This window comes from Veillonella parvula, assembly GCF_047241225.1.
GTDB classification, from domain to species: Bacteria; Bacillota; Negativicutes; order Veillonellales; family Veillonellaceae; genus Veillonella; species Veillonella parvula_O.
Genome location: NZ_JBKTIE010000003.1, coordinates 57,672 through 288,357 on the forward strand (window position 1 = coordinate 57,672; position 230,686 = coordinate 288,357).

Genomic DNA, 230,686 nt, shown 5'->3' on the forward strand with positions numbered 1-230,686 from the left:
AATTTTAGTTTCTATGGTATTAAAATATTCTATTATAATGGAAATTATTAGAGAAAATGAGGAAGTATTCGAATATTTAAAAGCACGTATATTAATCCCAACAGGCTTAGTAGCATATCGTGCTTTTTATCCTCATGACCCAAGGTCTGAGTACGGATTTTTCAAAGATACTTCATCTCTTCATAAAAATAAATATATTAAGGAAATTTTTGAATCAGTTAAACTTTGTGAAGATTTTAATTTGGTAGAATTTGCTAAGATTATGGTTAACGCTGTTCCAACATATTTGGGATATGATGACGCGGATTGTTATATGTCTTTTTTAAAAATTCATGTAGCGGAATTTAATGCTTTAGATCTTCAAGAAATTATGGATATATATTATAAAAATGACCAATGTTATAATCGTGGTAGACATACGGCTGATATGGAAATAATTGAACCTTATCTTGCTGAAGATAAAATACCATTCTAACTATCTAAATAATATGTAAATGTCAATATAAGAATGTACAATTTTGACGATGTACAATGTACAGTTATTCCTTCTGCTGCATATGGTTTCGTAACCGGTATGAATCTCCAGTTATGCTAATCACATGTGCATGGTGAAGTAATCGATCAACAATAGCATTAGCTACTCGCTCATCATGTAATATGGTAGCCCACTCATCAAAATTAATGTTAGAGGTTACGATGGTACTTTTCTGTTCATACCGTCTATCAATAATTTGAAATAGCAAATTAGCATCTCCTGGCTGCAATGGCAAATAACCAATTTCATCAATAATGAGTAATTGGTAGCGTGTGTAATGCTTGAGCCGAGTTTCTAATTTTCCTTCATCCTTTGCTCTTTTAAGATTTTGGATTAAATCATGGCATTTAATAAAATAAGTACTTCGTCTGTTACGAGAGCTTTCAATCCCTAGTGAGGTAGCTAAATGTGTTTTCCCAACACCACTAGATCCAAGAAATACAATGTTTTCAGCTCGTTCCATAAAACCCAATGACGCTAAATTCTTAATTTGCACTTCGTTAATTTGTGGTTGAAATGAAAATTCAAAATCAGCTAGTGTTTTCAAATGAGGAAAATTACTAATTTTTACCATATGGTTAATGACGTTTTGTCGTTTAATATCGACCTCGTAATCACTAAGCTTCAGTAACCACTCAATATGAGATAAGTTCTGTTTATTAGCTAATTCAATTGTTTCATCGAGGTGTAGTATACATTGTTTTAGTTTTAGATACGCTAAATTGTCTTGTAATCGTTGGTAATTAGTCTGTAGTGTCATAGATAGCTCCTATCTTTTCCAAATTAGATTTTGCTTTAGCTTTTACATCTTCAGAATTTAGATAAGGAATTGTTTTCTGCAATTGTGCCTCGTAATGAGACGGCAAATAGTTAACCTTCTTACCACTTAATAGGTGCTGTGCAATCAATTCTGTGCTATCATATATGTATAGCATCTTATCTATGGTCTTTAAGGTCATAGATTTGGCCACATATCCTGGTGGTACAGAATAGTGGCTACCACGAAAGCTAATGAGGTTACTCGTTGAAACCTTAGCTTTTGGGTGTTCTATGCGATAGGAATCTCTTATCACTTTTGTTGGAAGTGGGGTAAGAGATTCCTTTTCTTTTGCAAGCAGTACAGACGGTATTTGTCTTGTGGCTTGAGAAATTGCTAGATTGCTACGTAAAATAATTTTTTGAATCTGTTCTTCCACTTCCTGTATTGTCAATTTCCCTTGGTAAGCATGAATTTCATCTAGAATTTTCATTTGGCTTTCTACTTTACCTTTCGTTTGTGGACGGCGCGCAATACAAGGTTTAAATGTAAAGCTAAAGTCACTTGAAAATTGTTCTGCTTTGGTATGAAGCTGTCCTTTAACTCCAGCTAGCCTCGGTTGTGCCATCACAGTCTTCATATTATCTGTTACTAGTACATGAGGAACACCTTGTAATTGCTCAAAGAATTCTACCAATGTATCTTGTAGTGTTTCAGTAGTTCTATCGAACGTGACCTTTGCTAATTTGTATCGAGAATAGCCTAATGTCATCAGCAATATATTAAAAGTTATGTATGTTCCATCAGGCAATAGGAATTTAATATTCTCTTTCCAATCCACTTGAGCCTGTTCAGCTGGTGCGGTTTCAAAGCGAATCGTATGTTGCGTACTAGGCGATGTTTGTTTTCTATCAAAATAGGATTGAAATACTGGTACCTTTGAAATATAACCACGAAATGTAGAGTAAGTAGCTGTGAGTCCATGGTTGTCTACCAAATATTGCCATAGAACACGCTTGTAATATTAGGTTTCAAATTGCAAGCATCCAGAGTGTCTCTTAATATTGGTAAGTCTAATAATGATGTTATAGTAAATGAACTGTTAATACCGTATACGTATTGCATGTTGTTATCACCTCAACTATAGTATCGGTGATACAATCAAAATTGTACATTCTTATATCATCATTTTTGTACATTCTTAGAGTATCATTTACAAGCAAAGAATCTTTCGACTATTTACTCCTTTTATTTGGATATATTAATAAGTGTGTTTTGGAAAAAGTTTAGTGTTGTATAGGATTTAATTTCTTTTAGTATAGATACTTTCATAATTGCTATGAATATCAACTTATTCTAAGTTTTATGATGAAAAAAGTGAACAATTTTCAATATTAATAACTGCTTCTTATATAATCCTTATTATTAGTGGCTCTATAATAAATATCTATGCATGAACTGTAAAAACGGAATTTTTTATTCTGTTTTTACAGTTCTTCTTTTTTGTTTGTCAAGTTTGTGATACACTATTGACAAGAAAAGGAGAATCAACTATGAATACGCCTATTGTTCGTTTAGAAGAGATTACAATTAAAAATCTAAAGAATGTTGAATATGGTCATATTAAATTGAACGTAGATAAGAAATGTTCTTCATCAAACTTATTAGGTTTATACGGGCAAAATGGCTCAGGAAAAACGGTTTTAATTAATGCGATTGATATATTAAAACAGTTATTGATGGGGCAGAGACTACCAGATCATTTAGTTGATTATATTAATATCAATAGTGATTTGGCAGAACTCTCTTTTGAATTTTCTTTACAAATTGATGATGATAATATACATGTATATTACGATGTAGAATTAGCTAGAAATAAGGTTACTAGTGATAGTAATACAGACAATATAGATTCTATAAAAACTATACCTATTGTAAAAAAAGAAGTATTACAGTATAGAATGGAAAACCGTACTACATCGATTAGGAAGAATATAATTGCTAATACAGATACTACAGAAGTGTTTGTACCTAAAAGCAAATTTGAAATTTTATTTGGTAAACACTATGATGATATGACTGATTTTCTTGTAGATAAACGTCTTTGCCAAGCTACATCCAGATCTTTTTTATTTTCTTCACTATTTTTGAAACGTCTTAATTCTAGACAAGAATTTATTGAAAATACTAGTGAGTATAATTATATTTTTATGATTATACATATGTTAGTAAAATATGGTAATCATGATTTATTTGTCGTATTAACCTCTCATAGTGGTTTACACAGTCTTAATGTATTACCGTTAGAAATAAATGTACAACAAGATGATATGGGACGAATCGGTACAATTACATTACCTTTAGATAAACCAGTTACTTTACCTATACCTATTGTTGATGAAATTCATAATATTATCAGCATGATGAATTTAGTTTTATCTGAAATTATTCCAGGCTTACGGATTTCAGCATCTGATTTAGGCGTTGAATTATTAGAAAATGGTGAAAACGGTAAACGTTTAATGCTGGTTTCTAATAAAAATGATAAAAGTATACCTTTAAAATATGAGTCAGAAGGTATACGCAAAATTATATCTATTTTGAGTTTATTAATTGCTGTATATAATCGTCCATCTGTTACTATTGCAGTTGATGAATTGGATGCTGGTATTTTTGAGTATTTACTAGGGGAGTTACTTCGAATTATAGCTGAAAAAGGTAAAGGTCAATTGATTTTTACTTCACATAATTTGCGTCCTTTAGAGACATTGGATAAAGGATGCATAGCTTTTACCACAACAAATCCTAATAATCGTTATATTCGTCCTAAAAATGTGAAGTCATCTAATAATTTAAGAGATTTTTATTATCGGGATATTACATTAGGTGAGCAAGCAGAAGAAGTCTATAAACCAACACAAAATGCTGAAATTTCATATGCTTTCAAGAAAGCTGGTGTATATAAGTGGCACGAAAAAAAATAGTGCTAGTAATCGTGGAAGGTCCATCAGACGCTTCTGCATTAGAACGGTATTTTGTTAAATATTTTGATAGTGATCGTATTGTAACAAAGATAATACATGGTGATATTACTACTGATAAAAATATTGATCAATCAAAAATAAAAGCACATTTGGGAAACAAGGTTAAATCATGGATTACAAAAGATAAATTTAAGAAGTCAGACATAGATAGGATTGTTCATATTGTTGATATGGATGGTGCTTATATAGATGATAAACTCATCCGATTTGATGAATCATGTAAAGATCCATTTTATTCACCTATATCTATAAAAACCTCAAATGTAGAGAATATTCGTCTTAGAAATGTCCAAAAGAGAGAAAATGTAGATACATTGAGTACTAATACAAGTGGTATTTACAATGGTATTCCTTATAAGGTATATTATATGTCTTGTAATTTAGATCATGTATTATATAATCTTCAAAATGCTAGTGATAAAGAAAAGGAAGATTATGCATTAGAGTTTTCAGAGAAATATATAGATAATATTGATGATTTTATATCATTTCTTTGTAATTCTGATTTTTCTTGTTGTGACTCTTATGAAGATTCTTGGAAATTCATTAAGGGTGGTAAGCACTCATTAGAACGTTATAGTAATTTAGGACTTTGTTTTTTACCCTCTAATTAGTGGTGCTTTGGTATAAATACAAATAATAGTCTATATGCGGATATCAGCACGGGTCTATCTGGCACATACAAGCAAAGCTGGGCGATTAATGCAGGGTATACGCATTGATTCTAAGCCATTAGATGAGCAAAATTGATACATGTTTTCATTGAAAAATCTAATAAAGTTTATATTCAGTTTATTGCTCCTCAATATATCGATTTTGTATAATGAATATATAAATGAAATTATCGTGAAAACAAGTTAGAGAGATTTCATATTATGAGATAGGTATGTTCTTTACAACTAGGTGAGTCTGAGGCTGCTATTGGTGCAGATTCTATGACGCCACAAGGGATTTTCTTTACCATTGTTAATTTCCTTGGCGAACTTATTCATAAGGCAAAATCCTTTGGTCGTGCATTGGCTATGAAATTAGATGATACAGCATCTCGTATATACGTAAAAGACTTGCTACAAACATGCGATACATACCGTATATTTGCTGGTCAATTAGTGTACTAATGTATTGCAACATAAACATAATATTGATAGACCCCCAAAAGAATGAGGCATCGACTATAATCGGTGTCTCATTTTTATCGTCTAGTTGCCAACCCATTTTCAGATGAGATATTAATAGGTCGAGGTATTACCTCTAGAATTAATATATTCCCTCGTGCTATATTACATATGAGTAGTATTTTTACGTTCATATGTATAAGGAGATACTCTATGTTTAACTTTTATAGTGAGTTATTATTACGTTTACAGAAACAATTTGTATCCGAACATGAATCTGATTTCAAATCTATTGAGGATTTGTTAGAAGCATTTATGACTCAATATAATCGTGGTGATTTTAATAATACGATAGAAATGAAATTACGTGATTTATATGAGGCTGCAGAAGAGGCTGATACGAATGAGAAATCAAGGAAGTTATACAATGAAATCCTTGCATTATGTCCTGATGAAGTAGATGCTAAACGAGAACTCATAGCCCTTGAGTTACATCCAAGCTTTCAAATTTATCAGTTGAAACAGCTAGTAGAATCGTTGAAAAAACCAAAGAAAATAGATTGGAATATAATAGAGACGCGTCCTTATATGCGTTGCCTCATCGACATGGGGATGATATATTTAGAATATAATATGTATAATGATGCGATTGCCTGCTTTACGCCAGTTTTTCACGGAGACAAGCAAGATCATTCGGGATTTCTTGTGTATATGATGGTTGCTTGTTGTGGCGCTGCCAACTGGGATCGCGGCCGCAAGGTATATCAGCGATATCTTGCATGTTGCGATGATATACAAAATGCATTTAATCAGGCTCCGGATATCATGTTGCCTATGCATATGCTGTATATTCTATTGGCTTTGCAGTGTGGTGAAAGCAAGATAGCCCATGATGTATTAGCAGATCTTGTTGATGAATATGAAGATATTGATTGGTTATTACAAGATGCAACGCGCTGGAACGATTTTGTAGAAGATCATTTAGAGGCTATTATGTATATGGTAGACCAAGTGAGCAACATAGATTCTGACCCACGAGAATTAATAAGCTTATATACTGCTATCTCATTTTTACCAACTCAATTAGTGGATTTTGAAAGTCCATTATGGCAGACTCTATATGATGCGTATGAACGTGTTACCGATCGAACTGTTATAAATCGGTACTCTAATGATAGTTATATGGGAAAACGCGAGTCCGCTCATATGAGCCCCGTAGAGGTTGCTAAAGGTGGGGCTTTGCGTGGAAATCCGGTATATGACAATATACGGTTCGGTGCACAAATTACACTTTCACAAGCCGGCCTATACACAGTAGATGATTTTAAAACAATTACTAAACAAGAAGTATTGATGCTACCGGGCATTGGTAAAAAAACAGTGGAACAACTAGAGCATAATGGTGTTATATTTAAAGCCTAAGATGTGACTTGAATTTAATAGCAATCCTAGGATAACGAAGGGCTATTTGTCTTTTTCATAATTAATATAATCCCTTTGATGAGTATCTTGGTACTGATCAAGGGGATTTTAAATTACTACAGGGTTGTACTAATTTTTGTCCTATAACCCCATTATTACGCTAATGTTAGAGCGTTGGGCTAGTTGCTAAATAAAAGGGCTAGAAAAGCGTCTAACCACTTGCAAATGTAGTAGGCGAATACATTTACCATGACGGCTAGCCAAAACAAATAAAATAGCTGCCACAAATACGAAATAGACATCGTAATTTATGACAGCTATTTTGGCAGTACATGGTCGATCTTATAGTGTAATTATTTAGTTATATTCTATTTTTTAAAAGCCTCACCGATGGAATAAATTCCGTCAAATAAGAAACCGAAGGCGATGAAATAGATAAATGCTTGTCCAGAAACGATCGGCTCGAATATAAGTAATAGGCCTAATAGTAAAAGAATTAGTGCAAGCCATTTTGCATTACGTCCCATGAGTGATACCATGCTGTCGGACTTTCTTGATTTAATGAAAATAAAGATGGCTTCAATTACCATCCAGACGCCGATTGTAATTGGGAGTACTAATGGTAGGAATGCAAATCCGCCGAATATTAAATAGATACCGAATAGAGCGTTGATAATACCGCCAATGAGATGCCAGCCGCTTCTCATTGCAGAAGGCAACCTAAAATAATTTATAATGCCACTGATTGCATTGGCAAAGAAGATGATAGACATAACCCAAGTGAATGCAAAGAGGTTAATAAGCGGATTTAATAGTAAGAATATCCCTAGGATAATACTTACAATACCCGACAAAATATAAAAGAATTTGTTTGAACCACTCATAATTATTCCTCCAATCTTTGGTACTGCTTATTTTCAGTATGCGTGAAATCATGGGGAATGTCAAATTGTAACGATAAAACTGTGCTTTCACAAAACTCACATGTCCATCCTGTTGACACAGTTCTATAGAATACCGTATAATACTTTTATATCTTAAATCAAGCGATGAACGGGTATAAAGGTTTACAAATCCTGCTTTCAGAGAGTTGCCGGCCGGTGTGAGGCAATAGAGGTTGTACGCTGACACTCTCCCGTGAGCTTTGATGGCGAATACAGCAGTAGTCATTGACGGTGGTTCCGTTATACCCGAAACGAGTCCCAATTAGGGTGGTACCGTGTTATGAATATAACGCCCCTTTGAGCAACGACAGTTGTTCTGAGGGGCTTTTTTATTTGTGAAAGTCTAGTAAGTCACAGATTATATATGGTGTCGACATTGGCGATTTTACAAACTTTCACTATGGATAGATATAATAAAGTGTTATGTTTTATGAGGATAGAAAAGGTGGCTATTATGGAACAGAATCGCGTATATTTCTTCGATACAACCCTTCGTGATGGGGAACAAACACCAGGTGTATCTTTACAAACTCCTGAAAAAATTGAAATTGCGAAAGGCCTAGTACGCCTCGGCATCGATGTAATCGAGGCTGGCTTCCCAGCAGCATCCCCTGGAGATTTTGAAGCAGTACAAACGATTGCACGCGAAGTGAAAGGCGCAACAATTTGTGCGTTGGCACGTGCTAATGAAAAGGACGTACAAAAAGCGATTGATGCATTGAAAGATGCGGAACGTAGCCGTTTGCATGTATTCATTGCTATTTCCGAACTTCATATGGAATATAAATTAAAAATGACTCGCCAAGAGGTATTGGATAAGGTTAAGTCCGTATTGGCATATGCAAAAGGTAAGGTCGATGAAATCGAGTTCTCTGGTGAAGATGCGGCACGCTCTGATTTAGATTTCGCATGCCAAGTATTTGGTGTTGCCATTGCTGGTGGTGCAACAATTATTAATGTACCAGACACAGTAGGTTACATGAACCCTAATGAGTTCGGTGATAAAATCCGCTATATTAAAGAACATACACCAGGCATTGAAAATGCAATTATCTCTGTTCACTGCCATGACGACTTAGGTCTTGCTAATGCAAATACGTTAGCTGCTATTAAAGCAGGTGCACGCCAAGTAGAAGGCACAATTAATGGCCTAGGCGAACGGGCTGGTAACGTAGCGATTGAAGAAGTGGTAATGGCTCTTAAAACACGCCATGATTACTTCGGTGATCTTCAAGTAAATATTGATACAAAACAATTTACGAAAGTATCTAAACTCGTGAGCCGTTTAACAGGGGTTGTAGTTCCTCCAAATAAACCAATCGTGGGTTCTAACGCCTTTGCTCATGAGTCTGGTATTCATCAACATGGCATGATGAGCAATCCTGAAACGTATGAAATCATGACTCCTGAGTCCGTAGGGGCTGAAAAAACAGACCTCGTATTGGGTAAACACTCTGGCCGTCATGCCTTTGCTGATCACTTGGCAAAACTTGGTTTCCAATCTTTCACAGAAGAGAAAATCAACGACCTCTTCGCTAAATTCAAAGAATTGGCTGACCGTAAGAAACAAGTATACGATGATGATATCGTAGCCCTTGTTGTAGATAATCTTCACCACAAAAAAGCATTCGAGCTCGTGGCTCAATACTACAAATTGGGTGAAAAAGGCTACGCATACGCCGACGTTCGTCTCATGACTCCAGAAGGTGAAAGAGCGGATGCTGCCGTAGGTGACGGTCCGGTAGATGCGTCCCTTAAAGCGGTTGAACGTGTGGTTGGCTTGCCAATCAGCTTGAAAGATTACCAAATCCGCGCTATAACAGCCGGTAAAGATGCCCTTGGGGAAGCAACTCTCAAGGTAGAATATAACGGTCGCTTGTACCATGGTCGTGGTATCAGTACCGATATCGTTAAATCAAGTGTAAATGCATATATTAATGCAGTAAACTCAGTATTCCTAGCTATGGAGCTAGAACAACAGGAGGAAGAATAATATGGGTATGACCATTACTGAAAAGAATATGGCTCGCCATGCGGGTCTTGATGTCGTTAAACCGGGACAAATCATCGAATGTCAGTTGGATGCGGTATTGATGAACGACATCACATTCCCACCGGCGCGTAAAGAGTTCTTAAAAATCGGGAAACCTGTATTTGACCGTCATAAAATCTACTTGGTGCCTGACCATTTCACACCAAACAAAGATATTCAATCCGCTACACAAGCGAAAGTCATGCGTGATTTCGTACGCGAACATGGCATTACAAACTACTTTGAAGTCGGTAGAATGGGTATCGAGCACGTTATTTTGCCAGAAAAAGGCCTTATCGGTCCTGGCGAAATGATGATCGGTGCTGACTCCCACACTTGTACATATGGTGCGGTAAATGCATTCTCCACAGGCGTAGGCTCCACTGATGCGGGCGTTGCTATGGCAGAAGGTAAAACTTGGTTCAAAGTACCTGAAACAATTAAGGTTGAGCTTATCGGCAAACCTAACAAATGGGTAACTGGTAAAGACGTAATCCTTGATTTAATCGGTAAAATCGGCGTAGATGGTGCTCGTTACATGGCTCTTGAATTCGCTGGCGAAGGCGTACAACATATGACTATGGCTGACCGTCTTACAATTTGTAATATGGCTATCGAAGCGGGCGGTAAATGTGGCGTATTCCCTTACGATGCAATTACTGAAGAATACATCAAAGGTCGCGTAAATCGTCCTGTTGAACCAATTGCTCCAGATGCTGATGCGGTATATGCTCAAACTATTACAATCGACTTGTCCAAATTGCAACCAGTGGTAGCATTCCCTCATTTGCCATCCAACACGCATTACATCAACGAAATTGACAAAGATATCAAGATTGACCAAGTTATCATCGGTTCCTGTACAAATGGCCGTTATGAAGACTTGGTAGCAGCTGCAAAAATCTTCAAAGGCCGCAAGGTGGCTCCATTTGTTCGTTGCATCGTAATCCCTGGATCCCAAGATGTGTACGACCAAGCTATGAAAGATGGCCTTTTAGATATCTTCATTCAAGCTGACTGTGCTGTGTCCACGCCAACATGTGGTCCATGCCTAGGTGGTTACATGGGAATTATGGCTGAAGGGGAACGTACCGTTTCCACTACAAACCGTAACTTCCGTGGTCGTATGGGTCACGTTGATTCTGAGGTATACTTGGCAAGCCCATACGTGGCGGCAGCAAGTGCTGTATTAGGCCGCATTGCAGGCCCTGAGGAGGTTTAATATGGATTTTGAAAGCAAAAAAATCTGGCGCTACGGCGATGATGTAGATACAGACGTAATTATTCCGGCTCGTTACTTGGCAATTGCCGATTGGAACGAATTGGCTGAACATGCGATGGAAGATATTGATACGACGTTCGCTCCTAATGTGAAAGCTGGCGAGATCATGGTAGCTGGTAAAAACTTTGGTTGTGGTTCATCTCGTGAACATGCCCCAGGCGTTATCAAAGCCAAAGGCGTGCCTGTTATCATAGCACACTCCTTTGCACGTATCTTCTTCCGTAATGCTATCAACATCGGTTTACCAGTTGTGGAAATTGGTGAACAAGTTGATCGTATCGATGCAGGTGATGCAATCGGCGTAGACTTGTCTAAAGGTATCGTGTACAACTTGACGAAAAACGAACAATACCAAGGGACTGAGTTGCCACAATTCATTCAAGATATTGCGGCAGCTGGTGGTCTTGTAAGTTTTGCTAAAAACCGTAAATAGGGGCGAGCCGAACACTCGTCTCAAGCCTCCACTGGCCAGGTCTGACTTCGGCCTGCGGCCTCCGCAGGGCCAAAGTCGTTTTCGACGAGCATTCGGCTCTTGGGAGTGTGAAGGCTCGACACTGACTATATAGATTTCTAACAGTGGAATAAAGAAAGATGAGTTTGTGGTTCATCTATGAGCATTTACTATATGGAGAGGTAATATGAGCGAAAAGAGTATCGTATTGATTCCTGGTGATGGTATCGGTACTGAGATTATTGCGGCCGCGAAGGCTGTGTGCGATGTGGCTTTTGAGAAAGCCGGTATAAAGGTTAATTGGATTGATAAAAAAGCGGGCGGTGCGTCTATTGATGCGTATGGCGTGCCTTTGACTGAGAATACGATTGAGGCTTGTAAAGCGGCTGATGCTGTATTGCTCGGTGCTGTAGGCGGTCCTAAATGGGATAATGTCGATCCTTCTATCCGTCCTGAGAAAGCAATTCTAGGTCTTCGTAAGGAACTTGGTTTATTCTGTAACTTGCGTCCTGTAAAAATCTATCCATCCTTGCAAGAGTATTCTCCACTTAAAAAGGAACTAGTACAAGATGTAGATTTCGTTATCGTTCGTGAGTTAACTGGTGGTATTTATTTCGGTGAACGGGAAGAGGCACAAGGTGAAGGTGCTAACGAGTTCGCTTGGGATAAAGAAACGTACAGCCGTTATGAAGTAGAGCGCATCATGGACATCGCTATGGAAACAGCTCGTAAACGCAACAAAAAGGTTGTATCCGTAGATAAAGCAAATGTATTGGCGTCTTCTCGCTTGTGGCGCAAAATTGCGCAAGAGAAAGCTGCTGCCAATCCAGATATTGCAACAGATTACCTTTATGTAGATAACACCGCGATGCAGCTCGTTGTAAATCCTGCACAGTTTGACGTTATCGTTACAACGAACTTATTTGGCGATATCTTGTCCGACGAAGGTGCTGTTATCTCTGGTTCTATCGGGCTTTTACCATCTGCATCCATGGGTACCGGTACTGCATTGTACGAGCCAATCCACGGATCCGCACCGGACATCATGGGCCAAAACTTGGCAAATCCGTTGGGGACAATCTTGTCCGCTGCGATGATGTGTCGTCATTCCCTTGATTTACCTCAAGTGGCTGACGCTATTGAAAGTGCTGTAGAACAAGTGCTCGTTGATGGTTACCGCACTGGCGATATCTACCGCGAAGGGTTGAAACGAGTAGGTACAACAGAAATGGCGCAAGCCGTAATTGAACGTTTATAAAAGTAATGAATTAAGATTCCTGAAAGGTATTAACGTGAGTTACGTCATTTTTAAAATCGTATTATAAGCGTTAAGATATAGGTATTATAATATATTTGTCCAATTAAAAAAGAGAAGGTTGTAAGGCCCTCTCTTTTTTTGTAGGACACTAGCGGTATACGTAGTTGTTCTTCATATATTAGAGTGCTATATTGGTAGATGTATGGCAAAATATTCTTTAAGGAGGCCTTTATGAATTCTTCGATGTATCGAAATTTAACCATTACTGCTTTATTGATGGCACTAGCCATCATGATTCCTATCGTGATGCCTTTGAAAGTTGTGATTCCACCGGCATCGTATACATTGGCGAGTCATGTTCCTATATTCTTAGCTATGTTCTTATCTAGAAAGATGGCAGCTTGTGTCGTGATAGGTTCTACGCTCGGCTTCTTTGTAGCAGGGTTCCCACTTGTTATCGTTATGCGTGCTGCATCTCATATCATCTTTGCCTTGATGGGGGCTTACTATATTAAACATCATCCAGGCGTATTAACAGGGGCTCTATCCTTTGTTGCGTTTAACCTTGCTTGTGCTATCGTTCACGCTATTGGTGAGGTACTAGCATGCCTATTGTTCTATACTACCACTACGATGCCAAACATTGATCTCATCTACGTTGTATTTGTTCTTGTAGGTGGCGGTACCATCGTTCATAGCTTGGTTGATGGATATATTGCATTATATATCTATAAAGCTATCCCTGGACTATCTAAATCGGGTAATAAATAATCATATAATTACATATACTCGTAACCACTCATGGGAAATCGATGTGTACTAATGTACGGCATGTGATTACCTATGAGTGGTTTTTATAATAATTCTCAAATCTGTACCTACAGATACAGACTTAATTATGCGATATGATTATAATAAAACCATAACTAATGACCGATTTATGTTGTATTCATTGATACAACATGGGGCCATATATTGGGGAATACCGGTGAAAGTTGCTTCTCTCATCTGTGGGCCTTTATAGACTCATTAAAAGATATGAGGTGAGTATATTTACTTTCACAGAACATGGAGGTTATTATGAGAAAGCACATTAAAAACAACGTATCATGGGTTGGTAAAATCGACTGGGAATTGCAAGAATTTCACGGCTCTGATTACACCATTAATAATGGATCTAGCCAAAATGCCTATTTGATTGAAGAGGAGAAGACGGTCCTCATCGATACTGTATGGAAACCTCATTCCTCTGAGTTCATTGATAATTTGGAATCTGAAATTGATTTGAATACGATTGATTTCATCGTATGTAACCACGGCGAAGTGGATCACAGCGGTTCCTTGCCTGCATTGATGGAAAAAATCCCTAATACGCCTATTTATTGTACAGAAAATGCTGTTAAGTCCTTGGTTGGACAATATCATCACCCTGAATGGAATTTTAAAACTGTTAAAACAGGGGACTCTGTAGATATTGGGAACGGTAAATCCTTGGTGTTTGTGGAAATGCGCATGCTCCACTGGCCTGATTCCATGGCGACGTACATGACAGGGGATAATATCTTGTTCTCCAACGATGCATTTGGTCAACATTTCGCTGTAGAGGAATTATGGGCAGATAAGGCCGATCAATGCCGTCTATGGGAAGAGGCAATGAAGTATTACGCTAATATCTTAAATCCGTTTTCTCCATTGGTAAAAGCTAAAGTTGAAGAAATTCAAAAGCTTAACTTGCCAATCGATATCATAGCGACTAGTCATGGCGCGATTTGGCGTGAAAATCCAATGCAAATTGTAGAAAAATACTATGAATGGTCGCAAGCGTACCAAGAGGATCAAATCACAATTGTATACGACACTATGTGGGACGGCACCAAGAAGTTGGCACATAAGATTGCTGAAGAAATTGCGAAACAATCCCCTGATACACGTGTTAAGATTTTCAATATTAGTAAAACCAATAAAAATGACATCATGACAGAAGTCTTTAAGTCTAAAGCTATTGCTGTAGGGTCCCCAACAGTAGGTAATAGCGTATTATCTTCCGTAGCTGGTTGGCTTGATTTCTTGCGTGAGTTGAAATTCAAAAATAAAAAGGCTGCTGTATTTGGTACCTATGGCTGGTCTGGTGAATCTACAAAGGTACTCCGTGAAGAGTTGACTAAATACGGATTCTCTGTAGTAGAGCCTGAAATCAAATGTAACTGGAACCCCGAAGAATCCGACTTTAATAAAGCAGAAGCACTTGTAAGTGCATTATTAGTATAATTACATATAATAAAGAAAGATTCTTGTTATAAAGCCCCTATCTTCATGAAGAGTAGGGGCTTTCTTTCTTTGATCATATACATAAAATATTGGTCAATATAAATCATATTTGTCATGTTTATTCTCATAACATTCTCGTTATTGTCTTTTTGAGCATTGATTTGCATTGATAGATACTGCTACTATAGAAATATAAAATTATAATAAAATGAAAAGCTTTTGATTAAATATACAAAATAGCTTAATTCACATATAATTCATGAATTAAGTGTGAATGAGGTGTAATAAGGGTAAAAGGTATATTTTTCGTACTTATAAGGTGGTTATTTATTTATAAGTTATACAGTTTGTTACATGAGAAAAGTTTACAAAGTTGCGAAAAATTTAACTCATAAGGGAAAATAATGAGTAAAATTTATTTCACTATAAAGCTAGGAATAAAGCAGATTCTGATAGGTATAAAAACTTGTTAATTTAATTTGTGTTAGAAAAAAGGGTTGTGTATATCGTAAAACTTTGATATGCTATGCGGGTAATCGACAATATAAATTTTTCTTAAACTGATATAGGGGTATTTCTTTATGCTAATTTAGAATATTCACCTGTTCAGACCGAGGTGAGAGACGGAACATAGAGAGAATGAAAAATTGTATTGTAATTTGGATGATTTTTTAATTTAGTGAGGGTGTAAGATGAGAGAAATGAAACATTCCAAAAAATTAGCGTTTGCTGTATTGGCTGCTGTCACTGCTGTTGGTGCGAATGTTAATCCGGCAGACGCTGCTTCTGTTGTAATGGACAACACTAATGTTGTTACAGGTGCTAATAATGCAGTTGCGTATGGTAGCGGTAATACTGTAAAAGAATCTGATGCAAACTTCCGTGATCGTGATTACGAAAATGAGCCAGATGATGCTACAAAGAAAACTGGTGACTGGAAAAGTAATTCTGTCGCTATTGGTGTTAATAACACTGCAGCAGGCACCTCTGCATTAGCAATGGGTAATTCTTCCAAAGCGTTGATGAATGAATCTATTGCTATTGGTCATTCTGCTGAAGCACAACGTACATGGTCTACTGCTATTGGTACACGTGCAAAGGCTTCCGAAGTTCGCTCACAAGCTATTGGCTATGAAGCGTTAGCATCTGGCTATAAATCTAATGCGATTGGTTCTAGCGCACAAGCAACCAATAATCATTCTGTTGCTATGGGTTCCTCAGCCCTTGCATCTGGTGATCATGCTCAAGCATTTGGCGCTGGTGCACAGGCAACTAACGTGCGTTCTAATGCGTTTGGTTCTGATGCAAATGCTGCAGCTGACCATGCTCTTGCAATTGGTGATCATGCAAATGCAACACACTTAAACTCTATCGCTTTAGGTACAGGTTCCACTACAAGCGAAGCTACAGCACAAAGTAGTGCAACCATCGCTGGTCATACCTTCGGTGGCTTTGCTGGCGTAGGCTCTGCAGCTAATGGTTCCGTGTCCGTAGGTAAAGCTGGTGCTGAACGTCAAATTAAAAATGTTGCGGCTGGGGAAATCTCCGCTACATCTACAGATGCTGTAAACGGTAGCCAATTATATTCCGTAGCTAATGATTTACAAACACAAATCAACAATTCCACACCTGGTCAAATTAATAACAATATTAAGAACTTGACTAATCGTGTTGGCACTGTTGAAAGACGGGTTAACAAAGTAGGTGCAGGTTCCGCTGCATTGGCTGCATTGCACCCATTGGATTTCAACCCAGATGATAAATGGACAATTGCTGCTGGCTATGGTCACTACCATAATGCTAACTCCGCTGCGTTGGGTGCATTCTACCGCCCTAACGAAGATACAATGTTCTCTGTTGGTGGTACTGTAGGTACTGGCGAAACTCAATTGAACGCGGGTGTATCTATTCGTCTTGGTAAACGTTCCCCTGAATCCCGTTCCCGCGTAGCTATGGGGCGTGAAATTGCTGAATTGAACGCACGTCTTCAAGATATGGAAAACAAATATAACAACTTGTTACAAATCTTGACTCCACATGCAATTGATCCAAGCAAAACTGCTGAATTCCCAGACGTTCCTCGCAACCACTGGGCTTACCAATATATTAGCCAATTGGCTGGTAATGGTATCCTTGTTGGCTACCCTGATGGCACATTCAAAGGCGATGTTAAGATGACTCGTTACGAATTCGCTACAATGTTGTATCGTGCACTTCAAAATGGTGCTCCTATTGACGAAAACATGAAACGTGCATTGAATGAATTCGGTCCTGAATTACAAAATATCCGTCTTAACCACTTCCGTGTTGACCGTATTTCTGGTGATGATAACGATCGTCATAAAACTGAACGTGTTCGCGTTAACAACGAACCTAAAAACGAACGTGACGTATACGGTTCCCGTATATACAATAATCAATAGGGTTAACTTTCTCTAGAGATTGTAAAAGCTCAAAACAGGATGTATCTTTTGATACATCCTGTTTTTTTGTCTAAATCTTTTTGTTTGTGATATTGTGCTTATTTTATAAAAATACGTCAATCACGGTTAGAGAAAATAGAGTTTTTGATTGAGATTTTAATTGTATTGTGTTTATTTTTATACAAACACTCTTTCGGTTGAGAATTTGGACCTTTAATTTATTTGATACTTATTATGGTTGAGGGGTGGTGTATATATTACATTATTGCATATAAGATTTCCTTTATAGATATTATGATTTTATATAATGTTTATGTAAATATATTGCAAATAAATACATATAGGTGTATAATTACTTTCACAGAGTGAATTAATATACATAGTTTGTGAATAAAGATATAGACATGAGGGAAAGACCATGAAAGAATTTAGACAATTAACAGTAGCAGACACAGCAGAATATCATAAGGTATTAATCGACGGTTACGCAGCTATAAAAGACTATCCCATTAGCTTCGATGCCATTGATTTTACGGAAGAGGAATCTAAGGAATGGATTGAAAATTATCCTGTATACGGCTTGTATATTGATGGGCAATTAGTTAGTTCTATTACGTTTTGTATGCCTTGGGTGAAATACTCAACGCCGGATAAATATCCGCATATTGCTCATTTTGTAACGGCACCAGCTTTCAAAGGCAAAGGATATGCACGGGAAGTCTTGGGCTATGCAGAGGAGCTTTTAAAAGAACAGTTTAAAACACATATTGTTACATTAGGAACGGCTAAGGAGCATCCGTGGTTGCCTAAAATGTATGAATCCTTTGGGTTTACGGCGTATGATAAGGTTCATTTTAGAGGAAAACAGCATACAACTATATTATTTAAGAAAGAATTAAATTAATTACGTAAATTACCTTGTACTCTATTTGAGTGTTTTATGCTCTGATCGCAGATCAGGGACATTCACTAAATTTAGATACAAGGTATTTTTTTGTGTAAGATTATGACTATTCAGTATATAATATATACATATAACGTATCTTTATGGTTATATGTGTTATGGATGATTTGTAGAAAGGATGTGTCCATATGTTGATTTTGTCAGGTATTTTAGTGATGGTCATCGGTCTAATGCTACGCTTTAATGCCTTGTTAGTTGTCGTAGCCGCAGGTTTTGTAACGGGCCTTGCAGGTGGTCTCAGTATCAATGATATTGTTGGTGCTATTGGGGAGGCCTTTGTTAAAAATCGTTATATGTCATTATTTATTTTGATTTTACCTGTTATTGGTCTTATGGAACGTCACGGCTTACGTGAACGGGCAGAAATTTTGATTGGCAAGATCAACGCTGCTACTGCAGGGCGTATCTTTATGATTTATTTATTTGTGCGCCAAGTAACAGTAGCTTTTGGTATTAACATGTCTGGTATGGTTGCCATGGTTCGTCCATTAATCGCTCCTATGAGTGAAGCTGCGGTAGCTCAAGGTCGTCCAGTATCTCAACGTACGCTTGATAAGGTGCGTGGTGTAGCTGCTTCTGCGGATAATATAGGTAACTTCTTCGGTCAAAACTTATTCCTTGCTGCTGGTGGGTTATTACTCATCAAAGGCGTTATGGAACAATTAGGTTATTCTGTAGAGTTAACAGATATGGTATTGTACGGATTGCCAACTGCTATTTGTGCATATATTGTTAACTTCATTCGTTTTATTATCTTTGATAAAACAATTCAAGCCTCTGTAGCTCGTGACGAAGCGGATATGAAAGCTGGTAAATTAGTACCTAATGAGTTAAATATTCTTGTTACACCAGAAGAATTGAAGAAGGAGGCTGAATAATATGTTAGAAATACTCTATAAAATGCAGCCCTTAGATTATGTATATCTTCTCGTAGGGATTATTCTATTTATCTTTGCTATTCAATCATTTTTAGATAAAGAACATAAATATCGCATTGGTACAGGCTTATTTTGGCTCTTATATAGCATATCCTTTATCTTTGGTTCTTATCTCTCCAAGGAAATTAATGGCTGGCTTGTAATTGCTATGGCAGCTATCGTATTAGTAAAACAACTCGGCAAAGGCCATTACTTTGAATCTTCTATCGAATTCAAAAAAGGCGAAGCTGTTCGTATTGGTAATGTTATCTTCGTACCAGCGTTACTTGTTGGTATTATTACATTCTTCATTGGTTTCTTTACTAAGTTAGGCGCTCTTGTTGGTCTAGGTATTGCCGCAATCATCGCTATGTGTGCTGCTCTTTATATTACAAAGGGCGAACTTAACCAAGGTTTCCATGAAGGCCGTCGACTTATCGATGCTATCAGTTGGACTGCTATTTTGTCCCAGTTATTAGCGGCTCTTGGGTATCTATTTAATTTGGCTGGCGTTGGTAAACTTATCTCCAGTGCAGTCGCAAGTGTAGTACCAGCAGATAATGTATTCCTCGTTGTTGTGGCTTACTGCATCGGTATGGTTATCTTTACAATGATTATGGGTAACGCGTTTGCCGCATTTGCAATGATTACAAGTGCCATCGGTATCCCAATGCTCGTTGTAGCTCATGGTGCTAACCCAGCAGCTGTCGGTGCTATTGCAATGCTTGCGGGCTATTGCGGTACATTGATGACACCTATGGCGGCCAACTTTAATATTGTACCGGTAGCACTCCTTGAAATGCGCGATCAATACGGCGTTATTAAAGCACAACTTCCAATTGCATTAATTATGCTTGTATTAAATATTCTATTAATGTATTACTTTATTTAACCCTTTTGTGAAAGTACGATATGCTTATGAAACTATATGATATATCCTTCTAAGATTATGTATCATGTTTGATTATTCTAATGAACCATAAGATATTGTTATGAGGTAGTGTGATGAAAACAATTTTAATTACCGGCTTTGATCCATTCGGCGGTGAACCTATTAATCCCGCTTGGGAAGCGGTAAAAACAATGGATGGTTATACTGATGGTGACTACAAGGTAGTGACTCAAATGGTTCCTACTATTCGTTATAAATCTGTTGATACTGTAAAAGCGGCGGCTGAAGAGTGCCAACCAGATTTCATTCTCTGTGTAGGTCAAGCAGGGGGTCGCCCAGATATTACAGTGGAACGTGTTGCTATTAACTGCGATGACTTCCGCATTCCGGACAATGGAGGCAACCAACCTGAAGATGAACCTGTTGTAGCCGATGGTCCTAGTGCCTATTTTGCAACGTTGCCAATTAAAAACATTGTTAACGCATTGCATCAAAATGGCATTCCTGCAAAGGTTTCTAATACAGCTGGTACCTTTGTATGCAATCACTTGATGTATGGCGTGTGTCATTATGCAGCACAAAAAAGCAATATTAAGGCGGGCTTCATGCACATTCCATACTTGCCATCCCAAGTGGTGGATAAACCAAATCAACCCAGTATGGCTGTTGAAACTGTACGTGCCACATTGGAAACCATCGTTCACGTATTAGCTTATGGTGAAAGCTACAAGGCACAAGATATTAACTATACAACACCTCACGAATAAAAATCTTACCAGTGTAAGTGTTTATTTAATACACATAATCTAAATAAAGCTCGAGTTATATCTAGAAACGATATAACTCGAGCTTTTTATTTTTAATAATCATTATAAAATATAAATACCTACTATTGGCATAGGTATTTATATAATGTAATATGGGCTTATAATCATATTGAGTTAGTAGGAATAATTGAGGGATATCACAGAAGCTTTCACCATGAAAAGTGGAATAAAGCTAATGGGGATGATCTCTATAAGGAGTATAGAATGAGTGAACACGTAGATGTAAGTAAAATCAAGGATCCTACCATTGCGGCAGCTCGAAAAGAAGTTGAGTTCCAACGCGCCATGAATCCTTGCCCCATCGATTTTTCTGAGTTTCAATCTAGTAACCCTCGTTCTCAAGGGGAGCAAAAGGAGTATGAAGGTAAAGATGCATCGAATTTTAACCGTCGTCAAAAATATTCTGATAGTGAAGAGCCTCAATTCACAACACCTTTTGGCAGTGAACCAGGGTTTTTACCTGTAGAAAAAGATCGTTACCGCCTTGTATGGTCTAAGCATTGTCCTTGGGCCCATCGCATTGCTATCGCCATCGATTTGCTCGGTCTAGATAAGGTAATCTCTAAAGGTACAGTTGATCCATTGCGTCCAGCAGGTGTTATTGCAGATTGGTTCTTCACCCTTGATAAGGATGAGAAAGACCCTGTATTAGGCATTCACTCCTTAGGTGAAGCCTATCGCAAAGGTGATCCTAACTATGACGCACGTTCCACGGTACCAGCCATTGTAGATGTTACGACTGGTGCCGTAGTAAACAACGACTACCATGCGTTAACAACGGAATTAGCATTGAGCTTTAAAGATTTCATCTCTCCTGAGGCACCAGATATTTATCCAGAGGAATTACGTGCCGATATCGATGCGTTGAACGTTATTATCTACGCTGATTTTAACTTAGCGGTAAACTTGGCAGCTCTCGTAACAAACCAAAAAGATTACGAGTACTACTATGACCGTATCTTTGCTCGCTTGGACTGGCTTGAAGAACGCCTCAGCAAGCAACGTTACTTGATGGGCGATACGATTACCGATTCAGATGTTCGTATTTTCCCAACATTGGCGCGCTTTGACCTCGTATTCTACCAAAAATACTTGGTGAATAAAAAACGTCTCGTAGACTATCCAAACCTATGGAACTATGCGAAGGACTTGTATTCTAATCCAGCATTCGGCGGTACAACAGACTTCGATTCTATGCGTAAACGTTTCTACTATGTAGACCATACACCATTTGAAGATCTACCGCGCCTTGTTCCAAAAGGTCCAGACGACTCCATTTGGTTAGAACCGAATGATCGGGCTGAAAAATTTGGTAAATAAAAACGGCAGTAAATTTATATGTTGTCTGAACTGTATTTAGTAAATCTTTTACTATGAAATCTGATACATTACTGACGAATCAATCGATATATATTTAATTATAGATAACTGAAAGGGAGACTTTATGGATTCTGTAACACAGACGATTGTGAACTACATAGAACAAACGAATGTGACGAACCGTGAAGACCTCCTGTCAGTGGCTCGTATTGCCTTCCTAGATTATCTGGCATCCTTAGCACCAGCAGAGAACGAACAAGCCGTTCAAGACTTAGCTCGCTTTATAGGGGCTAAGTCATCTATAAGCTCGGATGTTAGCCGGGACATGAACTCCAGTGTTTTGAGTGGTAAGGTTATATCAGAGGGCAATACTGGCTTAGCAATAGAGAATGTATCTAAAGCTGATAAGGCTTTGTATTATGGCTTTGCTTCGCATTATCTAGATTTTGATGATGCCCAGGCGAACTTGGCGGGTCATTTCAGTACTGTTTTATATTCTGCTTTATTGGCAGTGCTCGAGCCGACAGATACATGGCACGATTTCCTTCGTGCTTATATCATCGGTGCCGAGCTAGAGGGGATTATTGGTTTCCTTATCAATCCTGAACATCGGACCCAAGGATGGCATTCTACGGGGACCGTTGGTGTCATTGGGGCGGCGGCCGCTATAGGCGCTTTGCGAGGCCTTCATGGTGAAAGCTTGGCTCAGCTCCTGTCTTTGGCTGCTACTCAATCGGCGGGCATGTTCTTTCAAAGTGGTACAGATGGTAAGCCGCTCCATGCGGGACTGGCAGCACGCAATGGTGTGTGGGCTTACGAACTGTTGCAATATACATCACTTCAAACAAGTACAAAACCGTTTGACCCTGAACGGGGTTGGTTTAAAACAATCGGTAATATTACCGTTACATCAAATGACATCGCTAGCCGTTGGTTAGCACCAGGGCAACTTATTGATCCTGGTTTGTGGATGAAAGTCCACCCTTATTGCTCGGCAGCCATTTGTGGCGCTGAAGCAGCTGAAACCGTGGCACATAGACTATATACATCTTCTTCGTATGTGTCTAAACATAACTACCTTTCACCAGATACAGAGGAACAAGATCAATGTAGATTATGTGCCACCCCCGATTTCTCCCTTTGGAAGGATATAGATAGAGTGACTGTTCATTTTCCACCTGGTGCTGATGCGGCCTTGCGTTATACATCGCCAAAAACAGGTCGAGAAGGGCAGTTTTCCATTGAGTATGTCGTGTACCAAGTCTTCGCTTATGGGGAGGTACAGGACGAGTTGTTTAAGATAGATATCATAGACTCATCAGTACGAGACTATATGTCACGAATTGAGCGTGTTTATGATTTACCGAAGGTATCTCAAACGGAGCGGATTACGAAAGTAACCATTACATTGAAAAATGGAGATACTTTTACAGAAACGGTAAATAATCCTAAAGGATCGCCGAAGAATCCTCTTACTATGGAGGATATATGCATTAAATTAGGCCTCACCTTGGAGGCTGACCAAATAGATAGAGTTATTGAGGCTTTTACCAATATAGATAAGGTAGAGTCATTCTTGCAAACATTGCGAAAAGAAGGAGTTTTACATGTTTAATACTAAGAAATTAACGAAATTGTTCGCCATCAGCGCATTGGCACTAGGCGTGCTTGTTGTGGCTGGTTGCGGTGATGATACATCTAAAGAAACAAAGGTGAATCCAGATGCTAAAGTGGTTAACGTAGCTACACGTGGTACAGTTCGTCCTTATTCCTACACAGATGATAACGGCAACCTTACAGGTTTTGACGTAGAGTTGTTGAAAGAAATTGAGCGTCGTAATCCGGATCTTCACTTCAACTTCAAACCAATGGCCGTTGATGCTGCCTTCGTAGCGATGGATGCAGGCCAAGTTGACATGATTGCGAACCAAATGCGTCGCAATCCAACTCGTGAGGCGAAATACTATTACACTAACGAAGTTAACAACTACTCTACACGTAAATTAGTGGTGAAAAACGACCGCAACGACATCTCTAAATTAGATGATTTGAAAGGCAAAAAAATTGCCGTTACCACATCCTCTGAGTTCAACGAATTAGTAAAACAATTCAACGAAACAGCGAATCCGCAAATTGAAGTGATCTATACAGATAAAGCCGGTGCCGAAACATTGAACCTCGTTGCTACCGGTCGTGCCGATGCAGCAGGTGAGTACGAATACGTAATTAACTCTGCTATTAAGGATCGTGGCTTACCACTCAAAGCCGTAGGCGATGTATTGGCAGTAGTACCAACTTATTTCTTGTCTAAACGTACAGATGACATGAAACAAGTAAACGAAAAAATCGATAAAACGATGAAAGAAATGCGTGCTGACGGTACGTTGAAAAAACTTTCTGAACAATATCTTGGTGGGGATTACACATTCGATCCAACACAAAAATAACGAATAGGCCGCCTTGGCGGCCTTATTCTATTATGTCTAGAAACGAGGTGCTACTGTGGGCAAGTATTTTGATGTGTCCTACATGATTCAAGCGTTTCCACAGCTCTTGAATTATGTTCACGTAACGGTGCTCATCACCGTTATTTCTGCCATCTTAGGTGTTATTTGGGGCTCTATCATAGCCATCATTCGCCTCAAGAAGGTACCAGTATTAAACCAATTATTTATTGTCTTTATCTCTTTTATGCGCGGTACGCCGTTCTTGGTACAACTCTTCCTCATTTACTTTGGGGTGCCAGAAATCATGTCCCATATGGGGCTTAACATGAGAAATGTGCCGGGTCTCGTATTCGTGTATGCCGTGTTTACATTGCATATTGCGGCTTATAGTGCTGAAATCATGCGCTCCAGTATTGATGCGGTTGCACCTGGTGAGAAGGAAGCCGCTAAGAGTCTTGGTATGACCGAGTTCCAAAGCTATGTGCGCATCATCTTGCCGCAGGCTTTCACCATGAGCATTCCACCGTTGACGAACCTCGTTATCGGCATGTTGAAAGGGACGGCGCTCATTTTTAACGTCGGCGTTGTCGATATGATGCGTAAGGCGGACCTCATGGGCGGCAATAGTCAGCGCTATCTTGAGCTATTCGTCGATGCGGCCATCATTTATGGTATTCTAATTATCATCGTGTCTCTCTTGGGCCGATTGCTTGAAAAACGTTTTACCGTTGCGGGCAAGGAAACGCAACGCATTTTGATCAGTGAGGAGTAGGGGCGTATGGGACATATAATCGATTCAACCTATATTTATGGCACCTTCTTTGCTGTCATTCCTTATGTGAAAGTCACCCTTATGATTACCTTCCTCAGCGTTGGTTTGGGTACAATCCTAGGGTTATTAAGTTGCGTGCTACAACAAAATAAAGTGCCTGTGCTCAGTCAGCTCAGCTACCTATATGTATTATTGTGCCGTAGTATTCCGAACATGGTTCTCTTATACCTCGTGTACTATGGTTTACCAATTCTATTCCTCGCGCTAGAGGATCAAACAGGGGTGCATGTGCCCTTTGAAAAGGTGCCAGCTACCTTTGTAGCCGTTGTAGGTTTAACCTTGCACACAGGAGCCTATTTGAGTGAAATCTTCCGGGCTGCCTTACAATCGGTACCGAAAGGGCAAATGGAAGCGGCTCAGGCCATCGGTATGACTTGGTTCCAAGCGTTCCGTCGCATCGTATTGCCACAGGCTACAGTCTTTGCGTTGCCACTATTTACAAATCAGTTCCTTAACACCATGAAGAGTACGAGTATCGTATTTGTCATCACAGTTATTGAACTATTTGGCGCTGCAAAGTTATATACAGAGGAAAATTCACAATATTTTGAGGCCTACATCGTGGTGGCCGGTCTATTCTGGGTGATGGGGATTGTATTTGAATTTATCTTCCATCGTTTAGAAATCTATGCAAGCAAGTATAAACGAGGTAATGCATTATGATAGATATTAAACAAGTTCACAAATCCTTCGGGAACCGTGAAATTTTAAAGGGCATCGACTTACATGTGCCAACAGGGTCTGTAACGGTTATCCTTGGCCCATCCGGTAGTGGTAAGACGACATTCCTTAGAACGCTTAACTTCCTTGAAAAGGCCGATGCAGGGACAATGCAGTTAAATGATATTTCTGTAGACCTCCATAAAGCGTCTAACAAGGAAATCTTAAACGCACGCCGTAACACATCCATGGTGTTCCAATCTTATAACTTGTTCTCTAATAAGACCGTTATTGAAAATATTATGGAAGGCCTTGTAACGGTTAAGAAGATGAAGAAATCTCAAGCCCGTGAAATCGCACAACGCTTCCTCAAGGAAGTAGGCATGGAAGGCTATGATGATTACTATCCGGTACAACTTTCCGGTGGTCAACAACAACGTATTGGCATCGCTCGTGCCCTTGCGATGGACCCAGAGGTTATCCTCTTTGACGAACCTACATCAGCCCTCGATCCAGAGCTCGTAGGTGAAGTATTAGCTGTTATACGCAAGATTGCGAAAGAGCTCAAGGTTACGATGATTATCGTAACTCACGAAATTGGCTTTGCCAAAGAAGTGGCTGACCAAGTCGTATTTATGGAAGGCGGCGTCATCGTAGAACAAGGGGATCCTAAGGTTGTCCTTGAACATCCAACAGAAGAACGAACACGCAAATTCTTGAGCCGTTACCTTACACTAGATAGCGAACAGCCACTAGATAGTGCAGCTTTATAAATAGTACTGCTCTATAAAAATACTGCTCTATAAATAATGCAGAGCATAATAATGCGTGCTATCCTAGTAATATAGAAATTCATGGCGACCTAATATTTTTAGAATTAGGTCGCTTTAAACGAGGTACATATGAAAGAATTTAGACAATTAACCGTAGATGATGCGGCTGAATATCACGAGGTGTTAATTGCAGGATATGCGGAGAATAAGAACTACCCTATATCCTTCGATGCTATTAACTTTAGCCCAGAAGAATCTCGGGTGTGGATCTTAAAATATCCTGTATTTGGTCTCTACGTAGATGGTTCCTTAGTATGCTCTATTTCATTCCGCATGCCTTGGATTCCCAAAGCTACGCCAGACGTATATCCGCACATTGCACACTTTGTGACAGCCCCTGAACATAAGGGAAAGGGCTATGCTCGTGAAGTTTTAACTGAAGCAGAAAATCTACTGCGCAATGTATATAAAACACCAGCCGTAACACTAGGTACTGCTGCAGAACACCCATGGCTTGCCAAAATGTATGAAGGCTTTGGCTTTAAAGAATATAAACGGAAACAGTTGCCTGGGAAGGTACATACAACGATATTCTTTAAGAAAACATTGTAGTTACCAAAATTCATTGCATTCTTCAAAGAGTTTTTGGAACGAGAGCCAAAATAAAAAGAGTCGCATCAAAGGATGCGACTCTTTTTTGTACCCAGTTTCTATTTACAATTATTTTGTAACAACTTTAAGATCTACAGGGATTTTAGCTTCTACAGCTTCGCCTTTGATAACTTTTTGAGCTGTATCAATAGCGATTTTACCCATTTGGTCCGGTTGTTGCGCAATTGTTGCAGCCAATGTGCCGTCTTTAACAGCTTTGTCTGCATCAGCAGTACCGTCAAAGCCTACGATGAAGATTGTTTTGCCTGCGGATTTAGCTGCTTGGATAGCGCCTAATGCCATTTCGTCGTTATGAGCGAAGATAGCTTGTACATCAGGGTTAGCTTGCAAAATGTTTGTTGCTACGTTTAAACCTTTTGTACGGTCAAAGTCAGCACTTTGTTTTGCTACTACTGTTAAGTCTTTGTCAGCTACGTTGTGGAAACCTTGGCCGCGTTCACGTGTGGCGGAAGCACCAGGGATACCTTCGATTTCTGCAACTTTTGCAGCTTTGCCTACTTTTTCAGCGATAAGTTGAGCGGCCATTTCGCCGCCTTTTACGTTATCGGAAGCGATGTGAGCTACTACTTTGCCTTTATCAGCAGAGCGGTCAACAGTGATTACAGGAATGTTTTTAGCATTTGCTGCTTCTACGGAAGTAGAGATAGCTGCAGAGTCTACAGGGTTGATGATCAATACAGAAACGCCGCTTTCAAGTAAGTCGGAAATATCGTTTGCTTGTTTTGCAGGGTCATTTTGAGCATCAACGATTTTAACTTTAAGACCAAGCGCTTTAGCTTGAGCCTCAACGCCTTCCTTCATAGTTACGAAGAATGGGTTGTTCAATGTGGAAACAGAGAAGCCGATTGTGCCGGATTTTTTGTCGCCGCCGTTATCAGCGCTTTTACCACAGCCTGCTACAAGACCGATAACCATGATAGCCATCGCCAACAGTAACAATAGTTTTTTCATAGGAACCTCCTAGGCTTTCTTGCGGTCTGCAAGAACCGCCAATAAAATGACAATACCTTTTACAACTTGTTGATAGAAACTGGAAACGTCGAGAATATTTAACCCGTTGTTGAGGGTACCGATAATGAGGGCACCAATTAATGTGCCAACAATATGACCACGACCACCAGCAAGGCTTGTGCCGCCAAGAACCACCGCTGCAATAGCGTCAAGTTCATAGCCTGCACCTGCTGTCGGTTGTGCAGAGTTAAGACGAGAGGTGATGATTGCACCCGCGATACCACAGAGCATACCGGTTAAGGCATACACGAAGATTTTAACGCGGTCAATCTTGATACCAGCAATGTAACTTACCTTTTCACTACCACCTACGGCGTATGTTTTACGGCCTAAGGATGTGCGGCTCAATACGAACCAAAGGGCGATGAAAGCTAGGAACATTGTGATCGCTGGAACTGGAAGGCCTGCAATATCCCCTTGGCCAAAGCCGTGGAATAGAGGATCTTGAGTAAGACCGGAGATTGGGTTACCGTCTGTGAATACTAGCGTCGCACCACGGTAGATTGTCATGGTCGCCAAGGTAGCGATAAATGGAGCTACGCGGCCATAGGTAATAACGAGACCGTTAATACCGCCCAATACAAGGCCGGCACCTGCGGCTAATACGATAGCTAATACAGGGTCAGTACCAGTTACGATGAGGTTTGCCATCACTGCACTAGAGAGGGCAAGGATGGAACCAACCGATAAGTCGATACCGCCAGTTAAGATGACGAAGGTCATACCGAAGGCGATAATTGCATTGATGGATACTTGGCGCAACAAGTTACGCAAGTTAGAGAATTCAAGGAAACTGTCGTTCATGACAGAGATAATTACAAATAATAGGATGAGGCCGATGAGGGGGCCTAATTTTTTTACATATTGTAGAGCTTTGCTGTCCATTATTGTCCTCCTGTGGCTAATGTCATAATCGATTCTGGTGTTGCATCGCTACGGTCCAAGATACCTGCTACGCGACCTTCATGAATGACCATAACGCGGTCGCTCATGCCGAGCACTTCCGGTAACTCAGAGGACACCATGATAATGGACACACCATCGTTCGTTAATTCGTTCATTAAATCGTAAATATCACGCTTGGCGCCGATGTCGATACCGCGCGTAGGTTCGTCCATGATGATAATAGATGGCTTTTTACCGACCCATTTCGCGATAACCACCTTTTGTTGGTTACCACCGGATAGGGATGATGCGGGTTCGTGAATAGATTGTGTTTTAACGCCTAGTTTTTTAGACAATTCGTCAGCAAAGGAATTGAGTTTGCCCTTATCAAGTACATGAGAGGGGCAAATTTCGCCAAGATTAGGCAATGTAATGTTAGAACCGATGGAGAAATCAAGAATCAAGCCTTCGCTCTTTCTATTTTCTGTGATGAAAGCAATGCCAGCCTTGATGGCATCTTCTGGTTTTTTACAGTTTAGGACGGAGCCGTTTACTGTTACGGTGCCGCCGTTGTGTTTATCTACACCGAAAATGGCGCGCATAATTTCTGTACGGCCAGCACCCATGAGACCTGCTACGCCGAGGATTTCGCCTTTGCGCAAGGAGAAGGAGATGTCGTTGTCGAAACCTTCTGGTTTGAGGTTATCCACGTTCATAACCACATCGCCCGGTGTTGTAGTGCGAGCAGGGTAGAACTCGTCGATGGAACGGCCTACCATGTGGCGTACCACTTCGTCTACAGAAATCTCAGATGTTGGTTTAGTGATAATTGTGTGACCATCACGCATAACCGTAATTGTGTCACATTCGCTAAATACCTCTTCCATACGATGAGAGATATATACGATAGCAACGCCGCGTGCTTTCATTTTGCGCATCATGTTGAACAATGTCGCCGTTTCACGCTCTGTGAGGGCTGCTGTCGGTTCGTCCATGATGACAACCTTTGCATCTAACATCAAGATACGAAGAATTTCCGTCATTTGTTGGTGACCAACGGAGCAAAGGCCTGCTTCTGTTGTGAGTGGCAATTCGATGCCTAGTTCGCGGCATGTGTTTTCAGCCTCAGTGAGCATCGCCTTTTTGTCGAGCATACCAAATTTGTTGCGCTTTGGTCTCATTAAATATAGATTTTCTAACAATGTTAGATTTGGCCAAATGTTAAGCTCTTGGTGGATGAAGGCCACACCGTTTAGCTCGGCCTCTCTCGGGTTCGGGAAGGTTCGCTCTACGCCGTCGATGGTAATCGTACCAGCATCCGCCTTGTGAATACCGGTGAGGATATTCATGAGCGTAGATTTGCCGGCGCCGTTTTCGCCCATCAAGGCGTGAACTTCGCCCTCCTTGAGGGTAATACTTACATCGCGCAGTACTTGGTTTGTACCAAATGCCTTCGCAATGCCTGACATAACAATTTCCATAACTACTCCTATATGACTGATGAAAGTATCTCTTGATATATGTAATAGATTAGATGTTTAGATAATCTTTGAAAACTAAGCTATCTAATTTACATAAACTGATTTATAGGTTCAGTTCCTTAACGTATAAACTTAGTTGGTTAATCTATTATTTTAGGGACGATCGCTGAAAATACAATCGGCACGTAAGATAATGTTCGCATACGGAGATGTTTCACCAGTTCTAATAATGCATTTGCATTGTTTCGTGGCTTCTTTGAAAGCATCGTGGCTCGTTTCAATCCATTCGTATTGATCAGATGGGAAGGTAGACTCTAAGAAGGCGTAAGCCTTAGGATTATTTTCTTTAATTTCTGTTGCCACATGAATCGCTTCGGATTTCATATGTTTAGCGATGATGGATACTACTTGCTCAAAGCTAGGTACACCAAAATCCAAGGCTAAGTCGATTTTTTGAACCCCTTCAGGTACCGGTAAGCCACAATCAGAGATACAAATTGTATCTGTGTGACCAAGATCTGCCAAAACCTTAGCAATATGGCTATTTAAAATACCGTGTCGTTGCATAAATAACTCCTTATCTATTCCGATGACTAAGGCTTTAATGCCTTAGTCATTAACTCCCTTTGTTATATAGAGGACAGTTGCATTCATTGCTTGAAGAACGTATAGTTTGGATTGAATAGGCCTTTCAAAGCGACTTTGGCCCTGCGAAGGCAGACCCGGTCAGTGGAGCTTTGAAAGACCGGTTCAATCTATACGTGTTCTGCTAAGAATGCAGCGACCTCGTCTTTTGTTGGCATGCCACCTTGAGCCCCCAAGCGTTGGATGGAGAGGGCCGCTGCTGCATTGCCGTAGTGTAGAGCGTCGGCTAAGCTTTTACCATTAACGATAGCCGTTGCAAAGGCACCGTTAAATGTATCGCCAGCACCTGTTGTATCTACGGGCTCAACCTTGAAGCCAGGTACAATGTGAATTTCACCGTTATCGGCATATCCTACACCCTTGCTACCAAGGGTAACGATGATTTTGTTTTCGTTAGCTAGTAAAATCTCCTCTGTAGATTGATTAGGGTAGAGCGCAGATAACTCGTGTTCGTTTGGCGTAATATAGGTTGCTAATTCTAACCATTCCGAATCGAGGTCGGCTGCTGGAGCAGGATTTAAGAGGACTTTCACATTAGCCTCGTGACAACGACGAACGATGTATTCAATAGTTGGAATAGGAATCTCGTTTTGAACCATTACAAGATCGGCTTGCTCGATAGTAGACCAAGCGTTATCTACTACGGACTGGTCTACCTTAGCATTAGCGCCTGCAATCACGATGATGCTATTATCGCCTTCAGCTAATGTAATGTGTGCTGTACCGGTTGTAGTATTCGGTACCGTAACGATGTAATCTGTATTGATGAAATTTTCTTTTAAATTATCTATAATCATATGGCCGTATGCATCTTCACCGATACAGCCGACCATAGTGACCTCTGCACCTAGATGAGCCGCAGCCACCGCTTGGTTTGCTCCCTTGCCACCGTGAGCGATGTGCAATTCGTTGCCCATGATTGTTTCGCCTGCAGTAGGGCGTTTGTTCGCGAGGACTACAATATCCATGTTGCAACTGCCAATAACAACAATGCGATTCATAATAACTCCTTAATAAGCCTCTGCCCTAACTGGGACTAAAAATAACTATCATTTATTTTTATACATAGAATCTTGTGTATTTTATACAACGAGCTGTATATATAAATATAATTGATAATCTAAGAGGCATTTGCTTTCACATACCTATAAGTGTATATTAATCATTTATTAGTATAGCGTAAATACGTGAGTTTATCTATATAAATATCTATAAAATGTAGGAATAAAAAAGGTATACCCAAAATCTATGTTACATGAGTAAAAATGTACCGATTAGATTTAGGATATACCACTTTGAAGGGTATTTAATTTTTAAAGAAGCACTGGTTTAGTTCAAATGTTATAATCCGTTTAGTATATTTACATAATCCTGTCGTTGATCAAGTATAGAGATTAAATAAATAGTTCTAGCTTCCTCTACAACTGTGTAGAAAATAATAAGCTTTTCTAAAATCAACATTCGAAAGTCACTGTCATTAAGTGCTCTAATTTTAGGTGTAGTCCCCATATATGGATGGTTCATAAGATTTGAAATTGAATTTTGAATATTTTCTTTTACTTGTATAGCTGTTTCTTTTGAAAACTGCATAGCTATATAAAGTATTTGTTGATGTAGCTCTTTATTGAACTTTTCAGTAGGAATGATTGTGTAGGGTTGGGATTTCATAGAGTTACCCCATTTGATCTAGCATTTTATCGATACTGTTGAAAGCTTCATCAAGTGTAGTGGTGCGACCTTGAATGATATCGTTTTGTCCTTCTACAAGAGAGGATAATAATTCTATTTTTGACTTTAACATATTATATGTATTATAGCCGAGACTTACAGTATCTCCACGACCATTTACAGTAATAATGGCAGCCTCATCTTTAAGTTGTAAGGTTTTAGAAATTTCAGGATACTTATTTCGTAAATCAGAGGATGGACGAATTGTTTCTCGTAATATTCCCATAGTTATCTCCTTATAGTTTTAAAAGTATTTGTTCATCATTCTTATACTGTAATTATATCATTTAAACGATATAATTGCAGTATACAAATATATATATGAGATATTTAATTCAAATGAGGTTAACTAGATACTTTAATCATAAAATGATATATAAAAAGACTATCTTCAAGCGTATTGAAGATAGTCTTGTATTGGTATATAGTATTTTCTCTTTTTTACAAAATATTTATTTATATATTAGTGAAAGCTTGGTTTGTCATAGTGTGTACCTGGTTCACCTACGCCGATGCTTGTGCGATGGAAAGGCGTTTCATCCGCAGCATGTAAGATATCAAAAATGGCTTTTACCACAGCTTCGCGTGAAACTTGGGCATCGTTGAATTGAGCCCCTTCAGGGATGAGTTCGTAATCGGTTTTCTCTGGATCATTGTAAAGCCATGTGAGGCGCAAGATGGTGTAATTTAAGTTGGATTCGCGTAATACATTGCGTGCTTGGCGCTCACCTTGAACATAGCTAATCGGTAAGTTGTCGAAGGTCCATTTTTCAAGTGCTACAGGGAATTCACCAGAAAGTCCAGCCATGGACACACCGATAACACGGCGTATATTTTTGCGGCTCAATGCTTTCACGATGGAAGCCATATCACTGCCAGACTCCATAGCACCTACAAATACAACCTCCGCATTTGTTACAGCTTGTTCTAATTTACCAGGATTTTGGAACGAACCTTCAATCACTGTAACACGTTCATGGTCGATAATCTCTGGAGGTATACGTGTTTTCAACTGACGACCATATAATGTAATGTGCATATCTGTATATGTTAATAGTGTAGCAGTCAACTTTTGAGCTATTTGGCCCGCAGCTCCTAAAATCGTAATATACTTATACATAAAAAAGACCTCCTATGTTCGGGCATAAATATTTAATGGAATTTTAACATACATATATGACAAATACGTGAGAAAAAATTATAAAAATCTTTGTATTATTTTCGTAATTTAATTGATGCTTAACATTTCATTTGTTGTTTTTAGCTGTGCAAATCGATTCCGCCAAATCTTTTCTTTGTAAAAGGATAGGATTGTATCGGCTGGTAGATACTCATTATCAAAGGTTGAGATAGCATCTTCGACGATGGTGATATTATAACCATACTCAAAGCCTACTTTCACAGATGTATCAATGCAAAATTCCACTTGCATTCCTACAAATGTTACATCGGTAATATTTTTTCGGTTTAAATATTCCTTTAATTCAGTATCCTTGAAGATGCTATTGTAATATTTATTGAAAATCTTTTCGTTTTCTTGCGGTTTTAATTCGTGATAGACTTGCCAATTATCACTGCCCGTTGCTAATAAGCCCTCATTTTCAGAATGTCTGATATAAATGACTTCTATATTTTGATCTCTAAAATGTTGAATGATTGCTTTTGTATTTGAGATAAAGTTTTTGGCATTGTAAGGGTTTTCCTTAACTAAGCCTTCTTGAATATCGATTACGATTAATGCTTGTGCCATGATATTTCCTTTTTTAATAAATTATTTGTTCTTAAGTGAGAACTATTAGATTTTATTATATCGGTTATAAAAAATGTCAATTTATTAGTAAATAAGTATCTATGCGCATTATATCATATGTATATAACAAGAAAAGGAAGATATAAGTATCATAGATGTTGATAGTAATTTTAAAGGGTGCTGTAAAATTTAGTGTTGAATTTACGCGATAATTTAACTACAATAGTAATAAGATATTAGAAAAATGAGTAGTATATCACTAAAGTACTCTGGAGGTGATAGTATGCCGAATATAAAACCTATTTCAGATTTACGAAACTATTCTGAAGTTTTACGTGATGTTACTATAGATAGTCCCGTATTCTTAACTAAAAATGGTAGAGGCCGATATGCAATTATGGATATTCAAGATTATGAACGTCTAATGGCTACGATAAAACTTATGGGCGCTTTAGAGACAGGTCGTAAATCTGGTGAAGAACAAGGCTGGATTTCATCAGAGCAACTAAAGAGTGAATTGGGGATTTAATTATGAATAATCAAATTAGCTATGCACCAAAAGCACGAGAAGATTTGCTAGAAATAAAATCTTTTATAGAAGAAGAAACCGGTGATATTGAGTTAGCTAAGAAAACCGTTTTGGATATAGTAACTGCGAATGATTCGTTGAGTATATTTCCAGAAATGGGGCAGCGATTATTGATTAATCTAGGAAGTAAAATTGAATACAGATATTTACTTTGTCATAATTATTTAAGTTTTTACCGTTATTTAGATCGGACTATCTATATTGATAGAATATTAAACAGTAGACGTGATTATCTTAGAATATTATTAGATGAAGTACATTAGTTCTTAAAAGCACTATCATTAATAGATGGTGCTTTTTTTATGGACTTTACTTGAAGTCCCTTGATAGCCTCTAGGCTTTCACAAATTCTCGAAGAATGTTAAAATAAATCCATATATATTTTTATAGAAATGAGGCTATTATGGAACGGATTCAGGATCTTGTGTACACACATGTGCAGGGTGGCCAGTTTAGATGGGTTACTGTTAGCACATTGATGCTCGCATTGGGCACAATTTTGCATTTGGTGAGCCCTAGTGTGGCTGGGGTAACGCCGAACTGGACGATTGCTACGTACTGCGTAGCTATTTTATTGACTCGTCCTAGTTTGAGTCAAACCTTGGGGATTGGCCTTGTAGCGGCCCTCATCAATGTATTGACGTCTAAGTCAGCGTTCCCTTATGGCAACTTATTGTCTGAGCCGGGTGGTGCTTTGACGGCGGCTCTCGTAACGCGCGCTATGTTGTCTGTGAAGTTCCGTAAAATTGGTGGTTTTGATTTAACGCCTGTCGTGTCTGGCTTCTTAGCAACTGTTGTATCTGGCGGTATCTTTGTTACCATTTTGTGGCAAGTGCTTGGTTTGCCAAATAATGTGTACATGTACGGCATGTGGCCATTGGTACTCATTGTAGGAGCCTTGAATGGTGCCATTACACCAATCTTGTATATTCCGGCACAACGTTTATTCTCTAAACGTGGCATGTTGCCAAATGCAGATCAATTGACATCTGATCATAGTCGCTTGACTATTTTGCCTGAGCGCCAAGCTAAAATATCCATTGAGCACGTAAATTACTATCATCCTAAGGCGACTACACCATCCCTCGAAAATATCAATCTCGATGTAAATGAAGGTGATTTCCTCGTTGTTACAGGCCCTGCAGGCTGTGGTAAAAGCACCCTTTGTATGGCGATGGTAGGGGCGGTACCTAAATTCTATGGTGGACGTCTAGAAGGCATGGTCTTCGTAGATGGTCATGCGACTACGCAAATGGAAATCCCAGAACTAGCGAACCATATCGGTGTAGTTCTAGCCGACTACGATACACAGCTCGTAACGATGACTGTTCGTGAAGAAGTGGCCTTTGCTATGGAAAACCGCGGTTATGACCGTGAAACTATTAAAGCTCGTTCTGAAGAGGTGTTTAAGCAAGTTGGCCTCGTAGGCTTAGAAGACCGCAAGATTACAAGTTTGTCTGGTGGTCAACGCCAACGTTTAGCTATCGCTTCCGTATTGGCTACGAATCCAACCGTACTTGTTCTTGATGAACCGACTAGCTCTCTCGATCCAGATGGGACCGCAGAATTATATCGCCTCGTAGGTGACTTGAACCAAAAACACGGTATCACCGTTGTCGTTATCGACCATGATTTGCATGCCGTATTGCCGTACGCTAACCGCATGGCCCTCATGGTAAATGGTTCTATCGCCTGTGATGACGATGTACCGACTACGCTTCGTTACATGTACGAGCACAATATTCATGTCGATGCCTTGCCATCCGTGTTTACAACCTATATGGAATTGGAACAAGCCGGCTTTCACAGTGATGAACCTTGGCTCAGCATCGACTCTGCTATCAAGGGCTTGCACCAAATTGAAATGGCTCATGCAATACAAACCGAGGTGCATGGTAAAAGCAACTCTCTAGCTAATCAAAGAAATACAGTAGATAATCTTGCTGATCAATCTAATATAGTAGAAAATAGACAACCAGTTCAACGCGTTGATGATGTACCAGGAAAGGACGGTGGCGCTCATGCTTAAGGTTGAAAACATCCGTTTTGGCTATGTGCCAGCCGTAGATATTTTCCGAGACGTGACTTTCACCATCGAAGGAGGCGAATATATCGCTATTGGTGGTCGTAATGGTTGCGGCAAAACGACTATTACGCGTTTGCTCGTAGGCCTCGAAAAGGCTAGGGAAGGCCACATGTATTATAATGGCAGAGATATTATGTCCATGCCGCCGTCTAAACGGGGGCAATTTATCGGCTACGTATTTCAACAGCCAGATCGCCAAATGTTCAGACCTACCGTAGCCACAGAGGTTGCCTTCGGACCTGAGTCCTTGGGGCGCAGTAAAGCCGAAGTGAAGCGTATCGTTGATGAAGTATTGGCGCGCACAGGCATCGGTCATTTGCGTGAAGCCTATCCTCCAACATTGCGCCGCGGTGAAAAGCAACGTGTTGCCATTGCTTCTGCGCTGGCTATGCAGTCTAAAATCCTCATACTTGACGAACCAACCAGTGGTCAAGATGGTAAGGAAACTAAAGAGCTATTAGCACTATTGCGTCAGCTTAATTCAGAAGGTATCACAATCCTTCTTATTACCCATGATATGGAAATCATGGCTAGCGAATGTAGTCGTGCTATCATTATGGGCAACCAAACCGTAGCCTTCGACGGTAGTCCAGAAGAATTATTCAAAAAATCTACGGATGAATTGCAAGACCTAGGCCTTACGAAGCCGCCAAGTGTGGAACTTTCACTAGCGGTACCATCCTTAGGTTATTGCAAATCTATGGATGAATTGAAATCTAAGTTAGTGGCTCAGTTGAGCGGAAAATAGGAGGGACATATGGAACGTTTAGTACCGTTAACAAAAATCTTGATGACCCTCGCTGTATCCGTGTGGGCCATCCTGTTGCGCGACTGGGCATCGCTATTGGCATTAGTTGTAGTAGAACTCGGTGTATTGTTTTTGGCAGGTTTGTTATTCAAACAACGCAAAGCCGTGTTGGCATTAACTAGCTTTGCTGTATTTCTTGGCCTCATCCAATTCCTCGGTAGCGGCGATGTAACATCTGCCATCGTATCCGGCTTGCGAATGTTGGCTATGACACTTGTCTTTATAGGCCTGTTGGCAACTACAAAATTACAAGATCTTACGGCCGCGCTCGTAACACAATGTAAAATTCCTTACGAATATGCATTTATGTTCACTGCCGCACTTCGCTTTGTGCCTGACTTCATTGCTGAAAGCCATGCTGTACAAGAGGCGCAAGCTTGCCGTGGCTTATCTCTCGAAGGCAACTTCATTAAGCGCATCAAATCCTATGCATCTGTTATCCAACCATTGCTATTAAAATCCTTGGGACGCTCCGAAACAATGGCGTTATCCTTGGAACTACGTGGTTTTGGGGGCCCTACACACAGCTTTGCTGCATCCGTAGGATTGAAAAGAATCGACTATAATGTTATTAGTGCTTTAATTGTTATTACAATACTTTTATTTGTTATTGTGTAATTTTCTTATAAATCAAGTAAGAGTATAATTTTGCTTCTATAGAAATGTATTAGCTCTAATAGTTATAATAAAAAATATGATGAAAGTATATAAGTAAAATAAGAGCTTTTTACTTATATATGCTTCAAAATGTATATGCTGAGTGGTAAAAAACGTTGTTTTTACCACTCAGTTTTGTTATTGTCTTTAGACTGGTTCGTGACGTAGTCGCGAACCATAAAACCACCCGCTATGCGGGTGCGGCAACGAAAGTTATACAAAAAAATCACCTTGCTTAAGTATAATGTAGGTGTTCAAGCCGCATTATATGCAAAAGAAAGGTGATTTTATATGGCAACAAAGACACAGAGTCTTGCGCACACAAAATGGTTATGCAAATACCACATAGTATTTACACCTAAGTATAGACGTAAAGTTATATATAATCAATATAGAAATAGTTTACGTGAAATACTGAGGCGTTTATGTGAATATAAGGGCGTCAAGATTATAGAGGGGGAGCTTATGGCAGATCATGTGCATATGTTAGTATTAATCCCACCTAAAATAGCAGTTTCATCTTTTATGGGATATTTAAAAGGTAAAAGTGCACTTATGATGTTCGATAAACACGCAAACTTAAAGTATAAATTTGGAAATAGACACTTTTGGTCTGAGGGATATTATGTTAGTACGGTAGGTCTAAATGAGGCAACAGTAAAAAAATATATACGTGAGCAAGAGTTACATGACCAAATGAAGGATAAGTTAAGTGTAAAAGAATATGAGGACCCTTTTAAGGGTAGCAAGTAATACATATCCCCTTTGAGGGGAAGGTTACGAGTCAATGGCTATGCGGCTTGAACGTAGTGAAAGCCAGCGCCTTTAGACGCTGGCCTAGTACTACGGGCTTATAGCCCGTGAGCAAACCACCCGTTTTACGGGTGGTTCTGATTGTATTGGGGATATAGATGTAAAATATGTAATTCTTACCTCAAAAGATGGATAAAAGTGAAATGGTATGTTATACGAATAGTTCGTCCTTTTTCTTGCGTATGTGGGCTATTTTTATATATTATGTTAAATAGAAATAATATTTTTTAGGATACCTACAGTTTTGAGGAATACTTTATGAGTGAATTAGTAATACGACCAATTACAAAAGGTGATATAGCCCCTTGTTTAGATATTTATAACTATGAGGTTGTAAACGGCGTAGCCACGCTTGATCTTGAACCTCGCACGTTGTCAGAGTGGCAGGAGTGGCATGAGTCTCATAGCGATGAGCACCATCCTATTGTGGTAGGTACCATTGATGGGATTGTAGCAGGCTATGCATCGCTTTCACCATATCGACCTAAAGAGGCCTACAAAAGTACCGTCGAATTATCTATCTATATCCATCAAGATTATCGTGGTAGGGGAATCGCTACACAGCTGATGGCTCATATTTTAGAAATAGCAAAAAATGATCCGTTATTGCACAATGTGGTATCCGTTATTACGGCTGGCAATGAAGGCAGCACCAAGTTACACGCGCGATTTGGCTTTACCTATTGTGGTTTAACGCCTCAAGTTGGATTCAAACATGGTAAATATCAGGATACCGAAACATACGCATTATTGGTATAATAATTAGTATAGTAAAAGATAAATATTAATACGTTATACTAATGATGTATAGATTATAGATAAGGATTCGCCAGGGGTTAGGGCGAATAGGGGTGATTGAATGAACATGAAAGATGAACGGCAGTTCGTTGGATATAGTAAATATCGTAGCCGTCTCGTGGACGGTCATGTGCATACGGAGTTGTGTCCACATGGTAGTGGGGACCGAACTGCGATGATGATTGAGAAGGCCATCGAGTTGCGTATCGAAAAGGTATGCCTTACAGAACATGCACCATTGCCAACAGCTTTTGCTGCAGAATATGGTGGTGATAAAAAGGCCTATGACACAGCGTCTTTGAAATTAAATGAAGTTGATACTTACTTAGAGTTGGGTCGTCAATTACAACGTGCCTATGGCACACATATCGATATTTCTCTCGGTTTTGAAGTCGATTATATTCCAGGCTTTGAATCAGACATTCAAGAGTTCTTGGATCGCTATGGTCCGTTGACGGATGATAATATTTTATCCGTTCACTTTATGGAAGGCGTTAATAATGCCTTTTACTGCTTAGACTACAGTGCTGAAGAATTTGAGAAAGGCTTTGGGCCGTGGATTGAAAAACAATATGAGTTATATTACAAGTATTATTCTACAGTGCGCCAAGCCGTGCGTGCTGACCTCGGTGAATATACGCCTAAACGGATAGGGCATTTTGATTTAATCAAGAAATACCAACATCACTTTGGCTTTGAACGTCATTTAGATCGTCGCAATGCGCAGGTGGTGAGCGATATTTTGCATATCATGCGCGTCCAAGGTCGCGAGTTAGACTACAACATGAGCGGCTTCTTCAAACCAGATTGTCGTGAAATGTACCCAAGCCGCTTCATTCAAGGCATGGCGGCTATCATCGGTGTGCCATTTGTATTGGGGTCTGATGCACATAGCGTGGCAGATATAGAAAACGTTTGGGGCTAGTATAAAATCATTATTATAGTAAATACATGAAATATTAACGGTTCTATTGACAATTCTATAGAACCGTTATATTATGATTTCATACTTTAATAAATTAAAGCGATAAAATAGAAAAGTATCGATATAGGTAAATTTTTTCTCATAGTGTATTGGATAGCCACATAATCCCAATGATAGTACAGAAATATGGCTTTCACAGGCGTGAGAAATAATATGAATCAATTGATAGAAAGGATGTTTACGATGGTACAGCAGCAATTACCTACTGGTTTCCGCGATGATATAGGGATCGTAGCAGAGCGCAAGGATGATGTGAGTCAATATGTACTCGGTCTTTGTCGAAATCGTCAATACACAAAGATCTCTACGCCTCTCGTAGAGTACAAAGATGTTTTCAATGGCTATGCAATGGGGCGCGGTCAACATATGTACGAATTCATGGATAGTTCTGAAGTGTCCGTCGTAATTCGTCCGGATTTGACCATGCCTATCGGTCGTTTCTTGGCGACTACAAATATTGAATTGCCTCGCACGTTCTACTACTTGGGCGATGTATTTATGAAAAATAAAAAGCATCGTGGCGATGTCAACCAAGTGACGCAAGGTGGCATCGAGATGGTAGGCTATGAAGGGCTTGAGGCTGAGCAAGAGTGCTTCAAGATTATTAAAGAGGTGAACGAAGCTCAGTTGGGTAATCATTTGTTGCTCGAAATTGGGGATGCTCGTTTTTCTCGTGCTATTACCGATGCTCTTGGACTCAGTGATGATGAAAAGGCAGAGCTCTTAGAGGCGTTATTCACTAAATACTTGCCACGATATAACGAGTTGATTTCTGACTTTAAAAATAGTGCGCTATATCCTTTCTTAACTGTATGGCCTCGCTTGTTTGGTACGGTTCAAGATATAAAGGATGAGCTTAATCAAATTATCTTGCCTGCAGCGGCGCAGCGCATTTTAGATAATCTCGTAGATATGGCAAATCAAGTGGAAGCAACGGGGCAACGGGTTCGCATTGATGTTTCTACGGAACCACTTCAATCCTATTACACAGGTCTTACTTTTAGAGGCTATGTGGACGGCGTGTCTCAATACATCGTCAGCGGCGGCCGTTATGATGGCTTGCTATCTAGCTTTGATGGTACGCCGATGCCGGCAGTAGGGATGGCTTTTAATATCGACGTCTTGACTGATGTTACCTTGCAGGGTGAAAGCAAAGCTCAAGATAACGATACATTGCGTATCGCTCTTACGAAGGGGCGCGTAGAAAAGGATTTTATTCCACTCCTAGAAGCATGTGGTGTTGATTGCGAGCCATTACATAATAAGGCGCGTAAGCTCATTATCTCTTTAGGCGATTCTATGGAGATCATCCTTGCAAAGGGGCCAGATGTAACGACGTATTTGAAAAATGGCGTGGTTGATCTTGGCATCGTCGGTAGCGATGTGCTCGATGAACAAGACGATACGAGCTATGAAATGCTAGATTTACAAACGGGTAAATGCCAATTCATCTTGGCGTCCTTAGCGGGCTATGATCCTAAAGAAGGTCGTCGTCAACGAATTGGTACGAAATATCCAACCATTACAAAACAGTACTTTGGAGCTCAAGATGTGGAAATCATCAAGATTGAAGGCTCTGTTGAGCTGGCCCCACTTGTAGGACTAGCAGATGCTATCGTAGATATTACGGAAACGGGTACCACTTTGCGTGAAAACAATCTAGAAATCTTCGATTGGCTACAGCCCATATCTACACGCTTAGTAGCAAATCCATTAGCATTAAAACAAAAGCGAAATACCATTTTTAAACTCATAGATCAGCTTTCAGAAGCAATTAATAAAAATTAATAAATAAGATGTAGAGTGAATCATATATTTAACTAGCAATATGGATAGCTCAAGTAGGAAGAAGGATGACAGATGAAAATATATAAGGAATCATTAGAGGCGATGCTTGCTATCGTACGGAATTACACACAGCAAACCACAGATATGGAGATTGAACGTCGCGTGTATGATATCATTGCTGATGTCCGCACTAACGGTGATGCAGCGCTCAAATCGTATTCTGAAAAATTTGACGGTGTTTCCATTGAAGATTTCAAGGTGCCTCAAGAGGAAATCGACGCAGCTTATGAGTCTTTATCTGATGATTTGAAAGCCGCATTATTAAAGGCAAAGGCGAATATTACAGAATTCCACAGCCGTGAAATCGAGCAGGGTTTTGTGGATATGGATACACCGGGTATCATCCGTGGTCAAAAGGTCATTCCTTTGGCTCGTGTTGGTCTTTACGTTCCTGGAGGTACAGCCGCGTATCCTTCGACCATTATCATGACTGCTTTGCCCGCAAAGATTGCAGGCGTAAAAGAAATCATCATGGTTACGCCGCCTCAAAAGGATGGCATTAATCCTGCCGTATTAGGTGCTGCAAAGCTTGCCGGCGTTGATGCGGTATATCAAGTGGGCGGTGCCCAAGGTGTGGCGGCCCTCGCTTATGGTACGGAAACGATTCCAAAGGTAGATAAAATTGTAGGTCCTGGCAATATTTACGTGGCTACGGCGAAACGTCAAGTATTTGGCCAAGTCGATATCGACATGATTGCGGGCCCAAGTGAAATCGGTGTTATCGCCGATGACAGCGCAAATCCAGTTCATTTGGCAGCAGACTTGTTATCTCAAGCAGAACATGATCCTCGTGCACGCGCTATTATGGTGACTACTAGTGAAAGTTTAGCAAATGCCGTATCTGATGAGGTGGAACGTCAACTTAAATTGTTACCTCGTGAAAGCATCGCTCGTCCAGCTATTGAAAACAACAGTTACATTGCTATTATGGACAGCATTGAAGACATGTTCACGGTGATGAACGAAGTGGCGCCAGAGCATTTGGAAATCCAATTGCCGGATCCAATGAACTATATGAGCCTCGTTCAAAATGCAGGCTCTGTATTCCTTGGCGCTTATGCGTCTGAGCCGTTGGGCGATTATGTAGGTGGTACAAACCACGTATTGCCTACTAGTGGTACGGCGCGATTCTCGTCTCCGTTAGGCGTATATGATTTCGTGAAACGTACATCTTTCACACAATTTACAAAAGAACGTTTAGAAGAAGTGGCAAAACACATTACTACATTGGCTCGTACGGAAGGTCTCGAAGCGCATGCTCGTGCCATCGAAGTACGATTTGAAAAATAGATTATAAAAAATATTAGAAAATAGATTTGGCATCTATATTTATATGTGTATTTAAAATATACAGTGAAAATATAGATTAGAAATATAGATTATAAAAATAGATTTGAAGTATAGAGGTCGTTATGATACGCACAGGCACGGTGCAACGCACCACTCAAGAAACAGATATTACAGTAGAAATTACCCTTGATGGGGCACAAACAAGCTCCATCTCGACCGGAATAGGCTTCTTTGACCACATGTTGACGCTATTGGCGAAGCACGGCCGTTTTGGCCTTGTGGTAGAGGCAAAGGGAGATACATATGTGGATGCTCATCATACAGTTGAGGACGTTGGACTTGCCTTAGGGCAGGCCTTGGTGAAAGCCCTTGGCGATAAGGCTGGTATCGAGCGCTATGGCGATGCTTGGGTCCCTATGGATGAAGCATTGACGCAAGTTGTCATCGATTTGAGTGGTCGCCCGTACCTCGTTTTCCAAGGGGAATGGAGTACGCCGGTTTTAGGTGGCAACTTTGAAACAGAGCTGGTGGAGGACTTCTTCCAAGCTCTTGCGATGAGCGCTGCTATGAACTTACATGTGCGCAATTTGTATGGTCGCAATACACATCACATTATTGAAAGTATGTTTAAGGCAACGGGTCGTGCATTGCGCAAAGCAGTTACTATCAATCCGGATATCCAAGGAGTTAACTCTACAAAGGGAGTTATTTAATAAAGGAGAATGTATGATTTTTCCAGCTATAGATTTACAAGAGGGGCGCAGTGTTCGCCTGTATAAAGGCGATTTCGCACAGGAAACGGTCATCAACCCTGATCCAGTAGACCAAGCGAAACAATATGAAGCAGCTAAGGTTGGAGCCTTGCACCTCGTTGATTTAGATGGTGCCAAGGCGGGCAAGCCTGTAAATGTAGACATTGTAAAAGCAGTGCGTGCAGCTTTCACAGGTATCCTTGAAATCGGAGGCGGCATCCGAGATAAAGAGGCTGTTGACCTCTATTTGAGTTTGGGCGTAGATCGGGTTATCTTAGGATCTGTAGCGCTTAAAAATCCGGAACTTACAAAGCAAGTTATCGCTGAATACGGTGCGGAGCGCATCGTTATCGGTGTAGATGGAAAAAATGGCAAGGTCGCCGCTGAAGGTTGGCTCGACCAATCCGACGTGCCGATGACCGATTTAATCGGTGCCATGGTTGAAGGTGGGGCAAAGTATTTCATCGTTACCGATGTAGACCGAGACGGTACAATGCAGGGCGCCAATGAAGAGTTACTTGGAAATTTGCAAAACGAATTTCCTACAGCTCGCATCGTTGCTTCTGGGGGTGTTCGTAATTTAGCAGATATTAAATCCCTAGAACAAAAAGGTGTTATGGATAGTATCGTTGGTAAGGCCTTGTACGAGGGCACTATTACGTTAGAGGAAATCGCCGAGTACAATCAGCAGAAATAATAGAAATGATTGTGATGTTCTCAAATTAATTATTGACCGTAACCAATGGAATATATTGATTGACACTCGATGGAAAGGAGCTTTATGTTAGCGAAACGGATTATTCCTTGCCTAGATGTAGATGATGGGCGCGTAAAAAAAGGGGTTAACTTTGTTAATCTCGTAGACGTAGGCAGTCCAGTAGACATTGCGGCCTCCTATGAGCAGCAACAAGCTGATGAGCTTGTATTTTTAGATATTACGGCTACCGTTGATGCGCGGACTACTATGCGCGATGTGGTACAAGAAATCTCCACACAAGTATTTATGCCACTCACCGTGGGTGGTGGTATCAAGAGCGTTGATGATATGACGGCTTTGTTGAAAGCTGGTGCGGACAAGGTATCTTTGAACTCTGCGGCTCTCGCTAATCCTGAGCTCATCACAGAAGGGGCTCAAAAGTTTGGCAATCAATGCATGGTGGTAGCCATCGACGTGAAAACCGATGAAGAAACTGGTGAATGGTATGCTTACACTCATGGTGGTCGCAAGCGTACAGAGTGGAAAGCTCTCGACTGGGCTAAAGAGGCCGTAGATCGTGGAGCAGGAGAGTTGTTAGTGACAAGCATGGGTAAAGATGGTACAAAATCCGGCTTTGATATTGAATTATATAAGGCTCTAGAATCAGTCGTAAATGTACCTATCATTGCATCTGGAGGGGCAGGTAAGGTTGAGGATTTTGTAGATCTCTTTAAGCAAACTAGCGTTACCGGTGCACTGGCGGCATCTATATTCCACTTCGGAGAAGTTAAAATTCCTGAACTCAAACAAGAACTACGAGCTCACGGAATTACGGTACGCTAAAACAGATTAAAAAAAATTATTATCTCTCGCAAGTTCTTTACTAGTCTATATGTTCAGAGTTAGTTAAATAGCTTGTTTATAGATAAACAGAATAGAAATAGCAATAGATAGATAAACAGAAAATAGCAATAGCAATAGCAATAGAAAGAGATACAAGCTAATATAGGATAACAGATTGGTGATTACTTTTAATAAAGGATAGAATATGAAACCGGATTTTGAAAAAGGAAATGGCTTGTTGCCGACGGTTGTGCAGGATGCGGAGACTAAGGACGTCCTCATGGTGGCTTGGATGAACGAAGAAAGCTTTCACAAAACACTAGAAACAAGGGAAACGTGGTTTTGGTCTCGGTCTCGTGAAGAGTTATGGCATAAGGGTGGCACTAGCGGTAATGTGCAGCACGTGGTGAGCATGGCCCTAGATTGTGATGGCGATACTTTGCTCATTCAAGTTAAGCCTGAAGGTCCTGCCTGTCACACAGGGCGCACAAGCTGTTTCTTTAATGAAGTAGAACGGAGTTAAACATGGCACAGCAAACACTGAACGAATTATACGAAATTATTAAAAATCGCAAGGTACAGCCAAAGGAAGGTTCTTATACGAATTATTTATTCGACAAAGGGCTCGATAAAATCTTGAAAAAAGTTGGTGAAGAGGCTACAGAGGTAGTAATCGCCGCAAAAAATGAAGATCCACAGGAGCTGATTTACGAAACAGCAGACGTGTTATATCACTTGCTCGTGTTATTAGTAGAGAAAAATATCCCATACGAAGCCATTGAAGCTGAGCTAGCGAGCCGCGAAGGGGTTGTTAGCAAGACTACGGATCGCCCAGAAATTACAAACTTATAATGTATATCCTGTTATGAGCTCGGACATATGAGCTCTGGTGGAGTTCATATGTGTTATATGAGTTAAGGAATAGATAGAAAGGATAGCCTATGAAAGAGATAATTCGCACATTGAAACCTTATATACCTGAGGAGTCGGCTGAAGCGGTGAAAGAGCGCCTTGGTGTAGAGCGATTGGTGCGCTTGTCGGCGAATGAAAATCCATACGGCACATCGCCATTGGTACGGGAGGCTATCCTTAGCTATGTAACCCATAATGATGCCAACTACTATCCGGATGGCAACGCCACCGATTTGCGCATGAAATTAGCGAATTACTGGCAGGTACAACCTGAGCAACTGGTCATCGGCGTGGGTCTAGATGAGGTCATCGCCATGGTCAATAAAACATTGATTACCGCTGGTGACTCCATCGTAGTAAGCGTGCCAGCCTTCTCGGAATATGCCTTGAATGGCCTCGTGGAAGGTGCTGAGATCCGTGAGGTGCCAGCTGATTTTGAAACGGGACAGTATGATTTTTCTGCTCTTGTGAAAGCTGTAGATGAAACGACACGGGTCGTGTGGATTTGTAATCCTAATAATCCAACGGGTACCTATGAGTCTGTTGAAAATATCCGCAAATTTGTAGCAGCTATACCAAAGGAAACCTTGGTCATCATAGACGAGGCGTATATCGATTTTGTCACTTCCGTAGCAGTTCCTACGGCACGTGCGCTCTTGGATGAATTCCCTAATGTGGCTATCATGCGTACCTTCTCGAAAGCCTATGGCCTTGCCAATTACCGTGTAGGTTACATGATGACACCTATAGAGTTGGCAAATTATATGCAAACCATTCGCTTGCCGTACAATTTGAATACCTTATCTCAAGTGGCTGCAGAAGCCGCTTTCGGTGATCAAGAATTCGTGGCGAGAACGGTCTCTCAAAATGCAGAGGAACGGTCAAAATGGGAAATCCTTTTTGACGAGCTAGGTATTCACTACTATAAGAGTGAGGCTAATTTTATTTTCTTTGCAGCGCCTGATGCGGAGGGTCTTGCAGATGCTTGGCTTAAATCAGGTTACCAAGTGCGCCGAGGTCAACGAGAAGGATGGTTACGTCTTACGATTCCCATGCCTCAAGATGGGGATGTTATGCGTAAGATATTAAGAGACTTCATGAATTGATTTGTATAGAATAACATACAATTCGTAATACGTTTTGTTTAATCTTATCGTGTTTTACCCTATAGAATGGAGTTTATTATGATTGCCATTATAGATTATGATGCAGGGAATACCTTCAATGTCCAGAAAGCCTTAGCTTACATTGGCATTGATGCAGTGCTAACGGCAGATTCGGCGACTATATTAAATGCTGATAGTGTTCTCTTGCCAGGTGTAGGCGCATATGCACCGGCGATGGCAGTTCTAAAAGAACGTGGTTTAGTCGATGTCATCTATGAAGTAGTAAAACGTGAAATACCTTTATTAGGTATTTGTTTAGGGATGCAACTTTTATTTGAAGAATCTGAAGAATACGGCCCAACGCCCGGTTTAGGCCTTATTCCCGGTAAGGTAAAAGAAATTCCTCGCAACCTTGGCCTTAGCGTGCCTCATATGGGTTGGAATAAAAATGTAGTACACCAGCCTCATAGTGCTTTTAGCAATGTAGATGATCAATATACATATTTCGTTCATTCCTATTATGTGGATACAGATCCTGAATATATCATATCTACTGCAAATTATGGTATCGATGTACCTGGCATTGTAGAACGAGGTAGAGTATATGGAATGCAATTCCACCCTGAAAAAAGCGGTGTCGTAGGTCTAAATTTGTTGCGTACATTTGGGACTATTACAAAAACTTATAGGAAAGCAGGAGAATAGGGATATAGCTATCTTTTATTACAGATAAGAATGAGTCATTCAGTAACCAATATATCTAGGATAATAACGGCATCTCATAGGTAGAGAATGCCGTTATTATGCTTTATAGTTATACTTAACTTTCAAAATGAGAAATTAATAATTGACACCTTGTTGATTAGTTATACAATAATGTTGTAAGTACTAACATTTTAGGAAGCCATTGTGGCATGGATACGATACATAAGTTTTATCAGTAATATTCATATACTCCATGTCACGTGATTATTGGAGGTGTTTATATGGTTATGAATGGTATTTACTTAGTTATTGCCTCCGCGTGTATTCTAATTTTAGCGTACCGCTTTTATGGGGCTTTTATAGCGGCTAAGGTACTGACATTGGATCAATATCGTCCAACGCCAGCTATGGTTCACAATGATGGTCACGATTACGTGCCAACCAACAAATGGGTAACCTTTGGTCATCACTTTGCAGCAATTGCTGGTGCAGGGCCACTTGTAGGTCCTGTTATCGCAGCACAGTTTGGATATTTGCCTGGGGCATTATGGATCCTAATTGGTTCCGTATTAGCCGGTGCTGTACATGATATGGTTATCTTGTTTGCTTCCGTTCGTTACGATGGTAAATCGATTGCGGATATTGCTCGTGAAGAAATCAGTAAACTTGCTGGTTTTGGTGCTATGCTCGCTACCTTATTCCTATTGATCATTACCCTTGCTGGTATGGCCGTAGTAGTAGCTAACGCATTGCATAACTCTCCTTGGGGATTCTTCTCCGTATTTGCTACCATTCCAATCGCTATTTTTATTGGTATTTATTTGAAATGGTTGCGTCCTGGTAAAATCCAAGAGGCGACTATTATTGGGGTAGCCTTAATCTTCGCAGCCATCATCTACGGTCCAAATGTAGCGGCTAGCGAATATGCATCTTGGTTCACATACGACTTGCAAACCATTGAAATTATGCTTGCTGTGTATGGTTTCTTTGCGGCTGCATTGCCAGTATGGTTGTTACTTGCTCCTCGTGACTATTTGTCCACATACCTTAAAATCGGTACAATCGGTGCATTGGCTCTTGGTATTATCATTGTAATGCCTGAAATTCAAATGCCAGCTGTAACTCCTTACATCTGGGGCGGCGGTCCTGTATTGAAAGGTTCCGTATTCCCTTACATCTTCATTACTATCGCATGTGGTGCGTTATCTGGCTTCCATACTGTTATTGCTACAGGTACAACACCTAAAATGCTTACTAATGAAAAAGAAATTTTACCTATCGGTTATGGCGCGATGTTAACAGAAGGCTTCATCGCTATGATGGCCTTGATTGCTGCCACTGCATTGCATCCAGATGATTACTTTGCGATTAACTCCACAGTTGAGTCTTTCAAAGCTTTAGGCCTTCAAGTCCATGAATTGCCAGCATTGTCTGCAATGGTTGGTGAAGACTTGATGCACCGTCCTGGTGGCGCCGTATCCCTTGCAGTAGGTATGGCTCATATCTTCTCCAGATTGCCTAACATGGCTCACTTGATGGGTTACTGGTATCACTTCTGTATCATGTTTGAAGCATTGTTCATCATGACATTAATCGATGCTGGTACTCGTGTAGGTCGTTACTTACTTCAAGAATTATTAGGTCATTTCCATCCTAAATTCAACGACCAACACTGGGCTCCTGGTGTGTATGGTTGTGCCGCTTTAATTTGTATCTTGTGGGGCTACCTAGTTCTACAAGGTAATATCGGTATTATCTGGCCTCTATTCGGCGTATCTAACCAATTATTAGGTACCATGACATTGGCCGTAGGTACTACAGTTATTATGAGACTTGGCCGCAAACGCTATGCTTGGGTAACAGGTATTCCTTGTATCTTAATGGCTATCGTGGCTATCGCTGCAGACTATGAAAATGTATTCTACAGCTATATTCCTGCTGGTAAATGGATTTTAGTAGCATTTAGTGCTGCTATGTTCTTCATGATCCTTATCGTATTGGTAGAAGCCGTACGTAGTTGGATTCGCTTGTCTAGCATTCCTCAAGACTATCGGACTCAAGCTGAAATCGAAGCTGAAAGCCTTGTAAAATACGGTAAAGAAGTAAAAGCATAAGATTGATTATTGCAATATATAAAGTGCACTCACATTTGTGGGTGCACTTTTAATCTATAAATTTGCTGTCTTTTTTATAAAATAGTTAGGTAATGGCGCCTTGCATGCAGAGTTTTCTGTGAGCAAGGCGCTTTTTGTATGGAAAAGAGTTTCTTATGGTCAATATGATTGATACAGGCAACACCACATGGGTATTGTGATTTGAACATGTTATAATAGGGCTATGAAACATTATATACGTTCTTATTGGACAAAATATAAACAATTGTATAAGAAAGGCCTAAAAGGCATTGCTGCCTTTCTTGCCATTGGAGCGATTATAGTCTTTGTACTAGCAACCATTGCTAGTCGTGGAATGGGCGTTATTTTTAATGAGGTTATGGCTCGACAAACTATGATGCGCGGTACGGTTACTGTTGAAAGTTTATCTGCTACACCGTGGGGAACTTTGACTTTTACAGGCCTTGTTTGGAAGGACCCAGAAGGGCATGAGTTGCTCAATGCACCAAGTGGGAAAGTCCGCGTCAATATGTGGGATGTGGTGACACGTAATTTTAAGTCCTCCGCTATCAAGGGCATTGAATTAGATGATGCGGTTATAGTTATTGATTTAGACGATAATAATCGGTTGGATTTCGCGCCCATATCTCCAGATGTAAATAAACCAATTAATGAGGTAGAGCCTCGTCCGAAAGCACCTAAAAAGACCACACAAGAACGGCAAGAGGAACTAGGTAAGAAAGTACGTAACTTTAATTGGCAAGGTCAACATTTAGATCTTAAGATTACACTTAGAAATAGTCAGTTAGAGGTCTTTAATAGAAATCGCCATTATGTGATAAAGAATGTAAACTCAAAAATTGATCTTGATAGTAAGAGGGCCATTCGTATCGATATGGAGACGGGCAAATTTGGTGGTACCGCCATAGGGGATGGTCTTGTATTAAAAGGTCGTGTAGATTTAAAGGATGTTTTAAAGCATCGCATGCCTCAACTGGATCTACAATTTGATGTGAAAGGGGTGGATCCATCATCACTAGGCTTTGGTGAGAATATTCATGATGCCATGACCTTGCTTACAAAGGTAACAGGTGATTTTAACCGTCCTTTTGCTAAAGGTCGTGTGACGATGCCTATTTTACGCATCCCCGCACTTACCTTTGAGAATGTAGTAGGAGATGTGACGTACCAAGATGGTATTTTGAATTTTGAAAACGTTAGTGCCAATGTATACAGCGGTAAATTGGAGGCTAAGGGTGTATATAATTTGGACACTCGAGCCTATACGATTACAGGCGTAGCAAAGGATTTAGACAGTAGTGTAGCCCTCAAGGCTCCTGAGTTCCTCGTGCCTGTATCGGCAAATTTGAACTTTAAAAGTGAAGGCCAACCTCGAGACATGGAGGTATGGGGGAACTTCTGGTCTGGTGAAGGGCACTATATGCTGATTCCAATTCAAAGTATTACGGGAAACTTTCACAATAAAGGGCGACATTTATCCTTTAGCGATGTGAAAGTAAATACGAAAATCACCACTATCACTACGGATGCTCTGCGTATCGATGATGGACAGCTCACGATGGGGCCCCTTAATATTACTTCTCACGGAGGCAGTAATTTTATTCTGTATGATGAGTCATTTGATGAAATTGATGAAAATATGACTCGCATTAAAGACGATATGAAACAAGCTAGGGAAAATAGTAGGCGTGCTTCTGACTCTGCAAAAGGCATCGACAAATCTGGGCTTACAGCGCCGGACATAAAAGAATCCATGAAGGATCTGAAACGGAGTATGGATACGGCAAAAGATAGTTTAGATAATCTGTCAAAAAACAGTAAGCAATAAACTGTATTGAGCCGTAAAGGGTGAGAAGAAACAATAAAGTAATAATATAAAGTAACGGAAATAATAAACTAGCAGAAATCAAAAAAGAAGGCAATTCATCATGGTGATGAGTTGCCTTCTTTTAGTTATAAGGTGCTAAATTATATGTAGCTATACGAAAGATTTTATTATCTGTTTAATCCATTAGAGCGTACATATTCGGTATTTTCTGTGTCTTTGGTATCTGTTTTGGTGTTAGTTCGTTTTACCGTAATAAGAGGTTTCTTTTCTTTGGTTTCCTCTTCTTCGTATGGAATTACTTTATCTCCTTGATCCGGTAAAAATGTTTCGATACCGTTTCGTTTGCCTTTTTGCGTGTTTGAATCAGTGGCCAATTGACTTTGTTGTGGAACGATGTATATTTCGTCTTTATTGATGGTTACATCATTTAACAAGAGTTTGAATACGTTCGGACTTACATACAGAATTCCGTCTACCATACGTGCTGCAGGCAGTAAAGATTCGGATGTATCAAGGTTGATGATTTGCAGTTTACCCTTGCGCACGACTTGTTTAGAGTCTGGTTGTACCGCTAAGGTAGCAATATTCATATCGATTAATGCCGTTTTTGTAGGGGCATCCCAAGATACTTTATAACCTAATGCTTCTGATACTTGACGTAACGCTACGAGTGGCTGACCGTCAACATAGATGACATTTGGTTTATTATCTATGGGCTCTAATAATATGCCATCTACATTGATATAATGCTGTGTCGTTACTGATGCAGGTCTTTTTAAACTCTGTGTCGTTGTAGCTGTCTCCGCTCCGACTGCTGCCTGTGCAGGTTGCACCATTCCGCTTGTGAAAGCTAGCGCCCCAACGGCTATACCGGACAAAATCAGTTGTTTTAATTTCATGGTAACCTCCATTGTGTATAAAACGTAACGATAAATCATAATGGGTACTATAACATGGATATATGAATATTATATTATGAATTTTAATTTTACAAAACTAATAAAGAAGAAGGGATGAATTTATCGATTTGCTATAGAAAAACGAAGTCAAATAGAAATTTTAAGAAAAGAAAGGTACTCTGTTCATAAAATTGCTAGTTTAATTGGTGTTCACCATTCTACTGTAGTAAGAGAATTAAATCGTGTTAAAGACGAATACTCTACGATTAAAGCACAACAGGTAGCAACTAGTAAGTCTGCTAATAAAGGAAGACTAATAAACTTAATACCTCAATTAGCGGCTTTAATTAAATCCAGATTATAACAAACTTGGTCTCCAGAAGCACTAATGCTGATTAATAATTGACCTAGGAAATGCCTTAAGTTTAAAACACCAGATTAGAAAATTGATTTAATTTTGTCGCATTACTTATTACAATTTAAGACAAGATTAAATGATTTATTAATGGTGGAATCCGGTTTAGATATTTTTATAACTCTACGTTTAGAAAGATAGTATAATTAAAAAAGGGGCTGTAAGCGAATTCTTTAAAAGCAGCATTTTGTTTATGGTCATTTTTATACGTTCATTTGAGGTGTGAAAAGATATTTAGTAATGTTGATTTGTAGCTTTTATATAATCTATATTGAGAAAGTACGTTGCAAGATCTGCCGGCTCTTTTGTAGTTGGTATAGTCGGTACGAAAGCTAGAAATTACGCAAAATATGAAATTAAATTTAATTTGAAAAAGGATGTAGATAAGTAATGTATCAAGATCTGATTATGATATTTGGTATTATATTCTTCATATACAAACTTATTACGCATAAAGGTAAGCTTAGTTTAGCTCGAATTATCTATACTTTTAGCTTAGTACTCGGGTGTGGAATATTTTTCATACGTAATTTAATATCTCCATTTACTATGTTGTTTTGGTGGATATTTTGTATGGGGATATCTTTAGTTGGAATGTACTTTATGCTTAAAAATGATGAGTTTGAAAGTGATAAAGTAGAAAAATATCATTTTAATTTTAAAGCAGGCGTATATGTTTGGTTATTTCTAGTAGCCTTATACATATATTTATATATTTTGACCTATTATTAGATACGCTGACCGTACATATAGCAGGATCTATTGATTAACGTATAATGCTAATATAAGGCATATGAATCTAAAAAAGGACACTATAGTCTAATCTTCAGTGAGCGGTATTACTGAATGGGTTGGAGCCATAGTGTCCTTTTAGTTTTTATGGATTTGATGTTCGAGAGCATGTTATTAGATGCATTAGTTGCTACTAACAGTTTAACTAGACCTGGGGGAGGACTTTTTTAGCACTACGTATGATATAATTTATTTATATTGAATGATTTCGCAGAATTTATATTTTATAGAAAGAGGTTCCTTATGGCATCCGGCAGATCTGAAAAAGAGTTACAAGGGGTAACGATGTTAGGTCACAAGACCGATTACCCAACTGATTATGCACCACAGGTGTTAGAGGCGTTTGATAACAAGCATCCTGACAATGATTACTTCGTTAAGTTTAACTGTCCTGAGTTCACTAGCTTGTGTCCTATGACAGGGCAACCAGACTTTGCCACAATCTACATTTCTTATGTACCAGATAAGAAAATGGTTGAGTCCAAGTCCTTGAAGTTGTATCTGTTTAGTTTCCGCAATCATGGGGACTTTCACGAGGACTGCATTAACATTATCATGAAAGATCTTGTGAAGTTGATGGATCCTAAGTACATCGAGGTATGGGGCAAGTTTACGCCGCGCGGTGGCTTGTCTATCGATCCATACGCAAATTACGGCAAGCCTGGTACAGAGTGGGAAAAGACGGCAAAAGAGCGCCTTCATTTCCACGACATGCAGCCAGAGCGCGTAGCATACCGTTAATATGGCATACGAATATTTAACAATGGTCGCATCCTTTATTACTTGTTTTATGATGGGTGTGACCTTGTCTTTACAACCTGCATCAATAATCGTAGGGGCTCACACTCATTTAAGAGAACAAAGTAAATGGACTCGCTGGAACGGATATATCATGTTTGTGTTGCTCCTATTTGTGTTAGATATGCTCGTAACGAATGGTATATATATTGCGTTTCACGATGTGTATGGTAATCTTTTGAACATTGTTTATCATGATTTCAATCCTATGGACATGTTCTTTAGTGAAAGCTTTCAAATAGTTGTTATTCTAGTCTTTTCGCTTGTGTTATTTCAAGTGTTAGGGCTCGTTGATTTAGCTCATGGAGAACGGGATTTATCCTTTTATTATGACCAAGTAGATGAGGGTAAACAGAAGTCATCTTGGATGGAGCGGTACATGGGGAGTCAAAGAGGCTTTCTTGGAGCGAGCTTGGTGGGTTTGCTCTATATGCTGAGAATGACGATAAAAACAATGTGGCCTTATATCGTGTGCCTAGTGTGGTTTAAAATCCTAGCTATACTTGTAAATGTATTAGTGTCTCCGAGTATTAACCGAATTATGCATGCTGATAATGAATTGACGACCCTAATCATTTTCGACCCATATATTATCACCTATGTAGTTGCTGGTTTCTTATGGGGTCATGTAGCATTACATCATGATGTAACTAAAGTATCGCACTTAGCTAGTAGCATGGCTATATATCTTATCCCTCGTCTTACAGTTTTGGTAGGAGCGGTTTTCTTTATAGGATTGGCCCTCATCATTATAATGGTACCCATCACATGGGATGGGGTACTTAATGCACTTACAACAAAATAGATAAAGCTAGTTATTTCCTGTATTTTTAGGGTTTTAAAAGTCGTTCTCATTCTCTTGACAATGAAATGATTCAAATGTTAGAGTATGGTTGTATTAATTGGAATACATAAACGGTTATACCCCGTGTATGGTGAATAACAAGGTGCAATATAATATCGTCCTTGGGATGTTCCTAAGGACGATTTTTATCATCTATCGCTAGAGGGAGAATTAGATGAGTATAGTAACAAACCAAACAACTGAACTTATCGGTAAAACACCGGTATATCAATTACAAAATACTAATATCTATGTAAAGCTTGAGAAATATAATGTAGGTGGATCTGTAAAAGACCGTGCCGTACTCGGTATGTTGCAGGCTGCAAAAGAGCAGGGTCGCATCCATGAGGATAGCATCATTGTAGAAGCCACAAGTGGTAATACGGGAATCGCTCTTGCTATGGTAGGCGCTATTTTACATATTAAAACAGTAATTATCATGCCTGAAAGTATGAGTAAAGAACGCCGTGAGCTTATTAAGGCGTATGGGGCGCAGCTCATCTTAACACCAAAAGAAACAGGTATGAAGGGGGCTCTTGAGCGGGCAAATGAAATTTTAGCAAAGTATCCAAATGCTTTCACCTTGGGCCAATTCGTAAATCCTGCAAATCCAGATATGCATTACCGCACGACGGGTAATGAAATTGTAGAACAAGTGCCAAATGTCGATGTATTTATAGCGGGTATCGGTACAGGTGGTACTTTCACAGGCGTTACAAGACGATTGAAAGAACATAATCCTAATCTAAAAGCCATTGCTGTAGAGCCAGCGGGATCTCCTGCTATTACCGAAGGTAAGGGCGGCCCTCACAAAATACAAGGTATTGGGGCTGGTTTCATTCCTGAAAACTTTGACCAAAGCTTGATGGACGGCGTGCAAACTGTAAGTGATGAAGAAGCTTTTAGCGAGGTGCAAACCTTTATGCGTGAAAGTGGTATCTCTATTGGTCTTTCCGCGGGGGCGGCCATTGTAGCGGCAAAACGCATGGCTCGTGAATTACCTAAGGCGAACATCGTTGTTATTGCACCTGATGGAGTAGAGAAATATTTATCCCTTTTGGACTTCGGCAATAATGAATACGTTAAATAATAGATTTTAGATAGATAAAATACGAGATTTTGAATGATAAAAGAATAGGTTCTATATAGATATAGCCTTATATATAGGAATATAGACCAAATATGTTGTATACTAGATATATCTATATTTCTGTAGAATGTAAGTAGAGTTATTTGAGATGGAGTCACTATGATGCAAGGTTTGCGCGATTTATGGGGCAAAATTCAATATAATATTAAGCGCGTAATGGATTCTGACCCAGCTGCCACAAGTGTATGGATGGTTATATGGACATATCCACATATTACGGCTTTGTTCTGGCATTTCTTTGCCCACCGTTTATATAAGGCGGGGTGGCCAATCTTGGCTCGTCGTGTGGCTCTCCATTCTCGTCATGTAACGGGCATTGAAATCCATCCAGGTGCGACGATTGGTCGCGGCCTCTTTATTGATCACGGTATGGGGGTTGTTATTGGTGAAACGGCTATTGTAGGCGATAATGTAACCTTGTTCCATCAAGTAACACTAGGTGGGATGTCTTCTAAAAAGGTAAAGCGCCATCCGACCATTGAAGATGATGTACTCATCGGTACGGGTACAAAAATCTTAGGGGATATTACGATTGGGGCGCGCACGAAGATTGGCTGTAATCTCGTTATCAAACATGATATTCCTAAAGATATGGTAATTTTTGAAACAGACCCAGAAAATATGTATGTTCGTAAACTTAGTCGCAATGCAACCGCTGCACAAGCAGAGGAGAAAAAAATCCCTGATAATTACATAGAATACTATATTTAATATAGAAACGTATTTAATATATAATCATATTTAATATAGAATCATACAAAGAATCATACAAAGAATCATACAAACCTCTAACTATTGGATTAACTAGTAGTTAGGGGTTTTTTATGATTCGAAGAAACATGTTTCTTCGAATTATTGGATTTAGATTTGGTATGTATTGTATTGGGGATAAGTTTGATTTAGTATGGTTATAATATTTTCATTAAACTTTTATACAAAAATATCTGCTCATGTATTGACATGGAAAATCATTATTGGTAGAATATAAACATAATCAATATTGATTATAAATTAAATAAACGAATTGATGGCGTAGAAACCAACTGTGTTTGTTCTGCTTTTAGAATAAACTATAATTGAGAATTAAGTGAAAAAAGGAGTTTTATTATGAAAAACGTACAACAAGTAAATCAATATTTAGCAGATCTTTCCGTATGGAATGTAAAATTACATAATTTACACTTCAATGTAACTGGTCCGCAATTCAAATCCATCCATGAATACTTGGAATCCATCTATGATGAAGCATTTGAATACTTTGATGCCGTAGCAGAACATGTGAAAATGCAAGGTCAATTTCCATTGGTAAATTCTGCAGAATACACAAAATTGACTAAAATCGAAGAACTTGGTCAAGAAGACATCCCTCAAGCAAAGGTAATTGATATCCTTCTTAAAGATTTTAAATACATGAATGATCAAGCTGTAGCAATTCGTGCAGCCGCTGATGAAGAAGGTGATTTCTTGCTCGTAAGCATGATGGAAGATCACGTTGCATACTATGTAAAACAGATCTGGTTCATCGAATCTATGCTGAAATAAGACGATTGACAATGCCTTATTGGGTATGATATGATTACCCAGTAAAGCATGGAGGATTACTCAAGAGGCTGAAGAGGACGGTTTGCTAAATCGTTAGGGCGGGTTACCGTCGCTAGGGTTCGAATCCCTAATCCTCCGCCATGTAAAGACCCCACATCACTCGATGTGGGGTCTTTTTGTATAATATATTAATTTATTATATTATTTATATAGGCCTAATTTGTGAGGATTCGAGTGAGTCCAAGGCCTTATTAGTATTGAATGACACAGGTGTGTAAGGGTATAGAGTTGACGTATGTCTAGGGGTTTCATATAATAGATTGTATAAAATATAATTTTAAGGAGACTCTTATGAATACAAAACATACACGTCAAATGAATCGTATCCGTCGAGCGTTAGGCATTGGCACATTATGCCTCGTTGCGTCTGTTGGCTTTAGTCATGCTGAAAGTATTGCCATTCCAAGTGCACGTCCTATGGTGGATGGCGTAAGTGCTGATGTAGAGACTGTTAGTAGTTCTAGTAAAGGGCAACAGCATGTAAACTCAGATGTTATTACGCCTAATGATTGGACGTATACAGCGTTACAAAGACTCATTAAACATGGTGCTATTACAGATACCCACGGATTTACTTTTGATGGTGCTAGCTACACAAAGGATGAGCTTATGCCACTTATCGATGAGGTAGTCACAAAACGTGAGCAAATGAACGACAATGATCGGGAATATGCATTGCGTATCTACCAAGAAAATATGCGTGATGTAATGGATTACCGTATTGCTCGCGATAAAAAAGTTACTGACGAGCGCCGTCAAAAACTAGATGAAAAGCGTGCTGAAAAGGCTAAAAAATCTGGTAAGATGTATCAAGTATCCAAGGATCAACAAGAGGCTCTTGATAAGGCTGGTGATGAAGTAGCAAAACCGGAAGAACGCGCTTTAACAGATGAACAAATCAAAGAAAAAATGAAGAAATTCAAAATTGATGATTCTCGCGTTAAGGTAAATAATGAAGTGCGTATTCGTTACGCTGATTCCAAGGATAAAAAGTCCAAAACAGATGCTCGTATGCAGACGGAGATGACCTTCACTCTATAACTCTTAGTAAGGGGTTATAATGATTGATTTTTTAAAGAAACAGTTGTTTACTGTCCATCAAAATGGTAAGCAGCAGGTAAGTGAGGTCTTTAAATATATAGGACCTGGTATAATCGTAACCGTTGGATTTATCGATCCGGGCAACTGGGCTGCTAACTTGGCAGCTGGTGCCAGTTATGGTTACGAATTATTGTGGGTAGTCACACTATCTACGATTATGCTCATTTTATTACAGCATAATGTGGCACATTTAGGCATTGTACGCGGTCAATGCTTGTCGGAATGTGCCTATGAATTCTTACCGCGTTATGCATCTCGCTTTGTGCTTAGCACGGCAGGAATTGCGGCGGCAGCGACGGCCTTGGCTGAGTTTATTGGCGCCGCTATCGCCTTGAAGATGCTCTTTGGTATTCCTATCTTGATAGGCAGCATTTTGACGGCTCTTATCTGTACGGTCATGCTCATTACGAACTCCTATCGTAAATTAGAGCGAATCATTGCTGGCTTTGTATCCCTCATCGCATTGGCGTACCTCGTTGAGGTAAATATGGTCAACGTGGATTGGGCAACGGCTGGTATCGGTTGGGTGGATCCTAATATACCTAATGAATCGATGCTCGTTATTTTGAGTATATTAGGGGCTGTAATTATGCCTCATAACTTGTTTTTACACTCTGAAATCATCCAAAGTCGCCAGTTTAATACACAAGACCCAGCGATTATGAAACGGCAGTTGCGCTATGAATTCCTCGATACTTTGTTATCTATGGGGATTGGGTGGATGATTAACTCTGCCATGATTATATTGGCGGCGGCTGTCTTCTTTGCTCATGGTATTGAAGTAACAGAGCTTGAACAGGCTGAAGAGTTGTTGCGACCACTCATTGGACCCGCAGCGGGTATTATTTTTGCAATAGCATTGTTATTTGCAGGTTTTGCCTCATCCGCTACAGCAGGTATGGCGGGGGCAAGTATCTTTGCAGGAATGTTTGGCGAGTCTTACGATATGAAAGACTTCCATACGCGATTAGGCTTGGCACTAACATATGTTCCAGCATTATTGTTGATCGTGTTTATTACAGATTCCTTCCAAGCATTATTGTTCTCTCAAATGTTCTTGAGCTTGCAATTACCAATCACCATCTTCTTGCAACTTTACATGACAAGTAGCCGCAAGGTCATGGGAGAATACGCGAACCGTAAATTTACAAATATTCTCTTATGGAGCATAGGTATCATCGTTACGATCATGAATATCTACTTATTGATTGTAGGCTAATAGAACATTCTTTGTTAGTTACCAAAAGGTTTATTATAAAATCATAATTAGAATACAGCATTAGAGTACAATATTAGAGTATAATATTAGAGTACAACATTAGAATACAAAATTAAAATGCAAAGGACCGCTATGGCGGTCCTTTTGTCATGTTGCTAACGTATCTATTATGTGAAAAGCGTATCTTTGAATACCCAAGAGGGGTATAAAATATGGTACAATTAAAAATAGTATAATTAAGATTAATATAATATCTGTTGGGGATATTCCTTAGCAGTGTGATATATGGAAAACTAGGAGGCCCTAATGGCAAAGGAAATCAAAGTGCAAGAGACAATACAATCTGATTTTAGTGTTGTGGTTAACGACATTGCTGAAGAGTTATTGACGCGCCTCAATATGGATGAGGATGGTTCTGTTATCGATATGTTCCAAACAGGCTCTTTTGATCCTTGGCAGTTATTCGTATTTTTTGGCGCTTTAGAAAAAGCTCTTATTGAGTTCAGAACGGATAAACGCAAGAAAACGGTTATCGTTCATGCACAACCTGAGGCTCTTATTGGCATAGGCCGCGTAGTGACACCTGTATCTACTATGCTTGAGCATGTATTGATGTCTCGTTTGAACGACATGAGCGAAGGCCGCTTGGAAACAGGCATGCTTACAGTATCTGCTGAAAGTATCGATTATGAAGGTGTAAACCTTAAAGGGCGTCACGTGGTTATCGTATGCGACCTTGTAGATGAAGATTCTAATTATCTCAAAGAATGCATTAAATTATGTAAAGAATTGAAAGCAAGCCACGTAGTGGCGGTGCCTCTCATGTTGTGGAACCCAGAATTGATCGATAATTTGACAGAGGAATCTATTAAGGCGGAATTATCTCATGAAAATCGTCCTCTCTCCTAGTAAGACAAAAACGATTACCGATGTTGCTAGAAATGATGAGGCAGTACATCATGCAGTCCGAGACAGCCAATTTCAGCCGAACATCACGAAAAAGATTATAAATCATGTACAATCTCTTGATGTAGCAGCTCTTGGAAAGGCGCTAAAGCTAAAGGCTGATAAGGCACAGGCTGTCTTTGATTTTTACCAGGACTTTGAGTCCCATCCAGTAGGTATCGCTTGTGAAAGCTACGATGGTATTGCTTTCAAATATTTAGACTGGTTGAACTTATCTGATGAAGCCAAGACCTTTGGTGAAAGCCACCTCGTTGTGATGTCCGCGTTGTATGGTGTCGTTGAACCTAATATGGGGGTGCGCAACTATCGACTCGATATGGTTGATAAGGTAGGCGTTAATTTATACGATACATGGCGTGAAGCAGTGGATGCATACTTTCACAAGGAAGATTGGATCCTAAACCTAGCATCTAAAGAATATGCAAAAATGGTGAACCATCCAAAGGTGGTAACCATTGAATTTTGGGAATTACGGGGCAACACGTTTAAGCAGATGAGTACGTCCTCCAAAATGAGTCGAGGTGTGATGGCTCACGAATGTTTAACACGACAAGTGAAACATGTGCGGGACTTGCCGCGCGAAATTAATGGATTTACCTGTGTCTCTGACATTGAATCCATTACCATACCAAGCGAATCGATGACGATTCGTTACGAAAGGAAGTGATTGTTTGCAAGTGCAAGACATTCTTGCAAAAGACCTTGTCGGTGATGAATGGCTGACCGAGGAGGAACTAAGATTTCTCATGTCTGTAACTGATGAAGAGCAGTTGCAGTTGATATATAAAAAGGCCTACGAAGTGAAGGCAAAATACGTAAAGCCTGTAGCGTATTATCGTGGCCTCATCGAGTTCTCGAACCGATGCATTAAGAATTGTAATTACTGCGGTATCCGCCGAGAAAACGATAAGGCGGAACGCTTTGATATGAATCGCGAAGATATCATCAAGATGGCACAGTGGGCGTACGATCATGAATATGGTTCCATTACACTCCAATCTGGTGAACGCTGTGATGATGCCTTTGTGGACTATGTTGTGGATTTAATTCGCGATATTAAAGCCATTGGTGATGGTTCTCTTGGCATAACGATGTGTGTAGGGGAACAAAGCGAAGAGGCGTACCGTCGCATGCGTGAAGCTGGTGCGAGTCGTTATTTATTACGCATTGAAACAACCAATACAGATTTATACCATAAGATTCATCCTCGTGATGAATTACATTCCTTTGAGACGCGCGTAGAATGCTTACGTCGTTTGCGCCGCGTAGGCTTCCAAGTTGGCACAGGTGTTATGATTGGTCTACCTGGGCAAACAGAAGATGATCTCGTAAATGATATCTTGTTCTATCGCGATATGGATATCGACATGATCGGTATGGGCCCTTATGTGGTGCATCATGATACGCCTCTGGGCCAAGAAGCATTGGCAATGGGCATTGATGATGAAGAGGGTAAGTTGCGACGAGTTCAACTGGGCCTCAAGATGATTGCCCTAACTCGTTTATTCTTGAAAGACGTAAACATTGCGGCAACTACTGCCTTACAAGCACTAGATAAACTAGGCCGTGAAAAAGGTTTAGCGGCTGGGGCGAATATCCTAATGCCTATCATCACCATTCCTGAACACCGTGCAAAATATTTGCTATATGATAATAAACCTTGCGTGGACGACAATGCAGAACAATGTAAAGACTGCCTGACGCGCCGCGTAATGTCCATCGGTGATACAGTAGGTTGGAAACAAAATGGGGACTCCAAACACTACGGTAAACGGACGGGAGAATTTTAGTATTCTATGATTTACCTATATCTTTTAGTGAATTATATATTTACCACTAGTATTGCCTATATATAGATGGGACCCCGTTACATAATGACAACTTAATTAAAAAAGACGGTCTATACTTGCTTGCTCCTCGTTCCTGATGTCGCTGCACAAGTACAGACCGTCTTTTTTATAACTTTGTGAGGGCACTAGTCCCATCTATATAGGTTTACGAATAAAGCTTTATTAATAGATCTTTAACTTCATTATAAACATAGAAATACTAAAATTCTTTAGGAATAGAAGGAAAGTCGTCGAAACTATAGATGACTAGTATTGCAATATTAGTTATACTCTGTACGGGTACGGAACTCTTCTAAGTCCTTATTGGTAAATTTGAGTCTTTATTCGTCAAATATAGATTGAAGAATTATATTAATCCTCTTTTTGGAGAAATTTTTCTCAGAAAAAGAGGATTTTTCTATTGTAGTGTCGAAATGTATTAGCAAAGCCGTAATTTGCCAGTAAGGAGGCGATTCCAATGAAAGAGTACAGTAGTGATAAAATTAGAAACGTTGCTGTTGTTTCCCACGATGGTGCGGGCAAAACAGCTCTTGTTGAATCCTTGTTGTTAACTTCTGGTGCGGTTGATTTCGTAGGTAAAGGTCAAGATAATAAACATATTATGGACTTTGAACCGGAAGAAATTAAACGTAATGTAACTATTCAATTGGGCATGGCGCCATGTGAGTGGCATGACCATAAGGTTAACTTCATAGACACTCCAGGCTATAACGAATTCCATGGCGAAGTTCGTGCCGCTTTGCGTGCTTGTGATGGTATGTTGATGGTGCTATCCTCCACATCTGGTGTAGAAACTGACACAGTTCGCGCATGGGATTATGCAGTTGAATTACAAATGCCTCGCATGGCATTTATCAATAAAATGGATGTTGATGGTGCTGACTTCTTTGGCACTATTGAAAGAATGCGGGAATTATTTGGCAAAGGCATTATGCCATTGCAGATTCCTATCGGTGAAGGTGCCGATTTTGAAGGCGTTGTAGACGTAGCGAAAATGACTGCGTTTACTTATAAGGACGGCCAACCAACAGAGGTCGCTGTACCAGCTCACCTTATCGAAAAGGCTCAAGAAATTCGGGAAATGACCGTAGAAGCCGCGGCTGAAGGTAGCGATGAGTTGTTGGAAAAATATTTAGAAGGCGAAGAATTATCCTTAGAGGAAATCCGCCAAGGCTTGCGTGAAGGGATGATTAGTGGCCGTGTGTGCCCAATCATGTGTGGCAGTGCCACATCTCGTATTGGCTTAGATCAAGTATTGGATCGTATGATCCGTTACATGCCGGATGCAACTAAAAAAGTGATGACCGCAACTGATGCGGAAACCGGCGAACAATGTGTTGTACATGTAGATAAACCATTAACTGCATTCGTATTTAAAACATTGTTAGACCCATTCGCAGGCAAACAAAGCTTTGTACGTATCTTCTCTGGTGAACTGAAAGAAGGCGATCGCCTTTATGATGTAAACCAAGGTGTAGAAGAAAAATGGGGCAAGATGGTTACCCTTATCGGGAAGCAACAAATCCCTGTATCTGCTGCTAAAGCTGGCGATATCGTAGTGATACCGAAATTGGCCAATGCTAAGACCGGCGATACATTAACGGCTCCTGACTTTAAAGTAACATACGATGCTATTCGTTTCCCTCAACCTCTATATACAGTGGCTATGGAGCCAGTGAAAAAAGGTGAGGAGGAAAAATTAGCTAGTGCTGTTCTTAAAGTGGCAGAAGAAGATCCTACTTGCGTAGTAGTGAAAAATGCTGAAGCTCGCCAATTACAAATCGATTGTATGGGCGAAGTACATCTTGAGCATATCCTCAACAAAATGGACCGTAAATACGGCGTACAAGCTAAACTTGTGGCTCCATATATTCCATACCGCGAAACCATTAAAGGCTCTGCTGAAACCGAGTCTAAGTATAAGAAACAAAGTGGCGGTCATGGTCAATATGGTCACGTTAAGATTCAAGTGGATCCATTATATGATGGTAGCGAATTTGCATTCGTAGACAAAATTTTTGGTGGTGCTGTACCTAAGCAATACATACCAGCAGTGGAAAAGGGTGCCAAAGAAACCCTAGATAAAGGCCTAATTGCAGGATATCCTATGATTGGCGTGCAAGTGACACTCTTGGATGGATCTTACCACAGCGTAGACTCCTCAGAGTTAGCATTTAAAGTAGCTACGTCACAGGCTATCAAGGATGTGATTCCTAAGGCGAAACCAGTACTATTAGAACCAATCTATGAAGTCAACGTGTTTGCACCAGATGCTTTCATGGGCGACATTATGGGTGATTTGAATAGCCGTCGAGGTCGTGTATTAGGCATGGAACAAAGTGAAAGAACCGGTATTTCCGTTGTTAAAGCACAAGTACCATTGGCTGAAATGTCCGATTATGTGACTGCATTGCGCTCCATTACACAAGGACAAGGCGTATTTAACCGTCAGTTCTATACCTATGAAGAGGTTCCACATAAGCAAGCGGAAGAAATTATCGCTGCTCATAAAACCCAAGAATAAGGTAATGGCCACATGCTGTATTTAATACAGTTTGAATCACTACAACTGAATAGACAATTGCATAATGTAACAATTTAATACTGTAACAATTTCATAGTGTAATAATTGACGTAAGTCATAAATTTGAATAGTATTTTACTGAGGCCCTCCATATATGTAGCGTATGGAGGGCTTTTACATAAGAGAATAGCTAGTTCTTTATGTATATATGTGCTAACATAAAAGGTAATATAATTGGTTTATTGTGGTGCCATATCCATAGATATTGTGAAAGGATTGTGTATGTTTTTCTCTAATATTACCGCAGATTATACAAAAATGGGCTATCCTAAAGCCATCGTGCGCGCTTTGGATTTCTTGAAAAACACAGATTTGAAAGCGTTGCCTGGAGGGCGTCATGCCATCGAGGGTGACATGATGTATGCTAACGTAGATGATGTAGAAACAAAACTATTTGAAGCTACAAAACCAGAATCGCATCGTAATTATGTAGATATCCAATTTATGGTGAGCGGCGAGGAAAACATGGGCTTTTTCGTAGATAAAGGTCTCGTTAAACCTGTGGAGTCCTATCCAGATCGAGATTGCTATTTCTATCCTAATGAAGCGGTTGATGAAGGGCAAATCCATTGCCCAGAAGGGTACTACACCGTATTCTTCCCCTCTGATGTTCATCGGCCCTTGCTTGCTGTAAACGATAAACCCATCAAAATCCGTAAGGTGGTTGTGAAAGTTCACGTATCTTTGCTCGGTGACTAGCATGAAACAATATGAAGTTATTGGTGTTATTATAACTTTATTAGGCGCTGTTTTATGGGGTGTATCAGGTGCATCTGTACAGTTCTTAAGCAATTTTAGAGATATGAATTTGGAATGGCTAGTAACTATGCGATTGATTACAGCAGGTTTACTAACTGTTATTTATGCATGGTTTAGATTTGGAAATTCTATCTTTAATGTATTTCATAGTGTAAAGGATACGCTAGGACTCATTATTTTTGGCGTATTTGGAATGGCATTATGCCAATATACATACTTTAGATCCATTGCTTTAGCTGGAGCTGGCATTGCAACGGTTTTACAATATCTGGCGCCGTCTATGATTATTATTTACCTGCTGGTTCGCTATGGTAAACGACCATCCAAGGGGGAGACGGTTTCTGTTATACTTGCCTTAGTGGGGACCATTTGTTTGATGGGGAATGGTGATGGTCTTTCTATTAAAAGCTTCCCGATGGCGGTTCTCGTATGGGGGCTTTTATCTGCTGTCGGTGTAGCCGTATATAGTATTTCTCCTGTTGATTTACTCTACAAATATGGCACGTTGCCTATTGTGGGATTCGGGATGTTCATTAGTGGTATTGTAGCCGCTATATTATTCCATCAACCGAATTCATATGCAGTGTGGGACGCATGGACTATTATTGGTTGTTTCAATGTCATATTCCTCGGGACGATAGTATCTTTCAATGCCTATTTAGAAGGGGTTAAACGAATTGGGGCTGTATCAGGATCTATTTTGTCCTCTATTGAACCTATTTCGGCGGCTTTCTTTGGGTGGGCTTTTTTAGGAAATGAATTTAGTCTATTGGGGCTAATTGGTATGGCTATGATTATTGCCACCGTTATTATCATTGCCTGGGATAGACAACGAACTATTAAACGAGAAGTGCTGGCAAAACTGAATAAAACAATATTAGAATAAATTGATAAGCACACATATATCACAGAAACCGTTTTGTGGTATATGTGTTTTTTGTTATAACATACAATTATATTTTAGATACTGTATACATGCTCCATTTAGTTGACTATTTACCTATCTATTCATATAGTAAATGTATACAGGATTATTAGTTTGTTACGGAGGTATTTATGTCTGTAAAAGATTTTGTGCAACAACGACGTGATGCGTTAATCGCTATGCGTCGAGATTTTCATATGTACCCTGAACCTGCTTGGCTTGAGTATCGCTCTGCTGCGAAGGTAGCGGATAGGCTTATTTCTTTGGGCTATGATGTGGCGTTGGGGGCAGATGTACTCGATTTAGACTCTCGTATGGGCTTGCCTAGTGATGAGGTTATGAAAGCCGCTATGGATCGCGCCATCGAAGAAGGTGCCAATCCTGAACTTGTAGAAAAGATGGGCTACGGTAAAACGGCTATTGTCGCAACTATGAAGTTCGGTGGCGAAGGTCCCGTAGTAGCATTTCGTGTAGACATGGACTCCAATGATGTCATTGAAGCTAAAGAGGATAACCATGTACCCGCAAAGGGAGGCTTCCGTTCTTGTCATGATAAGGCGATGCACGCTTGCGGTCATGATGCACATATGACGATGGGGCTAGGCCTAGCTGAATATTTGGCTGCGCACAAGGATGAATTCAAAGGAACTATTAAACTCATTTTCCAACCTGCAGAGGAAGGCGTGCGCGGTGCTAAAGCGATGGCGGAAGCGGGCGTTGTGGATGATGTAGATTTAATGTTCGGCATGCATATTGGGTTTAATGAAAATCTAACCAATTGCTTTGCATGTAGCGATCATGGCTTCCTAGCTACAACAAAACTTGATGCGGTGTTCCGCGGTTATTCTGCTCATGCTGGAGGCTCTCCAGAAAAAGCACAAAATGCAATGCTCGCAGGTTGTACAGCGGTTCTTAACTTACAAGCCATCGCTCGCCATAGCCAAGGGGCTTCTCGCATGAATGTAGGTGTTTTTGAAAGCGGTACAGGCCGCAATGTGACGCCTGATGTGGCAGTTCTTAAACTAGAAACTCGTGGTGCCACTACAGACATCAATGACTACATGATTGAACGAGCAAAGACTATTATTAAAAGTGCTGCAGAAATGCACGATTGTACCTTTGAAATTACAAAACAAGGAGAAACTCCTGCAGGTCGCATCAGCGATGATTTAGCTCGTGAGGTGCAAGCTATCGTGGAGCCACTTGGTATCTTTAAAGAGGTTCCATTTGATTACAGCGGTGGCGGTAGTGAAGATTGTGCGTACTTCTTGAACCGTGTCATCGATCACGGCGGTAGAGCAACCTACATGGTAGTAGGTTCTGCTATTAAAGCGCCACATCACAATCCACTCTTTGATATCGATGAAGAAGATATGCTAAATGGTATCGTCGCATTAGGTACTATTGCGGCTCACTATTTAAAATAAGGTTTACTGACTAGCCACCATATGGTTTATCAGTCATTGATGTAATAGATTGTGAGGTGTTATATGATTCAACGAGAGCGATTAGTTAAAGATTTTGAGGCTATGGCCCAATTGACAGCACCTGGTGAGGGCATTAATCGCCTTGCTTTTACCGATGCAGACTGGGAGGGGCGTCAATATATTATAGATCGCATGATTGATGCGGGTTTATCCGTTGAAATAGACGATTTTGGTAATGTCATTGGCTATAAGATTGGTAAGAAACCAGATTTACCAGTTGTCATGGTAGGGTCTCATACAGATAGCGTACCCAATGGAGGTAATTACGATGGTGTGGTGGGTGTGTTATCTGCCATTGAAGTAATTCGTAGCATGACTGACGATGGTTATGAACATGACCATACCATCGCTGTGGTATCCTTCATGTGCGAAGAGTCCGGTCGCTTTGGGGATGCTACACTAGGTAGTAAGGCCATGCGTGGTGAATTAAGGTTACAAGACTTACACCGATTGGTAGATAAACAAGGAATTTCCTTATACGAAGCATTGAAAGGTCGCAACTTAAATCCCGATGGGATTGAAGCAATGGAATATAAACGACCTGTAAAGTCTTTTACAGAAATTCATATAGAACAAGGAAAGGTACTGGAGCATGAACAGAAAACGATTGGTATTGTGACTGGTATTGCAGCGCCAGAGCGATTCTATGTGATCATTCGGGGCAATGCCGATCATAGTGGCGCTACGCCGATGAACTTGCGTCATGATGCCCTATGTGGAGCCTCAAAAATCATCCTCGGCATCGAGGAGATTGCATCCATGCAAGAGGAACCACCCGTGGTGGGAACTGTCGGTGTTGTGGAGGTTACGCCAGGGGCGATAAATGTCATTCCTGGAGCTGTGAAACTAGGTGTAGATATTCGCAGCATATCTAAGGTAGCTCGCAATTCCGTAGTCACTCTTGTTAAGGAATTTATCGATATTACTGCAGAAAAACGGGGATTATCTTATACGATTGAGCCTATTGCACAAGACCATCCAGTGGCGATGCACCCTAAGATGATTCGAGAAATCGAAGAGGCTGTTAAGTCTGTAGGTGTAGAATATATGACTATGCCGAGCGGTGCCGGTCATGACGCGATGCATTGGGCGGAGGCAGTTCCTACGGGAATGATTTTTATTCCATGTCTTGATGGCATCAGTCATAATTCAGCAGAATTTGCTGAAATGGATGATATCGTAACGGGTGCAGCGGTGCTTGACAAGGTGCTCAGAAAACTTAGCTTGGAAGAAACAAAGCTTGTTTAATATATTTCTTTATGTATTTATTCTTTATGTATTTATGTAGTTATATAGATAAGTAGTTATATAGTTATATGATTATACTGTATATAATTAAGTGGTTACTTTTACTATAGTTAGGCCTATTAGATGTAAGACATAGATAGGATTATTGTATTTAGTGTTGTTAGTTGTGTATTGGGTGTAAAGCGTTTATTGAGGGGATATAGCTATCTTGCATCCTATGTACACGGATAGGAGAGTTATGGTTATTACAGGTATTGTTATCGTAGTAGCGACGTTTATCGCTATTATTAAACAGTTTGAAACGCGGCTCGTTTTATTATTATCGGGCTTATTAATGTGCTTTATTGGTGGGCAGCTTGGCGCTGGTACGACGGCCTTTGTGAAAGAACTTACGAATCCAGGTCTTGTACCGACGATCTGTACGGTGTTAGGTTTTAGCTATGTTATGGAATATACAAAATGTACGGAGCATATGGTGTATTTCATTTCTGCAGGCCTCAAAAAGATGACGAAAATCATCATTCCTGGTGCTGTTATTATTACATTTTTAATTAATATTGCATTGCCTACAGCGGCAGGTTGTGCTGCGGCCGTAGGTGCATTATTGATTCCTGCCCTCATTCGTTCTGGAGTACATCCAGCGATGGCTGGTTCTGCTATCTTCTTAGGTACATGGGGTAGTTCCTTGAGTCCAGGCCTTATGTTCAACCCTCAAGTGGCACAACTAGCGGGGGTAGACGTAATGACAGTTATTGCCAGCTTCTCCATGCAAGCAATTATCGGTATCGTAGTAGCCGCTATTTTGCTTAACATCGTAGCTATCGTTAAGAAGGAGCATACCGGGTATGTAATGAAAAACGATACTGCAGCGGAAGGTAAAGAATTCAAAGTAAATTATTTCTATGCAATCATTCCCATTATTCCTCTTGTATTACTTGTATTAGGTAGTAAACAAGTGGCGGTTATCCCAGAAATCTCTGTTCCTGTATCTATGCTCATCGGTACTGCTATTGGTATCATTGCCGTGCGTCCTAATGTGACAGAAGCTGTTAAGAAGTTCTTCCGTGGTACTGGCGATGGTATGTGTGATGTCGTTGGCCTTATGGCTGCAGCAGCTTGCTTCACAGCAGGGATGCAACTCATCGGGCTTACAAGTGCCCTTATTGATGGCATGAAGAACTCTCAACAAATCGCCCAAATCGGGGCAGCCTTTGGTCCGTTCTTATTGGCGGTTATCTCTGGTTCTGGCAATGCGGCAGCTCTTGCCTTTAACGGTGCTGTCACACCTCATGCAGCAGACTTTGGTTATGGCATTATGCAACTCGGTTCCATGGCTCAATTGGGTGCTGGTATCGGTCGTAGTATGAGTCCAGTAGCTGGTGCAGGTATCATCATCGCAGGACTGGCAGGTATCAACCCTATGGAAATGGTAAAACGCAATGCCGTGCCTTGTATTATTGCGACAGTAGTCATCATGCTATTGTTACTCTAGTCTAATAAAACTATATTGTAAAAGAAAACCCGTCATGATTGTTGTAATCATGACGGGTTTTCTTTGTTATAACTTTAAATAGCCAATCAATATATTTGTATCAAAGCACCAATTCATATGATTTAAACTAGCATGGTAATCAAGATGATTATATATAAGAGACTAATCAATTGATTATATGTAAGCGGCTAATTATATGATTTTTACGCATATATTGAAAGTTGAGATATAAGTAATATTTATGGATGCCAAAGAAAAGAGCAATTTGTTTTTATTGCATTTTCATAATATATTATATGTATTAAAGGAATAGTTGATATACCTTTGTGTCAGCCCATGTTTTCATAAATGAGTAAAAAGCCTGTACTGGCTTGGATTCAAGGGCACTATGACGGGTGTACATCCACGTATCCCGAGTCATGATATGACCATCAAGAGTTTTCAAGGTTTCCTTAAATAGGTTAGGGTAATCATTACCACAGCTTTGGGTGAGGATGGTAAAACCAAGTCCTTGGTTGACGAGCTTCATACATGTATCGATGTCGTTCACCTCAATGGTGCGCATCGGTGGTTGTGAGTAGTGGGAATACCACCAATCATCAATGGTCTGCTGTAAATTCGGATCTGTTTGATAGTGAATATAGGGCAGACGAGGTAAATCCTCTACGGCACAAGGCGTTTTGTTGAAGAAGCAGAATGGTTCAGACCAGATATGTTCTTTCGACTCTGTCCAAGTGTGGGCACCGCGAATGATGGCAGCATGTAAGCGCCCTTCAAGGAAGTCATGGTATAGCTTATAGCTAAGTCCCGTATACATGATGATATCAATATGTGGATAAGCCTCTTTAAAGGTGGATAAGATATGGGGGATATGATACTTTGCGAATACATTTGAGCATCCTAGGTTTAATGTACCGCGTGGTTCACTACCCATAGCTAATAGCTCTTGGCGCACCGAAGTATAGGAATTGAGCAAATCTTCGGCGTATCGTACAAGGCGTTGACCTTGATAGGTAAACTCTACACCACGAGCTTGTCGGTTGATGATGGGACAGTTAAATTCCTTTTCTAATTTTTTTATCCGTTCACTCAATGCAGGTTGCGTCATAAATAGACGACGCGCCGCATAAGTAATATTATTTTCCTCTGCTAAGGTTTTTAAAATTGTACAATCTTTCGTGTCCATAAACTCTCCTTTATATATGTATTATTGTACTCTATCCCATAGAGTTGGTACAGACGAGGGGACGCTAGGGCTATACAGATTAGATATAACTAAAGACTAGGTACTAGTAAGAGGAATGGAACTTTCACCAATAAACATGGTGAAAATATAGTGTTTGTAAAGGTTTACACATGCCTGAAAGTAATAAAGGAGCAAGTCATGGTTGAGTTAATTTCAAATGGTGTATTTTTATATCACGGTACGGATATCGTTCCTGCGGATTCTAGTGCAGCCCTTGATCAGCAAGAAGTTTTTAATAAAGAGCGCGCCTATAAGGAAACGATGGCGTACCGTATTTTAATGGACCACCAACAACACGAAGGTGATCAAGATTTACGCATCAAATTCGATGCCTTAACATCTCACGATATTACCTATGTTGGTATTATTCAAACGGCGATTGCCAGTGGTCTTGATAAATTTCCAATTCCTTACATTTTGACAAACTGTCATAATAGCTTGGCAGCAGTAGGGGGCACGATTAACGAAGACGACCATGTGTTTGGCTTATCCGCGGTTCAACGCTTCGGCGGCGTGTATGTACCTCCTCATCTTGCAGTTATTCACCAATATATGCGTGAAACAATGGCAGGCTGTGGCAAAATGATTCTCGGTTCCGACAGTCATACTCGTTACGGTGCTCTTGGTACTATGGCGATTGGTGAGGGCGGTCCAGAGCTTGTAAAACAATTGCTTGGCCGCACGTATGATGTACAACGTCCAGAAGTTATCGCTATTTACCTCGATGGAAAACCTAAACACGGCGTAGGCCCACAAGACGTGGCACTCGCTATTGAAAAAGCTGTATTCGCAAACGGCTTTGTGAAAAATAAAGTAATGGAATTCGTAGGCCCTGGTATTAAACACCTATCCATGGACTTCCGTAACGGCATCGATGTAATGACTACAGAGACTACATGCCTTACAACTATTTGGAGAACAGATAGCAATACGAAAGAATTCTTGACACTTCATGGTCGCGGTGATGCGTACAAAGAGCTTAACCCTGGTGATGTAGCTTATTATGATGGCCTAGTAAAAGTTAATCTTGGGGAAGTGGAAAGTATGATTGCTATGCCATTCCATCCAAGCAATGTATATACAATTAAAGAAATCAACGAAGGTGGTCGCGATTTATTAGCAGAAATCGAACGTCAAGCGGTAGAGCAATTAGATAATAAATCCTTGTCTTTACAATTGCCTGAAAAACATTTTGACGGCAAATTGCATTTAGATCAAGGTATCATCGTAGGGTGCTCTGGTGGTTTGTATGAAAACCTCATGCAAGCGGCTAACATCGTACGCGGTAAGAGCGTAGGTTCCGGTCGTTTCGCATTTAGCGTTTATCCTTCTAGCCAACCAATTTACTTAGAACTTATGAAAAATGGTGCTCTTGTAGATCTTATGAGTGCTGGTGCCATCGTGCGTACAGCTTTCTGCGGGCCATGCTTTGGTGCAGGTGATACACCTAACAATACTGGACTCAGTGGTCGTCATGCGACACGAAACTTCCCGAATCGCGAAGGTTCTAAACCTGGTAACGGACAAATTTCTTCCGTTGCACTTCTCGACTCCCGTTCCGTAGCGGCTACTGCTATTAACGGTGGTGCATTAACTGCGGCTACTGATATCGATTATGATGATGTAGTACCAGCTTACCACTATGATGATAAACCTTATGAAAGCAAAGTATATAGCGGCTTCAATGAGCCTAAAAAAAATACTGAACTCATTTATGGACCATCCATTAAACCTTGGCCAGCTATTAAAGAATTGACCCCAAATGTATTGCTCAAAGTAGTTGCCTATATCGATGACCCTGTAACGACTACGGATGAGTTGATTCCATCTGGTGAAACATCTTCCTTCCGTTCAGATCCATATGCATTGTCTGAATTTGCCTTGAGCCGTAAGGTTCCTGAATATGTAGGTCGTGCTAAAGCCGTTCGCGATTGGGAAAAATCTCGTCAAGAAGGTGAAAGTACAGTAGAGTTAGTCGCTGCATACGAAGAGGTTAAGCAAGCTCTTGGCTTGTCAGAATCTGTAGAAGATATGGCTAAGTCTACAGCTGTTTCCAGCATGGTATATGCTAATCGTCCGGGTGATGGCTCTGCTCGTGAGCAAGCAGCATCCTGTCAACGTGTATTGGGTGGCGGTGCTAATATCGCTATTGAATATGCTACAAAACGTTATCGCAGTAATGTAATTAACTGGGGCATGTTACCGTTCGTAACTAGCGAAGAAGACTCTAAAACTATGGTCGTAGGCGACTATGTATATGTGCCAAATGTGCGTGACCAATTATTCTCTGACTCCGATGATTACACAGCATATGTTATCAGTGGAGGTGCGAAGAAAGCAGAAATCACATTGCATTTAGGGCACCTCAGCGATGAAGAAAAAGATATTATCGCAGCAGGGTGTCTCATCAACTACTATGCAAATAGCAAAGCATAAGCGATGAACATAAAGGAGTAAGTTATGAACAGGTATAAAGAAATTCCTGTTACCTATATGCGCGGAGGGACTAGTAAAGGGGCGTATCTGTTAAAAGATACGCTTCCAACTGACCCAGCTGCACGAGACCGTATGATTTTAGATTTATATGGTTCTCCCGATGTGCGTCAAATTAATGGCATCGGTGGTGCCGATCCATTGACAAGCAAGGTAGCTATCGTAAATCCTTCTGACCGCGATGATGCAGATATCGACTACACCTTTGGGTATGTAGGTATCGCTGATGCGGTGGTAGATTACGAAGGTAACTGTGGTAATATTTCTGCTGGTGCAGGGGTATTCGCCATTATGGAGGGCTTTGTGAAAGCCGTAGAACCAGAAACAGTGGTTCGCATCTTTAATACGAATACAAATAAAGTTATTGAAGCGCATGTTCCAGTCCGAGATGGTAAGCCTATTATTGATGGTGATTTTGCCATCGATGGTGTTCCTGGCACAGGTGCTCGTATTACATTATATTTCTTGGAACCAGGCGGTTCTAAGACAGGTAAGCTACTACCAACAGGCAATGTACAAGACACAATTACATTGTCTGATGGTCGCACAATCCAAGTCAGTCTCGTAGATGCAGCTAATCCAGCTGTATTTGTAAAGGCTACAGACCTTGGTTATGAAGGCACGGAGTTACCGGCTTTCACAGAAACGGATGGCGGTGTATTACTCAATACACTTGAAGATATTCGCACTACTGCAGCTGTAATGATGGGATTTGCTCCATCTAAAGAGGCTGCTAGTCCTGCAGTTCCAAAGGTATGCATGGTGTCCGCACCACAAACCTATGTGGCAAGCGATGGTCGAACTATCAAGGGGAATAGTATAGACATCGTGGCTCGTACAAAGGCACTCGCTGTAATGCATAAAGCGTATGCTGTTACAGGTGGTATTTGTACAGCTACAGCAGCGCTTATTACGGGGACTGTGGCGAACGAAGTAGTGAGCGAACGTGCTAAAGAAACGAATCAAGTTACTTTAGCGCATCCATCAGGGAAATTTGATTTCGAAATATGTTTAACCAAAGATAAGGGTTGGCATGTGGAGAAGGCGGGCGTCGCTAGAACAGCGCGACCGATCATGAAAGGCATAGCTTATGTAAAAGGAGAGTAAGAATGAATAAGCTACTTAAAATTGCAATTATGTTTGCCATTCCTCTGGCAATGTGGTTCATTACACCACCAGAAGGTTTGAGCGTTGGAGCTTGGCGACTGCTAGGTTTCTATTTAATGGCTATCGTTGGTCTTGTTGTTAAACCTTGGCCAGCACCAATTATCTTGTTATTATCTATTGCAGGTTCTGCAATTTTCTTGAATGCTACGAAAAACGTATTGTCTGGTTATGCATCTACCACAGTATGGTTAGTATTCTCTGCGTTCTCCCTCAGTGTGGCGTTCGTAAAAACAGGCCTTGGCCGTCGTATTGCGTACCTATTGATTAAATCCTTAGGTCACACTACATTGCGTCTTGGCTATGTAACTGCTTTATTAGATCTTATTATTTCCCCAGTAACACCTTCCAACACAGCACGTTGTGGCGGTATCGTGTTCCCAATCATGAACTCTGTAGCAAAAGCGTTAGGTTCTGAGCCTGGTGAAAGCGCTAAAAAAGCTGGTTCTTACCTCATGGTTAACACATACATGGTAACTAAGGTAACAAGCTTGATGTTCGCTACAGCAATGGCACCAAACTTATTGGCTGCTGACTACATGAACAAAATCCTCGGTGTAGATATTAACTGGGGCCTTTGGGCATTAGCACTCGTAGTACCAGGTCTTGTAATGCTTCTCATTACACCTGCTTTGGTATACTACTTAGACAAACCATCTATTCAACACATCGACTCTCATGCGATTGCTGATGAAGGTTTGAAAGAACTTGGACCTATGTCTGGTCGCGAGAAATCTCTTATTGCTATCTTTATTCTTGCCTTAGTTGGCTGGGCGTTGCCTTCCATCTTGACGCAAGGCTTTGGCATTAAATTCTCCCTTGATGCAACAGCAGTAGCTATCGTAGCCATGGTAGCAGCGCTTGTAACAGGCGTAATCAAATGGGAAGATATGCTTGAATCCAAAGGTGCTTGGAACACATTGATCTGGTTCGGTGGTATCATCGGTATGTCCAGTGCGTTGTCCAAGGTTAAATTCTTTGAATGGTTAGCTGACTTTATGGGGACACACTTCAACTTCGGCGACAACCCGATGTTGGCTCTTATTATCATCGGCGCTATCAGTATCGCTGTTCGTTACTTGTTCGCTTCTGGTAGTGCGTATGTAGTTGCAATGCTTCCAGTATTCCTTACTGTAGGTAAAGTAGCGGGTGTAAACCCAATGGCGTTGTCCTTGTTACTAGCTGCTACAAACTCCTACGGTGGTGCGTTGACTCACTACGGCGGTGCAGCGGCTCCAATCGTATTCGGTGCTGGTTACAACACAGTTAAAAGCTGGTGGATTATCGGTGGTATCTTCGCTATCATGTGCTTCATCGTAAACCTTACAGTGGGCTACGCATGGTGGGAAATTCTTGGTATCCTATAATACCTAACTAGAGACAATAGTTATTCTATACATATAGAATGATCATCCCCTAGATAGTGAAAGTTTCTATACTTTTACAAACAACATAATAAAAGAGCTGTTTCGGAATCAGTACACACACATCTGAGTTCTGAGAACAGCTCTTTTTATTTGTTTATATAGTTTCTTTAATGCATTTGCACTATTTTCGTTGTATTACGGCATTACTTTAGTTTTAACGCAACCCATAGTGCAGCGCCGATAAAGGTAAGGCTACATGCCCAGAAAAGGGTTGTGAAGCCAAATTGAGCGGCTACAATGGAACCACCAAAGGAGCCTAGAAAGTAACCCATAGACAAACAAGACTGATTGTACGAGAATATTTGTCCCGTATATTCCTTAGGTGTTTTTGATGCTAAATAGGTATTGAGCGCAGGTAACATACCACCTAGCCCAAAACCTTGCAAGAAACGGATAAACCCAAGTACATACACAGAGTCCACATAGGCTTGCGGTATATTGAGTAGACCTACATAGATCATCGAGTAGATGAGCACCTTTCTAGGGCCTATACGGTCTACTAATTTCCCGAGTGGAGAGCTACTAAAGAATTGGGCGATACCCATGGCAGAGAACACAGCACCAGAAATAAAGGCTATATTTTCCGTATTGCTTGGTAGCATTCCTTTAATGTAAACCGTCATAATGGGGGAGATGGCGGTAACCGAAATGGCATACAGGAAGGAGGTTGCAGATAAAGCGACTAAACTAGAAAACTCAGGTAAGTGAGTTTTTAGATTTCTAAAGGTTTGCTTCTCAACAAGTGGCTTTGGAACATAGTTTTCATGTACCAGCATTGCCGTCAAGCCAAAAGAGATAAGCATAAGGGCCCCGATGATAAAGAAGTCATTTCGAATACCTACTACATCACTGAGATACCCTCCTACAAGCGGACCGGCTAGTGAGCCTGCAAGGCTAAAGGATCCTATAATCCCTAGAGCCCAACCTGTATGGTTTTGCGGTGTTTCTGACGCGATAAGTGTTACCGATGCGGGGTAAAAACCGCTTACTAACCCTTGCAATGTACGAACGAGGAACACACCTTCTGGTGTAGTCTGAAAGCCCAATAATATACTACATATAGCCATACCAAGACTAGAGCGTATGAGGGTAATCTTACGTCCCTTACGGTCTGCTAATCGGCCCCAGAAGGGAGCTGCTAAGCAGACAATGAGGAAGGTGATGCCCATGGAGGCACCGGACCATTGTGCTATCGATCCTGTATCGCTTAAGCCCATTTCATGGAAGTATAGAGGAAGAATAGGGCTTACCTGACTAACCCCGAGGGACATGAAGAATATGCAGAATGCGCAAATGTACACCGTTCGTTTCCACGTTTCCAAAGTATCCCTCCTTTAGTCTTTCTTTTTAACTTCTTCCCAATCGCTTAAGTCCGGCAGTTTATTGCTTGTTATAGATTCTTGAATCCAGTAGTTAATAGAGGTTAAGTTGCTAGAATCCCGTTCAAAGCCATATACGATCTCGTCTCCTATGTCGTCTTCTGTAGTGATATAGAGGCGAATGTGTAAGTTTTTACCTTTTCCGCGCTCGATGAAGTAGCTAATACCCGGATCGTCGAGGTTGGATGGGCGAACCGCAATGATATCGTACGTGCCATTGGCTACGCCTTCTAAGGCATCCTTAATCATTTGATTGGAAAGTTCATATTGATTGAGGTAGAAAATATCGTTGTCGCAAGTTAATACATATTCTCGAGGTGGCGTAGTATTTTTGTACTGTTTCTCCCAGCTTTCATCAATCACAGGCAATGTAGCATGATCATAGAATTCTTTAATTAAACGGAGACCTTCAGAAATAGACATCTCCTTAAAGTCTCTTATTTCATATATCGTAGGCTCCAAGGTTTCATCACATTCCGCAGGATCCTCGCTGTAGCCGTATAAATAGATATTACAAGTGTTCTTATCTTCATTGTGGAACATAACGATACTGTATACATCGTAAATTACGTTTTCTATGGATTGGCGATTATCGTAGATGATAAAACTGAGGTATTTTTGTGTATCCCATTCGCGTTCGATGAACGGCCAGTCGTATTTATTGGTACGCCAACCAGTAGTAGAGTCCTCGAAAATTTCTAATACATCTACGGAGTTTTGAGGCCATGCAGGTGGCATAGGATTACACGTTGTAGAAGATTGCGTTATCCCTTCTTTGTACTGATAATGTCCATCAACGAGTTCAAAGGCTTCTAATCGCTCAGATGCTTCGTCAGGAATTGCCAACGGCTCACCAGTGCCTAACCAATTATCGTTTCTTGTGTTGAGACGATTGATGCTTTCACGAGCATGCTCGTAGAACGTAACGGCTTGGTCTAAATCGGGTTCTTTTGTAATGGCACCAATTTCGTAGCAATAGCCGGCTGCTAGTTGCCATAGATGGTCCGCATAGTCATAACTACCGTATCTATCGAAACATTTGCTAGCCTTATTAACGCACTCTATGGCGGTTCTTATGGCAGGGGTATTACCTTTTTTGAAAGTAAATACATAAGCGAGATACGGCCAAATCGCATCGAGAGTGTAAATCGCTGGTTGTTGTAATAAGTGAGCGATGCGAGACCAGTCTTGGGACTGACCATCGATATTCAATGTGCGAAGAATGATGGCTTGCATGGTAACATAAGCATGGTCATTAAAGTCTAAATAATTTGGGCTTATAGCAGCACGCTCGTAATATCTGAGGGCCTTTTGAATATTCTGAGGGATTCTTTTGTTAGACTCACATGGTTTTGCATAGTACTCGGCAGCTTCACGCAAACACATGCCATTATTCATGGCGGCACCGCGCTCAAAATATTCGAGTGCTCGTTCATGCTCCCCGCGAGACTTACAAATATCGCCAGCTAAATACATCATGAGTGGCAAACCTGCTGCAGCCCCTTCAAAAATGACTTGCTCTTCCATCTTCCTATTATCTTGCTCTATATAGGTAATGCGCAAGTTGCGGTATGCAATAACAAGGCCTGCTTCAGCGGATTTACGCAACCATTGCTGAGCAATGGCAGTTATTTTATTTGCGAATCTACGTTGATCTGCTTGGGCAAACAAGCCTTTTAAGAAACGGACAAAGGAAGATGGTTCACCTTCATTAGCCACCTTTTGAGCCGATGGCAAGATGTGGTAATCCCCCCATTGGAATACATTGGCAATGGCATAGGCACAGTAGGAACAACCCTTTTGGGCGCCCTCATAGACGCGCTGGAAGGCTTGGTCCTTTGTCATAGGCAACTCTTTTTCAATCGTTGGTGTAAGGGCACCAGAGGTACGCATAGCTTGTAAAATAGCGATGGCACTGCCTTTGCGAATAGCTGTATGTAAATAACTATACGCCTTTGTGTCATCCTCAGGAAAGCCTGCTTCAATCCAGGTGAACTGAGGGCCAGAATAGACGCGTGCCAAAATAGCGTACACATCGCCAATACCAGGAATCTTTTGACCTTCCTCGTCAAGTTTCACAAGGGCGTCAAGCTCAGCCTTACCCTCCCAAGCGATATCTTTATTACATTGATGGAATATTTTATTGAAAGACTGCTGTATTTGATCAGTAAAATAAAAATTCATGCTCTCTCCTCCGCATAATAATCAGTAGAAGCTGATAACATATGTAATTTCAGTATACTATTAGTATTTAGAGGAAAACAATATAAATATTCTGAATTTGCTAGGGGAGTAGAGGGATATTATTTAATTACAAGTGACCATATTAGACGATTGATGAATCTAAGAATAAGGTGAAAGTTAAGATTTTCCTTGACTTTCATTCTATAGAAACATTATAATCAGATTATAATTTTATACTCGCCTGAAAGAAACCGATGAGGTGGAGATAAAAATAGGAAATGCACTCACAGAGAGCGGGATTAGCTGAGAACCCGTAGTACGCAGCTTATTAAATGGACCACCGAGGGCGCATGGAACAGAATGAACTTTCACAGTCATTCCTAGTATGGTGCGACGTCACACGAGCGTTAGTCGTGAGGGATATGTTAGTATCCTGCGAAAGGGGAATGCACTGCATTCAAACAAGGTGGTACCGCGATTTATAGCACATACAATCATATTGTAAAAATAGAACTATAAACTCGTCCTTGACGTTATATTGTCATGGGCGAGTTTTTTTATTGGCAAATGCCAGATGGAGGTTCTCATGATTTTTCCTAGTCTTGACCGTGTGAAAGCTATCGCACCGGGCTACGATATCGTGCCTGTGTATATGGAAATTTTATCCGACGTACGCACACCGATTAGTGTGTTGAAAGCGTTAAAACAAGTGAGCAGTCATACGTACTTGCTTGAAAGTGCGGATAATAGTAATCATTGGGGCCGTTATTCCTTCTTGGGCTACGATCCTAAGATTGAGCTATTCTGCAAAAACCATAAAATGACCATCAAAGACGGTACGATACGTACCTTTGAGTGCTCTAATCCAGCTGCAGAAATTCGCAATATTTTGAGCCAATATAAAAGTCCTCGCTTAGAAGAGTTACCAACTTTTACAGGTGGCTTTGTAGGCTACTTTGCTTGTGAATATATTCGTTATATCGAGCCAACATTGGATTTCTCAACGCCAGATGATGACTCTGCGATGGTAAACGATGTAGACCTTATGCTCTTTGATAAGGTAATCGCCTTTGACCACTACAAAAATAAAATTTATTTAATCGCTAACATTAGCACCAATGATTTGGAACGCAACTACAACAAGGCTGAGCTCGAATTGAAAGCATTAGCTGACCTCGTAGCGAACGGTAAAGAGGCTGACATTCCAAAAGGCATCCTTAAAACAGAATTTACTTCAGAATTTACAAAGGACGAGTTTGAAGCAGTTGTTAAAAAAACGCAATATTACATCAAGGAAGGGGATATCTTTCAATGCGTTGTATCTAATCGCCGCGAAGCAGAGTTTGAAGGTAGCTTGTTAAATGCATACCGCGTGTTGCGTACTTTAAATCCATCTCCGTACATGTTCTATCTATCTGGTGGGGATGTAGAACTCACAGGTGCTTCTCCAGAAACTTTGGTGAAAATGACAGATGGTAAAATGTACACCTTCCCAATTGCAGGCACTATGCGTCGCGGTAAAAACGAAGCAGAGGATCTTGCCATTGAAGAAAAACTCATCAATGACGAAAAAGAATTGGCTGAACATAACATGCTCGTTGATCTTGGTCGCAACGATTTAGGTAAAATTTCTAAATTCGGTTCCGTAAAAGTAGAGGCGTTACATATGTTGCAACGTTTCTCCCATGTAATTCACATTACATCTACTGTAAGTGGTGATATTCAAGACGGTAAAGATGCACTCGATGCTATCGGGGCTACACTGCCAGCAGGCACCTTGTCTGGGGCGCCTAAGATTCGTGCCATCGAGATTTTACACGAACTTGAGAAAAGCCCACGCGGCGTATACGGCGGTGCCGTAGGTTACATCGACTTCTCTGGTAATATGGACGTATGTATTGGTATTCGCATGGCCATGAATAAAGGCGGTAAGGTCTATGTTCGCGCTGGTGCAGGCATCGTTCGAGATAGCGTTCCTGAAAGCGAGTTTAATGAAACCTTGATTAAAGGCCAATCCATGATTTCCGCAATTACAGATGCACAGGAGGTAGAATAATGGTACTCCTTATAGATAATTACGATAGTTTCTCCTTTAATTTATATCAATTAGTAGGATCTATCAATCCAGATATTAAAGTTATCCGCAGCGATGAATTAACAGTTGAAGAAATCCGCGCTTTGAAACCAGACTATGTGATACTTTCACCAGGACCTGGCAGACCAGCTGATGCGGGCGTATACGAAGAGCTATTGCGCGAATGCAAAGGTGAATTCCCAATCCTCGGCGTATGCCTGGGACACCAAGCCATCGGCGAAGTATTCGGCGGCACCGTTTCCTACGCTAAACAAGTAATGCACGGCAAACAAAGCGTGGCGAAACAAGTACACCCATCCAAAATCCTTAAGGGCTTGCCTGAACAATTCGAAGTCGCACGATACCACTCCTTGGCAATTATTGACGAAACCATGCCAAGCGAACTCATCGTCACATCCATTACAGACGACGGCGAAGTAATGAGCGTAGAACATAAAGACTACCCGATATATGGAGTGCAATTCCATCCGGAATCCATTATGACACCGAACGGGGAACAAATGATTCGCAATTTCTTAGAAAAATAAATTACAGTCTAATTTATGTATCGAGGGGCCATTCTTAGGCTCTAGAACGATAAGGCAGAAATAAGGTCTCTCGGAACTCCAAGTGGCCACCGCCCCACTACGTGGGGCCGCCAAGTCGTTCCTTATGACCTTATTTCCTGCCAACTCAACCTTGGCATTACCTACTTAATAGCCCCTCTACAATATATATATATATCGAACAGTAACTATATTTTTCTAAAGAAATATGCGAATCAGAACCTCTAATATAGAAAGAGGTGGTGCAAAGCACCACCATTCCCACCACCCTATAAAGAAATGACCTGTACGTTACTCCATATAATGTGCAGGATCATTTGATAATAGTTTGTTTGAGGGATATCTATTAAATTGGTATGGTTTTTAGCTGGATAGGTACGATTGGGTTATGTGCGAAGCCGACTTGGCGCCCCGCATAGCGGGGGGTGGTCACTTGGAGGCTGAGTGCATGACCCAATCGTTACCGACTAGGTAGAATGGTATTAATTTAATAGATATCCTCAAAAGGAGATTTAAAATGATTAAAGACGCATTATATGCAGTAACGCATGGTCAGGATTTATCTTACAACCTTGCTAAAGATACAATGAACAAAATTATGAGCGGCGATGTAGCCGAGGTTCCTATGGCTGGTTTCTTGTGTGCTCTTGCCGCAAAGGGCCCTACTGTAGATGAAGTTACAGCCTTTGCTGAGGTTATGCGTGAGAAGGCTGGCTCCGTACCTCATGAAGGTACAGTTGTAGAAATTGTAGGTACTGGTGGCGACGAGGCTAATACGTTCAACATTTCCACTACGTCTGGGTTCATTATTTCCGCAGCAGGTATTTCCGTAGCAAAGCATGGTAACCGCAGTGTATCTAGTAAATGTGGTGCTGCTGACTTAATCGAAGCATTGGGTGCTAAATTAGAGCTTAATGGCGAGCAAAATGAGGCGGTGTTGAACAAAGCGAATATGTGCTTCATGTTTGCGCCAGTGTATCATCAAGCTATGAAATATGCGGGCCCTGTACGTAAGGCGTTGGGCGTGCGTACTGTGTTTAACATTCTTGGACCTTTGGCAAATCCAGCCGGTGCTACGGTTGAGTTGATGGGCGTTTACGATAAATCTTTAGTAGAACCATTGGCTCGTGTATTGGCTAATCTTGGCGTTAAACGCGGTGCTGTGGTACACGGCTTTGACGGCCTTGATGAGATTACGGCTACCAATAAAACGTACGTATGCGAAATTAATAATGGTACTTTCACAAGCTACGAATTCGATCCTAAGGAATATGGTTTCGAATACGCTGATAAAACCGAGCTTGAAGGTGGCGATGCTACGGTGAATGCTGAGATTACTCGCCGCGTTCTCGGTGGTGAGCAAGGCGGTAAACGCACTGCGGTTGTTCTTAACGCGGGCATGGCGATTTACCTTGCGAAAGACGGCATTACATTGGCAGAGGGCATCGAAGAGGCGAAACATATAATCGATTCTGGTAAGGCGCTTGCGACAATGGAACAGTTTGTGAAAGCAACCCAAGAGGTGTAACCATTGATTTTAGATAAGATTATAGAGGCTACCAAAATTCGGGTAGCCCAAGAAAAACAGGTGGAGTCTCCTGAGGCTGTGAAAACAGCGGCTTTAGCGTTACCATCTGATACAGGATTTCCTTTTGAAGCAGCCCTTCGTCAGCAAGACTTCAACTTTATTTGCGAAGTAAAGAAGGCATCTCCATCAAAAGGCATCATAGCAGAGCACTTCCCATATTTAGACATCGCCAAGGAATATGAAGTGGCTGGTGCTGCGGCTATCTCGGTTTTGACGGAGCCAGACTTCTTTAAAGGCGATAAAAAATATTTGCAAGAGATTGCAAGCACCGTAAAAATTCCCGTGCTTCGCAAGGACTTTATCATCGATGAATACCAAATCTACCAAGCGAAGGTTTGGGGCGCTAGTGCCATCTTATTAATCTGTGCATGCCTCGATGTGCCAACATTAACAAAGTTCCGTGAGCTAGCTGATTCGCTTGGATTGTCCTCTTTGGTAGAGGCTCATGATGAGCACGAAGTACAAATGGCCATCGATTGCGGTGCGCGTATTATCGGCGTTAACAACCGCAATTTGAAAGACTTTACAGTAGATGTACAAAACAGCGTGCGCTTGCGCAATCTCGTTCAAGACGATGTGATCTTCGTATCTGAAAGCGGTCTTGAAACTCCAGAGGACATCCAAGTCTTGCGCGATAACAATATCGGAGTAGCTTTGATGGGGGAAACCTTCATGCGTTCTCCTAACAAGGTGGAGAAATTAGCATATCTTTATGGTTCAACCTACTACACACCAAAGGTTAAGATGTGCGGAATCTCAAAGGTGGAAACAATCCCTGCTGTAGTAGAGGCAAAACCAGACTACATGGGCCTTGTATTTGCACCAAGTAAACGACAAGTCACTGTAGACCAAGCTAAAACATTGGTTGAAGAACTACATAAGCAATATACTAAAAGATATAACAATGGTGCTGAACAGTCTAATAATGATGAGATTAAAACGGTAGGTGTTTTCGTCAATGAAACGCTAGATAATCTCGTTAGCATTGCTACAGAAGCCAATCTTGATGTGGTGCAATTGCATGGCGATGAAGATGAAGCTTTCATCCAATCCTTAAAAGAACGTACTAATGTAGAGGTTTGGAAGGCTGTTCAAATCCGTAGTGCTGCAGATGCAGAGGCGTGGATCGATAGCAGAGCAGATATGCTATTATTTGATGCATACCACAAAGACGAGCGCGGTGGTACGGGGGAAGTGTTCGATTGGTCTTGCTTAGACGAGTTTGAACGACCATTTATGCTGGCTGGAGGTATCGATAGCACCAATGTGGCGCGTGCCATTCGTACGGTTCGACCGTACGGCATCGATATCAGTAGTGGTATTGAAACAGATGGCGTGAAAGACGATGAGAAGATAAAAGCTTTCACCAACATTGTGAGAACAATAGCAATGCCATAATATGGCGTGCTAGCAGGAATGGAATATAGAAAGGTAAGTTATATGAGTGAACAAAGACATGGTTATTTTGGCTCCTTTGGGGGTCAATTTATGCCAGAAACATTGATGAATGCAGTCATCGAATTGGAAGAGGCGTACAACAAGTACAAAGATGATCCTGATTTCGTACACGAACTTGAGGATTTACATAAAAAATATACAGGTCGTCCATCCCTTTTATACTATGCAGATCGCATGACAAAGGACCTTGGAGGCGCCAAAATCTATTTAAAACGTGAGGACTTAAATCATACTGGTTCTCACAAGTTGAATAACGTAATCGGCCAAATGTTATTGGCAAAACGAATGGGTAAGACTCGTGTTATTGCTGAAACCGGCGCAGGTCAACACGGTGTGGCAACGGCTACTATCGCTGCGTTGATGGGCATGGAATGTGAAGTATACATGGGTGCAGAGGACTGTGAACGTCAAGCACTTAACGTATATCGTATGAAATTGCTAGGCGCTAAGGTGCATCCTGTAACAACAGGTACTAGTACATTGAAAGATGCGGTTTCCGAAGCGTTGCGCGAATGGACAAACCGCATGTCCGATACGCATTACGTATTGGGATCCGTTATGGGTGCTCATCCATTCCCTATGATTGTACGCGATTTCCAATCCATTATCAGCCGTGAAGCGCGTGAGCAAATCCTCGAAGCAGAAGGAAAATTACCAACAGCTGTTATGGCTTGTGTAGGTGGCGGCTCTAATGCGATGGGCATGTTCTATCACTTCATTTCAGATGAAAGTGTTCGTCTCATCGGTTGTGAAGCAGCAGGTCGTGGCATCGATACAGAAGAACATGCGGCGACAATCGCGAAGGGCTCTGTTGGTATCTTCCACGGCATGAAATCGTACTTCTGCCAAGACGAAGACGGCCAAATTGCTCCAGTATATTCTATCTCTGCAGGTCTTGATTATCCTGGCATCGGTCCTGAACATGCGTACTTGCACGATAGTGGTCGTGCTGAGTACGTGCCGGTTACAGATGACGAAGCAGTCGATGCCTTTGAATACTTATCTCGCTTGGAAGGTATTATTCCAGCCATTGAAAGTGCTCATGCGGTGGCACATGCACGTAAAATTGCTCCTACTATGAGCAAGGACGACATCATTATTATTTGTTTATCCGGTCGTGGCGACAAAGACGTGGCGGCTATGGCGAAATACAGAGGGGTGGATCTTCATGAGTAAAATTAAAGACGCTTTCACAAAGGGCAAGGCATTCATCCCGTTCATTAGCGCTGGTGACCACGGTATTGAGAATACAGAACGTTATATTCGTATTATGGTGAAAGCCGGTGCGGACATGGTAGAGATTGGTATTCCCTTCTCTGACCCAACCGCGGAAGGCCCAGTTATTCAAGAGGCGAGCACGCGTGCTCTCTCCACAGGCGTAAAAATCAATGACATCTTCGATATGGTACGTCGTTTACGTACTGGTGATGATGCGGTGACTATACCGCTCGTATTCATGACCTATTTGAATCCTATTTACGTATTCGGTCGTGAAAAATTCTTTACCCTCTGCGAAGAGGTTGGCATTTCTGGTGTTATCGTGCCAGATATGCCGTTTGAAGAAAAAGGCGAGCTCGCTAGTGTGGCTCACAAACATGGCGTTGAAGTGGTATCCTTAATTGCGCCAACATCTGAAAACCGTATCGAAATGATTGCCAAAGACGCAGAAGGCTTTGTATACTGTGTATCTTCCCTTGGCGTTACAGGCATGCGCAGTGAAATTAAGACGGATATTAAGTCCATCGTTGAAACGATTCGCAAATATACAGATATCCCTGTAGCTGTTGGTTTCGGTATTTCCAAGCCAGAACAAGCGGAAGCTATGGCGCGCGTATCCGACGGTGCTATCGTAGGCTCTGCTATCGTTAAAATCGTGGCAGAACACGGTGAACATGCGGATCTAGCGTTGTTTGATTACGTACAATCCATGAAACAAGCTGTTCTAAAGGCTGGCGCATAACATAATAACTCATATAGCCTTGGGAAAAATTATATAGGGGATAACACAAAAGGACGTTATACAATGTATAACGTCCTTTTCATTGGTTGGTTAATTTAGTTTTGTATTTTTAGGGCTAGTAATATGTATTATGCGCAAGGCTTAGTCATTAGAGGATTCAGAACGTTGATGTTGTTCACTGCGTTTTGCTGTTGCATTTTTATCATGCTTTTCACGTTCAGATATTCTATGCTTTCTGTGCTTTTTCTTTTTATCATTTACTTTGTACCATGGATGATCGCTACTATCTACTGTGCCATCATCATTTTTTATCATGCGATGATTTTCACCGATTTTGAAGTGGTAATCTTTGGCTTGGACTACATTAGTACCAATACCAACTGTTAAGAAGGCACCTAAGCTGGCCAAGGCTACTGCTTTCATTAATTTAGCTTTCATAATTATCTCCTGTATAATTGATTGTACAAATTTTAGTTGTAAGAAATATATCTGTAGTATAGGCATATTTCATGAACAAAAAATGAATCAACTAAGTTGATAAATCATAGTATAATAGGAATATCTATATATGTTTATTATTTAATATTATCTAAGATTATAGTAGGAGCTTTATGAAACAGAGAGTATACGAAATCCTCTATCGTGAGCTAGTGGAAAACTATGCGAACAGTAAGGGACGTACCAATACAGCCGATTTTTGGCTCACCATAAGTGCTATATCCTTTGTATATGGCTTAATTATATGTATTACAGGTCTTGCAACCTACATACCGTATGGATTTCTTTATGCTGTCTCTATCGGTGGCGGCGTATTATTTGTATTGTCCATCCTGTTATGCTTGCCGAAGATTATGTTAATGGCAAGACGGTTACGAGATTCTAATAATGATCCAACGTTGATGATTTTACTATTGGTTCCTATTTTAGGCTGGCTTGCATTATTGTATCTATTCTGTAAGCGCACATCGCCTGTATCTAATGAATTAGAGGAAAAACGTTCCGTTTCGGGCCTCTTTATTGTGTCCATATTAGTATTAGGATGCCTAGCCACTAGTGCAGGTAGTACAATGATTAATCATAATTTTATGGTAGAAGAGACTGCTTATGGCAATTTGGAACCTAGTTCGTTAACGAAACAAGCAAATCGTCTTTTACAAAGTGAAACGGCTACAACAGAGGGGCGTACTGTGGTAAGTAATTATTATGAAGCCCTCAACAAAAAGGATTATCATGGTGCATATCGTTATTTGAGTGCTCGTGCTATGGAGCGATATGGTACCTTTGAACTATGGGAACAAGCCATGACTAAGGAAGAGGTTCCTAAGGTGAAAGCGATACAGCTTGACTATGTTTCCCAAGACCAAGATGATGATATTGTTGTAAACTATATGGGCTTTACCATTACCTTTGAAGATAATCTAGAGCCCGTATTAGTTCGTTTGCATAATGAAGGCAAAGGCTGGGGCATTGTTGCTATTGAAGCCGCGGAGGAGGATTAGGTTATGTCAACCATAAATATATATGATTTGAATTATACCGATGCCTTCAAATTAGGCATTAGAAACTATGCTAATTTTAATGGTCGTGCTAGTCGTAGTGAATATTGGCGATTCGTGGCAGGCGTTACGTTGATACAAGGATTACTTGGGATTTTGGCTTTACTATGTAGTAACTTGGGCTTTCCTAATTATGAAGCGCTTATCGATAATGTTACTGTAGGGGTATCCCTTTTCTTTATAGTTCCCAATATAGCTATCACAACACGGCGTATGCATGATATTGGCCGGAGTGGTTGGACGCAGTTAATCTCATTTATTCCTGTTATAGGCTTCTTTATATTCCTCGTTTACGAATTGCGTCGTGGCGATGAAAGAGAGAATTCATATGGTGAAAGAACCGGCTATACACCTATCACTCCTGAGATTAGCAAGGCTACAGGACTAGAAGAAACTCCATCCCGTCGTCAAGATTGGGCGATGGGGATTGCCATCTTTATTATCCAATCTATTATTATTGCCGATATCATTAGAGAGATATTATGGTATGGTATTAATGGGAATGGATACATGTAATAGATACCTATATTTATTAACAATCTCATTATTTTATTTTATAAAAGTTTAACATCTCCTTTATAGACAATATAACACTTTATAGTAAAATGAATTTCAGATGAATTTAAAAACTTAGATATTAATAAATAAAGAATATCTTAGTTGTTATATGTGTTAAGTACAGCAGGACATCGTAATCTTTGCTGATTTCTGTTTGTAGCTAGAAGGAGTTTATTATGAAATCTTGTCCCTATTGTGGACATGCAGTGTTGAAAACAGATTGTTACTGCCCAGAATGTGGGCATGTTAGTAGACCACAAATCTCGTTAGATAAATACAATCTAGGCTTGATTGAAAACTTTAAACAATGTTTGGTTTATAAATATGCTGATTTTGATGGTCGTGCAAGTCGTAGTGAATATTGGCATTTCTTGTTAGTCTATCAATTGTTGTTTGTGGCCATTCTATTTACTTGTGCTTTTTTGAGCTATATTAGCCCACTATCTAGCGTAGTAGGCGTAGGTTTTGGTTTGGTCATCCTTGTCCTCTTGTCCGTGATTATGGTTATCCCTGGCGTGGCCGTTTCAGTACGACGTCTACACGATCAAGGCCGCTCAGGGGGCCTTGTATTTATTGGATTCATCCCTGTAATAGGGACTATTATCCTGTTGATCCTTATGGCTCTGCCTGGTGAAAGCCAACCAAATCGCTTTGGTCCCCCTACAGGTCAAGTGGTTGTAACAAAACAAATGGCCCGTGAATTAGGTCTTATTGATACTACGCCATCTATGGGACTAACTGCAGGACTATTCTGCGCTATCTTTGTGCTCTGGTTCTTGGTGGATAAACTACTTATGACTAGTGCGATGTAAAAAAATACTATATAAAAAATAATCTTATTATAAAATGCACCCCAAAATTGGATACAATTTTGGGGTGCATTTTATAATAGTAGGATTTATTTATTATTAGTTAACAAACTATCATCAAATGTGATTTTATCAATAATGACAAGATTGTGGTTAGAACCGATAGCACGATTACCATATTTATGGAATTTTGTTTCTAATTCAATCCGTCTAGCATTTTGCATTTGCTTTAAAATATCATTAGTTACATCTGGAGATGTTTCTTTTTTATATCGAATACCATTAATTAATAAAGTATTGTCTTTTTCGATATATCTAATGATTGTACGACCTTCATCGTAGCTGAGTTGATTTTTATACTTATTTTTTTCTTTATCATCTTTTTCATTTTTGGGTGTAATCTCTTTAGCTGTTGTTGTTCGAGAGTCTTTTTGAAGAATAAAGTTGATGTTATACGTATTATTGGCTTGCTTTACACTATCATCAAATGATGGGAAAAGGCTTCCATGGGGTTTAGGATAGTTCTTCTCTGATTTATAAGCTAGTTTATCTTCTGTTACCATATATTCTTTGCCATTTTCTTGGAATGTTATACGGTACATAACATTGTTGCCATCATAGCCAACCCAAGTTCCTAAATACTTGTTTTCGTTTTCACTTTTGCCGCAGCCTACAATAATAATAGTAGATAACAGCATAACCATAATTAAGCCGAGTTTAAGAATGTATTTCATATGCTATATCTCCTTATTTGGCGGTATCTAAAATAGAATCATTAAAGGAAAAATCAAATTGAATTGTTGGCTTTGGTTTGAAACTACCAAATGTATCTTTTTTACGTTCTTCCACAACAAGTTTTTTCATATCTTCTTTTAAGTCTGGTAAATATGCTTTAACAGAATTATCATCAGATTGTTTTTTGAAGATTACTTTGTCGAAAACTAAGGTACCATCTTTTTCATTATAAATAATAGGTTTCGGACCTACGTCTAATTTATTTTCATTGGCAGAAATAAGCATGTTGTGTAAAGAATCATTAGATTTTGTTAAGATGTAATCTGCATTAGCTGGAGCTGTATCCCCACCGCCTTTAGTGCTGTCGGCTTCATCGAGTCCACTAGAAAAGTAATCCATTAAAGGATAATAGGAGTAATCATATAAAGATACCAATAGTTGTCCATCGATATTTTCAATGATTAATTCTTGAATATCATCTTTATCATCAGTTTTATTATAAGCAATCCAAGTACCTTCAAATTTGCTGTTAGCATTATTGTTTTTGTCATTATTATCACTACCACATGCAGTTACGAAGAGCATTGTAAAAGTGAGTAATAGTGTAATTATAAAGTTACGTTTCATATAGTCTCCTTATGCTGCATCGCCATAATATTTACGACGTAAGTAGAAGATGTATCCACCACCAATGACAGCAATGATAGCTACGCCGATGCCAATATAGAATAACCAACTGTGGCTTGGTTTAAAGATAAAACGAATATGACTATTTTGAGTGAAGGTAACAGTGTTTTTATCTGTTAATGTTCCAGTTTGAACACTTACTGGATCAATTACACCAGATACGGTAACTGTCGTTTTGCCTTGAGAAGTTCCTAAATCTACAATATAACTACCAGAAGTTGTTTTTTCTAAGGCGAGTAAAGGCCCTTGATCTTTATTTCTCAATGTCATGGCATCTCTAACTTTATTGAGTTCTTCTACGTTGTTGAACTTTGATTTAACGGTCCAAACATTATAAGGTGTTTTGTCACCATCATCTACAGTAATCTCTTTTCCTTGATCGTCAAGAGCCTTGATTGTATAGTCTTGAATATTGTATTCGTTTATAATCTCCGTAATAGAGTCTTTCGGCAACGGGCCAGCTTGTGATTTTACTTGAGCGTTCCAAGTACCGCTACCATCACTGTCAATTTTTACATCTGAATCTATTGTGGCACATCCAGATAGTAGTAACATACATAAACTTAGAATCATAAGTGATAATTGTCTCATAGTATTCCTCTCTTTCACACTACAAATTTTAACTATCTATAAAATGCTAGTCGTGATATATTGTACATTAATTATATAATTATAGGCAATATATAGTGCGGAAAGGGTTAATGAAATGTTAATGAAGTTTAAACAACTTGGGATTGCAAAAAGTATACTAAGTATTATGGTGGTAATTGGCGTACTTGTGAGTGCTGGATATGGATTGTACTATCAATTTGTGTATAAGCAATCTCCAGAATATTCGCTTCAAGTACTTTATAAAGCAATTCAAGATGGGGATACGGATACATTTTTTATGATGGTTGATGGTGAAGGAATTTTGCATAAGGTATATGATCCGTATATTGAAAAATTGTTAAAAGAATCTGATGGACGGAATATATCTCAAACTAATTCAAAAGGAGAAACTAAGATTTTAAATCTTGGAGAAGCGTTGTTGTTTACAGCAATAGATAGTTATTATTTAGATGTAAAAGAGGTATTACTTAACCAAGATTTAAGAACACATATACCTCATAGAGCTGACCCCAAAGATCCATTTAAAGATAATTTACAGACGTTAAAAGAGATAGGGCGATATGAATTAATTTCTATAGAAGAAAAAAATAAGAATGATGGAGTTGTTAATATAGAAATTCGTGCATTGGATACTAAGACTAATGAAACTAAAGTATTTCCGATAGAAATGACTCAAATGGATAATAAGATGTGGCGGATTACTGGATATGATTATAAGACGTATAGTTTACCATATGATGGATTTGATAGAATTTAATTAGATGACGTATTCTGTTTTGAGATGTTTGATTGCTATCGATAAAATTTAATTGTTATCTTCTTGATGAGTCATGGTTTCCTAGTTGACAATTTCCCCGTTTGAGTCCTATAATTATCTATTATATGAATATTGCGTTGAAAAAGACGGCATGTCTCAGACGGATTTAGTAGAGACCAAACTCATGGGCTGAAAGGTTTGGAAATCTAGAGATTTGCGGATCACTTTGGAGCAAGCGGCAATGCCGCCGGTGAACACCGTTATATGTTTAAGTGGCTTTCACAATATGAGAGATGAGTTGCGTCTTATGTGTTACAATCATGTGCTAGCATGGTGTGACAATCGCAGAAATGCGGTGGCGCTAGCTTTCACAAGTAACGAGAGTCAGTAGGGTGGTACCACGGATATGACGTCCGTCCCTTCGGGGACGGGCGATTTTTTTATGTAAAAGGAGCACAGCATGGATTACGGTAAGACGTTACATTTGCCTGAAACAGAATTCCCTATGCGCGGCAATTTGCCTAAGCGCGAACCAGAAATCTTAAAGTTCTGGGAAGACAACAAAATTTATCAAAAACGTTTGGAATTGCGTAAAGACGCAAAACCTTTCATTTTGCATGATGGCCCTCCATATGCAAACGGTAAATTGCACATCGGTCATGCCCTCAACAAAACGTTAAAGGACATCATCATGAAATACAAAACAATGACTGGTCACTATACTCGCTACATTCCTGGTTGGGATACGCATGGTTTGCCAATTGAACATGCGGTTATTAAAAACACTGGTCTTAACCGTCATGAAATGGCTCCATTGGACTTGCGCAATAAATGTAAGGAATATGCATTGGAGTGCGTAGAAACACAAAAACAAGACTTCATTCGTTTTGGTGTATTAGGCGAATGGGACCGTCCGTATTTGACATTGCGTCCTGAGTTCGAAGTTAAACAACTTGGCATCTTCGGCGAAATGGCAAAACGCGGTCACATCTATAAAGGTCTTAAAACTGTATACTGGTGTACGCACTGCGAAACTGCATTGGCAGAAGCAGAAATCGAATATGCTGAGAAAAAATCCTTCTCCATTTACGTAAAATTCCCTTATGTATCCGAGAAAAAAGTTACATTGCCAGCTGGCGTAGATCCAAAACAAGCATACTCTGTTATTTGGACAACTACTCCTTGGACAATGCCTGCCAACGTAGCTATTTCCGTTAACCCTGAGCTTGAATATGGCTGGGTAAAAGTAGGCGACGAATACTACTTGATGGCTACTGAACTTGTTGACGCAGCTATGAAAGATATCGGAATCGAAGACTATGAAATCGTAAACCGCTTCTCCGGCGCAGATTTGGAATTGGCTGAATTCAAACATCCATTCGTAGAACGCACTTCCACTGTATTATGCGGTGACCATGTAACACTTGAAGCCGGTACTGGTTGCGTACATACAGCTCCTGCACATGGTGAAGACGACTTTAACATCGTTATGCGTTATAACAAGGAAGGTAAAACTGAACTTCCTATCGTATCCCTTGTAAATGAAACTGGTAACTACACTAAACAAGTAGACGACAACCGTTATGGCGATACTGAATTCCCATTAGCTGGCGTAGAAATTCACGATGCAGAAGTGCCTGTAATCAAAATCTTAGCACATAACAATGCATTACTTCACAAATCTAGCTTGCGTCACCAATACGCTCACTGCTGGCGTTGTAAAAATCCTGTCATCTACCGCGCTACAGAACAATGGTTCTCCTCTGTAGATGGTTACCGTCAACAAGCGCTTGATGCGATCGACAATCAAGTGCAATGGATTCCTAAATGGGGCCATGACCGTATCTTCAACATGGTGCGCGATCGCGGTGACTGGGTAATTTCCCGTCAACGTATTTGGGGCGTGCCAATTCCTATTTACTATTGTGAAAGCTGTGGCGAGCACATCATCAACGATGATACTATCAAAGCATTACAAGAAAAAGTAGCCGTAGAAGGCTCCGATGCTTGGTGGGCTCACAGCGCTAAGGAATTATTACCAGAAGGTTTCAAATGTCCTCATTGCGGTCATGATGAGTTCAAAAAAGAAACAGACATCATGGACGTATGGTTCGACTCTGGTTCCTCTTGGGCTGGGGTGCTCGAAGTAAATGATCTTGATGTACCATGTGCTATGTACCTTGAAGGTTCTGACCAACATCGCGGTTGGTTTAACTCTTCCTTGTTGACTGCAGTAGCCACAACAGGTAAAGCACCGTACAACTCCGTATTGACTCATGGCTTCGTAGTGGACGGCGAAGGTCGCAAAATGTCTAAATCTGTAGGTAATACAGTAGCTCCTAGCGACATTATCGACGTATACGGCGCTGACGTTATGCGTTTGTGGGTATCTTCCGCAGATTACCAAGCAGACGTACGTTTGTCCAAAGACATCGTAAAACAATTATCCGAAGTATACCGTAAGATCCGTAATACATTCCGCTTCTTGCTTGGCAATTTGGATGACTTCAATCCAAACACCGATAAAGTGGCTTACGCAGATATGTCCGAATTCGATAAATGGGCATTGTTGCGCTTAGAAGAAGTACGTCAAAAAGTTACTGATGCGTACGAAAACTATGAATTCCACATGTTGTACCATGCAATTCATAACTTCTGTACAGTAGACTTGAGTTCCATCTACCTTGATGTAATGAAAGATACTATGTATGCTGAAAGCAAAGATAATGTAGCTCGTCGTTCTGCTCAAACAGCGATGTACGAAATCTTGAAAACATTGGTAGCCATGGTATCTCCAGTACTTTCTTTCACAGCGGAAGAAGTTTGGAAATACATGCCTAAAGAAGAGGGCATGCGCGAATCCGTTATGCTTCAAGATTGGCCACAAGGTCATCCAGAACACTTCAACCAAGAATTGGCTGACAAATGGAACCAATTGTTAGACTTGCGTACATCTGTACAAAAAGCATTGGAACTTGCTCGTCAAGACAAAACAATCGGTCATCCATTAGATGCATCCGTTACAGTATACGCTAAAGGTGCTGCATTTGATGCATTGAACGCCCTTGGTGAAGAAGGCTTGGCTAAACTCGTTATTGTATCCGAAGCTCACATTGTGAACGGCGCTGCACCGGCAGAGGCTGTCAAAGACGAAGAAACTGGCGTTGCCACAGTTGTTGTTGCCTCTGGTCTCGAAAAATGTGAACGCTGCTGGATCCACCGCGATACAGTAGGTCAAGATAGCGCACATCCTACACTTTGTGCACGCTGTGCCGATGTTGTAAAAACACTATAATAAAAAAAGACCATCCTCTGAACTTTGCTTCCAAAAATTATGTCCAATTTTTGGAGTATAGTTCACTGGGGATGGTCTTTTTTATGTTTGTAAATCCTTTGGCACTGTTAATTGTTTCCAATTATCTAGTTCAGGGATTTCCAAGGTATTTATCGTTTTTTGAATCCAATAGTTTAAGGAAACTTCGTTTCCCACATATTGTTCAAATAAGTAGGTCTTACCAGGCGTGTCTTGTTGGTTTCCATCGTCATCAATGGTATGACGGGCCGACTCTTTCAGATAGAGCTGCACCCTAAATGGGGCCGACTGATTACCTTTAAAAATGAAATAGGATGGGCCCACAAAGTCATGAGTACGAATATTAATTTGTTCGTACTTTTTCTCTTTTAATCCTTGCAAGGCAGCCTGAATCATAGCGTTTGCATCATCGTATTCCTCTAGCAAGAACGGCTGTTGATCCACATCGAGCACGTAATGCCAGGTTGGTTTTTCTTCGTTTTTTTCGATAGTCCAATTATCCTCGAGGCTAGGCAATTGATGATTATGGTAAAGCTCTTTCAATAGGCTTAAGGTATCTTCTTTGTTGTATACGGCCTTATAGACGATTTCCTGTCCTTCTGTTGGATCATAGCCGTGCAGCCTTACTTGATAATGATTTCGTAGCATCCGCGTTACATCGAGCTTGAAGATATTGCGCAATGCATCTGGAATGGATAGGAAATGATTGTAAAAGCTGAGCTTCATTTCTTCCTGTGACTCTATGGCGGTTTCAATGGTTTGCCAGTCGTACAAGGTCGTATCCCATAGGAAGTCGTCCATAGTTACAGATAAGCGGGCCGCATTTTGAGGCCAGGTGGTAGGCGCAGGACGTACCGTAGTAGTGGATTCGGCAACGCCTTCTTTGTATTGCCAATGACCATCGACCTCCTCGAAGGCTGCTAAGCGTTCTTCTGCTTCGTCGTCGATAGGAATATCTTTTAGCTCCGGATCCAAATTGGCTTTGTGAGACAAGATATATTGATGGGATTGCTCGTAATAGGATACGGCTTGATCTAAATCTGGCTTGCCAGTTACATAGCCTTTTTCGTAGGCATAACCTAAGGCAACACGTGTTAAAGCGCGCGTAATGTCGTAGAAAAGAACGCGATTCTCCTCTTCAAAGGCTCGTTGTTCTTCGTCTAAGACACGCAGTAATGATTGCACACCAAAGCGTATATTTTTCGTTACCCCTAAACCGTGGATTCGCATGTATCCGATATAGGGCAAGGCGAATATGAAACGATCTTTTGTGGCCGCCATATGTGTTAAATCTGCAATGAGTCCCCAGTCGAGAGGCAGGTGGCCTATGTGAAAGATATACCCAAAGGCTGCCTGTAAGGCGGTATATCCTGCATCACTAAACTCTTTTGTTGCCGCACGGCGATAGAGACCGATAGCTTTTACCGGATCGTAGGGAATCGTAGAACGTAACGCTTTAGCATCATAGAAATGATAGTAATAATCCGCTAATTCTGCGATACTTTCAGATTGACCTAAGGCGGCACCTTTAGTGAACCACGTGAAAGCATCCTCAAATTTACCATTTTCATGGCAGTCGAGGCCTGTATATAGCATCATGGCGGGGTTACCAAGTTCGGCCGCAGTCCTAGCAACACGGCGCGCATTGGTAAAGTCGGCTTCGTCGATATAGATATTGCGCAAGTTCCCTTGGAACATAGCAAGACCGTTGTCGAGGGCCTTGTTAAACCACTCTTTCGCAAGGTTAGATGCATTTTCTTGCAATGTTTCATCTGGCACAGTGCCTTGCAAAGCGGCAATGCGATCCTGCACAGAGTTTGCTGTGAGGCTTCTTTGAATGCGTTTAGTCCAACTCATAGGCGGAGGTGTTAGCATAGTTTCAGCGGAGCTGATGCGATTGTCATCACGCCAGAAAAAGACATTGCCTATAACATATTGGCAATATGCATCGCCTTGGTTTGCGTAATCATAGACAATGCGAAATGCTTCGTCGAAGGAAATTTGCATATCCTTCTCCACGGTAGGGGTGATGGAGCCTTTGATGCGCAAAGCTTGTAATGTGCCGATAGGGCTACAGCGGCGAATGCTATCATGCAAGCATTGATAGGTGCGCATATTATCCTCTGGGAAGTTAGATTCTTCCCAGGTAAAGCGAGGCCCTGCATAGACGCGCGCCAAGAGGGCATACGCATCACCTAGCTCTCGAGCCTCTGGATCATTGGCTATCTTCAGAGCGTCCTCTTTATTGTCTATATCACTTTCAAGACGGCTTGTCTTGTCGTTTCGTAAGGCTCTATCTTTTAGTTGACTGGGATTTTGCTGATTATTGATGATGAGCTCCAATTGACGTAAGCCTTTTTGAGCCATGTTTTGATTATAGGATGTAAAAATCATGTGGAAGACCTTTTGCAGGCGTTCCGTAAAGTACTGTGCCATTAGGCCTCCTTTTATACATGTATACAGTAAATACATATTTATTATATAACGAACGCGAGGTACCGTAAAAGAGAAAATACTAGTATATCTGTATGTTCTCTATTGATATCATACTGCTATCGGTTACCTGTTCTCACAATATACTAAGCTATTTCTAATTTATATCTATGCATAATACAGAGCCTTCAGCATGTATTGGATTCAAATGATAAAAAAATCCCCTCTGAAGAAAATCTGCTGTCACAAATTTTATGTGATGTCTGCAATCTTTCAGAGGGGTTATTATGTATCCTAGTTCTTAGGAATACATATTATTTTTTGTTGTAATCGCCGAACCATTTGTCGTAGATTTTTTGGTAAGTGCCGTCTTCTTTAAGTTCTTTAAGAGCTTTGTTAACAGCTTCTTGTAAAGCTTTGTTGCCTTTTTTCACGCCAAGAACTGTACCTTCAGCTTTAGTAGGTTCGCCTACAAGTTTAAGGTCTTGATCAGCACCTTGTTTGAGGTAGTACATAGCTACAGCGTTATCGATGATAGCACCGTCGATTGTACCAGCTTTCAATTCCATGAAGATATTAGCATTAGAATCGATTTGTTTTACTGTTGTACCAGGAATTTTTTGAGCCATTTCAACCGGGATTGTACCGATTTGAGCGCCTACAGTTTTACCTGCTAATTCATCCATGTTGTGGATTGTTGTGTTGTCTTTACGAACAACTGTGATGAAACCGCCTTGATCAAAGTACACATCGGAGAAGTCCAATGCTTTTTCACGTTCAGGTGTAGCATTGATGCCTGCTGCGATCATGTCGATATCGCCAGATTGAACTGCTGGAATCAAAGCATCGAAGCCCATGGATTTGAATTCCATTTTTAAACCGAGTTTTTTAGCAATTGCTTCGGACAAATCAACGTCGAAACCAACGTATTTGTCGCCTTCAGTGAATTCGAATGGTGGGAATGTAGTTTCAGAACCTACACGCAATACACCTTCTTGTTGTGTCATTTTAGGTTTGTCGTTGCCACAACCAGCCAATAAACCCATTGCTGCTACCGCTACGAGGGCGATGGCTGTCAATTTTTTGAACTTAAACATAGTATCCTCCTCAAACATCCATATACATGGTTTATACATTTCTGTTTATATTGTACGGAATTTTACACCAATAGGCAATAACATTGTATAATTAAGAGTAAACGAGTTTTTTATTCTTTATTGTAGAGTATCATAATCCTTTACAATAATGTGGTTATATACATGGAGGCAATATGTCCCTTACAACTACTTTTGCTGATCTTTGTAAAAGCTTCGCACCTGATGCGTTTGCCATTAATTACACATTAGCCAAGAATCCTGAGATTTCCAGTCAGGAGTTTGAGTCCGTTAAAACCATAGGCGCTGTTCTTGAGAAATATGGCATGGATGTAACCTATGAATTCTGTAATTTGCCAACAGCCTTCAAGGCGTCTGCCGTGAAAGTAGACAATCCAAAAGGTCGTTTGGCGATCCTCTGTGAATATGATGCATTACCAGAGGTGGGCCATGCGTGCGGTCACTCCGCTAGCGGCTCTATGAGTGTGTTAGCTGCACTAACACTACGTAAAATGCAACAAGAGGGCGTAGCTTTCAACATGGACATCGATATTATCGGTACACCAGACGAAGAAGCGATGGGGTGCAAGGTGGATATGTGCAATGCAGGGGTGTTCAAAGAATACGATTTTGCCATCATGGTCCACCTTGACGGCGAGGAAACGCGTCCTAACTCACAATTCTTGGCACTCGACTGCTTCCGTGCTAAGTACCATGGTAAGCCAGCTCATGCAGCTGGCGAGCCTTGGAATGGCATCAATGCGGTGAATGGTGTGCAACTCGCTATCCATGCTATGGATATGATGCGCCAACAAGTGCGCCCTGAAACGCGTATTGGCACATGGATCATTGCGGGAGGTACTGCATCCAATGTGATACCTGCCTTCGGTGAATTAGAGGTCACCGTGCGTCACACAGAACGGGAGTACTTGAATGGTTTATCCGAGCAAATCAAAAAAATCTTTGAAGGGGCGGCCCTTTGTACAGGTACAACTGTGGATGTTGAGTTTTATGGAAATCCCTATGATGATATGAACCAAAACAATCGTGGCACAGCGCTTATCGAAGAGGTAATGACCGACATGGGCCTTGATTTTGAGCCCGGCCCAGCAGCCCTTGGAGGTAGTTCAGATATTGGCAATGTAAGCTATCAATGTGCAGCATTCCACCCTAAGTTACGTTTGGTCGGCGAGCCAAAGGTGTGCCATTCTAAAGAATTTGCTGCTGCCATGTTAGAGCCTACCATTGAACAGACCATCATCGACGGTGCAAACATCATTGGTGGCACAGTATTGCGATTGGTAGAAAAACCAAAAATCTTAGAAGAGATTGTAGCCGAATTTAATAATACTAAATAAAAGTAATAGAAGGAATAGAAGGAGGATGTATGGCCACGACTGAAACATTAGAAATAAAAAATTATATAGGCCTCACTGGGGAGAAGCCCATTCGATTCATCGCATCAGATGTAGATGGTACCTTGGTAAATGATGCAAAGGCGATTCCTGAGGATGCCATTGATGCGATTCGTGCCGCTCGTGAAAGTGGCATTCTCGTAGCCATTGCTTCTGGCCGCGCTTGGAATGAGATGAATGATGTCATTGAAAAACTGCCGTGCTTGCGCTATTTCATGTGCACCAATGGCGCTTACGTGATGGATAAGGATGAAAACCGCAGTCTATTCCACGTAAGTTTTGATAAAGAACAAGCATTACATTTATTGCGCAAACTATTAACCTATGGTGTCTATGTAGAGGCCTATGTGAAAGACCAAATCTTTGGCATGTATCCTCCATCTAGATGTATTACACCTGAACGCTTAGGAGTATGCGCTAGCGAGCGCTTAGGTGTATGTGCTAGCGAACGCAATGAGGAAGATAAAAAGACTGTATATGGCATACTAGATAATCATCTGCCTAATACTAAAAATCAGATTTCTGGTATAGGGGACACTCGTCTGCCTGGAGCAACGTACGATCACTATGCATTGGCAGAAGGTAATGAAGCCGCAAAGGTAAAGATGTCTGAATGTGAAATAGAGCAATCTAATTTCTTCTTTAGACCTAATATTCGCCCATTTATCTTGGCTACGCGGACAATGGTATGTGATCTACTAGCCCATATGGAATCCTTAGACGAAGGGCCTGAGAAAATTCAAATCTTCTACGGTGATGAACCGATGCGTCAACGTATCTTGCAAGACTTACGCGATGAATACCAAGGGCTATCTCACGACGGTACAGGTCGAGAACGCTTTTATGATGTGCTGCTCTCTAGTGAAGGTAATTTAGAATTTGTCTTGCCCCACACTACAAAGGGTACAGCCGTAGAAGCCTTGGCAAAACATTGGGGCTTAAGCCCTGACGAGGTAATGACACTAGGGGATAGCGAAAATGACCTATCTATGTTACGCTTTGCGGGCGCTGGCGTGGCCATGGGCAATAGCAAGCCGAACATTAAAGAAGTGGCACGATACGAAACGACAGACAATAACCACCAAGGCGTGGCAAAGGCAATCTATTCTGCTATTGCGTATAATGGTGAATTAAATAAGAAAAAACAATTATAATAGCTGTTCTTGTATTGAAATATTTTGAATATATTCTTGAGCTAGCGTGATGTTTGTGATCTTATATATTTAAAATATGAATTCTACTATTTAAAAGTAGATAATATTAAGCTTGGCACAGATAAAGAATGCATAGGAGGTGATGTATAATGGGAAATCTAAAGTTTAATATTGACGATACTTGCGTTAAATGCGGTGCTTGCGCTGAGGATTGTCCTGTTCAATGCATCACCGAAGGTAAGACTCGATTTATCATTGGGAAAGGTTGTATCAGTTGTGGTGACTGCTATTCCATCTGTCCTGTGGGGGCTGTAAAAATGTATAAGCGAGAGACCCCTAAAAAGTGATAGCTATATATTTTAGCATGGTTAGCAAATTGACTTACATAGGGAAGGTTCCTAAAGAGTGATAGTTAGAAATCCGAACATTAAAGATTTATTTATAATCTAAATACGGAATATATGGAGTCGTTATACTTCCTATGGTATAATAAAATGTAATGAAAATTAGCGTTTGGCTTGGAAAAACGCGCCCCAGTACAGAAACGTATGGGCAAAAAATAGTGAATATACTTTCACAAATAGATGCATATGGAGGAAGGCATGGAAAACAAGGAATTTGTAATTGTTGTTGACTTTGGTGGTCAATATAACCAATTGATCGCGCGCCGTGTTCGTGAAAATCACGTATACTGCGAAGTATATCCATACAACAAAGCGCTGGATAAAATTAAGGAATTAAAACCGCAAGGTATCATCTTCACAGGCGGTCCTAACAGCGTGTATGAAGAAAACTCTCCAAAAATTGACAAAGAGATTTTTGAACTTGGTATTCCTATTCTTGGCATGTGCTATGGTATGCAATTTATGGCGCATACATTGGGTGGCGAAGTTAAATCAGCGGATAACCGTGAATTTGGTAAAACACCTACTAAAGTGGACACTACATCTCCATTGTTCAAAGGCTTGGAAGAAGACCAAGTTGTTTGGATGTCCCATGTTGACTATGTAGCAAAAGTTCCTGAAGGCTTTGAAATCGTAGCACATACTAAGGATTGCCCTGTTGCATCCATGCAAAATAAAGAACGTAAACTATATGCTATGCAATACCATGCAGAAGTATTGCACACTGAACATGGTAAAGAAATGCTTCACAACTTCTTGTACGAAGTATGTGGCTTCACAGGCACATGGACAATGGCAAACTATGCAAAAACTGCGATTGAAGACATCCGTAACACTGTAGGCGACGGTAAAGTATTGTTGGCATTGTCCGGCGGTGTAGATAGCTCTGTTGCAGCAGCTCTTATTTCTAAAGCTGTAGGTGATCAATTGACTTGTATCTTCGTTGACCATGGTTTAATGCGTAAAAACGAAGGTGACGAAGTTGAAGCAGCTTTCAAAGATTCCGGGATGCATTTCATCCGTGTCGATGCTGAAAAACGTTTCTTAGATAAATTGGCTGGCCTTGAAGATCCAGAAGCTAAACGCAAAGCTATCGGTGAAGAGTTCATTCGCGTATTTGAAGATGAAGGCCGTAAAATCGGTTCCGTTGATTTCTTAGCACAAGGTACAATCTACCCTGACGTTATCGAGTCTGGTACTGGGGAAGCTGAAGTTATCAAATCTCACCATAACGTAGGCGGCTTGCCTGCAGTGGTAGATTTCAAAGGTCTTATCGAACCATTGCGCAACCTCTTCAAAGACGAAGTGCGTGAACTTGGTTCTGAATTAGGTTTGGCTGATTACCTCGTATGGCGACAACCATTCCCAGGTCCTGGTCTTGCAATCCGCGTAATGGGCGAAATCACTAAAGACAAGCTTGACATCTTGCGTGATGCGGACTACATCTTCCGTGACGAAATTGCAAAAGCTGGCCTTGATCGCAGCATCAACCAATACTTTGCCGTATTAACATCTACACGTACCGTAGGCGTTATGGGTGACTTCCGTACATACGACTACACATTGGCATTGCGTGGCGTAACAACAACAGACTTTATGACTGCTGACTGGGCACGCATCCCTTACGACGTATTGGACACTATCTCCCGTCGTATCGTAAACGAAGTACAACACATCAACCGTATTGTGTACGATATTACATCCAAACCACCTGCTACAATTGAGTGGGAATAATGTGATAAAGATTTTAAGTTGATATTGATTTTGGATATGTAATTTAAATTTTGGTTAAGAATTTTTTCCAAAGAATATAGTATGACTTTTTTAGATATCATTGAAAAGTATATGTAAGGAAAGGCAGAAATTTATGACATATGGAGTTGTTGATCTATTCTGTGGTGTGGGTGGATTAACATGTGGTTTTGAAAAAGCAGGTTTAACTGTAGTCGCAGGGTATGATTTAGATGCTACATGTGAATATACATACAGTCATAATAATAATGCAAAATTTATTCATAAGAATATAGAAAATATAGATGGAGAAGAGATAAAAAAACTATTGAGAGGATATGATGTGAAGATCCTTGCTGGATGCGCTCCATGTCAACCTTTTTCGAATCATCAAAAAGATAAACTTAATAGAAAAAAGCATAAAAACTGGAACTTGCTTTATCAATTTGCACGATTAGTTCGGGAGGTTAAGCCTCAAATTGTTTCGATGGAAAATGTTCCGGAGTTGGCTAAGGAACAAGTTTTTATCGACTTTATTAACACATTAAAAGAACAAAATTATTATGTAACGTATAAAGTAGTTAATGCTGCTGATTATGGGGTTCCCCAAAGACGAAAAAGATTATTACTTCTTGCATCAAGTGAAAAGAAAATCAAACTAATTGAGCCTACACATAAAAAAGAAATTACAGTAAGGGATGTAATATTTGGTCTTTCCCATATTGGAGCGGGTGAAACTAATAACAGAGATAAGCTCCATGTAGCTTCATCTCTTTCTAAGATAAATTTAGAGCGTATAAGATATTCTATTCCAGGAGGAACTTGGAGAGATTGGCCGGAAGAATTAATTTTGAATTGTCATAAGAAAAAAACAGGACGGAGTTATTCTTCTGTTTATGGGCGAATGCAATGGGATGATGTTGCCCCTACTATTACCACACAATTTATTGGATATGGGACTGGGAGATTTGGACATCCAGAGCAAGATCGTGCATTAACATTAAGAGAGGGCGCAATGCTACAGACATTTCCAGTAAATTACTCTTTTGTTCCGGAAGGAGAGGAGGTTATTCTAAAAATAATTGCTCGACATATAGGTAATGCTGTTCCCCCAAGATTAGGAGAAATTATAGGATTAAGTATAAAAAAACATTGTTTTTAATGAAAGTGGGAGTGCACGATATGGGGAAAGATTTAGTTTTTAATATTTCTTTAAGTGTATTAAATCATTTGGGGAGAAATTTATATAGGAATGTCATTACAGTTTTAGGGGAAGCTATATCAAATTCTTGGGATGCCGATGCCAGTAATGTTTGGATTACAATTGATAAAGAGCATAATTGTATGACTATTGTGGATGATGGAGAAGGGATGACTTTTGATGATTTTCAAAATAAATTTTTGAAAATAGGTTATTCAAAAAGAAAAAATAAGATGTACAAAACATTGAGTGGAAGGCCATTTATAGGAAGAAAAGGAATCGGCAAATTGGCTTTGTTGTCTTGTGCAAAGAGAGTTCATGTAGCATCTAAAACAAAGAAGACGCAACTCGTAGGAGGGGTGATTGATAATTCTAGTTTAGATAAAGCCATTACAGATGATTTGAATTCACAAGAATATAAGTTAGAAGAGCTTACATCTAAAGTCTCTACATCTGCAGATATAAAAGAGCAAGGAACATATATTTATTTTGAAAATGTTAATGAAGGAATTGCTAATACGTTAGATTATATAAAAAAATCAGTTGCATTATATTTTAGGTTTTCGTTGTTAGATGAAAATTTTAATATATTTGTTAATAATGTAAAGATTGATGAAAAGATGTTGGGAGATTTAGCAGAAAATACTCAATTTCTTTGGAAAATTAATGATATAGATGATCCGTTTATTAAATCTTTATCGCTTGATAGTCCATTAGAGTCGTTAAAATCAGAGATGAATATGAGTGGTTATATTGCATCGGTTGATAAACCTTCAAAACTTAAAATACGTGGGACACAAGAGAAAGTAACTATTGATCTTTTTGTGAATGGAAGACTTAGAGAAAAAGATATCTTGAGGCACGTTCCAACATCTCGAATTGTTGAGAATTATGTCTATGGTCAAATTCATTTTGATGATTTGGACTCAGGGGACGGTAAAGATATATTTACGAGTAGTCGAGAAGGTATTATTTCTGATGAGCCATGTTATAGAGAATTTCTTCGGGAATTTGAAAGATTGTTTAAGTTAATATTAGATGACTGGGATGAATTAAGACGTAAAAAAGGGGATGATGGTGATCCTGATAATATGAAAATTAAGCCTAAAGAAAGAAAAGCTCAGGAGTTATTTAATAAAACCTTTAAAGAGATGAAAGAAAATCATAAAGGAAAAGTTAGTAATATAGTAGATAGTTGGATAACACAATTATCCGAAGAAGTGAAATATAATCTTCCCTCATATACAGAATGTTTTATTGCAGAAAATTTATTACGGGAATATATAAAACACAATAAAATGCAGCTTTCACATAATGCTATTGAAGAAGCAGAAAAATGGCGAGAAAGAGAAAAGAATAATAAAGCAATAGCAAATATCAGTTATGCAATCAGGAAATCAACGGATGATATTTATTATCTTGATATGAAATATCTATCAAATTTCATTGATAAAGCACCAGATAAGAATAAAGACCCAGCTTTGAGTCGTTCTTCTGATGTATATAAACCTGTTAGAGACGCAGTTGGGCATACTTCAATTATAACGGAACCCGCAAAACAGCAATTATCAGTTGAACTAGAGAATATAAAATCACGAGTCATGAATTTAATGGATGAAATTAAAAAATAGACTATGTATTTGGAGAAAAGCTACAGTTGATGATTTTAATTTAGTTATATTTATAGAGGTGAGTTTTTCCTAATACTGAGGTAACGGCTTGTGAGATTTTTAAGAAGCAATTAGATTATACACGGTAGGTTCTGATTGCTTTTGATGATGATATTTTTTTAGGTTTTATTGCTAGAGTTGTGTCTACGGTTGAAATATTAAATGATGAGTTATTTACTGATGGCTGACACTTTGCTATATAATTCAAACGATGTTTGTCAGATTATATTTTGTATAAATACAATGCTTAAGTATCAGTCTTGATGTGTGGGTGGTATTGATGGAGTCTTTTATAGGGGTTACCAGAGAGAAAAATTAAACTGGTGTTAGTATGAATTGTAGAAATAAAAAAATTATTATTATATAAGGTTGATTTTACAAATGAAGGTGAATCGGACACTGATCATAGTAGCGTAAAATAGTATTAAATATGTATTACTTTCTGATATAATAGTCACTAACCTATAAAATATGTTATAGATTATGTAACAGTCCCAGCGCAGTATTGTTATGAGAAGTCGAAATCTACGTGCTAGTACCGAGGTTTCGACTTTTTTTATACAGTTTAATAAATATACAGGCCCGTTAAGTAAGTTGGTAAAAATGCAACATAAAAGCCTTTGAGTAGGGGGAGATAGTGCTAATAGCACATTTGTAAGATTATTTGATGCTTTATTTAATTAGACCATTAAAACAGATTGACTCTTACAAAATTATAACAAACAAGCCGTTTTACGAGTGGTTATGATTTACTCTTTAAACTTAATATACTGATTTTAGGTTGGGAATATATCTTTTGTGGATTAATTTGTAAATTTGAGGTCCTATGAAAACAACAAAATCTTTTGGCGAGTATTCCAAGTATTCTCTCCATGATGCGCGGGTACAGAAAATAGAATACGCAGACGATAATTTGATCCTTATTTTTGAGTACATTTTCTCTTATGAGAATGGTATTGAGCAAACTCATAAGGCTCAGGTCGTGTTTGAGACGTGCGATATAGATTTTTTTGAAATTCTCGTGTTTAATAATACAATACTAGATACTTTCACAGGTAAAAGAATTGAGTTACCTCAGTATCAACAGGATTATAGTGAAAGTGAATTTGAGGTCATTACAGAGACCTATAATTGGGGACACGCTGTATTGCAAGGTTGGTTATGGACCGAGGGGAATCCAGTTCATTGTATAATGAACATATACTTTAAAGGTGACATGGTATATGTTATTGAATGAGGCCTGAGATGAGCAATTTAGATTTTACTATTAGCTGCATAGTTACATTCTTCAGCAAGAAGAGAACAAGTCTACCGAATTTAAATTATGGAATGTACTATCCTCATATCATTATAAAAGGTACTGAGTCTTGGTATAAACCTTATGGTAGTAAAGATGTCATCTTTGATAAACAAATATGAGGTAATATGTTGTTAGTTTTTGAAATTGTAAATTACTTTGTTCTAAAAGCAGATACGGAGTTCTTTATTATGGAAGATGTTAATTCTGTAAGGACGTAAGAATATGAAAACTTTAAAAGAATTTTTAGATAGCCCTATATATTTAGATATTATAGAGGAATTAGGGGCTGATAACTTTAATAAAGAACTACAAAGTATAGAAATTCAAGAACTAAGAAATCGATTGAATCAAAGGCAATTCTTATTAGAAGGGTTTAATTGCAAGTTATATTCTGAGAAAGAGTTAGTGCAGTTTTTCGAGCAATTAATAGAATACAATCGTAAAGAACTGATTCTTTGGAGTAAAGCCTTTTGGCAATACAGTGATAAAACTTGGGAAGAATATTCTGATGGTGAATTTCCAAAAGGCGAGGAATTAGATATAGAAGATAAATCAACTATACTTGAGATAGGAAAATATTCTATAACGAGTATTGCTATGTATATGATTGAATTTGATATTTTGAAAAATCATACAGAAATATTAGGAGATTACTATAAACGAATGCATCTTCCTGGTGCAGTGAAATACGCACGAGAAATTAAAGGGCTTTATAAAAGTCTTTTTGGTTAAAATATATAATATAGTTTTAGAAGATAAGGAAATTTTTAAAAAGGTTCTAGATTGATTAGATAATCTTAACATAGAGCAATTTAGTTTTTCCTCGGATATACTTTAAGGGTGATATGGTATATGTAATTGAATGAGGCCTGAGATGAGCAATTTAGATTTTACTATTAGCTGCACCGTTACGTTCTTCAGCAAGAAGAGAACGAGTCCGCCGAATTTAAATTATGGAATGTACTATCCTCATATTGTTATAAAAGGTACTGAGGAGTATCTTGGTATCAATTTTATTGATGGTGAAGACGTCATCTTTGATAAACCGATTCAAGCCAATGCTTTACCTGTATATGAAACTGTAGATTATTCTGCTATACAGCCAGGCGCAGAGTTCCTTATCATGGAAGGTGGCAATATTGTTGGTGAAGGGATTGTAAAAGCTATCTTTCAACATAAACCATATGGGAGTAAATAGTTATGGGTTATAAAAATGTATGTGTAAATTGCCGGATCTCCTTGTCGGAGGGCACAAACTACGAGTTATTTAACAGGAATAAAACCTGCCCTACCTGTAAAGGTAAAATGTACTTTGTGAACGAGAAGTTCAAGGCTCCTAAAAAATCTAATGACAAAGAATGGAAGATTATAGAGTACTTGTTATTGAGCGGTTATGATTTCCGAAATCCTTATTGTGGTCATGAAAGCTGCATTTATTTTGAGTTCCCTAAGAACTTACAAGAAGCAGAGGCGTTTATCCGTGAGATGCGAAAGTTAAAGTAATCACTATTATCGGAGTTTAAATGATTAAGATTGTTGATGGAAAACCTTATTTAGATCAGGTAAAAGCGTTAATTATAGAATATACAGAATGGCTTGGCCGCGATTTATCCTTTCAAAATTTAGATAAAGAATTGGCAGATATTGCTGAGAAATATACGGCGCCCAATGGTGAGTTATTGGTAGCTATTGATGAAAATGAGATAGTGCTAGGTATGGTGGCCTATTATCAGCATAGTGATACGCGCTGTGAAATGAAACGCCTCTATGTACGCCCTGAGGGACGTGGATATGCTTTGGGTGATCGTCTTATTGAAAGTATTATGGATCATGCTAAGGCTTCTGGATATACGGAAATGGTGCTAGATACAATAGAACCATTGAAGGCAGCTATTCATCTGTATAAGAAGCATGGTTTTACTGAATGTGAACCATACTATCATAATCCTATGGATGATGTTATTTATATGAGTAAGGAACTCGTTTAATAGGGAGTATTTAGTTTAATAGTGATTATTTAGCTTTATAGTCTATTTAAATGATAGATATATCTATTTGATAGTGAATATTTCGGGATTCGTTGGAGGAGCTTTTATGGCGATTACGTATACCGAAGAAAAGATTTTTACACCCCAACAGGTAGCAGAGTTGTTTCTGTCTGTTCGCTGGGTGGTAGGCAAGTATCCTGACCGATTGCATAAGGCTTTGATGAATTCGTCGCGCGTGATTTCTGCTTGGGACGGGGACCGTTTAGTAGGACTCATCCGAGTCATGGATGATAGCGAACTTGTGTGCTTTATAAATTATGTGCTGGTTCATCCTGATTATCAAGGTCTAGGTATTGCCGGTCATTTGTTAGAAATGGTAAAAGATGCTTACAAGTCGTATCTGTATATTAATGTTATGATTGGCGACAGCAAGAATGCGACCTTTTACGAGAAACATGGTTTTAAAGTAAAAGAGAATTCCTTACCAATGCAGTATCGCAATGTGCCTAAGTATACGAAAAAGTAAACATAGTAAATATAAGGTTCAGCAGAAAAAGGCTACACGTAAGATTTCTACGTGTAGCCTTTATGGCGTAAAGCGTTTATACTGAATAAGGCTTATATGAGAAATAAATTATACTAAAAATAATATGTATGATAAGTTCATACACATATAGAAGGAGATAGAGAGGTACAGAAGTATGTTAATAAGAAAAGCTACAGTTGATGATTTAGATCTAGTAACGAATATTGAAGCAACTTGTTTTCCTCCTGCCGAGGCGGCATCTCGTGAGGCTTTTAAGGAACGGTTAAAGTATTACGCAGGTCAGTTTTTGATTGCCTTTGATGGAGACACACCTATTGGTTTTATAGATGGTTTTGTGTCTGATGATGAAATCTTAACTGATGAGATGTTCGCAGATGCTTCCTTACATAACCCAAGTGGTGCTTGGCAGATGATATTTGGTCTGAATACAATGCCTGAGTATCGGAACCGTGGCGTAGGAGGCAGACTGATTGAGGCTTTCATAGAACTGGCGAGAAAAGAAAAGCGAAAGGGCGTAATTTTAACTTGTAAGGCGGAAAAGATTCCCTATTATGCCAAGTTTGGCTTTGTAAATGAAGGTGAATCAGAGTCTGATCATGGCGATGCTAAATGGTATCAAATGCGGATTAGACTATAGCAGTACCCCTATGTGTTTATTGACATGGTATGCCCCTCATGCTACGATGAGAAAAATCACATATGATTGGGTTAGGTGTCTATTGACTTAATAGAGAATTTGGTACAAGCCAAAGCGGTCACGCCACTGTAACAGCGAGGTACTTTGCATAGAGGGTGAAATGCTCTCGGTCACTGAAATTTTTGGGAAGGCGCAAAGTAACGTTAAACTGGAGCCAGGAGAACTGCCTAATTAACAATTGCCGATTGACCTGCGACAGACAGGGATGGGGATTGATATAGATGGATTTATACTAGCTATGCATAGTTGAAAGCTCATACTATATGCTAGCTTATTAGGCGTGGTAGTTAGTCTAACTGAGATGACAGCCCGTTTCCTCTTCGTGGGGAAACGGGCTTTTTATGTGCACTTATAGTGATAGTTTTAGTTGAGAGAAGAGGGATACTTATGTTTAAACAAAAGAAGTTTATGGCGTATTTAGTCACGGTTTTTCTCCTAATTGTGAGTATGCTTATCGCTGCATGTGGAGGTCCTAGTGAGACAAAGAAAGATACGGCGCAAAGTAACAAGCCTATCGAAATCACAGACGTAACAGGGCGTACGGTAACGCTCAAAAAACCAGCGGAGAGAGTTGTTTTACAATGGAGTGGCGCTGGTGGTCCATTCTTTACGATTTCCGCACTTATGGGCAAGGATACACCGAAGGTTATTGCTGGCATGGATACATCTTTACAGGAATATAGAGCGGATATGTGGAAGCACTTTACTGCAGAAATGCCTGAGTTAGCTAAGATTCCTGTAGTGGGGACTATCGGTGATAAAACATTTAGTGTGGAGCAAGTTATTTCCTTGAACCCAGATGTTATTTTCATTCCTGTTGACTTGAAAGAACAATATGAGTCCGATGCTAAACCAAAACTAGATGCAGCAGGTGTACAAACGATTTACATTGACTACCATGCTGAAAAACTTGAAAGTCATCAAAAATCCATCGAAGCCATCGGTAAGGCTTTGGGTAAAGAAGAACGCGCTGCAGAAATTAGCAAGTTCTATACGGATCGCGTGACAAGAGTTCTCGACCGTGTTAGTAAAATTAATAAGCCAAAACCAACTGTTTACCTTGAAGTTGGTATGAATGGCCCGGAAGAATTTGGTAACTCCTTTAGTAGTAATTACTCTTGGGGGGCATTAGCTACTATGGCTGGTGCTGATGTCATCACCAAGGATGTTATTAAGAAAACGTCTCCTATTAATCCAGAGTTTATACTTGAAAAAAATCCAGATATCATCATGATCATGGGTTCTTACTGGCCTAAGAAACCAACTTCTATGCGTTTAGGTTTTGAAGCAACCGAAGCATCATCTCAAGAGTTGTTGAAAGCTTTCACTACAGAGCGTCAAGGTTGGAGTGATTTGAAAGCCGTTGAGAATAAACAAGTTTATTCTGCACATCATGGTCTTCCACGCGAAGTATTTGATGCGGCCGTATTCGAATATTTAGCAAAAACATTCTATCCTGAAGAGTTTAAGGATGTTGATCCAGAAGCTACACTTAAAGAGTTCTATGACAAATTCTTGCCATACTCTTATAGTGGTATCTGGTTTATGCATATGAACTAGGATTTTGTGTCGTGTCGATAGGGGTTGATTGACCGAGGTTTTGAAAGTTATTTTCTGATGTTATCATTTGAAATTATTGTGTTTTAGATATGAGGTGCTTTTATGGTTAAGAAAAAGAAATTTATGGCTTATCTTGCCACGGTGCTCCTACTAGTTGTGAGCATGATTATGACAGCTTGTGGTGGTCCTGCAGATACGAAAAAGGATGCGGCACAATCTGGCAAACAAATTGAGATTACAGACGTAACTGGTCAAAAGGTTACCTTGAAAAAACCAGCAGAACGCGTAGTAGTTCAATTGAGTGCTTCTGGTGGTGCGTTCTTGACTATGGCTGCGTTGCAAGGCAAGGATGTGGCTAAGACTATTGTTGGGATGGACCCTTATTTGAGCAAATTGCGTACAGATATGTGGGATCGCTACAAATCTGAAGTGCCAGAGTTGGAAAAAATTCCTCTCATTGGTAACGTAAATGACAAAACATTTGATGTGGAAAAAGTAATTTCCTTAAACCCAGATGTTATTTTCATGCCTTTATACTTTAAAGATCAATACGAAGCTGATTACAAACCTAAAATCGATGCAGCTGGTATCCCTACCATCTATATCGATTACCATGCTGAAAAGCTTGAAAATCACCAAAAATCTATCGAAGCTATCGGTAAAGCATTGGGTAAAGAAGAGCGTGCAGCAGAAATTAACAAGTTCTATACTGACCGTTTAACACGAGTTATGGACCGCATTAGCAAAATCAATAAACCAAAACCAACTGTTTACATTGAAACAGGTAACGAAGGTCCAGAAGGTTTAGGTTTTGCGTATAGTGCAAACGTAGCCTGGGGCGCATTAGCAACGCAAGTTGGTGGCGACCTTATTACCAAAGATGTAGTTCAAAAAGCAGGCCCTGTTAACCCAGAATTTATTTTAGAAAGAAACCCAGATATTATAATGATCATCGGTTCCTACTGGCCTAAGAAACCGACTTCTATGCGTTTAGGTTTTGATACAAATGAAGCAAAATCTCAAGAATTGTTGAAAGCTTTCACCACAGAACGTCAAGGCTGGCCTGAATTGAAAGCCGTTCAATCTAAAAACGTATTCTCTACTCACCATGGTTTACCTCGTGAAGTATATGACGTTGCAGTATTCGAATACTTAGCTAAAACATTCTATCCTGAGGAATTCAAGGATGTAGATCCTGAAGGCACACTTAAGGAATTCTATGACAAATTCCTTCCATTCTCTTACGGTGGCGTTTGGTTTATGCATTTGAACTAAAAAGGGGTTTTTCGTAGTGACAGAAACTAACAACCAGTACGATTATAAGAAACAGAGTTATAAAAAACTATTGTTCATTATTATCGGATTGATCATTTGTGCGGTAAGTTTTGTTACCGATATTATTGTAGGCCCTGCATCACTTACGTTAAGTGATGTGTGGCTCGCATTAACAGATCCTGCAGAGGTTTCCAAAAACGCATATGTCATCATTTGGTCGATTCGTCTTCCGACGGCCATTATGGCATTGCTCGTAGGTGCTTCTTTGGGCATTGCTGGTGCTGGCATGCAGACTATTCTTGATAACCCGTTATCTAGCCCGTATACACTTGGTATATCCGCAGGGGCTGGCTTCGGTGCATCTCTTATGGTTGTTGTAGGCGCTAGTGCATTAGAGTTTTTAGGTGTCTTTATGGTTCCATTTGGCGCCTTTGTATTCGCTAGTTTGACGAGTTTCTTTATCTATTCCATCAATAAGATTAAGAACTTCTCCTCTGAAACGATGATTCTCGCCGGTATTGGCATGATGTTCTTGTTCCAAGCGCTTCAATCTTTGATGCAATATATGGCATCTCCTGAGGCCCTTCAAAACATCGTGTTCTGGACTATGGGGAGTTTAGCTAAGGCAAATTGGGTGAACATCTCTATTGTTCTTATCGTATTAGCAATCATGCTTCCGCTTATGATGCGTGAATCTTGGCGTTTAACAGCATTAAAATTAGGCGATGAAAAGGCTTCTGGTCTTGGTGTTAATGTTGAAAGCTTACGAGTAAAAGTGTTTGCTTTCATCTCCATCATTACAGCCGTTGCCGTTTCTTTCGTTGGAACCATTGGTTTTATCGGTATTGTAGGACCACATATTGCACGTATGCTTGTGGGTGAGGATCAACGGTATTTCTTACCCTTATCTGCAGTGTGTGGCATGGCGATTTTGTCTCTCGCATCTATTGCGAGTAAGATGCTCGTTCCTGGGGCGATGTTCCCAATCGGTATTGTAACAGCAATCATCGGTGTACCTTTCTTCTTCTCGTTGGTATTAACTAGGAAAAGGAGCTATTTCAAATGATTGAAGTTCATAATCTAACCTTTGGTTATTCCGCTACGGAAGACGGACAAATCTTAAAGGGCGTTGATTTTGCTGCCAAAACAGGTAAATTGACTGCGCTCATTGGTACTAACGGTGCTGGTAAATCTACACTTTTAAAAACAATCATGGGTATTTTGAAAGGCAAGGGCGAGATTTCCGTTAATGGTAAACCTGTATCTCAATATTCTACAAAGGATTTTAGTAGTACAGTGAGCTATTTGTCTCAAGATAATGACTGTAAAGTCAATCTATCTGTTTTTGAAGTCGTTATGCTAGGGCGCATGGGCTCCATGTCCTTCCGCGTAAGTGATGAGGATATTGCAGCCACACAAGAGGTATTGGAACGGTTGAACTTACAGCGCTTTGCATCGCGCAGCATCATGGAGCTCAGCGGTGGTCAACGCCAACTTGTGTTCATGGCGCAAGCCCTTGTAAAAGAACCTAAAATCTTAATTCTTGATGAACCGACAAGTGCTTTAGATTTGCACAAGCAATTTGACTTATTAACATTGCTAAAAAATCTGACTCAAGAAAATGATTTTACAACGCTCGTAACATTGCATCATCTTGATCTGGCGGCTATGTTCGCAGATGAAATCATCGTGCTCAAGGAGGGTAGAGTATACGCTCAAGGCGCGCCGAAAGACATCTTTACAGAAGCCATGATGGAAGATGTATACCGTGTTAAAACGAAAATTTATATGGATGACAATGGGCTACCTCATGTAATTCCATTAGAAGCTATTATTAATTAATAGGATTCTTTGTGATTGTGTTGAGCTTATTATAATGTTGGTACTATTTCTTATAGATAGTCATTGACGTGAATGCAGTTATTAATAGGATGTAAGACTATTAGTTAAAAATAAAAGAAGCTGAAATCTTTGCAAGCAGCATTGATTTCAGCTTCTTTTTGTTGGGAAAAGTATTGGTATTGTATTTAAATAATCTCTTTAACTTGTGCTATACCCTTATCAGTAAGCACGTAGTGTCCATTTGTCACATATAATAGACCTTGTTTCTTTAGCTGTGAAGCAGCTTGATGAGTATAATCAGGCCTCCAGTTCAAATGCTCATGAATGGTACCAATGCCGTTTTCAACGTGCGCGATAGGTGTATCCATATGTGTATAAATATGGCATAGCATCATCGTTTCCCGATAGTGGCGACGTAAATGACGTTGACGACGGTATGTGGCGATATAGCCTGTCTTCGGTGTTGCGATAACAGCGATAATTAGTGCAATACCGATGGTGGTTGCAATAGAACCCGCGATGGATACGTCCATGGTGAAAGATACTTCCGTACCGACGACAGCACAGATAATACCGATGATGATACTGCTAGTAAGCATGGCTTTCACAGAGTCCGTCCATAAATAAGCGATGACCGCAGGCCCAATCATGAGGCCGATGACGAGAATGGCACCTACCGCTTGGAATGAGGCTACAACGGTGAGGGATACCATGGTCATGAGTACATAGTGGATGAGGGCTGGCATAAAGCCGAAGAGCCCCGCTAGTAGCGGATCAAAGGTAGATAATTGCAATTCCTTGTAGAACAGCATGACTAAAATTAAATTGATGAGCGCCACGCCTAGGGAAATCCATAGCGATATAGGCCCCAAGTCGGTGCCGCTCACAATCCATCGATCAAAGGGGGCAAAGGCTATTTCGCCGAGTAATGCGGTATCTACATCGAGATGAGCGTTACCGCTGTATAGGCTGACTAGAATGATGGCGATAGAGAATAGAAGCGGGAAGATGATGCCGATAGACGCATCTTCGTTGACAAGCCCCGTATTGTGTATCATTTCTGTAAGCCATACGGTGCCTACACCAACTAAGGTAGCCCCGACGAGTAGAAATGGAGAGTTTAAATCTTCCGTCATAAAGAAAGCGAGCACGATGCCGAGGAATACGGTGTGCGTAATGGCATCGGCCATCATGGACATGCGACGCAATACGAGGAAGACCCCAGGGATGGCACATGCGATGGATACCGCAATGGCAATGAGCAATATCTCTGTATGAACTGTCATGGGGCACCTCCTATGCGAGGTTGTGCGTCCTCTGCTACGCAAATACTTTGCTGTGCCTTGGATTTGGGAGCCCTCGTGGTTTCTAACAATAATGCGTGCTTTGACTGTCTATTTTTACGGAACTGCCAGAGCATACCTCTGTTAGGAGCAAAGATGAGGCTCAATAATACGAGAATCGATAAAATGACGATGATAGCTGGACCTGTCGGTAATTTTGGAACTGATGTACTCCAGATAGTACCGCCGATGGCGGATATCATGCCGAAAAATCCTGCTAATATACACATGGTGCCCAGTTTATTCGTCCACTGTCTTGCCCCAACGGCGGGTGCAATGAGGAGGGAGCTAATCAAGATAGCCCCTACCGATTGAATGCCGATAATGATGGTCATGATTAATAATGAACGATATAAAATAAGGGTGAAAGTGACGGGAATTTGTAGTGTTTTGGCGTATTCCACATCGAAGGAGATGAGCTTTAACTCCTTCCAGAATAATGCGGTTAACACGATGATGATGAGCGCTGCTGCAGATGTGATGTACACGTCGCGCGCTAATATGGTGGCTGCCTGTCCAAATATAAATTTTGAAAGCCCTGCTTGACCAGCATTGTTTAAGCTTTGTACATAGGTGAGCAATACCATACCGAGCCCAAAGAAGGCAGAGAGTATGGTGGCTAAAGCGCCATCAAATTTGATTTTGCTGTTTTCTACGGTGATGGTAATGAGCCAAGCCGCAGTGATAGAGGATAGAGCAGCACCTGCGATGAGAACTTCGATGTCCTTGATGCCCGTCAGCAAGAAGGCTATGACCACACCGGGTAATGCCGCATGTGATAGGCCGTCACCGATGAGGCTTTCCTTGCGAAGTACCGCAAAGGTGCCAGCGATACCACTAGCGAGGCCTAATAGAGCCGTGCCAAGCAGTACCATCTGCGTCGTATAGGATTGGAGTATGGTCATACAATCCTCCCCTTCCCATAGGTGCGCTCAATAGCTTCGTCCGTAAATGTATCTCCTACGGGGCCATAGGCGATAGTTTGTTTGTTTACCATCGTTACCCAATCGAAATATTGGGGCACTGTATTTAAATCGTGGTGGACGACGATAACCGTTTTGCCTCGAGCTTTCATCTCTTGTAAAAGCGAAATAATAGCATGCTCTGTGGTTTTATCGACGCCCTTGAAGGGTTCGTCCATGAGGTAAATATCTGCCTCTTGGACGAGAGCTCTTGCGAGGAAGACGCGTTGTTGTTGTCCCCCTGAAAGCTGGCGAATTTGTCTGTCTACATAGTCGCTCATGCCCATTTTTTCAATCATGGAGAGGGCGAGTTCCTTATCCTTTTTGCTAGGTCGCTTGAACCAACCTAGATGACCATAACGACCCATGAGTACTACATCTAGTACGGTAGTGGGAAAGTCCCAGTCTACGCTGCCACTTTGAGGGACGTAGGCGATTTTTTTGTAATCGTTTTTGTCCATCGCTAAGTGGTGATCGATATAAAATTTTACACTTCCTGAGATAACTGTTAGTAGACCGAGCATGGCCTTTAATAATGTGGACTTACCGGCCCCATTAGGGCCGACAATGGCCGCTAAGGAACCGATGGGTACCTTCATATCTACGTCCCATAATACGGGTTTTGTCGTATATGCTACGGTCATATCTTCAACTTCAACGGCCCATTCCATGGAAACCTCCTTGTATTAATGAGTGCCACTAGCTAATATTGCTAGTAGCACATGTACTTACAATAACAAAGTAAATTTGAGTCTATTTAAGTTAGTATACGTAAATTTAATTTGTCTTATTTAATTAAGAAAATCTAGCAATTGATTATTTAAGTGCTTTGGTAATTGTATCAATATTGGCTTTTACCATGCCGATATATGTACCGCCTTCAGTGCCTTCAGAACCGAGAGAGTCGGAATATAATTCGCCACCGATGGCAACATTCCAGCCTTTAGCCTTAGCTGCTTCTTGAACGGCTTCAATTGTTTTATGTGGTACAGAAGACTCTACGAAAATCGCTTTAATTTTGTGGTCTACGATATATTGAACCAGTTCATTCACATCTTGTGTGCCTGCTTCTGTAGCAGTACTTACACCTTGCAAACCTTTTACTTCAAAGCCATAAGCGCGAGCGAAGTATTGGAATGCATCATGTGCTGTTACAAGTACGCGAGATTCTTTCGGAATCGATTCTGCTTGAGCTTTAACGTACGCATCAGTTTCATCTAACTTAGTAAGATATGCGTCATAGCGTTTTTTGTAATCTTCTTTATGAGCCGGATCGGATTTAGCAAGACCTTCGTATACTGCTTTTGCTGCCAGTTTCCAGTTAGCAACGTCAAACCAAATATGAGGGTCTTTTGTTTTTACACCATCTTCTTCGTCAAAGTCGAGCAATGTAGCTGGATCAATGGCATCAGATACGCGGATGGTCGCTTTATTTTGCTTTGTTAGGTTATCGAAAATGGAGCCCATTTTACCTTCCAAGTGAATGCCGTTGTATACTACAACATCCGCCTTAGACATAGCTGTTACATCGCCTGCACTCGCTTGATATAGGTGAGGGTCTACACCAGGTCCCATGAGACCTTGTACGGTTACATGATCACCGCCGATTTCTTTTACTAAATCCGTTAACATCGTTGTAGTAGCTACGACATTAAGTTTTTTCTGACTATCTTGGGCTGTGTCTTTTCCGCAGCCTGCAAGGGCAAATACTATAAGTGCTAATGATACGACGACTAATAAAATTCGATTAAATTTCATAATAAGCCTCCTTTTTTATAGATACTAAATTTAAAAACATTAATGACTTTGTTTGAGGGAAATATTTTGTTCTAATAATGAAATAATTTGAAGAAGGAAAATATCTCTCTGAATTTAAACGGAAAAATAGCCGCTACTAACGTAGCGGCTAGTGACAGTTATACAGTCTTCTGCTAAGGTCAAAATAATCTAGGGAATAAGTGCTTGTAGATGGCTAGGCCCAACGAGGGCAACGATACCAAGTACCATCATGACCTTCATTTGAATACGCTTTCTACGTCTCATGATGAACCTCCTTTGTGTAGTTTTTTGTCATATCAACTAGATATGTGAGTCCGGACAGTTATCTTGAATTCAATATATCATAAATGAGAAATTTTATCAATAAGAATTTATTCTTTTAATATTCATCTTTATTTAGTATGATATTATGCATAGGTAAAAGGTTAATAAGGAGGCTTCTTATGAATAAATTATTCCGATACGCTGCTGCAGCAGTACTTGTTGCATCTTTTGGCATGTTAGGTGATTATACAGCTGATGCGGCAAAGTTTTTAGAATCTCCAAGAGAGGTTACTATTGTAAAACCTGAGTTGCCTGAGATTCCTCAAACCGCTACGGTAGCGCCTGATATGCGCGTACGCTTCTTGATTGATAAAAAAGGTAATGTTAAAAATGTTTTCGTAGAGCGCTCTTCTGGATATGCTCCCGTTGATGAAGCAGTAAAAAAAGCAATTTTGCAGTGGAAGTTTACCCCTGCTATTGGCACAGATCAAAAGGCACACGAATCCATTATTGGGATGACAATTACTCTGCCTAAGCAAGCTGTGAAAGCTAAATAAGGAGAAAACGATGAATAAAGTGTTGCGTTGTATTATCTTAAGCTCATTGTTTGTAATGAGTATGATAGCTTCTGTGTTGGCAGCTCCATACGATCCACCAGTAGCTATAGCTACACCACCTATTGACCGAGCACTGCTCGCCGCCTATGGTGAAGCAGCTCATGGTGCGGATATACGTTTTACCATCAAGGAAGATGGTTCTGTAGGGGACGTTGAAGTTGTCTCATCTAGTGGCTCTAGTGCGCTTGATGCCGCCATTGTTGATACTATTTCTAAATGGAGATTTAGCCCTGCTACAGATTCCAATGGTAGACCTGTAGCATCTTCTAAAACTGAATATATTGATTTTAAAAACTAATTAAAGACACTTATAGAGAACTGCACCCTAAAACTTGGACACAACTTTTGAGGTGCAGTTTTTGTATGCCAAAATATTCTTAAAAATAAAGTAAAGTTATTTATTTTCATAATATTTGATTCGTAAATCTTAAAAATTAATCAAAATTGTATCTGTAGCAACTGAAAATTACTTTCAAAATGATATAATAAAACTATAATTATAGATTAGCCCGTGGAGGTATAAGCATATGAATCCATTAAAACAAAAGCTAGATATTAATAATGAACGTTACAGAATTATCGTGTCCATTAAAGAAGATTATTTAGATGGTAAATTGTCCTTAGAAGAGGGCAATCGCATTTTAAAAGAAAAATTAGGTACTTGTACGCCTGATGAATTTGCTTACGCAGAGCAAAGCTTGAAAGGTGTTTACAAGGACGAAGAAATCCTAGAGAAAATGGATGATCTCTTAGAATTATTTGATGGCGTTTTGGTACGTGCCGAAAATGAGTATCCTGAAAACCATCCGTTGTGGGCATACTTGGAAGAAATTAACGCTGTTGAGAAGGTAGCACTAGAAGCGGATGAATTATTAAAGCAAGAGAAGTTTATCAAAAATCCGTGGCTCGGCGTTTTTGATTCCTTAGCAGAGTGGAGAACTCATCTATCTCGTAAGCAAAATCAACTCTATCCGATGCTTGAGGACCACGGCTTTGATCGTCCAACGCGCATTATGTGGACCTTTGATGATGCTGTGCGCGATGCTATCTCTGCATCCTATGCATTGCTTCGGGAAGATAAGTATGAAGAATTCCTAGCGTCTGTGCCAGAAACTTTGGCGAAATTACGGGATTTGAATTCTAAAGAACTAGAAGTCTTATTGCCAACGTCTTATAAATTGTTGAGTGACGAAGAGTTTGTTCGGATGAGTAAAAATGACCATGAAATTGGTTATGCTATCATCAATGCGCCAGGCTTATATGTAGTGCCAGGTATTAATGATTCTGCGGCGCAATTGAATGGCAATAATTCAGCTCAAGGTGGTGCTGTATCTAACGAATTTTTAAATGATTTAGCCGGCTTGCTATCTAAATATGTAGGTCCTGTTGGTGGGGCGCCCGCTAGTAAGGATGCAGTCCTCGATGTAGCAACGGGTAAATTGACATTAGAGCAAATTAATTTGTTGTTCCGTCATTTACCGGTAGATTTATCCTATGTAGATGAAAATGAACTAGTGAAGTTCTACAGCGATACGGCACATCGTATTTTCCCTCGCAGTGCGAACGTTATCGGCCGTGAGGTGAAGAATTGTCACCCCGCAAAATCCGTTCATATAGTAGAGGAAATCGTAGAGAAGTTCCGTTCTGGCGAACAAAGCCAAGCGGAATTCTGGATCAATAAACCAGGCTTGTTCATCTATGTTATCTACACAGCGGTGCGCGATGAAAATGGTAAATTCCGCGGCGTATTGGAAATGATGCAAGACTGTACTCATATCCGTGAACTTGAGGGTTCTCGTACATTGTTGACTTGGGATAAAACTGATTTTGTAGGCGATGGTGGTAAAGAAAAATCCTTGGCTCAAGAGGCAGCAGAAGAGGTAGAAGAAAAACCATTAACAACTGATGCAGATGGTCGATTCCACATCGATGCAAAAACAACATTGTCTAATTTAATTAAACATCGTCCAGATATTGTAGATCATTTGATTTCTTTGAATCCTAAATTTGAGAAATTAAAAACACCTATGGTAAAAGTAATGGCTAAGGTAGCAACAATTAAGATGATGGCAGAACGTGGCGATTTTGAGGTAGATGATCTAATTAGTAAAATCGATGCATTTATCAATAAAGATAAGAAATAATTGCATTTTTTAAACGTGAAAGAGGCAAGTGCTTAGGACCTTGCCTCTTTTTCGTTTTGCTATTTGACTAGTTGATTTGTAACTATAACTAGTTACTTTGTAACTCTGTCTAGTTTTTAAGGTGTTCTATTGAATACTAATAGTTTCATGCCGTTAGGTATTAATTTATTACATTACAAATGTGTTGCACTAATTCGAAATAAACATACATTAATTTCCTATAAATTATCTGTTTTATGTATACAAATTTGATTGAAAAGGGTAAAATAGAAAATAATGAAAGTATTTGCCTTAGCAGTGTTTTCATGTACAACATTACTTTTACAAGAGAAGTTACTAATATATTTAAAGGTGAGGATCTAGATACTATGTCTACAAGACGCGTTTGGAAGCAAAGTGAAATCAAAACAAACCCATTATTTTCTATGATGCGCAGTACAATTGAAACTGCATTCTATGGGAACAATGTAACTCCTGTAACATCTGTGGCACAAGCGTATCAATTAGCCTCTGAAGAGCCAGGTGTTATCGTCCTCGATATGCCAGTATTTAAACCTTTAGAGCAAGGTTTGCCAGCTGATGCAAAGGTTCTTGTTACAAACGATGGTAAAACTACTGGCCGTTATGCTAAAGCTCGCCGTATTATTGGCGATGAAGGCATAGATGAAGTTGAACTCGCTAACATTGCACGCGATGCAGTATATGATAGCCGCAATAAAGAGTGGATTTCTGCGGAAGCTATCGTTGGTCTTGATAAAAAATTCACAGCTCGTGCTCATTTGATGATTCCAAAAGATCACGCGTCTATTTTGTATTCTTGGCTTATGAACTTTAAGTTCTTTGATGCGGCTGTAAAAGAGTTCTACAACGATAGTGTGGACATTCCAGAAGGCGATATCTATATTTACTCTGATCCTGACTATGTTGTGCCAGGTCATCCAGGTGGTCTTGCTATTTTTGACCCTGCTCATAACTGTGCCATGATTCTTGGTATGCGTTACTTCGGGGAGCATAAAAAAGGTACGCTTACACTTGCGTGGTCCTTGGCAAATCGCTTCGACTATGTTGCATGCCACGGCGGTATGAAACGTTACAACCTTGAAGGTGGTAAAACATACACTATCGGTGTATTCGGTTTGTCCGGTTCCGGTAAATCCACATTGACTCATGAAAAACATGGTGGTCGATATGATATTTCTATCTTGCATGACGACGCGTATGTTATCAATACAAACGATTTGAGTTCTATTGCTCTTGAACCTACGTACTTTGATAAAATGCAAGATTATCCGGTGGAACATCCTGCTAATGAATTCTTGTTAACACTACAAAATGTAGGCGTAACAATGGATGAAGATGGTCGCAAGGTTGTATTGGCCGAAGATGTGCGTAATAGCAATGGTCGTGCTATCAAATCTCAATTCTGGACAGATAACCGTGTAAACTACGTTGGTGAACCTGTTAATGCCATAGTATGGCTTATGAAAGATAAAACTTTGCCACCTATTCTTAAAATTGATGATCCAGTATTGGCATCTACTATGGGTGCAACGCTGGCAACTCGTCGTTCTACAGCGGAAAAACTGGATGCTCATGTCGATCCAAATGCACTCGTTATCGAACCTTACGCAAATCCATTCCGTACATATCCATTGGTTCGTGACTATGAAAGCTATAAAAAATTGTTCTGCGAATGTGGCGTTGAATGCTACATCATGAACACAGGCTTCTTCTTGGAAAATAAAATTCCTAAAGAAGTTACTCTTGATTTGTTAGAGCGTTTGGTGGAAGGTACATTGGAATTCAAACCATTCTGTGAATACGAAAATCTTTCCTATGTAGAGGTACCAGGTTTTGAACCTCCATTCGAAGTACGTGAATACCATCACCAATTACACCAAGCTTTCGAATTCCGTTATGACTATGTGGAAAAACTTAAAGGTCATAAAAACGAATTACCTCAAGAAGTATTGGATGTACTTAAATCCTTAATGTGATCTAAAAATTAAAAAGGGCTGTAATAGAATGTGGCTCTATCGCATCCTATATGTAGTTCGTTTACCTTATAAGACATACCAAGAAATTTAGCATTGTAAGACACTAAATTTCTTGGTATTTTTATTTTTCCCCATGTATATGTAACATATATTTTAGTAATGTATAGCTATAATAGAAATAATGTTTTATTATAAGACTTGTATACGGACATAGTTATAAGGACTTCTATATGGACATAAAAGACATTAAATATATTAGTACCATCGTTGAGATGGCATCATTTTCAAAGGCATCTAAAAAATTATATATTTCTCAGCCGGCGTTGAGTCAGGGGATTCGTCGTATTGAAGCAGAGCTAGGCGTTACGTTGTTTGTTCGTGATCGCACAAAAGTCGTGCCAACTGCTGCGGCGTTACAAGTTGCAAAAGAGGGCATGCCGTTAGTTTTAAAGGTGGAGGCTTTAACGCAATCTATCATTAATCAAGGCACAGATGTAGCCTATCATGTGCGTATCGGCTTGTCTCAATTCTATGGACATCATATGCTTGGGAAAACATTGAAAAGCTTTCAACAGATTGAACCTTCTTGGGAGTTCCATGTTGTAGAGGGAGAATCTCACTTTTTGGAACAGCAAATTTGTGATGGCTTAGTAGATGTAGGATTATTTCCAACGCCGATTTATTCTCAGGACCTTGAAAGTTATCCCGTTTTAGATGAGCAGATTTTATTGGCCATTAGTGTGGAAAACAAGAAGGCCATAGATATTGCAGATTCTCTCATGACCAGTGATGGAATTCGAAAAATTGGACCCTTTGGAGCATTTCCGTTTATTTTGCTAAGAGAAGGTCTCAAATTGCGGACGTTGGTTAACCGTCTATGCCAAGCGGAGTCCTTTGTGCCAAAAGCCGTCATTGGCTCTGAAACGTTAGACTCATGCCGGTCCTTGGTAGAAGATGATTATGGTATTACATTCTTGCCGAGCACGCTCAATAGCAAGGGGGATGACGATAAGGTTAAATTTTATCCTCTTGCATCGAAACTTTGTTTCCGCCAATTAGTTCTTGTGGCAAGGTCTGATCGGGCAAAACGTTTCCATTTATCTGAAGTAGCACATATCATGCAGCAATTTTTGTAGTGCATAGGTATAAAGATATTTAGGTGGCATATCCTGAGGGGAGGATCATATTAATAAATTAATAATTAATACATAAATTAATACGTAAATCAATCAATTAATCAATAAAATAAAGAGACTAATTCCTGTAAAGTTTAGGAATTAGTCTCTTTTTATTTATGAAAAGAAACTGAAAAAATCGAATTTAATAAATATAGTAATTATCATATTCTTAGATATAGATGCGTCAAAAATTTCTCAAATTTTAATTGACAAATGTCTTTTCAGAAAATATACTTAAAGTGATTTAAAACATATTTAGGAGATAGGACTTAAAACCCATCATTGTAGTGGATTTAAAGTGAATTAAAAGTAGAATATGTTTTTTGTTTTTATTGGTTGGCCTATGTAGGCCCCTAGGAGGTTTCAAATGAGTAAAGATGTGGAAAATAAAAATACCCATGAACACAATCATGGTGAACAACATGGTCACGACCATAATCATGAACATCATTGCCACTGTGGCGGTCATGATGATCATGGTCACGACCATAGTCATGCAAAGGCTCTTCCGACGGATAAATGGGTGCCACACACTCATGAACCAGGGGTACCTCATGAACATGGTGTAAATGACTACATGAAAGCTGTTGCTGAGTATCGTAAAACATGGCCTACAAAACAAGATGTAATTGAACAAACACCAGATCCTGCTGTGCGTGAAATGATTCTTCGTATGGAGCAAATCGGTTGTGATACGGTATTTGACCGCTTTGATAAACAACAACCACAATGTACATTTGGTATTGCTGGTATATGTTGTCGTATCTGTTTCATGGGCCCTTGTAAAATTACACCTAAGAGTCCTCGTGGTGTCTGCGGTGCGGATGCTGACCTCATCGTAGCTCGTAATATGACACGTGCTGCTGCAGGTGGTTTGACTCAACATGGTGCACATGCTCGTGAAATCTTGATTTCTTTGAAAGCTGCTGCTAATGACCAATTGGACATTCCAATTTTAGGGGAAGAAAAAATCCGTACTGTATGTAAGGCTTTCAACATCCCTGAAGAAGGTCGTTCCTTGAAAGAAGTGGCTAATGATTTAGCAGATGTATTGCTCGAAGATTTGAGCCGTGCATTGCCAGGTGAATATAAAACAATTACAGCCATGGCTCCTGCAGAGCGTCGCGAAGTTTGGAAAAACTTGGATATCTTGCCTGTTTCCGCATACAATGAAGCCTTTGATGCATATCATCGTACAACCGTAGGTACAGATGGCGATTGGGAAAGCAATATGAAACAATTCTTGCGTTGTGGTCTTGCTTTCACATTCACAGGCGTAGTAGCGGCAGACATTGCTACAGATGCATTGTTCGGTCAAGGTGGTCGTCGTACTTCCAAAGTTAACATCGGTGCCTTGAAAAAAGGGTATGTTAACATCGCTGTTCATGGTCATTTACCAACATTGGTATCCCAAATTTGTAAAATTGGCGCCTCTGAAGAATATTTAGAAAAAGCAAAAGCTATCGGCGCTAAAGGTATCCAATTCTACGGCATTTGCTGCTCTGGTTTGTCCAGTATGTACCGTTATGAAAATGTTATTCCATTGTGTAATGCTATCGGTGCTGAGCTTGTACTTGGTACAGGCGCTCTTGATTGCTGGGTAGCTGACGTTCAAGACGTGTATCCTGCTATCATGGACGTAGCACGTTGCTTCAACACAAAGGTTATCACTACGTCTGATGCAGCTCGTTTACCGGGTGCTGAACACATCGGCTACGATCATCATCACACTAACTTGGCTGAAACAAAAGATTTGGCTCGCAAAATTTTAGATCGTGCTCTTGAAGCGCATGAATTGCGTAAAGGTATGCCTGTATTCATTCCTCCATACGAAATCACAGCAGAAGTTGGCTTCTCTCCAGAATCCACTGTTAAACATTATGGTTCCTTCAAACCATTGGCAGAGGCTTTAAAATCTGGTAAAGTTCGCGGTATCGTTAACGTAGTAGGTTGTTCTAACCCTCGCGTTATCTATGAAAAGGCAACTGTAGATATTGTTGATACACTTATTAAAAATGGCTGTATCATCCTTACAAACGGTTGTGCATCTTTCCCATTGATGAAACTTGGCTATTGTAATACAGATGCTAACAAGAAATGTAGCCCTGCATTGCAAGAGTTCTTGGGCGACGATCAACCACCAGTATGGCATGTGGGTGAATGTGTAGATAATGCGCGTTCCTCTGGTATCTTCGGCGGTATTGCTGCAGAACTTGGACTTAACTTACCTCAATTGCCATTTGCTATGTCTAGCCCTGAATGGTCTAACGAAAAAGGTATCGATGCATCCCTTGGCTTCCGCCTAATGGGTATTAACTCTTACCACTGCGTTGAGCCACCTACACAAGGCTCTGATGCTGTAACAAAATGGTTGAAAGAAGATACTAAAGACATCTTAGGTTCTGTTATGTATGTTAATACAGATCCTGCTAAAGTAGCTGAGAAAATCTTGGCAGATATCGATGAAAAACGCGCTGCTTTAGGTTGGGCTGAAGTAAAATAGTAATTAGTAAATTATAGTTTATAATAAGAAACGCTCAAAAGCGTAATGGTTATCGTATTTCCTTAAGCTTTTGAGCTTTTTTCTTTATATAAGAGTATAGTGTTACTTGTTAATTCGTGAGTTCTTACAAACCCTTTACTATTAACCCTTATGGTAATATGTATATAGACTTAACAATATGTATAAGTTTATGAAGCAACGAAAAAAGGACTCTATATAGAGTCCTTTTTTCATGTAAGGGGAGTGTTAGTATTAATATCAAATGAAACATGTATTTAAACAAGTAGTAGGTTTGGGGTTAGTATTACTTGTCGGGAGATAAATACACGTACGGTAACCAGGGAATTGTTACCTTTGTCTATCATTTGACATTATCATTATAGGAAGGGTAAATGAGTTAAAAATGAAGAAATTTAATAAATTTCTTTAAGTTTCTTATATTTGTAAAAAACATGGTAATTAATTTTAATTATTGTTGATAAATATGGGACAATTTTGGTATTATATAAAGGAGAAGTTGTATATTTTATAAAGGTTTATCCACATTAAGCTTTTATAAAATATACAGCTCGATAGCATGAGAGGGGCAGTCATATGAGTAAAATATTCACCATATTAACACTTTTGTGGCTACTCAGTATAGGGGGGACTACTAACGCAACGGACTGGTACTATGTTGGACCAGATGCATCAGGAAACCAATTATTTATTGACAATGACAGTGTACAGAAGAGTGATTACGATGCACTTTTGTGGCTGCGAGTTAATGAACTGGGTGGCGACGAATTGCGATATAAAGTTTATATCAGTAGATATAATCGAACCATGGAAACATTGAAGGTAGATGCGTACATGTCAGACGGGACGCCGTATGAGAATGTAGAATTTAATGAGAATCCTGAGCCCATTGCGGGTAACACAAATGGTCAAGCCATTTACATTTTATTATGGAAATAAAAGAACCATCTAGTACAGCAAACTAGATGGTTCTTTTTATGTGTAAAATATTTATAAAGCATTAGGGAATAATTTATATACTACATCCTCTAGATATGGAGAATGGTATATATGAGGTTTTTAGACTTGAGCTGTATTGCGAGTCAACTCCAAGTCTTGAATCATTTGGAGATCGTCTTGAGGTGAACGACCGCCAGTGGTTAAGTAGCCACCAACCATGATACCGTTTAGGCCACCTTTTAGAGCATAAGCTTGTAAGTCCCGTAGATTTACTTCGCGACCGCCTGCAGTACGAATCAATGCATTTGGCAAGATGAAACGGAATACGGCGAAGGTACGTAAGATATCCAATGGACGTAAAGCTTCGTTGCTTTCAAATGGAGTCCCTTTAACAGGATTCAAAATGTTTAATGGCACGGAGTCAATATGTAAACGTTTAAGTTCGAACGCCATTTCTACGCGTTGTTCTAATGTTTCGTTAAGGCCAAGAATGCCACCAGAGCAAACACGGATGCCTGCTTTTTGTGCATTATCTATGGTAAACATTTTATCTTCGTAGGAATGTGTAGTACAAATATCTGGGAAGTGACTAGGTGCCGTTTCGATATTGGAGTGGTATCGAGTAACACCAACTTCTTTTAATTTGAGTGCTTGTTCGTAAGTTAACAACCCAAGAGAACAGCAGATTTCAAGGCCAATTTCGTTTTTGATACGGCCTAATACGTGGATGATTTGATCAAATTCATCAGGGTTATTAGTATTACGACCACTTGTTACGATGGAAAAACGAATGGCACCAGCCTCTTTAGCTTTACGTGCTGCTTGGAGAATGCTTTCTTCATCCATGAAAGGATACTCCTGAACGCCTGTGTTGTGGTGTGCGGATTGAGCACAGAATTTACAGTTTTCAGGACATTTGCCGGATCGAGCATTAACAATGGCGCATACATCTACAGAATTATCATTGAAATGTTGGCGAATTTTATCAGCCATAGCGAGTAGAATCATAGTATCATCATCTGAAGTATGAATTAGCTCGATTGCTTCTTCTTTTGTAATTTCGCCGCCGTTCATGATGCGGTTTGCAATGGTAAGTATTTTTTCGTATGTACCCACTTGGGATGGTTGTTGATCTATAGGCAAAGCCATAATAGCCTCCAGGAAATTGTTAACTTAATAAAAACATAATATATTGACAATTTGATTGTAAACGTTCGCGTATAAATTGTCAACTTAATGCGTGAATTGGTTAACAAAAATAATAACATATTATGATTTATCTCTTATGATGAAAGAAAATGTGCTTATCTTATAATTTATATTTATTAATAGTTAAGAGAAGTTTAGTTTAACTATATCTTTTTGATGGTAAATGATAGTTATTTTTAACTTATCTTTAAGGTTTTGTAGTATAATAAACTATTGTAATTACTATATATAACTATAATAAGAATATTAATGGAGGAGTGGATATAGATGCAGCCGTTTCGATTTATACACTGTGGTGATCTGCATTTAGGGGCACCCTTTCAATATGCTACAGGTATTAGCAGCGCTGTAGATCGCGTTGTAAGTGAAGCAACCTATGTAGCCTTAGATAAAATTATTGATACTGCTATTACAGAACATGTTCATGCTGTTGTAATAGCTGGTGATATTTATAATAGCGAAGACCATAATTTAGAGGCTCAAGTCCGTTTTGTGCGCGCCATGTATCGCTTGGCGGAGCATCGTATTGATGTCTATATGGTACAAGGTAACCATGATCCTGCTGAAAGCTGGAAAGCACAATTACAGATGCCAGATAATGTACATGTATTTTCTAGCGAACAGGTACAGCGTTTCCCGCTCATCGTTAACAATATAGAAATTGGTGGCGTATATGGTATTAGTTGTGGTCATGGTAATGAAAGCGACAACTATGTTCGTCAATACAGAGCTTTTGAACGGGATGAGTTTTCTCTTGCTGTTATGCATGGTACTGTAGGTTCTAGTGTAGGCTCTGAAAATCATAATGTAATAGGACCTTGTAACTTAACTGATTTAACAGAGGCCGCTATGGATTATTGGGCATTGGGCCATATTCATAAATCTCAAGTTCTTAGCGAGGAGCCTCTCGTAGTTTATGCTGGTAATTCGCAAGGATTGCATCGTAAAGAACATGGACCAAAGGGATGTTATCTTGTATCCGTATCTCATAATGGTCATTGTGATTTGCGATTTATCGATACCTGTGCTGTCCGATTTGAGGAAATCAAAATCGATATTGCTGGCATGCAAAATGAAACGGATTTCTTAGAGATTTTGCGCCGTAAAAAAGAAAATTTGCGAAAGCAGCATAAGAAAAACATCTTGCTATCCATTGTTTTGTCTGGTACAGGACCTCTACATCGCCTATGTACGCAAGAGGGGATTCGAAAACTATGGTTGCAAGAGTCTCAAAATGAAGAGAAAAGCAAATCTATATTTGTTATGCCTTACCGTATCACTTCTAATACAAGACCTAGTATTAATCTAGTTGAACGACGTCTATTAACAGATGTAGTAGGTGATTACTTGCGTGCTTATGATGATATGGTAGATGGGGATGCGATACAGACTGCGCGCCAAATCATGGCGGATCGTCCTGAATTTAAGCGCTTAGGCGCATATGCCGATTTATTGAGTGATGAATTATTGGCGCGAGCTTTGAAACGTTGTGAAATTGAGGGTGTTACTGTATTGATGGGGGCTAATGATGAACATTAAACGCATACGATTTGATGAATTTGGCCCGTATCGCGACTGGTCTTTCACTACGGGTGACAATGGGGTTCAACTCATGTATGGCCCTAATGAAAGTGGTAAGACATCCTTGCTCGAAGGGATGCGCACCTTGTTGTTTGGTGGTACTCATAAGGCTTATGGTCCTATGACGGGGGCCCTTGATGTGGACCGTAATGGTGAAAGCTATTATATCGGTCGTAAGGGTAAGCAGTTAGACTTTTACAGTCCTGGTAATCCTGCCATCCATGAAGAGCCGGCTCAACATTGGTGGCATGGCATCGATAAAAAAACATATAACCGCATATTTGCGTTAACATTAGACGACCTACAAGGCCTTGATGTATTACAAGAGGTAGAGGTTCGTTCCCGATTCTTTGGCGCTGAAGGGGGAGAACACTTAGGTGGCGCTGTTAAGGATGTTGAAAAAGGGGCTACAGACCTACTTGTAGCATCCTCGAATGGTAAACGTCGCATCAATGTATTGATGGATGAGCTTAAAGAAAACCGCCAAAAGCTGAGTCAGTTGGCGGAGCATGAAGCGCAATATGTGGAATTACAAACCGTCTTTCACAGTACGGAGCAAACCGAAATGGAATTGCAAAATCAGTTGAAAGAATGGAAGGAATATCGGGATGGTATCGATGTAGTATTGCGTGCGTGGGATACGTATCGTCGCAGTGAAGAGGCACGTATGCACATGCAGCAGTACAATAGTGAGCTCGCCTTGAGTCGTGATGAGTTTCTTCGCCTTGATGAAGAAATTAAACGGGCTCGTGACAATATGCAATTATGGCAGGAAAAGGAAGCGGCATTGATGCCAGCTAACTTTAGTCCTGATAGCCCATTTGGAACTTATGGCCAAGATATTGAAGATCTTATTCAACAAGGTGCTAAATGGGAGCAGTTACGCCGTGAGTGCGAAGAAGGCGATGCGTACATCCGTAAGGTTAGGGAACAATTGGAGTTTTCACGCACCTTACATTCTGCGTGGCGTCATGATGAGCCAATGGCAGAAGACATCAATTGGTTTGATGGAGAACGTTTGGCAAGTCGTTTGCGCACCGCAAAAGAACAACTTTTACATTGGCAAGACCGCAAACCTGCAGAGGCTACCGATGAGTTGCCGACGGCGAACCTTAAAGGGGCATCCTTACCTAACTTTAGTGAAGAAGAATTAGCTAAAAAAGAATATTTAGAACGTGAATTAGATCGTATCTTAATGGATATAGATCGAGTAGAGGCTAGACGGAATAGTCCTGGTTCAGATGCACAGCCTACAATTCTGCCAAAATGGCTACAACGCATTAGTGGTATAGGCGCTGTTATTGCTGTATTGGTAGTATTAGCAGGCCTGTTGGTTCTTGAATCGGCATTATATACTATAGGTGGTTTTATTTTTTTGATTCTATCTATGGGGCTATTCTGGTATGCTACAAGGAGGCTTCATAATGGTAACTCTGAAGTGTCTAAATTAAACTATGAGTTACAAATTTTATCCTCCCGTAAATCCGATGTAGAGCATCAGCTAGAGGCTTTGATCAAGGCTGCTACACCTACAGCAAGTCCTGTACCATCCTTAGAAGGGGCGGCACATCTTGAACGCTGGATTCAGGAAGGGCATACATTACAAGGTATTTACGATGAAGCTCTCGCAGCATGGCAAAACTGGTTACCACAAGGGGCGGCTAAGAGTCTCGATGAAGATGATTTCTTTGGCCTCAAACATGAATATGATCAATATCATGAGCAACTACGTACTATAGAAGGCTATGAAAAGCGTTTAGCGGAGCATAAAGAAGGTCTACGTATTATTGAAGACCAAGCGATGGCTTTGTGGTATAACCTTGGGATAGAGGCGCCAGTATCTCCAACAGAGCTAAAACGCATTTATAACCAATATAAGAACTTCCAACAAAATAAAATTGTATGGGAACAAAAGGAAGCACAACGTAAAAGCTTCCGCAATGAATACGATAATTGGCATCGCAAGGAAAAAGAGTTACTACTTCGTCAACAAGAACTGCTCCATAAAGCGGGTATGGAAAGTTCCAATGAGTATCGTCAACATCTTATCGATGAGGACCAATATAAACAGTGGCAAACCATCTACAAGCAAAGTCAAGTGCAGCTTGATTTGCTTGCTCCTGACGCGGAGAATAAAGACTTGTTCTACCGTCGTTTGCGTGAAGGCAACAAGGATAACTGGTTGGATGAACTGGCTCATTCTGAGCGTGAAATAGCCTCTATCGAAGATAAATTGGCTACCTTGTACGAGCGTCGCGGTCAAATCGTTGAAGCCATGCGTACACTTGGATCTGACCAGGAACAACACCAAATGTTGCAAGAACGTGAAGCTTTACGAAGTGAATTAGAGTCTGCTCTCGAAGATTGGGCTACGCAAGTATTGATAAGTCATTGTATGGATAAGGCTCAACAATCATATGAACAAGAAAAACAACCTCATATGTTAGAGCTTGCCTCCTCTTATGTTGAAAGACTAACTGGTGAGAGGTATACGCTTGATATTCTAGGTATCAATAAAGGGGTAGCACTTATCAACAACAATGGGGAACGACTAGAACTTAAATTCTGGTCTAGTGGTCTAGCTGACCAAGTATACTTGGCATTGCGTCTTGCCCTAGCCAAGGTATTCTCTTATCAAGTAGAATCCTTGCCGATTATCTTGGACGATATTTTGGTGCGTTTTGACGAAAACCGTCAACGTAGTGCCTTGGAACTGTTGGCCGAGCTTGGAAAGAATCAACAGATTTGGCTCTTTACCTGTCAACGCTCTGTATATGATATGGCTCAATCTATTATGGGCATCGATTGCCATAGACTAAGTCGTAGTTAAATAAATTTCGGACTTGAATTAAAGACTCAGTCAAATTAAAGTAGTGGTTACATTACAGTACTAGTAAATTTAACGACATACTTGAATTAAAGTCTTAGTTAAATCAAAGTGGTAATGAAATAATAATCCCTGTGGAGGCACATGCTTTCACAGGGATTATTAGGGATTATTAAAGAATAAATAATGTGTGTGATTGTAACCAAAGTAACTGTTTTAGTTACCATAGTGTGTTAGTATACATTTAGAACGAAAGGGGTTGAGTACTTGAACACAGCTTATTTGGACATGATCCAAGGGAAGAACCCTGGTGTAACGCCTGTGTGGTATATGCGTCAAGCTGGTCGTAGCCAAGCGGAATATCGCAAAATCAAAGAGAAATATTCATTATTTGAAATTACAAAAGAGCCCGAGTTATGTGCTCGTGTTACGGAATTACCTGTTAAGGAATACGGCGTTGATGCGGCAATTCTCTACAAAGATATCATGAGCCCAATGGTGGCTATGAATGTAAATGTTGAGCTCAAGGCCGGTGTGGGTCCTGTGTTTAGCACGCCTATCCGTTCTATGGCTGATGTAGAGGCTCTAGATTCCTTTGATCCTACCAAGGTAGAGTATATCGGTAAAACGATTACACTCTTAACATCTGGCATGCTCGACGTGCCACTCATTGGTTTTTGCGGTGCGCCGTTTACGATTGCATCCTACCTTATCGAAGGGGGACCAACGAAGAACTACAATAAGACTCGTGGCATGCTCATCGGTGCTCCTCATGTGTGGAATGCATTGATGACTAAACTGGCGGACATGTCCATTGCGTACTTATCCATGCAAGCCGAAGCGGGTGCCAATGCACTTCAAATCTTCGACTCTTGGGTAGGGGCTGTTAATGCAGATCAGTATAAACAAGGGATTTACCCTCATATGGAACGAATCATTAAGGCTGTAAAAGCTAAATATCCTCATTTACCAATGGCCATGAATGGCGTTGGCACTGACCATTTGGTGTCTATTTGGTCTCATTTGCCATTAGACGTCATTGCCCTTGATTGGCGTAGTTCCATTGTTATGGCGAATGAACGGGGTGTAACGCAAACCGTGCAAGGTAACTTGGATCCAGCGTATCTGTTCGGGGACGAAAAAACATTGGCTCACGAAGTAGATCGTATTTTGCTCGAAGGAGTTCGCTATGGTCGCCATATCTTTAATTTAGGTCATGGCGTATTCCCCGAGGCAGATCCTCAAAAACTCCATTGGCTAACGGACTATGTGCATGAACGTAGTCGTGAAATTTGGGCTCAAGAGAGGTAAATTAGTGAAAGTAGAAAAAAAAGGATTATTATTCCTGTCTTATGGTAGCCCTTTAAGTAAGGATGATTTAGTACCCTATATGACGAGTATTCGTCGTGGCCGTGTACCAACGAAAGAAGAGATTGCTAATCTTACTAAGCGTTATGATACAATCGGTCAATGGGAAAATGTTGAACTTCAAACTATGGCAGAGTGCCAATATAGAACCTTGCTTACTCTGTTGCCGACTATGCCTTCCGCTATTGGTTTTTTACACATGAAACCGTCCATTGCAGATGCAGTTGACTCCTTAGTCCAGCAAGGAGTGGAGCATATTATCGCTATTGTAACGGCTCCATTCTTCACCGCTCTCGGTACTGGAGCTTATGAAAAACAAGTGCAAGTAGCTATTTCCAACCATGATAATATGACATTCGACTTTATCCGTTCCTGGTGGGATCAACCAACTTTCAAGGAATACTGGGTAAAAGCAGTTTCAAAGTGTGTGAATATTAATAAAGATTTATTTGTTATTTTTAGTGCTCACAGTATACCTCTTATCAATAATCATGGTGGCGATTCGTATGCGTTAGCTTTAGAGGAAAGCGCCAAAGAGATTGCTGAACATTGTAAATTACCGAAATGGACTGTGGCGTGGCAAAGTGCAGCTCCTCATGGACAATGGTTGGGCCCTACTGTAGAGGATGCTATCAACGAAGCCTTACAAACTGGTGCTGATCGCATTGTTTTTGTACCATTTGGATTTGTAAGCAATCACGTTGAGGTATTGTACGATAATGATGTGGAGTGTAAAGAACTCGTTGAAGCAAAGGGCGCAACATATATGCGTGCACCCATGCCAAATTGTAATGAAATATTTTTACAAGCAATGGCGAGTGCAATAATAGAAAGGATTCATTCGTGAACGTAACAATTGTGGGCGGTGGCTTAACAGGGCTAACAGCGGCTTATTATCTAGGTCATGCAAAGCCAGAATGGACCATTACTCTTTATGAACAAGCACCACGATTTGGTGGGAAAATACAAACGCAACATGTGGATGACTTCGTAGTGGAACTCGGTCCTGACTCCTACTTGGGTCGTAAAACAGAAATGACAGATCTTGTGCATGATCTTGGACTAGGGGATACCCTTGTGTCTAATGAAACAGGCCAAGCCTTTGTATATGATAAGGGTTCTATCCACCCAATTCCAGGCGGCTCCATCATGGGCATTCCTACGGAAATGATGCCCTTTGTGAAAGCAACGCTCATTTCTTGGTCTGGTAAATTGCGTGCGGGTTTAGATTATTTTAAGAAACCATACCAACTCGATGAAAATGGTGATGTATCCATTGGTCATTTCTTCAAATACCATTTAGGTCAAGAAATGATGGATAAACTCATCGAGCCCTTATTAGCGGGTATCTATGGTGGGGATATTTATAAAATTAGTCTATTGTCGACATTCCCTCATTTTATTCAAGTAGAACAAAAATATGGGAACATGGTAAAAGGTATGATGGCCGCTAAGATGAGTCATTCCAAAGCAGGTGTCTCTAAAGCAGCTAAAGATGCTGTAGCAGAAGGCGATGTGCCTCGTGCTGGTAAAGGTACTATGACAGACCGTCAATTTGAAAGCCACGAAGCAAAGTCTAGTCAAGCTAATTTTGCTAGTAATCGTGCAAGCAGTTCTAACCATGTAACAAAGACTAGTTCAAATCATCAGTCTGCTAAGGCGCAAACGGATATGGAAAGTCGGAAGGGAACAGCGGCTCAATCCGGTATGTTTCGTCAATTGACAGGCGGCCTTGAAAGCGTGATTACCGCTATCGTTGAGGCTATGCCTAGTAATGTACACTTGCATACAGGTACACTAGTTTCTGATATTCGATATGTTGAAGGCATGTACGCAATCGATGTGGCCAATCAGTATAACAATTCTTGTGGTTGTCAATCTATGGCAGATCATGTGATTATCAGTACGCCGCCGGCAACGTATACACAATGGTTTAAGGATGATCAGGGTTTTGACTTCTTGCGTTCTATGGAGCAATCTAGCTGTGCCATTGCTATTATGTCTTTTGATAAAAGCACCTTTGATGGTGATCTCAAGGGATCGGGTTTGCTCATTACTAGAAACACAGATACGCCTCTTACAGCATGTACTATTCTTAATCAAAAATGGCCTCAAACAACGCCAGATGATAAGGTGGTATTGCGCGTCTTTATCGGTAAGCCTGGCAATGATGTAGTAGAACGACTCAGTGAAGAGGAACTTTCAGAATTGGCAGTCAAAGAAATTCAACATATCATGGGTTTCTCTGTCAAGCCAGAGTGGGTACGTATCAATCGCCTCATTCACTGCATGCCTCAATATAATGTAGGCCATCGTGCAGGCATTAAATCTGTTCGTGAACATGTGGCGGAGCATTATCCAAATTTACATCTCATCGGTACGCCCTTTGATGGCATTGGAATCCCTGATGGTGTAAAACAAGCAAAAGAACTGGTAGAAAAACTTGTGAATGACAAGTAAAATAGTGACTTGCTTAAAAGAGTTAGTATTAAGAGCTATAGGATTATCCTCAGCATAAAAGTAGAAGTTTAGTCTTAACTAAAGAATGTACTAATAAAAAATCTCAATAGAAACTAAATTGAAAAGACTCTATATGCTATAATAGTAAGTAGAGTCTTTTGATTTCCTTAGTTATATAGATACATTATTATTTTGATATAATCACCGTAGATAGGAGTGATCATAATGGGAAAAGCAATCCCTACAGTAGAAGGTTGGCATAGCCAACACATGGTATTCGCCATGGATTTCAGCGCATGGAACTGCTTCACAGAGGATGAAAAAGCAGCAGCGCGCAATGAATTAAAAGCATTCTTAGCAGACCTTGAAGCTAAACATCAAGCTAAAGAAGGAAGTTATGCATTCTATGATTGTAATGGAGCAAAAGGGGACTTAATCCTATGGATTCTTGGTCCATCCCTTGAATACTTGGCGCAAGTAGAACGCAAATTCCGCCGTCTTGCCATTGCAAGCGTATTAGTACAAACATACTCTTATACATCTGTAACAGAAGTAAGCACCTATGTTAAGGCTAAGCTCGATACAGAGGAAGTTAACCAAAAATTATATCCTCATGTACCTCGCGATAAATATATCTGTTTTTATAATATGAGTAAAAAACGCGAAGGTGATGATAATTGGTTCATGCTACCACCGCAAGAACGCGGAGCCTTGATGAAGTCTCACGGTGAACTTGGTAAAACATACTTGGACGTTTTATCTGAATTCACCACAGGTGGCTGTGGCTTAGATGACTGGGAATGGGGTATTACCATCTTCAGTAACGACGATATCCAATTCAAAAAAATCGTATACGATATGCGCTTTGAAGTAGCCAGTGCAAAATATGGTATCTTCAGCGACTTCTACGTTGGTACCATCATCGACGACGCACTACTAGAAGAAATCTTTGGATAATAAAAGAGCCTGCAATGCAGGCTCTTCTTTATTATTGTCTTTAGACTGGTTCGTGACGTAGTCGCGAACCATAAAACCACCCGCTATGCGGGTGCGGCAACGAAAGTTATACAAAAAAATCACCTTGCTTAAGTATAATGTAGGTGTTCAAGCCGCATTATATGCAAAAGAAAGGTGATTTTATATGGCAACAAAGACACAGAGTCTTGCGCACACAAAATGGTTATGCAAATACCACATAGTATTTACACCTAAGTATAGACGTAAAGTTATATATAATCAATATAGAAATAGTTTACGTGAAATACTGAGGCGTTTATGTGAATATAAGGGCGTCAAGATTATAGAGGGGGAGCTTATGGCAGATCATGTGCATATGTTAGTATTAATCCCACCTAAAATAGCAGTTTCATCTTTTATGGGATATTTAAAAGGTAAAAGTGCACTTATGATGTTCGATAAACACGCAAACTTAAAGTATAAATTTGGAAATAGACACTTTTGGTCTGAGGGATATTATGTTAGTACGGTAGGTCTAAATGAGGCAACAGTAAAAAAATATATACGTGAGCAAGAGTTACATGACCAAATGAAGGATAAGTTAAGTGTAAAAGAATATGAGGACCCTTTTAAGGGTAGCAAGTAATACATATCCCCTTTGAGGGGAAGGTTACGAGTCAATGGCTATGCGGCTTGAACGTAGTGAAAGCCAGCGCCTTTAGACGCTGGCCTAGTACTACGGGCTTATAGCCCGTGAGCAAACCACCCGTTTTACGGGTGGTTCTGATTATTTAATTCATATATATCGATAAATAACTGCTTATTGTATCGTATATTTGTTCAATTTATAATGTTGTTAAGGTAGTCGGCGAGGTTGGGCCTCTCTTCGTTATAGAAGGGGGTGAGCTTATGAGTGACTTTGAACTTATTACAGTTATTACTGGAATCTTGACGCTAGTCGTTTCCTTTGGAGCACTTATAGCGCTTATTTGCCTCACAAAAAGCAAATAGCCCTCCGTTACCAAGTGTAATTAGATAAACAGAAAGGCCATTTTCTAGATAATTAGTTTTTGAGATGCGTCTGACGTTCCTACTCGTCTGACTATCTATTTATATTATAGAGATAAAGGTATATATCGTCAAATTATAATGAATGGACTGCCTTGCAGTCCATTTTTCTCCCCTCAAAATGAAGGCTATAATTTTGAGGGGAGAAAAGTTAATATACGCACTATACTTCGTAAAATATAATTCACAATATATGAGTATCGCACTCGCAACTATATTCTCATAAAAGAGAACCCCGCATCGATCCGACTTACGAGGTCAAGGCCCTAGGCCGCAGACCTGATAAGTATGGAGGAGAGATGCGGGGTTTCTTTTATCACTTAGTATAGAAAAGTGAATTATATTTTGTAGTACTGTTCAGTGAACGTAAATTTTCTGTTCCAGAAAATTATACGTTCATGTTTGCACCTTTACGCACATAGAACCAGTAGCACACAGCCACAGTTACAATGTTAAATGCAAGTAATACAGCAAAGGCTGGGTGAATATTGCCGAACATGGAATATACAAAGCCAAAGATCTTAGGTGTAATGAAGGCACCGTATGCAGCTACAGCGGCTACGAAACCTGTAATTAAAGAGGAGAGCAAAGGATTGCCAAATACGTGTGGAATCATACGGAATGTTGCACCGGTAGCAAAACCACAGCATACAAAGGTTAATACGGACATTGCGAAGAAGAATGGGAAGTTGTGCATATCTACACCAACCGCAATCAATGCAGTGGAAGCACATAAGCCAATAAGACTAATGAAGGTAACTTTTGTACCGCTGTTAATTTTGTCTGCTAACCAACCACCTACAGGACGAAGTGCACCTGATACAAGTGGACCTACGAATGCGATAGAAGCAAATGGTACTTCTGGGAATTCTTTACCTACTAATAGACCAAGTGCTGCTGCATAACCAGAGAAAGCACCGAAGGAACATGTATAAAGTAATGTAAGAGCCCAAGTGTGTTTGTTACCAAAGATTTGTACTAGATTTTTAGGATTTGGTTTTTCTAGAGGTAAGTTATCCATGAAACGTGTCATAAGTGCAAGGATAACAACGAGTGGTACGATCCACATGAAAGCTGCATTGGCAAGGTATACTGTGTTTCCTTTGATGATAGCTGGTGTTACACCAAATACGCTACCTAGTGCAGCAGAACCCATAGCGAATGGAGCCAAGAAGTAGATTACGGAAATACCAAGGTTACCAACACCGCCGTTGATACCAAGAGCAGTACCTTTTTCGGATTTAGGGAAGAAGTTGCCAATGTACGCCATGGAGGACGAGAAGTTGCCGCCCGCTAAACCGATAAGGGCAGTCAAAATCATGAATGTCGTATAAGAAGTTGTTGTATCTTGAACGGCAAAGCCGAGCCATACAACAGGAACTAATAAAATAAGTGTGGAAATAAATGTCCAGTTTTTACCACCGATTAAGGCTGGCATGTAGGTATATACAAAACGTAATGTAGCACCTACAAGGCCTGGCAATGCAGCTAAGGTAAATAATTGATCGGTTGTGAAATTAAAGCCTGCGCCGTTGAGTTGCGCTGCAATGGTTGCCCATAAATACCATACACAGAATGAAAGGGTTAATGCAATTGTGGATATAACCAAGTTTTGTTTAGCAATTTTTTTACCAAACTTTTCCCAAAATTCTGGATTATCTGGTTGCCAATTAGCCACAATTTCGCTACGGCTTGCCCCTACTTGAGGCATTTTTAGTTCGTTCATTTTGAACTTCTCCTTACTGTAACAACTATACACGTAGACAAGAAAAATATATAAGATTATATATAATATATATATATATATAAATAGTAAAATCTAAAGAATTTCCATAGAAAGCATTCGATTTACTTACAAAACTGCGTTATAATTATTGTAGCATTAATATTTTTCAATGTCTTACATCACAGATATATTATATAGTGTAATTTTTTTTGTGAATGTGATGTAAAACACACATATTCTGAAATTAATAAGTTATAATAATCATATATATACGAAAAAGTATATAGTATAGGTACTTTTACTATAAATAGATTAGTATAACTAATGGATTTTGTTATAAAAGTACTGTGGAGTGATAATGGTATGGATCAAAAATTAATTAACCAATTGCTTGCTTTGCCGGGTGAGGAACTACATCTTAAAAAAGGTGATTTTCTCTTCCGTGAGGGGGACAAGGCAGAATACTTTTACGTAGTAGTAAAAGGTAGAATGAGCATTAAGAAGTTCGAAGCTAGCGGACACATTTTTGCGTTGCGTTTAGTAGGGCCGAATAATGTAATTGGTGAGGTTCCGTTGTATGAGGAGAACACTAGAACATATGTGTTCAACGCCATTGCTCGGGAGGATTGCTCTGTTTATTGTATACGCTATGATGTGTTGGAAGGGGCTATTGCAAAAGACCATTCATTGGCTATTGCAATGATGAAAATCTACACTTTGCATATGCGTCGTCAACAGGCAAAATACCGGGACTTGCTACTTTACGGCAAGAAGGGAGCATTCTATTCTACCTTGTTGCGCTTAGCCAATAGTTATGGTGTAAAGCGCGAGGATGGTATCTTTATTGATATTGCCCTAACAAATCAAGAATTGGCTGAGTTTGCTGCCACATCAAGAGAAAGTTTAAATCGCATGTTAAGTGAGTTACGTAAGTTAGGCTATGTAGCCTATGACAAACACCATCTAGTAATCTGTGATTTTGACGCTTTAATCGGATTACTTGATTTAGAGGTTGATAGTATTGACCCTAATATTAGTAATATCGAATAACAGGATTTTCTCCCTTGTGTTAGCACATCTAGCACAAGGGATTTTTTTGTAGTTTTGAAGGAGGACACGAGATGAGCTTGTTGTCTCAAAAGTTTAAGTTTCTTCGCAAGAAGGAAGTATCTCCAAACGGCCATCAAATCACAGAAGATGGAGGTCGTGAATGGGAAAATTATTATCGTGACCGTTGGTCTTACGATAAAGTTGTCCGCACAACGCATGGCGTAAACTGTACTGGTTCTTGTAGCTGGAATATTTATGTTAAAAACGGTGTTGTAGCCTGGGAAAATCAAGCAATTGACTACCCTGAAACACCAGATGATATGCCAGATTATGAACCACGTGGGTGCCCTCGTGGTGCAACATTCTCTTGGTATCTTTATAGCCCTTTGCGCGTAAAATATCCTTATGTACGTGGCGAATTGGTCGAGCTTTGGAGAGAAGCGAAGAAGCATGCTAAGAATCCAATCGAAGCTTGGAAATCTATCGTAGAAGATCCTGAAAAAGCGAAAAAATATAAGTCAGCCCGTGGTATGGGTGGCTTTGTGCGCTCCACATGGGATGAAGCAACAGAAATTACTGCAGCATCCTTACTATATACAGCAAAAACATATGGCCCTGACCGCAACGCAGGCTTCTCTGTAATTCCTGCGATGTCCATGTTGTCCTATGCAGCAGGGGCTCGTTTCCTTAACTTGATGGGTGGCACACCATTGTCCTTCTATGACTGGTATGCCGATTTGCCACCTTCCAGCCCTCAAGTTTGGGGTGAACAAACTGATACACCTGAATCTGGTGACTGGTATAATGCTGGTTACATCATGACGTGGGGTTCTAACGTACCTTTGACCCGTACGCCAGATGCTCACTTCTTGACAGAGGTTCGTTATAAAGGTACTAAAGTAGTATCCGTGTCTCCTGACTATGCGGAATCTACAACTTCTTCCGATGCATGGCTCAATGTAAAAGCTGGTACCGATGCGGCTCTTGCAATGGCAATGGGTCACGTTATCCTAAAAGAATATTACATCGACAAAGAAACTCCATACTTTAAAGAGTATGCAAAAGAGTTCACAGATATGCCATTCCTTGTACGCGTTGAAGATATCAACGGCACAGTTCAACCAGGCCGTTTCTTGAATGCCAAGGATTTAGGTCGCCAAGAGGAAGGCGCTGACTTCCAAATGGTATTGATTGATGAATTAACAAATGAAATCGTTGTACCTAATGGTACAATGGGTGAACGTCACACGAACCCACAAAAATGGAATTTACGACTTGAAAATCGTGATACAGGGGCTAAAATCGATCCTCGCTTATCCGTGTTTGATCAACGGGAAGATGTGACGATTGTTAAATTGCCGTACTTTGGTGATGAAGAGCACGAAGGTGTTATTGAACGTGCTATTCCTACTATTACGGTACAAACTGCAGATGGTCCTGTGAAAGTAACTACAGTGTATGACCTCATTCTTGCTAACTACGGTATTGACCGTGGTATCGGTGGTGAAGTGGCTACAAGCTATACTGATGACACTCCATACACACCTACATGGCAAGAAAAAATCACTGGCGTAAAAGCGGACATTGCTATTGCTACAGCACGTGAATTTGCAGATAATGCTGAAAAAACGAAAGGTCGTTCCATGATTATCATGGGCGGTGGTATCAACCACTGGTACCATGCCGATGTTATTTACCGCACTATTTTGAACCTTATCATGTTCTGTGGTACAGAAGGCGTTAACGGTGGTGGTTGGGCCCACTACGTAGGTCAAGAAAAACTTCGTCCTGTTGAAGGTTGGGGTGGTATCATGACTGCCAATGACTGGAGTAAGGCTCCTCGTTTGCAAAATGGTACATCTTGGTTCTACTTTGCTACAGAGCAATATCGTTCTGACTGCATCGATTTGGCAGACCGCGTATCTAAATTGGCTAAACCTCGCTATCGTCATCCTGGGGATTACAATGTATTAGCAGCTCGTTTAGGCTGGTTGCCATCTTATCCTACTTTCAATAAAGGTAGCCAAGAATTGATTAATGATGCTCGCGCAGCCGGTGCTAGTACAGAAGCGGAAATCAACCAATATGTAGCACAAGCCTTGAAAAATAAAGATTTACAATTCTGCGTAGAGGATCCTGCAGCTAAAGAAAACCACCCTCGCAACCTGTTTGTATGGCGTGCGAACCTTATCGGCTCCTCTTCTAAAGGTCATGAGTACTTCTTGAAACATTTATTAGGCACAAAAAATGCCGTATTGGAAGATGATGATGCTCCTACGCGTCCAGAAGAAATTAAATGGCGCGAAGCAGATGGTGCGGGTAAGCTTGATCTCTTAATTGATATCGACTTCCGTATGGCGTCTACAGGTTTATATTCTGATATCGTGTTCCCAGCAGCTACATGGTATGAAAAAGAAGACTTGTCTTCCACAGATATGCATCCATATGTACATGTATTCCAAGCTGCTGTTGATTGCGCATGGGAAACTAAATCTGACTGGGATACATTCCGTACCCTTGCAGAAACAGTATCTCGCGTAGCAAAAGAATCTGGCTTTACAGAATATGAAGATATTGTAGCTACTCCACTTGGCCATGATAGCCCAGGCGAAGTAGCGCAACCAGAAGGTAAAGTTCTTGATTGGAGTAAAGGCGAATGTGAACCAATCCCTGGTAAAACAATGCCGAATCTCGTTCATGTAAAACGCGATTACAGTCAGATCTTTGAAAAATACATTGCTTTAGGACCTAATATCGAAAATAAAATGGGTGCTCACGGTTTGGCGTGGGATGTATCTGACGAATATCAAACATTGTATGGTCAAAATGGTACGATTGATAATCCAGACTTCATTTCTCATGGCCGTCCAAGCATTTACGAATGTAAGGAAGCTTGTAATGTTGTATTAACATTATCTTCTTGTACAAATGGTAAATTAGCGGTTCGTTCTTGGAAAGCGATGGAAGAAAAAACAGGTCTTTCTGGGCTTGAAAAGAATGCAAAAGGTCGCGAACAAGAAAAAATTACCTTCGATGACATGGTTCGTCAACCACGCTTTATCATTAGCTCTGTAACAAGTACTGGTAAGAACGATAAAAACCGTCGTTATTCTCCATTTACAACATCTACAGAAGATAAGGTACCATTCCGTACTGTAACAGGTCGTCAATCGTTCTATTGTGATCATGAAATGATGCGCGACTATGGCGAAGCTATGGCATTGTACAAACCTGTATTGTCATATAAACCAGTACAAGGTGATTATAAACAAGAAGGTATTCCAGAAATTACATTGAAATACTTAACTCCACATAATAAGTGGTCTACACATAGTATGTACTTTGATAGCCAACAAATGTTGACATTATTCCGCGGTGGCCAAACAATTTGGCTTAACGAAGATGATGCAGCAGAAATTGGTGTTAAAGATAACGACTGGGTAGAAGCTTTCAATAAAAATGGTGTAGTTGCAGCTCGTGCAGTTGTATCTCCACGTATTCCTCGTGGCATTTCTTATATGCATCACTCCCAAGACCGTCACATCAACGTTCCTGGTACGCAAGTTAAGAAAGATCGTCGCGGTGGTACACACAATGCGCCAACTCATATTCACATGAAGCCGACACACATGATCGGCGGTTATGGTCAATTGAGCTATGGCTTTAACTACTATGGCCCAACTGGTAACCAACGTGATATGACAATTGTGGCTCGTAAATTGAAGGAGGTGGATTGGCTTGAAGATTAAAGCTCAAGTATCCATGGTCCTAAATTTGGACAAGTGTTTAGGCTGTCATACATGCTCTATTACTTGTAAAAATACATGGACGAACCGCGAAGGCGCGGAATATATGTACTTTAATAACGTGGAAACCCGCCCTGGCGTGGGTTACCCACGTAATTGGGAAAACCAAGAGAAATGGAAGGGTGGCTGGACTCTCGATAAAAGCGGTAATTTGGCGCTTTCCACAGGCTCTAAAGGCTCTCGATTGATGAAGTTGTTCTATCATCCAGAACAACCAGAAATTACGGATTACTTTGAACCTTGGACATACGATTATGAAACATTAATTCATACCGGTCGTAAAAATAATCAACCTGTAGCACGTCCTCGTTCTTTGTTAACAAAGCAAAAAATGGAAGTAACATGGGGCCCTAACTGGGATGATGATTTGGCTGGTGGTCATCATGCACGGGAAGATGTGAATTTGGCTAAGATGGGTGATGATATCGTATTTGACTACGAAGAAGTATTCATGCGTTATTTACCACGTCTTTGTAACCATTGTTTGAATCCTGCATGTGTAGCAGCATGTCCATCCGGTGCTATCTACAAGCGTGATGAAGATGGTGTTGTACTTGTTTCTCAAGATGTATGCCGTGGTTGGAGACATTGCGTTCCATCTTGCCCATACAAAAAAATCTTCTATAACTGGGAAACAAATAAAGCTGAAAAATGTGTATTCTGTTACCCTCGTTTGGAAAATGGCTTGCCTCAAATTTGCGCTGAAACATGTGTAGGTCGTATGCGCTATGTTGGTGTAGTTTTATACGATATGGACAAAGTTCAAGAAATGGCAGCTACGAAGGATGAACAAGAAATTTACCAAAATACAGTAGATTTGATCTTGGATCCTAATGACCCAGAGGTTATTAAAGCCGCTCGCGAAGCAGGTATCTCTGAAGCATTCTTGAAAGCAGCTAAAAAATCTCCTGTTTACAAGCTTGTAAAAGAATGGGGCGTTGCATTGCCATTGCATCCAGAGTATCGCACATTGCCAATGGTTTGGTATGTGCCACCGCTCAGCCCAATCTTACAACGTGTTACATCTGATGTATACTTGCCAGATGCACATGAAATGCGCGTGCCTGTACAATACTTAGCTAATATGTTTACTGCTGGTAATACAGATATTTTAGCTCGTGTATTACAACGCATTCTCGATATGCGTGAATACATGCGTCGCCGTGAAACAGGTGATGAAGCAATCGCTCATGAAGTAGATCTTACAGAAGAGCAAATGTATGCTATGTACAAATTGTTAGCCTTGTCTAAATATAATGATCGTTTTGTTATCCCATCCGATGTTAATGTATCTCGCGAAGGTCGCTTAGAAATGCAACACAATCGTGGTTTTGCATGCCCGACAGGGGGTTGCCATAATGGATGATGCACAAAAAATAGCTCTCATTGCTTCTTTTTTGCTTCGGTATCCAGATGAATCTTGGTACAATGAACTTGGTGAATGGAAAGAGGATACTTACTCTGTTGAGCATCCTCAGCTTCGCCAAGGATTGCTAGAGTTCTTTGATTACATTGAAGAAACGGATCGTAAGGCCTTTGAAGACCAATACGTACGTATCTTTGACTTCAGCCGTAATACGACGATGTACTTATCGACTTACGAATTGCAAGGTACAGGGGAACAAGCAGAGGAACTCGTTAAATATAAAGCCTTCTTTCTAGAAAATGGCTATGATTTACCAAAGGAGATGCCTGACTATATTCCAGCTATTTTAGAGTTATGTGCAGTTATCGAACCTGAAAAGGCTCGTGAAGTGTATGATTATTGTAAACCAAAGTTAGAATATATTAGGGATCGATTGATCGAAGCAAAACTGACCTATGCATTCTTATTTGATATCATATTGTCGGTTGCAAATGGATTGGAGGACGGTGCACGATGAATCTATTTTTATGGGGCGCTTTGCCATATATTGCGTTTACCTTCTTAATCGTAGGCACACTTGTTCGTTTCTTCTACTTTGAAAGAAACTGGACTACAAAATCAAGTGAATTTTTAGAGAAAAAACAATTACGTATTGCCAATCCATTGTTCCACTTTGGTTTGCTATGCGTTATCGGCGGTCACGTAGTAGGTGTATTAGTACCTAAAACTTGGACTGCAGCTATGGGTATTAATGACCATATGTACCATGAAGGTGCATTGTATATGGGTGCTGTAGCGGGTATCATCTTTATCGTTGGTTTCTTGCTCTTGATGAAACGCCGCTTTACTGTACCTGCTATGAAAGTAAATACATCTGGCTTTGATAAATGGCTATATTTATTCTTAACATTGGCTATCTTTAGTGGTATGGCCGGTACATTACTTAATGCATCCGGCTTCTTTGATTACCGTGTATCCATCGGTCCATGGTTCCGTAGCTTGCTATCCTTTATGCCTGATCCATCCTTGATGGAAGGCGTACCATTCATGTTTAAATTCCACATGTTGGCTTGGATGGTAGTGGCTATTATCTTCCCATTCAGCCGTTTGGTACACTGCTTGAGTGTTCCACTCAACTACTTAACACGTCCGTTCATCGTATATCGTAAACGTGATCAAAAATAATTAGGATGATGATTGATTTGTACGCCTAGATATAATAGGATTAATCAATCTATGGCCCCTTGTAGTGGTGAAAGCTTATGCTCACAACTATGAGGGGCTTTTTATTTACCGATTCTGTATTAGTAGATTACAATGTATTCCCTGTAGAGAAGAAATTTATTCATTGTAATAAGCTTAGAATGACTATAATAGGTATTTTAATTTAGAATTATTCTTATAATATATACTATGTATCTAATATAAGTAATCTACAAAATTCGATTTAAATGATAAACTATATCATATAGATTGAATTTTTTAGGTATTATTTTCGAGAGGTATATGATGAATCAAGTTGAAACAAAACAGAAAAAAAGTATTTACCATATCTTTGTATGGATTGCTATTTTCTCCTTAGTTATGATCGGTTTATTAGAGTGGGGCTACATGGCCGGTGGTCGTGCCTTTGGTAATTATAAAGTGTATACGGGTCTTGTGCCATGGTGTGTATGGATCATCATGACCTATTTAGCGACTCGCCCTAAATGGTTTACAAGCCGCTATAATTTAGGTGACATGTATAAGGTACACCGTGCATTAGGTATTGCCACTGTAGCTGTTATTGCATTCCATTTATATCTCTATTTTGGTAAAGCGGCTAAATCCATCCTTGGTTGGTGGGGCGGATATGTGGCTCTTACCTCCTTTGGTATTGCTACAATCTCTGGCCTTGCGTTCTTAACTCCAAAACTTAGAAAGGTTACACCATCTGGTCGTAATGTAGGTATTTGGTTACATCGATTAAATCTTGTAGCACTTGTTGCTGCAGATATCCATATTCATGGTTTTAATCGTATTTCTAAAATGGTGCCATTCTTACAAGTGTTTGATATCATTACATACGGTCTCGTTCTTTACTGCATTTACTTGATGTTTAAAAAGAAATAATATGAATTACTAGAATCCCTTCTGTATCATGCAGAAGGGATTTTTCGTTACATTTATAGTTTCTAGTAAATTAACATAGGATATTAACATAGGATCTTAACATAGGATAGTATCAGTTTGAGTCATAAATGATTGTGAGATTGATATACATTTTCTCTTTACTCGTATAATGAAAATTGTTATTATCTGTATGTTAAACATGATAATGATAATTAGGTTCGTAAATTCATTATCTGTTCATTTTTATTCTTGTTATTTTTATTTCTATTATTTTATTGTGTGAGGTTTAGTATGATTAAACGTAAAATGACCAGTGCTTTTGCAGTGGCTGCCATGATGGGTGTGGCTACAGCTTTTGCTGTTAACCCATTTTCTGATGTTCCTTCTGATAGTTGGGCTTATCAAGCAGTAGATCAATTGGCTACAGCTGGTATTATCAATGGATATCCTGATGGTACTTTCAAAGGGCAAAATAATATTACGCGTTATGAAATGGCTCAAATGATTGCGAAAGGTATGGCTAATCAAGATCGTGCAAATGTGGAACAACAAGCTATGTTAAATCGCTTGGCGGATGAATTTTCCAATGAATTGAATACACTTGGTGTGCGTGTAGCTAAATTGGAAGACCGTGTAGGCAATGTAAAAGTTACTGGTGATGCTCGTATCAACTACATCGGTAAAGAGGGTGGCGATGGTTATGATTACGAAGATAAGATCACAGCTCGTGTACGTCTAGGTCTCGATGCAAAGGTTAATAAAAATACCTCTGTTAAAGCGCGTATTACTACAGGTTCTATTGAGTTAGGTGATAGCTCTAAAGAGGCACAAGCTAATTGGGATTTAGCATACGTAGAGCACAAGTTCGGTAAAAATGTTGTGGTCGATGCGGGTCGCTATACTCAAAAATTTGGCGGTGGTCTCATTTATAACTCCAACTTTGATGGTGTAGGCGCTACAGCCAAGCTTGGTAAAAAAGTGACATTAAATGGTGGCTATGGTTATATGACAGCAGGCCGTTTTGCAAAAGTTTCCAAGGAAAATAACGGTGATGTGGGCATTGTGAATGCTAATGTGGCTGTAAATAATCACTTTAGCTTTGGTGGTATGCTTGCTCATGTAGGTACAGCGAATGTACGCATGGGTAATGGCAAGAAAAATAATGACTTTGATAATGTATATGGCTTCAATGCGAAATATAATGTAGGTAAACTTGATGTTCATGGTGAGTGGGTTAAAGCATCAGGCTTGAGTGATTCTGATATTTGGAATGTAGGCGCTAAATGGGGCAACTACAAAATTGATAAAAAGAATTCTTGGGCAGTAGGCTTAGATTACTACGATCAAGCTAAAAATGCACCGATTTTCAAAACACAAAAATACGAATCTAATGATTTACAAAAAACAACGCGTTTTGAAGGTTATAAGGCGTGGGAGTTGGGCGCATCTTATGCACCAGAGAAAAATATTGGCATTAATGCATACTACGGTTTCAATGCTAAAACACAAGAAGGCAATCGCGTAAATGATTACTATCGTGCGGATCTTAACTTCAAATTCTAATGTAATAATTGGATTCTAATTTAATCAGTAATTAGTTCTAAGTAGAATGCTATAGGGTGAGAGTGTTTTATTAGCATGCTACATTAGGCCAAACTAGATGTATACTTGTAGATCGTATAGGACATAGAGAGGTTTATTATGGCAGAAGTTGTAAAAAAACAGTTTAAGAGTAAATACCATATTTTAATTTGGATTGCAGTTTTATCCCTAATATTTATGGGTATGGTGGAATATGGTTATGTAACAGGTGGTAGACCATTCGGCAACTGGAAGGTTCACTTAGGACTTATTCCTTATGTGGCATGGCTTGTATTAACATACATTGCAACAAAACCAAAATGGTTTATCAAACGATATAATCCAAAAGAAATGTTTGAAGTTCATCGCATCGTAGGTATTGTTAGTGTTGTTCTCGTATGTGCACACTGGTATGTATACTTCTTGAAAGCTTTGAAATCCTTCTTAGGCTTCTGGGGCGGCTATATTTCTCTTGTGGCTATGTTTATTGCTCTTATCTTTGCGGTATTATACTTAACACCTTGGGTAGGCAATATGGCAAAATCTGTATCCCGTAAAAAAGCAATCTGGATTCATCGCTTGAATCTAATTGCCATTATTGCGGCAAATATCCATGTTCATGGATTTGGCCGTTTATCTAAAATGGTACCATTCTTGCCTGTATTTGACGTAGTAACTTATGCGCTTGTTATTTACTATATTTATTGGATGTTCAAACAAAAATAATATATCGTAGGCATCTCTTTCTTTAGTAAAAGTAGGGGAACCACATGATAAAAGAGACCATCTCTGGCCCTTATGGGTATAAGCGATGGTCTTTTTTTGTCGTTTGAGATACAATAGAATCATAAGTATATATTCTATGGATTTATGCAAATATATGCTATTGCATTCTTTTGAGGTAAGAGTAAAAATCTGTTCTATAAACATTTCTTTTGTATTATAGTATTCTTTAGCTCATATCGATATGTATATTACTACCTTTATAGGTAATCTCAAATAGGAAAGAAGGATATTATGGATTCTTCTTGGAAACGAATTATATACCTAATCTGTACTATACAGGTTGGTGGGGGTACAACAATTATCGGTGTATTATCCTTCCTTCCGTTATTTTTAGCTGAGCTAGGTCTTCATGATCCAGGGGAAGCGGCTATGTGGGCAGGTCTTGTATCAGGTGTAACGCCTTGTATGGTGGCTCTTAGTGCACCCTATTGGTCGCGTAAGGCAAATCAGCTTGGTCCGCGTAAGGTAATGATGTTCATTTTGTTTACCCTGATGGTGACTGTTGGCGCCTGTGCTTTTACACAAACACCATGGCAGTTATTGATGTTACGTATCTTGCAAGGTGTGGTAGGGGGCTATGTTCCAATAGGATTGGCTATTATTATTCTCGTAACCCCTGAGGATAAGGTACCTTGGGCAATGGGCTTATACCAAGCTTCCATGGTTATGGGCCTCGTATTTGGACCACTCATGGGTGGTTTGGCAGCGGACTTATTAGGTTATCGCGCACCATTTGTCATGTTCTCAGCCTTAACAGGGCTTTGTATGTTGGGGATTTATCTATTCATGCCTAATCTACAGTTTGAGCATAAGGTAGATGCTAGAGAGTCGCAGCTGTCTCTAATTAAATCCTTTTTGGTCATACCTCGAGTTCGCCTCTTGGTAGGGCTATTGTTCTTATGTAATTTTGGTATTACCGGTATTGGCCCTATTTTACCACTATACATTAAGCATTATATGCATATGAATGATGAGTTTGTAGCCACCATTGTTGGTATAATTATTTTTGGCGCTGGTTTGTTTAGTGCTTTAGCTTCAATCTCCATTGGCAAGATAACAGAACGTTTAACCATGCCTCGTATTGTTTTTACTGCTACATGGGCTGTAGGGACTTTGTTTATACTTCAATATATAATGCCTAGTATATGGGGCCTTGGCATATTCCGTGCCATTGCAGGATTCTTCATGGGCTTTATTACACCGATTGCCAATACGCTCATATCCAAGGCCGTTCCTATTGAGCGCCGAGGTATCGTATTTGGTGCGGTGTCCAGTGTAGCCATGATGGGAAATGTATTGGGGCCTGTCCTTAGTGGTATGATTGCTCGCGCCTTTGGGTATGGGGCGGTCTTTTGGTCTACAGCAGCTATATTCTTTGTAGCGGCCCTGTTTATTTATCGTAGTTTAGTTATTCCTAGTGAAAGTTAATCATCATAGCTGATCTGCTTTCACCGTTTTAGACATAGTTAAATATATTTAGTATTATGTAGAGGATCGATAGATACTATAGATTCTATGTAAGATACTATGTAGAGAAAACGTATAGCAAACTCCGATATGGGGTTATATGTTGCGAAATGTTTCAAAGGTATTGATTTGTCTAATCCGTAAGAGAGATGAGAGTGCATCGTTATGTTATTAAAACAATTAGAGTATTTTGTATGTGTAGTAGATAATAATAGTTTTACACAAGCTGCAACAGAGCAATATGTATCTCAATCTGCTATATCTCAGCAAATCAAAGCTCTTGAAAATAGCCTTGGTGTTGAATTAATGGTTCGAGAGAAACGAAGTTTTCATCTAACACCAGCAGGACAATATTTATATCGATCTGGTAAGAAGCTATTAGAACGGTTCCATGATATTAAGGTAGAAACGACGCGCATTGGTACAGATGCACGGGTGAGTTTGCGCATTGGCTATTTGAACCGTTATAGTGGGATTGCTATGCAGCAAACTGTGATTCGCATGGCAAAGCGTTATAAAAATTTAGATATTCGTATGTACAGCGGCAGCCATGAAGAGCTATATGGCATGCTTAGTGATCGTCGTGTAGATGTAGTATTTAATGATCAATGGCAAATTTTATCTGATGATTTTGAAAGTCATTTAATTGATAAAGCCACTACATTTATAGAGGTACCACAAGGATATACTAATGAAGATTGTGTAGAACTAAAGCATATCGATGATTTACCACTTATTTTATTGTGTCGCGGGAAATATACCTTGTCTGAAGAGGAACACTATCGCAAAGCCATAGGTTATAATGGCGCCTTCGCTTATGCTCGCACGTTAGAAGAAGCACGATACCTGGTTGCAGGGCAGCAAGGGCTATTACTATTAGATTGTTTTAAATACTTAACAGATCCTATGCCAGGTATCGAGCGTAAGGTATTGACGAATCATGGTAAGCCTATGGAACGCCACTACTACTTTATATCGCAACGAAATCAAAATAATTCGTATATTGTAGCTCTTAGAGATATGTTCCGGCAGGTACTTGAAGAATTATAAATGAGATTATAAATGAAAAAGTCGTTAACAACTTGTTAACGACTTTTTTCTTTTTCTGTACATCATTTATTTGTATTTTTCTTATATAGTTATGATGGTATTAGTGATTTAGACTTTTCTTTGTATCTATGAGTATAACCTTACAAAAAGTCTCTTAACATCATGAAGCCATCAATAGATAGTTTGATACCATAAATGACGAGAACCGAACCACAGAAACGGTTAATCCATGCCATATGAGTAATTTTAATTTTTTTAGCTAGTAGATGCATTGTAGTAGCTAGAGAACCAAACCAAATTGGTGTCATAACTAAGAAACCAGCGAAGAAGTGGTAGATGCTTTCTTTTGGAATATTAGCTTGAAAAGCACCGAGCATCATTGTCGCATCTAGAATGGCTTGAGGATTGCCCCATGATACCGCAATGGCTGAGACAATAATTTTTCTAATTGGAATATGTGTGTCCACATTGCGCATGTCTGGTTCAGTTTTAAATATATTAAAGCCCATATAAACAATGAGGAGGCCCCCAAAGAGGAGAACTATGAGCTTTGTGAGTGGCCACATTTCAAGAACGGCACCAATACCATAGAAGGCGGCAGCACTTAAACTCATGTCAAAAAACGCTAGTATGATTAGCGTCAATATAATGCGACGGACAGGTTGCACCAAGGCCGTATTAATAATGAAGAGGTTTTGCATGCCAACAGGGGCAAACGTAGCGAGGCCGACAAGAAGTCCTTGTAAGAAGTACATATTAACCCTCCTGACTATGGTATGATAAAGTACTAATAAGGTGAATAGTAGCACGAAACCCCTCCATTACTGGAGGGGTCCTTACTATTCTATTCATATATAATTATAACATAATATACAATATATGTATATTTTCTACCATAAACCTATCATATGTTGTGCCATAAGGCTTACGGCAGAAATAGCAATCCAGCAACAAGCACCTAAGGTTAGAGCAGAGCCGCCGGATTTTAATAATTTTACAATATTTGTATTAAGGCCGATTGCTACCATGGCCATTGTAATAAAGTATTTGGAAATTGTTTTGAAGATACTCAAGAATTGAATATCTACATTAGCATAGGATAATGCTGTTGTAATAAGGGAGCAAAGTACAAAGTATAAAACAAATCTTGGGAAAATCTTAGCAATACTAACGTTTGCACCATCTGTCTGAGAGGCATTTTTCTTGGCTTTGTATACTTGATAACTAGCGAGGCCTAAACATATAGGAATAATAGCTAGGGTACGTGTTAGCTTTACGATAGTAGCATATTCCAAAACTTGAGTGCCCGTACCTTTCATACTATCCCATACAGCAGCTGTTGCTGTTACAGAAGAAGTATCGTTAACTGCAGTACCAGCGAACAATCCAAAGCCCATGTTAGAGAGCCCAATGGCGTCGCCTAATTGAGGGAATACGAAGGCGGCTACCACATTGAAGAAGAATACAACAGAGATTGCTTGTGCAATATCATGATCCTCTACTTTAATAACTGGTGCCGCTGCAGCAATAGCGGAACCACCACAAATGGATGAACCAACACCGATGAGAACAGCTGAGTTAGAGTCAATATGGGTTAATCGATAAATAACATAGGATACGATTAACGATGTAGCGATGGTAGAAATGATGACAGGTAAAGAAATCCAACCTACATGTAGAATCTGTGTAATGTTAAGACCAAAGCCCAACAAAATAACGGCCCACTGTAAAATCTTTTTGGATGTAAATCCAATGCCAGCACCTGTTTTTTCCCGTTTCCAAGAGGTAAAGATAGAACCAATAATTATACCTAAAATGATGGCAAAGATTGGACTACCTACTAGATGAAATTGCTGTCCTAGTAGCCAACAAGGAATAGCGAGAATGGCACAGAGCAAAATGCCTGGCAACGTTTTTTGATTGATACCCATTATAAAACCTCCTTACTGTACATACAGTTCACGTCATATGCGGTATCATGTGGCGTTTGCTTTCTATAGTGTTAATAGTACCATAGGAAGGGTTTTTAAATCTACTATATATGTCAGAATTATACAGAATATTCATCGCATTTTTGAAGTTTTTATATGATTGATATAAATAAAAACAAATTATAAGATAAAAGTTAATATTATTGAGTTAAAGATTTTGTATAATCGTAAAATTCATAATAATAATTTATAAGTTGAAATTTAAACTTGTTTTGTGATGAATAAGGTGTATATAATGAATAGAATCTATTTCAGGTGGAAATAGAGTATATAAAGTGAGGACCCTTATGATTGATATTACAAAAATAATTGAAACCAATAAAGAATATGTGAAACAACACCCTGAGCTACCAAAGGCGGGGCTAACAAGCCATCCTACAAAAAAGTTAGGCATCGTAACTTGTATGGATACCCGCTTAGTAGGTATGCTAGAAGAAGCACTAGGCTTTAATCGAGGTGAGATAATTGTCATCAAAACTGCAGGAAATAGTGTAACACAACCTATCGATAACATTGTGCAAAGCTTGCTCGTTGCTACCTATGGTATGGAAATTGAAGATGTGCTAATCATCGGTCATGAAAACTGCGGTATGATTGATTTTTCTGCTACAACATTCATGGAATCTATGAAAGCGAAAGGTATTAGTGAAGATGCTATTCGCATGATTGAACCGGGCCTTATCGACTGGATGGATCGATTCCATATCTCTGAAGACAATGTAATTTATACAGTTAACTTCCTACGCCACCATCCACTATTTCCAAAAGGAATGGGGTTCTATGGAGGCATGATGGATCCTGATACAGGCGAATTTCGTTATATTGAGATTTAGCGGTGGTCTCGATGGGGCCCCATTAGATAACTACATTTAGGTAAAAAAGAGTGATGACTAACCTCTACGCTCCAAAGCGAGCTAAGTCGCTAATCGATTAGTCATCACTCTTTTTATAACTGTATTTGTGAACTCGTCCCATCGAGTCTATCCATAAATTAATAAAACAAAATTCACTGTATCAAAAGAGAAAGGGAATGGCTTAGCCATTCCCTTTCTCTTTTCTTATATAGCCAACCTATTATTATCGTATTCAAAGTAGCGGTCTGTGACTCTATGGGATTAATACTGCGATAATGTTATAAAAAGCTGTGTTCCTAATCGAAGTGCGACTTAGTTTACTATGGAGCGCGGAGGTTAGGGACACAGCTTTTTAGCTAAAATGTAGCGATGTATTCGGGCCCCATAGAGTCATAGAATCGTAAACTTGAATAGTAATAATAGGTTGACTATATATTCCTTTTCGCTGTATATTGTAATTAGATTGTAAACTTAATCATATAAATTAGTTAACCTATGCGGCAGTAAGTATTCGCTTGAGAGGAGCTTTGTATGAAGCAGTTAGGTATTTCTATAATTGGTACAGATACAGATGTAGGTAAGACGTTTGTGACAGGGTTATTGGGGGCGATGGCTGTAGACGATGGCTTTGCTGTTGGTATGGTGAAACCTGTGTCTTCTAGTGCAGTTCCTTTCCCTGAATGTGTGACGATGGATGAGGATAATTATAATATTGGCCTTGAGAGTAAAGATGCAACACATTTGATGCGCTCGGCAGGTATTCCTGAATCTCGTCGTCATGAAGTGAATCCTTATGCTATTGCCGGTGATTTCTCTCCTCGCCTTGCAGCGGAATTGGCTGGTATCGAGATTGACTATGATGGCCTTGTAGAACATACATTAGATGTAGTGAGTCGCTATGACATAACCTTTGTAGAAGGTGCAGGCGGTATCACGACCCCTCTCTATGGAGATAAAACTTTCACGGATTTTATGAAAGATATCAAATTACCAGCTATTGTTGTAGCAGATGGTCGTCTTGGCTCTATTAATCGCGCCGTTTTGACTTGCGAATATGCTAAGTTGCATGGTATCGAGGTGAAAGCTATTATCGTAAATGATACGACAGCTGTAGATTTGTTCTTGTTGAAAACAAATGTGGCAGATATGGAGCGTTACACAGGTGTTCCTGTAGTTGCTGTAGTGCCGCCATACCAAGGTCCGGATATTCAAAAGGTTCAACTTGGTTGGGCTCGCTCCTTTATTGATTCTAAGGAATTATGGAACACAGTATTAGATCTATAAATAATAATTGGCTGAATATATTAGCTATAGTAATTTAATATATGTTAGAAGTGATATTGAATACATATTAACAGTGATTTTGAGACATATTGAATTTGTAATTTAGCATACCTTAGATAGGGCAATTTAATTTAGTTTATATAAGGTATATGTAATAGAGAGTTATAGTTTGTAAAACTTAGTAAGTATGAGGTGACAAAATGGCAGAGAAACAGCTTTCACAAGCAGCACAATGGGACCACGAGTTTGTATGGCATCCATTTACACAAATGCAAGATTGGCTAGCACAAGAACCAGTAGTAATTGAACGCGGTGAGGGGGTATACCTCATCGATGAGAACGGTAAAAAGTATTACGATGGCGTATCCTCCTTGTGGGTTAATATTCATGGTCACAACCATCCTGTATTGAACCAAGCATTGAAGGATCAAATCGATAAAATCGCACATAGCACATTATTAGGCCTCGTAAGTCCTCCGTCTGCACAATTGTGTAAAGAGCTTGTAGAGCTTGCTCCAGAAGGCTTAGATAAAGTATTCCTCTCTGATGATGGCAGTACGGCTATCGAAGTGGCTATTAAAATGGCGTACCAATACCGCCAACAAGTAGGGCAAACGAAAAAGACTAAGTTTATTGCCCTCAATGCAGGCTATCATGGGGATACATTAGGTACCGTATCCGTAGGTGGTATTCAATTATTCCACCAAGTATTCCATAATCTATTATTTAAACCATTAACATTGCCAAGCCCTGGTGTGTATAGAGATTTGGCAGATCGAGATAAAGCTTTTGAAGAGTCGTTGACTGAATTGGAATGCATCCTTAACGAAGAAGGCGATGAAATTACAGCTCTTGTTATGGAACCATTGGTGCAAGCAGCGGCAGGGATGCTCGTAATGCCTCACGGTTATTTGAAACGGGTTCGTGAGTTAACAGAACAACACGATGTATTCCTCATCGTTGACGAAGTAGCTACTGGCTTTGGCCGAACTGGCAAATTCTTTGCTTGCGAACATGAAGGTGTATCTCCAGATTTTATGACCTTATCCAAAGGCATCACTGGTGGGTACCTTCCATTAGCAGCAACATTGACTACAAAACGCGTATTCGATGCATTCCTCGGCACTTTTGAAGAAAAGAAAACCTTCTATCATGGTCACTCTTATACCGGTAATGCCTTGGCCTGTGCCGTTGCGTTGGCTTCTTTGAAAGTATTCCGTGATGAAAAGGTAATTGAACAATTGCCTGCTAAAGTAGAAGCTTTCACAAAGGCTTTAGAACCTATTAAGTCATTGAAGCATGTTAAAGAGGTTCGTCAGCGAGGCCTCATCGTAGGTATTGAACTTGAAAAAAATGTGGCAACTCACGAAGCGTATCGCCCAAATGATGCGGTCGGTGCTAAGGTGGCAATCCTCGCCCGTGAGCAAGGGCTTATCTGTCGTCCTATCGGTGACGTGGTTATTCTCATGCCTCCATTGGCATCCACTGTGGAACAATTAGAGGATATGGTTCATATTGTGGGTGAAAGTATCCAACGTGCAACTGAGGAAGAGGGGATACTTGAAGATATGCGCCCAATTATTTTATAATGCTAAATTAATTATTGGAAAGCTACACCTATTGTCTTTTGTTAGTAGTTTAAGGCAATGGGGTGTAGTTTTTTTGGTATAGCATATCGAAATTTCGTCATATTTTAAACTATAGACTATACATTGCCAAAATTCGATGATTATTTAGCATATCTATGATACTATATATGTATAAAGGAGGTCATCGTATGGACATTTATGTAATTATGCAAGTTATTATTTTATTTGGTGCCATCTTCCTCGGTGTTCGCCTAGGTGGCATGGGCATCGGTTACGCTGGCGGCCTTGGGGTTGTGTTGTTAAGCCTTGGTATGGGGATGTTTCCGGGACAGATTCCATGGGATGTAATTCTGATTATCATGTCTGCTATCGCAGCCATCTGTGCTTTACAGTTAGCCGGCGGTCTTGATTATTTAGTGCGCATTGCTGAAAGTATTTTGCGTAAAAATCCTAAGCATATCAACTACTTAGCACCAACTGTTACGTATTTCTTAACTATTTTAGCGGGTACTGGTCATACAGCATTCTCTATGATTCCAGTAATTGTAGAGGTGGCGAAAAGTGAAAACATTAAGCCATCTGTGCCATTATCCATCGCCGTTGTAGCAAGCTAAATTGGTATCACAGCGAGTCCTGTATCGGCAGCAGTAGTTGCTATGAGTGGATTCCTTGAACCATATGGTGTTAACTATCCTACATTGCTTGCCATCTGTATTTCCACAACATTCGTAGGGGTTATGATTACGGCATTTATCATGTCTACCTTTGCGAATAATGATTTATCTTCTGATCCAGTATATCAAGAACGTTTGGCGGCAGGTCACGTGACGCCACCTCGTGAAAAAAGCACTGATTTCCATTTAAAACCAGGCGCAAAAACTTCTGTATTAATCTTCTTGATTGGTATCATTTGTATCGTATTCTACGCAACAGCAATTTCCAAAAATATTGGTATTATTAAACCAGTTATCTTTGGTCGAAACGATGCTATCATCGGCTTTATGATGATTATTGCGGCTGCTATAACATTCTTCTGTAAGCTTGATACAGCAGAACTTGTTAATACAAGCACATTTAAATCCGGTTTATCCGCTTGTGTCTGCGTACTAGGTGTAGCATGGTTGGGCGATACCTTTGTAAAAGGTCATATTCCTGAAATTAAAGCACTCGCTTCTAGCATGGTAACAGCATATCCGTTCCTATTGGCGGTAGCCTTCTTCTTTGCAAGTACATTGTTGTATAGCCAAGCGGCAACTACACAAGCTTTGGTACCAGCTGTAATTCTAGCTCTCGGTATTACACCAGAGAACACAGGATCTGTTTATATTATTATCGCATCCTTCGCAGCTGTATCTGCACTCTTCGTATTGCCTACATATCCAACACTTTTGGGGGCTGTACAAATGGACGATACGGGCTCTACGCGAATCGGTAAGCTTGTATTTAACCATCCGTTCTTTATTCCAGGCGTACTTGCCATCGCCATTTCTGTAGCACTCGGTTTCGTAGTGGCTCCGTTGATGCTGTAATTGGTGAAAGCTAAATAAGGTTAATATAAAATATATTTTAAAACTAAAAAGGACGTAACTATCAGTTGCGTCCTTTTTGTTGTTTAAACATTAGTTGTCTATTTTCTACTTCTTGTTTTTGCACTTCTTACAAATCCCTGCGATCTCAAGGTGATGTTCCGTTACAGTAAATCCTGCATCGTTAAGTTCTTGTGGCATTTCTACGACGGGACAGGCATGGAGCGGTATCATGGCACCACAGCTCGTACATACAGCATAGTGTCGATGTGTATGAGGGGTAATTTCATAATATGCCATCTCACTACCCATGAGCGTGGTACGTGTAACGATACCCTTAGTTTCTAATAGTTCAAGTGTACGGTAGATAGTAGACATCCAAGTAGTACTACCATTACCTAAGCGTTCTGCGATTTCAAGGGCTGTAATAGGTTTATCTGTAGTTGTTAATACAGACCAAATGGCTTCGCGCTGTTTGGTCTTTTTTATGCCTTCCGGCCAAGCTGTTGTATTCATAACTCTTTTTCGATTCTGTTTTAATACTAAAACTGTTATACACTTGTATAGTTAGATGATTTATATGGCTAATAATATATCAAATATACTATCGGATTTAGTTAGCTGTATTTTTTTATTTAATTAATTATATTATTCTAACTAGCTATGTTGTTTATATCTAAACATATTAATGATTGTTTTAGTTTATTTGCTAAACTGCATGCGTCGTATGATAGCTCGAATATTCTTAATGACTAATACTACTAGTAAAATACCTACCGATGTTAGAGATACGAAGCCACCAGGAGCTACGTTAAGGAAGTAGGATCCAAAGAGTCCAATGATCATAGCGAGCAAGCTAAATCCAATGGAGCATAATAAAGTTATTTTAAATCCTTTTTCTAATTGTAATGCAGATGCTACAGGTAACGCAATCATGGCACTCAATACGAGGACACCAACAATTTTAATAGAAATTGATACGGCTGCAGCCATTAAGATGGCAAAGATATAGTTAATAAAATCTACCTTAACACCTGCTACACGAGCGGCCTCTTCGTCATAGGCGATGTAAAGAAGTGAGTTGTATAGGAAATATAAGGTGAGTACAGATAAGATTGTAAGCACAGCAATACTAATCATATCAGTTGCGTTTACCGTTAGGATGCTACCAAAAAAGAATACATTTGCATTAGCCTTTAGTTTGCCTGAGCTAATAAGCGTAATAGCTGTACCAATGCTGAGGGATAAGATTATAGTAAGAATCAAATCGAGATGGTATGAAAAATATTTTCGCAAGAACTCGATGAGTGCACCACAGATAGCAGTAAAGATAAAAGCTCCTAAAATTGGATTAGTATTCGTCAATAAACCTAGCGTAATACCTGCTAGAGATGCATGACTCATGGTGTCCCCAATCATACTGGAACGGCGTAGCACCATGAAGATACCAATACATGGACATAAAAGAGAAATACAAATCGCTACGAAGAAGGCATTTTGCATGAAATCATAATTAAACATGGTGCACCTCCTCAATTGTGGTATCATCGGCCTGAGCCTGAGACTCTGTTGTTACATCTGTGAAACAGGAGCAGTTTTCGTGATCTATTGGATTGCGATCTGTACTGTGCATGATTTCACTAGCATATTGCTCAGGGGAGCAAAGGTGACCTTGACCATTTGCAATATGGTAGATATTAGTTGAGTTGGCTAAGGCCATTTCGATATTGTGCTCAACAGAGATAATCGTAATATGGTGCTCTTGGTTCAAATTGCGAAGTAGAGCATAGATGCCCTCTTGGCTTTTTCTGTCGATACCCGTTGAAGGCTCATCGAGAATGATAAGATCTGGCTTACCGATGAGGGCACGGGCGATAGATACACGCTGAGCTTGTCCACCTGAAAGTTTACTGATGAGACGGTCTTTAAATTCCGTCATATGGGTAAGCTCTAATACGCGATTGACTTCCTGCTTATCCTTAATCTTTAAAAGTTTTCGGTAGGAATCGAGGATTTCTTTTACCGTAATAGGAAAGCCTGCGTGAGAGAAGTCATTTTTTTGAGACACATACCGAATATTATTGGTGCTTCGCTTGATAGAACCTTTTACCGGTGTAAGAAAACCTAAAATAAGACGGAGTAAGGTACTTTTACCACACCCATTATCCCCAACGATGGATATATAATCACCACTGTGAATATGTAAATTAAGGTCGTTTAGCACATAAGGAGGTTGACCTTGATAGGAAAAATAAAGATGTTCTATTGATAACATATGAAAACCACATTTCTGATTGACAAAATTCTAAGTAAGTTTATACTATAACTATATTACAAATGCAACTGAGTCGCAACTGCAACTAAAGAATAGAGTGTATTCTGTATAGGCATAGCGATCAGGATTTTACAAAGGAGGACTACGATGATCAAGAAACTGATTTTGTTAGTTGTAGGTATTATGATGGCTGCTTTATTTGCAGGTTGTGGCAACGATACACCGAATGCACAGAAGGAGCAAGCAGGTAAAAAAATCCAAGTGGTAACAAGCTTTAATGCAATGGCTGAGTTTACAAAGGCTATTGGTGGTGACAAGGTAGAGGTATCTACTATTATACCAGATGGCGTGGAACCACATGATTTCGAGTTGAAACCTGAAAATATGAAACAATTGGCAACAGCTCAAGTGTTTGTGTATAACGGTTTTGGTATGGAGCCTTGGGCAAAACAAGCTATCGAAGCAGCTAAGAATGATAAACTCGTATCTGTTGTAGCTACTGAAGGCGTTGAAGCTATTAAAAATACTGATCCAGAAGAAATTAAAGAACATGGTGCAGAAGATCCTCATGCATGGTTATCTTTGAAAAATGCTAAAATTGAAGTGAAAAATATCAAGGATGCCCTTGTAAAAGTTGACCCAGCAAACAAGGATTATTATGAAAAGAATTATACTGAATACGTTGCTAAATTAGATGCAATGATTAAAAAATATGAAGAGCAATTCGCTAAAGCTCCTCATAAAAACTTTGTTACAGGCCATGCAGCGTTTGCGTACCTATGCCGTGACTTTGGTTTAGAACAAAATAGTGTGGAAGATGTATTTGCTGAAGGCGAACCTAATGCAGCACAATTGGCTAAACTCATCGAATACGCTAAAGAAAACCATATTACTACTATCTTTGCAGAAGAAATGGCTAGCCCAGAAGTATCCAAAACTTTGGCACAAGAAGTAGGGGCTAAGGTAGAAACTATTTACACTATCGAAAGTAACGAAGATAATAAAACATACTTAGAACGTATGGATGAAAACCTTACAAAAATTGCAGCATCTTTGCAATAAGATAAACGAAAGAGCAGCCCTAAGGGCTGCTTTTTTGCGTTATAATAGGCTAAAATAATATCTTCAAAGTTAGATTATATAGTATAATATATTATCTTCAAAGTTAGATTATATAGTATAATATATTATCAGATTAAATAAAAAGGAGACTTGATATGGTTATCATTAATAAATCAGGGGTTGCTGATGAAAGGTCTTGACCATAATTATTATTTTGAAGGGGCAAGTTACCTATAAGCAATTTGGCCTAAATCCTTGGATAACGGGTATTTCTTTTTATATAGTATCCTTCATCTTTGGTGTGGGAGGTATAATGTTGTCCATGACGGTTTAAATATAGTTTGTGTTACGATTAGAAAAATATAGGTGTTTTGGAGGTTTTATGGAAACAAAATGGTATTCAGATATTTGGCAGCTTATGGTAGCTCCCTTTAAACGTGGTATTCCACAGATCGTAGAACATGGATCTTGTCGAAAAGGGTTCTATGCTACAGTAGCTTTGGCATTAATGTCATTCGTATTTTCAAATATTCTACCTGCTCTTGTGGGTATGATATTTGTAGATAAACTTAATGTTGCACTTACTGGTGCGGCTGCTCTTTCTGGGGTCGGCCTATTAGGCCTAGCGGTTGGCTTGCTATTTGCTTTTATTGGTATTGCTATTTATTCTGCTATTTTTTCTTGGGTCGCCAATAAATTTGATGCGAATACTACATATGAGTCTGTGTTAAAGATCATGTGGTATGAACAAGCTTATAATCAGATTATGGGCCTAGTATATTTCATGGGCTTTCTATTACTATCATTGCCATTTTTGTTGCTACTAGGATCTAATCCTGATTCTACAGTAGGTAGTATCGTATGGATAATTATTATTATATTCGCAACGATAGCTTTTGCAGTCTATACATTCTGGGTATGTTTAACATTGTTAAGTCGCCAAATTAATAAATCCCGTTTAGCAACTTTTGGTATTTCTATTATTACGAGTTTAATTCCCATAATCGTTTTAGGTATCTTGATTGGCATGATAGCACTTGCTACTTCCAGATAATTACATAACATGAAAAATATGAAAGGGGCTGTAACAAAACAGCCCCTTTTTTATATTTTAAAGGAATCGCAATTAGAATATGGTAAAACCACATTCTTTTATAGGCTCTTTTGTGCTATAATGATGAACGGAAAATGAAAAGTAACTATTTTTTATAGTTTCTTTTGGTGTGTTGTATGTTATAGTATTTAAACTTGAATGTTATGTATATTGTGTAAAAGGTGGTGATACTTATGATGGTAGGTTTAATGCAGTTTATCTATCGTTTATTAAACCCTATTGAAGAGAATAATCCTCGTATGTATCACTTTGATATTGCCTATGGGCAACTCATAGGCATGTTGCTATTAACACTTATATGCTATCAATTTACTATTGTAGGTGAAGGCGTATATTTAGATGCTATACGTGCGTTTATACGTAATTCTTCGTTATTGGTAAGGTGGGAATCGCTATCTCTTCCAGTCGGTCAACATGAAATACAACTTTTTTGGGAACAGATGGGTAGTCCTAGAGAATTTTGGAATATAGGTCGCTTTGCATGGGTAATCGGAAAAGTAATTCTCATGGCATGTATCATTATAGTCTATGCGATTGCTCAACAGCGTAAATTCTATGTTCGAACTGTTACAACCGGTATTTTGCATATCATGTCATTTGCTCAACTTGTTGTGGCACTGATTACTTTTACAGCAGGGATTATGCTGATTCTAACTTCGGTACCATTAATACTGCAAGCGATCATTGGCTTCTGTATGATTGTGCTATGTATTTTAAGTACCGTATTATTGTTACAAACTATGGGACGTATTGCGGGAGCATGTATTAATGGGACCCCTTATGAAGGTCTGATTTTAATGTTGATTGCTCTTTTGGGAGCACACGTGTTTGAATGGGTTTATATGTTGACTCGATAAAATACATATGATATATCTAGGATGAGCCATGACTCGTCCTTTTTTACTAGTTTTAAACTAAAAGGAGCATTTATGACATGGTATAAGGATATATTACATTTATTTACCAAACTTAGCGAACAATCATTTCAAAATATTATCAATTACGGATCTCATACGAGAGCCATTCTGAATCTAGTTGTATCTACTATTGTATTATATATAATGACCTATAGCTTACCGTTTATGGTGAAAGTTATATCTCCAATGCTCGGAATTAAACGGATTACTGGGTTAACTCATTTTGATGTAATTAGTATTTTAGCAAGTTCTGTATTTTTAATTTTTCAAATTATCATCGGTTCATTTGTTATATGGCGCTTACTTGTTTTATTAGGTGGTCGTGGTACTTATGGTGGGGTATTGCGCAATTATATATATGGATTAGCTTATACAAATGCACTTCGCACGGTTGTCTTAGTATTAATTCATATACTAGGGATTATTTTTTTCTCTTTGTCTCTTCAAAAATATGTAGGGGATATGGCTTATCTTATTACGATGTTCAGCCAGTATTATGCCGTGTTCATTGTAGCCCAATTAATGAGACGTTATGTTGAATTAGGTATCATTAAAACCTATATTGTTATCTTTATTGTGGCATTATTATCTGTCTCTGTATTACCTCAATGGATTCGCTTTGTTCATACTCTCTTCAAATGATGTATTATAATAAGACTTAAAAAAACCGCAAGATAAAATTCTTGCGGTTTTTGTTCACTCTATAATAAGTTGGGCTTCGTAGTGTTGTAATAATAGCGCCACATTATCTTCGTCGTATTCGATTTGTTGTGACCATCTAGCAATTTGTTTTAATGGTTGTCCCTCTAAGGCGCTGGCTATAAGTATATAGTCAGTACCATCCTTTGCATAGGCTAAGATAGATTCCAAGGAATAATCTGATAGCATATCGATTTGGCGATACAATATATATTGGTACACTTTGTTAAATAGGCTCATATCCTCTTGCTGTATATAGGTCTGTACGGATGCGATGAGTTGGTCTAGTTTACTAGATAATGTATTAACTTGTGCTGTCCAATTCTCATCGATGGGTTCCGTTTGTTTATATAGGTCTAATAGTTCTTTGAAAGACTGCTTTGAGGGCTTTGGCGTATATTGGAATAGATTAGGATCTAAATCAAAGGCTAATAATTCAAAAATATTGTGGAGTGTTAATCGCTCCTCAGAGTTGAATTCATTATGGTCATCTTCAATTGTAAAGAGGAGAAAGTCCATCGGTTCTTGTTGGGCTAATAGTTCAACCGATGCTTCACAAGATAATCCAACGCCACATAGTTCTAAGTCTTCAATGTATTTATAAAAGCGTGGATGCATATGACAGGTGTCACAAAGTCCTTCTTCTCCTAATTCAAGAACTACTTTGCATAGACCTTTTTCATTGAGTAAGGGACACATAGATTGTGCTTTAGAAAAGATAAAATGACTGCCTTCATCATCAACAGTGATGGCTTGGCGTAAGCTTTCACCAAGAGAGCCAGTCATAGCATGGTAACGTTTAGCAGTAGGCTCATCTATATCGATGGTCCACAGCTGACAACATGTATTTTCGCATTGATCGGCCTTGCATTGAAATGCGTGATATATAGTGGGGTAAATTGAAATCATAGTTAGCTCACATGTAGTTACAAAAATGAATCTATGTGCATTGTATCATAGGGCGTAGGTACATGCACTAATTATATAAATAAAGATTATAAACCGCGTTGATTTAGTGTATAATTGTATATATATTGTTATGATAACTGTTTGAGATATGGAGGAACCAATGAGATCATTTTTTGTAAAAGGTAGCCTTGTATTGGCCTTGGCAGCGGCATTTGGCATGCCAAATGCAAGTGCAGCCCCTTTAGTAGCTGTAGAGCCAACTGTGGCAGTTGTTGATGGCAACCATGCGGCGATTGTAGGCGCTAATGGTTTATTAAATGCCTTTATCCAAAATCATCCAAATGCAGGAATTACGGAAATCGCCTTTGATGCGGATGGAGGTCAAATTAAGTATGATGTTGAAGGTTTTGATGAATCTGGCAAGTATGAGTTAACGTATATCTATGCTACTAATCAAATCTTTGAAAAGCGCGAAGGGGACTTCCATAAATCACTAAAGAAAAAATCGTTTGATCCTCGGGAAATCTTACCGCCTGCAGCTGTGGTGAACTTTGCTTACGCCCAAACAAAAGGTAAAGCTGTGAGCCTTAATGAATGGGCTGTGCGCTATGATAAAGGTAAGATCGTGTACAAAGTTAGCTTTGGTACAGCAGATAATAAAGAGGTACATGTGCGTATGGATGCAATGAATGGTAAATTGCTATCTGTTAAATTTGACGATTAATATATGATTGACTAGTTATTATATCTTAATAGTGCCTAGTTATTTTATTCTGAATATAATAATTAAATGCCTTAATACTATTTTTCTTAAAAAAATAACTAGTATTGAGGCATTTTTTGTGAAAGTTTGCTCATGAATGTGAAATTTTAGATATCGATACGTATATTTTGAAGCCGTTTATCCCTTATATATGGGATAAACGGCTTTTGATATGTTTTTCATGGAATTTTTAAGTATAAAGTAAATCCCATAGGATTTCATAGGAATTATATATAAATTCATTCTAAACTCACTATAAAATAAGCTTTTAATAATGCTTCTACATTTTGACTTCATAGACTGTCGATAGTATGTGTACCAGTCGAAAGACAAACTCAAGTATATCTGAAATTTCCAAGCTATATATCTACAAGTCCATGCTAGATATATGTTTTGGAACTTACATGATGACATTGAGTTGACTGGAAATATACATGCGTAAAGTTGCATGTAAATGAATTAATAAGGAGGACAAGATGAAAAAATCTATTTTAAAAAGTAGTATTGCTTTAGCAGTGGCTGGCGTATTTGGTGCCACTGTAGCTGTAACAGCAGCTGAACCAGTAACTCCAATGCCTGTTACACAAGAAACAGCGAGTGCAGCGACTCCAGCACAACCAGTTACTGATCCAGTAGTTCCTACTACAGCGGTGGCTCCAGATGTGGCTACTACTGCAGTTGCACCTAAAACTCCGGTAGCTCCTGTAGCAGACGGTAATCAAGTAGGTACCGCAGTTCGTAATACTACACCAGTTCCAACAGCTACACAAGATGTTAAAACACCAGTAGCTCAAGAAACTGTAGTACCTAGTACAGAAAATCCTGCAGCAGCAGTTCCTACTATTGAAACTGCATCTGTAGCTAAAGCTCCTAGTGAAACAAGAGTAGTACGCGGTGGCGATAAAAAATCAGAATCTGTAGCAAAGCATGATAAAGAAGTTAAAAATACTAAAAAAGCTGCAGTAGACAAAGCGCCTAAAGTAAAAGTTGTGAAAGACGAAAAAAAGGCTGATAAAGAAGAGCCTACTAAAGAGGAAAAAAAAACTCTAAAAGTAGAAAATCACAACCTAGCACAACCAATCAGCAAGAAGGCGTAGTAGACCAAAATAGTATTTTCGTAGTTGGTGCTAATTATTTAATTGACCAATTCGAAAGTAAATTTGGAAACTCCAAAATCACTAATGTATCCTTCAAAACTCAAGGTAAAACTGCCATCTATGAAGTAGCTGGTTTTAATACTAGTGGTGCTCATTCTATGACTCTAGATGTGGCTACTGGTAATGTAACGGATGGTACTCCTAAAGCATATGATGCATCTATGGAAGCTAGTGCTATTGATGCTGGAACAGTAATACCTCCACATGTGGCAATTAATGCAGCTTTCGTACAGTCTGGCAAGGTAGCGACTGGTATTAATGCGTGGTCTCTTGCTAATCAAAATGGTAAACCACTATATACCATAGAATTCCATAATGCACAAAATAAACCGATATCCGTTGTATTGGATGCTAAAACAGGGACGGTAGCAAAATAAGTTGATCTCCTATTCTATAGCGCTGTAAAGCAAACCCTTTCAAAAACGAACACTAAGCACTCAAAACTATACACACATAACATAAATACACTTACACACACATACACAACACACAAAAACACACACAATAAACAACACACACAATAAACAATTACACACAGCCCTCTGGATTGGATAGATAAACATTGACTCTCTCCTATGCCATCTATCGTTCAGAGGGCCCCTTATGAATTGTGGTTCCCTCCGAATCATAAGATTATATACTTGGTATATATACTCTCTCTCACAATAAGAACGTAACTGCTTTACAGCACGCTGGGTATAGGAGAGCAAGAAAGCCCGTATCACATGTAGAATTCTACATGTGATACGGGCTTTCTTTATTTTACATAGGTTAAATATATTGTCGTGGTACGCGCTCTGAGAATCCACAAAAAATCTCATAAGGAATTGTGGAAGCAAGGGCTGCAATTTCTAAAGCAGAAATGCTTTCATGACCTTGAGACCCTAGAAGCACCACCTTATCGCCAGGCTTTACCGTGATTGTATCCGGAACGGCGACCATGAATTGGTCCATACAAATGCGACCTACTACAGGGCAACGCGTACCATGAATCAGTACGGTACCTCGATTGGATAAACTCCGAGGATAACCATCCGCATAGCCTACCGGGATAGTAGCAATCGTCATTGGCTCAGTTGTGATATAGGTAGACCCATATCCGATACCTTCGCCAGCAGGGATATGTTGCACATGAACAACTTCACTATGGAAGGATAAAACTGGCTTTAAGCCCAATCGATTTGGTACATCAAGGGATGGCATGATACCGTATTGAATAATACCAGGGCGAGCATCCGTAAATAAGCTGTCTTTGACAGATAAGAGACCTGCACTGTTGGCGAGAGAGAAGCGGTAATCTGCTTCTGGACGGAATTCCCGTATTTCATCTACCATGCGATGAAATTTTTGCGTTTGGCTATGGGCGTGTGATTGATCCGCTGCATCAGCATTGCTCATGTGGGAGAAGAATCCGTCTATTTCCAAATTTTCGTAGAACTCAATGCGTTTGATAAACTCAATGGCATCCTCAGGCTTGATACCGATGCGATGCATACCTGTATCAACGGCAACAGCAACGCGAATAATCATGTCGTGATTATCGGCTACTTTATCGAGTGCTTCCAAGTCTGTAGATTCACAAACAGCAGGAATGGAATTCGTATCTGCCACAAGTTCAAAAGATTGTGGCCTTGTGAGACCTAATAGATAAATAGGCACCATAATACCTGCATTGCGAAGCGGTACAGACTCTTCCGGAATAGCAACGGCTAAGGATTCGTAACCTTCCTCCACAGCAATGCGGCCCATCATAACGCTGCCGTGGCCGTAGCCATTGGCCTTGATAACCGCAGTAGATGTGCTCCACTCAGGCAAACTATCTTTAATTTTACGCAAATTCTCGCGAACGAGACTTGTATTTATGGTCAAATAGGTGGGTCTCATGGTATTCCTCAATTCTATATAACATTACTCTTATTTTATAACTTTTGGGGAATTACACAATACTTTTGTGAAAGTTTTATACAGAAAAATTAGTTATATTTTTAATTTTATAGCTCTTCTGCATATATTATATACAATAATTGTGAAAGTATACTAATTGATATGAATAGATATGTTACTTACAGTACTAATTCATAGTATTAAATTATATAAAAAATAGTATAATTTATATAGAAGTAGTATTAGATATATTTGAGGCTATTCAATTCATCTGCTATTTGCCTTTACTAGAAAGTAAGAAATAAATTTACAGGCAAAGGGCTGAGAGTTGTTGGCATGTATTAAACAAGACACATGGAATACAACATGTATGTAGGAGGTTCTCATGAGTGAACGTGTAGTAGTTGTAAACGCAAGTAAAATGAATTATGACCATGCATTAGATTTCTCCATATTATCTAATGATGTACAGGTTTATGATAACAGCACAAATACTGAGCTTATCAAACGCATTCAGGGTGCTCGCGTAGTAGTAACAAAAGAGATTTCTGTTACTGCTGAGTTACTTTCACAATTTCCAGATACAGTAAAGCTCATCGTAGAAGCCGGCACAGGCTATAATAATATCGACCTCAATGCAGCAAAGGCAAAGGGTATCACTGTGTGCAACATTCCAGCATACAGTACAGAGCGTGTAGCACATACGGTAATCATGATGATTCTTAATTTTGCGTCCACTATGCAACAACAAATTGGTATGCTTGCTAAAGGTGATCGTAGTAACTTTACAAAATATTTGCAAGTGAGTCATACAGAAGTGAATGGCAAAACATTAGGTGTTGTTGGTGCTGGTCACATCGGAATGGAAGTTATCAAAGTAGCAAAAGCACTTGGCATGAATATCTTGGTTCATACACGTACACCAAAAGCTGATGGGGATGGTATTCGTTATGTAAGTCTTGATGAATTACTTGAAAATAGTGATTATATTACATTGCATTGCCCATTGAATGACCAAACTAAACATCTTATTAATAAAGAAACAATTGGTAAGATGAAGCCTAATGCAGTTATCGTGAATACGGGGCGTGGTCCTCTTATTAATGAAGCAGACCTTTGTAAAGCATTAGCAGCCAAACGCATTGCAGGTGCAGGTCTCGATGTACAAGAGGTAGAACCACCAGTTGAGGATAGCCCTCTTTATACCCTAGATAATGTTATCATTACTCCACACATGGGTTGGAAAGGCCTTGAAACACGTCAACGCTTGGTAGGAATCATTCGTGACAATGTACAAGCCTTCTTTAAGGGTGAACCAATCAATGTTGTATCTTGATAGAATTTTAATAATTATAGGGTCTTCGGAATATATAGTGGAATTACTTTCTTAATAGTTTAAAAACAACTGGTGTTTAAATCGGATTTTCTGGTGGGATGTTAGGATAATCAATAGTATTATATAAAAGTATCAATCACATACGAGTGATACTTTGGGGAAAAAATAAAATAGTCCAATTTACTTGACCGTGTACTATGGTACATGGTTTATAATATTCAGGGGGTGAAATAAGATGATTTATCGCATTAGTGAGTTTGCAGATAAATGTGGAGTTAATAAAGAAACGATCAGATATTACGAGCGAAAAAATTTATTACAAGAACCTCACCGAACGGAAGCTGGTTATCGGATATATTCATATGATGACGTTAAGCGTGTTGGGTTTATTAAACGAATACAGGAACTTGGTTTCTCTTTAAGCGAGATTTATAAATTACTTGGTGTTGTAGATAAAGATGAAGTTCGTTGTCAAGATATGTTCGAATTTGTTTCTAAAAAACAAAAGGAAGTGCAAAAACAAATAGAGGATTTAAAACGAATTGAAACTATGTTAGACGACTTAAAACAACGATGTCCAGATGAAAAGCAATTACATTCGTGTCCAATAATAGAAACATTAACATGAGAGATTAATTAACGAAAGGAGCTTTTTTATGAATAAATTTAAGGTAAACATTTCAGGAATGACTTGTACGGGTTGTGAAAAACACGTAGAATCAGCACTTGAAAAGATAGGTGCTAAAAATATTGAGTCTAGTTATCGTCGTGGTGAAGCAGTATTTGAACTGCCCGATGATATTGAGGTTGAAAGTGCAATAAAGGCGATTGATGAAGCAAATTACCAAGCCGGAGAAATTGAAGAAGTATCATCACTAGAAAACGTGGCGTTAATTAATGAAGACAATTATGACCTTCTTATTATTGGTTCTGGTGCTGCTGCCTTTTCTTCGGCAATTAAAGCTATAGAATACGGTGCAAAAGTTGGAATGATTGAGCGTGGAACGGTTGGGGGAACCTGTGTGAATATTGGCTGTGTTCCGTCAAAAACTCTTCTTAGGGCAGGGGAAATCAATCATTTATCAAAAGACAATCCGTTTATAGGTTTACAAACATCCGCTGGAGAAGTGGATTTAGCTAGTTTAATCACGCAAAAGGATAAATTGGTGAGCGAACTTCGGAATCAAAAATATATGGATTTAATTGATGAATATAATTTTGATTTAATTAAAGGTGAAGCAAAATTCGTTGATGCTAGTACGGTTGAGGTCAATGGGGCAAAGTTATCTGCAAAACGCTTTTTAATTGCAACAGGTGCATCGCCTTCGTTGCCCCAAATTTCAGGACTTGAAAAAATGGACTATTTAACTAGTACAACACTTCTTGAGTTAAAGAAAATACCAAAACGATTAACTGTAATTGGTTCAGGATACATTGGAATGGAGCTTGGACAACTATTTCATCATTTAGGTTCAGAAATAACGCTTATGCAAAGAAGTGAGCGACTTTTAAAGGAGTATGATCCTGAGATTTCAGAGTCAGTTGAAAAAGCGTTAATTGAACAGGGTATAAACCTTGTCAAAGGGGCAACTTTTGAGCGTGTTGAACAAAGTGGAGAGATAAAAAGGGTTTACGTAACAGTAAATGGCAGTAGAGAAGTCATTGAATCAGATCAGTTACTTGTTGCCACTGGAAGAAAACCAAATACGGATTCTTTAAATTTAAGTGCAGCAGGTGTTGAAACTGGAAAAAATAATGAAATCCTGATCAATGATTTTGGTCAAACAAGTAATGAAAAGATTTATGCAGCAGGAGATGTGACTTTAGGACCACAATTTGTATATGTAGCAGCCTATGAAGGTGGAATTATTACTGATAATGCTATTGGTGGATTAAACAAAAAAATAGATTTATCGGTAGTTCCTGCTGTTACGTTTACGAATCCGACGGTTGCAACGGTTGGTTTAACAGAAGAACAAGCAAAAGAGAAAGGGTATGATGTGAAGACATCTGTATTACCTTTAGATGCTGTTCCAAGAGCAATTGTAAACCGTGAAACAACCGGTGTATTTAAACTAGTAGCAGATGCAGAAACACTAAAAGTATTAGGGGTTCATATTGTATCTGAAAATGCAGGAGATGTCATCTATGCAGCATCATTAGCTGTTAAATTTGGCTTAACGATAGAAGATTTAACAGAAACCCTAGCACCATATTTAACAATGGCTGAAGGGCTAAAATTAGTTGCACTTACGTTCGATAAAGATATTTCGAAATTATCTTGTTGTGCAGGCTAAGGGAACTTTTTTACAACTCCCTATTCAAGTGAACCAGCTAATGCTTTAAGGGATTTTCTAAGTGCATTTGTGGTCACAAAAATAATTTAACACTGATGATTTCGACATCAAATCTATAATTGATACCTTAACACCGCTGAGTAATAAAGGATGAATAATATGTCAGACTTATTATCCCTACCAGACATTAAAACAATAGAACCGCCACAAAAAAATGAAACCGATATGACGTTTAAAGTTGAAGCAGTCGGACCACCTGAACGTTGTCCTGAATGTGGTTTTGACAAGTTGTACAAACACAGTTCAAGAAATCAACTAATTATGGATTTGCCCATTCGTTTAAAGCGAGTGGGCTTACAATTGAACCGTAGACGATACAAGTGTCGTAAATGCGGATCTACCTTCTGGGAACGCCTATATCTGTAGATGAAAAGCGTAGTATGACCAAAAGGCTTTTAAAGTCCATTCAAGAGCAATCCATGTCTAAGACCTTTGTAGAAGTCGCAGAAAGCGTTGGTGTTGACGAGAAAACCATTAGGAACGTTTTTAAGGACTATGTGGCACTCAAAGAACGTGAATACCAGTTTGAAACTCCTAAGTGGCTTGGGATAGACGAGATACATATTATCCGTAGACCTCGGCTTGTATTGACTAATATTGAACGCAGGACTATTTATGACATCAAGCCTAACCGTAACAAGGAAACAGTCATCCAACGTCTTTCAGAAATCAGTGACAGGACTTACATTGAGTACGTCACAATGGATATGTGGAAGCCCTACAAAGACGCAGTGAACACTATCCTTCCACACGCTAAAGTTGTCGTAGATAAGTTTCATGTAGTTAGAATGGCTAATCAAGCCTTAGAGATAACGTCAGAAAGTCTTTGAAAGCCCATATGAGCCAAAAAGAAAGACGTACCCTTATGCGTGAAAGGTTTATCCTTCTAAAGCGTAAACACGATCTAAATGAACGTGAATCATTCCTCTTAGATACTTGGTTAGGTAATCTTCCTGCTTTAAAAGAAGCCTATGAACTCAAAGAAGAGTTTTACTGGATATGGGATACTCCTGATCCAGATGAAGGTCATCTTCGTTATAGTCAATGGAGACACCGTTGTATGTCCAGCAACTCTAAAGACGCATATAAAGACCTCGTGAGAGCCGTAGACAACTGGCATGTTGAAATATTCAACTACTTTGATAAAAGGCTAACTAATGCTTATACGGAGTCAATTAACAGCATTATTAGGCAGGTAGAGCGAATGGGTAGAGGTTACTCGTTTGATGCCTTACGAGCCAAAATCCTTTTCAATGAGAAGCTCCATAAAAAGCGTAAGCCACGATTTAATTCAAGTGCTTTCAATAAAGCTATGTTATACGATACTTTCAATTGGTATGAAGTGAATGATCACGACATTACAGACAACTTAGGTGTCGATTTTTCCACACTTATTAAGAATTTGGAGAAGGGTGATTTATAAGCCCTTTTCCACCATAAAATCCGAATACCCTAATTATATAATAGGTTCTATAACGGCATGGAAGTAATTGTCTAATTCTGTAGGCGATTCTTTCATGCCGTTTTTTACCCACCATAACACCATTTCCACAAAGCTACCTGAAATATGATTAATAATAAAGTCATCCGGTAGATTTGTATTTGCTTTACGGTCTTGGTTGATAAAATATCCTTGTACCAACTCATTTAGATGATCCCTGAAATAGCGCAAAAAGATTTCGTTATTATCACTAGCTAGTAGTTCGAGGATTTTATTTTCATTTTGCTGTAAATGTTGTAATAAATGACCAAATACTGAGACAGGGTAAATACTTTGTTGATACAGCCCATGAGCATGCGGTAAGTGATTAATACTATCTTTTATATGTAAAAATAAGTCTTCGCAGAGTGCTTCTAGCAATGCCTCTTTTGTGTCGAAATGAGCATAAAATGTGGTGCGTCCAATATCTGCAGCACTAATGATTTCCTGAACGGTGATTTTGTCATATGCCTTATTAGATAATAAGTCGTTAAAAGCTATAAATATGGCTTTACGAGTCCTTTTCTGTCTACGATCCATATTAACTCCTGTCATACTTTTAGTACAAAACATCATATATGTTCCGTAATGAACATATATGATGTTTTATATATTGTATTAAAACCATAGGTTGATACAATTAAAGTGAACAAAGTGTTCGCTATCGTAATTATTGTACTGTAAGTATAGTTATAATTCAATTCATATTGATAGTGAAAGTCTGATAAGGGGATTGCTGTATGGTACATCGAATACATGATATATTATCTGGTTTATATATGACGATTTTAGCAGGGCTATTTTTACTGCTTGATGGGATTCCGCATTTGATAGAGGAGTTTGGTGGACAGAGTCCGTTTCAAAATATATTCCCTTTTGAGCCTTCTTGGGTTACCGTTATTATTTGTGGTTTTCCTCTTGTGTATTTATCTATTCGAAGGATCGTATATAATAAGGGAATTAGTAAAATCTCATCAGCTCTATTGATTTCCATGGCTATGTTTGCAGCCGTTGCCATCGGAGATATATTTGCGGCTGGTGAGGTAGCGTTTATTATGGCTTTAGGCGCTCTCCTTGAAGAATCAACTACCGAGCGAGCAAAAAAAGGGTTAAAAAAGTTAATTTCGTTAGCACCTGTTAAGGGTCGTAAAATACAAGATAACAAAGAAATAATGATTTCCGTAGAGTCTATACACCGTGGTGATTACTTACGAATCCTTCCGGGCGAAACGATACCTGTAGATGGGCGAATCATTAACGGTGAAACAACGGTAGATCAATCCATTATGACAGGAGAGTCTATACCTGTTGATAAAACAATTGATGATGATGTATTTGGTGGAACTATTAACTGTTTTGGTGCCATAGATATTATAGCTACTAAAGTGGGCGAAGATAGTTCTATTCAAAAAATGATTCAGCTTATTCGAAATGCAGAACAGAAACAGGCTCCGATTCAGCGCATAGCTGATACTGTTGCTAGTCGATTGGTTCCTATTGCATTGATGATTGCATGTATAGGCTATTTAGTAACTGGTAATATCATCGTCGGTGTTACTGTGTTGGTTGTGTTTTGTCCTTGTGCATTGGTGCTTGCTACACCTACTGCGGTTATGGCCGCTATTGGTCAAGCTACTAAACATGGCGTTATTATTAAATCTGGTGAAATTCTTGAAACTATGGGAAAAGTAGATACCATGGCATTTGATAAAACCGGCACATTAACACGTGGTCAGTTATCAGTTCAATCTATTTTAGCCGTTGATACAGATTATAGTGAGATTGATATTCTTCAATTAGCTGCATCTGTAGAGGCTAAGAGCGAACATCCTATTGGCAAGGCTATCGTTTCTCATGCCATAGAGCAAGATTTAGAAATACTTGATACTACTTCATTTACGATGTCTGTAGGTAAAGGGATTATAGCCGTAATAAAAGGTCGGGAATTATATTGTGGAAATGAACGATTTCTTGAAGAGCATAATATTATTGTATGTGATTCTATTCAAAAAGCCATTAATGTATATCGAAGTGAAGGAAAGGTATCTGTCATTATTGCAGATAAAGAGCATATTATAGGTATCATTACATTATCTGATACAATGCGAAATGATGCGATAAATATGATATCTGCTATCTCAAGCTTAGATATGACAACAGTATTACTTACTGGTGATAGTAAAGAAGCAGCTACATATATTGGAAAGAAATCTGGCGTTTCCGAAATACATGCGGAGCTTTTACCAGGAGAAAAAGTAAGTATTATCGAATCATTGCAAGGGAAACATCATAAGGTTTGTATGGTTGGCGATGGAATTAACGATGCACCGGCTATGAAGACTGCTGATGTGAGTATTGCAATGGGGACTATTGGTAGTGATATTGCCATAGAAACAGCAGACATTGCTTTGATGAGTGATGACCTTAGTAAAATTCCTTATATTAAACGATTATCAGATGCTACGATTAAAACTATAAAATTTAGTATTGCTTTATCAATGGTCATTAATTGTATCGCTATTATTCTCTCATTGCTTGAGGTTTTGACGCCTACTACAGGTGCATTAGTGCATAATGTGGGATCTTGTTTAGTGGTCCTCATCGCTGCCCGTTTGTATGATAGAAAGTTTATTTAAATGCAATAAGAGCCGTCCCCGGTTGTATGGGGGCGGCTCTATTGATTAGGGCTATCATAGATCAAGTCTTGGTATATATATTTATATATATCAAGGGAGGTAGTTATCCTCAAACTTGATTATGATTGATGTTGTGTTTTGATGGGACTCCACCAATGGCGTCTATAGGCCTTGATGCCTTCCACCACGGTTCTTGTCGCTTTAGCTGCAATATCTTTCGTTGCAGCTGGGATGCCCTCTAGGCGATAGGGAATACCTAACTCCTTATATTTAGCAATACCCATAACGTGATAAGGTAAGCAATCAACGGCTTGTAAATTTTTCAGAGATCCTAGGAAAAAGCCTAGACGATAGTGACGATCGGCATTATCTGTAATCGTAGGGACTACTACGTGACGAACCCAAATCGGAACTTCCACGTCTGCCGTCAATCGAGCAAACCCGAGAATGGGCTCTAACGGTTTACCCGTTAACCATAAATGCTTGGCTGGATCGATTTCCTTAATGTCTAGGATGACGAGACTAGTTACACTGAGTAATTTACGGTATGCCACCTCTTGGTGGGGGTCAAAACAAATTCCACTTGTATCTAAACAGGTATGGACGTTTCTTCCACGGAAATATGTGAAAAGCTCAATAACAAAGTCGATTTGCATAAGAGCTTCCCCACCTGTGACGGTGATACCACCATTAGTATAAAATTGGCGGTTACGTTCGTACTGGTCCCATAATTCCTTTACGGTCATGAATTTAGCATTATCGCTAGTTTCATCCCATGTATCAGGATTATGGCAATAAGCACAGCGCATGGGGCATCCTTGAAGAAATACCACCATGCGCATGCCTGGACCATCAACCGTACCCATCGTTTCAACCGAATGAATACGTCCAGTCATAGGAAACCTCGATTAGATACGTTGATGGAATGTACGGGAAATAACTTCGTCCTGTTGTTGTTTTGTCAATTTGTTGAAGTGCACCGCATAACCGGATACACGAATCGTCAATTGAGGGTACAACTCAGGATGTTTTTGAGCGTCTAACAATGTTTCACGAGTAAACACGTTAACGTTCAAATGATGGCCGCCCTTTTGGGAATAACCATCCAATAACTCTACCAAGTTATCAACTTGTTGGTTGCTCATGGGTATAACCTCCTTTCAACCAAGACTAACACTCGTATCGGTGCCGGTGAAAGCAGTCCGATACTGTGGAAGATTTTATTTATCTTCCTTTATAGTAACATTTGGTTCGCTGCATGCGAAGTTTGTATTGCTGTTAGGCAATTGAGAAGGGTCTAACTCAATATCAAAATCGCTGACGGAAACAAATGTTTCACCAGATTTACCTAATGCGTCCGGAATGATAGAGAAGGTATTAGAAATACCATCGGAGCAATCACGCCATGGCATTTTAGCTACGGATGCCAACGAGGATACAGCACCGTGAGAATCACGACCGTGCATTGGGTTCGCGCCAGGAGCGAAAGCTTCGCCAGCTTTACGGCCATCTGGAGTAGAACCTGTAGCAGTACCATATACTACGTTGGAAGTAATTGTTAACAAGCTCATAGTTGGAACGGATTGACGATATGTAGGATGTTTACGAATCTTGTTCATAAATGTGGAAACAACCTTTGCTGCCAAGCTATCTACACGGTCATCATCGTTACCATATTTAGGGAAGTCACCTTCGATTTCGAAATCAACAGCGATGCCATTTTCGTCACGGATAGGTTTTACCTTAGCATATTTAATAGCGGATAAGGAGTCTGCTACTACGGATAAACCAGCGATACCAGTTGCAAACCAACGAGTTACCTTGCGGTCATGCAATGCCATTTCTAGTTTTTCATAAGCATATTTATCGTGCATGTAGTGAATGATGTTCAAGGCATTTACATATACGCCTGCCAACCATTCCATCATGTCGTCGAATTTTTCCCATACTTCGTCAAATTCTAAGTATTCGGAAGTGATAGGGCGGTATTTAGGACCAATTTGTTTCTTCAACTTTTCGTCAACGCCACCGTTGATAGCGTAAAGCAAGCATTTCGCCAAGTTGGAACGAGCACCAAAGAATTGCATTTCTTTACCGATACGCATTGGGGATACGCAACATGCGATGGCGTAGTCATCACCAGAGTTAGGACGCATCAATTCGTCATTTTCGTATTGAATGGAAGATGTTTCAATGGATAATTTCGCACAGAAACGGCGGAAACCGATAGGCATGCGAGGGGACCATAATACAGTGAGGTTTGGCTCTGGAGCAGGGCCAAGGTTAGTCAATGTATGTAGGTAACGGAAGGACATCTTAGAAACCAATGTACGGCCGTCAGTACCCATACCACCGATGGATTCAGTGGTCCAAACAGGGTCACCTGTGAACAAATTGTTGTATTCGTGGATACGTGCGAAGCGAACCATGCGCAATTTCATAATGAAATGGTCTACGAATTCTTGGATTTGTTCCTCTGTGTATGTGCCGTTGCGAAGGTCTCGTTCCGCATAGATATCGAGGAATGTGGAGTTACGACCAATGGACATAGCAGCACCGTTTTGCTCTTTAATAGCACCAAGATAGCCGAAGTAAATCCATTGCATAGCTTCACGAACATCCTTAGCTGGTTTGGAAATATCATAGCCATAGGATGCTGCCATCTCTTTCAATTCTTTCAAAGAGCGGATTTGATCTTGTATTTCCTCACGGTCGCGAATAACATCTTCTAGCATGTCACCCATTGTAATGCTAAATTGTTCTTTTTTATCTTCAATGAGATAATCAACACCGTAAAGAGCGATACGACGATAGTCACCGATAATACGACCACGGCTATACGCATCTGGTAAACCAGTTACAATGTGAGCTGTACGTGCAGCTCGCATTTCTGGAGTATATACATCAAATACGCCATCATTGTGAGTTTTGCGATGTTTCTTAAAGAAGTCCTCTGTTTGCGGATCCATTTTGAATCCGTATTCTTCGATAGCGGATTTTGCCGTACGCAAACCACCATATGGGAACATAGCGCGTTTCAAAGGTTTGTCAGTTTGCAAACCAACGATTGTTTCAAGGTCTTTGTCGATATATCCTGGCGCATGGGCAGTAATGTGTGTGGCCACAGAAGTATCAGCATCGAGCATGCCGCCTTTTTCACGTTCTTCTTCATAAAGCTTCATTACTTGTTCCCACAATTTTGTTGTTCGTTCTGTAGGACCAGCAAGGAAGGAATCGTCCCCTTCATAGGGAATATAGTTTCTTTGAATAAAGTCGCGTACATCAACGGCTTTATCCCACACACCTGTGTTAAAATCTTTCCATGCAGTATGTTGCATTTTGCACCTCCATAAAAGGATATAACTATAGATTTCTATGCCTATAGTGTACAATGTTTGTAACAATTCCACAATGAATAGATGATATAGATTTTCAATACATACTATGCGATTTTGTGAAGTATCTTATAAATTTCCATAAGTCGAATTGTTGAATTTTACTTGTATATAGAGGATTATATAAGTTTTTTCTTTTTGTGATCTCACTTGATGTATACATAATAATATGAAATTGCATATCAATATTATTTAGGGAAATAAAAATTTCATTAAAGAGGATGAAGGCGGATTATTCAATAGTATGATCGGATAGTTTATATTTGTGTACTGTTCGGAGGCCGTTTATATCTTGTACAGAATCAGCCTGTAAGTCTTTATAAATGCACACATATTGCAATGCTACGGAACGTTGCTGGCCAGGAAAACAAGCGTTTCTTTTCTTCGCTGACATCATATACTATACTTTGAGCAGCTCTTGTTGAAGAGTAATTGATATTGCCTAATATAGGAGGTCACATTATGGATTTTAATGAAAAATTACGGGAGTATAGAAAAGAATCCGGATTATCTCAAGGGAAATTAGCGGAAACGCTCAATGTGTCGAGACAGGCCATAACAAAATGGGAATCGGGCAATGGGATGCCTGATATTTCAAATTTAAAGGCCCTTTCAGCTGTATTCAATATTTCTGTGGATGAATTACTTTCAGAAGAAGCGGTTAAACTTCGATATCCTTATGAAAGTATTGTAGAATACGATATCGATGAGATAAAACATTTCGACATTAAACTGGGTTCTGTTAATCGCGTAAAAATGAGAGCTGGAGAGGGTGAGAAGATAAAGGTTCAACTGGTCAGTGATACTATTGAAAATTTGACGGAACTGGTGAAAGTAAAAATCGATGATATAAAAAGGCGTATCGATGTGGATGTAAATCGTTCCAAATCCTTATCTGAAGAGCTTGTAAAAGAACATTTGTCGATTTTTATAAATTTGCCTGAAAAATATATGGGAGATACGGAGCTAGCGACCAATTGTGAAAAACTAGAGCTATTTGATATTATTAGTGAAAAGTTTGAGCTAGACGGAGCGGCTAAAGAAATTTATATTGCCGGCGGTAACAGTCATATAGAGCTGGATAACAACTCTCCAATGGAGATATATGTAGCGGATTATACGGGGCGAATTGATGTGAATCAGATATCGGCGAAATCTCGGCTGCATGTCCCTCACGAGTATGCTTTCAAAGCGGTGAAAAAAGGTATTCGCACTAAATTGCTCTTTGAAGATCGTGGACATCTTGTAGACGATTTTTCTGTGTCTGAATCAGAAAATCAAATTGAAATTAATGGAATCAATAGTGAACTCACGATAGTCAAGCTAAGTAACTAGTTGCCTTAATTACAGGGACATTTCTACAGCATAGTTTTCATAAAACTTCATTACTTGCTCCTACAAATTTGTTGTACATTTTGTAGGCCCAGTAAGGAAGAAATCGTTTCCTTCATAGGAGGTAAAAGGTATAATAGATTGTATAGCGAATACTGTTGAAAGGTGGATGTTAATGACAAATCGAAAGAAAGCATTTTTAGGTGCTTCTGCTACTATTGCGGTGTGGGCTACTGCATTTCCTTTCAGTAAAATCGCATTACAGTCAGTAGATTCGTTGACATTGTCTGTGGCAAGGGTCATGGGTGGCGCTTTACTTATGCTGGTAATCGGTGTTGTAAAAGGGCTACATATACCGACAACATGGCGTGAGTGGGGACTATATATTCTATTAGGTGCTACAGGGAATTTTCTTTACCAAGTTGTTTTTAATGAAGGCTTGCGCACAATTCCAGCGGCCACATCCAGTATTATTATGGCCTTGACTCCGATGACGACAGCACTGATGGCCATGATTATTTATAAGGATACAATACGCCCCATAGGGTGGCTATTTACCATAACTGCATTTATAGGTGTAGCCATAATCATTCTATGGAATTCGACCCTTACAATTCCTACAGGTGCATTATGGACCTTGCTAGGAATGACACTCTTTGCGGTTTATAATATCCTTAATCGTGGACTTAGTTTAAAAGGATATAAGCCTATCACTATCGCCATGTGGTCTATGTTTACAGGTGCTATTATGGCATTGCCCTTTGCAGAACATGCCCTGGAAATGATTGTAGTATCGCCGATTAGCGCAAAGTTTGCTATGGCCTATTTAGCATTTTTATCCAGTGCATTAGGTTTTGTATTCTGGAGCTATGCTTTGGAACATGCTGAAAAGGTTTCTGATGTAACTAATTTTATGTATATCTCGCCTATAGTGGCAGCTATTGTAGCAGCATTCTTATTGGGAGAAATACCTAATATGGGGCTCTATATAGGGGCGCCTGTCATTTTAGGATCCCTATATCTCTTTAATCGATATAGATAAGTTATTTGTTAGTGTCTGAATCGGTTCAGCTTGATGTAAAAATATAAAATTAGATAAATAGGGATGTAAACCCTTATAAGATAAGAGTTATATAATAAAAGAACCTCAACCTTGTAACTGGTGAGGTTCTTTTTTGGTTTGACAGTCCTTATAAATTGTAGTAATCTAAGTACATAATTAAATCATACCTTATAGATATGTTTTAAATTTAAGTTTAATTCCTACTAAATTGCAGGAAAAGAGGCGGTACAGTGATTGCTATACGAAATGTAACGAAAGAGTTTGATGTTAATAAGCAAAAGGTTACTGCATTATCTGATGTAAACTTTACCATAGAAAGAGGCGACATATTTGGTATTATTGGCTTTAGTGGAGCCGGTAAATCTACACTGTTACGCATGATTAATGCTTTAGAGGTACCTACCTCTGGTCATGTTGAAATAGATGGTGTGAATATCAATGGTTTAAGTTTTAACGAGCTCAGAAAGGTTCGTAAGCGCATCGGCATGGTGTTTCAACAGTTCAATTTATTGAATGCTAAATCTGTGTATGATAATGTGGCGATTCCATTAATTCTAAATAAAGTTTCTAAATCAGAGATTGATAACAAGGTTAAAACCTTGTTAGACTTTGTTGATTTAGGTGATAAGGCAAATGCCTATCCAGGAGAATTATCTGGTGGTCAAAAGCAGCGCGTTGGTATTGCTCGTGCGTTGGCTACAGATCCATCAATTCTGCTTTGCGATGAAGCAACAAGTGCTCTTGATCCAGATACAACAGAGTCTATTCTTCAATTATTAGAACGCGTTAATCGTGAACTAGGGGTAACAGTCGTTATCGTAACTCATGAGATAGATGTAATCCAAAAGATATGTAATCGCGTTGTAGTTATGGAACATGGGAAGCTTATCGAGAGAGGTTCTGTACTTGAGGTGTTTAGTAAACCTAAGCATGAAACAACAAAACGATTTGTTAGGACTGTTATTCCTGATGAAATCCCATCTACAGTGAAACATACCTTGGCTTGTGATAAAAGGCCTTACACAATACTTAAAATGCACTTCTTAGGAAATAATACAACTGATAATGTGCTATATCATATTAATAAAACTTTTGATTTAGAAACGAGTGTGTTGTTTGCTACGGTAACAGAGTTAGAGCATACGGTACTTGGTATTTTCATTGTTCAGTTCATTGGTGATGATTTGGAAGTGGGCAAGGTAAAAGAGTATCTTGTGACACAAGGCATCAAATGGCAGGAGGTGACACTATAATGGACTTCTTTATGCAAGAACTTGGAGTTCCAGGTTCACAGTTAGTACTAGCTGCAGAACAGACATTATATATGGTGTTCCTGTCTTTATTCATTGGTACCGTACTAGGTCTAATTATCGCAGTTACACTAGTGGTGACAAATCCTAATGGCATCATTAAAAATAGTGTGGTCTATACTATAACAAATACAATTGTTAATATCGTGCGTTCTGTACCATTTATCATTTTGATGGTGTTTATCTTGCCATTAACAAAGATGATTGTTGGTACTCGTGTTGGTACAACAGCGGCCATCGTACCGCTTGTTATATTCATTGCGCCGTATCTTGCTCGACTCTTTGAAAACTCTATTTTAGAGGTCAATAAAGGCATTATTGAGGCTGCACAGTCGATGGGGGCCTCTCATTTTGAGGTGATTTGGCATTTCCTTTTACCAGAGGCAAAGGGTTCGCTTATTCTATCTATTACAACAGGTACCATAGGTCTTATCGGTGCTACTGCTATGGCTGGTGCCATTGGTGCTGGTGGTGTAGGTGATTTGGCCCTTACTTATGGTTATGAACGGTTGAACTTTCCATTGATGTTATTTACCGTTGTTATTTTAATTATTTTTGTTCAAATTATTCAAACAATAGGTAACTACTTTGCACGTCGTGCGCGTCGTTCCTAATTTGATGAAATAGATTTTAGTTATATGGATTGTGAAAGTATAGGAGAATGTACTATGAAATTTAAAAAAATCCTTGCCCTTGGTGTGGCATTAGTATTTAGCGTAGCTTTTATCGCAGGTTGTGGTTCTAATAATAGTGATAATGGTGCAAAAAAAGAATTAACCTATAGTAAATCTCAAGGCCCTTATTCTGAATTGTTTGAAAAAGGTGTAAAACCAATTTTAGAAAAACGAGGCTATACCTTCAAAGGTGTAGATATGTCTGACTTGGTACAAGCAGACCAAGTATTGAGTGATGGTGAAGTGGATTTTAATGTTGAACAACATACAGCATACATGAAAAACTTCAACGAAAAACAAAATGGTCATCTTGTAGCATTGACTCCAATTCCAACAGTGCCAGCTGGTATCTTTAGTGGTTCTAAGACATCTTTAGATCAAGTAGCTGATGGCGATACTATTGCAGTTCCTAATGATGCATCTAACATGGCTCGTGCCTATGCGTTGTTGCAAAAAATCGGTTGGATTAAACTTGATCCTAATAAAGACTTAGCGACAGTCACACAAGCAGATATTATTGAAAATCCTAAACATCTTAAATTTACAGAAATGAAGTCCCTTACAATTCCTTCTGTACGTACTGATTTTGATTATATTGTTATTACAGGAGCTATCATTTATAATGCAAAAATTGACCCTAAATCTGCATTGGCAAATGAGGATGTATTGCCACAATGGTTATTACAACTTGTAGTTAACGAGAAAAACAAAGAGGCTCAATGGGCAAAAGATATTGTAGCAGCTTATCATTCTCAAGAATTTAAGGACTACATGGAAAAAAATAATAACGGTTTATGGTTTGTACCAAAAGGTGAATAATTGATAGAAAAACGTACTATACATGTGCACAAATAAAATAACCGCTGATAAGTTACTACTTGTCAGCGGTTATTTTGCCGTTTACAGAATAATCTCAGGAGATTTCCATGTGTAAGATTGATAAAATTATTATTCTATACTGTCATTCCTTCAGCATAGTTTTCATATAGTTTTTTATAGTATCCGTTAAGTGCCATGAGTTCATCATGTGTCCCTTGTTCTACAATGGTACCGTTTTCTACCACTAGTAGGAAGTCCGCATTTTTTATTGTGGATAAGCGATGGGCGATAACGATACTGGTTCGACCTTTGAGGAGTGTGTTCATCGCTTTTTGAACCTCTACTTCGGTACGGGTATCTACGTTAGCCGTTGCTTCGTCAAGGATGAGAATGCTAGGATCGGCTAAGAAAGCCCGAGCGATGGTAATTAATTGGCGTTGACCTTGGGAGAGATCATCACCACCTCGGTTGAGCATCGTATCATATCCATTGGGTAATGTACGAATAAAGTGATCTGCCATGGCAAGCCTTGCGACATACTCGATTTCTTCACGTGTAGCATTTGGCTTGCCGTAGCCAATGTTATCGGCGATAGTACCCGTGAAAATCCAAGCGTCTTGCAATACCATTCCTACCGTATTATGTAAGCTTTCACGAGACAAATCCCGAATATCTACACCGTCAATAGTGATGCGACCATTTTTAATGTCATAGAAGCGCATGATGAGATTCACTAATGTAGATTTGCCAGCTCCGGTAGGACCTACGATGGCTACCATAGAGCCAGCTGGAATGTGAATATTAATATTCTTCATAAACACATTGGACGGTGTATAACCAAAATCAACATGTTCAAAATCAATTGTCCCCATATGAGCTTGATTACTTGGTTGATTGGCCGTCATAGATGTGTTAGTACTAATAGCGTCTCTATCAGTTTTTGATGAGCTGTTGGATAATGTCAATTTTCCATCATCAATTTCAGATGGGGCATCAATTACCTCGTAAATACGGCCTAAGGCCGCAGCGGTTTCTTGGAATTTTGTCATAATATAGGAACTACGAGATAGGGGATCGGATACCTGACCTACATAGAGGAAGAATGCCTGAATATCCCCAATGGAAATGGACCCACGTAATACCATGAGACCGCCTTGAATAGCGACGAGGCAATAGGTAAATTGATTTAAAAATTTTACGAGAGGCTCTACAAGCTGACTGGTGAAAGCAGCACTTCGCATACTTTTAAATAGATTGTCATTCAGTATATTTACTTGGCGAGTTGTAGTCTCTTCTAGACTAAAGGTTTGAATAATTGGCTTGCCTACAACGATTTCTTCTATGCCACTGTTGAAAGCTCCTAATGCATTCTGATTTCTAAGATACACGCGGCGGGCTCGTTTAGATAGCCACGTTAAGCATACGATACCAATCAGTATGATGACGATAATGGATGTTCCCAAAATTGGACTGATCCAGAGCATCATTGCAGTGGCGCCGATGATTCCGATAATGGCGGACACGAGACCGGGCACACCTTCACCTATCGTTTCAGCAACGGCATCCAAATCAGAGGTTAGACGGCTTAGAAGATCACCACGTTGGTGATCGTGAAAGTATTCGATAGGCAATGAGTATAAGTGAGTACTCATGCGTGTACGCAAGGCGAGCACTGTTTTTGATCCAATAGAGGCCATCATGTATTCGCCGAAGTACGTGAATAAAGCATGACCTCCATAGATGGCAATAAGCCAGAGGATGATTGTATCAATAGAGGCGAATATGGTATTAATGTCTTGGTTTGTTTGTAATCCACTAATAATAGCATCTACGACCTTGCCAAGTAATACTGGAGCTGATACCTCAAACATAGCTGCTGTGATAAGGACTAAGATGAGTAGTGCCAGCCACCCCCATTGGCTTTTAGAATCGATCAGGAAACGATGTAATGGGTTCATGCTGTCACCTCCTGAGATGCTAAAATTTGTTTATATACGGTAGAGTTTTCAGCTAACTCATCATGAGTGCCATACCCTGCCACTTGACCTCTGTTGATGATTAAGATGTGGTCTGCCTTTTTGGCAGCACTTACTTTTTGCTCTACAGAGATGAGAGCGGGGCGATTGTCCTTTTGCAATTCCTCATGTAATACGGTGCGAACGGCACGCTCTGTGGTGCCGTCGAGAGCAGAGAAACTATCATCGAATATAAATAAATCTGGTTTGCGCACGAGCGCTCTAGCCATGGCAAGACGTTGGCGTTGACCTCCAGATAGATTAGTGCCACCTTGGGAGATGATATATTGGTAACCACCTTCAAGGCGACTAATAAATTCATCCGCCTTAGATAATCGGCATGCATTTTCTATATCTTGAACCGAAACATCTTGGTTTGGTGCAGCACCGTAACGGATGTTCATTTCTACAGTCCCTGTAAATAAGTAGGCTTTTTGTGGGACATAACCGATACGTGAGCGTAAGTCATCTACATTCCATTCATAGATAGATTTGCCTTTGAAGAGAATGTCTCCAGACTCAATGGAGAATAGGCGAGGGATTAGGTTTGTAATCGTACTTTTACCAGAACCAATGTCACCCATAATAGCCAATGTTTCACCGTGATGAACGGTAAAGGAAATATTTTCTAAAGCCGGCGATTCTGCATTATCGTAACGGAACGTAACATTGCGAAATTCCAGAAGTGGAGTATCATCGTTTGCCGATGCCGATGCCGATGCCGATGCCGATGCCGATGCCAAATCTATAAAATTTTTACTATCTTTTTGGTTAACTATATAATAGGTGTCTAAATTTGTATTTTTATTATATGGTTCAGGGAATGTATCAGAGTTTTCGTGTTCCAATAATTCTCGAATACGGGTGTAACATACGATAGCTTCGGGTATATCTATGATGACGAAAATAGCCATGAGCATACTTAAGAGGATAAGGTTAGCGTATTCAATAACGGCCATAATGTCACCTATTTGTAGGGATCCTATGCTTACGTTATAGCCTCCGAGCCAAAGGATAGCAACGGTACTCATGTTAAAGAGAATTAATATAGTCGGTAAACCAATAGCAAAGGTTTGGCGTAATCTTTTATTAAGTTGAGCTGTTTCTGTAAAAATTTCTATTTCTTTAGTATTTTCGTAATGTCTTCTATTGAAAGCTCGTATAACAGGCATGCCCACAATATGATCACGTACCATATCGGTAATAGTATCTAGTTTTAGTTGTAACGCTTTAATAATAGGTAAGGCGCGACTTTCAATAAAAATTATGGTCAGTATCATGAATGCCATAACAGCAAGGATGACGAGACCTAGTTGCCAGCTCTTATAGAAGGTTAGTCCTAGACCAATACATATCATGAGAGGCATAGGGAGAATCATATTTAAACCTTCTCCTAGAACTGATTGAATTTTCTCAACGTCTCGGCTGGTCCGCATGAGTATGGTGCCTGTACCAAAGTGTGTAAAGTCGCGTAGTGAAAAGGCTTGTATAGCTTTCACCAAATTGTCGCGCAATACTTTGCCTATAGAGGCTGAAATATGAGCGCTCATAGCAACACCTAGGATAGCAGACGATACTGTTAATAGTGCAACGATAAGCATCGTTGCACTAGAGTTAGTAATCATCTCTAAATCACCATGGAGGACACCGTCATTGATGATGGTAGCTGTTAAGGTTGGTATATATAAAGTGCCTGCTACATTGAGTAACGAAAGAAGTGACACAATGATAATAGAGAACCATAAAGGTTTTATATAACTAGAAATTAACTGCATTTCAATCCTTTCGACATATCTTTCGATATATTAGTAATTTTCGATGTTTATATTATATTGTATAAAACCAAAAATATCTAGTAAAAACTATTACTAAAAGTTTAGTATCAATCAATAAGTATTATGACGAATATTATATTTTCACTAAAAATATTCTGCTATACTGTATTTGCAATTTTGTAGTTTTATTTTTAGTAAGGAGTGTTCCTAATGAAGTTGAATTGGAAATTATTCGCACCGCTTGTAGTAGCTATTCTTGTATGGCTCATCGGTGCGCCTGAAGGCCTTAGTCCAAATTCTTGGATTTATGTAAGTATTTTTGCAGGCCTCGTGGTGGGGTTGATTTTAGAACCAATCCCACCCGCTTTTATCGGTATCATTGCTGTTACCGTATCTATGTTATTTAAGGTTGGTCCAGCACCTATTGTGGATAAAGCAACTGGTGTAGCAAAGGCTATTACGGATGCTCAAGCTATCAGCTGGGGGCTTAGCGGTTTCTCTAATGCCATCGTGTGGTTGATATTCGCAGCATTTATGATCGGTATCGGTTATGAAAATTCTGGCCTTGGCCGACGTATTGCATTGTTCCTCGTAGCCAAGCTCGGAAAGTCCTCTTTAGGCCTTGGTTATGCCATTGCTATTACTGACCTTGTGTTGGCTCCATTTATTCCAAGTAATGCGGCTCGTTCTGGTGGTACGATTTATCCAATCGTATCCAGTATTTGTCCGATGTTCGATTCTTATCCAGATAAGAATCCTCGTAAAATTGGTTCTTATTTAAATTGGGTAGCATTGGCAACAACTTGTGTATCTAGTTCTATTTTCTTGACTGGTGCGGCGCCAAATCCATTGGCTCTTGAATTGTCTGCTAAGTCGGGTATCGTAGCTGCCAACTGGGGTACATGGTTCTTAGCATTTTTGCCAGTAGGTATTATTCTATTTATCATTACACCATTGTTGACGTATGTATTCTGCAAACCAGAGGTAAAAGGTTCCCCTGAAATTGCAGCATGGGCAAAGGATGAGTATAAGAAACTAGGCTCCATGACACGCAGTGAAATCTTCATGGCCTTGATTTCCGTGTTGGCTCTTGTATTGTGGATTGGTGCTTCTACATTTAAAGTGAACCCAACTACAACAGCTTTAATTGTTATTATCTTGATGATTTTCACTAAAATCATGACATGGCAAGACTTCCTTGCTAATAAACCAGCATGGAATGTTTTAACTTGGTTCGCTACACTCGTGCCTATGGCTTCTGGCCTTAAAAATGTAGGTTTCTTGGAATGGCTTGCTAAATCTGCTGGTGGTTCTTTAGTTTCTCTAGATCCAACTGTGGCAGTTCTTGGCTTGTTGTTAGCATTCTGCTTGCTTCGTTACTTCTTTGCATCTGGTACTGCTTATGTAACGGCTATGGTAGGCTTATTTGCTACTCTAATTCTTCAAATTCCTGGCGTTGATCCAGCGCAAGTTATGTTGATTCTTTTAGTACCAATGGGGATTATGGGTATCCTCACACCGTATGGTACTGGTCACAGCCCAATCTGGTTTGCCAGTGGCTATAACAAAGGCCCTGAATTCTGGAAATTGGGCGCTATCTTTGGGATTATCTACCTTGCTATATTCATTGTGGTGGGTATTCCATGGATTCAGTTCGTAATGCCACTTTTAGGATAGCTTTCCGCCGCCATATGTCTCTCTGCGCTCCATTCGCTGCAAGTCGCTGGACAGACATATGGCGGCTTCTTCTATCTCAAAATGGCAATACTCACTTCGGGAGTAGCAAGTCGAGCTTACAGAACACTACGAGGGGCTTTCCTTATATCCGAAAATGGTATAACTCACTTCGGGCGGGCAAGTCGCTGGACAGACATGTGGCGGCTTCTTCTATCTTAAAATGGCAATACTCGACAAATCTAAAAAAATAAATATAATATTGATGTGATAGTAAATATCTTTATTTGGGGTTTCTGATGGAGGTGGTTTATTATTATGTCTGCTACAGAGCGTGTTGTACAGTCGATTTTATATGAGTTGGGCTGTGTTATGATTGGCTGGTCGGTGATGCAGTTTGTTCCTCATGAGGGGCAGCCTTTGGTCTTGATGATTATTTTTTCCTTGTTGGCGATGGTTTGGAATTTTGTGTTTAACTGGATATTTGATAAACTAGTACCAGGTGACCGATTAGCGCGAGGGCCTGTAATCCGCACAATTCATGCAGTGTTGTTTGAAGGTTTGTTTATGCTTGCCACAGTGCCTATTATTATGTACATGATGCATATGAGTTTTTGGATGGCCTTTGCTACAGATATAACGATGACATTAGTCATATTAGGTTATACTTATATTTATAATTGGGTATATGATCGAGCACGTCTATATTTTGTAGAGGCTTAATTTTAAATGTGAGGTAGGTACCTCTTGTAAAATCTATATCGTATAGTAGGAGGTTCTTATGTCTACAAAATCTATTACGGGCACAGGTCTCTTGTTGGCCGTAGCCTTATTGGCGCAAAGCTTGCGCCTTATGTTTCCATTTATTCCAAACCAAGTGAGTATGTTCCTCATCGGTTCCATTACATCTGCTACATTTGTTTTAGCGACGTGGCGCTATGGTTGGAAGAATGGTCTCGTTATCGCTTGGATTGCTCCGGTAGTAGCGCATTTACAAGGTATGTTACCGCTACCGCCGTTCATTTTGATTACGGCTCTTGGCACGACAGCGTATGTATTTGTGGCACATTGGTTACAACATAAGCCAAAGCTTTTACTTATTATTGTGGCGGCTTTGGTAAAAGCCGGCGTACTCTTTGGCGGGTATTCCTTGTTTTTCTCCTTGTTCCAATTTCCACCAAAGATTGTAAATACCATGCTTTTCGTATCTAGTTGGCCGCAATTGGTAACTTCGTCATTAGGTATTATTTTGGCATTACTTATTACAAAACGCACTAAAAATTAGGTGAACTTAACTTATAGTTATGACAACCCATTCAAAATAGATATGTCTTTTTAGGGGCACTCAGGATGTATGAGTGCCCATTTTTGTTGACCTTAATCATTGTCTACTCTTATAATTAACATATTGTATACAAATATGAGGAGTTGATTGGAATGAAGTTTAATACAAAATGCGTTCATGGCAGTGGTAAACCGGATGATACCGGTGCGATTTCCCTTGCAATTTATATGTCTAGTACGTTCTCTCATCCAAAGTTGGGTGATACAACAGGTTACCAATATTCACGTGAGTCTAATCCAACACGTGACCGCTTAGAACAATTGATGGCAGGCCTTGAAGAGGGGATAGATGCGTTGGCATTTTCCTCTGGTATGGCTGCGGTGGATGCAGTATTCCATTTATTTTCTCCAGGAGACCATATCATCTTAGGTGATGACTTGTATGGTGGCTCTATCCGTATGTTCACGAATATTTACGAGCAAAATGGTATCGAGTTTACGTATGTAGGCACTTCTGATCTTGATGCGGTGAAAGCAGCTTTTAAACCGAATACAAAGGCTGTATATATTGAAACACCAACAAACCCTATGATGGAGATAACCGATATTCGTGCACTTTGTGCATTGGCTCACGAACGCAATGCGCTAGTAATCATCGACAATACCTTCTTGAGCCCATACTTCCAAAAACCATTGACCTTGGGTGCCGATATTGTTGTTCATAGTGGTACAAAATTCATCGGTGGTCATCACGATGTAATTTCTGGTTTTACTATTGTAAAAGATGAAGAAATCGCTGCAAAATTGCGTTTAATATATAAAACCGTAGGTGCATGTTTATCTGCTATGGATAGCTGGCTCGTCATTCGCGGTGTAAAAACATTGGCTCTACGCATGGAGCAACATCAAAAGAATGCCATTGCTCTTGCTGAATGGCTAAAAAAACAACCAAAAGTAACTAAAGTTTTGTTCCCAGGCCTTCCAGAACATCCTGGTTATGAAATCAATAAAGCCCAAACAACAGGCTTTGGAGGCATGCTATCCTTCGAAGTAGACAGCGAAGAAACGGCTAAACAAGTATTAGAAGGTATTAAGCTTATTCAATTCGCTGAAAGTCTTGGTGGTACAGAATCCTTGTTGACATACCCTGTAACGCAAACACATCCAGATTTAAAACCGGAAGATGCTGAACGTAAAGGTATTACACGTCGTTTGCTGCGTTTATCTGTAGGGATTGAAGATACAGAAGACTTGATTGCAGATTTGGAACAAGCTTTTAATAAATAAAGGAGTTCCTATGGGACAATATAATTTTGATCAAATTTTAGATAGAACGCACACGAAATCTTTAAAATATGATTTTGCTGTTAAGCGCGGTAAACCAGCTGATGTGTTGCCATTCTGGGTAGCGGATATGGATTTTGAAATTCCCCCTGAATTGAAGCAAATTTTATTGGACCGCGTAAACCATGGCGTATTTGGTTATACCGAGTCTGATGATGAGTATTTCGATGTGTTGAAAAATTGGTTCGCCACACGTTTCAATTGGACTCCAGAACAAAAATGGCTCGTTAAAACGCCAGGTATAGTATTTGCCTTGGCGATGGCGGTTCGAGCTTTCACCAAGGAAGGTGAGGGCGTGCTCATCAACCAACCAGTGTACTACCCATTTAGCATGGTTATTGATGACAACAATCGGCGTCTTATCAATGTGCCACTCATTAAAGGCGAAGAGAGATATACTATCGACTTTGAAGGCATTGAGCGAGCTATCGTTGAGGAAAATGTTACATTATTCCTCTTGTGTAACCCCCATAATCCGGTAGGACGCGTGTGGACTGAGGACGAGTTGAAACGCCTCGGCGATATTTGTATTAAACATAATGTGCTCATTGTGAGCGATGAAATCCATGCAGATTTTGTATGGAAAGGGCATACGCATAAGGTCTTTGCCGCTCTTGGTGAAAGCTATGCAGAACACTGTATTGTATGTACAGCACCTAGTAAGACCTTCAACATTGCAGGCTTACAAGTAAGTAATATCTTCATTCCTAATGATTCCTTACGCCGCCGTTTTATCAAAGAAATCGATCGTGCTGGTTATAGCCAATTGAACACGATGGGGATTGTGGGCTGTGAAGGGGCCTACAAAGTAGGGGCTCCTTGGCTTGATGAATTGAAAGAATATATTCAAGACAATATTCAATTTACCATCGACTATATAGCAAAATATATGCCAAAAATCCATGTGTATCGGCCTGAAGGGACATATCTCATGTGGCTAGATTGTTCTCAATTGCCGCTGAGCCCTAAAGAGCGAGATGAATGGATCGTTAATGATGCCAAGTTATGGCTCGATACGGGTTCTATGTTTGGCATCGATGGGGAGGACTTTGAACGCATTAATGTTGCTTGTCCTCGTAAAATATTAGAAGAAGGGCTCGAATCTTGGCGCCGTGCCTATGAGGCTAAGGGCTTTTAATTAGATTAGGTTATCAAATTGTAGAATATGTAGAGGTGACATTATGCCTATTAAAGTAATAAAAAATTTACCGGCCATAACGAAATTAGCTCAAGAGAATATTTTCGTTATGGATACTGAGCGGGCGGAAAATCAACAAATCCGACCTTTGCAAATTTTGCTTGTCAATTTGATGCCTACTAAAGAAGTGACGGAGACGCAAATCTTGCGTGCTCTCAGTAATAGCCCATTGCAAGTTAATTTAACATTATTACACACCGCATCTCGTAAGGCTAAAAATACAGATGAACAATATTTAGAAACTTTCTATCGCACTTTTGATGAGGTAAAAGACCAGTTCTTTGACGGTATGATTATTACCGGTGCTCCTGTAGAGTTAATGCCTTTTGAAGAGGTAGACTATTGGTCTGAACTCGTAGAAATCATGAACTGGGGCGAAGAACATGTATATTCGACCTTCTATATATGTTGGGGAGCTCAAGCTGGTTTATATCATCACTTTGGTATTAACAAATCTATTATGGATGAGAAATTATTCGGTGTTTACGAACACGATATTTATAATGATCGACCAGTGCTCATGCGTGGATTTGATGAAAAGTTTTGGATGCCACATTCTCGTCACACTACAGTTTCTTTGCAACAAATTAAGGAAAATCGTGACTTGGAACTTTTGGCTGGGTCTGAACCAACAGGTGCTGCTATCGTTCGTAGTTTAGATAATAAGCATATCTTTGTATTTGGTCATGCCGAATACGATTGGGACACACTTAACCGTGAGTACGTGCGGGATATCAAAAAAGGTATGGATATTGCAGTTCCTGAAAACTACTTCCCAGATAATGATCCGAAACAACGTCCCATCGTGCGCTGGCGCTCTGTAAGTACACTATTATTTACAAACTGGTTGAACTACTATGTATACCAAGAAACACCGTACATCATTGAACAAATCCAAAAAATGAAATTTGAACGGGATAAAAATTTAGGCGCTTACATCTAAATGTAAGTACTTATTTCTAATCTATTGATAGTACTATGTACTCCTAATTACTTCTAACATCTCTTAAGGGAGCTAGTTCTTTGGAAGTAATTAGGGGATTTTATTTCTCATAAATGACTTAGTTCGCTTTAGCGGTTTTGGTAAAAGCTTTTATCCTCCTTTGTCCACCATAGTTTAAAGTTATGGAGAAAAGAATATAAAAAATAGTAGACATAACTTTTAAAGCATAGTAATATACTAGGCATAAAGAACGAACTTAAAATATAGTTAATATAAAGGAGTTATTATAATGAGTAAACAATACAGATTTGAAACATTACAATTACACGCTGGTCATACGGTGGATCCAACAGGTTCTCGTGCAGTACCGATTTATCAAACTACATCTTTCGTATTTAAAGATGCTGAGGAAGCCGCAGGTCGTTTTGCATTGACTAATCCTGGTGGTATTTACTCTCGCCTTGGTAATCCTACTACAGATGTATTGGATTCTCGTGTTGCACAACTTGAAGGCGGTGCTGCTGGTATTGCAGTAGCATCTGGTTCTGCAGCGGTTACGTACTCTATTTTAAATGTAGCAGATGCTGGTGATAATATTGTTGCTGCATCCACATTGTATGGTGGTACTTATAATTTGTTTACTGCTACATTGCCTCGCTTGGGGATTCAAACTAAATTCGTAAATCCGGATCATTTGGAAGAATTTGAAGCAGCTATCGATGAAAAGACTAAAGCCGTTTATATCGAGTCTATTGGTAACCCTGGTATTAATCTTATCGATGTACAAGCCATAGCTGATATTGCACATAAACACAATATCATCTTGATTGTAGACAATACATTTGCATCTCCATACTTATTCCGTCCATTAGAACATGGTGCTGACGTAGTTGTACACTCTGCTACTAAATACCTTGGTGGTCACGGTACAACATTGGCTGGCGTAGTTGTAGAATCTGGTAAATTCGACTATAAAGGTTCTGGTAAATACCCTGGCTTCTCCGAAGGTGACGAACACTACAATGGATTAGTATTTGGTGATTTGCCAATCCCATTCACTGTAAAAATTCGTGCTCAATTACTTCGTGATACTGGTGCATGCATTACTCCACTTGCAGCATGGCAAATCTTACAAGGTATTGAAACATTGTCCTTGCGCGTAGAACGTCACGTAGAAAATGCTCGTAAAGTAGTAGATTTCTTGAGCAAACATCCTAAGGTAGCATGGGTAAGCTATCCAGAATTAGAAGACAGCAAATACAAAGCATTAGCTGATAAATACTTCCCTAAAGGTGTTGGTGCAGTATTCACATTCGGTGTAAAAGGTGGTAAAGAAGCAGGTATTAAACTTGTTGACTCCTTGGAAATCTTCTCCAACCTTGCCAACGTAGCAGATGCTAAATCTCTTGTTATCCATCCTGCATCCACAACACATGCACAACTTAACGAAGAACAACAAAAATCTGCTGGCGTAACACCAGATATGATCCGTGTATCCATCGGCCTTGAAAATATCGATGATATCATCGAAGACTTGGCACAAGCTTTAGATAAAGCATAATTTTCGTACCTCTTGTTTGGAAAACTATAGATCAAACCTTTAAAACTTACAAATGACATCCTTAAGCTGAACTTTGCTTAAGAAATAGAACACATAACTATCAAACCTATAAAACTTATACAAAAGGCCTCCCGCAGGGAGGCTTTTTTGTTATTAGTGTGTTGTTGTCTTTATAAGAATGAAATGTTGTGTAGGTGTAATATAATCTTGATAGAATGGGCATAAAAAGACCTTGGATTTAATGATCCAAGGTCTTTAAGGGAGTATAGTGTGTGTAACGTTTGGTCTGTGGTGTGTGCACAGACCGTTTTCCTATTGTGTGAGATAGGATTTAGGGAGTCCGTGGTTAGTGTTACGGGCTCTCTGAGAGTGTGTTAGAGAGTGTATCCAAAGGATACAGTGTGTATAGTATGTGTGTTATATGTGTAGTGTGTCATCTAAGTGGGTTAGGATAGGGTTTCACTTGATGAAATGAAAATCTTAGTATTTTGTGTTTTTAACTTTAGCGCTAATAACTTTACCGGATGTAGCGTCTACTTTTACTTCAGCATTTTTACCGCCGCCAGTTGTCATATCGAATTCATATACAACTCTGCCGTTTTCACGTTCAACGGTCCAATCCATAGTTTGGAAATCAGAACCAACTTTTTCCATAGCTTTTGTTTCAGCTACTTCAGGAATGATGATGTTTTGAACGTTAATTGTTTTAGAAGCTTTGGAGTAACCTTTTACTTCTTTACCAACGATTTGACCAGATGCTTCGTCTACTTTAAGCTCTACTTCACGGTTGCCATAATAACCTTCTACTTCATAGTAAGGATTGTGTTTTGCATCATAGGAAATAGATTTTACAGTAGCGCCAGGGAATTGCTGTTGGAATACTGTAACAGCGCCCATATAGTCAACAGAATAGTTAGCTTGTGCGGATGGAGCAACGCTACCAACACCATTCCAGTTGCTATGGTTGTTGTAACCATGGTTGCTAGCTGCACCAACTACACCTGCTAATAATACTGTACTAACGCCAAATGCACATAGTACTTTGGATACTTTCTTAACATTTTTCATAAGCAATGCCTCCTGATACCAAATTATAATTTTCGTTTAGTTACGATTTTGTGAAAGTAGATTTTACTCAATCTACTTATATATAATTTAATCTTGTTATATGAAAATAAGGTGAAATTAGATGATTTTTGTATGAAGATGAGTATATCTTTTAGTTATTATGAACTATTGGTAATAACTATTAGCTATAGTCAAAATTAAAAAGTACTAAAAATATAGTATATATAGTATTAGACTATATAGTAAACTAAAAGTCAACCATTATAGTTGACAATTAAAAATACAAGTGCTTTAATTTAGATAGTTAGTAGTTTGTTTCCGTGTTATCTTGGACTTTTATTCTCCATTGATAGCACAAATTCCTGCTTAGGTCTGTTATGAATGGAGGTATACCATGAGCTCTACTGTATCAAAACAAACTCGCATTACCACCCGTCAGTTAACGATGACAGCACTCTTTGTGGCGCTAATCGCGGTTGGTGCTTTCATACGGGTCCCATTACCGAATTGTCCGTTTACATTGCAAATCTTATTTACTACATTAGCGGGCATTGTTTTAGGTAGTCGTTTAGGTGCCGCTAGTGTTGGCATTTATATTGTACTAGGCCTTGTTGGGGTTCCTATTTTTACATCTGGTGGTGGTCCTAGTTATATTTTGCAACCTACCTTTGGTTATTTAATTGGCTTTATGGTTGGTGCGTATGTAGTAGGACGCATTGCAGAGACAATGGATACACTATCGTTTAAACGTTTGCTAGCTGGATCCATATTAAATCTATTAATTGTATATGGACTTGGCATGGTGTACCTATACTTTATTATGAATCTGTATTTAGGTAAACCGATTGGTGTGGAAGCTGTCATTATTACTTGCTTCCTAATCCCAGTTGGCCCAGATATTTTCTTGTGCGCTGTAGCAGCATCTCTTGGCAAGAGAATTATTAAAGAATTACAGCACTAATAGAACGTTTTAATAACTATTTTTTAATAACTATTATAATTAGAATAACTAGAAAAAATATAATAACTATTATAACTATTATAAGGAATCAATCTATTGTAGATTCATATAGATATTGAATTATGAAATATACGTTATTTTATTCAACAGAATCATTCCTATTAAAAACGAGGCGTTAAGCCTCGTTTTTTATGTAATTCTTAAGGGTATACATAGCCTAAAATAGGTTCTGCAGATTTGATTTTTGTAATCTCTACATATGGTTGTTTACGACCGTGGAAGTCTCGTGTAGAAACCTTTCCTTCAATCGATACCCATTGTTCATTTTGTAAGCTATCACCATCTGTTTTATAGGCTGTCATGCCAATAGGGGCAACGTCAGCAATACAACAAGCCATAGCCATACGAGAAATAGTAAATTCGTTAGATTTTAATGTATTATCTTCGCGGTTCACATAGCCTGTCATATAAACGGTGTAGTCTTTATATTGCTCAGCATTAGATCCAACTTTTACAATGGTTTGATAGAAATTGTCTGAGTTCAAAACGATTTCTTTTTTGTCCTTGGAAATTCCTGGCTCTTTGCTTTCACTGTTAACAGTGACAACCTCTCCAATAGCATCGTTTGTAAAGTCAAAATTGTTAGTATCATCGTTTACACGAGCGGCACCATGAACGCCTGTTGATGGTACAAGAACGGGAGGAACGATGAGCAACATAATAGGAATAATAATCGGAACGATAGATTTCCAGTTATGCTTGTAGTATTTTGACGGCGCCCAAATAATCGTCGCTAGACCGCCTAAAATAAGGGCAACGCCACTAATACCTAGTAAAAGTTCATAACGCGGTGCAATATAGTTCAAATAACGACCTGTCACAATGAGGTAAATACAACAGATACCTAAGATGAGATACAATAGACCTTTCACGATAGAAAAGCGATCTTTCAGTCCTAATGTCATGAAATCATCTCCTTTTAATTAATTAAGAACTGAGATAGTGATTATAAAAGTTTGTAAATTAGCTAAGAAAGAATTTGAATACTAATGCTGCTATATAGGACATAACGGCAATCGTTATACTTAATCGTATGATAAATGAGGTAGGCATATATTGTTTTAATATATATACGTTTTTGATATCTAGCATCGGACCTAAGATGAGAAAGCCCATCACAGAGCTAATAGGAAATAAGGTGCTCAAGGATTTACCGATGATGGCATCTGATGTAGAGCAAATAGAGAAGAAGAATGCTAACATCAGCAAAATTGGAATGGCCGTAAATTCTGGTAAGGTTAATCCTGCGTTGAGAAGCCAAGGTTTGCCATAGACTTGAACTATAGATAGTACAGCTGCCGCCATGGAAAAATAGAATAAGAGTTGAGAAAACTCTTGTTCCATATGGACTAACAATCTTTTTTTATCGATATGTTTAGTTTTAGTTGCTTCTAAAACGATTTCTTCGTAGCTAAGATTCTGTGGTGTTCTTGCTTTCAAAATAGATGTGGCTGGAGGCCAAAATCGGAACGATAGGGCTACTAACAAGGCAACACCTAGTCCTAAAACGATACGCCATACGGAGAGCATGGGATTGTCAGGAAACGCATACCATGTAGAAAGAATGGTGATAGGGTTGATAATCGGGCTAGCGAGCATAAATAAAAGAGCTACTGATAAAGGGATGCCTCGATCTATTAGTGCCTTGAATAAGGGGATAATAGCACAGTCACAAATTGGCAAGGCAAAGCCACTGACCATAGCAGCCCCATAGCTTTTCAAAGAATGGTCACCTAATAGTTTTAGTAGCACTCGTTGTGGCACGAAATAGCGAATAATCGTCGAGCCTACCGTGCCTAATAAAAGGAATGGAATGGCCTCGATGATGAGGCCCGTGATTATGGCGAAGCATTGGTGAATGGAATAGGGGATGTCATGGCGAAAAGCTGTGACCAACAGTATATAGGTTGTAATACCAATAACTAATAGATTAGGAATGAGTCCCCATGTGGAATTCCGGCTCAGTTGTTCTACTTTTTCTGGTGTAGGAGCTGTTATAATTTTGGCTTCTCCATTATAGGTGCGTAGTAAAGCGTGATGTGTATTGGATTCTGTGATAATACAATCTGCACTATACAATTGACTCATTACATCATTACCTAAACCAGGGAGTATGGTTGAAACAAATTGATCGGTACAAATATACAATACCTTTTCTACTTGTACTAGGTGGCTTAATATATCGCTATATAGTAAGGCTTCTAGTTGATGAAAGCTTACCATGCCATTCCACTCAATCCATAGCTCTTTTGGCTGTAGTCGTTTTAAATAATCCCCGATTTTACAGGCTATCAATTCGTAAGACTTGATATCGCTAGGAACAATGGCATTGAGTTCATCCGCATTGAGTTGTAAGGGCTCTTTGATGAGAGGTTCACTGCCTTCTTCGGCGCTGATTATTGCGGTACCGCCTAGCTTTTTACGGTATTGTAATTGTTCGTTTATGAACGTGCTTTTACCGGATCCAATAAACCCTGTAACGATATAAACTGGTATCATGATTGACACACTTCGTTATGTACCATTGGTACATTAAAATCTGTGCCGATAACGACTAAACTATAGTCATTAGTTTCACTAGGTGAAAGCGAACAGTAATGAGTGCCGTATTGGAGTTCGTGAGGACCTTCCGTGGTTGGTACAATCCCTTTGGCACGAAGCACCGTATCAGGCATGCCTTCTAAAATGGTTTTCCATTGTGCAAGACTAAGGGTGCGCAAATCCTTAAAGGTATGACTCATAAATAAATGTTCATCGTGTAAGCAGTGATCATCATGACAATGATACAGGCGCTTGATGTAATCACGCAAACCAATGGTATCCCATGCTTCTTCATGAATTGGTGTATGTGGCGCGAGGTCGCGAATCATACGTTTTGTAATGCTTGTCTGTTGAATATCTTCTGTATGGCTCAAAAAAATTGCATCACTATGAGTGATTTGATCCTTGAAGAAAAGACCAAAATTTTTGATAAACATTGGTGCTTGCATAGCATCGACAGTCGTTATTGATGCGTGAATGTAAGCAGATTTTGCAATGTCCTCGTCGTTACAAGTATGGATGATTTCACTGAGTTTGCTGACACCTGATGGCTCGATGTAGATCATATCGATTTTGTAATTTTGCAGAATATCAAGTAGTGCTTGTTGGAAATTTCCTTGTAAGCTACAGCAAATACAGCCAGATGTTACTTCACGGACTGTGGCCCCTGTTTTTGCAAGATTAGCAGCATCGAGGCTAGTTTCACCAAAATCGTTTTCTATAATAAGAATTTTATCTTTCGATGTATGTTCTTTTAGTATATGTTGTAAGAATGTTGTTTTTCCAGAACCTAGAAATCCGGATATGATAACTATTGGAATCATATATACCTCCTGCGTAATGTAAACACAGTATACACCTATAGGATAACACAGAAAATACTCTATGGGGTATATGGAGACTAGTGAATGAGTCAGAGTTTAACAGCCTTTTTTGAAATTTATAGATTATATACTATATATGAGTATACTGGCACATGTAGTTGATATTCATAATTATTTATAAATAAAACGATGCATTCCATGTTGTTCATATATGAAAGAATACTCCTATATGAATAAATATTTATTTATGTAGTTGAAAAATTTTTATGAAAAAAATCCCTCCTACAAGATAATTCAGTTGGAGAGATGGCTGAATTACTTGTAGGAGGGTTGGAGAGTCACTATTACATGGGTCTCGTAACTTGATGTGTTATTTGCTTATAGTATAACAAATTATACATCAAAAATATAGTAATTATTTATTTTATTGTAATTTTGCTAATAATGCTTTGAGGTACACATATACATTTTCAACAGAAGGTAAATGAACGCGTTCTGATGGTGTATGAGGACTTACGATAGTAGGCCCAAAGCTAATCATTTGTGTATTTGGCAATACGCCTTTTAACAAACCACATTCGAGACCTGCGTGAATAGCATTTACATTAGCTGGTGTATCGAACATTTCGTTATGCAAGGAAATCGCTTGTTCTTCCAATTTTGAGCCTTTGTCGTATTCCCATGCTGGATATCCACCTGTACGCTCTGCAGCTACGCCAAGTGCTTTTGCAAGAAGCATCATTTTTTTCGTTAAGAATTCAAGACTATTGCTATTGGAACTACGAATAGAAATGAGTATTTCAATGGTATGTTGATTTTCACGTACGATAGCAATATTATTAGATGTTTCTACAAGGTTTGGGATAGACTTACTTACAGAATGAACCCCATCTTGTGCAAGATAGATATATGTAATAAGTGCTTCTGTTGTGTCTTCTGCATATACTATTTCAGGAGTAGGAACATCTTCAACTACAAATGTAAGGCCTGGATCCTGTACGCTATATTCGTGTTGGTATTGTTTTTCTTGGTATGCGAGCAATGTTTTAATGGCTGCCACATCTTCAGAGCGTACGGATAGTACAGCTACTGCCTTAGACGGGATTGCATTATGTTTTACGCCACCTTCGAAAGACGCTAAGCTAATAGGATATTGTTGTTGAATATCATAGAGTACACGGGTTAGTACTTGGTTTGCATTAGCTCGTTGCTCGTTGATTTCGATGCCGGAGTGCCCCCCTTTAAGACCGGTTACTGTAATGGATAAGCCCGCATCATAGCCTGGTTGATTGTTATCGCGTAACAATGGAATTTTTACATGTACGTGGCAACCGCCAGCACAACTAACGGTGAAGTCATGTTCTACTTCTGTATCTAGGTTGAGTAAGTAGTCACCAGTTACTTGACCTTCTTTAATGGCAAAGGCACCATCCATACCAGTTTCTTCGTTGGTAGTGAATAATAATTGCATTGGTCCATGTTGTTGGCTTTCATCTTCAAGGAGAGCAAGCATCATAGCAGCACCCATGCCATTATCGGCACCTAATGTTGTATGGTCTGCGTGCATCCATTCGCCTTCGATGATATTAGCGATTGGATCTTTAGAGAAGTCGTGGTTAGAGTCATGGTCTTTAACACAAACCATATCAATATGACCTTGTAAAATGATGGATGGACGGTTTTCATAACCTGGAGATGCAGCTTTTTTGATAACTACATTAAAGATTTCGTCTTGATGAACTTCAAGACCTAAATTTTTAGCAAAGTTCACGATGTAATCGCTGATGCCTTTTTCATTGCCGGACTCACGAGGAATTTGGCTCATTTCTTTAAAAATTTCTAATACGCGTTTTGCTTGAACGATTGTTTCCATAATGGTACCTTTCATTCTCATGTAAAATAGACATGTATGTATTATTGAAAGCTTTTAAAACAATATAAAATAAAATATTATAGCGTAATGGTCGCTTGTTTTACAGTCTAGACTAGGTCCTTTCATACATACGAACTATATAAATTATTATTGTATATATATAGTTATATCACAATAAAGATTATTAGGATAGCTTATGCTAGGTGCTAGCTATATAGGAATAATATTGTATAATGAGGGTATACGAATAACGAATAACAATTAACTAAATTTCTATAGATCTTAGAAGGTTGGTGAACCAATGCAACATGAAAGCCGCAATATTAGCATGCTTATGGATTTTTATGAGATGACTATGGCACATGGCTACTTTACAAAATTAAAAAATGTGGATCGCGTCGCATTTGATGTTTTCTTTAGACGTAATCCAGACAAGGGCGGTTTTGCTATTTTTGGTGGTCTCGAACAAATCGTTGAGTACATTTTAAATTTACACTTTGATGAAAGTGATATCTCTTATTTACGGAGTCAGGGTATTTTTAGTGAAGAATTTTTAGCATATCTAAAAGATTTCTCTTTCACCGGTGATGTATATGCCTTCCCAGAAGGTTCTATCATCTATCCTAATGAACCTGTAATTACAATTGTGGCGCCTCTCATAGATGCACAAATCGTAGAAACTGCAGTGCTTACTATGATGAACCATCAATCTCTTATCGCCACAAAAGCTAATCGCATCGTTCGCGCTGCGGATGGGCGTATTGTGGCTGACTTTGGTGCTCGTCGTGCACATAATGTAGACGCAGCCGTATACGGTGCAAGAGCCGCTTATATTGGTGGTGTTCAGTCCACTGCAACCGTTTTAGCAGGGCAACAATTTGGCATTCCTGTCAGCGGTACTATGGCGCATAGTTGGGTCATGTACTATGGCTCTGAATACGATGCTTTCAAAGCCTATGCTGAAGTGTATCCAGATAATGCAGTATTCCTTGTTGATACTTATGATGTGTTAAACTCTGGCGTGCCCAATGCTATTAAGGTAGCAAAGGATGTATTAGAGCCAATGGGGAAACGCTTAAAAGGAATTCGCCTAGATTCTGGTGACCTTGCGTATTTGGCGAAAAAAGCGCGGCGCATGCTAGATGATGCAGGCTTAGAAGATTGTAAAATTATGGCATCTAATAGTCTAGATGAGTATACAATCACATCTTTGCTCATACAAGGTGGCCCTATTGATATTTTTGGTGTAGGGGAACGCCTCATTACCTCTAAGAGTGACCCCGTATTTGGTGCGGTATATAAAATTGCTAGCATCGAGAAAGATGGTATGTGGGAACCTCGTATCAAGATTTCTGAAAGTGTAGAAAAAATTACTAATCCAGGTCTTAAAAAGGTATATCGTGTTTATAATGATAAAGGTCGTGCGATTGCAGATCTATTAACATTGTTGAGAGAGGTACCTGATACAGAGGAACCATATCGTTATATCGATCCTGAGCAACCTTGGCGTGAATTATATTTTGAAAATTGTACTTTTAAAGAGATGAAGCAGCTTATTATCAAGGATGGTAAATTAGTTGTGGACTTACCAACACTAGAGGAAATTCGAGCATATGTGCAAGATCAATTAGCTAATGAAATTTGGCCTGAAGAGCAACGCTTTGAAAATCCACATCGTCACTACCTTGATATGAGTCCTAGCTACTATCAATTGAAGATGGATTTATTGAACCGTATTTATCGGAAAAAGTAGGAGGGCCTATGTTAGAAAATCCACAAGCTACAAAGGATGCCCTCATTCAATGGATTCGAGATTATTTTGGTAAAAATGGTCCTAACTGTAGTGCTGTAGTTGGTATTTCAGGTGGTAAGGACTCGACTATCGTGGCAGCTCTTTGCAAAGAAGCTCTCGGTGCAGATCGCGTAGTTGGTGTTCTTATGCCAAATGGAGTGCAATCGGATATTGATGATGCTCAGGCAGTGGTAAATTATTTAGGAATTCCGCACATGACGGTCAATATTGGTGCTGCCTATGAGGCGCTAACTCATGCTATCGTTCAGGCTAAGGGGTATGATGTTGTAACGGGGAGAACCGATTTATCTAAAGATGCTGCCATTAATACGCCGCCTCGTCTCCGGATGGCAACTCTCTATGCAGTAGGACAAAATTTACCAAATGGTGCTCGTGTAGCAAATACTTGTAATGGATCTGAAGACTACGTAGGATACTCTACAAAATACGGAGATAGTGCAGGTGATTTTAGCCCTCTCGCACAACTCGTAGTAGAAGAAGTTCGTCAAATAGGAAAACTTCTTGATATTCCATTGCACCTAGTTGATAAGGTGCCAAGTGATGGTCTTAGTGGTCAGTCCGATGAGGATAAATTGGGATTTACCTATGCTATACTGGATCGTTATATCAGAACTGGTGAAATTGAAGATCAGCCAACAAAAGAGCGAATCGACTATCTGAATCGAATTAATAAACATAAATTGGAGTTGATGCCATCATTTGACCCAAAGCTTTAATTGATAAGGCAGAAATCTCGATTTATAGAGATGAATCCATGAATCTATAGGGGCGAAGCCATAAAATAAGATAAAATAATTTTTTAGAATATAATAAGGCTGGCCATTATTGACCAGCCTTATTGAATCGTACTTAGTTTAAATTTAATAACAATAATTATTTTATAGTTTTATAGTGGAGGTAATATGGATACAAAAATTGCTTTGATTGGTACTGGAGGAACTATTGCAGGAAAAGGTACTTCAAATACTGATTTAACAGGCTATACGGCAGGGGTGTTAGGACTTGACAAAATCTTAGCCTCCGTACCTGGTACAAAACCGTATGGTCCTTATACATATACTCAGTTTAGTAATATTGAAAGCTCCGATATTACCGTAAATCACTGGTTAGAACTTTCTAAGTTGGTGCAAAAATTGGTTAATCGAGATGATATCGGTGGTGTTGTTATTACTCATGGCACAGATAGCATGGAGGAGACGGCATATTTTCTGAATCTGACAGTTCATACAGACAAGCCAATTGTTATTACTGGATCTATGAGACCCGCAGGTGCTATTAGTGCAGACGGGCCAATTAATTTATTGCAAGCTATCCAAGTAGCGAGAACACCATCGTCTGTAGGTAAAGGTGTGATAGTCGTATTAAATGGCTACATTGATGGGGCAAGGGATGTATCTAAATGCAACACTACTAATGTAGCGACTTTTGATAGTCCATTAGTGGGGCATCTTGGTATTGTACAAGATGGTGTTGCCCACTATTATAAAGTGTCTACTCGACGTCATACTCAAGACTCTGTATTTGATGTGAGTAAATTGTCTGAGTTACCTCGTGTAGTTATAATGACCTGCTATGGTGGTATGGATGATATGGTGCCTATGAGTGTAGTTGCTACAAATCCTGACGGTTTAATTTTAACAGGTCTTGGTCATGGTACAATCCCACAAAACGTACGTCAAATCACACAGAATACAAAGTTTCCAACGGTACGTGCTTCTCGTACCGGTAGTGGTATGGTATCTGCAGTGCCACAAGATGCACTGGCAAACTATCTAGTATGTGATACTTTAAGTCCACAAAAAGCGCGTATTTTATTGATGCTAGGGCTTACAAAAACTAAAAATCTTAAAAAGTTACAACAATTCTTCCATGAATATTAAAGGCACATAATACTCATGGAACATATGAAACATAATAATTCTTTGAATCTAATAATTAATTTGAAAAATTTGAGAAAATATCTCAAATTTTAATTTGATATTCATTTTCAAAAATTATACTATATGTAACAGTTTTATATGCAATAAACCGCACATTCCGATCGCCTAGGATGTGCGGTTTTTCATTTGTATTATATTTTTCATATATGAGTGGGGTATTGAATAATAATTTTTGGGGTATCATTCTAGATATTTTTGTATATTACAAAATAGGATTATTCAGCGCCGATAGCATTTTCTAGTGCTCTTTGTACGCCTACATAGACGGCCTTGGCTAAGGTGTCTCCAAATAGTGAAAAGGAACCAGCATCTGTTAAGATATCTCCATTTGTATCAATGGTGAGAATGATACCATCTGTAGAGGTACCTGTGGCAGATGTTTTTCGTTCTTTTGTAATTGCATCAGGAATGTCTTCATTAATAAACGGATGGAGGCGTACGCTTTCAACATTCCAATCTTGAAGGGCTGCGGTTTTTGCTTCGGTAATTGTCATAACAGCTTTTACCATAGCGCTATCTGTTAAAGCTTTATTTGTAAATACGAGGATATTGATTGTGCCTGGCACTATGAAGTCTCCATCACGCTCTTCGTAACAATAGCCTGTACCTGCGCGATGTGCCGTTTTTTCATAGCCTGCAGTCACGATAGTTTCCACAATAGTATCATGTTCTTCAACTTTGGCATAGGCGTGTAGATGCATTGTGGCAGACGTGAGAAGTGCTGTACTAAAATGAACAGGAGTATCAATATGTTCAAATTCTTGAGCCAAATAATCGGCTACAGAGCCACCGGGTAAATCTTTTTCTGTTTCGATTTGATATGTTAGCTGTTGGTTGCGTACCGCTAGCGTATGGTGATAGCCACCATTTAATTGTCCGCTCGAAAGAGAATAGTGGATATCGTCAAAGTGTACCGTAACGGAGTGTAACTCTCTAGTTACATAGCCTCCAGTAGCGAGCTCTTGGGGTGCTTCGTATAGATTTTTGAACATGTAAGTCTCCCTAGTTTTATGATTGTTATATATGGAATATAACGATATAATATCTTTATTATCGTATTGCGAATGCATATGTAAAATTATAGCATATATGTTTACTGTTATTATATTGACATTATGTTGAGACGTATATTTGTTATTGTATAGATTTATATTATGGATGGTTATTATGGCTAATTTCTTAAGTGCTATTTCTGAATTTCTTTTTAAAGACGCTAATATATTAATTCAAATGAGGGACTGGTTCTTTGCACAAGCTGGAAATATCTTATTAGCGTTAATTTTATTTTGGATAGGGCGATATGCTATTAAATGGGTAAAAGCTTTTGCTGTTCGCATTATGACAAAAGCTTCCTATGACTCAGCAGCAATGAGCTTTATCACTCAAATTATTAATTACGCCTTGCTAGTAGGGTTAGTATTGATTTGCTTAAACCAAATTGGTGTTCCTACAACATCTTTTATAGCTGCTTTTGGTGCTTTTGGTTTAGGTATTGGTCTCTCCTTACAGAATAACCTTTCTAATTTAGCATCTGGTTTATTAATTCTTATCTTCAAGCCTTTTAGAGCGGGTCACGTTATTCAGGTAGGTGATGTAGTCGGCAGTGTTAAATCAATCCAATTTATGTATACAGTTATTACTACAAAAGATCAAAAGAATGTATACATACCTAACTCTCTTCTTACATCACAAGCTGTAACTAACATTGTTTATACTACAGAACGGGTTATCCCATTTACGTTTGACATTGGTTATAATAATGATCATCATGAAGCAATAAAAATCTTAAAAAATATTTTTGCAGCAGATAAACGTGTCCTTAATCCGAAGAATATGGAAATAGGTATCTCTGAATTTGGAGATAATTCTGTACGAATTGCCGCTTATGCTCGTGTTAAGTCGAAGGATTTCCTCGCTGTTCAATACGGCATTATGTCTGATGTAAAAGATGCTTTTGATAAATATGGCATCGACATTCCATATCCTCAGCGTGTAGTATATATTCAAAATGATCCTCAACATGTAGTATATATTCAAAATGTAGATACATCGACAGGTGAAATTAAAGGGACAAAGAAAAAAGCAACTACTACAAATGTAGAAATAGATAATAGTCTTGAAAGTTAGGATACTGGAAGGTAGAACGAGAGTGATGACACTTTTAACGACGAATATTCATATATTTTATAAGAAATTGGTATTGGCCATAACTTTTATAGGAATCGTATTTATAGGTGCTGGTGTTGCTCAAGCTGCATACATTACACCTCCTTCTACTGTTGGTGAGGCCGTAGTCCTTATTGATGCAGATACAAAAGAAATTTTATTTGCAAAGAATCCAGATAAGTGGATGCATCCAGCTAGTACTACGAAAATGGTTACCTTGTTAACTGCTTTAGAACTAAAGGGAACACAGCTTGATGAATTAGCTACGATAAGTAGCTATGCAACGAGCATGGAAGAATCAAACCTAGGGGTTCGCGTAGGCGATCAGATTACATTGGAAGGTGTTCTTGAAGGTATGATGGTTGCTAGTGGCAATGATGCGGCCGTTGTAGTAGCCGAAAATGTAAGCGGTTCTGTAGATAAATTTGCTAAGGATATGACTCGTATTGCTGCAAAAGCGGGTGCAAAGAATAGTGTGTTCTTGAATCCTCATGGATTAACACAAAAGGGTCACCATTCTACGGCTCGTGATTTAGCGATGATTGCAGCGTACGGCATGAAATACCAAATGTTCCGTGACAAGGTTGCTAATGATTATTACAAGGTGCCGTATCAAAACCGTGCACCAGAAACAATTCGTACTACAAACCATTTTATTCGCAATAAATATCCAGGTGCGAATGGCTTGAAAACAGGTTTTACAAACGCAGCAGGAGAATGTTTGATTGCGTCTGCCACACGGAAGGGACATACTATGATTGTAGTTATGCTTAATGATGATAATCGTTGGGAAGAAGCTGTACAATTCCTTGATTATGGATTTAAACTCCGTGGGGTAATTTAAGGACCTATTGTGTAATGGGGGACATATGAGTTCATTTTTTGCATTTTTAAAACGCATGCGCTTTATCAATCGATGGAGCCTCATGCGAAATACGGAAATAGAAAATATTCAAGAACATAGCCTTGAAGTGGCTATGGTAGCGCATAACTTAGGGGCCATAAAAAATGAATACTTCGGTGGGAATGTAGATATCAATAAGGTAGCTGTCATAGCTATGTATCATGAGGTGAGCGAAATCTTTACAGGAGATATGCCGACACCAATCAAGTATTTTGATCCAAAGTTGCGGGAACTGTATGGTGAGGTTGAAACTTTGGCGCAAGAAAAAATGCTATCAACCTTGCCAGACCGGTTACAATCTGTTTATAAGCCTATACTTGTTGATGCAGAAACTAGTCCAGAATGGCCTCTCGTTAAGGCTGCCGATACAATTTCAGCCTATATGAAATGCGTCAAAGAGCTCAAGGCAGGGAATGATGAGTTTAAAGAGGCACATGACTCTATCTTAGCTAAGTTGAAAACTCTAAATATGCCTGAGGTAGATATGTTTATTGAATTATATATCCCTGCTCTTGGTAAGAGTTTGGATGAGTTGAACTATTACGAAATTAAATAACTACTAAAAGAGACGACTTCTTGAGCTGTACCCCAAAAATTGGACACAATTTTGAAGGTATAGTTCATTTGGGCCGTCTCTTTTTGATTCTAAAGATTTGTAGATTATGTTGCTAATGCTTTATCAAATTTTTGTTAGTTTGTTTAATAATAATTATTATAAGCGTATTTGTTAATTATTATCCCTTATTGAATATTATAGTTTACTTTTCCTATCTATAATCTCTTGATTTCTCATTAGTATTTTTTTACCTCGCCACGAGAAGGCTCGATGGCCATATTTTGCTTTGAATTCTTTGTTCGTTAGTGCTTCCAGTTCGTCTATATTGACATACGGTTCTATCTGTTGGAATTCTGGGATGGGCGTAGTTGGAATATTTTTGTTGTGGGGGCATACCTCTTGGCACACATCACAACCAAATACGAGTGGTGTTTTAGCGAGAATATGTTCCTCTTTATCGGTGAGTTCTCCTTTTTTCTGCGTCAAGAAGCTTTTACAAGTGTTGTATTTAAAATCGTCATGGCCTAAACATTGACCTAAGCACGCTGTAATACAACGATTGCATCCCATGCAGGACTGCTCAAGAGGGGTATTTGGTTTGAGTTCTAGTGTTGTTAAAATCGTACCAATAACGACATAAGAACCCCATTTAGGGCTGATAAAACAGTTGTTCTTTCCGTAAAAGCCGAGACCTGCTAAGTAGGCCATGTACCGATCTGCTAAAGGAGAGGTGTCGCAATGAATGGAGAACTGAGCCGAGTCATCAATTATTTGTAATCTTTCAATAAGACGTTCTAAATATTCATTAATGACCAGGTGATAATCTGTTGACCATGTATAGCGCGATAGATTGGCATGGCCTTTGTGTTGTACATGGTACGGGAATAGACAAACGATGGCACTTTTGGGCATAAACCGAGTCGTTCCTAGTAGTCTTGCCTCTACATCTGCCGTAGTAAAGGGGCATGGGTTGCTTTCAAATAAAATAGTTTTGGCCTGTTCAGGCAGTGGCCATGAGGCAATTCCAAATTCATAAATATGTAATTCTTTGCAAATTTCCTGTAAATTTATATCTTTCATCGTAGATTTAGTGGTAAATAATTGGTAAAATAAAAGTATAAGAAATGCGTGGGATTCTATAGATTTTTATTAGGTTTGTAGTTTGGTGACAACTGTATTTTTATAGTTAGCACCGTAATTCTGTTAGTATTAGTATACCATTGAGAGGACAGATTATGTTAGCATTTATGAAAGTATTACAACCGAAGACGGTGGAAGAGGCTTATGAATTAGCCACAAAGAACAAAACTGCTCCTATGCTAGCAGGCGGCTGTTGGCTGCGTCTAGGACGACGAACTTGGCCATCGGTGATTGATATGGCGAGTCTTGATTTGCGTTATGTTCGTGAAGAAGATAAGGAGTTTGTAATTGGCGCTATGGCGACACAAGGAGATGTGGAACGCTTTGAGCCTTTACAACAATTTTGCGGCGGTGCCGTAGTTAAAGGCGTTAAGGAGATTCTTGGTGTTCAATTTAGAAATACTGCTACCATGGGCGGTTCTGTAGCAAGTAAATTTGGATTCTCAGATATCATTCCTGCTTTATTGGCAGTGCATGCAGACATCGTTACCTTTAAAGGTGGTCGTATGTCCATGCAAGACTATATGACATATAGAGAACGTGATATTCTCGTGGAGATTCGCATCCCTAAAGTAGATGCAGCTGTAGCTGTTGAAGCACTTCGCATCTCTCGTGGTGATTTCCCGTTGTTGACAGGTGCTCTTCGCCATGATGAAAAAGGCGTTGAATTGTATATCGGTACAAGACCTGGTGTACCTCAATTAGCTGTTAAAGCAAGTGCTTTGCTTTCAGAAAAAGGATTATCTGCCGCAAAAGAAGCAGGTCAATTGGCATCTGAAGAACTAGTGTATCAATCTAACTCTCATGCGTCCAAAGAATATCGCATGGAAATGGTAAAAGCAATGGTTCAACGCTTAGCTAAGGAGGTGGCACAATAATGGAACTCGTACTTAATATTAATAACAAAAATGTAACTGTTAATGTGCCAACTGATGAGATGTTACTAGACACATTGCGTAATCTTGGCTATTACAGTGTCCGCTGTGGCTGTGATACCACAAACTGTGGCCTTTGTACTGTATGGGTGGATGACGAAATTATTTTGTCCTGTGCTTATCCTACATTTCGTGCGCCAGGCCATAAGATTACTACATTAGAAGGTTTACAAGAGGAAGCTGAATTATTGGCGGCTTGCATCGCAAGTGAAGGCGCAGATCAGTGTGGTTTTTGTACAACCGGCATGATGATGAGTGCTATCAATTTGAAACGCAAAAATCCAAAGGCTAGCGATGATGAGATTCGCGAATACCTCATAGGTAACTTATGTCGCTGTACTGGTTATGAATCACAACTTCGAGGAGTTCGTAAATTCTTAGAAGGAGGCCTATAATGATGAACAAGCATATTGGTAAGTCCTATGACAAAGTTGACTCCAAAGGTATTTTGTCTGGTAAACCGTCTTATACTGGCGATTTTGTTCCCAAAGATGCGCTCGTTATTAAGGCTCTTCGTAGTCCTCATGCTCAGGCGCGCATCAAATCTATTGATACATCTAAAGCCAAATTGATTCCTGGCGTAGAAGCTATTTTTACTTATGAAGATGTGCCTAATACGCGATTCACATTAGCAGGTCAAACATATCCAGAGCCATCCGCTTATGATGCGCTCATCTTGGACCCTGTAGTTCGCTATGTTGGAGACGAAGTTGCTCTCATCGTAGCAAAAGATGAGGCTACAGCGCTTAAAGCAATGCCGCTTATCAAGGTTGAATACGAAGTACAGAAACCTGTACTTGATATGCACACTGCTATCGATCATGAAACTATAGTACATCCTGAGGATGATATTCATAACAATATCCCTGTAGGTCAAGATTACAAACGTAATATTTGCGTATCCTATCACAAACGGGTAGGAGATGTGGAAGCAGAACTTGCTAAATGTGATTACGTGACAGAAGGTACATACTTTGACCAGGCCACACGCCAAACAGCGATGGAACCATTCCAAAGCTTTGGATATATAGATGCGCTAGGTCGTGTCGTTATCGTATCCTCTACGCAAATCGTATTCCATGTACGCCGTCATATCGCTCGTGCACTTGGTATTCCGGCTACAAAAGTCCGTGTTATTAAACCTCGTATCGGTGGAGGTTTCGGCTCTAAACAAACGGCTTGTACAGAAATTATGACGGCCTTTGTAGCGTGGACATTGAAAAAAACTTGTTATCTCTTATACGATCGTACAGAAGCACAAACTTGCTCTACTACACGTCATGCTCGTGAATGGAAAATCCGTGTAGGTGCTACAAAAGATGGCATTATTAAAGTTATTGATATGGACTCCATTACAGCCGCTGGTGCACATGCAACTCATTGCTTCACTACTACAACGGCTGGCGAACATAAATCTGTACCTTTATACAACAAAGCGACTGCTGTTCATTATGGTACAGAAGGTGTGTATACTAATCAAACTCCGGGTGGTGCTTTCCGTGGGTATGGTGCAACAGAAGCATTGTGGCCATTAGAATGTGCAGTAAACCAGTTAGCTGATAAGATGGGGATTGATCCCGCTGAATTACGTCAGAAGAACTTAATAGCGGAAGGTGAACAAAGCTTAGTATATGCTCCAGATGAATATCTTGATTCTGGTCTTTTCCAAGATACTGTAAATCGCGTAAAAGAAATGGCTCGTTGGGATGAACGCCCTCATTCTTGGGATATCAATGAGCGCTATCGCGGTGGACTTGGCATGGCTTTAGCATTACAAGGCTCTGGTGTCGCAAATATCGATGTAGCGTCTGTTGAAATTCGCCTTGGTGACGATGGTAATTATACATTGTATACTGGGTCTTCTGATATGGGCATGGGGTCTAATACCGTATTGACTCAAATGGCCTGTGAAGTAATCGGCTGTCCTATGGAATATATGACTGTTATTGAATCAGATACAGATATCGTACCATTCGATCCAGGGTCTTACGCATCTAGTACAACCTATGTAACAGGTACTGCTGCTAAGATGGCGGCAGAAGAATTGCGCACTAAGATTATTGCTAAATTTGCTCAATTCTTTGAAACCGACGTTGAAAACGTTGACTTTGACGGCGTTGTAGCTACCACGAAAGACGGCTCCAAAACAATGGATATCCATCAATTGGCACCAAAATTATTAGTTGGTGCTAATGCGGAGCAATTGTCTGGTTTCGCTACATGGGGCAGTCATACGTCTCCACCTCCATTTATGGCATCTATTGCTGAGGTAAAGGTAGATAAACAAACCGGTAAGGTTATTCCTCTTCATTTCTATTCTTGTGTTGATTGCGGTACTGTTATCAACCCTAAATTGGCTCGCGTTCAAGTTGAGGGTGGTGTGGTACAAGCTATCGGGATGGCTTTATATGAAGATGTACGCTATTCCAACAATGGTCGTTTGGAAACAAATAATCTTATGACTTATAAAATCCCAACCCGTCAGGATATTGGTGAATTACATACAGACTTTGTAGAATCTTACGAGCCTACAGGTGGCTTCGGAGCTAAATCTATTGGTGAGGTTGTCATCAATACGGGGTGCCCTGCTATCCAACATGCCATTAAAAATGCAGTTGGTGCGGATATTCGTACATTACCTATGACACCTGAGAAGGTATTTATGGCTATGGACGAGAAATATAAAGTATAGAGATTTCTAGTTCCTTTTACTTTCTAAGGAGGCCTGGTTCTATGACATCACAAACATCCTATTGGAATCGATTGATTCAGCCGGGAATTGTTGCCCTTGTTGGGGCAGGCGGTAAAACGACTGTGCTTTCAAAACTAGTAGAATATGGACGGCTGAAAGGTCAGCCCATCGTAGTTACGACTACGACTCGACTTTATGAGTCTCAGGTGGCTCATTATGAACCGATTTATACTCGTAATATTAATGAAGCTGATGAGTATTGTACTGACCGACTTTTACGTGGCTATTGTGGTGCGTGGTTCGCTGGAATTACAGGAACAAAAGTAGACTCTTTAGATTGTGATCTCATCGATGGTTTATCCAAGTTACATCCCAATTGGCAAATTGTTGTAGAAGCAGATGGGGCGAAGGAAAAATGGCTCAAGGCACCTAAGATGACCGAACCTGTCATTCCATCTCTTACAAAGACTACGATTGGCCTCGTGAATCTACAAATGCTAGGGGCCCCATTAGATGATGAGCACGTACATAATATCGAGCTGGTTCAAGATATTGTAAAACGTGATATGGGGGCTATTGTAACTCCTCGTATGTTGGCTGATCTTGTTTTGCATAGGCAAGGTTTATTCCAATACAGTAAAGGTAAGAAAATATTATTCTGTACTGGTTATGAAACAGTGCAACATCGCATTATCGATGATTTTATTGATCATATTGTTGATAGTGATATTACGGCTATCATTTTGGCTGATGGATATAAAGCAAGTTGTGAAATCCGTCGCATTATTCAATGTCGGTAGGTACTCATGACTATTATGAAAGCAAATTGTAACACCGCTTTTAGTCCCATGAGAGACCCCATAGACCGTCATCCTTTGCATATTGGCATTGTCCTCCTTGTGGGAGGACAATCCAAGCGTATGGGATGTAATAAGCAACTCTTGCCCTGGCGTGGTAAGACTGTTCTAGATGCGGTCTGTGGGGCTCTTCAAGGTGGATGGGGTGGACAGGTGGCTTCTACTGTATCGTATAGGCTACCTTTTGTGGCGGTTACTGGTGATGATCATGAGAAATTAGAACCAATTGTCACAAACTATGGTTTTGAAGCCATTCGAAATGACCATCCTGAACTAGGGCAAGGCGTATCCATAGCGATGGGAGTACGTCATTTGATGAATACGTCATCCATACCGCTAGACGGTATTCTCTGTTCAGTAGGAGATCAACCACTTCTGACGAGTGCTGTTGTACACGAGGTCATTCGTGCGTTTAATGAAAACTTTCATCCGAAAACTATCGTCGTTCCACATTATGGGGCAAATTATCACTCGGGAAATCCCGTTCTCTTTGGTTCTCATTGGTTTGATTATTTACAACAGATTCAAGGGGATCAAGGGGGGAAGACCATTATTCATGGTGATGGTAAAGCCCATGTCGTGAAATTATGGATTAGTGATGATATTGGCGACGATATCGATACACCCGATGATTTTGAGCGTTTGAAACATCGTGAAAGTGAGGCATTATGAAACCATTGGTACTCATGCGTGGAGGCGGAGACATTGCTTCCGGCGCTGTATATAGATTGAGACGGGCGGGCTATCCCGTTGTAATTAGTGAAATAGCGATTCCTACCATGATTCGCCGCGAAGTATGTTACGGTAATGCGGTTCATCGTGGAGAAATGATTTTGGAACGTTTTGTTGCTCGTCATGTGTCTCTTAGTGAAGTGAAGGATACATTGGCACAGGAAATCATCCCCGTTGTCACTAGCTCATATGAGGAATTATTGGACACTTTAAAACCAGAGATTGTAGTCGATGCTATTTTGAGTAAAAAGAATCTTGGTACAAAACGGGATGATGCAGATCTCGTTATCGGTGTGGGCCCTGGATTTATTGCTGGAGAAGATGTAGATGTAGTCATTGAAACGATGCGTGGTCATTCATTAGGTCGCTGTATCTATGATGGACCAGCTCAACCTAATACAGGTATCCCTGGAAATGTAGGTGGCTACACTCATGAGCGTGTTATTCATTCTCCAAAGGCTGGACTATTTACAGCAAAACGTCATATTGGGGATTCTGTACAAGCTAATGAAGTAATTGGTTATGTTGATGAAGAACCAGTAAGAGCGAAAATTACAGGTATTCTACGAGGCATTTTAAAAAGTGGGCTCATCGTATCAGATCATTTTAAGTTGGCTGATGTGGATGCTCGTTGTGAAGAGTCTCATTGCTATAGTATTTCAGATAAATCCCTTGCTGTCGGTGGAGGTGTATTAGAGGCTGTTACCGCTTGGGATTATGAAAGGAATCTAGATGGAAACAATTTATGATGTGATGAAAGATCGTCTACAGGTTACTGAAACTACTGTGATGGTTACCGTTCTATCCGGTCCTCGTCAAGGGGATAAGACTATTTATGCTGAAGATGGAAGGGTTCTATACGGAACTCCTATTGAAGGGTTTACTGTAGATAAAGCAAAGCTAAATTCTCTATGCATGGTAGGCGAAATGGAGTGTTTCGTACAACCTGTAGAAAATGATCCGTCAGTTCTCGTATTAGGCGCAGGTCATGTTAGCCGAGCTATTACAGATTTGCTGTTGTTTATTGGATGTCGTGTTACAGTCGTAGATGACCGTCCAGAATATGTAGTTCCTGAATTCTTTGATGAACGTGTCATACGTAAATGCTTACCTTTAGAAAACTTCAAGAACGATTTACCTCTTGATGAATATACTGGTTTTATCATTGTGACACGTGCTCATGAGTACGATAATATATGCTTAGAACAATTACGAGGGTACTTGCCTACCTATATGGGCGTTATGGGTAGCCAAAAACGCATCCATCACGCTTTTGAAGTGTTGCGTGAGCAGGGATGGACTCAAGATGAGTTAGATATGGTATATGCGCCTATTGGGCTAGATTTAGGAGCTCAAACGCCTGAGGAAATTGCATTATCTATCGTTAGTGAATATTTGGCAGTGGTACGTGGTAAAAAAGGCGGCTCATTGCGGAAAGGTAGAGTGATCCATGAATCGTGAGTTTATTGAATATCTTAGTGAACGTAAAAACGAAACCTTAGCAGTAGCGACTATTTTATATACTCGTGGATCCACACCTCGTAAAGCTGGTACATCTATGGTTGTATTTCCTGATGGATCTATTTTTGGCACTATTGGCGGCGGTCGTGCAGAAAATGAAATCCGCCTAAGTGCTGTGGACTCCTTGAATAAAAAAGAAGCTCACCGTCGTATTGATGTTCTCCTTGATGATGACGTAGCTGTTAAAGAAGGCATGGTCTGTGGGGGCCAAATGGATGTATGGATTGAAACACAAAACATCTAATAAAATCTCATTCAGCGTTTGTTTATAAATTTACAGTACTCTCAAAATGAGTTAAAATATAAGGTACAGTCAAAGAATTGATTGTACCTTATTATTTTGTATAAGGAGCTATTTTTATGCATATTGACGCACTTATACATACCTTTAGGCTTCTTGATATTGTTGATATCATAATCGTTGCCATTGGTATTTACTATTTATATAAATTGCTTAAAGATACGAGGGCCGTTTCTCTTTTAAAAGGTCTCGTCATGTTGGCAATTTTAAATTTATTGAGTCATTTATT

The 230,686-nt window shown here is 39.5% G+C and carries 205 protein-coding genes, 1 tRNA gene, 2 pseudogenes, 1 riboswitch and 1 other annotated feature (2 of these 210 only partly in view); of the genes and pseudogenes, 159 read left to right on the plus strand and 49 right to left on the minus strand.

All coding sequences use genetic code 11. The features are described from left to right. Positions 1-475 carry the 3' end of a hypothetical protein gene (locus ACLRYO_RS06305; RefSeq protein ID WP_278618649.1) on the plus strand. 806 nt of this gene lie to the left of the window's left edge, so the window shows 475 of its 1,281 coding nt (coding positions 807-1,281); its start codon lies off the left edge, out of view; its stop codon occupies positions 473-475. Between the two features lie 64 nt (positions 476-539). Here the strand turns inward: ACLRYO_RS06305 and istB are convergent, their stop codons facing one another. Further along, positions 540-1,295, minus strand: a complete 756-nt coding sequence (gene istB, locus ACLRYO_RS06310; RefSeq protein WP_278618648.1) for an IS21-like element helper ATPase IstB — start codon at positions 1,293-1,295, stop codon at positions 540-542. After that, positions 1,279-2,289 (minus strand): IS21 family transposase, encoded by a 1,011-nt coding sequence (gene istA / locus ACLRYO_RS06315; RefSeq protein WP_278604362.1) that lies wholly within the window; start codon positions 2,287-2,289, stop codon positions 1,279-1,281. Before istA ends, istB begins: the two co-directional genes overlap by 17 nt. A 556-nt stretch (positions 2,290-2,845) precedes the next feature. Here istA and ACLRYO_RS06320 point away from each other — a divergent pair. From ACLRYO_RS06320 to ACLRYO_RS06335, 4 genes are all read left to right on the plus strand, one after another. After that, the gene (locus ACLRYO_RS06320; RefSeq protein ID WP_278604361.1) at positions 2,846-4,276 is read left to right on the plus strand and encodes an AAA family ATPase; all 1,431 of its coding nucleotides are present in this window, start codon (positions 2,846-2,848) and stop codon (positions 4,274-4,276) included. After that, positions 4,258-4,950, plus strand: coding sequence for a hypothetical protein (locus ACLRYO_RS06325; protein ID WP_278604360.1), 693 nt, complete (start codon positions 4,258-4,260; stop codon positions 4,948-4,950). The genes ACLRYO_RS06320 and ACLRYO_RS06325 overlap by 19 nt, the downstream gene beginning before the upstream one ends. 321 nt (positions 4,951-5,271) lie before the next feature. Further along, the gene (locus tag ACLRYO_RS06330) at positions 5,272-5,454 is read left to right on the plus strand and encodes a hypothetical protein (RefSeq protein WP_278604359.1); all 183 of its coding nucleotides are present in this window, start codon (positions 5,272-5,274) and stop codon (positions 5,452-5,454) included. Positions 5,455-5,664: 210 nt separating this feature from the next. After that, the gene (locus ACLRYO_RS06335; RefSeq protein ID WP_278452009.1) at positions 5,665-6,873 is read left to right on the plus strand and encodes a hypothetical protein; all 1,209 of its coding nucleotides are present in this window, start codon (positions 5,665-5,667) and stop codon (positions 6,871-6,873) included. Positions 6,874-7,241: 368 nt separating this feature from the next. Here the strand turns inward: ACLRYO_RS06335 and ACLRYO_RS06340 are convergent, their stop codons facing one another. Next, complete coding sequence (locus tag ACLRYO_RS06340; RefSeq protein WP_278452008.1) at positions 7,242-7,757, minus strand: DUF308 domain-containing protein; 516 nt, start codon at positions 7,755-7,757, stop codon at positions 7,242-7,244. A gap of 156 nt (positions 7,758-7,913) precedes the next feature. Beyond that, positions 7,914-8,117: a binding site (T-box leader), on the plus strand. Between the two features lie 154 nt (positions 8,118-8,271). On the opposite strand from ACLRYO_RS06340, the gene ACLRYO_RS06345 reads away from it, so the two are divergent. The 18 genes from ACLRYO_RS06345 to ACLRYO_RS06430 all read left to right on the plus strand — a co-directional run bounded on the left by ACLRYO_RS06345 (position 8,272) and on the right by ACLRYO_RS06430 (position 27,775). Beyond that, positions 8,272-9,810: a 2-isopropylmalate synthase gene (locus tag ACLRYO_RS06345; RefSeq protein ID WP_413084770.1), complete on the plus strand. Its 1,539-nt coding sequence runs from the start codon at positions 8,272-8,274 to the stop codon at positions 9,808-9,810. Between the two features lies 1 nt (position 9,811). Next, positions 9,812-11,071, plus strand: coding sequence for a 3-isopropylmalate dehydratase large subunit (gene leuC / locus ACLRYO_RS06350; protein ID WP_413084771.1), 1,260 nt, complete (start codon positions 9,812-9,814; stop codon positions 11,069-11,071). Between the two features lies 1 nt (position 11,072). Continuing rightward, entirely contained in the window at positions 11,073-11,564 is a 492-nt protein-coding gene (locus ACLRYO_RS06355; protein WP_008603290.1) for a 3-isopropylmalate dehydratase small subunit, read from the plus strand. A 205-nt stretch (positions 11,565-11,769) separates the two neighbouring features. After that, positions 11,770-12,840, plus strand: coding sequence for a 3-isopropylmalate dehydrogenase (leuB, locus tag ACLRYO_RS06360; RefSeq protein ID WP_413084772.1), 1,071 nt, complete (start codon positions 11,770-11,772; stop codon positions 12,838-12,840). Positions 12,841-13,071: 231 nt separating this feature from the next. Next, the gene (locus ACLRYO_RS06365; RefSeq protein WP_012863703.1) at positions 13,072-13,611 is read left to right on the plus strand and encodes a hypothetical protein; all 540 of its coding nucleotides are present in this window, start codon (positions 13,072-13,074) and stop codon (positions 13,609-13,611) included. Positions 13,612-13,920: 309 nt separating this feature from the next. Beyond that, the gene (locus tag ACLRYO_RS06370; RefSeq protein WP_120055924.1) at positions 13,921-15,108 is read left to right on the plus strand and encodes a flavodoxin domain-containing protein; all 1,188 of its coding nucleotides are present in this window, start codon (positions 13,921-13,923) and stop codon (positions 15,106-15,108) included. 692 nt (positions 15,109-15,800) lie between these two features. Beyond that, positions 15,801-17,531 (plus strand): S-layer homology domain-containing protein, encoded by a 1,731-nt coding sequence (locus ACLRYO_RS06375; RefSeq protein WP_077707926.1) that lies wholly within the window; start codon positions 15,801-15,803, stop codon positions 17,529-17,531. Positions 17,532-17,949: 418 nt separating this feature from the next. Further along, the gene (locus tag ACLRYO_RS06380) at positions 17,950-18,435 is read left to right on the plus strand and encodes a GNAT family N-acetyltransferase (protein ID WP_004694271.1); all 486 of its coding nucleotides are present in this window, start codon (positions 17,950-17,952) and stop codon (positions 18,433-18,435) included. Between the two features lie 188 nt (positions 18,436-18,623). Next, positions 18,624-19,373 carry a DUF969 domain-containing protein gene (locus tag ACLRYO_RS06385; RefSeq protein ID WP_105086814.1) on the plus strand — a complete coding sequence of 250 codons (750 nt, stop codon included), beginning with the start codon at positions 18,624-18,626 and terminating at the stop codon, positions 19,371-19,373. 1 nt (position 19,374) lies between these two features. Continuing rightward, positions 19,375-20,304 (plus strand): DUF979 domain-containing protein, encoded by a 930-nt coding sequence (locus ACLRYO_RS06390; RefSeq protein ID WP_413084773.1) that lies wholly within the window; start codon positions 19,375-19,377, stop codon positions 20,302-20,304. 113 nt (positions 20,305-20,417) lie between these two features. Beyond that, positions 20,418-21,071, plus strand: coding sequence for a pyroglutamyl-peptidase I (gene pcp, locus ACLRYO_RS06395; protein ID WP_105086816.1), 654 nt, complete (start codon positions 20,418-20,420; stop codon positions 21,069-21,071). A gap of 264 nt (positions 21,072-21,335) precedes the next feature. Next, on the plus strand, positions 21,336-22,451 hold the full coding sequence (locus tag ACLRYO_RS06400; RefSeq protein WP_105086817.1) for a glutathione S-transferase C-terminal domain-containing protein: 1,116 nt from the start codon (positions 21,336-21,338) through the stop codon (positions 22,449-22,451). A 124-nt stretch (positions 22,452-22,575) separates the two neighbouring features. Next, positions 22,576-24,066, plus strand: coding sequence for an MmgE/PrpD family protein (locus ACLRYO_RS06405; protein WP_105086818.1), 1,491 nt, complete (start codon positions 22,576-22,578; stop codon positions 24,064-24,066). Then, positions 24,059-24,898, plus strand: coding sequence for a transporter substrate-binding domain-containing protein (locus tag ACLRYO_RS06410; protein ID WP_105086819.1), 840 nt, complete (start codon positions 24,059-24,061; stop codon positions 24,896-24,898). The genes ACLRYO_RS06405 and ACLRYO_RS06410 overlap by 8 nt, the downstream gene beginning before the upstream one ends. Before the next feature lie 55 nt (positions 24,899-24,953). Next, positions 24,954-25,670, plus strand: a complete 717-nt coding sequence (locus ACLRYO_RS06415) for an amino acid ABC transporter permease (protein ID WP_105086820.1) — start codon at positions 24,954-24,956, stop codon at positions 25,668-25,670. A 6-nt stretch (positions 25,671-25,676) separates the two neighbouring features. Continuing rightward, a complete protein-coding gene (locus tag ACLRYO_RS06420; RefSeq protein WP_004694252.1) occupies positions 25,677-26,393 on the plus strand; it encodes an amino acid ABC transporter permease in 717 nt (238 codons plus the stop codon). Next, positions 26,390-27,163, plus strand: coding sequence for an amino acid ABC transporter ATP-binding protein (locus ACLRYO_RS06425; protein WP_004694249.1), 774 nt, complete (start codon positions 26,390-26,392; stop codon positions 27,161-27,163). Before ACLRYO_RS06420 ends, ACLRYO_RS06425 begins: the two co-directional genes overlap by 4 nt. 129 nt (positions 27,164-27,292) lie before the next feature. Next, positions 27,293-27,775: a GNAT family N-acetyltransferase gene (locus tag ACLRYO_RS06430; RefSeq protein ID WP_004694248.1), complete on the plus strand. Its 483-nt coding sequence runs from the start codon at positions 27,293-27,295 to the stop codon at positions 27,773-27,775. Positions 27,776-27,883: 108 nt separating this feature from the next. Here the strand turns inward: ACLRYO_RS06430 and rbsB are convergent, their stop codons facing one another. From rbsB to ACLRYO_RS06475, 9 genes are all read right to left on the minus strand, one after another. Further along, complete coding sequence (gene rbsB, locus ACLRYO_RS06435) at positions 27,884-28,786, minus strand: ribose ABC transporter substrate-binding protein RbsB (protein ID WP_004694244.1); 903 nt, start codon at positions 28,784-28,786, stop codon at positions 27,884-27,886. 9 nt (positions 28,787-28,795) lie between these two features. After that, on the minus strand, positions 28,796-29,731 hold the full coding sequence (locus tag ACLRYO_RS06440) for an ABC transporter permease (protein WP_008715159.1): 936 nt from the start codon (positions 29,729-29,731) through the stop codon (positions 28,796-28,798). Beyond that, positions 29,731-31,212, minus strand: coding sequence for a sugar ABC transporter ATP-binding protein (locus ACLRYO_RS06445; protein WP_118091120.1), 1,482 nt, complete (start codon positions 31,210-31,212; stop codon positions 29,731-29,733). The genes ACLRYO_RS06440 and ACLRYO_RS06445 overlap by 1 nt, the downstream gene beginning before the upstream one ends. Before the next feature lie 153 nt (positions 31,213-31,365). Next, positions 31,366-31,779: a D-ribose pyranase gene (gene rbsD, locus ACLRYO_RS06450; RefSeq protein WP_004694238.1), complete on the minus strand. Its 414-nt coding sequence runs from the start codon at positions 31,777-31,779 to the stop codon at positions 31,366-31,368. Between the two features lie 188 nt (positions 31,780-31,967). Continuing rightward, on the minus strand, positions 31,968-32,858 hold the full coding sequence (gene rbsK, locus ACLRYO_RS06455; protein ID WP_316086446.1) for a ribokinase: 891 nt from the start codon (positions 32,856-32,858) through the stop codon (positions 31,968-31,970). A 340-nt stretch (positions 32,859-33,198) separates the two neighbouring features. Further along, positions 33,199-33,525: a type II toxin-antitoxin system RelE/ParE family toxin gene (locus ACLRYO_RS06460; RefSeq protein ID WP_004694233.1), complete on the minus strand. Its 327-nt coding sequence runs from the start codon at positions 33,523-33,525 to the stop codon at positions 33,199-33,201. Positions 33,526-33,529: 4 nt separating this feature from the next. After that, positions 33,530-33,811, minus strand: a complete 282-nt coding sequence (locus ACLRYO_RS06465) for a type II toxin-antitoxin system Phd/YefM family antitoxin (RefSeq protein ID WP_004694230.1) — start codon at positions 33,809-33,811, stop codon at positions 33,530-33,532. Positions 33,812-34,048: 237 nt separating this feature from the next. Beyond that, positions 34,049-34,705 carry an NAD(P)H-binding protein gene (locus ACLRYO_RS06470; RefSeq protein ID WP_004694229.1) on the minus strand — a complete coding sequence of 219 codons (657 nt, stop codon included), beginning with the start codon at positions 34,703-34,705 and terminating at the stop codon, positions 34,049-34,051. 108 nt (positions 34,706-34,813) lie between these two features. Next, positions 34,814-35,335, minus strand: coding sequence for a cysteine hydrolase family protein (locus ACLRYO_RS06475; protein ID WP_004694226.1), 522 nt, complete (start codon positions 35,333-35,335; stop codon positions 34,814-34,816). A gap of 283 nt (positions 35,336-35,618) precedes the next feature. Here ACLRYO_RS06475 and ACLRYO_RS06480 point away from each other — a divergent pair, with 283 nt between their 5' ends. The 19 genes from ACLRYO_RS06480 to ACLRYO_RS06570 all read left to right on the plus strand — a co-directional run bounded on the left by ACLRYO_RS06480 (position 35,619) and on the right by ACLRYO_RS06570 (position 54,187). Beyond that, entirely contained in the window at positions 35,619-35,864 is a 246-nt protein-coding gene (locus tag ACLRYO_RS06480; RefSeq protein WP_021147581.1) for a type II toxin-antitoxin system prevent-host-death family antitoxin, read from the plus strand. Between the two features lie 2 nt (positions 35,865-35,866). Further along, positions 35,867-36,187: a type II toxin-antitoxin system RelE/ParE family toxin gene (locus ACLRYO_RS06485; RefSeq protein ID WP_120055894.1), complete on the plus strand. Its 321-nt coding sequence runs from the start codon at positions 35,867-35,869 to the stop codon at positions 36,185-36,187. Between the two features lie 140 nt (positions 36,188-36,327). Beyond that, positions 36,328-37,953: a tryptophan transporter gene (locus tag ACLRYO_RS06490; protein WP_413084774.1), complete on the plus strand. Its 1,626-nt coding sequence runs from the start codon at positions 36,328-36,330 to the stop codon at positions 37,951-37,953. Then, positions 37,946-38,758: an ABC transporter ATP-binding protein gene (locus tag ACLRYO_RS06495; protein WP_316591657.1), complete on the plus strand. Its 813-nt coding sequence runs from the start codon at positions 37,946-37,948 to the stop codon at positions 38,756-38,758. Before ACLRYO_RS06490 ends, ACLRYO_RS06495 begins: the two co-directional genes overlap by 8 nt. A gap of 9 nt (positions 38,759-38,767) precedes the next feature. Continuing rightward, the gene (locus tag ACLRYO_RS06500) at positions 38,768-39,436 is read left to right on the plus strand and encodes an energy-coupling factor transporter transmembrane component T (RefSeq protein WP_316708695.1); all 669 of its coding nucleotides are present in this window, start codon (positions 38,768-38,770) and stop codon (positions 39,434-39,436) included. A gap of 330 nt (positions 39,437-39,766) precedes the next feature. After that, the gene (gene tnpA / locus ACLRYO_RS06505) at positions 39,767-40,228 is read left to right on the plus strand and encodes an IS200/IS605 family transposase (protein WP_004693034.1); all 462 of its coding nucleotides are present in this window, start codon (positions 39,767-39,769) and stop codon (positions 40,226-40,228) included. Positions 40,229-40,546: 318 nt separating this feature from the next. Further along, entirely contained in the window at positions 40,547-41,047 is a 501-nt protein-coding gene (locus tag ACLRYO_RS06510) for a GNAT family N-acetyltransferase (RefSeq protein WP_156697055.1), read from the plus strand. Between the two features lie 100 nt (positions 41,048-41,147). Continuing rightward, the gene (hisJ, locus tag ACLRYO_RS06515; protein WP_038125744.1) at positions 41,148-42,011 is read left to right on the plus strand and encodes a histidinol-phosphatase HisJ; all 864 of its coding nucleotides are present in this window, start codon (positions 41,148-41,150) and stop codon (positions 42,009-42,011) included. A gap of 243 nt (positions 42,012-42,254) precedes the next feature. Next, entirely contained in the window at positions 42,255-43,859 is a 1,605-nt protein-coding gene (gene hisG, locus ACLRYO_RS06520; protein ID WP_024062603.1) for an ATP phosphoribosyltransferase, read from the plus strand. A 72-nt stretch (positions 43,860-43,931) separates the two neighbouring features. Further along, positions 43,932-45,209 (plus strand): histidinol dehydrogenase, encoded by a 1,278-nt coding sequence (gene hisD / locus ACLRYO_RS06525; protein ID WP_008603225.1) that lies wholly within the window; start codon positions 43,932-43,934, stop codon positions 45,207-45,209. A gap of 122 nt (positions 45,210-45,331) precedes the next feature. Continuing rightward, positions 45,332-45,922: an imidazoleglycerol-phosphate dehydratase HisB gene (gene hisB, locus ACLRYO_RS06530; protein ID WP_120055878.1), complete on the plus strand. Its 591-nt coding sequence runs from the start codon at positions 45,332-45,334 to the stop codon at positions 45,920-45,922. Between the two features lie 13 nt (positions 45,923-45,935). After that, on the plus strand, positions 45,936-46,658 hold the full coding sequence (hisA, locus tag ACLRYO_RS06535; RefSeq protein WP_008603223.1) for a 1-(5-phosphoribosyl)-5-[(5-phosphoribosylamino)methylideneamino]imidazole-4-carboxamide isomerase: 723 nt from the start codon (positions 45,936-45,938) through the stop codon (positions 46,656-46,658). Between the two features lie 84 nt (positions 46,659-46,742). After that, positions 46,743-47,501, plus strand: coding sequence for an imidazole glycerol phosphate synthase subunit HisF (hisF, locus tag ACLRYO_RS06540; protein WP_287541101.1), 759 nt, complete (start codon positions 46,743-46,745; stop codon positions 47,499-47,501). A 205-nt stretch (positions 47,502-47,706) separates the two neighbouring features. Next, positions 47,707-48,024, plus strand: a complete 318-nt coding sequence (hisI, locus tag ACLRYO_RS06545) for a phosphoribosyl-AMP cyclohydrolase (protein ID WP_004694201.1) — start codon at positions 47,707-47,709, stop codon at positions 48,022-48,024. A gap of 2 nt (positions 48,025-48,026) precedes the next feature. Further along, a complete protein-coding gene (hisE, locus tag ACLRYO_RS06550; protein WP_008603221.1) occupies positions 48,027-48,353 on the plus strand; it encodes a phosphoribosyl-ATP diphosphatase in 327 nt (108 codons plus the stop codon). Between the two features lie 89 nt (positions 48,354-48,442). Further along, positions 48,443-49,519, plus strand: a complete 1,077-nt coding sequence (hisC, locus tag ACLRYO_RS06555) for a histidinol-phosphate transaminase (protein ID WP_008603220.1) — start codon at positions 48,443-48,445, stop codon at positions 49,517-49,519. Between the two features lie 78 nt (positions 49,520-49,597). Further along, complete coding sequence (gene hisH / locus ACLRYO_RS06560) at positions 49,598-50,224, plus strand: imidazole glycerol phosphate synthase subunit HisH (protein WP_008603219.1); 627 nt, start codon at positions 49,598-49,600, stop codon at positions 50,222-50,224. 281 nt (positions 50,225-50,505) lie between these two features. Continuing rightward, on the plus strand, positions 50,506-52,338 hold the full coding sequence (locus tag ACLRYO_RS06565; protein WP_004694192.1) for a carbon starvation protein A: 1,833 nt from the start codon (positions 50,506-50,508) through the stop codon (positions 52,336-52,338). A gap of 223 nt (positions 52,339-52,561) precedes the next feature. Next, positions 52,562-54,187 (plus strand): membrane biogenesis protein AsmA, encoded by a 1,626-nt coding sequence (locus ACLRYO_RS06570; protein WP_008603217.1) that lies wholly within the window; start codon positions 52,562-52,564, stop codon positions 54,185-54,187. Positions 54,188-54,354: 167 nt separating this feature from the next. Here the strand turns inward: ACLRYO_RS06570 and ACLRYO_RS06575 are convergent, their stop codons facing one another. Next, a complete protein-coding gene (locus ACLRYO_RS06575; RefSeq protein WP_038125747.1) occupies positions 54,355-55,086 on the minus strand; it encodes a copper amine oxidase N-terminal domain-containing protein in 732 nt (243 codons plus the stop codon). 133 nt (positions 55,087-55,219) lie between these two features. Here ACLRYO_RS06575 and ACLRYO_RS06580 point away from each other — a divergent pair, with 133 nt between their 5' ends. The 18 genes from ACLRYO_RS06580 (at position 55,220) to dcuC (ending at position 74,318) form a co-directional block, all read left to right on the plus strand. Beyond that, the gene (locus tag ACLRYO_RS06580; RefSeq protein ID WP_255324102.1) at positions 55,220-55,450 is read left to right on the plus strand and encodes a helix-turn-helix domain-containing protein; all 231 of its coding nucleotides are present in this window, start codon (positions 55,220-55,222) and stop codon (positions 55,448-55,450) included. A 1,086-nt stretch (positions 55,451-56,536) separates the two neighbouring features. Further along, complete coding sequence (gene queF / locus ACLRYO_RS06585; protein ID WP_004697960.1) at positions 56,537-57,034, plus strand: preQ(1) synthase; 498 nt, start codon at positions 56,537-56,539, stop codon at positions 57,032-57,034. Position 57,035: 1 nt separating this feature from the next. Continuing rightward, positions 57,036-57,896, plus strand: a complete 861-nt coding sequence (locus tag ACLRYO_RS06590; protein WP_008603210.1) for a hypothetical protein — start codon at positions 57,036-57,038, stop codon at positions 57,894-57,896. Between the two features lie 214 nt (positions 57,897-58,110). Then, positions 58,111-59,025, plus strand: a complete 915-nt coding sequence (cysK, locus tag ACLRYO_RS06595) for a cysteine synthase A (RefSeq protein ID WP_008603208.1) — start codon at positions 58,111-58,113, stop codon at positions 59,023-59,025. 159 nt (positions 59,026-59,184) lie between these two features. After that, positions 59,185-59,796: a serine O-acetyltransferase EpsC gene (gene epsC, locus ACLRYO_RS06600; protein WP_038125748.1), complete on the plus strand. Its 612-nt coding sequence runs from the start codon at positions 59,185-59,187 to the stop codon at positions 59,794-59,796. Between the two features lie 396 nt (positions 59,797-60,192). Then, on the plus strand, positions 60,193-60,627 hold the full coding sequence (locus ACLRYO_RS06605; protein ID WP_008603204.1) for a Dps family protein: 435 nt from the start codon (positions 60,193-60,195) through the stop codon (positions 60,625-60,627). Positions 60,628-60,677: 50 nt separating this feature from the next. Then, a tRNA-Ser gene (locus ACLRYO_RS06610) sits at positions 60,678-60,768 on the plus strand. A 210-nt stretch (positions 60,769-60,978) separates the two neighbouring features. Then, positions 60,979-61,728: a hypothetical protein gene (locus ACLRYO_RS06615; protein ID WP_008603203.1), complete on the plus strand. Its 750-nt coding sequence runs from the start codon at positions 60,979-60,981 to the stop codon at positions 61,726-61,728. 19 nt (positions 61,729-61,747) lie between these two features. After that, positions 61,748-63,007, plus strand: a complete 1,260-nt coding sequence (locus ACLRYO_RS06620; protein ID WP_008603201.1) for an Nramp family divalent metal transporter — start codon at positions 61,748-61,750, stop codon at positions 63,005-63,007. 306 nt (positions 63,008-63,313) lie between these two features. Continuing rightward, complete coding sequence (locus ACLRYO_RS06625) at positions 63,314-63,916, plus strand: hypothetical protein (protein WP_008603200.1); 603 nt, start codon at positions 63,314-63,316, stop codon at positions 63,914-63,916. Further along, on the plus strand, positions 63,894-64,640 hold the full coding sequence (locus ACLRYO_RS06630) for a YaaA family protein (protein ID WP_008603198.1): 747 nt from the start codon (positions 63,894-63,896) through the stop codon (positions 64,638-64,640). The genes ACLRYO_RS06625 and ACLRYO_RS06630 overlap by 23 nt, the downstream gene beginning before the upstream one ends. Positions 64,641-64,644: 4 nt before the next feature. Then, positions 64,645-65,763 (plus strand): [FeFe] hydrogenase H-cluster radical SAM maturase HydE, encoded by a 1,119-nt coding sequence (gene hydE / locus ACLRYO_RS06635; protein WP_008603196.1) that lies wholly within the window; start codon positions 64,645-64,647, stop codon positions 65,761-65,763. Positions 65,764-66,280: 517 nt separating this feature from the next. Continuing rightward, positions 66,281-68,347: an elongation factor G gene (fusA, locus tag ACLRYO_RS06640; RefSeq protein ID WP_008603194.1), complete on the plus strand. Its 2,067-nt coding sequence runs from the start codon at positions 66,281-66,283 to the stop codon at positions 68,345-68,347. A 282-nt stretch (positions 68,348-68,629) separates the two neighbouring features. After that, positions 68,630-69,106: a YhcH/YjgK/YiaL family protein gene (locus tag ACLRYO_RS06645; RefSeq protein WP_008603192.1), complete on the plus strand. Its 477-nt coding sequence runs from the start codon at positions 68,630-68,632 to the stop codon at positions 69,104-69,106. A gap of 1 nt (position 69,107) precedes the next feature. Next, positions 69,108-70,052 carry a DMT family transporter gene (locus tag ACLRYO_RS06650; RefSeq protein WP_413084775.1) on the plus strand — a complete coding sequence of 315 codons (945 nt, stop codon included), beginning with the start codon at positions 69,108-69,110 and terminating at the stop codon, positions 70,050-70,052. A gap of 170 nt (positions 70,053-70,222) precedes the next feature. Beyond that, positions 70,223-71,518 (plus strand): amidohydrolase, encoded by a 1,296-nt coding sequence (locus tag ACLRYO_RS06655; RefSeq protein WP_413084776.1) that lies wholly within the window; start codon positions 70,223-70,225, stop codon positions 71,516-71,518. A gap of 63 nt (positions 71,519-71,581) precedes the next feature. After that, positions 71,582-72,826 carry a M20 family metallo-hydrolase gene (locus ACLRYO_RS06660; protein ID WP_316055276.1) on the plus strand — a complete coding sequence of 415 codons (1,245 nt, stop codon included), beginning with the start codon at positions 71,582-71,584 and terminating at the stop codon, positions 72,824-72,826. Between the two features lie 238 nt (positions 72,827-73,064). Then, entirely contained in the window at positions 73,065-74,318 is a 1,254-nt protein-coding gene (gene dcuC / locus ACLRYO_RS06665; protein WP_413084778.1) for a C4-dicarboxylate transporter DcuC, read from the plus strand. Positions 74,319-74,619: 301 nt separating this feature from the next. Here the strand turns inward: dcuC and ACLRYO_RS06670 are convergent, their stop codons facing one another. Continuing rightward, entirely contained in the window at positions 74,620-75,504 is an 885-nt protein-coding gene (locus tag ACLRYO_RS06670; RefSeq protein WP_174892153.1) for a LysR family transcriptional regulator, read from the minus strand. 198 nt (positions 75,505-75,702) lie between these two features. Between ACLRYO_RS06670 and ACLRYO_RS06675 the strand changes: the two genes are divergently transcribed. Genes ACLRYO_RS06675 through ACLRYO_RS06685 form a run of 3 tightly spaced genes read left to right on the plus strand, consistent with a single transcriptional unit; the run spans position 75,703 to position 80,588 of the window. Continuing rightward, positions 75,703-78,000 (plus strand): hydratase, encoded by a 2,298-nt coding sequence (locus tag ACLRYO_RS06675; RefSeq protein ID WP_287509732.1) that lies wholly within the window; start codon positions 75,703-75,705, stop codon positions 77,998-78,000. A 24-nt stretch (positions 78,001-78,024) separates the two neighbouring features. Further along, complete coding sequence (locus ACLRYO_RS06680; RefSeq protein ID WP_287509734.1) at positions 78,025-79,164, plus strand: 2-methylaconitate cis-trans isomerase PrpF family protein; 1,140 nt, start codon at positions 78,025-78,027, stop codon at positions 79,162-79,164. Positions 79,165-79,166: 2 nt separating this feature from the next. After that, on the plus strand, positions 79,167-80,588 hold the full coding sequence (locus tag ACLRYO_RS06685; protein WP_008603176.1) for an anion permease: 1,422 nt from the start codon (positions 79,167-79,169) through the stop codon (positions 80,586-80,588). A gap of 203 nt (positions 80,589-80,791) precedes the next feature. Here the strand turns inward: ACLRYO_RS06685 and ACLRYO_RS06690 are convergent, their stop codons facing one another. Together ACLRYO_RS06690 and ACLRYO_RS06695 are read right to left on the minus strand one after the other, a co-directional pair. Further along, positions 80,792-81,970, minus strand: coding sequence for an MFS transporter (locus ACLRYO_RS06690; protein WP_004697911.1), 1,179 nt, complete (start codon positions 81,968-81,970; stop codon positions 80,792-80,794). A gap of 12 nt (positions 81,971-81,982) precedes the next feature. After that, positions 81,983-84,211, minus strand: coding sequence for an SEL1-like repeat protein (locus ACLRYO_RS06695; protein WP_004697949.1), 2,229 nt, complete (start codon positions 84,209-84,211; stop codon positions 81,983-81,985). A gap of 586 nt (positions 84,212-84,797) precedes the next feature. Between ACLRYO_RS06695 and ACLRYO_RS06700 the strand changes: the two genes are divergently transcribed. The 6 genes from ACLRYO_RS06700 (at position 84,798) to trpA (ending at position 91,857) form a co-directional block, all read left to right on the plus strand. Further along, positions 84,798-86,267 (plus strand): anthranilate synthase component I family protein, encoded by a 1,470-nt coding sequence (locus ACLRYO_RS06700; RefSeq protein ID WP_413084779.1) that lies wholly within the window; start codon positions 84,798-84,800, stop codon positions 86,265-86,267. Beyond that, entirely contained in the window at positions 86,267-86,833 is a 567-nt protein-coding gene (locus ACLRYO_RS06705; protein ID WP_195394523.1) for an anthranilate synthase component II, read from the plus strand. Before ACLRYO_RS06700 ends, ACLRYO_RS06705 begins: the two co-directional genes overlap by 1 nt. A gap of 535 nt (positions 86,834-87,368) precedes the next feature. Further along, positions 87,369-88,379, plus strand: a complete 1,011-nt coding sequence (gene trpD, locus ACLRYO_RS06710; RefSeq protein ID WP_413084780.1) for an anthranilate phosphoribosyltransferase — start codon at positions 87,369-87,371, stop codon at positions 88,377-88,379. Between the two features lie 3 nt (positions 88,380-88,382). After that, on the plus strand, positions 88,383-89,837 hold the full coding sequence (trpCF, locus tag ACLRYO_RS06715; protein ID WP_155086445.1) for a bifunctional indole-3-glycerol-phosphate synthase TrpC/phosphoribosylanthranilate isomerase TrpF: 1,455 nt from the start codon (positions 88,383-88,385) through the stop codon (positions 89,835-89,837). A 42-nt stretch (positions 89,838-89,879) separates the two neighbouring features. Next, positions 89,880-91,073, plus strand: a complete 1,194-nt coding sequence (trpB, locus tag ACLRYO_RS06720; protein WP_101928680.1) for a tryptophan synthase subunit beta — start codon at positions 89,880-89,882, stop codon at positions 91,071-91,073. After that, positions 91,066-91,857: a tryptophan synthase subunit alpha gene (trpA, locus tag ACLRYO_RS06725; RefSeq protein ID WP_105086864.1), complete on the plus strand. Its 792-nt coding sequence runs from the start codon at positions 91,066-91,068 to the stop codon at positions 91,855-91,857. The genes trpB and trpA overlap by 8 nt, the downstream gene beginning before the upstream one ends. A 141-nt stretch (positions 91,858-91,998) precedes the next feature. Here trpA and ACLRYO_RS06730 read toward each other — a convergent pair whose 3' ends face one another. Beyond that, the gene (locus tag ACLRYO_RS06730) at positions 91,999-92,295 is read right to left on the minus strand and encodes a hypothetical protein (protein ID WP_105086865.1); all 297 of its coding nucleotides are present in this window, start codon (positions 92,293-92,295) and stop codon (positions 91,999-92,001) included. Positions 92,296-92,468: 173 nt separating this feature from the next. On the opposite strand from ACLRYO_RS06730, the gene ACLRYO_RS06735 reads away from it, so the two are divergent. From ACLRYO_RS06735 to ACLRYO_RS06745, 3 genes are all read left to right on the plus strand, one after another. Further along, a complete protein-coding gene (locus ACLRYO_RS06735) occupies positions 92,469-93,356 on the plus strand; it encodes a DUF805 domain-containing protein (protein WP_008715195.1) in 888 nt (295 codons plus the stop codon). A gap of 3 nt (positions 93,357-93,359) precedes the next feature. Further along, positions 93,360-93,929 (plus strand): DUF805 domain-containing protein, encoded by a 570-nt coding sequence (locus ACLRYO_RS06740; RefSeq protein WP_105086866.1) that lies wholly within the window; start codon positions 93,360-93,362, stop codon positions 93,927-93,929. Positions 93,930-94,147: 218 nt separating this feature from the next. Continuing rightward, positions 94,148-94,783: a DUF805 domain-containing protein gene (locus tag ACLRYO_RS06745; RefSeq protein ID WP_077707982.1), complete on the plus strand. Its 636-nt coding sequence runs from the start codon at positions 94,148-94,150 to the stop codon at positions 94,781-94,783. An 86-nt stretch (positions 94,784-94,869) separates the two neighbouring features. Here ACLRYO_RS06745 and ACLRYO_RS06750 read toward each other — a convergent pair whose 3' ends face one another. The 3 genes from ACLRYO_RS06750 to ACLRYO_RS06760 are packed head-to-tail and all read right to left on the minus strand — an operon-like array spanning position 94,870 to position 96,793. Further along, entirely contained in the window at positions 94,870-95,514 is a 645-nt protein-coding gene (locus ACLRYO_RS06750) for a hypothetical protein (RefSeq protein ID WP_024062209.1), read from the minus strand. Positions 95,515-95,527: 13 nt separating this feature from the next. Then, the gene (locus ACLRYO_RS06755; RefSeq protein ID WP_024062208.1) at positions 95,528-96,142 is read right to left on the minus strand and encodes a hypothetical protein; all 615 of its coding nucleotides are present in this window, start codon (positions 96,140-96,142) and stop codon (positions 95,528-95,530) included. A 9-nt stretch (positions 96,143-96,151) separates the two neighbouring features. Then, positions 96,152-96,793 carry a hypothetical protein gene (locus ACLRYO_RS06760; protein WP_024062207.1) on the minus strand — a complete coding sequence of 214 codons (642 nt, stop codon included), beginning with the start codon at positions 96,791-96,793 and terminating at the stop codon, positions 96,152-96,154. A 121-nt stretch (positions 96,794-96,914) separates the two neighbouring features. On the opposite strand from ACLRYO_RS06760, the gene ACLRYO_RS06765 reads away from it, so the two are divergent. Then, positions 96,915-97,571 carry a hypothetical protein gene (locus ACLRYO_RS06765; RefSeq protein WP_146104593.1) on the plus strand — a complete coding sequence of 219 codons (657 nt, stop codon included), beginning with the start codon at positions 96,915-96,917 and terminating at the stop codon, positions 97,569-97,571. A 460-nt stretch (positions 97,572-98,031) separates the two neighbouring features. Continuing rightward, positions 98,032-100,866 carry an isoleucine--tRNA ligase gene (gene ileS, locus ACLRYO_RS06770; RefSeq protein ID WP_105086867.1) on the plus strand — a complete coding sequence of 945 codons (2,835 nt, stop codon included), beginning with the start codon at positions 98,032-98,034 and terminating at the stop codon, positions 100,864-100,866. Between the two features lie 81 nt (positions 100,867-100,947). On the opposite strand, the gene ACLRYO_RS06775 is transcribed toward ileS, so the two are convergent. Beyond that, on the minus strand, positions 100,948-103,320 hold the full coding sequence (locus ACLRYO_RS06775; protein WP_413084781.1) for a tetratricopeptide repeat protein: 2,373 nt from the start codon (positions 103,318-103,320) through the stop codon (positions 100,948-100,950). Between the two features lie 311 nt (positions 103,321-103,631). Then, positions 103,632-104,414 carry a basic amino acid ABC transporter substrate-binding protein gene (locus ACLRYO_RS06780; RefSeq protein WP_101928688.1) on the minus strand — a complete coding sequence of 261 codons (783 nt, stop codon included), beginning with the start codon at positions 104,412-104,414 and terminating at the stop codon, positions 103,632-103,634. Positions 104,415-104,587: 173 nt separating this feature from the next. On the opposite strand from ACLRYO_RS06780, the gene ACLRYO_RS06785 reads away from it, so the two are divergent. The 17 genes from ACLRYO_RS06785 (at position 104,588) to ACLRYO_RS06865 (ending at position 121,195) form a co-directional block, all read left to right on the plus strand. Beyond that, positions 104,588-105,769 (plus strand): amidohydrolase, encoded by a 1,182-nt coding sequence (locus tag ACLRYO_RS06785; RefSeq protein ID WP_105086869.1) that lies wholly within the window; start codon positions 104,588-104,590, stop codon positions 105,767-105,769. Between the two features lie 29 nt (positions 105,770-105,798). After that, positions 105,799-106,980, plus strand: a complete 1,182-nt coding sequence (locus tag ACLRYO_RS06790) for an HAD hydrolase family protein (RefSeq protein WP_105086870.1) — start codon at positions 105,799-105,801, stop codon at positions 106,978-106,980. 149 nt (positions 106,981-107,129) lie between these two features. Further along, positions 107,130-107,327 carry a 4Fe-4S binding protein gene (locus ACLRYO_RS06795; protein WP_105086871.1) on the plus strand — a complete coding sequence of 66 codons (198 nt, stop codon included), beginning with the start codon at positions 107,130-107,132 and terminating at the stop codon, positions 107,325-107,327. A gap of 255 nt (positions 107,328-107,582) precedes the next feature. Next, complete coding sequence (guaA, locus tag ACLRYO_RS06800; RefSeq protein WP_105086872.1) at positions 107,583-109,118, plus strand: glutamine-hydrolyzing GMP synthase; 1,536 nt, start codon at positions 107,583-107,585, stop codon at positions 109,116-109,118. Between the two features lie 133 nt (positions 109,119-109,251). Continuing rightward, on the plus strand, positions 109,252-110,277 hold the full coding sequence (locus ACLRYO_RS06805) for a DNA cytosine methyltransferase (RefSeq protein ID WP_278456742.1): 1,026 nt from the start codon (positions 109,252-109,254) through the stop codon (positions 110,275-110,277). Positions 110,278-110,297: 20 nt separating this feature from the next. Next, positions 110,298-111,947, plus strand: a complete 1,650-nt coding sequence (locus tag ACLRYO_RS06810; RefSeq protein ID WP_278456740.1) for an ATP-binding protein — start codon at positions 110,298-110,300, stop codon at positions 111,945-111,947. A gap of 865 nt (positions 111,948-112,812) precedes the next feature. After that, a complete protein-coding gene (locus tag ACLRYO_RS06815; RefSeq protein WP_021147644.1) occupies positions 112,813-113,223 on the plus strand; it encodes a hypothetical protein in 411 nt (136 codons plus the stop codon). A gap of 285 nt (positions 113,224-113,508) precedes the next feature. Beyond that, a complete protein-coding gene (locus ACLRYO_RS06820; RefSeq protein WP_021147645.1) occupies positions 113,509-114,018 on the plus strand; it encodes a hypothetical protein in 510 nt (169 codons plus the stop codon). Between the two features lie 142 nt (positions 114,019-114,160). After that, complete coding sequence (locus tag ACLRYO_RS06825) at positions 114,161-114,484, plus strand: hypothetical protein (RefSeq protein ID WP_042986329.1); 324 nt, start codon at positions 114,161-114,163, stop codon at positions 114,482-114,484. Positions 114,485-114,591: 107 nt separating this feature from the next. Then, entirely contained in the window at positions 114,592-114,789 is a 198-nt protein-coding gene (locus tag ACLRYO_RS06830) for a hypothetical protein (protein ID WP_021147647.1), read from the plus strand. A 20-nt stretch (positions 114,790-114,809) separates the two neighbouring features. Then, complete coding sequence (locus ACLRYO_RS06835) at positions 114,810-115,274, plus strand: GNAT family N-acetyltransferase (protein ID WP_021147648.1); 465 nt, start codon at positions 114,810-114,812, stop codon at positions 115,272-115,274. A 106-nt stretch (positions 115,275-115,380) separates the two neighbouring features. After that, positions 115,381-115,800: a GNAT family N-acetyltransferase gene (locus ACLRYO_RS06840; RefSeq protein WP_278618600.1), complete on the plus strand. Its 420-nt coding sequence runs from the start codon at positions 115,381-115,383 to the stop codon at positions 115,798-115,800. 175 nt (positions 115,801-115,975) lie between these two features. Continuing rightward, positions 115,976-116,458 carry a GNAT family N-acetyltransferase gene (locus ACLRYO_RS06845; protein ID WP_278618599.1) on the plus strand — a complete coding sequence of 161 codons (483 nt, stop codon included), beginning with the start codon at positions 115,976-115,978 and terminating at the stop codon, positions 116,456-116,458. Positions 116,459-116,514: 56 nt separating this feature from the next. Continuing rightward, positions 116,515-116,704, plus strand: a riboswitch (cobalamin riboswitch). A gap of 201 nt (positions 116,705-116,905) precedes the next feature. Then, positions 116,906-118,078: an ABC transporter substrate-binding protein gene (locus ACLRYO_RS06850; protein ID WP_278618598.1), complete on the plus strand. Its 1,173-nt coding sequence runs from the start codon at positions 116,906-116,908 to the stop codon at positions 118,076-118,078. A gap of 102 nt (positions 118,079-118,180) precedes the next feature. Further along, entirely contained in the window at positions 118,181-119,353 is a 1,173-nt protein-coding gene (locus ACLRYO_RS06855; protein ID WP_278618597.1) for an ABC transporter substrate-binding protein, read from the plus strand. A gap of 16 nt (positions 119,354-119,369) precedes the next feature. Then, positions 119,370-120,419, plus strand: a complete 1,050-nt coding sequence (locus ACLRYO_RS06860) for a FecCD family ABC transporter permease (protein ID WP_278618596.1) — start codon at positions 119,370-119,372, stop codon at positions 120,417-120,419. Beyond that, the gene (locus ACLRYO_RS06865) at positions 120,416-121,195 is read left to right on the plus strand and encodes an ABC transporter ATP-binding protein (RefSeq protein WP_278618595.1); all 780 of its coding nucleotides are present in this window, start codon (positions 120,416-120,418) and stop codon (positions 121,193-121,195) included. The genes ACLRYO_RS06860 and ACLRYO_RS06865 overlap by 4 nt, the downstream gene beginning before the upstream one ends. A gap of 185 nt (positions 121,196-121,380) precedes the next feature. Here the strand turns inward: ACLRYO_RS06865 and ACLRYO_RS06870 are convergent, their stop codons facing one another. The 4 genes from ACLRYO_RS06870 to ACLRYO_RS06885 all read right to left on the minus strand — a co-directional run bounded on the left by ACLRYO_RS06870 (position 121,381) and on the right by ACLRYO_RS06885 (position 125,258). Further along, positions 121,381-122,481: a metal ABC transporter permease gene (locus tag ACLRYO_RS06870; protein ID WP_012863795.1), complete on the minus strand. Its 1,101-nt coding sequence runs from the start codon at positions 122,479-122,481 to the stop codon at positions 121,381-121,383. After that, a complete protein-coding gene (locus ACLRYO_RS06875) occupies positions 122,478-123,443 on the minus strand; it encodes a metal ABC transporter permease (RefSeq protein WP_278618593.1) in 966 nt (321 codons plus the stop codon). Before ACLRYO_RS06875 ends, ACLRYO_RS06870 begins: the two co-directional genes overlap by 4 nt. Further along, positions 123,440-124,171, minus strand: coding sequence for a metal ABC transporter ATP-binding protein (locus ACLRYO_RS06880; protein WP_413084782.1), 732 nt, complete (start codon positions 124,169-124,171; stop codon positions 123,440-123,442). The genes ACLRYO_RS06875 and ACLRYO_RS06880 overlap by 4 nt, the downstream gene beginning before the upstream one ends. Before the next feature lie 145 nt (positions 124,172-124,316). After that, positions 124,317-125,258 (minus strand): metal ABC transporter solute-binding protein, Zn/Mn family, encoded by a 942-nt coding sequence (locus tag ACLRYO_RS06885; RefSeq protein WP_024061312.1) that lies wholly within the window; start codon positions 125,256-125,258, stop codon positions 124,317-124,319. A gap of 464 nt (positions 125,259-125,722) precedes the next feature. On the opposite strand from ACLRYO_RS06885, the gene ACLRYO_RS06890 reads away from it, so the two are divergent. The 7 genes from ACLRYO_RS06890 to ACLRYO_RS06920 all read left to right on the plus strand — a co-directional run bounded on the left by ACLRYO_RS06890 (position 125,723) and on the right by ACLRYO_RS06920 (position 134,939). After that, the gene (locus tag ACLRYO_RS06890; protein WP_120055772.1) at positions 125,723-126,100 is read left to right on the plus strand and encodes an energy transducer TonB; all 378 of its coding nucleotides are present in this window, start codon (positions 125,723-125,725) and stop codon (positions 126,098-126,100) included. 10 nt (positions 126,101-126,110) lie between these two features. Further along, a complete protein-coding gene (locus tag ACLRYO_RS06895; protein WP_413084783.1) occupies positions 126,111-126,458 on the plus strand; it encodes an energy transducer TonB in 348 nt (115 codons plus the stop codon). 229 nt (positions 126,459-126,687) lie between these two features. After that, a complete protein-coding gene (locus tag ACLRYO_RS06900) occupies positions 126,688-128,304 on the plus strand; it encodes a PAS domain-containing protein (protein ID WP_413084784.1) in 1,617 nt (538 codons plus the stop codon). 368 nt (positions 128,305-128,672) lie between these two features. Beyond that, the gene (locus ACLRYO_RS06905; RefSeq protein WP_413084785.1) at positions 128,673-130,301 is read left to right on the plus strand and encodes a phosphoenolpyruvate carboxykinase (ATP); all 1,629 of its coding nucleotides are present in this window, start codon (positions 128,673-128,675) and stop codon (positions 130,299-130,301) included. Between the two features lie 230 nt (positions 130,302-130,531). Continuing rightward, on the plus strand, positions 130,532-131,437 hold the full coding sequence (locus ACLRYO_RS06910; RefSeq protein ID WP_278618586.1) for a LysR family transcriptional regulator: 906 nt from the start codon (positions 130,532-130,534) through the stop codon (positions 131,435-131,437). A gap of 409 nt (positions 131,438-131,846) precedes the next feature. Further along, the gene (gene cooS, locus ACLRYO_RS06915) at positions 131,847-133,982 is read left to right on the plus strand and encodes an anaerobic carbon-monoxide dehydrogenase catalytic subunit (RefSeq protein ID WP_278467046.1); all 2,136 of its coding nucleotides are present in this window, start codon (positions 131,847-131,849) and stop codon (positions 133,980-133,982) included. Positions 133,983-134,576: 594 nt separating this feature from the next. Next, positions 134,577-134,939 (plus strand): hypothetical protein, encoded by a 363-nt coding sequence (locus ACLRYO_RS06920; protein WP_008603073.1) that lies wholly within the window; start codon positions 134,577-134,579, stop codon positions 134,937-134,939. A 120-nt stretch (positions 134,940-135,059) separates the two neighbouring features. Here the strand turns inward: ACLRYO_RS06920 and bioB are convergent, their stop codons facing one another. Continuing rightward, on the minus strand, positions 135,060-136,088 hold the full coding sequence (gene bioB, locus ACLRYO_RS06925; protein ID WP_004694042.1) for a biotin synthase BioB: 1,029 nt from the start codon (positions 136,086-136,088) through the stop codon (positions 135,060-135,062). Between the two features lie 327 nt (positions 136,089-136,415). Here bioB and ACLRYO_RS06930 point away from each other — a divergent pair, with 327 nt between their 5' ends. The 7 genes from ACLRYO_RS06930 (at position 136,416) to tnpA (ACLRYO_RS06960) (ending at position 145,987) form a co-directional block, all read left to right on the plus strand. Beyond that, positions 136,416-137,687, plus strand: a complete 1,272-nt coding sequence (locus ACLRYO_RS06930; RefSeq protein WP_105086891.1) for a metallophosphoesterase family protein — start codon at positions 136,416-136,418, stop codon at positions 137,685-137,687. Continuing rightward, on the plus strand, positions 137,677-140,559 hold the full coding sequence (locus ACLRYO_RS06935; RefSeq protein WP_105086892.1) for an ATP-binding protein: 2,883 nt from the start codon (positions 137,677-137,679) through the stop codon (positions 140,557-140,559). The genes ACLRYO_RS06930 and ACLRYO_RS06935 overlap by 11 nt, the downstream gene beginning before the upstream one ends. A 264-nt stretch (positions 140,560-140,823) precedes the next feature. Beyond that, positions 140,824-141,867 carry a uroporphyrinogen decarboxylase gene (hemE, locus tag ACLRYO_RS06940; protein WP_105086893.1) on the plus strand — a complete coding sequence of 348 codons (1,044 nt, stop codon included), beginning with the start codon at positions 140,824-140,826 and terminating at the stop codon, positions 141,865-141,867. 4 nt (positions 141,868-141,871) lie between these two features. Continuing rightward, entirely contained in the window at positions 141,872-142,771 is a 900-nt protein-coding gene (gene hemH, locus ACLRYO_RS06945) for a ferrochelatase (protein ID WP_105086894.1), read from the plus strand. Next, positions 142,768-144,384 carry a protoporphyrinogen oxidase gene (gene hemG / locus ACLRYO_RS06950; RefSeq protein WP_413084786.1) on the plus strand — a complete coding sequence of 539 codons (1,617 nt, stop codon included), beginning with the start codon at positions 142,768-142,770 and terminating at the stop codon, positions 144,382-144,384. The genes hemH and hemG overlap by 4 nt, the downstream gene beginning before the upstream one ends. Before the next feature lie 225 nt (positions 144,385-144,609). Beyond that, positions 144,610-145,341: a hydrogen peroxide-dependent heme synthase gene (gene hemQ / locus ACLRYO_RS06955; protein ID WP_039965396.1), complete on the plus strand. Its 732-nt coding sequence runs from the start codon at positions 144,610-144,612 to the stop codon at positions 145,339-145,341. 184 nt (positions 145,342-145,525) lie between these two features. Continuing rightward, complete coding sequence (gene tnpA, locus ACLRYO_RS06960; RefSeq protein ID WP_004693034.1) at positions 145,526-145,987, plus strand: IS200/IS605 family transposase; 462 nt, start codon at positions 145,526-145,528, stop codon at positions 145,985-145,987. 810 nt (positions 145,988-146,797) lie between these two features. Here tnpA (ACLRYO_RS06960) and ACLRYO_RS06965 read toward each other — a convergent pair. Continuing rightward, a complete protein-coding gene (locus tag ACLRYO_RS06965) occupies positions 146,798-148,135 on the minus strand; it encodes an MFS transporter (protein WP_413084787.1) in 1,338 nt (445 codons plus the stop codon). Positions 148,136-148,498: 363 nt separating this feature from the next. Between ACLRYO_RS06965 and ACLRYO_RS06970 the strand changes: the two genes are divergently transcribed. The 10 genes from ACLRYO_RS06970 to ACLRYO_RS07015 all read left to right on the plus strand — a co-directional run bounded on the left by ACLRYO_RS06970 (position 148,499) and on the right by ACLRYO_RS07015 (position 161,353). Further along, positions 148,499-149,185, plus strand: coding sequence for a Crp/Fnr family transcriptional regulator (locus tag ACLRYO_RS06970; protein ID WP_012863813.1), 687 nt, complete (start codon positions 148,499-148,501; stop codon positions 149,183-149,185). A gap of 71 nt (positions 149,186-149,256) precedes the next feature. Further along, positions 149,257-152,934 (plus strand): nitrate reductase subunit alpha, encoded by a 3,678-nt coding sequence (locus ACLRYO_RS06975; protein ID WP_287501270.1) that lies wholly within the window; start codon positions 149,257-149,259, stop codon positions 152,932-152,934. After that, entirely contained in the window at positions 152,924-154,357 is a 1,434-nt protein-coding gene (narH, locus tag ACLRYO_RS06980; RefSeq protein WP_038125763.1) for a nitrate reductase subunit beta, read from the plus strand. The genes ACLRYO_RS06975 and narH overlap by 11 nt, the downstream gene beginning before the upstream one ends. Next, on the plus strand, positions 154,350-154,874 hold the full coding sequence (gene narJ / locus ACLRYO_RS06985; protein ID WP_038125764.1) for a nitrate reductase molybdenum cofactor assembly chaperone: 525 nt from the start codon (positions 154,350-154,352) through the stop codon (positions 154,872-154,874). Before narH ends, narJ begins: the two co-directional genes overlap by 8 nt. Further along, positions 154,871-155,542, plus strand: coding sequence for a respiratory nitrate reductase subunit gamma (gene narI / locus ACLRYO_RS06990; RefSeq protein ID WP_004694017.1), 672 nt, complete (start codon positions 154,871-154,873; stop codon positions 155,540-155,542). The genes narJ and narI overlap by 4 nt, the downstream gene beginning before the upstream one ends. Positions 155,543-155,866: 324 nt before the next feature. Then, entirely contained in the window at positions 155,867-156,469 is a 603-nt protein-coding gene (locus tag ACLRYO_RS06995; RefSeq protein ID WP_038125765.1) for a hypothetical protein, read from the plus strand. A gap of 291 nt (positions 156,470-156,760) precedes the next feature. Beyond that, positions 156,761-158,032 carry a putative porin gene (locus ACLRYO_RS07000; RefSeq protein ID WP_287551432.1) on the plus strand — a complete coding sequence of 424 codons (1,272 nt, stop codon included), beginning with the start codon at positions 156,761-156,763 and terminating at the stop codon, positions 158,030-158,032. 138 nt (positions 158,033-158,170) lie between these two features. After that, positions 158,171-158,776, plus strand: a complete 606-nt coding sequence (locus tag ACLRYO_RS07005; protein ID WP_012863818.1) for a hypothetical protein — start codon at positions 158,171-158,173, stop codon at positions 158,774-158,776. Between the two features lie 291 nt (positions 158,777-159,067). Beyond that, positions 159,068-160,264, plus strand: coding sequence for an MFS transporter (locus ACLRYO_RS07010; protein WP_287552283.1), 1,197 nt, complete (start codon positions 159,068-159,070; stop codon positions 160,262-160,264). 204 nt (positions 160,265-160,468) lie between these two features. Then, positions 160,469-161,353 carry a LysR family transcriptional regulator gene (locus ACLRYO_RS07015; RefSeq protein ID WP_021147672.1) on the plus strand — a complete coding sequence of 295 codons (885 nt, stop codon included), beginning with the start codon at positions 160,469-160,471 and terminating at the stop codon, positions 161,351-161,353. Positions 161,354-161,493: 140 nt separating this feature from the next. Here the strand turns inward: ACLRYO_RS07015 and ACLRYO_RS07020 are convergent, their stop codons facing one another. Both ACLRYO_RS07020 and ACLRYO_RS07025 read right to left on the minus strand, forming a co-directional pair. Beyond that, a complete protein-coding gene (locus ACLRYO_RS07020) occupies positions 161,494-162,108 on the minus strand; it encodes a LysE/ArgO family amino acid transporter (RefSeq protein ID WP_413084788.1) in 615 nt (204 codons plus the stop codon). Between the two features lie 135 nt (positions 162,109-162,243). Next, the gene (locus ACLRYO_RS07025) at positions 162,244-163,284 is read right to left on the minus strand and encodes a YeiH family protein (protein ID WP_413084789.1); all 1,041 of its coding nucleotides are present in this window, start codon (positions 163,282-163,284) and stop codon (positions 162,244-162,246) included. A 347-nt stretch (positions 163,285-163,631) separates the two neighbouring features. Here ACLRYO_RS07025 and ACLRYO_RS07030 point away from each other — a divergent pair, with 347 nt between their 5' ends. The 4 genes and pseudogenes from ACLRYO_RS07030 (at position 163,632) to ACLRYO_RS07045 (ending at position 168,600) form a co-directional block, all read left to right on the plus strand. Beyond that, a complete protein-coding gene (locus ACLRYO_RS07030) occupies positions 163,632-164,177 on the plus strand; it encodes a beta-class carbonic anhydrase (RefSeq protein WP_004694000.1) in 546 nt (181 codons plus the stop codon). 552 nt (positions 164,178-164,729) lie between these two features. Continuing rightward, positions 164,730-165,482: a dethiobiotin synthase gene (gene bioD / locus ACLRYO_RS07035; RefSeq protein WP_287521358.1), complete on the plus strand. Its 753-nt coding sequence runs from the start codon at positions 164,730-164,732 to the stop codon at positions 165,480-165,482. 200 nt (positions 165,483-165,682) lie between these two features. Continuing rightward, the gene (gene bioA, locus ACLRYO_RS07040) at positions 165,683-167,071 is read left to right on the plus strand and encodes an adenosylmethionine--8-amino-7-oxononanoate transaminase (RefSeq protein WP_287521158.1); all 1,389 of its coding nucleotides are present in this window, start codon (positions 165,683-165,685) and stop codon (positions 167,069-167,071) included. A gap of 188 nt (positions 167,072-167,259) precedes the next feature. Further along, a pseudogene (locus ACLRYO_RS07045) lies at positions 167,260-168,600 on the plus strand (anaerobic C4-dicarboxylate transporter). A gap of 105 nt (positions 168,601-168,705) precedes the next feature. Here ACLRYO_RS07045 and ACLRYO_RS07050 read toward each other — a convergent pair. The 3 genes from ACLRYO_RS07050 to ACLRYO_RS07060 all read right to left on the minus strand — a co-directional run bounded on the left by ACLRYO_RS07050 (position 168,706) and on the right by ACLRYO_RS07060 (position 170,872). Further along, positions 168,706-169,113 carry a Fur family transcriptional regulator gene (locus ACLRYO_RS07050; RefSeq protein ID WP_012863822.1) on the minus strand — a complete coding sequence of 136 codons (408 nt, stop codon included), beginning with the start codon at positions 169,111-169,113 and terminating at the stop codon, positions 168,706-168,708. Between the two features lie 186 nt (positions 169,114-169,299). After that, positions 169,300-170,118: a metal ABC transporter permease gene (locus ACLRYO_RS07055; RefSeq protein ID WP_413084790.1), complete on the minus strand. Its 819-nt coding sequence runs from the start codon at positions 170,116-170,118 to the stop codon at positions 169,300-169,302. Then, positions 170,111-170,872, minus strand: coding sequence for a metal ABC transporter ATP-binding protein (locus ACLRYO_RS07060; protein ID WP_105086907.1), 762 nt, complete (start codon positions 170,870-170,872; stop codon positions 170,111-170,113). The genes ACLRYO_RS07055 and ACLRYO_RS07060 overlap by 8 nt, the downstream gene beginning before the upstream one ends. 147 nt (positions 170,873-171,019) lie before the next feature. Between ACLRYO_RS07060 and ACLRYO_RS07065 the strand changes: the two genes are divergently transcribed. The 4 genes from ACLRYO_RS07065 to ACLRYO_RS07080 all read left to right on the plus strand — a co-directional run bounded on the left by ACLRYO_RS07065 (position 171,020) and on the right by ACLRYO_RS07080 (position 174,607). Then, the gene (locus tag ACLRYO_RS07065; RefSeq protein ID WP_004697859.1) at positions 171,020-171,934 is read left to right on the plus strand and encodes a metal ABC transporter substrate-binding protein; all 915 of its coding nucleotides are present in this window, start codon (positions 171,020-171,022) and stop codon (positions 171,932-171,934) included. Positions 171,935-172,316: 382 nt separating this feature from the next. Then, positions 172,317-172,988: a hypothetical protein gene (locus ACLRYO_RS07070; RefSeq protein WP_278618429.1), complete on the plus strand. Its 672-nt coding sequence runs from the start codon at positions 172,317-172,319 to the stop codon at positions 172,986-172,988. 233 nt (positions 172,989-173,221) lie between these two features. Further along, positions 173,222-173,905 carry a hypothetical protein gene (locus ACLRYO_RS07075; RefSeq protein ID WP_278618430.1) on the plus strand — a complete coding sequence of 228 codons (684 nt, stop codon included), beginning with the start codon at positions 173,222-173,224 and terminating at the stop codon, positions 173,903-173,905. Positions 173,906-173,977: 72 nt separating this feature from the next. After that, positions 173,978-174,607, plus strand: coding sequence for a hypothetical protein (locus ACLRYO_RS07080; protein ID WP_156697109.1), 630 nt, complete (start codon positions 173,978-173,980; stop codon positions 174,605-174,607). Positions 174,608-174,661: 54 nt separating this feature from the next. Here ACLRYO_RS07080 and fliB read toward each other — a convergent pair whose 3' ends face one another. Next, positions 174,662-175,573, minus strand: a complete 912-nt coding sequence (fliB, locus tag ACLRYO_RS07085; protein WP_287509297.1) for a flagellin lysine-N-methylase — start codon at positions 175,571-175,573, stop codon at positions 174,662-174,664. Between the two features lie 160 nt (positions 175,574-175,733). Here fliB and ACLRYO_RS07090 point away from each other — a divergent pair, with 160 nt between their 5' ends. From ACLRYO_RS07090 to ACLRYO_RS07100, 3 genes are all read left to right on the plus strand, one after another. After that, positions 175,734-176,297, plus strand: a complete 564-nt coding sequence (locus tag ACLRYO_RS07090) for a PepSY domain-containing protein (protein WP_004693970.1) — start codon at positions 175,734-175,736, stop codon at positions 176,295-176,297. Between the two features lie 515 nt (positions 176,298-176,812). After that, a complete protein-coding gene (locus ACLRYO_RS07095) occupies positions 176,813-177,433 on the plus strand; it encodes a ribonuclease E (RefSeq protein WP_119562388.1) in 621 nt (206 codons plus the stop codon). 158 nt (positions 177,434-177,591) lie between these two features. Beyond that, a complete protein-coding gene (locus ACLRYO_RS07100; RefSeq protein ID WP_024061721.1) occupies positions 177,592-177,870 on the plus strand; it encodes a PepSY domain-containing protein in 279 nt (92 codons plus the stop codon). 394 nt (positions 177,871-178,264) lie between these two features. Here the strand turns inward: ACLRYO_RS07100 and alr are convergent, their stop codons facing one another. Beyond that, on the minus strand, positions 178,265-179,377 hold the full coding sequence (alr, locus tag ACLRYO_RS07105) for an alanine racemase (RefSeq protein WP_024061720.1): 1,113 nt from the start codon (positions 179,375-179,377) through the stop codon (positions 178,265-178,267). A gap of 385 nt (positions 179,378-179,762) precedes the next feature. Between alr and ACLRYO_RS07110 the strand changes: the two genes are divergently transcribed. The 4 genes and pseudogenes from ACLRYO_RS07110 (at position 179,763) to ACLRYO_RS07125 (ending at position 184,493) form a co-directional block, all read left to right on the plus strand. Then, on the plus strand, positions 179,763-180,713 hold the full coding sequence (locus ACLRYO_RS07110) for a 2-hydroxyacid dehydrogenase (protein WP_325306368.1): 951 nt from the start codon (positions 179,763-179,765) through the stop codon (positions 180,711-180,713). A gap of 235 nt (positions 180,714-180,948) precedes the next feature. Next, positions 180,949-181,341 (plus strand): Hg(II)-responsive transcriptional regulator, encoded by a 393-nt coding sequence (gene merR, locus ACLRYO_RS07115; RefSeq protein ID WP_001863748.1) that lies wholly within the window; start codon positions 180,949-180,951, stop codon positions 181,339-181,341. Between the two features lie 28 nt (positions 181,342-181,369). Further along, positions 181,370-183,010, plus strand: a complete 1,641-nt coding sequence (merA, locus tag ACLRYO_RS07120) for a mercury(II) reductase (protein ID WP_001031935.1) — start codon at positions 181,370-181,372, stop codon at positions 183,008-183,010. Between the two features lie 159 nt (positions 183,011-183,169). Further along, positions 183,170-184,493: pseudogene (locus tag ACLRYO_RS07125) on the plus strand (ISL3 family transposase). 33 nt (positions 184,494-184,526) lie between these two features. Here the strand turns inward: ACLRYO_RS07125 and ACLRYO_RS07130 are convergent. After that, the gene (locus ACLRYO_RS07130) at positions 184,527-185,090 is read right to left on the minus strand and encodes a TetR/AcrR family transcriptional regulator (RefSeq protein ID WP_024061718.1); all 564 of its coding nucleotides are present in this window, start codon (positions 185,088-185,090) and stop codon (positions 184,527-184,529) included. Positions 185,091-185,290: 200 nt separating this feature from the next. Here ACLRYO_RS07130 and ACLRYO_RS07135 point away from each other — a divergent pair, with 200 nt between their 5' ends. After that, the gene (locus ACLRYO_RS07135; RefSeq protein WP_024061717.1) at positions 185,291-187,186 is read left to right on the plus strand and encodes a heavy metal translocating P-type ATPase; all 1,896 of its coding nucleotides are present in this window, start codon (positions 185,291-185,293) and stop codon (positions 187,184-187,186) included. Positions 187,187-187,305: 119 nt separating this feature from the next. Here the strand turns inward: ACLRYO_RS07135 and pflA are convergent, their stop codons facing one another. From pflA to ACLRYO_RS07155, 4 genes are all read right to left on the minus strand, one after another. Further along, positions 187,306-188,082 carry a pyruvate formate-lyase-activating protein gene (pflA, locus tag ACLRYO_RS07140; protein WP_413084791.1) on the minus strand — a complete coding sequence of 259 codons (777 nt, stop codon included), beginning with the start codon at positions 188,080-188,082 and terminating at the stop codon, positions 187,306-187,308. 12 nt (positions 188,083-188,094) lie between these two features. Then, positions 188,095-188,331: an autonomous glycyl radical cofactor GrcA3 gene (grcA3, locus tag ACLRYO_RS07145; protein WP_004693956.1), complete on the minus strand. Its 237-nt coding sequence runs from the start codon at positions 188,329-188,331 to the stop codon at positions 188,095-188,097. Positions 188,332-188,406: 75 nt separating this feature from the next. Then, positions 188,407-190,524 (minus strand): formate C-acetyltransferase, encoded by a 2,118-nt coding sequence (pflB, locus tag ACLRYO_RS07150; RefSeq protein ID WP_012863835.1) that lies wholly within the window; start codon positions 190,522-190,524, stop codon positions 188,407-188,409. Positions 190,525-190,813: 289 nt separating this feature from the next. Beyond that, positions 190,814-190,978, minus strand: a complete 165-nt coding sequence (locus tag ACLRYO_RS07155; protein ID WP_024060949.1) for a hypothetical protein — start codon at positions 190,976-190,978, stop codon at positions 190,814-190,816. Between the two features lie 65 nt (positions 190,979-191,043). Here ACLRYO_RS07155 and ACLRYO_RS07160 point away from each other — a divergent pair, with 65 nt between their 5' ends. The 5 genes from ACLRYO_RS07160 to ACLRYO_RS07180 all read left to right on the plus strand — a co-directional run bounded on the left by ACLRYO_RS07160 (position 191,044) and on the right by ACLRYO_RS07180 (position 195,779). Further along, a complete protein-coding gene (locus ACLRYO_RS07160) occupies positions 191,044-191,916 on the plus strand; it encodes a helix-turn-helix transcriptional regulator (protein ID WP_316708752.1) in 873 nt (290 codons plus the stop codon). A 172-nt stretch (positions 191,917-192,088) separates the two neighbouring features. Further along, on the plus strand, positions 192,089-192,955 hold the full coding sequence (locus ACLRYO_RS07165) for a DMT family transporter (RefSeq protein ID WP_316708753.1): 867 nt from the start codon (positions 192,089-192,091) through the stop codon (positions 192,953-192,955). 251 nt (positions 192,956-193,206) lie between these two features. Continuing rightward, positions 193,207-194,229 (plus strand): methionine ABC transporter ATP-binding protein, encoded by a 1,023-nt coding sequence (locus ACLRYO_RS07170; protein WP_316708754.1) that lies wholly within the window; start codon positions 193,207-193,209, stop codon positions 194,227-194,229. Beyond that, the gene (locus ACLRYO_RS07175; RefSeq protein ID WP_004693945.1) at positions 194,229-194,900 is read left to right on the plus strand and encodes a methionine ABC transporter permease; all 672 of its coding nucleotides are present in this window, start codon (positions 194,229-194,231) and stop codon (positions 194,898-194,900) included. The genes ACLRYO_RS07170 and ACLRYO_RS07175 overlap by 1 nt, the downstream gene beginning before the upstream one ends. Positions 194,901-194,954: 54 nt before the next feature. After that, positions 194,955-195,779 carry a MetQ/NlpA family ABC transporter substrate-binding protein gene (locus ACLRYO_RS07180; RefSeq protein WP_413084792.1) on the plus strand — a complete coding sequence of 275 codons (825 nt, stop codon included), beginning with the start codon at positions 194,955-194,957 and terminating at the stop codon, positions 195,777-195,779. Between the two features lie 134 nt (positions 195,780-195,913). On the opposite strand, the gene ACLRYO_RS07185 is transcribed toward ACLRYO_RS07180, so the two are convergent. Both ACLRYO_RS07185 and ACLRYO_RS07190 read right to left on the minus strand, forming a co-directional pair. Further along, on the minus strand, positions 195,914-197,737 hold the full coding sequence (locus ACLRYO_RS07185; protein ID WP_287501343.1) for an ABC transporter ATP-binding protein: 1,824 nt from the start codon (positions 197,735-197,737) through the stop codon (positions 195,914-195,916). Continuing rightward, positions 197,734-199,569 (minus strand): ABC transporter ATP-binding protein, encoded by a 1,836-nt coding sequence (locus tag ACLRYO_RS07190; RefSeq protein ID WP_316602038.1) that lies wholly within the window; start codon positions 199,567-199,569, stop codon positions 197,734-197,736. The genes ACLRYO_RS07185 and ACLRYO_RS07190 overlap by 4 nt, the downstream gene beginning before the upstream one ends. A 210-nt stretch (positions 199,570-199,779) precedes the next feature. On the opposite strand from ACLRYO_RS07190, the gene ACLRYO_RS07195 reads away from it, so the two are divergent. The 7 genes from ACLRYO_RS07195 (at position 199,780) to ACLRYO_RS07225 (ending at position 207,573) form a co-directional block, all read left to right on the plus strand. After that, positions 199,780-201,246, plus strand: coding sequence for a DASS family sodium-coupled anion symporter (locus ACLRYO_RS07195; RefSeq protein ID WP_287501345.1), 1,467 nt, complete (start codon positions 199,780-199,782; stop codon positions 201,244-201,246). Positions 201,247-201,561: 315 nt separating this feature from the next. Further along, on the plus strand, positions 201,562-201,966 hold the full coding sequence (locus ACLRYO_RS07200) for a PACE efflux transporter (RefSeq protein WP_287501346.1): 405 nt from the start codon (positions 201,562-201,564) through the stop codon (positions 201,964-201,966). A gap of 58 nt (positions 201,967-202,024) precedes the next feature. Continuing rightward, positions 202,025-202,528, plus strand: coding sequence for an ECF transporter S component (locus ACLRYO_RS07205; protein ID WP_101928728.1), 504 nt, complete (start codon positions 202,025-202,027; stop codon positions 202,526-202,528). A 152-nt stretch (positions 202,529-202,680) separates the two neighbouring features. Further along, positions 202,681-203,814 (plus strand): trans-sulfuration enzyme family protein, encoded by a 1,134-nt coding sequence (locus tag ACLRYO_RS07210; protein WP_287501347.1) that lies wholly within the window; start codon positions 202,681-202,683, stop codon positions 203,812-203,814. 10 nt (positions 203,815-203,824) lie between these two features. Next, on the plus strand, positions 203,825-205,009 hold the full coding sequence (locus ACLRYO_RS07215) for a MalY/PatB family protein (RefSeq protein ID WP_316708758.1): 1,185 nt from the start codon (positions 203,825-203,827) through the stop codon (positions 205,007-205,009). 43 nt (positions 205,010-205,052) lie between these two features. Next, on the plus strand, positions 205,053-206,012 hold the full coding sequence (metA, locus tag ACLRYO_RS07220; protein ID WP_004697897.1) for a homoserine O-acetyltransferase MetA: 960 nt from the start codon (positions 205,053-205,055) through the stop codon (positions 206,010-206,012). 289 nt (positions 206,013-206,301) lie between these two features. After that, entirely contained in the window at positions 206,302-207,573 is a 1,272-nt protein-coding gene (locus ACLRYO_RS07225; RefSeq protein ID WP_278473111.1) for an O-acetylhomoserine aminocarboxypropyltransferase/cysteine synthase family protein, read from the plus strand. A 480-nt stretch (positions 207,574-208,053) separates the two neighbouring features. Here ACLRYO_RS07225 and ACLRYO_RS07230 read toward each other — a convergent pair whose 3' ends face one another. Further along, a complete protein-coding gene (locus ACLRYO_RS07230) occupies positions 208,054-208,641 on the minus strand; it encodes a PepSY domain-containing protein (protein ID WP_008602968.1) in 588 nt (195 codons plus the stop codon). Positions 208,642-209,035: 394 nt separating this feature from the next. Between ACLRYO_RS07230 and ACLRYO_RS07235 the strand changes: the two genes are divergently transcribed. Continuing rightward, complete coding sequence (locus tag ACLRYO_RS07235) at positions 209,036-209,602, plus strand: biotin transporter BioY (RefSeq protein ID WP_060919399.1); 567 nt, start codon at positions 209,036-209,038, stop codon at positions 209,600-209,602. Positions 209,603-209,802: 200 nt separating this feature from the next. Here ACLRYO_RS07235 and ACLRYO_RS07240 read toward each other — a convergent pair whose 3' ends face one another. From ACLRYO_RS07240 to ACLRYO_RS07255, 4 genes are all read right to left on the minus strand, one after another. After that, complete coding sequence (locus ACLRYO_RS07240; protein ID WP_278473110.1) at positions 209,803-210,567, minus strand: TIGR03943 family putative permease subunit; 765 nt, start codon at positions 210,565-210,567, stop codon at positions 209,803-209,805. Between the two features lie 58 nt (positions 210,568-210,625). Then, positions 210,626-212,161 carry a permease gene (locus tag ACLRYO_RS07245; RefSeq protein WP_278473109.1) on the minus strand — a complete coding sequence of 512 codons (1,536 nt, stop codon included), beginning with the start codon at positions 212,159-212,161 and terminating at the stop codon, positions 210,626-210,628. Further along, complete coding sequence (locus ACLRYO_RS07250; RefSeq protein WP_008602960.1) at positions 212,158-213,027, minus strand: CobW family GTP-binding protein; 870 nt, start codon at positions 213,025-213,027, stop codon at positions 212,158-212,160. The genes ACLRYO_RS07245 and ACLRYO_RS07250 overlap by 4 nt, the downstream gene beginning before the upstream one ends. Before the next feature lie 424 nt (positions 213,028-213,451). Further along, entirely contained in the window at positions 213,452-214,900 is a 1,449-nt protein-coding gene (locus tag ACLRYO_RS07255) for an aminoacyl-histidine dipeptidase (protein ID WP_118091038.1), read from the minus strand. 301 nt (positions 214,901-215,201) lie between these two features. On the opposite strand from ACLRYO_RS07255, the gene ACLRYO_RS07260 reads away from it, so the two are divergent. The 3 genes from ACLRYO_RS07260 to ACLRYO_RS07270 all read left to right on the plus strand — a co-directional run bounded on the left by ACLRYO_RS07260 (position 215,202) and on the right by ACLRYO_RS07270 (position 218,593). Beyond that, entirely contained in the window at positions 215,202-216,653 is a 1,452-nt protein-coding gene (locus tag ACLRYO_RS07260; protein WP_118091037.1) for a nicotinate phosphoribosyltransferase, read from the plus strand. Positions 216,654-216,661: 8 nt separating this feature from the next. Then, entirely contained in the window at positions 216,662-217,429 is a 768-nt protein-coding gene (gene nadE, locus ACLRYO_RS07265; protein WP_278473107.1) for an NAD(+) synthase, read from the plus strand. Between the two features lie 186 nt (positions 217,430-217,615). Beyond that, positions 217,616-218,593: an asparaginase gene (locus ACLRYO_RS07270; RefSeq protein ID WP_004697824.1), complete on the plus strand. Its 978-nt coding sequence runs from the start codon at positions 217,616-217,618 to the stop codon at positions 218,591-218,593. A gap of 275 nt (positions 218,594-218,868) precedes the next feature. Here the strand turns inward: ACLRYO_RS07270 and ACLRYO_RS07275 are convergent, their stop codons facing one another. After that, the gene (locus ACLRYO_RS07275) at positions 218,869-219,645 is read right to left on the minus strand and encodes an adenosylcobinamide amidohydrolase (protein ID WP_004697710.1); all 777 of its coding nucleotides are present in this window, start codon (positions 219,643-219,645) and stop codon (positions 218,869-218,871) included. A gap of 175 nt (positions 219,646-219,820) precedes the next feature. On the opposite strand from ACLRYO_RS07275, the gene ACLRYO_RS07280 reads away from it, so the two are divergent. From ACLRYO_RS07280 to yfbR, 3 genes are read left to right on the plus strand one after another with little or no spacing between them, the layout of a single operon-like run. Continuing rightward, the gene (locus tag ACLRYO_RS07280) at positions 219,821-220,780 is read left to right on the plus strand and encodes a mechanosensitive ion channel family protein (RefSeq protein ID WP_101928735.1); all 960 of its coding nucleotides are present in this window, start codon (positions 219,821-219,823) and stop codon (positions 220,778-220,780) included. Positions 220,781-220,805: 25 nt separating this feature from the next. Further along, positions 220,806-221,663: a D-alanyl-D-alanine carboxypeptidase family protein gene (locus tag ACLRYO_RS07285; RefSeq protein WP_101928736.1), complete on the plus strand. Its 858-nt coding sequence runs from the start codon at positions 220,806-220,808 to the stop codon at positions 221,661-221,663. A 25-nt stretch (positions 221,664-221,688) separates the two neighbouring features. Then, positions 221,689-222,279: a 5'-deoxynucleotidase gene (gene yfbR, locus ACLRYO_RS07290; protein ID WP_038125773.1), complete on the plus strand. Its 591-nt coding sequence runs from the start codon at positions 221,689-221,691 to the stop codon at positions 222,277-222,279. Positions 222,280-222,474: 195 nt separating this feature from the next. On the opposite strand, the gene ACLRYO_RS07295 is transcribed toward yfbR, so the two are convergent. Next, on the minus strand, positions 222,475-223,359 hold the full coding sequence (locus ACLRYO_RS07295; RefSeq protein WP_101928737.1) for an epoxyqueuosine reductase: 885 nt from the start codon (positions 223,357-223,359) through the stop codon (positions 222,475-222,477). 155 nt (positions 223,360-223,514) lie between these two features. Here ACLRYO_RS07295 and ACLRYO_RS07300 point away from each other — a divergent pair, with 155 nt between their 5' ends. The 9 genes from ACLRYO_RS07300 to cdaA all read left to right on the plus strand — a co-directional run. Continuing rightward, positions 223,515-224,297 (plus strand): FAD binding domain-containing protein, encoded by a 783-nt coding sequence (locus ACLRYO_RS07300; RefSeq protein WP_101928738.1) that lies wholly within the window; start codon positions 223,515-223,517, stop codon positions 224,295-224,297. After that, complete coding sequence (locus ACLRYO_RS07305) at positions 224,297-224,749, plus strand: (2Fe-2S)-binding protein (RefSeq protein WP_004693892.1); 453 nt, start codon at positions 224,297-224,299, stop codon at positions 224,747-224,749. The genes ACLRYO_RS07300 and ACLRYO_RS07305 overlap by 1 nt, the downstream gene beginning before the upstream one ends. After that, the gene (locus ACLRYO_RS07310) at positions 224,749-227,046 is read left to right on the plus strand and encodes a xanthine dehydrogenase family protein molybdopterin-binding subunit (protein WP_413084793.1); all 2,298 of its coding nucleotides are present in this window, start codon (positions 224,749-224,751) and stop codon (positions 227,044-227,046) included. Before ACLRYO_RS07305 ends, ACLRYO_RS07310 begins: the two co-directional genes overlap by 1 nt. A gap of 41 nt (positions 227,047-227,087) precedes the next feature. Further along, entirely contained in the window at positions 227,088-227,846 is a 759-nt protein-coding gene (yqeC, locus tag ACLRYO_RS07315) for a selenium cofactor biosynthesis protein YqeC (RefSeq protein ID WP_008715366.1), read from the plus strand. Positions 227,847-227,852: 6 nt separating this feature from the next. Next, a complete protein-coding gene (locus ACLRYO_RS07320; RefSeq protein ID WP_195213483.1) occupies positions 227,853-228,575 on the plus strand; it encodes a nucleotidyltransferase family protein in 723 nt (240 codons plus the stop codon). After that, entirely contained in the window at positions 228,572-229,384 is an 813-nt protein-coding gene (gene yqeB, locus ACLRYO_RS07325) for a selenium-dependent molybdenum cofactor biosynthesis protein YqeB (protein WP_008602932.1), read from the plus strand. The genes ACLRYO_RS07320 and yqeB overlap by 4 nt, the downstream gene beginning before the upstream one ends. Next, positions 229,368-230,096: an XdhC family protein gene (locus ACLRYO_RS07330; RefSeq protein WP_008602931.1), complete on the plus strand. Its 729-nt coding sequence runs from the start codon at positions 229,368-229,370 to the stop codon at positions 230,094-230,096. Before yqeB ends, ACLRYO_RS07330 begins: the two co-directional genes overlap by 17 nt. Continuing rightward, the gene (locus ACLRYO_RS07335; protein WP_012863865.1) at positions 230,086-230,400 is read left to right on the plus strand and encodes an XdhC family protein; all 315 of its coding nucleotides are present in this window, start codon (positions 230,086-230,088) and stop codon (positions 230,398-230,400) included. The genes ACLRYO_RS07330 and ACLRYO_RS07335 overlap by 11 nt, the downstream gene beginning before the upstream one ends. A 116-nt stretch (positions 230,401-230,516) precedes the next feature. Then, positions 230,517-230,686, plus strand: partial view of a diadenylate cyclase CdaA gene (gene cdaA, locus ACLRYO_RS07340; RefSeq protein WP_012863866.1) — the start only. The gene runs 643 nt beyond the window's last position; 170 of the gene's 813 nt are visible here — the first part of the coding sequence; the start codon lies at positions 230,517-230,519; the stop codon falls past the right edge of the window.

What these genes read in the sequence shown, in the direction of transcription:
- ACLRYO_RS07225 (WP_278473111.1), top strand. Translation starts at nt 206,302, where the DNA reads ATGAGTAAACAATACAGATTTGAAACATTACAATTACACGCTGGTCAT.
- ACLRYO_RS07015 (WP_021147672.1), top strand. Translation starts at nt 160,469, where the DNA reads ATGTTATTAAAACAATTAGAGTATTTTGTATGTGTAGTAGATAATAAT.
- metA (WP_004697897.1), top strand. Translation starts at nt 205,053, where the DNA reads ATGCCTATTAAAGTAATAAAAAATTTACCGGCCATAACGAAATTAGCT.
- cysK (WP_008603208.1), top strand. Translation starts at nt 58,111, where the DNA reads ATGAGTATAGTAACAAACCAAACAACTGAACTTATCGGTAAAACACCG.
- ACLRYO_RS06680 (WP_287509734.1), top strand. Translation starts at nt 78,025, where the DNA reads ATGAACAGGTATAAAGAAATTCCTGTTACCTATATGCGCGGAGGGACT.
- ACLRYO_RS07245 (WP_278473109.1), bottom strand. Translation starts at nt 212,161, where the DNA reads ATGATACCAGTTTATATCGTTACAGGGTTTATTGGATCCGGTAAAAGC.
- ACLRYO_RS06425 (WP_004694249.1), top strand. Translation starts at nt 26,390, where the DNA reads ATGATAGATATTAAACAAGTTCACAAATCCTTCGGGAACCGTGAAATT.
- fusA (WP_008603194.1), top strand. Translation starts at nt 66,281, where the DNA reads ATGAAAGAGTACAGTAGTGATAAAATTAGAAACGTTGCTGTTGTTTCC.
- ACLRYO_RS06795 (WP_105086871.1), top strand. Translation starts at nt 107,130, where the DNA reads ATGGGAAATCTAAAGTTTAATATTGACGATACTTGCGTTAAATGCGGT.
- ACLRYO_RS06845 (WP_278618599.1), top strand. Translation starts at nt 115,976, where the DNA reads ATGTTAATAAGAAAAGCTACAGTTGATGATTTAGATCTAGTAACGAAT.
- hisD (WP_008603225.1), top strand. Translation starts at nt 43,932, where the DNA reads ATGAAAATATATAAGGAATCATTAGAGGCGATGCTTGCTATCGTACGG.
- ACLRYO_RS06345 (WP_413084770.1), top strand. Translation starts at nt 8,272, where the DNA reads ATGGAACAGAATCGCGTATATTTCTTCGATACAACCCTTCGTGATGGG.
- ACLRYO_RS06975 (WP_287501270.1), top strand. Translation starts at nt 149,257, where the DNA reads ATGAGCTTGTTGTCTCAAAAGTTTAAGTTTCTTCGCAAGAAGGAAGTA.
- ACLRYO_RS06920 (WP_008603073.1), top strand. Translation starts at nt 134,577, where the DNA reads ATGAGTAAAATATTCACCATATTAACACTTTTGTGGCTACTCAGTATA.
- ACLRYO_RS06650 (WP_413084775.1), top strand. Translation starts at nt 69,108, where the DNA reads ATGAAACAATATGAAGTTATTGGTGTTATTATAACTTTATTAGGCGCT.
- ACLRYO_RS07190 (WP_316602038.1), bottom strand. Translation starts at nt 199,569, where the DNA reads ATGCAGTTAATTTCTAGTTATATAAAACCTTTATGGTTCTCTATTATC.
- ACLRYO_RS06370 (WP_120055924.1), top strand. Translation starts at nt 13,921, where the DNA reads ATGAGAAAGCACATTAAAAACAACGTATCATGGGTTGGTAAAATCGAC.
- ACLRYO_RS06645 (WP_008603192.1), top strand. Translation starts at nt 68,630, where the DNA reads ATGTTTTTCTCTAATATTACCGCAGATTATACAAAAATGGGCTATCCT.
- ACLRYO_RS06965 (WP_413084787.1), bottom strand. Translation starts at nt 148,135, where the DNA reads ATGAACGAACTAAAAATGCCTCAAGTAGGGGCAAGCCGTAGCGAAATT.
- fliB (WP_287509297.1), bottom strand. Translation starts at nt 175,573, where the DNA reads ATGATTTCAATTTACCCCACTATATATCACGCATTTCAATGCAAGGCC.
- ACLRYO_RS06820 (WP_021147645.1), top strand. Translation starts at nt 113,509, where the DNA reads ATGAAAACTTTAAAAGAATTTTTAGATAGCCCTATATATTTAGATATT.
- ACLRYO_RS06670 (WP_174892153.1), bottom strand. Translation starts at nt 75,504, where the DNA reads ATGGACACGAAAGATTGTACAATTTTAAAAACCTTAGCAGAGGAAAAT.
- ACLRYO_RS07255 (WP_118091038.1), bottom strand. Translation starts at nt 214,900, where the DNA reads ATGGAAACAATCGTTCAAGCAAAACGCGTATTAGAAATTTTTAAAGAA.
- ACLRYO_RS06620 (WP_008603201.1), top strand. Translation starts at nt 61,748, where the DNA reads ATGATTGATTTTTTAAAGAAACAGTTGTTTACTGTCCATCAAAATGGT.
- yqeB (WP_008602932.1), top strand. Translation starts at nt 228,572, where the DNA reads ATGAAACCATTGGTACTCATGCGTGGAGGCGGAGACATTGCTTCCGGC.
- ACLRYO_RS06995 (WP_038125765.1), top strand. Translation starts at nt 155,867, where the DNA reads ATGAATCAAGTTGAAACAAAACAGAAAAAAAGTATTTACCATATCTTT.
- ACLRYO_RS07235 (WP_060919399.1), top strand. Translation starts at nt 209,036, where the DNA reads ATGAGCTCTACTGTATCAAAACAAACTCGCATTACCACCCGTCAGTTA.
- hisH (WP_008603219.1), top strand. Translation starts at nt 49,598, where the DNA reads ATGATTGCCATTATAGATTATGATGCAGGGAATACCTTCAATGTCCAG.
- ACLRYO_RS07025 (WP_413084789.1), bottom strand. Translation starts at nt 163,284, where the DNA reads ATGGGTATCAATCAAAAAACGTTGCCAGGCATTTTGCTCTGTGCCATT.
- rbsB (WP_004694244.1), bottom strand. Translation starts at nt 28,786, where the DNA reads ATGAAAAAACTATTGTTACTGTTGGCGATGGCTATCATGGTTATCGGT.
- hisA (WP_008603223.1), top strand. Translation starts at nt 45,936, where the DNA reads ATGATTTTTCCAGCTATAGATTTACAAGAGGGGCGCAGTGTTCGCCTG.
- ACLRYO_RS07185 (WP_287501343.1), bottom strand. Translation starts at nt 197,737, where the DNA reads ATGAACCCATTACATCGTTTCCTGATCGATTCTAAAAGCCAATGGGGG.
- ACLRYO_RS06605 (WP_008603204.1), top strand. Translation starts at nt 60,193, where the DNA reads ATGAAAAACGTACAACAAGTAAATCAATATTTAGCAGATCTTTCCGTA.
- ACLRYO_RS06790 (WP_105086870.1), top strand. Translation starts at nt 105,799, where the DNA reads ATGGCCACGACTGAAACATTAGAAATAAAAAATTATATAGGCCTCACT.
- alr (WP_024061720.1), bottom strand. Translation starts at nt 179,377, where the DNA reads ATGAGACCCACCTATTTGACCATAAATACAAGTCTCGTTCGCGAGAAT.
- ACLRYO_RS06870 (WP_012863795.1), bottom strand. Translation starts at nt 122,481, where the DNA reads ATGACAGTTCATACAGAGATATTGCTCATTGCCATTGCGGTATCCATC.
- ACLRYO_RS06855 (WP_278618597.1), top strand. Translation starts at nt 118,181, where the DNA reads ATGGTTAAGAAAAAGAAATTTATGGCTTATCTTGCCACGGTGCTCCTA.
- ACLRYO_RS07050 (WP_012863822.1), bottom strand. Translation starts at nt 169,113, where the DNA reads ATGAATACAACAGCTTGGCCGGAAGGCATAAAAAAGACCAAACAGCGC.
- ACLRYO_RS06475 (WP_004694226.1), bottom strand. Translation starts at nt 35,335, where the DNA reads ATGGCACAAGCATTAATCGTAATCGATATTCAAGAAGGCTTAGTTAAG.
- ACLRYO_RS06480 (WP_021147581.1), top strand. Translation starts at nt 35,619, where the DNA reads ATGCCGAATATAAAACCTATTTCAGATTTACGAAACTATTCTGAAGTT.
- ACLRYO_RS06700 (WP_413084779.1), top strand. Translation starts at nt 84,798, where the DNA reads ATGATTTTTCCTAGTCTTGACCGTGTGAAAGCTATCGCACCGGGCTAC.
- ileS (WP_105086867.1), top strand. Translation starts at nt 98,032, where the DNA reads ATGGATTACGGTAAGACGTTACATTTGCCTGAAACAGAATTCCCTATG.
- ACLRYO_RS07070 (WP_278618429.1), top strand. Translation starts at nt 172,317, where the DNA reads ATGGAAACAAAATGGTATTCAGATATTTGGCAGCTTATGGTAGCTCCC.
- ACLRYO_RS06930 (WP_105086891.1), top strand. Translation starts at nt 136,416, where the DNA reads ATGCAGCCGTTTCGATTTATACACTGTGGTGATCTGCATTTAGGGGCA.
- ACLRYO_RS06905 (WP_413084785.1), top strand. Translation starts at nt 128,673, where the DNA reads ATGTCTACAAGACGCGTTTGGAAGCAAAGTGAAATCAAAACAAACCCA.
- ACLRYO_RS07335 (WP_012863865.1), top strand. Translation starts at nt 230,086, where the DNA reads ATGAATCGTGAGTTTATTGAATATCTTAGTGAACGTAAAAACGAAACC.
- ACLRYO_RS06660 (WP_316055276.1), top strand. Translation starts at nt 71,582, where the DNA reads ATGATTCAACGAGAGCGATTAGTTAAAGATTTTGAGGCTATGGCCCAA.
- ACLRYO_RS07240 (WP_278473110.1), bottom strand. Translation starts at nt 210,567, where the DNA reads ATGACATTAGGACTGAAAGATCGCTTTTCTATCGTGAAAGGTCTATTG.
- ACLRYO_RS07030 (WP_004694000.1), top strand. Translation starts at nt 163,632, where the DNA reads ATGATTGATATTACAAAAATAATTGAAACCAATAAAGAATATGTGAAA.
- ACLRYO_RS06775 (WP_413084781.1), bottom strand. Translation starts at nt 103,320, where the DNA reads ATGGCACAGTACTTTACGGAACGCCTGCAAAAGGTCTTCCACATGATT.
- ACLRYO_RS06500 (WP_316708695.1), top strand. Translation starts at nt 38,768, where the DNA reads ATGGAACGTTTAGTACCGTTAACAAAAATCTTGATGACCCTCGCTGTA.
- ACLRYO_RS07020 (WP_413084788.1), bottom strand. Translation starts at nt 162,108, where the DNA reads ATGTACTTCTTACAAGGACTTCTTGTCGGCCTCGCTACGTTTGCCCCT.
- ACLRYO_RS06430 (WP_004694248.1), top strand. Translation starts at nt 27,293, where the DNA reads ATGAAAGAATTTAGACAATTAACCGTAGATGATGCGGCTGAATATCAC.
- ACLRYO_RS07200 (WP_287501346.1), top strand. Translation starts at nt 201,562, where the DNA reads ATGTCTGCTACAGAGCGTGTTGTACAGTCGATTTTATATGAGTTGGGC.
- hisF (WP_287541101.1), top strand. Translation starts at nt 46,743, where the DNA reads ATGTTAGCGAAACGGATTATTCCTTGCCTAGATGTAGATGATGGGCGC.
- ACLRYO_RS07175 (WP_004693945.1), top strand. Translation starts at nt 194,229, where the DNA reads ATGGACTTCTTTATGCAAGAACTTGGAGTTCCAGGTTCACAGTTAGTA.
- ACLRYO_RS06875 (WP_278618593.1), bottom strand. Translation starts at nt 123,443, where the DNA reads ATGACCATACTCCAATCCTATACGACGCAGATGGTACTGCTTGGCACG.
- ACLRYO_RS06890 (WP_120055772.1), top strand. Translation starts at nt 125,723, where the DNA reads ATGAATAAATTATTCCGATACGCTGCTGCAGCAGTACTTGTTGCATCT.
- dcuC (WP_413084778.1), top strand. Translation starts at nt 73,065, where the DNA reads ATGGTTATTACAGGTATTGTTATCGTAGTAGCGACGTTTATCGCTATT.
- ACLRYO_RS06655 (WP_413084776.1), top strand. Translation starts at nt 70,223, where the DNA reads ATGTCTGTAAAAGATTTTGTGCAACAACGACGTGATGCGTTAATCGCT.
- ACLRYO_RS07300 (WP_101928738.1), top strand. Translation starts at nt 223,515, where the DNA reads ATGTTAGCATTTATGAAAGTATTACAACCGAAGACGGTGGAAGAGGCT.
- ACLRYO_RS06470 (WP_004694229.1), bottom strand. Translation starts at nt 34,705, where the DNA reads ATGTATAAGTATATTACGATTTTAGGAGCTGCGGGCCAAATAGCTCAA.
- pflB (WP_012863835.1), bottom strand. Translation starts at nt 190,524, where the DNA reads ATGCAACATACTGCATGGAAAGATTTTAACACAGGTGTGTGGGATAAA.
- bioB (WP_004694042.1), bottom strand. Translation starts at nt 136,088, where the DNA reads ATGGCTTTGCCTATAGATCAACAACCATCCCAAGTGGGTACATACGAA.
- rbsK (WP_316086446.1), bottom strand. Translation starts at nt 32,858, where the DNA reads ATGAATCGCATTGTTGTTATTGGCAGTTGCAACATGGATATTGTAGTC.
- tnpA (WP_004693034.1), top strand. Translation starts at nt 39,767, where the DNA reads ATGGCAACAAAGACACAGAGTCTTGCGCACACAAAATGGTTATGCAAA.
- ACLRYO_RS06735 (WP_008715195.1), top strand. Translation starts at nt 92,469, where the DNA reads ATGAAACAGAGAGTATACGAAATCCTCTATCGTGAGCTAGTGGAAAAC.
- ACLRYO_RS07280 (WP_101928735.1), top strand. Translation starts at nt 219,821, where the DNA reads ATGGCTAATTTCTTAAGTGCTATTTCTGAATTTCTTTTTAAAGACGCT.
- ACLRYO_RS06565 (WP_004694192.1), top strand. Translation starts at nt 50,506, where the DNA reads ATGGTTATGAATGGTATTTACTTAGTTATTGCCTCCGCGTGTATTCTA.
- ACLRYO_RS07155 (WP_024060949.1), bottom strand. Translation starts at nt 190,978, where the DNA reads ATGATGTCAGCGAAGAAAAGAAACGCTTGTTTTCCTGGCCAGCAACGT.
- yqeC (WP_008715366.1), top strand. Translation starts at nt 227,088, where the DNA reads ATGACATCACAAACATCCTATTGGAATCGATTGATTCAGCCGGGAATT.
- guaA (WP_105086872.1), top strand. Translation starts at nt 107,583, where the DNA reads ATGGAAAACAAGGAATTTGTAATTGTTGTTGACTTTGGTGGTCAATAT.
- ACLRYO_RS06410 (WP_105086819.1), top strand. Translation starts at nt 24,059, where the DNA reads ATGTTTAATACTAAGAAATTAACGAAATTGTTCGCCATCAGCGCATTG.
- cooS (WP_278467046.1), top strand. Translation starts at nt 131,847, where the DNA reads ATGAGTAAAGATGTGGAAAATAAAAATACCCATGAACACAATCATGGT.
- ACLRYO_RS06825 (WP_042986329.1), top strand. Translation starts at nt 114,161, where the DNA reads ATGAGCAATTTAGATTTTACTATTAGCTGCACCGTTACGTTCTTCAGC.
- ACLRYO_RS07060 (WP_105086907.1), bottom strand. Translation starts at nt 170,872, where the DNA reads ATGTTATCAATAGAACATCTTTATTTTTCCTATCAAGGTCAACCTCCT.
- ACLRYO_RS07195 (WP_287501345.1), top strand. Translation starts at nt 199,780, where the DNA reads ATGAAGTTGAATTGGAAATTATTCGCACCGCTTGTAGTAGCTATTCTT.
- ACLRYO_RS06615 (WP_008603203.1), top strand. Translation starts at nt 60,979, where the DNA reads ATGAATACAAAACATACACGTCAAATGAATCGTATCCGTCGAGCGTTA.
- trpA (WP_105086864.1), top strand. Translation starts at nt 91,066, where the DNA reads ATGAGTAAAATTAAAGACGCTTTCACAAAGGGCAAGGCATTCATCCCG.
- ACLRYO_RS07010 (WP_287552283.1), top strand. Translation starts at nt 159,068, where the DNA reads ATGGATTCTTCTTGGAAACGAATTATATACCTAATCTGTACTATACAG.
- ACLRYO_RS07250 (WP_008602960.1), bottom strand. Translation starts at nt 213,027, where the DNA reads ATGATTCCAATAGTTATCATATCCGGATTTCTAGGTTCTGGAAAAACA.
- ACLRYO_RS06490 (WP_413084774.1), top strand. Translation starts at nt 36,328, where the DNA reads ATGGAACGGATTCAGGATCTTGTGTACACACATGTGCAGGGTGGCCAG.
- leuB (WP_413084772.1), top strand. Translation starts at nt 11,770, where the DNA reads ATGAGCGAAAAGAGTATCGTATTGATTCCTGGTGATGGTATCGGTACT.
- ACLRYO_RS06815 (WP_021147644.1), top strand. Translation starts at nt 112,813, where the DNA reads ATGAAAACAACAAAATCTTTTGGCGAGTATTCCAAGTATTCTCTCCAT.
- ACLRYO_RS06755 (WP_024062208.1), bottom strand. Translation starts at nt 96,142, where the DNA reads ATGAAACGTAACTTTATAATTACACTATTACTCACTTTTACAATGCTC.
- hisC (WP_008603220.1), top strand. Translation starts at nt 48,443, where the DNA reads ATGAAAGAGATAATTCGCACATTGAAACCTTATATACCTGAGGAGTCG.
- ACLRYO_RS06865 (WP_278618595.1), top strand. Translation starts at nt 120,416, where the DNA reads ATGATTGAAGTTCATAATCTAACCTTTGGTTATTCCGCTACGGAAGAC.
- ACLRYO_RS07095 (WP_119562388.1), top strand. Translation starts at nt 176,813, where the DNA reads ATGAAAAAATCTATTTTAAAAAGTAGTATTGCTTTAGCAGTGGCTGGC.
- hisG (WP_024062603.1), top strand. Translation starts at nt 42,255, where the DNA reads ATGGTACAGCAGCAATTACCTACTGGTTTCCGCGATGATATAGGGATC.
- trpD (WP_413084780.1), top strand. Translation starts at nt 87,369, where the DNA reads ATGATTAAAGACGCATTATATGCAGTAACGCATGGTCAGGATTTATCT.
- ACLRYO_RS07000 (WP_287551432.1), top strand. Translation starts at nt 156,761, where the DNA reads ATGATTAAACGTAAAATGACCAGTGCTTTTGCAGTGGCTGCCATGATG.
- queF (WP_004697960.1), top strand. Translation starts at nt 56,537, where the DNA reads ATGGCATCCGGCAGATCTGAAAAAGAGTTACAAGGGGTAACGATGTTA.
- merA (WP_001031935.1), top strand. Translation starts at nt 181,370, where the DNA reads ATGAATAAATTTAAGGTAAACATTTCAGGAATGACTTGTACGGGTTGT.
- istB (WP_278618648.1), bottom strand. Translation starts at nt 1,295, where the DNA reads ATGACACTACAGACTAATTACCAACGATTACAAGACAATTTAGCGTAT.
- ACLRYO_RS06935 (WP_105086892.1), top strand. Translation starts at nt 137,677, where the DNA reads ATGAACATTAAACGCATACGATTTGATGAATTTGGCCCGTATCGCGAC.
- ACLRYO_RS07110 (WP_325306368.1), top strand. Translation starts at nt 179,763, where the DNA reads ATGAGTGAACGTGTAGTAGTTGTAAACGCAAGTAAAATGAATTATGAC.
- ACLRYO_RS06590 (WP_008603210.1), top strand. Translation starts at nt 57,036, where the DNA reads ATGGCATACGAATATTTAACAATGGTCGCATCCTTTATTACTTGTTTT.
- ACLRYO_RS06380 (WP_004694271.1), top strand. Translation starts at nt 17,950, where the DNA reads ATGAAAGAATTTAGACAATTAACAGTAGCAGACACAGCAGAATATCAT.
- ACLRYO_RS06510 (WP_156697055.1), top strand. Translation starts at nt 40,547, where the DNA reads ATGAGTGAATTAGTAATACGACCAATTACAAAAGGTGATATAGCCCCT.
- ACLRYO_RS06900 (WP_413084784.1), top strand. Translation starts at nt 126,688, where the DNA reads ATGAATCCATTAAAACAAAAGCTAGATATTAATAATGAACGTTACAGA.
- merR (WP_001863748.1), top strand. Translation starts at nt 180,949, where the DNA reads ATGATTTATCGCATTAGTGAGTTTGCAGATAAATGTGGAGTTAATAAA.
- ACLRYO_RS06750 (WP_024062209.1), bottom strand. Translation starts at nt 95,514, where the DNA reads ATGAAATACATTCTTAAACTCGGCTTAATTATGGTTATGCTGTTATCT.
- epsC (WP_038125748.1), top strand. Translation starts at nt 59,185, where the DNA reads ATGATGCAAGGTTTGCGCGATTTATGGGGCAAAATTCAATATAATATT.
- ACLRYO_RS07230 (WP_008602968.1), bottom strand. Translation starts at nt 208,641, where the DNA reads ATGAAAAATGTTAAGAAAGTATCCAAAGTACTATGTGCATTTGGCGTT.
- ACLRYO_RS06910 (WP_278618586.1), top strand. Translation starts at nt 130,532, where the DNA reads ATGGACATAAAAGACATTAAATATATTAGTACCATCGTTGAGATGGCA.
- ACLRYO_RS07160 (WP_316708752.1), top strand. Translation starts at nt 191,044, where the DNA reads ATGGATTTTAATGAAAAATTACGGGAGTATAGAAAAGAATCCGGATTA.
- ACLRYO_RS06340 (WP_278452008.1), bottom strand. Translation starts at nt 7,757, where the DNA reads ATGAGTGGTTCAAACAAATTCTTTTATATTTTGTCGGGTATTGTAAGT.
- ACLRYO_RS06465 (WP_004694230.1), bottom strand. Translation starts at nt 33,811, where the DNA reads ATGGGAATATTACGAGAAACAATTCGTCCATCCTCTGATTTACGAAAT.
- ACLRYO_RS06460 (WP_004694233.1), bottom strand. Translation starts at nt 33,525, where the DNA reads ATGAAATCCCAACCCTACACAATCATTCCTACTGAAAAGTTCAATAAA.
- ACLRYO_RS06330 (WP_278604359.1), top strand. Translation starts at nt 5,272, where the DNA reads ATGACGCCACAAGGGATTTTCTTTACCATTGTTAATTTCCTTGGCGAA.
- ACLRYO_RS06885 (WP_024061312.1), bottom strand. Translation starts at nt 125,258, where the DNA reads ATGAAATTTAATCGAATTTTATTAGTCGTCGTATCATTAGCACTTATA.
- hisE (WP_008603221.1), top strand. Translation starts at nt 48,027, where the DNA reads ATGGCACAGCAAACACTGAACGAATTATACGAAATTATTAAAAATCGC.
- ACLRYO_RS06575 (WP_038125747.1), bottom strand. Translation starts at nt 55,086, where the DNA reads ATGAAATTAAAACAACTGATTTTGTCCGGTATAGCCGTTGGGGCGCTA.
- ACLRYO_RS06880 (WP_413084782.1), bottom strand. Translation starts at nt 124,171, where the DNA reads ATGGAATGGGCCGTTGAAGTTGAAGATATGACCGTAGCATATACGACA.
- ACLRYO_RS06780 (WP_101928688.1), bottom strand. Translation starts at nt 104,414, where the DNA reads ATGTTTAAGTTCAAAAAATTGACAGCCATCGCCCTCGTAGCGGTAGCA.
- narI (WP_004694017.1), top strand. Translation starts at nt 154,871, where the DNA reads ATGAATCTATTTTTATGGGGCGCTTTGCCATATATTGCGTTTACCTTC.
- ACLRYO_RS06335 (WP_278452009.1), top strand. Translation starts at nt 5,665, where the DNA reads ATGTTTAACTTTTATAGTGAGTTATTATTACGTTTACAGAAACAATTT.
- ACLRYO_RS06375 (WP_077707926.1), top strand. Translation starts at nt 15,801, where the DNA reads ATGAGAGAAATGAAACATTCCAAAAAATTAGCGTTTGCTGTATTGGCT.
- ACLRYO_RS06685 (WP_008603176.1), top strand. Translation starts at nt 79,167, where the DNA reads ATGAATAAGCTACTTAAAATTGCAATTATGTTTGCCATTCCTCTGGCA.
- ACLRYO_RS07135 (WP_024061717.1), top strand. Translation starts at nt 185,291, where the DNA reads ATGGTACATCGAATACATGATATATTATCTGGTTTATATATGACGATT.
- ACLRYO_RS06850 (WP_278618598.1), top strand. Translation starts at nt 116,906, where the DNA reads ATGTTTAAACAAAAGAAGTTTATGGCGTATTTAGTCACGGTTTTTCTC.
- ACLRYO_RS07210 (WP_287501347.1), top strand. Translation starts at nt 202,681, where the DNA reads ATGAAGTTTAATACAAAATGCGTTCATGGCAGTGGTAAACCGGATGAT.
- ACLRYO_RS07165 (WP_316708753.1), top strand. Translation starts at nt 192,089, where the DNA reads ATGACAAATCGAAAGAAAGCATTTTTAGGTGCTTCTGCTACTATTGCG.
- ACLRYO_RS06785 (WP_105086869.1), top strand. Translation starts at nt 104,588, where the DNA reads ATGTCCCTTACAACTACTTTTGCTGATCTTTGTAAAAGCTTCGCACCT.
- trpB (WP_101928680.1), top strand. Translation starts at nt 89,880, where the DNA reads ATGAGTGAACAAAGACATGGTTATTTTGGCTCCTTTGGGGGTCAATTT.
- narJ (WP_038125764.1), top strand. Translation starts at nt 154,350, where the DNA reads ATGGATGATGCACAAAAAATAGCTCTCATTGCTTCTTTTTTGCTTCGG.
- grcA3 (WP_004693956.1), bottom strand. Translation starts at nt 188,331, where the DNA reads ATGAGCAACCAACAAGTTGATAACTTGGTAGAGTTATTGGATGGTTAT.
- ACLRYO_RS06365 (WP_012863703.1), top strand. Translation starts at nt 13,072, where the DNA reads ATGAATTCTTCGATGTATCGAAATTTAACCATTACTGCTTTATTGATG.
- ACLRYO_RS06745 (WP_077707982.1), top strand. Translation starts at nt 94,148, where the DNA reads ATGAAATCTTGTCCCTATTGTGGACATGCAGTGTTGAAAACAGATTGT.
- hisJ (WP_038125744.1), top strand. Translation starts at nt 41,148, where the DNA reads ATGAACATGAAAGATGAACGGCAGTTCGTTGGATATAGTAAATATCGT.
- ACLRYO_RS06570 (WP_008603217.1), top strand. Translation starts at nt 52,562, where the DNA reads ATGAAACATTATATACGTTCTTATTGGACAAAATATAAACAATTGTAT.
- ACLRYO_RS07055 (WP_413084790.1), bottom strand. Translation starts at nt 170,118, where the DNA reads ATGTTTAATTATGATTTCATGCAAAATGCCTTCTTCGTAGCGATTTGT.
- ACLRYO_RS06390 (WP_413084773.1), top strand. Translation starts at nt 19,375, where the DNA reads ATGTTAGAAATACTCTATAAAATGCAGCCCTTAGATTATGTATATCTT.
- ACLRYO_RS07215 (WP_316708758.1), top strand. Translation starts at nt 203,825, where the DNA reads ATGGGACAATATAATTTTGATCAAATTTTAGATAGAACGCACACGAAA.
- ACLRYO_RS06400 (WP_105086817.1), top strand. Translation starts at nt 21,336, where the DNA reads ATGAGTGAACACGTAGATGTAAGTAAAATCAAGGATCCTACCATTGCG.
- ACLRYO_RS07270 (WP_004697824.1), top strand. Translation starts at nt 217,616, where the DNA reads ATGGATACAAAAATTGCTTTGATTGGTACTGGAGGAACTATTGCAGGA.
- ACLRYO_RS07090 (WP_004693970.1), top strand. Translation starts at nt 175,734, where the DNA reads ATGAGATCATTTTTTGTAAAAGGTAGCCTTGTATTGGCCTTGGCAGCG.
- ACLRYO_RS07320 (WP_195213483.1), top strand. Translation starts at nt 227,853, where the DNA reads ATGACTATTATGAAAGCAAATTGTAACACCGCTTTTAGTCCCATGAGA.
- ACLRYO_RS06830 (WP_021147647.1), top strand. Translation starts at nt 114,592, where the DNA reads ATGTACTTTGTGAACGAGAAGTTCAAGGCTCCTAAAAAATCTAATGAC.
- ACLRYO_RS07260 (WP_118091037.1), top strand. Translation starts at nt 215,202, where the DNA reads ATGCAACATGAAAGCCGCAATATTAGCATGCTTATGGATTTTTATGAG.
- ACLRYO_RS07305 (WP_004693892.1), top strand. Translation starts at nt 224,297, where the DNA reads ATGGAACTCGTACTTAATATTAATAACAAAAATGTAACTGTTAATGTG.
- pflA (WP_413084791.1), bottom strand. Translation starts at nt 188,082, where the DNA reads ATGACTGGACGTATTCATTCGGTTGAAACGATGGGTACGGTTGATGGT.
- ACLRYO_RS06320 (WP_278604361.1), top strand. Translation starts at nt 2,846, where the DNA reads ATGAATACGCCTATTGTTCGTTTAGAAGAGATTACAATTAAAAATCTA.
- ACLRYO_RS06385 (WP_105086814.1), top strand. Translation starts at nt 18,624, where the DNA reads ATGTTGATTTTGTCAGGTATTTTAGTGATGGTCATCGGTCTAATGCTA.
- ACLRYO_RS06445 (WP_118091120.1), bottom strand. Translation starts at nt 31,212, where the DNA reads ATGGAAATTGTTATGTCAGGCATTGCGAAGGCATTTGGTACAAACCAA.
- ACLRYO_RS06810 (WP_278456740.1), top strand. Translation starts at nt 110,298, where the DNA reads ATGGGGAAAGATTTAGTTTTTAATATTTCTTTAAGTGTATTAAATCAT.
- ACLRYO_RS07100 (WP_024061721.1), top strand. Translation starts at nt 177,592, where the DNA reads ATGACTCTAGATGTGGCTACTGGTAATGTAACGGATGGTACTCCTAAA.
- ACLRYO_RS06420 (WP_004694252.1), top strand. Translation starts at nt 25,677, where the DNA reads ATGGGACATATAATCGATTCAACCTATATTTATGGCACCTTCTTTGCT.
- ACLRYO_RS06705 (WP_195394523.1), top strand. Translation starts at nt 86,267, where the DNA reads ATGGTACTCCTTATAGATAATTACGATAGTTTCTCCTTTAATTTATAT.
- ACLRYO_RS06485 (WP_120055894.1), top strand. Translation starts at nt 35,867, where the DNA reads ATGAATAATCAAATTAGCTATGCACCAAAAGCACGAGAAGATTTGCTA.
- pcp (WP_105086816.1), top strand. Translation starts at nt 20,418, where the DNA reads ATGAAAACAATTTTAATTACCGGCTTTGATCCATTCGGCGGTGAACCT.
- ACLRYO_RS06840 (WP_278618600.1), top strand. Translation starts at nt 115,381, where the DNA reads ATGGCGATTACGTATACCGAAGAAAAGATTTTTACACCCCAACAGGTA.
- ACLRYO_RS06675 (WP_287509732.1), top strand. Translation starts at nt 75,703, where the DNA reads ATGGTTGAGTTAATTTCAAATGGTGTATTTTTATATCACGGTACGGAT.
- ACLRYO_RS07005 (WP_012863818.1), top strand. Translation starts at nt 158,171, where the DNA reads ATGGCAGAAGTTGTAAAAAAACAGTTTAAGAGTAAATACCATATTTTA.
- leuC (WP_413084771.1), top strand. Translation starts at nt 9,812, where the DNA reads ATGGGTATGACCATTACTGAAAAGAATATGGCTCGCCATGCGGGTCTT.
- ACLRYO_RS06970 (WP_012863813.1), top strand. Translation starts at nt 148,499, where the DNA reads ATGGATCAAAAATTAATTAACCAATTGCTTGCTTTGCCGGGTGAGGAA.
- ACLRYO_RS07295 (WP_101928737.1), bottom strand. Translation starts at nt 223,359, where the DNA reads ATGAAAGATATAAATTTACAGGAAATTTGCAAAGAATTACATATTTAT.
- ACLRYO_RS06760 (WP_024062207.1), bottom strand. Translation starts at nt 96,793, where the DNA reads ATGAGACAATTATCACTTATGATTCTAAGTTTATGTATGTTACTACTA.
- tnpA (WP_004693034.1), top strand. Translation starts at nt 145,526, where the DNA reads ATGGCAACAAAGACACAGAGTCTTGCGCACACAAAATGGTTATGCAAA.
- ACLRYO_RS07275 (WP_004697710.1), bottom strand. Translation starts at nt 219,645, where the DNA reads ATGTTCAAAAATCTATACGAAGCACCCCAAGAGCTCGCTACTGGAGGC.
- ACLRYO_RS06625 (WP_008603200.1), top strand. Translation starts at nt 63,314, where the DNA reads ATGGCAAAGGAAATCAAAGTGCAAGAGACAATACAATCTGATTTTAGT.
- ACLRYO_RS06805 (WP_278456742.1), top strand. Translation starts at nt 109,252, where the DNA reads ATGACATATGGAGTTGTTGATCTATTCTGTGGTGTGGGTGGATTAACA.
- ACLRYO_RS07130 (WP_024061718.1), bottom strand. Translation starts at nt 185,090, where the DNA reads ATGGATCGTAGACAGAAAAGGACTCGTAAAGCCATATTTATAGCTTTT.
- ACLRYO_RS06695 (WP_004697949.1), bottom strand. Translation starts at nt 84,211, where the DNA reads ATGAATTTTTATTTTACTGATCAAATACAGCAGTCTTTCAATAAAATA.
- rbsD (WP_004694238.1), bottom strand. Translation starts at nt 31,779, where the DNA reads ATGCAACGACACGGTATTTTAAATAGCCATATTGCTAAGGTTTTGGCA.
- ACLRYO_RS07180 (WP_413084792.1), top strand. Translation starts at nt 194,955, where the DNA reads ATGAAATTTAAAAAAATCCTTGCCCTTGGTGTGGCATTAGTATTTAGC.
- hisI (WP_004694201.1), top strand. Translation starts at nt 47,707, where the DNA reads ATGAAACCGGATTTTGAAAAAGGAAATGGCTTGTTGCCGACGGTTGTG.
- ACLRYO_RS06630 (WP_008603198.1), top strand. Translation starts at nt 63,894, where the DNA reads ATGAAAATCGTCCTCTCTCCTAGTAAGACAAAAACGATTACCGATGTT.
- ACLRYO_RS07205 (WP_101928728.1), top strand. Translation starts at nt 202,025, where the DNA reads ATGTCTACAAAATCTATTACGGGCACAGGTCTCTTGTTGGCCGTAGCC.
- ACLRYO_RS06355 (WP_008603290.1), top strand. Translation starts at nt 11,073, where the DNA reads ATGGATTTTGAAAGCAAAAAAATCTGGCGCTACGGCGATGATGTAGAT.
- ACLRYO_RS06405 (WP_105086818.1), top strand. Translation starts at nt 22,576, where the DNA reads ATGGATTCTGTAACACAGACGATTGTGAACTACATAGAACAAACGAAT.
- ACLRYO_RS07080 (WP_156697109.1), top strand. Translation starts at nt 173,978, where the DNA reads ATGACATGGTATAAGGATATATTACATTTATTTACCAAACTTAGCGAA.
- bioD (WP_287521358.1), top strand. Translation starts at nt 164,730, where the DNA reads ATGAAGCAGTTAGGTATTTCTATAATTGGTACAGATACAGATGTAGGT.
- ACLRYO_RS07065 (WP_004697859.1), top strand. Translation starts at nt 171,020, where the DNA reads ATGATCAAGAAACTGATTTTGTTAGTTGTAGGTATTATGATGGCTGCT.
- hemQ (WP_039965396.1), top strand. Translation starts at nt 144,610, where the DNA reads ATGGGAAAAGCAATCCCTACAGTAGAAGGTTGGCATAGCCAACACATG.
- ACLRYO_RS06765 (WP_146104593.1), top strand. Translation starts at nt 96,915, where the DNA reads ATGAAGTTTAAACAACTTGGGATTGCAAAAAGTATACTAAGTATTATG.
- ACLRYO_RS07285 (WP_101928736.1), top strand. Translation starts at nt 220,806, where the DNA reads ATGACACTTTTAACGACGAATATTCATATATTTTATAAGAAATTGGTA.
- hisB (WP_120055878.1), top strand. Translation starts at nt 45,332, where the DNA reads ATGATACGCACAGGCACGGTGCAACGCACCACTCAAGAAACAGATATT.
- ACLRYO_RS07310 (WP_413084793.1), top strand. Translation starts at nt 224,749, where the DNA reads ATGATGAACAAGCATATTGGTAAGTCCTATGACAAAGTTGACTCCAAA.
- ACLRYO_RS06740 (WP_105086866.1), top strand. Translation starts at nt 93,360, where the DNA reads ATGTCAACCATAAATATATATGATTTGAATTATACCGATGCCTTCAAA.
- ACLRYO_RS07330 (WP_008602931.1), top strand. Translation starts at nt 229,368, where the DNA reads ATGGAAACAATTTATGATGTGATGAAAGATCGTCTACAGGTTACTGAA.
- ACLRYO_RS06835 (WP_021147648.1), top strand. Translation starts at nt 114,810, where the DNA reads ATGATTAAGATTGTTGATGGAAAACCTTATTTAGATCAGGTAAAAGCG.
- ACLRYO_RS06895 (WP_413084783.1), top strand. Translation starts at nt 126,111, where the DNA reads ATGAATAAAGTGTTGCGTTGTATTATCTTAAGCTCATTGTTTGTAATG.
- nadE (WP_278473107.1), top strand. Translation starts at nt 216,662, where the DNA reads ATGTTAGAAAATCCACAAGCTACAAAGGATGCCCTCATTCAATGGATT.
- ACLRYO_RS06730 (WP_105086865.1), bottom strand. Translation starts at nt 92,295, where the DNA reads ATGAAAGCTAAATTAATGAAAGCAGTAGCCTTGGCCAGCTTAGGTGCC.
- yfbR (WP_038125773.1), top strand. Translation starts at nt 221,689, where the DNA reads ATGAGTTCATTTTTTGCATTTTTAAAACGCATGCGCTTTATCAATCGA.
- bioA (WP_287521158.1), top strand. Translation starts at nt 165,683, where the DNA reads ATGGCAGAGAAACAGCTTTCACAAGCAGCACAATGGGACCACGAGTTT.
- ACLRYO_RS06440 (WP_008715159.1), bottom strand. Translation starts at nt 29,731, where the DNA reads ATGGACAGCAAAGCTCTACAATATGTAAAAAAATTAGGCCCCCTCATC.
- ACLRYO_RS06495 (WP_316591657.1), top strand. Translation starts at nt 37,946, where the DNA reads ATGCTTAAGGTTGAAAACATCCGTTTTGGCTATGTGCCAGCCGTAGAT.
- ACLRYO_RS07075 (WP_278618430.1), top strand. Translation starts at nt 173,222, where the DNA reads ATGATGGTAGGTTTAATGCAGTTTATCTATCGTTTATTAAACCCTATT.